212 protein-coding genes and 2 tRNA genes (2 of these 214 only partly in view) are annotated in these 230,686 nt (G+C 39.9%); 107 read left to right on the top strand and 107 right to left on the bottom strand.

The window, feature by feature from the left end; all coding sequences use genetic code 11:
* Together ACOQO1_RS13315 and ACOQO1_RS13310 are read left to right on the top strand one after the other, a co-directional pair.
* Positions 1 to 894: the 3' portion of an endonuclease/exonuclease/phosphatase family protein gene (locus tag ACOQO1_RS13315; protein ID WP_420603373.1), read on the top strand. 54 nt of this gene lie to the left of the window's left edge; the window shows 894 of its 948 coding nt (coding positions 55–948); its start codon lies off the left edge, out of view; the stop codon is at positions 892 to 894.
* A 319-nt stretch (positions 895 to 1,213) separates the two neighbouring features.
* The gene (locus ACOQO1_RS13310; RefSeq protein WP_420603372.1) at positions 1,214 to 3,409 is read left to right on the top strand and encodes a S8 family serine peptidase; all 2,196 of its coding nucleotides are present in this window, start codon (positions 1,214 to 1,216) and stop codon (positions 3,407 to 3,409) included.
* Positions 3,410 to 3,502: 93 nt separating this feature from the next.
* Here the strand turns inward: ACOQO1_RS13310 and ACOQO1_RS13305 are convergent, their stop codons facing one another.
* From ACOQO1_RS13305 to hemA, 16 genes are all read right to left on the bottom strand, one after another.
* A complete protein-coding gene (locus tag ACOQO1_RS13305; RefSeq protein WP_420603371.1) occupies positions 3,503 to 3,868 on the bottom strand; it encodes a glyoxalase/bleomycin resistance/extradiol dioxygenase family protein in 366 nt (121 codons plus the stop codon).
* Positions 3,868 to 4,581 (bottom strand): 3'-5' exonuclease, encoded by a 714-nt coding sequence (locus ACOQO1_RS13300; protein ID WP_420603370.1) that lies wholly within the window; start codon positions 4,579 to 4,581, stop codon positions 3,868 to 3,870. The genes ACOQO1_RS13305 and ACOQO1_RS13300 overlap by 1 nt, the downstream gene beginning before the upstream one ends.
* A 9-nt stretch (positions 4,582 to 4,590) precedes the next feature.
* The gene (locus tag ACOQO1_RS13295) at positions 4,591 to 5,061 is read right to left on the bottom strand and encodes a methylated-DNA--[protein]-cysteine S-methyltransferase (protein ID WP_420603369.1); all 471 of its coding nucleotides are present in this window, start codon (positions 5,059 to 5,061) and stop codon (positions 4,591 to 4,593) included.
* Positions 5,061 to 6,182: a CNNM domain-containing protein gene (locus ACOQO1_RS13290; RefSeq protein ID WP_420603368.1), complete on the bottom strand. Its 1,122-nt coding sequence runs from the start codon at positions 6,180 to 6,182 to the stop codon at positions 5,061 to 5,063. Before ACOQO1_RS13290 ends, ACOQO1_RS13295 begins: the two co-directional genes overlap by 1 nt.
* Positions 6,183 to 6,225: 43 nt before the next feature.
* Positions 6,226 to 7,524 (bottom strand): serine hydrolase domain-containing protein, encoded by a 1,299-nt coding sequence (locus ACOQO1_RS13285; RefSeq protein WP_420603367.1) that lies wholly within the window; start codon positions 7,522 to 7,524, stop codon positions 6,226 to 6,228.
* A gap of 578 nt (positions 7,525 to 8,102) precedes the next feature.
* The gene (gene hemB / locus ACOQO1_RS13280; RefSeq protein WP_420603366.1) at positions 8,103 to 9,092 is read right to left on the bottom strand and encodes a porphobilinogen synthase; all 990 of its coding nucleotides are present in this window, start codon (positions 9,090 to 9,092) and stop codon (positions 8,103 to 8,105) included.
* 12 nt (positions 9,093 to 9,104) lie between these two features.
* A complete protein-coding gene (locus ACOQO1_RS13275) occupies positions 9,105 to 9,713 on the bottom strand; it encodes a hypothetical protein (RefSeq protein WP_420603365.1) in 609 nt (202 codons plus the stop codon).
* A gap of 9 nt (positions 9,714 to 9,722) precedes the next feature.
* Positions 9,723 to 10,511 carry a PhzF family phenazine biosynthesis protein gene (locus ACOQO1_RS13270; protein ID WP_420603364.1) on the bottom strand — a complete coding sequence of 263 codons (789 nt, stop codon included), beginning with the start codon at positions 10,509 to 10,511 and terminating at the stop codon, positions 9,723 to 9,725.
* A 27-nt stretch (positions 10,512 to 10,538) separates the two neighbouring features.
* Entirely contained in the window at positions 10,539 to 10,898 is a 360-nt protein-coding gene (locus ACOQO1_RS13265; RefSeq protein WP_420603363.1) for a four helix bundle protein, read from the bottom strand.
* Positions 10,899 to 10,936: 38 nt separating this feature from the next.
* Positions 10,937 to 11,839 (bottom strand): oxygen-dependent coproporphyrinogen oxidase, encoded by a 903-nt coding sequence (gene hemF, locus ACOQO1_RS13260; protein ID WP_420603362.1) that lies wholly within the window; start codon positions 11,837 to 11,839, stop codon positions 10,937 to 10,939.
* On the bottom strand, positions 11,836 to 12,330 hold the full coding sequence (locus ACOQO1_RS13255) for a DUF6973 domain-containing protein (RefSeq protein ID WP_420603361.1): 495 nt from the start codon (positions 12,328 to 12,330) through the stop codon (positions 11,836 to 11,838). The genes hemF and ACOQO1_RS13255 overlap by 4 nt, the downstream gene beginning before the upstream one ends.
* A complete protein-coding gene (locus tag ACOQO1_RS13250) occupies positions 12,327 to 12,875 on the bottom strand; it encodes a GNAT family N-acetyltransferase (protein WP_420603360.1) in 549 nt (182 codons plus the stop codon). Before ACOQO1_RS13250 ends, ACOQO1_RS13255 begins: the two co-directional genes overlap by 4 nt.
* A 15-nt stretch (positions 12,876 to 12,890) precedes the next feature.
* The gene (gene hemE, locus ACOQO1_RS13245; RefSeq protein ID WP_420603359.1) at positions 12,891 to 13,916 is read right to left on the bottom strand and encodes a uroporphyrinogen decarboxylase; all 1,026 of its coding nucleotides are present in this window, start codon (positions 13,914 to 13,916) and stop codon (positions 12,891 to 12,893) included.
* The gene (locus tag ACOQO1_RS13240; RefSeq protein WP_420603358.1) at positions 13,909 to 14,574 is read right to left on the bottom strand and encodes a uroporphyrinogen-III synthase; all 666 of its coding nucleotides are present in this window, start codon (positions 14,572 to 14,574) and stop codon (positions 13,909 to 13,911) included. The genes hemE and ACOQO1_RS13240 overlap by 8 nt, the downstream gene beginning before the upstream one ends.
* Complete coding sequence (gene hemC, locus ACOQO1_RS13235; RefSeq protein WP_420603357.1) at positions 14,552 to 15,478, bottom strand: hydroxymethylbilane synthase; 927 nt, start codon at positions 15,476 to 15,478, stop codon at positions 14,552 to 14,554. Before hemC ends, ACOQO1_RS13240 begins: the two co-directional genes overlap by 23 nt.
* Entirely contained in the window at positions 15,475 to 16,731 is a 1,257-nt protein-coding gene (gene hemA / locus ACOQO1_RS13230) for a glutamyl-tRNA reductase (protein ID WP_420603356.1), read from the bottom strand. The genes hemC and hemA overlap by 4 nt, the downstream gene beginning before the upstream one ends.
* Positions 16,732 to 16,941: 210 nt before the next feature.
* Here hemA and ACOQO1_RS13225 point away from each other — a divergent pair, with 210 nt between their 5' ends.
* Together ACOQO1_RS13225 and ACOQO1_RS13220 are read left to right on the top strand one after the other, a co-directional pair.
* On the top strand, positions 16,942 to 17,820 hold the full coding sequence (locus ACOQO1_RS13225; RefSeq protein WP_420603355.1) for a helix-turn-helix transcriptional regulator: 879 nt from the start codon (positions 16,942 to 16,944) through the stop codon (positions 17,818 to 17,820).
* A 9-nt stretch (positions 17,821 to 17,829) separates the two neighbouring features.
* Positions 17,830 to 18,576 carry a ThuA domain-containing protein gene (locus ACOQO1_RS13220; RefSeq protein ID WP_420603354.1) on the top strand — a complete coding sequence of 249 codons (747 nt, stop codon included), beginning with the start codon at positions 17,830 to 17,832 and terminating at the stop codon, positions 18,574 to 18,576.
* On the opposite strand, the gene ACOQO1_RS13215 is transcribed toward ACOQO1_RS13220, so the two are convergent.
* Positions 18,562 to 19,308 (bottom strand): N-acetylmuramoyl-L-alanine amidase-like domain-containing protein, encoded by a 747-nt coding sequence (locus ACOQO1_RS13215; protein WP_420603353.1) that lies wholly within the window; start codon positions 19,306 to 19,308, stop codon positions 18,562 to 18,564. The genes ACOQO1_RS13220 and ACOQO1_RS13215 overlap by 15 nt on opposite strands.
* 234 nt (positions 19,309 to 19,542) lie before the next feature.
* Here ACOQO1_RS13215 and hemH point away from each other — a divergent pair, with 234 nt between their 5' ends.
* The gene (hemH, locus tag ACOQO1_RS13210; protein ID WP_420603352.1) at positions 19,543 to 20,574 is read left to right on the top strand and encodes a ferrochelatase; all 1,032 of its coding nucleotides are present in this window, start codon (positions 19,543 to 19,545) and stop codon (positions 20,572 to 20,574) included.
* The gene (locus ACOQO1_RS13205; RefSeq protein WP_420603351.1) at positions 20,575 to 21,960 is read left to right on the top strand and encodes an MATE family efflux transporter; all 1,386 of its coding nucleotides are present in this window, start codon (positions 20,575 to 20,577) and stop codon (positions 21,958 to 21,960) included.
* 7 nt (positions 21,961 to 21,967) lie between these two features.
* Here ACOQO1_RS13205 and ACOQO1_RS13200 read toward each other — a convergent pair whose 3' ends face one another.
* The 3 genes from ACOQO1_RS13200 to ACOQO1_RS13190 all read right to left on the bottom strand — a co-directional run bounded on the left by ACOQO1_RS13200 (position 21,968) and on the right by ACOQO1_RS13190 (position 24,657).
* Positions 21,968 to 22,393 carry a nuclear transport factor 2 family protein gene (locus tag ACOQO1_RS13200; RefSeq protein WP_420603350.1) on the bottom strand — a complete coding sequence of 142 codons (426 nt, stop codon included), beginning with the start codon at positions 22,391 to 22,393 and terminating at the stop codon, positions 21,968 to 21,970.
* Positions 22,394 to 22,406: 13 nt separating this feature from the next.
* Positions 22,407 to 23,570 carry a PQQ-dependent sugar dehydrogenase gene (locus tag ACOQO1_RS13195; protein ID WP_420603349.1) on the bottom strand — a complete coding sequence of 388 codons (1,164 nt, stop codon included), beginning with the start codon at positions 23,568 to 23,570 and terminating at the stop codon, positions 22,407 to 22,409.
* 73 nt (positions 23,571 to 23,643) lie between these two features.
* The gene (locus ACOQO1_RS13190; RefSeq protein WP_420603348.1) at positions 23,644 to 24,657 is read right to left on the bottom strand and encodes a helix-turn-helix domain-containing protein; all 1,014 of its coding nucleotides are present in this window, start codon (positions 24,655 to 24,657) and stop codon (positions 23,644 to 23,646) included.
* An 81-nt stretch (positions 24,658 to 24,738) separates the two neighbouring features.
* On the opposite strand from ACOQO1_RS13190, the gene ACOQO1_RS13185 reads away from it, so the two are divergent.
* Complete coding sequence (locus ACOQO1_RS13185; protein ID WP_420603347.1) at positions 24,739 to 25,842, top strand: lactonase family protein; 1,104 nt, start codon at positions 24,739 to 24,741, stop codon at positions 25,840 to 25,842.
* Between the two features lie 10 nt (positions 25,843 to 25,852).
* Here the strand turns inward: ACOQO1_RS13185 and ACOQO1_RS13180 are convergent, their stop codons facing one another.
* The 10 genes from ACOQO1_RS13180 to ACOQO1_RS13135 all read right to left on the bottom strand — a co-directional run bounded on the left by ACOQO1_RS13180 (position 25,853) and on the right by ACOQO1_RS13135 (position 35,985).
* Complete coding sequence (locus tag ACOQO1_RS13180; RefSeq protein WP_420603346.1) at positions 25,853 to 26,821, bottom strand: TolB family protein; 969 nt, start codon at positions 26,819 to 26,821, stop codon at positions 25,853 to 25,855.
* Positions 26,814 to 28,100 carry an SMP-30/gluconolactonase/LRE family protein gene (locus ACOQO1_RS13175; protein WP_420603345.1) on the bottom strand — a complete coding sequence of 429 codons (1,287 nt, stop codon included), beginning with the start codon at positions 28,098 to 28,100 and terminating at the stop codon, positions 26,814 to 26,816. The genes ACOQO1_RS13180 and ACOQO1_RS13175 overlap by 8 nt, the downstream gene beginning before the upstream one ends.
* A gap of 87 nt (positions 28,101 to 28,187) precedes the next feature.
* The gene (locus ACOQO1_RS13170) at positions 28,188 to 28,652 is read right to left on the bottom strand and encodes a nuclear transport factor 2 family protein (RefSeq protein WP_420603344.1); all 465 of its coding nucleotides are present in this window, start codon (positions 28,650 to 28,652) and stop codon (positions 28,188 to 28,190) included.
* A gap of 11 nt (positions 28,653 to 28,663) precedes the next feature.
* Complete coding sequence (locus ACOQO1_RS13165; protein WP_420603343.1) at positions 28,664 to 30,889, bottom strand: DUF5916 domain-containing protein; 2,226 nt, start codon at positions 30,887 to 30,889, stop codon at positions 28,664 to 28,666.
* Between the two features lie 95 nt (positions 30,890 to 30,984).
* Positions 30,985 to 31,746 carry a LytR/AlgR family response regulator transcription factor gene (locus ACOQO1_RS13160; protein WP_420603342.1) on the bottom strand — a complete coding sequence of 254 codons (762 nt, stop codon included), beginning with the start codon at positions 31,744 to 31,746 and terminating at the stop codon, positions 30,985 to 30,987.
* A gap of 158 nt (positions 31,747 to 31,904) precedes the next feature.
* The gene (locus tag ACOQO1_RS13155; protein ID WP_420603341.1) at positions 31,905 to 32,546 is read right to left on the bottom strand and encodes a hypothetical protein; all 642 of its coding nucleotides are present in this window, start codon (positions 32,544 to 32,546) and stop codon (positions 31,905 to 31,907) included.
* Between the two features lie 18 nt (positions 32,547 to 32,564).
* Entirely contained in the window at positions 32,565 to 32,771 is a 207-nt protein-coding gene (locus tag ACOQO1_RS13150) for a hypothetical protein (RefSeq protein ID WP_420603340.1), read from the bottom strand.
* Positions 32,772 to 32,873: 102 nt separating this feature from the next.
* Positions 32,874 to 33,962, bottom strand: a complete 1,089-nt coding sequence (locus ACOQO1_RS13145; protein ID WP_420603339.1) for a DNA helicase PriA — start codon at positions 33,960 to 33,962, stop codon at positions 32,874 to 32,876.
* 72 nt (positions 33,963 to 34,034) lie between these two features.
* Positions 34,035 to 35,168, bottom strand: a complete 1,134-nt coding sequence (locus ACOQO1_RS13140; protein WP_420603338.1) for an SPFH domain-containing protein — start codon at positions 35,166 to 35,168, stop codon at positions 34,035 to 34,037.
* Positions 35,169 to 35,286: 118 nt separating this feature from the next.
* Positions 35,287 to 35,985 (bottom strand): carboxypeptidase-like regulatory domain-containing protein, encoded by a 699-nt coding sequence (locus ACOQO1_RS13135; RefSeq protein ID WP_420603337.1) that lies wholly within the window; start codon positions 35,983 to 35,985, stop codon positions 35,287 to 35,289.
* A gap of 172 nt (positions 35,986 to 36,157) precedes the next feature.
* Here ACOQO1_RS13135 and ACOQO1_RS13130 point away from each other — a divergent pair, with 172 nt between their 5' ends.
* The 11 genes from ACOQO1_RS13130 (at position 36,158) to ACOQO1_RS13080 (ending at position 49,747) form a co-directional block, all read left to right on the top strand.
* On the top strand, positions 36,158 to 39,292 hold the full coding sequence (locus ACOQO1_RS13130) for a VPS10 domain-containing protein (RefSeq protein ID WP_420603336.1): 3,135 nt from the start codon (positions 36,158 to 36,160) through the stop codon (positions 39,290 to 39,292).
* A 76-nt stretch (positions 39,293 to 39,368) separates the two neighbouring features.
* Complete coding sequence (locus ACOQO1_RS13125; protein ID WP_420603335.1) at positions 39,369 to 39,791, top strand: hypothetical protein; 423 nt, start codon at positions 39,369 to 39,371, stop codon at positions 39,789 to 39,791.
* 92 nt (positions 39,792 to 39,883) lie between these two features.
* Entirely contained in the window at positions 39,884 to 41,659 is a 1,776-nt protein-coding gene (locus tag ACOQO1_RS13120; RefSeq protein WP_420603334.1) for a MutS-related protein, read from the top strand.
* Between the two features lie 51 nt (positions 41,660 to 41,710).
* Entirely contained in the window at positions 41,711 to 42,256 is a 546-nt protein-coding gene (locus ACOQO1_RS13115; RefSeq protein WP_420603333.1) for a CopD family protein, read from the top strand.
* A gap of 161 nt (positions 42,257 to 42,417) precedes the next feature.
* Entirely contained in the window at positions 42,418 to 43,824 is a 1,407-nt protein-coding gene (locus ACOQO1_RS13110) for an ATP-binding protein (protein ID WP_420604334.1), read from the top strand.
* Between the two features lie 12 nt (positions 43,825 to 43,836).
* Entirely contained in the window at positions 43,837 to 44,619 is a 783-nt protein-coding gene (locus ACOQO1_RS13105; protein ID WP_420603332.1) for an enoyl-CoA hydratase/isomerase family protein, read from the top strand.
* Between the two features lie 24 nt (positions 44,620 to 44,643).
* Entirely contained in the window at positions 44,644 to 46,200 is a 1,557-nt protein-coding gene (locus ACOQO1_RS13100) for a hypothetical protein (RefSeq protein WP_420603331.1), read from the top strand.
* A 54-nt stretch (positions 46,201 to 46,254) separates the two neighbouring features.
* A complete protein-coding gene (locus tag ACOQO1_RS13095; protein WP_420603330.1) occupies positions 46,255 to 46,713 on the top strand; it encodes an META domain-containing protein in 459 nt (152 codons plus the stop codon).
* A gap of 203 nt (positions 46,714 to 46,916) precedes the next feature.
* Positions 46,917 to 47,990 (top strand): PA0069 family radical SAM protein, encoded by a 1,074-nt coding sequence (locus ACOQO1_RS13090; RefSeq protein ID WP_420603329.1) that lies wholly within the window; start codon positions 46,917 to 46,919, stop codon positions 47,988 to 47,990.
* A 102-nt stretch (positions 47,991 to 48,092) separates the two neighbouring features.
* Positions 48,093 to 48,446 carry a YciI family protein gene (locus tag ACOQO1_RS13085; protein WP_420603328.1) on the top strand — a complete coding sequence of 118 codons (354 nt, stop codon included), beginning with the start codon at positions 48,093 to 48,095 and terminating at the stop codon, positions 48,444 to 48,446.
* A 56-nt stretch (positions 48,447 to 48,502) separates the two neighbouring features.
* A complete protein-coding gene (locus ACOQO1_RS13080) occupies positions 48,503 to 49,747 on the top strand; it encodes an RNA polymerase sigma factor (RefSeq protein ID WP_420603327.1) in 1,245 nt (414 codons plus the stop codon).
* Positions 49,748 to 49,912: 165 nt separating this feature from the next.
* On the opposite strand, the gene ACOQO1_RS13075 is transcribed toward ACOQO1_RS13080, so the two are convergent.
* Positions 49,913 to 51,004: an acyltransferase family protein gene (locus ACOQO1_RS13075; protein ID WP_420603326.1), complete on the bottom strand. Its 1,092-nt coding sequence runs from the start codon at positions 51,002 to 51,004 to the stop codon at positions 49,913 to 49,915.
* A 71-nt stretch (positions 51,005 to 51,075) separates the two neighbouring features.
* Complete coding sequence (locus ACOQO1_RS13070) at positions 51,076 to 52,500, bottom strand: Gfo/Idh/MocA family protein (protein ID WP_420603325.1); 1,425 nt, start codon at positions 52,498 to 52,500, stop codon at positions 51,076 to 51,078.
* Positions 52,501 to 52,758: 258 nt separating this feature from the next.
* Here ACOQO1_RS13070 and ACOQO1_RS13065 point away from each other — a divergent pair, with 258 nt between their 5' ends.
* Positions 52,759 to 54,189 (top strand): glycosyltransferase, encoded by a 1,431-nt coding sequence (locus ACOQO1_RS13065; protein WP_420603324.1) that lies wholly within the window; start codon positions 52,759 to 52,761, stop codon positions 54,187 to 54,189.
* 25 nt (positions 54,190 to 54,214) lie between these two features.
* Here ACOQO1_RS13065 and ACOQO1_RS13060 read toward each other — a convergent pair whose 3' ends face one another.
* The 3 genes from ACOQO1_RS13060 to ACOQO1_RS13050 form a co-directional block, all read right to left on the bottom strand.
* A complete protein-coding gene (locus ACOQO1_RS13060; protein WP_420603323.1) occupies positions 54,215 to 54,865 on the bottom strand; it encodes an HD domain-containing protein in 651 nt (216 codons plus the stop codon).
* Entirely contained in the window at positions 54,862 to 55,599 is a 738-nt protein-coding gene (locus ACOQO1_RS13055; RefSeq protein WP_420603322.1) for a lysophospholipid acyltransferase family protein, read from the bottom strand. The genes ACOQO1_RS13060 and ACOQO1_RS13055 overlap by 4 nt, the downstream gene beginning before the upstream one ends.
* 137 nt (positions 55,600 to 55,736) lie before the next feature.
* Complete coding sequence (locus tag ACOQO1_RS13050) at positions 55,737 to 56,147, bottom strand: BrxA/BrxB family bacilliredoxin (protein ID WP_420603321.1); 411 nt, start codon at positions 56,145 to 56,147, stop codon at positions 55,737 to 55,739.
* 128 nt (positions 56,148 to 56,275) lie between these two features.
* Here ACOQO1_RS13050 and ACOQO1_RS13045 point away from each other — a divergent pair, with 128 nt between their 5' ends.
* The 4 genes from ACOQO1_RS13045 to ACOQO1_RS13030 all read left to right on the top strand — a co-directional run bounded on the left by ACOQO1_RS13045 (position 56,276) and on the right by ACOQO1_RS13030 (position 59,779).
* Entirely contained in the window at positions 56,276 to 57,013 is a 738-nt protein-coding gene (locus tag ACOQO1_RS13045; protein ID WP_420603320.1) for a TerB family tellurite resistance protein, read from the top strand.
* A gap of 10 nt (positions 57,014 to 57,023) precedes the next feature.
* Positions 57,024 to 57,608, top strand: a complete 585-nt coding sequence (locus ACOQO1_RS13040) for a HupE/UreJ family protein (RefSeq protein ID WP_420603319.1) — start codon at positions 57,024 to 57,026, stop codon at positions 57,606 to 57,608.
* A gap of 85 nt (positions 57,609 to 57,693) precedes the next feature.
* Entirely contained in the window at positions 57,694 to 58,131 is a 438-nt protein-coding gene (locus ACOQO1_RS13035; protein ID WP_097044514.1) for a deoxycytidylate deaminase, read from the top strand.
* Between the two features lie 16 nt (positions 58,132 to 58,147).
* Positions 58,148 to 59,779 (top strand): S41 family peptidase, encoded by a 1,632-nt coding sequence (locus tag ACOQO1_RS13030; protein WP_420603318.1) that lies wholly within the window; start codon positions 58,148 to 58,150, stop codon positions 59,777 to 59,779.
* Here ACOQO1_RS13030 and ACOQO1_RS13025 read toward each other — a convergent pair.
* Both ACOQO1_RS13025 and ACOQO1_RS13020 read right to left on the bottom strand, forming a co-directional pair.
* Entirely contained in the window at positions 59,776 to 59,979 is a 204-nt protein-coding gene (locus ACOQO1_RS13025) for a hypothetical protein (protein ID WP_420603317.1), read from the bottom strand. The two genes, ACOQO1_RS13030 and ACOQO1_RS13025, sit on opposite strands and share 4 nt — an antisense overlap.
* 17 nt (positions 59,980 to 59,996) lie before the next feature.
* On the bottom strand, positions 59,997 to 60,575 hold the full coding sequence (locus ACOQO1_RS13020; RefSeq protein ID WP_420603316.1) for a MarC family protein: 579 nt from the start codon (positions 60,573 to 60,575) through the stop codon (positions 59,997 to 59,999).
* 119 nt (positions 60,576 to 60,694) lie between these two features.
* Here ACOQO1_RS13020 and ACOQO1_RS13015 point away from each other — a divergent pair, with 119 nt between their 5' ends.
* Positions 60,695 to 61,267, top strand: a complete 573-nt coding sequence (locus ACOQO1_RS13015; protein ID WP_420603315.1) for a DUF3109 family protein — start codon at positions 60,695 to 60,697, stop codon at positions 61,265 to 61,267.
* On the opposite strand, the gene ACOQO1_RS13010 is transcribed toward ACOQO1_RS13015, so the two are convergent.
* Both ACOQO1_RS13010 and ACOQO1_RS13005 read right to left on the bottom strand, forming a co-directional pair.
* The gene (locus ACOQO1_RS13010) at positions 61,257 to 63,203 is read right to left on the bottom strand and encodes a tetratricopeptide repeat-containing sensor histidine kinase (RefSeq protein ID WP_420603314.1); all 1,947 of its coding nucleotides are present in this window, start codon (positions 63,201 to 63,203) and stop codon (positions 61,257 to 61,259) included. The genes ACOQO1_RS13015 and ACOQO1_RS13010 overlap by 11 nt on opposite strands.
* Before the next feature lie 36 nt (positions 63,204 to 63,239).
* Positions 63,240 to 63,974, bottom strand: coding sequence for a LytR/AlgR family response regulator transcription factor (locus ACOQO1_RS13005; protein ID WP_420603313.1), 735 nt, complete (start codon positions 63,972 to 63,974; stop codon positions 63,240 to 63,242).
* A gap of 916 nt (positions 63,975 to 64,890) precedes the next feature.
* Between ACOQO1_RS13005 and ACOQO1_RS13000 the strand changes: the two genes are divergently transcribed.
* Together ACOQO1_RS13000 and ACOQO1_RS12995 are read left to right on the top strand one after the other, a co-directional pair.
* Positions 64,891 to 65,877 carry a ribonucleotide-diphosphate reductase subunit beta gene (locus tag ACOQO1_RS13000; protein WP_420603312.1) on the top strand — a complete coding sequence of 329 codons (987 nt, stop codon included), beginning with the start codon at positions 64,891 to 64,893 and terminating at the stop codon, positions 65,875 to 65,877.
* Positions 65,878 to 66,010: 133 nt separating this feature from the next.
* Positions 66,011 to 68,488, top strand: a complete 2,478-nt coding sequence (locus ACOQO1_RS12995) for a ribonucleoside-diphosphate reductase subunit alpha (protein ID WP_420603311.1) — start codon at positions 66,011 to 66,013, stop codon at positions 68,486 to 68,488.
* A gap of 166 nt (positions 68,489 to 68,654) precedes the next feature.
* On the opposite strand, the gene ACOQO1_RS12990 is transcribed toward ACOQO1_RS12995, so the two are convergent.
* Both ACOQO1_RS12990 and ACOQO1_RS12985 read right to left on the bottom strand, forming a co-directional pair.
* On the bottom strand, positions 68,655 to 69,305 hold the full coding sequence (locus ACOQO1_RS12990; RefSeq protein ID WP_420603310.1) for a gluconate 2-dehydrogenase subunit 3 family protein: 651 nt from the start codon (positions 69,303 to 69,305) through the stop codon (positions 68,655 to 68,657).
* Positions 69,305 to 71,023, bottom strand: coding sequence for a GMC oxidoreductase (locus ACOQO1_RS12985; protein WP_420603309.1), 1,719 nt, complete (start codon positions 71,021 to 71,023; stop codon positions 69,305 to 69,307). Before ACOQO1_RS12985 ends, ACOQO1_RS12990 begins: the two co-directional genes overlap by 1 nt.
* Before the next feature lie 136 nt (positions 71,024 to 71,159).
* Between ACOQO1_RS12985 and ACOQO1_RS12980 the strand changes: the two genes are divergently transcribed.
* From ACOQO1_RS12980 to ACOQO1_RS12960, 5 genes are read left to right on the top strand one after another with little or no spacing between them, the layout of a single operon-like run.
* Positions 71,160 to 72,158, top strand: a complete 999-nt coding sequence (locus ACOQO1_RS12980; protein WP_420603308.1) for a sugar phosphate isomerase/epimerase family protein — start codon at positions 71,160 to 71,162, stop codon at positions 72,156 to 72,158.
* A 12-nt stretch (positions 72,159 to 72,170) separates the two neighbouring features.
* The gene (locus tag ACOQO1_RS12975; RefSeq protein ID WP_420603307.1) at positions 72,171 to 72,614 is read left to right on the top strand and encodes a DinB family protein; all 444 of its coding nucleotides are present in this window, start codon (positions 72,171 to 72,173) and stop codon (positions 72,612 to 72,614) included.
* A gap of 12 nt (positions 72,615 to 72,626) precedes the next feature.
* Positions 72,627 to 73,853, top strand: coding sequence for a nucleoside permease (locus ACOQO1_RS12970; RefSeq protein ID WP_420603306.1), 1,227 nt, complete (start codon positions 72,627 to 72,629; stop codon positions 73,851 to 73,853).
* 21 nt (positions 73,854 to 73,874) lie between these two features.
* Positions 73,875 to 75,050 carry an MFS transporter gene (locus ACOQO1_RS12965; protein ID WP_420603305.1) on the top strand — a complete coding sequence of 392 codons (1,176 nt, stop codon included), beginning with the start codon at positions 73,875 to 73,877 and terminating at the stop codon, positions 75,048 to 75,050.
* Between the two features lie 12 nt (positions 75,051 to 75,062).
* Positions 75,063 to 76,199 carry a Gfo/Idh/MocA family protein gene (locus ACOQO1_RS12960; protein WP_420603304.1) on the top strand — a complete coding sequence of 379 codons (1,137 nt, stop codon included), beginning with the start codon at positions 75,063 to 75,065 and terminating at the stop codon, positions 76,197 to 76,199.
* Between the two features lie 44 nt (positions 76,200 to 76,243).
* Here the strand turns inward: ACOQO1_RS12960 and ACOQO1_RS12955 are convergent, their stop codons facing one another.
* Complete coding sequence (locus tag ACOQO1_RS12955; protein ID WP_420603303.1) at positions 76,244 to 76,708, bottom strand: ASCH domain-containing protein; 465 nt, start codon at positions 76,706 to 76,708, stop codon at positions 76,244 to 76,246.
* A 9-nt stretch (positions 76,709 to 76,717) separates the two neighbouring features.
* Positions 76,718 to 78,421 (bottom strand): GMC oxidoreductase, encoded by a 1,704-nt coding sequence (locus tag ACOQO1_RS12950; RefSeq protein ID WP_420603302.1) that lies wholly within the window; start codon positions 78,419 to 78,421, stop codon positions 76,718 to 76,720.
* Positions 78,422 to 78,563: 142 nt separating this feature from the next.
* Here ACOQO1_RS12950 and ACOQO1_RS12945 point away from each other — a divergent pair, with 142 nt between their 5' ends.
* From ACOQO1_RS12945 to nadD, 6 genes are all read left to right on the top strand, one after another.
* A complete protein-coding gene (locus tag ACOQO1_RS12945) occupies positions 78,564 to 79,616 on the top strand; it encodes a sugar phosphate isomerase/epimerase family protein (protein WP_420603301.1) in 1,053 nt (350 codons plus the stop codon).
* Entirely contained in the window at positions 79,613 to 80,365 is a 753-nt protein-coding gene (locus ACOQO1_RS12940; RefSeq protein WP_420603300.1) for a 3-keto-disaccharide hydrolase, read from the top strand. Before ACOQO1_RS12945 ends, ACOQO1_RS12940 begins: the two co-directional genes overlap by 4 nt.
* 4 nt (positions 80,366 to 80,369) lie before the next feature.
* Positions 80,370 to 81,125, top strand: a complete 756-nt coding sequence (locus ACOQO1_RS12935) for a 3-keto-disaccharide hydrolase (RefSeq protein ID WP_420604333.1) — start codon at positions 80,370 to 80,372, stop codon at positions 81,123 to 81,125.
* 87 nt (positions 81,126 to 81,212) lie between these two features.
* Positions 81,213 to 82,070: a YicC/YloC family endoribonuclease gene (locus tag ACOQO1_RS12930; protein WP_420603299.1), complete on the top strand. Its 858-nt coding sequence runs from the start codon at positions 81,213 to 81,215 to the stop codon at positions 82,068 to 82,070.
* Positions 82,067 to 82,666, top strand: a complete 600-nt coding sequence (gene gmk, locus ACOQO1_RS12925) for a guanylate kinase (RefSeq protein ID WP_420603298.1) — start codon at positions 82,067 to 82,069, stop codon at positions 82,664 to 82,666. Before ACOQO1_RS12930 ends, gmk begins: the two co-directional genes overlap by 4 nt.
* Before the next feature lie 3 nt (positions 82,667 to 82,669).
* Positions 82,670 to 83,254, top strand: a complete 585-nt coding sequence (gene nadD / locus ACOQO1_RS12920; protein WP_420603297.1) for a nicotinate (nicotinamide) nucleotide adenylyltransferase — start codon at positions 82,670 to 82,672, stop codon at positions 83,252 to 83,254.
* Between the two features lie 4 nt (positions 83,255 to 83,258).
* Here nadD and ACOQO1_RS12915 read toward each other — a convergent pair whose 3' ends face one another.
* From ACOQO1_RS12915 to ACOQO1_RS12900, 4 genes are all read right to left on the bottom strand, one after another.
* The gene (locus tag ACOQO1_RS12915) at positions 83,259 to 84,368 is read right to left on the bottom strand and encodes a glycoside hydrolase family 130 protein (RefSeq protein WP_420603296.1); all 1,110 of its coding nucleotides are present in this window, start codon (positions 84,366 to 84,368) and stop codon (positions 83,259 to 83,261) included.
* Positions 84,369 to 84,372: 4 nt separating this feature from the next.
* Positions 84,373 to 85,080 carry a DUF6503 family protein gene (locus ACOQO1_RS12910; RefSeq protein WP_420603295.1) on the bottom strand — a complete coding sequence of 236 codons (708 nt, stop codon included), beginning with the start codon at positions 85,078 to 85,080 and terminating at the stop codon, positions 84,373 to 84,375.
* Between the two features lie 19 nt (positions 85,081 to 85,099).
* Positions 85,100 to 87,397, bottom strand: coding sequence for an inorganic phosphate transporter (locus ACOQO1_RS12905; RefSeq protein ID WP_420603294.1), 2,298 nt, complete (start codon positions 87,395 to 87,397; stop codon positions 85,100 to 85,102).
* A gap of 75 nt (positions 87,398 to 87,472) precedes the next feature.
* Complete coding sequence (locus tag ACOQO1_RS12900; RefSeq protein ID WP_420603293.1) at positions 87,473 to 88,672, bottom strand: porin; 1,200 nt, start codon at positions 88,670 to 88,672, stop codon at positions 87,473 to 87,475.
* 327 nt (positions 88,673 to 88,999) lie between these two features.
* Here ACOQO1_RS12900 and dgt point away from each other — a divergent pair, with 327 nt between their 5' ends.
* A complete protein-coding gene (gene dgt / locus ACOQO1_RS12895) occupies positions 89,000 to 90,358 on the top strand; it encodes a dGTP triphosphohydrolase (protein WP_420603292.1) in 1,359 nt (452 codons plus the stop codon).
* Here dgt and ACOQO1_RS12890 read toward each other — a convergent pair.
* Positions 90,355 to 91,422 carry a DUF3078 domain-containing protein gene (locus ACOQO1_RS12890; protein WP_420603291.1) on the bottom strand — a complete coding sequence of 356 codons (1,068 nt, stop codon included), beginning with the start codon at positions 91,420 to 91,422 and terminating at the stop codon, positions 90,355 to 90,357. The genes dgt and ACOQO1_RS12890 overlap by 4 nt on opposite strands.
* Positions 91,410 to 93,194, bottom strand: coding sequence for a 1-deoxy-D-xylulose-5-phosphate synthase (gene dxs, locus ACOQO1_RS12885; RefSeq protein ID WP_420603290.1), 1,785 nt, complete (start codon positions 93,192 to 93,194; stop codon positions 91,410 to 91,412). The genes ACOQO1_RS12890 and dxs overlap by 13 nt, the downstream gene beginning before the upstream one ends.
* Before the next feature lie 132 nt (positions 93,195 to 93,326).
* Between dxs and ACOQO1_RS12880 the strand changes: the two genes are divergently transcribed.
* On the top strand, positions 93,327 to 94,442 hold the full coding sequence (locus ACOQO1_RS12880) for a hypothetical protein (protein WP_420603289.1): 1,116 nt from the start codon (positions 93,327 to 93,329) through the stop codon (positions 94,440 to 94,442).
* Positions 94,443 to 94,545: 103 nt separating this feature from the next.
* Positions 94,546 to 94,995 (top strand): nucleoside deaminase, encoded by a 450-nt coding sequence (locus ACOQO1_RS12875; protein WP_420603288.1) that lies wholly within the window; start codon positions 94,546 to 94,548, stop codon positions 94,993 to 94,995.
* A gap of 55 nt (positions 94,996 to 95,050) precedes the next feature.
* Here the strand turns inward: ACOQO1_RS12875 and ACOQO1_RS12870 are convergent, their stop codons facing one another.
* The 5 genes from ACOQO1_RS12870 to aspS form a co-directional block, all read right to left on the bottom strand.
* Complete coding sequence (locus ACOQO1_RS12870) at positions 95,051 to 95,245, bottom strand: cold-shock protein (RefSeq protein WP_138836430.1); 195 nt, start codon at positions 95,243 to 95,245, stop codon at positions 95,051 to 95,053.
* A gap of 77 nt (positions 95,246 to 95,322) precedes the next feature.
* Positions 95,323 to 95,586 carry a hypothetical protein gene (locus ACOQO1_RS12865; RefSeq protein WP_420603287.1) on the bottom strand — a complete coding sequence of 88 codons (264 nt, stop codon included), beginning with the start codon at positions 95,584 to 95,586 and terminating at the stop codon, positions 95,323 to 95,325.
* On the bottom strand, positions 95,583 to 97,283 hold the full coding sequence (locus ACOQO1_RS12860) for a chloride channel protein (protein ID WP_420603286.1): 1,701 nt from the start codon (positions 97,281 to 97,283) through the stop codon (positions 95,583 to 95,585). Before ACOQO1_RS12860 ends, ACOQO1_RS12865 begins: the two co-directional genes overlap by 4 nt.
* A 170-nt stretch (positions 97,284 to 97,453) precedes the next feature.
* Entirely contained in the window at positions 97,454 to 99,031 is a 1,578-nt protein-coding gene (locus ACOQO1_RS12855; RefSeq protein ID WP_420603285.1) for a hypothetical protein, read from the bottom strand.
* A 24-nt stretch (positions 99,032 to 99,055) separates the two neighbouring features.
* The gene (gene aspS, locus ACOQO1_RS12850) at positions 99,056 to 100,801 is read right to left on the bottom strand and encodes an aspartate--tRNA ligase (protein WP_420603284.1); all 1,746 of its coding nucleotides are present in this window, start codon (positions 100,799 to 100,801) and stop codon (positions 99,056 to 99,058) included.
* A gap of 316 nt (positions 100,802 to 101,117) precedes the next feature.
* Here aspS and ACOQO1_RS12845 point away from each other — a divergent pair, with 316 nt between their 5' ends.
* On the top strand, positions 101,118 to 101,465 hold the full coding sequence (locus tag ACOQO1_RS12845; protein ID WP_420603283.1) for a toxin-antitoxin system YwqK family antitoxin: 348 nt from the start codon (positions 101,118 to 101,120) through the stop codon (positions 101,463 to 101,465).
* Between the two features lie 68 nt (positions 101,466 to 101,533).
* Here ACOQO1_RS12845 and ACOQO1_RS12840 read toward each other — a convergent pair whose 3' ends face one another.
* From ACOQO1_RS12840 to ACOQO1_RS12815, 6 genes are all read right to left on the bottom strand, one after another.
* Positions 101,534 to 105,043 carry an efflux RND transporter permease subunit gene (locus ACOQO1_RS12840; RefSeq protein ID WP_420603282.1) on the bottom strand — a complete coding sequence of 1,170 codons (3,510 nt, stop codon included), beginning with the start codon at positions 105,041 to 105,043 and terminating at the stop codon, positions 101,534 to 101,536.
* Positions 105,044 to 105,112: 69 nt separating this feature from the next.
* Entirely contained in the window at positions 105,113 to 106,303 is a 1,191-nt protein-coding gene (locus tag ACOQO1_RS12835; protein ID WP_420603281.1) for an efflux RND transporter periplasmic adaptor subunit, read from the bottom strand.
* A 22-nt stretch (positions 106,304 to 106,325) separates the two neighbouring features.
* Positions 106,326 to 107,723 carry a TolC family protein gene (locus ACOQO1_RS12830; RefSeq protein ID WP_420603280.1) on the bottom strand — a complete coding sequence of 466 codons (1,398 nt, stop codon included), beginning with the start codon at positions 107,721 to 107,723 and terminating at the stop codon, positions 106,326 to 106,328.
* Entirely contained in the window at positions 107,724 to 108,329 is a 606-nt protein-coding gene (locus ACOQO1_RS12825) for a TetR/AcrR family transcriptional regulator (RefSeq protein ID WP_420603279.1), read from the bottom strand. It lies immediately after the preceding gene.
* A 215-nt stretch (positions 108,330 to 108,544) separates the two neighbouring features.
* On the bottom strand, positions 108,545 to 108,979 hold the full coding sequence (locus ACOQO1_RS12820; protein WP_420603278.1) for a hypothetical protein: 435 nt from the start codon (positions 108,977 to 108,979) through the stop codon (positions 108,545 to 108,547).
* 5 nt (positions 108,980 to 108,984) lie between these two features.
* Complete coding sequence (locus tag ACOQO1_RS12815; RefSeq protein ID WP_420603277.1) at positions 108,985 to 109,530, bottom strand: RNA polymerase sigma factor; 546 nt, start codon at positions 109,528 to 109,530, stop codon at positions 108,985 to 108,987.
* Between the two features lie 182 nt (positions 109,531 to 109,712).
* Here ACOQO1_RS12815 and ACOQO1_RS12810 point away from each other — a divergent pair, with 182 nt between their 5' ends.
* Positions 109,713 to 110,696, top strand: a complete 984-nt coding sequence (locus tag ACOQO1_RS12810) for a polyprenyl synthetase family protein (RefSeq protein ID WP_420603276.1) — start codon at positions 109,713 to 109,715, stop codon at positions 110,694 to 110,696.
* A gap of 163 nt (positions 110,697 to 110,859) precedes the next feature.
* Here the strand turns inward: ACOQO1_RS12810 and ACOQO1_RS12805 are convergent, their stop codons facing one another.
* Positions 110,860 to 112,005 carry a lycopene cyclase family protein gene (locus ACOQO1_RS12805; protein WP_420603275.1) on the bottom strand — a complete coding sequence of 382 codons (1,146 nt, stop codon included), beginning with the start codon at positions 112,003 to 112,005 and terminating at the stop codon, positions 110,860 to 110,862.
* 31 nt (positions 112,006 to 112,036) lie between these two features.
* Positions 112,037 to 112,942, bottom strand: coding sequence for a hypothetical protein (locus tag ACOQO1_RS12800; protein WP_420603274.1), 906 nt, complete (start codon positions 112,940 to 112,942; stop codon positions 112,037 to 112,039).
* A gap of 130 nt (positions 112,943 to 113,072) precedes the next feature.
* Between ACOQO1_RS12800 and ACOQO1_RS12795 the strand changes: the two genes are divergently transcribed.
* Positions 113,073 to 114,365, top strand: coding sequence for an alpha/beta hydrolase family protein (locus tag ACOQO1_RS12795; RefSeq protein ID WP_420603273.1), 1,293 nt, complete (start codon positions 113,073 to 113,075; stop codon positions 114,363 to 114,365).
* Between the two features lies 1 nt (position 114,366).
* Here the strand turns inward: ACOQO1_RS12795 and ACOQO1_RS12790 are convergent, their stop codons facing one another.
* Both ACOQO1_RS12790 and ACOQO1_RS12785 read right to left on the bottom strand, forming a co-directional pair.
* Positions 114,367 to 115,515 carry a hypothetical protein gene (locus ACOQO1_RS12790; protein WP_420603272.1) on the bottom strand — a complete coding sequence of 383 codons (1,149 nt, stop codon included), beginning with the start codon at positions 115,513 to 115,515 and terminating at the stop codon, positions 114,367 to 114,369.
* A gap of 121 nt (positions 115,516 to 115,636) precedes the next feature.
* On the bottom strand, positions 115,637 to 115,816 hold the full coding sequence (locus ACOQO1_RS12785) for a SymE family type I addiction module toxin (RefSeq protein ID WP_420603271.1): 180 nt from the start codon (positions 115,814 to 115,816) through the stop codon (positions 115,637 to 115,639).
* Positions 115,817 to 115,873: 57 nt separating this feature from the next.
* Between ACOQO1_RS12785 and ACOQO1_RS12780 the strand changes: the two genes are divergently transcribed.
* Positions 115,874 to 116,095: a helix-turn-helix domain-containing protein gene (locus ACOQO1_RS12780; protein WP_420603270.1), complete on the top strand. Its 222-nt coding sequence runs from the start codon at positions 115,874 to 115,876 to the stop codon at positions 116,093 to 116,095.
* Between the two features lie 49 nt (positions 116,096 to 116,144).
* Here ACOQO1_RS12780 and ACOQO1_RS12775 read toward each other — a convergent pair whose 3' ends face one another.
* Together ACOQO1_RS12775 and ACOQO1_RS12770 are read right to left on the bottom strand one after the other, a co-directional pair.
* The gene (locus ACOQO1_RS12775; RefSeq protein ID WP_420603269.1) at positions 116,145 to 116,555 is read right to left on the bottom strand and encodes a hypothetical protein; all 411 of its coding nucleotides are present in this window, start codon (positions 116,553 to 116,555) and stop codon (positions 116,145 to 116,147) included.
* A 138-nt stretch (positions 116,556 to 116,693) separates the two neighbouring features.
* Positions 116,694 to 118,967, bottom strand: coding sequence for a TonB-dependent receptor (locus ACOQO1_RS12770; RefSeq protein ID WP_420603268.1), 2,274 nt, complete (start codon positions 118,965 to 118,967; stop codon positions 116,694 to 116,696).
* A 79-nt stretch (positions 118,968 to 119,046) separates the two neighbouring features.
* On the opposite strand from ACOQO1_RS12770, the gene ACOQO1_RS12765 reads away from it, so the two are divergent.
* Together ACOQO1_RS12765 and ACOQO1_RS12760 are read left to right on the top strand one after the other, a co-directional pair.
* On the top strand, positions 119,047 to 119,703 hold the full coding sequence (locus tag ACOQO1_RS12765; protein WP_420603267.1) for a metal-dependent transcriptional regulator: 657 nt from the start codon (positions 119,047 to 119,049) through the stop codon (positions 119,701 to 119,703).
* On the top strand, positions 119,703 to 120,524 hold the full coding sequence (locus ACOQO1_RS12760; protein ID WP_420603266.1) for a ZIP family metal transporter: 822 nt from the start codon (positions 119,703 to 119,705) through the stop codon (positions 120,522 to 120,524). Before ACOQO1_RS12765 ends, ACOQO1_RS12760 begins: the two co-directional genes overlap by 1 nt.
* A 3-nt stretch (positions 120,525 to 120,527) precedes the next feature.
* Here the strand turns inward: ACOQO1_RS12760 and ACOQO1_RS12755 are convergent, their stop codons facing one another.
* The 7 genes from ACOQO1_RS12755 to ACOQO1_RS12725 form a co-directional block, all read right to left on the bottom strand.
* A complete protein-coding gene (locus ACOQO1_RS12755) occupies positions 120,528 to 121,226 on the bottom strand; it encodes a DUF4386 domain-containing protein (RefSeq protein ID WP_420603265.1) in 699 nt (232 codons plus the stop codon).
* Positions 121,227 to 121,329: 103 nt separating this feature from the next.
* Positions 121,330 to 122,064, bottom strand: coding sequence for a VIT1/CCC1 transporter family protein (locus ACOQO1_RS12750; protein ID WP_420603264.1), 735 nt, complete (start codon positions 122,062 to 122,064; stop codon positions 121,330 to 121,332).
* A 24-nt stretch (positions 122,065 to 122,088) separates the two neighbouring features.
* A complete protein-coding gene (locus ACOQO1_RS12745; RefSeq protein ID WP_420603263.1) occupies positions 122,089 to 122,565 on the bottom strand; it encodes a hypothetical protein in 477 nt (158 codons plus the stop codon).
* 1 nt (position 122,566) lies between these two features.
* Entirely contained in the window at positions 122,567 to 123,325 is a 759-nt protein-coding gene (locus tag ACOQO1_RS12740) for an SDR family NAD(P)-dependent oxidoreductase (RefSeq protein ID WP_420603262.1), read from the bottom strand.
* Positions 123,326 to 123,404: 79 nt separating this feature from the next.
* On the bottom strand, positions 123,405 to 124,982 hold the full coding sequence (locus tag ACOQO1_RS12735) for a hypothetical protein (protein ID WP_420603261.1): 1,578 nt from the start codon (positions 124,980 to 124,982) through the stop codon (positions 123,405 to 123,407).
* Positions 124,983 to 124,987: 5 nt separating this feature from the next.
* Positions 124,988 to 125,506, bottom strand: a complete 519-nt coding sequence (locus ACOQO1_RS12730) for a hypothetical protein (protein WP_420603260.1) — start codon at positions 125,504 to 125,506, stop codon at positions 124,988 to 124,990.
* An 82-nt stretch (positions 125,507 to 125,588) separates the two neighbouring features.
* Positions 125,589 to 126,695 (bottom strand): helix-turn-helix domain-containing protein, encoded by a 1,107-nt coding sequence (locus tag ACOQO1_RS12725; protein WP_420603259.1) that lies wholly within the window; start codon positions 126,693 to 126,695, stop codon positions 125,589 to 125,591.
* Between the two features lie 62 nt (positions 126,696 to 126,757).
* Here ACOQO1_RS12725 and ACOQO1_RS12720 point away from each other — a divergent pair, with 62 nt between their 5' ends.
* The 6 genes from ACOQO1_RS12720 to ACOQO1_RS12695 all read left to right on the top strand — a co-directional run bounded on the left by ACOQO1_RS12720 (position 126,758) and on the right by ACOQO1_RS12695 (position 132,097).
* On the top strand, positions 126,758 to 128,788 hold the full coding sequence (locus ACOQO1_RS12720) for a S9 family peptidase (protein WP_420603258.1): 2,031 nt from the start codon (positions 126,758 to 126,760) through the stop codon (positions 128,786 to 128,788).
* The gene (locus ACOQO1_RS12715) at positions 128,788 to 129,918 is read left to right on the top strand and encodes a helix-turn-helix domain-containing protein (RefSeq protein ID WP_420603257.1); all 1,131 of its coding nucleotides are present in this window, start codon (positions 128,788 to 128,790) and stop codon (positions 129,916 to 129,918) included. The genes ACOQO1_RS12720 and ACOQO1_RS12715 overlap by 1 nt, the downstream gene beginning before the upstream one ends.
* 80 nt (positions 129,919 to 129,998) lie before the next feature.
* Positions 129,999 to 130,730 carry a CPBP family intramembrane glutamic endopeptidase gene (locus ACOQO1_RS12710; RefSeq protein ID WP_420603256.1) on the top strand — a complete coding sequence of 244 codons (732 nt, stop codon included), beginning with the start codon at positions 129,999 to 130,001 and terminating at the stop codon, positions 130,728 to 130,730.
* A 66-nt stretch (positions 130,731 to 130,796) separates the two neighbouring features.
* Entirely contained in the window at positions 130,797 to 131,225 is a 429-nt protein-coding gene (locus ACOQO1_RS12705) for a hypothetical protein (RefSeq protein WP_420603255.1), read from the top strand.
* A gap of 48 nt (positions 131,226 to 131,273) precedes the next feature.
* Positions 131,274 to 131,681, top strand: coding sequence for a DUF2141 domain-containing protein (locus ACOQO1_RS12700; protein ID WP_420603254.1), 408 nt, complete (start codon positions 131,274 to 131,276; stop codon positions 131,679 to 131,681).
* A 23-nt stretch (positions 131,682 to 131,704) separates the two neighbouring features.
* Positions 131,705 to 132,097 carry a DUF423 domain-containing protein gene (locus tag ACOQO1_RS12695; protein ID WP_420603253.1) on the top strand — a complete coding sequence of 131 codons (393 nt, stop codon included), beginning with the start codon at positions 131,705 to 131,707 and terminating at the stop codon, positions 132,095 to 132,097.
* A gap of 4 nt (positions 132,098 to 132,101) precedes the next feature.
* On the opposite strand, the gene ACOQO1_RS12690 is transcribed toward ACOQO1_RS12695, so the two are convergent.
* From ACOQO1_RS12690 to ACOQO1_RS12650, 9 genes are all read right to left on the bottom strand, one after another.
* Positions 132,102 to 132,626 (bottom strand): nuclear transport factor 2 family protein, encoded by a 525-nt coding sequence (locus ACOQO1_RS12690; RefSeq protein ID WP_420603252.1) that lies wholly within the window; start codon positions 132,624 to 132,626, stop codon positions 132,102 to 132,104.
* 3 nt (positions 132,627 to 132,629) lie between these two features.
* A complete protein-coding gene (locus ACOQO1_RS12685) occupies positions 132,630 to 133,343 on the bottom strand; it encodes a hypothetical protein (RefSeq protein WP_420603251.1) in 714 nt (237 codons plus the stop codon).
* A 25-nt stretch (positions 133,344 to 133,368) separates the two neighbouring features.
* Complete coding sequence (locus tag ACOQO1_RS12680; protein ID WP_420603250.1) at positions 133,369 to 134,121, bottom strand: DUF4097 family beta strand repeat-containing protein; 753 nt, start codon at positions 134,119 to 134,121, stop codon at positions 133,369 to 133,371.
* A gap of 19 nt (positions 134,122 to 134,140) precedes the next feature.
* On the bottom strand, positions 134,141 to 134,932 hold the full coding sequence (locus ACOQO1_RS12675; protein ID WP_420603249.1) for a HEAT repeat domain-containing protein: 792 nt from the start codon (positions 134,930 to 134,932) through the stop codon (positions 134,141 to 134,143).
* A gap of 2 nt (positions 134,933 to 134,934) precedes the next feature.
* The gene (locus ACOQO1_RS12670; protein WP_420603248.1) at positions 134,935 to 135,459 is read right to left on the bottom strand and encodes an RNA polymerase sigma factor; all 525 of its coding nucleotides are present in this window, start codon (positions 135,457 to 135,459) and stop codon (positions 134,935 to 134,937) included.
* 117 nt (positions 135,460 to 135,576) lie between these two features.
* Positions 135,577 to 135,726 carry a hypothetical protein gene (locus ACOQO1_RS12665; RefSeq protein WP_420603247.1) on the bottom strand — a complete coding sequence of 50 codons (150 nt, stop codon included), beginning with the start codon at positions 135,724 to 135,726 and terminating at the stop codon, positions 135,577 to 135,579.
* Positions 135,726 to 137,918, bottom strand: coding sequence for a ferrous iron transport protein B (gene feoB / locus ACOQO1_RS12660; RefSeq protein ID WP_420603246.1), 2,193 nt, complete (start codon positions 137,916 to 137,918; stop codon positions 135,726 to 135,728). The genes ACOQO1_RS12665 and feoB overlap by 1 nt, the downstream gene beginning before the upstream one ends.
* Complete coding sequence (locus ACOQO1_RS12655) at positions 137,915 to 138,157, bottom strand: FeoA family protein (RefSeq protein ID WP_420603245.1); 243 nt, start codon at positions 138,155 to 138,157, stop codon at positions 137,915 to 137,917. The genes feoB and ACOQO1_RS12655 overlap by 4 nt, the downstream gene beginning before the upstream one ends.
* 87 nt (positions 138,158 to 138,244) lie before the next feature.
* The gene (locus ACOQO1_RS12650; protein WP_420604332.1) at positions 138,245 to 138,919 is read right to left on the bottom strand and encodes an SCO family protein; all 675 of its coding nucleotides are present in this window, start codon (positions 138,917 to 138,919) and stop codon (positions 138,245 to 138,247) included.
* 151 nt (positions 138,920 to 139,070) lie between these two features.
* On the opposite strand from ACOQO1_RS12650, the gene rseP reads away from it, so the two are divergent.
* Together rseP and ACOQO1_RS12640 are read left to right on the top strand one after the other, a co-directional pair.
* Positions 139,071 to 140,426 (top strand): RIP metalloprotease RseP, encoded by a 1,356-nt coding sequence (gene rseP / locus ACOQO1_RS12645; protein WP_420603244.1) that lies wholly within the window; start codon positions 139,071 to 139,073, stop codon positions 140,424 to 140,426.
* Positions 140,427 to 140,495: 69 nt separating this feature from the next.
* Positions 140,496 to 140,569, top strand: a tRNA-Asn gene (locus ACOQO1_RS12640).
* A 1,085-nt stretch (positions 140,570 to 141,654) separates the two neighbouring features.
* On the opposite strand, the gene ACOQO1_RS12635 is transcribed toward ACOQO1_RS12640, so the two are convergent.
* The 15 genes from ACOQO1_RS12635 to ACOQO1_RS12565 all read right to left on the bottom strand — a co-directional run bounded on the left by ACOQO1_RS12635 (position 141,655) and on the right by ACOQO1_RS12565 (position 159,078).
* Positions 141,655 to 142,809 (bottom strand): helix-turn-helix domain-containing protein, encoded by a 1,155-nt coding sequence (locus tag ACOQO1_RS12635; RefSeq protein ID WP_420603243.1) that lies wholly within the window; start codon positions 142,807 to 142,809, stop codon positions 141,655 to 141,657.
* Positions 142,810 to 142,876: 67 nt separating this feature from the next.
* Entirely contained in the window at positions 142,877 to 143,467 is a 591-nt protein-coding gene (locus ACOQO1_RS12630; protein ID WP_420603242.1) for an HD domain-containing protein, read from the bottom strand.
* On the bottom strand, positions 143,464 to 143,895 hold the full coding sequence (locus tag ACOQO1_RS12625; protein WP_420603241.1) for a TerB family tellurite resistance protein: 432 nt from the start codon (positions 143,893 to 143,895) through the stop codon (positions 143,464 to 143,466). Before ACOQO1_RS12625 ends, ACOQO1_RS12630 begins: the two co-directional genes overlap by 4 nt.
* A gap of 50 nt (positions 143,896 to 143,945) precedes the next feature.
* Positions 143,946 to 144,359, bottom strand: a complete 414-nt coding sequence (locus ACOQO1_RS12620) for a hypothetical protein (protein WP_420603240.1) — start codon at positions 144,357 to 144,359, stop codon at positions 143,946 to 143,948.
* A gap of 18 nt (positions 144,360 to 144,377) precedes the next feature.
* Positions 144,378 to 145,808, bottom strand: coding sequence for a TolC family protein (locus tag ACOQO1_RS12615; protein WP_420603239.1), 1,431 nt, complete (start codon positions 145,806 to 145,808; stop codon positions 144,378 to 144,380).
* 6 nt (positions 145,809 to 145,814) lie between these two features.
* Positions 145,815 to 149,048 carry an efflux RND transporter permease subunit gene (locus tag ACOQO1_RS12610; protein ID WP_420603238.1) on the bottom strand — a complete coding sequence of 1,078 codons (3,234 nt, stop codon included), beginning with the start codon at positions 149,046 to 149,048 and terminating at the stop codon, positions 145,815 to 145,817.
* A gap of 24 nt (positions 149,049 to 149,072) precedes the next feature.
* Positions 149,073 to 150,155, bottom strand: a complete 1,083-nt coding sequence (locus tag ACOQO1_RS12605) for an efflux RND transporter periplasmic adaptor subunit (protein WP_420603237.1) — start codon at positions 150,153 to 150,155, stop codon at positions 149,073 to 149,075.
* Positions 150,156 to 150,314: 159 nt separating this feature from the next.
* Entirely contained in the window at positions 150,315 to 150,638 is a 324-nt protein-coding gene (locus ACOQO1_RS12600) for a hypothetical protein (RefSeq protein ID WP_420603236.1), read from the bottom strand.
* A gap of 379 nt (positions 150,639 to 151,017) precedes the next feature.
* Positions 151,018 to 152,238 (bottom strand): site-specific integrase, encoded by a 1,221-nt coding sequence (locus ACOQO1_RS12595; RefSeq protein WP_420603235.1) that lies wholly within the window; start codon positions 152,236 to 152,238, stop codon positions 151,018 to 151,020.
* A 575-nt stretch (positions 152,239 to 152,813) separates the two neighbouring features.
* Positions 152,814 to 153,332: a hypothetical protein gene (locus ACOQO1_RS12590; RefSeq protein ID WP_420603234.1), complete on the bottom strand. Its 519-nt coding sequence runs from the start codon at positions 153,330 to 153,332 to the stop codon at positions 152,814 to 152,816.
* A complete protein-coding gene (locus tag ACOQO1_RS12585; protein ID WP_420603233.1) occupies positions 153,316 to 154,506 on the bottom strand; it encodes a hypothetical protein in 1,191 nt (396 codons plus the stop codon). The genes ACOQO1_RS12590 and ACOQO1_RS12585 overlap by 17 nt, the downstream gene beginning before the upstream one ends.
* Positions 154,507 to 154,529: 23 nt before the next feature.
* Positions 154,530 to 156,755, bottom strand: a complete 2,226-nt coding sequence (locus ACOQO1_RS12580; protein WP_420603232.1) for a type II secretion system protein GspD — start codon at positions 156,753 to 156,755, stop codon at positions 154,530 to 154,532.
* A gap of 4 nt (positions 156,756 to 156,759) precedes the next feature.
* On the bottom strand, positions 156,760 to 158,178 hold the full coding sequence (locus ACOQO1_RS12575) for a GspE/PulE family protein (protein ID WP_420603231.1): 1,419 nt from the start codon (positions 158,176 to 158,178) through the stop codon (positions 156,760 to 156,762).
* Positions 158,168 to 158,656: a hypothetical protein gene (locus tag ACOQO1_RS12570; protein ID WP_420603230.1), complete on the bottom strand. Its 489-nt coding sequence runs from the start codon at positions 158,654 to 158,656 to the stop codon at positions 158,168 to 158,170. Before ACOQO1_RS12570 ends, ACOQO1_RS12575 begins: the two co-directional genes overlap by 11 nt.
* Positions 158,653 to 159,078 carry a hypothetical protein gene (locus tag ACOQO1_RS12565; RefSeq protein WP_420603229.1) on the bottom strand — a complete coding sequence of 142 codons (426 nt, stop codon included), beginning with the start codon at positions 159,076 to 159,078 and terminating at the stop codon, positions 158,653 to 158,655. Before ACOQO1_RS12565 ends, ACOQO1_RS12570 begins: the two co-directional genes overlap by 4 nt.
* Before the next feature lie 637 nt (positions 159,079 to 159,715).
* On the opposite strand from ACOQO1_RS12565, the gene ACOQO1_RS12560 reads away from it, so the two are divergent.
* From ACOQO1_RS12560 to ACOQO1_RS12525, 8 genes are read left to right on the top strand one after another with little or no spacing between them, the layout of a single operon-like run.
* Positions 159,716 to 160,900 carry a fibronectin type III domain-containing protein gene (locus ACOQO1_RS12560; protein WP_420603228.1) on the top strand — a complete coding sequence of 395 codons (1,185 nt, stop codon included), beginning with the start codon at positions 159,716 to 159,718 and terminating at the stop codon, positions 160,898 to 160,900.
* A 39-nt stretch (positions 160,901 to 160,939) separates the two neighbouring features.
* A complete protein-coding gene (locus ACOQO1_RS12555) occupies positions 160,940 to 162,850 on the top strand; it encodes a DUF2341 domain-containing protein (protein WP_420603227.1) in 1,911 nt (636 codons plus the stop codon).
* A 4-nt stretch (positions 162,851 to 162,854) separates the two neighbouring features.
* On the top strand, positions 162,855 to 164,063 hold the full coding sequence (locus ACOQO1_RS12550) for a fibronectin type III domain-containing protein (RefSeq protein ID WP_420603226.1): 1,209 nt from the start codon (positions 162,855 to 162,857) through the stop codon (positions 164,061 to 164,063).
* A 5-nt stretch (positions 164,064 to 164,068) separates the two neighbouring features.
* On the top strand, positions 164,069 to 165,544 hold the full coding sequence (locus tag ACOQO1_RS12545; RefSeq protein WP_420603225.1) for a fibronectin type III domain-containing protein: 1,476 nt from the start codon (positions 164,069 to 164,071) through the stop codon (positions 165,542 to 165,544).
* Entirely contained in the window at positions 165,534 to 166,112 is a 579-nt protein-coding gene (locus ACOQO1_RS12540) for an OmpH family outer membrane protein (RefSeq protein WP_420603224.1), read from the top strand. The genes ACOQO1_RS12545 and ACOQO1_RS12540 overlap by 11 nt, the downstream gene beginning before the upstream one ends.
* Before the next feature lies 1 nt (position 166,113).
* Positions 166,114 to 166,722, top strand: a complete 609-nt coding sequence (locus ACOQO1_RS12535) for a hypothetical protein (protein WP_420603223.1) — start codon at positions 166,114 to 166,116, stop codon at positions 166,720 to 166,722.
* 37 nt (positions 166,723 to 166,759) lie between these two features.
* Positions 166,760 to 171,820 carry a hypothetical protein gene (locus tag ACOQO1_RS12530; protein ID WP_420603222.1) on the top strand — a complete coding sequence of 1,687 codons (5,061 nt, stop codon included), beginning with the start codon at positions 166,760 to 166,762 and terminating at the stop codon, positions 171,818 to 171,820.
* Between the two features lie 2 nt (positions 171,821 to 171,822).
* Positions 171,823 to 179,223 (top strand): RHS repeat-associated core domain-containing protein, encoded by a 7,401-nt coding sequence (locus ACOQO1_RS12525; RefSeq protein ID WP_420603221.1) that lies wholly within the window; start codon positions 171,823 to 171,825, stop codon positions 179,221 to 179,223.
* A gap of 736 nt (positions 179,224 to 179,959) precedes the next feature.
* On the opposite strand, the gene ACOQO1_RS12520 is transcribed toward ACOQO1_RS12525, so the two are convergent.
* Positions 179,960 to 180,325, bottom strand: a complete 366-nt coding sequence (locus ACOQO1_RS12520) for a hypothetical protein (protein ID WP_420603220.1) — start codon at positions 180,323 to 180,325, stop codon at positions 179,960 to 179,962.
* A 122-nt stretch (positions 180,326 to 180,447) separates the two neighbouring features.
* On the opposite strand from ACOQO1_RS12520, the gene ACOQO1_RS12515 reads away from it, so the two are divergent.
* The 19 genes from ACOQO1_RS12515 (at position 180,448) to ACOQO1_RS12425 (ending at position 194,848) form a co-directional block, all read left to right on the top strand.
* The gene (locus tag ACOQO1_RS12515; RefSeq protein ID WP_420603219.1) at positions 180,448 to 180,687 is read left to right on the top strand and encodes a helix-turn-helix domain-containing protein; all 240 of its coding nucleotides are present in this window, start codon (positions 180,448 to 180,450) and stop codon (positions 180,685 to 180,687) included.
* A gap of 21 nt (positions 180,688 to 180,708) precedes the next feature.
* Positions 180,709 to 180,945: a helix-turn-helix domain-containing protein gene (locus ACOQO1_RS12510; RefSeq protein WP_420603218.1), complete on the top strand. Its 237-nt coding sequence runs from the start codon at positions 180,709 to 180,711 to the stop codon at positions 180,943 to 180,945.
* 293 nt (positions 180,946 to 181,238) lie between these two features.
* Positions 181,239 to 181,967, top strand: coding sequence for a hypothetical protein (locus ACOQO1_RS12505; RefSeq protein WP_420603217.1), 729 nt, complete (start codon positions 181,239 to 181,241; stop codon positions 181,965 to 181,967).
* 5 nt (positions 181,968 to 181,972) lie between these two features.
* Positions 181,973 to 182,668: an Ig-like domain-containing protein gene (locus ACOQO1_RS12500; protein ID WP_420603216.1), complete on the top strand. Its 696-nt coding sequence runs from the start codon at positions 181,973 to 181,975 to the stop codon at positions 182,666 to 182,668.
* Positions 182,665 to 183,129, top strand: coding sequence for a hypothetical protein (locus ACOQO1_RS12495; protein WP_420603215.1), 465 nt, complete (start codon positions 182,665 to 182,667; stop codon positions 183,127 to 183,129). The genes ACOQO1_RS12500 and ACOQO1_RS12495 overlap by 4 nt, the downstream gene beginning before the upstream one ends.
* Entirely contained in the window at positions 183,116 to 184,378 is a 1,263-nt protein-coding gene (locus tag ACOQO1_RS12490) for a hypothetical protein (protein ID WP_420603214.1), read from the top strand. Before ACOQO1_RS12495 ends, ACOQO1_RS12490 begins: the two co-directional genes overlap by 14 nt.
* Positions 184,366 to 184,707, top strand: a complete 342-nt coding sequence (locus tag ACOQO1_RS12485) for a hypothetical protein (RefSeq protein ID WP_420603213.1) — start codon at positions 184,366 to 184,368, stop codon at positions 184,705 to 184,707. Before ACOQO1_RS12490 ends, ACOQO1_RS12485 begins: the two co-directional genes overlap by 13 nt.
* Positions 184,691 to 185,158, top strand: coding sequence for a PulJ/GspJ family protein (locus ACOQO1_RS12480; protein ID WP_420603212.1), 468 nt, complete (start codon positions 184,691 to 184,693; stop codon positions 185,156 to 185,158). The genes ACOQO1_RS12485 and ACOQO1_RS12480 overlap by 17 nt, the downstream gene beginning before the upstream one ends.
* Positions 185,158 to 186,300 carry a type II secretion system F family protein gene (locus ACOQO1_RS12475; RefSeq protein ID WP_420603211.1) on the top strand — a complete coding sequence of 381 codons (1,143 nt, stop codon included), beginning with the start codon at positions 185,158 to 185,160 and terminating at the stop codon, positions 186,298 to 186,300. Before ACOQO1_RS12480 ends, ACOQO1_RS12475 begins: the two co-directional genes overlap by 1 nt.
* Positions 186,301 to 186,348: 48 nt before the next feature.
* A complete protein-coding gene (locus ACOQO1_RS12470) occupies positions 186,349 to 187,431 on the top strand; it encodes a sulfatase-like hydrolase/transferase (RefSeq protein WP_420603210.1) in 1,083 nt (360 codons plus the stop codon).
* 134 nt (positions 187,432 to 187,565) lie between these two features.
* Positions 187,566 to 187,892 (top strand): winged helix-turn-helix transcriptional regulator, encoded by a 327-nt coding sequence (locus ACOQO1_RS12465; RefSeq protein ID WP_420603209.1) that lies wholly within the window; start codon positions 187,566 to 187,568, stop codon positions 187,890 to 187,892.
* A 12-nt stretch (positions 187,893 to 187,904) separates the two neighbouring features.
* Entirely contained in the window at positions 187,905 to 188,489 is a 585-nt protein-coding gene (locus ACOQO1_RS12460; RefSeq protein ID WP_420603208.1) for a DinB family protein, read from the top strand.
* Positions 188,490 to 188,506: 17 nt separating this feature from the next.
* Complete coding sequence (locus ACOQO1_RS12455; RefSeq protein WP_420603207.1) at positions 188,507 to 189,661, top strand: phosphatidylserine decarboxylase; 1,155 nt, start codon at positions 188,507 to 188,509, stop codon at positions 189,659 to 189,661.
* 19 nt (positions 189,662 to 189,680) lie between these two features.
* Positions 189,681 to 190,079: a GNAT family N-acetyltransferase gene (locus tag ACOQO1_RS12450; RefSeq protein WP_420603206.1), complete on the top strand. Its 399-nt coding sequence runs from the start codon at positions 189,681 to 189,683 to the stop codon at positions 190,077 to 190,079.
* A 109-nt stretch (positions 190,080 to 190,188) separates the two neighbouring features.
* Complete coding sequence (locus ACOQO1_RS12445) at positions 190,189 to 190,821, top strand: Crp/Fnr family transcriptional regulator (RefSeq protein ID WP_420603205.1); 633 nt, start codon at positions 190,189 to 190,191, stop codon at positions 190,819 to 190,821.
* Between the two features lie 64 nt (positions 190,822 to 190,885).
* Positions 190,886 to 192,619: a SulP family inorganic anion transporter gene (locus ACOQO1_RS12440; RefSeq protein ID WP_420603204.1), complete on the top strand. Its 1,734-nt coding sequence runs from the start codon at positions 190,886 to 190,888 to the stop codon at positions 192,617 to 192,619.
* Between the two features lie 54 nt (positions 192,620 to 192,673).
* Positions 192,674 to 194,086, top strand: a complete 1,413-nt coding sequence (locus ACOQO1_RS12435) for an MBL fold metallo-hydrolase (protein ID WP_420603203.1) — start codon at positions 192,674 to 192,676, stop codon at positions 194,084 to 194,086.
* Positions 194,087 to 194,089: 3 nt separating this feature from the next.
* Positions 194,090 to 194,473, top strand: coding sequence for a rhodanese-like domain-containing protein (locus ACOQO1_RS12430; protein WP_420603202.1), 384 nt, complete (start codon positions 194,090 to 194,092; stop codon positions 194,471 to 194,473).
* 39 nt (positions 194,474 to 194,512) lie between these two features.
* Positions 194,513 to 194,848, top strand: coding sequence for a rhodanese-like domain-containing protein (locus ACOQO1_RS12425; protein WP_420603201.1), 336 nt, complete (start codon positions 194,513 to 194,515; stop codon positions 194,846 to 194,848).
* A gap of 24 nt (positions 194,849 to 194,872) precedes the next feature.
* On the opposite strand, the gene ACOQO1_RS12420 is transcribed toward ACOQO1_RS12425, so the two are convergent.
* Genes ACOQO1_RS12420 through ACOQO1_RS12410 form a run of 3 tightly spaced genes read right to left on the bottom strand, consistent with a single transcriptional unit; the run spans position 194,873 to position 197,429 of the window.
* Complete coding sequence (locus ACOQO1_RS12420) at positions 194,873 to 195,748, bottom strand: sterol desaturase family protein (RefSeq protein WP_420603200.1); 876 nt, start codon at positions 195,746 to 195,748, stop codon at positions 194,873 to 194,875.
* 5 nt (positions 195,749 to 195,753) lie between these two features.
* Positions 195,754 to 196,206, bottom strand: coding sequence for a monoheme cytochrome C (locus ACOQO1_RS12415; RefSeq protein ID WP_420603199.1), 453 nt, complete (start codon positions 196,204 to 196,206; stop codon positions 195,754 to 195,756).
* A 2-nt stretch (positions 196,207 to 196,208) separates the two neighbouring features.
* Positions 196,209 to 197,429, bottom strand: a complete 1,221-nt coding sequence (locus ACOQO1_RS12410) for a sulfite oxidase (RefSeq protein ID WP_420603198.1) — start codon at positions 197,427 to 197,429, stop codon at positions 196,209 to 196,211.
* 112 nt (positions 197,430 to 197,541) lie between these two features.
* Here ACOQO1_RS12410 and ACOQO1_RS12405 point away from each other — a divergent pair, with 112 nt between their 5' ends.
* The 6 genes from ACOQO1_RS12405 (at position 197,542) to ACOQO1_RS12380 (ending at position 201,844) form a co-directional block, all read left to right on the top strand.
* Positions 197,542 to 197,748: a YgaP family membrane protein gene (locus ACOQO1_RS12405; RefSeq protein WP_420603197.1), complete on the top strand. Its 207-nt coding sequence runs from the start codon at positions 197,542 to 197,544 to the stop codon at positions 197,746 to 197,748.
* A gap of 136 nt (positions 197,749 to 197,884) precedes the next feature.
* On the top strand, positions 197,885 to 198,013 hold the full coding sequence (locus ACOQO1_RS12400; RefSeq protein WP_420603196.1) for a hypothetical protein: 129 nt from the start codon (positions 197,885 to 197,887) through the stop codon (positions 198,011 to 198,013).
* 183 nt (positions 198,014 to 198,196) lie between these two features.
* Complete coding sequence (locus ACOQO1_RS12395; protein WP_420604331.1) at positions 198,197 to 198,754, top strand: YeeE/YedE family protein; 558 nt, start codon at positions 198,197 to 198,199, stop codon at positions 198,752 to 198,754.
* 2 nt (positions 198,755 to 198,756) lie between these two features.
* Complete coding sequence (locus tag ACOQO1_RS12390) at positions 198,757 to 199,170, top strand: DUF6691 family protein (RefSeq protein ID WP_420603195.1); 414 nt, start codon at positions 198,757 to 198,759, stop codon at positions 199,168 to 199,170.
* A 50-nt stretch (positions 199,171 to 199,220) separates the two neighbouring features.
* Positions 199,221 to 199,292 (top strand) — tRNA-Arg (locus tag ACOQO1_RS12385).
* Positions 199,293 to 199,450: 158 nt separating this feature from the next.
* On the top strand, positions 199,451 to 201,844 hold the full coding sequence (locus ACOQO1_RS12380; protein WP_420603194.1) for a glycoside hydrolase family 3 N-terminal domain-containing protein: 2,394 nt from the start codon (positions 199,451 to 199,453) through the stop codon (positions 201,842 to 201,844).
* A 7-nt stretch (positions 201,845 to 201,851) separates the two neighbouring features.
* Here ACOQO1_RS12380 and ACOQO1_RS12375 read toward each other — a convergent pair whose 3' ends face one another.
* Positions 201,852 to 202,724, bottom strand: coding sequence for an AraC family transcriptional regulator (locus ACOQO1_RS12375; protein ID WP_420603193.1), 873 nt, complete (start codon positions 202,722 to 202,724; stop codon positions 201,852 to 201,854).
* Between the two features lie 349 nt (positions 202,725 to 203,073).
* Here ACOQO1_RS12375 and ACOQO1_RS12370 point away from each other — a divergent pair, with 349 nt between their 5' ends.
* The 18 genes from ACOQO1_RS12370 (at position 203,074) to ACOQO1_RS12285 (ending at position 225,410) form a co-directional block, all read left to right on the top strand.
* Positions 203,074 to 206,073: a SusC/RagA family TonB-linked outer membrane protein gene (locus tag ACOQO1_RS12370; protein WP_420603192.1), complete on the top strand. Its 3,000-nt coding sequence runs from the start codon at positions 203,074 to 203,076 to the stop codon at positions 206,071 to 206,073.
* An 18-nt stretch (positions 206,074 to 206,091) separates the two neighbouring features.
* Positions 206,092 to 207,558 (top strand): RagB/SusD family nutrient uptake outer membrane protein, encoded by a 1,467-nt coding sequence (locus ACOQO1_RS12365; protein WP_420603191.1) that lies wholly within the window; start codon positions 206,092 to 206,094, stop codon positions 207,556 to 207,558.
* 193 nt (positions 207,559 to 207,751) lie between these two features.
* Complete coding sequence (locus ACOQO1_RS12360; protein ID WP_420603190.1) at positions 207,752 to 209,308, top strand: sulfatase; 1,557 nt, start codon at positions 207,752 to 207,754, stop codon at positions 209,306 to 209,308.
* A gap of 13 nt (positions 209,309 to 209,321) precedes the next feature.
* Positions 209,322 to 210,089: a LamG-like jellyroll fold domain-containing protein gene (locus ACOQO1_RS12355; protein WP_420603189.1), complete on the top strand. Its 768-nt coding sequence runs from the start codon at positions 209,322 to 209,324 to the stop codon at positions 210,087 to 210,089.
* Between the two features lie 46 nt (positions 210,090 to 210,135).
* Positions 210,136 to 211,701: a sulfatase gene (locus tag ACOQO1_RS12350; RefSeq protein WP_420603188.1), complete on the top strand. Its 1,566-nt coding sequence runs from the start codon at positions 210,136 to 210,138 to the stop codon at positions 211,699 to 211,701.
* A 28-nt stretch (positions 211,702 to 211,729) separates the two neighbouring features.
* Positions 211,730 to 213,175: a carbon starvation protein A gene (locus ACOQO1_RS12345; protein WP_420603187.1), complete on the top strand. Its 1,446-nt coding sequence runs from the start codon at positions 211,730 to 211,732 to the stop codon at positions 213,173 to 213,175.
* Between the two features lie 68 nt (positions 213,176 to 213,243).
* A complete protein-coding gene (locus tag ACOQO1_RS12340) occupies positions 213,244 to 214,413 on the top strand; it encodes a glycosidase (protein ID WP_420603186.1) in 1,170 nt (389 codons plus the stop codon).
* The gene (locus ACOQO1_RS12335) at positions 214,410 to 215,633 is read left to right on the top strand and encodes an AGE family epimerase/isomerase (protein WP_420603185.1); all 1,224 of its coding nucleotides are present in this window, start codon (positions 214,410 to 214,412) and stop codon (positions 215,631 to 215,633) included. The genes ACOQO1_RS12340 and ACOQO1_RS12335 overlap by 4 nt, the downstream gene beginning before the upstream one ends.
* Before the next feature lie 7 nt (positions 215,634 to 215,640).
* A complete protein-coding gene (locus ACOQO1_RS12330; protein WP_420603184.1) occupies positions 215,641 to 217,467 on the top strand; it encodes a hypothetical protein in 1,827 nt (608 codons plus the stop codon).
* A 28-nt stretch (positions 217,468 to 217,495) separates the two neighbouring features.
* Positions 217,496 to 218,875, top strand: a complete 1,380-nt coding sequence (locus ACOQO1_RS12325; protein WP_420603183.1) for an MFS transporter — start codon at positions 217,496 to 217,498, stop codon at positions 218,873 to 218,875.
* 51 nt (positions 218,876 to 218,926) lie between these two features.
* Positions 218,927 to 220,786, top strand: coding sequence for a sulfatase-like hydrolase/transferase (locus ACOQO1_RS12320; protein ID WP_420603182.1), 1,860 nt, complete (start codon positions 218,927 to 218,929; stop codon positions 220,784 to 220,786).
* Between the two features lie 162 nt (positions 220,787 to 220,948).
* Positions 220,949 to 221,293, top strand: a complete 345-nt coding sequence (locus ACOQO1_RS12315; RefSeq protein ID WP_420603181.1) for a DUF6249 domain-containing protein — start codon at positions 220,949 to 220,951, stop codon at positions 221,291 to 221,293.
* 21 nt (positions 221,294 to 221,314) lie between these two features.
* Complete coding sequence (locus tag ACOQO1_RS12310) at positions 221,315 to 221,884, top strand: RNA polymerase sigma factor (protein ID WP_420603180.1); 570 nt, start codon at positions 221,315 to 221,317, stop codon at positions 221,882 to 221,884.
* 2 nt (positions 221,885 to 221,886) lie between these two features.
* Positions 221,887 to 222,234 carry a hypothetical protein gene (locus tag ACOQO1_RS12305; protein WP_420603179.1) on the top strand — a complete coding sequence of 116 codons (348 nt, stop codon included), beginning with the start codon at positions 221,887 to 221,889 and terminating at the stop codon, positions 222,232 to 222,234.
* Positions 222,235 to 222,418: 184 nt separating this feature from the next.
* Complete coding sequence (locus ACOQO1_RS12300) at positions 222,419 to 223,969, top strand: serine hydrolase (protein WP_420603178.1); 1,551 nt, start codon at positions 222,419 to 222,421, stop codon at positions 223,967 to 223,969.
* A gap of 196 nt (positions 223,970 to 224,165) precedes the next feature.
* The gene (locus ACOQO1_RS12295) at positions 224,166 to 224,606 is read left to right on the top strand and encodes a molybdenum cofactor biosynthesis protein MoaE (protein WP_420603177.1); all 441 of its coding nucleotides are present in this window, start codon (positions 224,166 to 224,168) and stop codon (positions 224,604 to 224,606) included.
* Positions 224,607 to 224,609: 3 nt separating this feature from the next.
* Positions 224,610 to 225,038: a cyclic pyranopterin monophosphate synthase MoaC gene (locus ACOQO1_RS12290; RefSeq protein ID WP_420603176.1), complete on the top strand. Its 429-nt coding sequence runs from the start codon at positions 224,610 to 224,612 to the stop codon at positions 225,036 to 225,038.
* Between the two features lie 72 nt (positions 225,039 to 225,110).
* On the top strand, positions 225,111 to 225,410 hold the full coding sequence (locus tag ACOQO1_RS12285; protein ID WP_420603175.1) for a hypothetical protein: 300 nt from the start codon (positions 225,111 to 225,113) through the stop codon (positions 225,408 to 225,410).
* Between the two features lie 2 nt (positions 225,411 to 225,412).
* Here the strand turns inward: ACOQO1_RS12285 and ACOQO1_RS12280 are convergent, their stop codons facing one another.
* Complete coding sequence (locus tag ACOQO1_RS12280) at positions 225,413 to 226,357, bottom strand: NAD-dependent epimerase/dehydratase family protein (protein WP_420603174.1); 945 nt, start codon at positions 226,355 to 226,357, stop codon at positions 225,413 to 225,415.
* A gap of 64 nt (positions 226,358 to 226,421) precedes the next feature.
* Between ACOQO1_RS12280 and ACOQO1_RS12275 the strand changes: the two genes are divergently transcribed.
* On the top strand, positions 226,422 to 226,919 hold the full coding sequence (locus ACOQO1_RS12275; RefSeq protein WP_420603173.1) for a hypothetical protein: 498 nt from the start codon (positions 226,422 to 226,424) through the stop codon (positions 226,917 to 226,919).
* Complete coding sequence (locus tag ACOQO1_RS12270) at positions 226,909 to 227,409, top strand: nuclear transport factor 2 family protein (protein WP_420603172.1); 501 nt, start codon at positions 226,909 to 226,911, stop codon at positions 227,407 to 227,409. The genes ACOQO1_RS12275 and ACOQO1_RS12270 overlap by 11 nt, the downstream gene beginning before the upstream one ends.
* 6 nt (positions 227,410 to 227,415) lie before the next feature.
* On the opposite strand, the gene ACOQO1_RS12265 is transcribed toward ACOQO1_RS12270, so the two are convergent.
* The 4 genes from ACOQO1_RS12265 to ACOQO1_RS12250 form a co-directional block, all read right to left on the bottom strand.
* Positions 227,416 to 228,111 (bottom strand): hypothetical protein, encoded by a 696-nt coding sequence (locus ACOQO1_RS12265; RefSeq protein WP_420603171.1) that lies wholly within the window; start codon positions 228,109 to 228,111, stop codon positions 227,416 to 227,418.
* A 99-nt stretch (positions 228,112 to 228,210) separates the two neighbouring features.
* The gene (locus ACOQO1_RS12260) at positions 228,211 to 228,585 is read right to left on the bottom strand and encodes a hypothetical protein (protein ID WP_420603170.1); all 375 of its coding nucleotides are present in this window, start codon (positions 228,583 to 228,585) and stop codon (positions 228,211 to 228,213) included.
* Positions 228,586 to 228,706: 121 nt separating this feature from the next.
* Positions 228,707 to 229,516, bottom strand: coding sequence for an SDR family oxidoreductase (locus tag ACOQO1_RS12255; protein WP_420603169.1), 810 nt, complete (start codon positions 229,514 to 229,516; stop codon positions 228,707 to 228,709).
* A protein-coding gene (locus tag ACOQO1_RS12250; protein ID WP_420603168.1) for a M28 family peptidase crosses the window boundary here: on the bottom strand, positions 229,509 to 230,686 show its 3' portion. The gene runs 1,102 nt beyond the window's last position; the window shows 1,178 of its 2,280 coding nt (coding positions 1,103–2,280); its start codon lies beyond the right edge, outside the window; it ends in the stop codon at positions 229,509 to 229,511. The genes ACOQO1_RS12255 and ACOQO1_RS12250 overlap by 8 nt, the downstream gene beginning before the upstream one ends.

The following is a 230,686-nucleotide window of genomic DNA, read 5'->3' as shown; positions in this document are numbered from 1 at the left end:
TTTGACACCAAGAATGATCCACACACTTTGGATGATGATTTTACTCCCGAAGGGAGAAAGGCCTGGAACGAACGTAAATTTGGAAAGAAGGTAAAGAAAATGGCCAAGGCCATCTCGCAGATAGGGGTGGAGGATAGTGATACTTTACCTGTTCTTATCGGAATCGCTGAAGTGGAGAACAAAAATGTCATCAATGCTTTGTTGGGGGCAAAGGCATTGCGGGAAGAGGCATATGACTATGTCCATTTTGATTCACCTGATGAGCGCGGAATTGATACAGCTCTTATTTATCACCAGCAACATTTTAAAGTCTTAAACTCGGAGACCATCCCTTTGCTGATTGACAACGGTAATGGAGATAGAGACTATACAAGGGATATTCTTTATGTACATGGACAATTGCACCAAGAGGAAATACATGTTTTTGTAAACCATTGGCCATCCCGAAGGGATGGGGCCGATGAAACCGAATATAAAAGAATAAAAGCAGCAGAGACCATCATTGAAAAATTGAACACCATTGAAGGCGGAAACCTAAACTGTATCATAATGGGTGATTTTAACGATGACCCCAATTCAGCAAGCATTCAAAAATTGATGGAAACAGGGTTGTTTATAAATCCCATGCAAAAACTGTTGTCGCCCAATTCAGGAAGTGCCAATTACAAGGGTGAGTGGAGTTTGTTTGACCAGATTTTGGTTTCCCATAGCTTTCTGAATTATGAAAATGGCACTCATAGTTTTAAAAAGGCAGAAGTGTTTTCGCCTCAATTTTTGAAGGAATGGAAAGGTAGGTACAGAGGCAATCCGTTTAGAACTTTTGTTGGGAAAAAGTACCTGGGAGGGTACAGTGATCACTTCCCGGTCTATGTGATTTTAAAGGAGAATAAATAATTGTGGGTGTTGGTTAAAAGGTGAAAGGTTTGACACGAATTTCACAAATTGATATTAATGTCATACTGAGCCTGTCGAAGTGCTTTTGGAAGGTGTGTTATCATATGTGTTTTCCTCTCAATCGAGTTCTATCTGACATTGGGAATTCATATTATTGTAGATTTATTAAAGAAAGAAAAATACTACACAACATAAAAATACAGTTTCACAACAGCTCGTCGTCGAAAGCGGTGTAATTCATCGAAATAAAAGGGTTTTTTATCGACAAATTTTGATTCATTGATATTTTTGTAGTCCAAATCTTACTTAATCATAAATCATGGATTGCAGAGAACCTACTTGGGCAACAGGAATTTTTTCGTCCTTACTATTTTCTTTTTTAAGCATATATTCGGCTTTTGCACAATCCGAAGTTCAAAAGAAATCCATACAATCCACATACGATCAGAGTAAGATAGCTTCTTTAATTTCTGAACTTAAATTGGAGCATGAATCCAAAGGGGCCAAAATTAAAAGTATGCTTGCTTCCAAAAATTGGAAGCATTCCGAAAAACAAAAAGATGGAACCATTGTGGAATTGCAAGACATTGGACCTGATGGCACTCCTCTTTTTTATACTACGCTTAACGACCCTACCAGGCAAACCTCAAGAGCACATACGTTGTACACCGATGGGCTTTTGGATCTGGGGTTGGATGGAAAAGGAATGCAGGTTGGTGTTTGGGATGCAGGAGTTGCCTTGACCACACATCAAGAATTTGATTCAAGGGCGAAAAATGGTGATAATACAGATAAAATAGGACAACATGCTACTTTGGTCACTGGAAATCTTATCTCGTCCGGCGTAAAAGCCAATGCAAAAGGAGTTGCTTATGGTGCTGAGGCAATAACCCATAATTGGACCCGTGATAAAATTGAGGTAGCCGAAGCAGCTGCAAACGGATTGTTATTGAGCAATCATTCCTACGGAATAAAATCGGACCGCGTACCAGATTGGTATTTTGGTTCCTACATACGAGTTTCCCAAGATTGGGACAAAATCATGTACAATGCCCCTTATTATTTAATGGTGACCGCGGCTGGTAATGCCCAAAGATCATTTGATAACGATACGCCCAACTTTGGTAAAACAGCGGATGGTTTTGACTTGCTGTTGGGATTTTCGTTATCAAAAAATGGGCTTACCATTGCGGGAGCCAATACCAAAATTGGAAATAAGGGGGAATTACAGGAGGCACAAGTTGCAAGCTACAGCAGTTTGGGCCCTGTTGACGACGGAAGGATAAAACCCGATTTGGCAGGAGATGGTTCCTCCATATTTTCCACAAGTTCCCAAACCAACACAAGCTATGATTCCTCTGCTGGAACGTCCATGGCGGCCCCAGGTGTTACGGGGTCCCTTTTGTTGTTGCAGCAATATCACAACGAACTTTATGGAATTTATATGAAAGCGGCCACCTTAAAGGGGTTGGCCTTGCACACTGCAGATGATGTTGATGCAAACGGACCCGATTATAAAATGGGATGGGGTGTAATGAATGCCAAAACTGCTGCGGAGTTGTTACAAAACAAAGGGTATAGTACTATGGTACAAGAGGAAAGTCTTGCAGAGGGGGATACATTTTCCGTTACCGTTGATGCCGATGGACTAGGGAGTCTAATGGCGTCTATTTCTTGGACCGACCCAGAGGGTGAATATATCAATAGAGGAGAATTGAACAGTATCACTCCGGCATTGATCAACGATTTGGATATCAGGATTACCAAAGATGGAGAAACGTTTCTTCCATGGAAATTGAACCCTGCCAAAGCAGCTTCGGCAGCAACCAAGGGAGATAATTCAGTAGATCCATACGAACGCATTGAGATTGCCAGTGCCAAGGGAACCTACACCATAACGGTTACACATAAAGGAGGGTTGAAAAATGGGCTTCAAGATTTTTCATTGTTGGTTTCTGGGGCGAAAGTTACTGGTTGTACCGCTGAAGCACCTTCTGGATTTGAATTGCTTTCGGCAGATGAAACTAAGGCTACGGTTTCTTGGTCAGAGGCTGCTGATACACTTTTTGAAATTCAATATAAAGAAGTGAACAGTACCGAGTGGAAGAATGAATTAATCTGGGAGAATAAATTTGAAATGACCAACTTGACCATTGGAGCTACCTATCAGGCAAGGATAAGAACTATTTGTACGGAGAATGTTGCGTCTGACTTTTCAGAGGAAATTCAGTTTGTATTTAAAGGAGTGGGAACCGAAATTTTTACATACGAGACTTTTTCAGCGAGTGAGGAATTGCAAATTTCAGTATATCCTAATCCAGCAACAGAATGGCTCACTTTGGATGCAAAACTTTCAACAGATGCAGCGTATTCCATTATAACCACATCCGGGAATACCATTAAAAGTGGAGAAGCAACGGCTTCCATCAATGTGTCAAGCTTGGCATCAGGTTTATATGTTTTGGTAGTGCAGGATTATGCGGGAATAAAAAGCACCAAATTTTATAAAAATTAGAAATGGTCTTTATAAAAAACCATAAATCAGAAGGCGTTGTCTCAACAAAGTTGAGGACACGAAGTTTTTCAGCTAAACTTTTATGGTTACTGCCTAAGCATCTTCTACAATAAAAATGGCATTGTTGTTTAGGTCGTAGAATCCAAATTCATGAGTGCGCCACGGCGTATTCAGCCTTAGTTTGTCTTTGGCTACTGTGCCTCGTTGTACAAATTCATTGAAAATTGGTTCAATGTTTTTCACAAAGATTTTTATCACCGAACCTCCCAACAATGGATCATCTTTTGTATCGGCATGCCACTGAAGATGGATAAACAAGTTATCCCTTTTGAGGCAAGCATACATTTTATCGTTTGAATATACCTCAAAGCCTGTATACTTTGAATGCCAGTCCACATCTCTGTCAATATCTTGCGAGGGGAGTACGGGAGTGATTCCCAGTAGTGCGGTTTTGTCCATTATATTTTTATTATTTCTTTTTCCAATAGTAGATCCTCGTTTCGCAAACGCAAGAAAACCTGTGCCGTGGTGACAACATCCAATTCGCAATAGGAAACAATTCGCTCCAAATCGTTTTCTTCATAGAAAACATCTTTTACCATACTGCCATCCATATCTTCTTTTGGAGAGGGAATTCCTAAAATATGGGCTAACAGTTTTAAGGAAGTATAGTGTTTGTAATCGCCAAATTTCCATAATTCCATGGTATCCAAATGGGGAACCTCCCAGGGTTTTTTCCCGAAAAGGTCTAATTTATAGGGAAGGTTCATACCATTTATCACCATTCGTCTCGCGATATAGGGAAAATCAAATTCTTTCCCATTATGGGCACACAACAGATGCTTTGCCTGGCTAAAATGCTCTTTGAGCAATTGTTTGAACTGTTTCAATAACTGCTGCTCCCCACCTGAAAAAGAAGTGACCCTAAAATTTCGAATATCCCCTTTAAAGGTAAAATAACCCACCGAAATGCAGATAATCTTCCCAAATTCTGCCCAAATTCCAGCTCGCTCGTAAAAATCCTCTGCAGTGATTTCATCTTTGCGTTGGTATTGGGATTTTTGTTCCCAAAGCATTTGGGTGTTTTCATCTAAATCCGAAAAATTTTGTTTTTGGGGCACAGTTTCAATATCCAAAAAGAGGATATGTTCCAGGTTAAGTTTATAAAGCATGGTCAAATATTAAAAGAGAGCCATCTGTTTTGCTGGACTCTCGTGTTCCAAAAGCCATTTTTTGCGATGAAGTCCTCCAGCATAACCAACAAGGTCTCCATTGCTTCCAATAACCCTGTGACAGGGCACTATAATCCAAAGGGGGTTTTTACCATTGGCTGAGGCTACTGCACGAATGGCTTTGGGGTCTCCCAATTTTTTGGAAAGCTCAAGATACGAAACTGTTTTGCCAAAGGGAATTTCTTGTAGTAATTTCCATACATTTTTTTGAAAATCAGTTCCTGAAGGATTCAATTTTAGGTCAAAATTCTCGCGTTTCCCTTCAAAATATTCCTGAAATTGATAAACAGCATCTTCTAAAGCCTCAGGAATTATACCAATAGGTTTTTCTTGGTCCAAAACTCGTACTGCGGACAGCCCATTTTCATCACCTTCAAATTCAGCTAAACCTATAGGTGTTTGTAAATAAGCTAGTTCCACTATTTCATATCATTTTTAACTTCAATAATTCCAATACGCTTGGCTCGGGTTTCCCAGTTCTTTCTGGCTAGCTTTTGAAGGTCTTCAACATTGTCGCTTTCATCCATGATCTCCAATCCGAGCAGAGTTTCGATAACATCTTCCATGGTTACTAGGCCACTTACCGAACCATATTCATCCACAACCAGGGAAACATGCTCCCGCTCGGCCACAAATTTTTCAAAAAGCTCAGGAATGGGTTTGTTTCGGTTGGTGACCAAAATTTCCCTTTTTATGGTGTTTAGGGTTTCTTTTCCTTTTTTGTTGATGATGGCCTCCAATAACTCGTCCTTGAGAAAAAATCCTGTGATGTTGTCCATGCTATTTTTATATAGCGGAATCCTTGAGAACCGGAGCGGTCTGTTTGCCTCAAAGAATTCTTGTATGGTTGTGTCTTCCGATGCAGTTTTCATTACTGTTCTTGGCGTCATGACATCCTTGGCCAAGATTTCGTCAAACTTTAAAAGATTTTTAATGACTTTGGATTCCGATTCTTGAAAAACCCCTTCTTCATGAGCGATTTCCGTCATAGCGGTAAAATCTTCTCTGCTCAATACACTTCCATGATGCCCCTTTTTACCTATGAGCTTGGTAAATAATTGTAATATCCAGAGCAATGCGGTCCATTTCAGGATAAATACCATCAGCTTTAGGGCCTTGGCCGTAAAGTTGGCCAACTGTTTCCAATACGTGGCCCCTATGGTTTTCGGAATGATTTCTGAAGCAACCAAAATTAGAATGGTCATTATGGTAGAAACCACACCCACCATTAAATCTTCTGTAAACTCAATTCCAAACAAACTCCGGGTCGTTGTTCCATAAATATCCGCATAAGCGACCTTTGCCTGCACACCGACCAAAATGGCACCAACAGTATGAGCAATGGTATTTAGGGTGAGAATAGCGATTAGGGGTTTGTCCACATCTTTTTTTAAGCCCTCGAGCAAAGTTGCATATTCCTTGCCCTCCTGTTTTTTAACATTGATAAATGTTGGGGTAATGCTCAACAGAACGGCTTCCAAAATGGAGCAGAGAAATGAAAAGAAAATGGAAATGAATGCGTAAAAAAGGAGTAAGCCCATGTGTTTTATCTAGTTGTACTAAGGTAATGATTACGGACGAATTCTACTCTTGCGAATTGACCAAGGCGTGATAAAAAACTTGATGCAATGCTGCGCGTATATTCAATTCGTAGAGCTTTCGGTGATCTCTTGACGGATATACCCTGTTGGATAGGAAAATAAATACCAATTGGTTTTCCGGGTCTGCCCATGCAAAAGTGCCAGTAAAACCAGCATGTCCAAAGCTTGTTTTGCTTGCCAAAGGTGCTGGATAAGCATCTTTTAATGTAAGCGTGTCATTTCCAATCAATGGTTTATCAAAACCCAGCCCTCTTCGATTTTCATTTTGAGGATATTGGATAGTGGTAAATTCTTTGACCGTTTCAGCTGAGATGATCTGCTTGTCATCCACTTCACCATAGTTTTGATAGAACAGCATGATTTTGGCCATATCTTCAGCTGTAGCAAACAGGCCAGCATTTCCAGAAACCCCTCCCAAAAGCGAGGCATTTTCGTCGTGCACCCATCCTTGTACCAATGTTTTTCTGAACAAAGTATCTTGTTCTGCTGGAACAATTTTATTTGGAAAATTCTTTTTTGAAGGGTTAAACCCTAAGGTTTTACACCCTATAGGGTTGTAGATGGTTTCTTTTAGATAGGTTTCGTAATCGGTTCCGGTCAATTGAGCGATCAATTCGGGAAAAATGAGGAATGTAAGCCCCGAGTATCTGTATTTTTTTTCTGGAGATACCTCTGAGCGGTTGATAATGCGATACATTTTTCGCTGAAAGTGATTTTTCACATAAAGGCCATCGTAAGCCTGTCTCTTAAATCTTTTATTTGGCTTTTTCCTGATGAATCTCTTTTTGATTTTCCCATTTTTCATCACTTTTTCCAAAAAAATAATATAGGGGACCAAACCAGCTTGATGGCTCAGAATCTGTCGTAACGTGAGGTCTTTTTTGCCCTTTCTTTTGGCCCATGGTTTCCAATAGGTGCTAAAAGGAGCATCCAAATCCAGCTTTTTTTCATCCACAAGTTTCATGAGCGCTGGTAATGGACCTGTAATCTTTGTTACAGAGGCCAGATCATAGATATCATCCAAACCAACAGGTTGAACACTGTCGTAAGTATGATACCCATATGCCTTATGAAAAATGACCTTGTTGTCTTTGGCAACCAATACCTGTGCTCCTGGAAATGCTTGCTCTTGGATGCCCAAAGTCATTATGGAATCAACCTGATTATTGAGGTAGACTTTATCAATTTCCATTTTTAAGGGAATGGGAGGTTCCGAACTAGATTGCGCAAGAGTAGAATGCACAATACAAAAGAGCAATAGAAATTGGATCGACCTTTTCATTTAACTTAGATGGTTGTATATGACAATTAAACGACTACTTGTTTGAATTTTGAGCATGTTTATAGACTAATAAATTACTATTTGGAATTTACTTTTCTTTCAAATTTTTAATCAAAATAAATTTTATAAAATTTAAAAGAAGTAATGCTGGTAAATAAATGAAAAATCCAATTACTAGATAAGTATAGGTAGTTCCGACTATTAGTCCATCGTACTTTAAGTCAATCCAAGACCATATCCAAGAGAGCAATATTAAAAGAAGCCCTATAATACCTTGGTGTTTAAGAGACTTGTTAATCGTATTGACTAGTTTGATGAATCTAAAAGATTTAAACAATCCGTTTTTATATGAGATACTTGCAATGGGGATTCCTAAGAATAAAACAACGAAAAGGGCCACAAGTTCTATATTGTCTACAATCATTTTTTAATCACATAATATTACCGTCATGTAAATACAAAAGGGTAAGCCAAGACCCACACAAAATGAAACTCCTAAAGATTTTTCAACTCCTCCTTCGACAAGCTCAGGATGACATTACTCGAGGTGACATTTTGAACAATAGTATTTTATAAAGTTAACCTAAAACCCGAATAAAATCCTTGGCAAAATAACTGGCAATGATATTGGCCCCAGCTCTTTTAATGGCAACCAATTGCTCTAGCATCACACGATCATGATCAAGCCATCCTTTTTCAGCGGCAGCTTTGAGCATGGCATATTCGCCTGAAACTTGGTAAACGGCCACAGGAACATCGACTTCGTTTTTGATTTCTCGAACAATATCCAAATAGGCCAGACCAGGTTTTACCATTACAATATCGGCGCCTTCGTCGATGTCCATTTGAGTTTCTCGAATGGCCTCAAAACGGTTGGCAAAGTCCATCTGGTAGGTTTTTTTGTCCTTGGGCACATTGGCTATGTCCACAGGAGCGGAATCCAATGCATCTCTGAAAGGACCGTAAAAAGCACTGGCATATTTGGCAGAGTAACTCATGATTCCGGTATTTTGGAAGCCTTCATCTTCCAATGCTTCGCGAATGGTCAAAATGCGTCCGTCCATCATATCGCTTGGGGCTACAAAATCAGCTCCAGCTTGGGCATGGGAAACACTCATTTCGGCCAAGATTTCTGAAGTTTCATCGTTTAGAATTTGCCCTTCGGCAACAATACCATCATGTCCGTAAGAGGAAAAAGGGTCAAGCGCAACATCGGTCATGACTAACATCTCGGGACAGGCATTTTTCACGGTTTTAATGGCTCGCTGCATCAATCCATCTGGATTCAATGCCTCGGTTCCTTTGTTGTCTTTGAGGTTGTCTGGAACCTTCACAAAAAGTAAAACGGCACAAAGGCCCATTTGCCAAAGTTCTTTCGTTTCTTTTTCAAGATTGTCCAGACTCAAACGATAGTAATTGGGCATGGATGGAATTTCTTCTTTGATGCCCTTACCCTCAACCACAAAAAGTGGAACCAAAAAATCATCAGGGGTGACGATGGTTTCACGAACCAATCGTCTTATGGATTCGGATGAGCGGAGTCTTCTATTTCGTATTAATGGAAACATTTGAAAGGAGATTTAAAGCCAATTTTTAATAATATGTTCTACTTCTTCGTAAGGTTTATGTCCAAACCAGTGCTCAAGAATTGTATGTTCATTATCAAAAAGCACAAAGGTGGGTGTCCCTCGAAATTGATTCAATGTAAAAGTAACGGGGATTATAGGATTCGTGTTCAGATAATCCCTGATTTTATGGTCAAATTGTTCGCGTTCTATTGCTGAAGCCTGATCATAATTTGCAAAACGACTCCCAATGTAGGTGATATTTTCTTGTGTGATGAATGTTTTATCCCTCAAAACATCCATTGCAATGGGAAAATCAATATCAGAAAGTTGGAGCTCGTCAGGATGTGCATCAAAAGCCTTTTTAGTTTCGCCAACAAGCTTTTTTTCATCCAATAACAGTTTAGTGTTTTCCAAAGTGTTGAATTGAAAATCTTCAAAAGCGGTAGACAACCCCAGAAAATTGATTTGCTCGCTGTACTTGTTAAACAAAGTATTTACTGAAGGGAAACCATAGAAAAAACATCCGGGGCAATTCACCTGAAAAGTGAACAACAAGTTTCGCTTTCCGGCGGAAAATTCGCCTTGTAAAAGGGATGAGTATTCTAATCGCAGCTTTTTCATTTCTCTAGATCAGATTTCTATTTCCCCAATGAGGTAGGGCATGGCCTTTCCGGAAATTTTGACCCGCTCGCCTAAAAACTCACAAATCAAATCCCCACCGCGTTGCGAAAGTTGCTTGGCCGTCATTTTGGTTTTCCCCAAAGCACTGGCCCAATATGGCGCTAAGGTTGTATGTGCGGAACCGGTTACTGGATCTTCGGGAATGCCACATTGCGGAGCAAAAAATCGAGAAACAAAATCAACTTTTTCTCCGGGGGCAGATACAATGACCCCTCTACAATCCAATTGATCTAGTAAATGGAAATTGGGGGTTATCGCCTCAATTTCTTCTTGAGAATTATAAATCAGCAGATAGTCCGTTTTTCCTTTGATGGTTTTTATGGGAGTAAGCCCAATGGCATTATCAATTTCTGCAATGTTTCGAATGGCGATGGTTTCATCTGTTGGAAAGTCCAAAGTCAGTAGTCCATCAGACGATTTATCCACTGTAAGCTCACCACTTCGAGGCGAATGGAATTTGATTGTGTTTTCGGAAACATTGTAATAGCTGAAAAGTACATAGGCAGTTGCCAAGGTGGCATGACCGCATAAATCCACTTCAACCTCCGGAGTGAACCAACGAAGTTCATAACCCTCAGCATTTTTTACGGCAAAAGCTGTTTCAGCGAGATTGTTTTCTTGTGCAATTTTTTGCATGACATCTGAATCGAGCCAATTTTCCAAAATACAAACTGCGGCCGGATTACCTCCAAACACATGGTCTGTAAAAGCATCTATTTGATATATTTTTTGTTTCATTTTGAGTTGACAGCTTACAGTTAAAAGTTATAAGTCTTGTTTTATTTTGTTGATTAAGGAAGCCAACATCTTTTTTATTTCTTCAATTTTAGGTGACAGCATATTAAAATGCTCTTGGTTGATAAAGTTAAGTTCTTTTGAGAGCATAACAAGATATTCCAATTCGTGAGCCGAACCAGAAGAAATATACAGAAATCGAATAAGCTCTTTTTGGGTTTCCCTACCGCAACCCTCGGCAATGTTTGTTGGAATGGAAACAACCGCTCTATTTATTTGGGAAACCAAGCCAAATTGCTCCTTTTTTGGAAAGGTATCTGTCATTTGATACACCTCAATGACCAAAAGATGAGCTTTTTGCCAGACTTTATAATTTCTATAATCAACCATTGCGGTTTTTGCTATTTACTGTTAACTGTAGGCTATTTTCACACCCAATCTTTAGGCTCTTGAAGTACTTTAATCAATTTGTCTTCTTCACTTCCTTCTTCCGGATGATGATCATAGTGCCATTGCACATGTGGGGGAAGGCTCATTAAGATGCTTTCAATACGGCCGTTGGTTTTTAGGCCGAACAAGGTGCCTTTGTCATGCACCAGATTGAATTCTACGTACCTGCCACGTCTAATTTCTTGCCAATCCCTTTGTTTTTGGGTATAGGCTAGGTCTTTTCTTTTCAGAACGATTGGTATATATGCTTCCAAAAAACTGTTTCCAACCTCAGTGACGAAGTTGAACCAATCTTCCATGGATGTTTGTTCGGTTGCTTTGCAATAATCAAAGAACAGTCCACCTAAACCTCTGGCTTCATCCCTATGGCTGTTCCAAAAATATTCATCACAGCGTTTTTTATAGTTGGGATAAAATTCTGGATTATGGGCATCACAGGCCATTTTGCAAACGGAATGAAAGTGTTTTGCATCTTCTTCATAAAGATAGTAGGGAGTCAAATCCTGACCTCCTCCAAACCATTGATCTACAATGTTTCCCTCTTTGTCATACATTTCAAAATATCGCCAATTGGCATGGACTGTTGGGACCATTGGACTTTTTGGGTGAATGACCAAACTCAATCCGCAGGCAAAAAAATCGGCATCTTTTACTCCAAAATAGTTTTGCATACTTTGGGGAAGTGCACCGTGCACGGCAGAGATATTCACTCCGCCTTTTTCAAAGACTGCTCCATTTTCGATAACCCGGGTTCTTCCACCACCACCTTCTGGTCGTTTCCATAAATCTTGTTGAAATTTGGCTACTCCATCTACTTCTTCCAATTTGCTGGTAATGGTGTCTTGGAGTTGTTGTATGTAATTATAAAATTTGTCTTTCATTCGTCCTCAATTATATAAACCAATTGGTTTTTTGTTAGAGTAAAATCGGTTTGAATGTTTATTTTAACCGCATTTGAAGTCATTTCTCTCAAAATATCAACTACCTGATTTTCCAGTTTTGAAAAGTGTTCCTTAAAAATGAAACGTCCAACTTCATTGTTATGCAAATCCATCTTTTTGGCCAATTCACGATTGGGAAATGCATTTTCATGCCAATCCGTAATTTTCTTGGACCACATCAAAACTGAATCTACATTTTTTCGCCAACGATAACATTTTTTGGCAATCAAATAGTTCCAAAAAGCATGTCTAAACGCATTGGCAGGTCCATTTTTGTAATGTAATCGACCATAAATTTCAGTTGAAGTTGACATGCATTGCTTTGTGGCAGATAGTGTCGGAAAAATAAAAAGCGGAAATCTTAGGCATAGCTTTGCCAAAGTCCAAAAACTTTTTAAGCTTATCCTTTTCAGTGTTTGTAGCACATTCATGATTGCAAGGCGAGGTTTTGGAGTTCGTACAATTCCATGTCCAAAATTTCACCATTGCCGGTGGTGTGTTCTTCCAATAAAGTTTGTTTCCATTGAAATCCATTGTTCTCCGCAATTTTTTTACTGCCCATGTTGCTATTGTGCACTATGATTTGAAGGGTTTCTAATTTAGCGTCATTAAAACACCAAGGGATTAAATTTTTAATGCTGGCCGTCATTATCCTTTTTCCCTCATATTGGTAGCCCAAACAATATGCCAACTCACCTGTTTTTTTCTCTTTATCCAGTTCTTTTACATAGATAAACCCAATTATAGTCCTGTTGCTGTTTTCCTTTATGGTAAAAAGGAATTCTTCACGGGCTACAATTTTCTTGGTCATTTTTGCGACAAAAAACTTTGACAGTGTTGGGTTAAGATTTTGTTCAAGGGTTTTGGGAAAATAAGCTTTCAGCCTTTCTTCATTGGAAACCACAAAGTCGCACATGCGCCAAGCATCTTTTTCTTGGATGAGACTTACGCTGTAGTTGTCAAATTCGATTTGCATCAAAACTTTTAAAATCTATTCGGTGTATTCTTTTACCGCATCAATAAATGCTTTCGCATTTTCCAAAGGAATATGGGGTAGAATTCCATGTCCCAAGTTCACAACATATTTATCCTTTCCAAATTCGCGAATCATTTGAGTGACCATTCTTTTAATTTCTGAAGGAGGAGAGAGCAACCTTGCAGGATCAAAATTTCCTTGCAACGTGATGTTTCCGCCCGTTAGATAGCGTGCATTTTTTGGAGAACAGGTCCAATCTACACCAACTGCAGAAGCTCCCGATTGGGCCATTTCCCGTAATGCGAACCAACAACCCTTTCCAAATACAATTACCGGCGCTTCGTCTTTTAAGGCATCAACAATTTGTTGAATGTATTTCCAAGAAAACTCCTGATAATCCTGTGGTGAAAGCATACCTCCCCAAGAATCAAATACCTGAACGGCATTGACACCCGCCTTCACCTTCGCTTTTAAATAGGCGATGGTCGTATCCGTTATTTTTTGAAGCAACTGATGTGCAGCTTCAGGTTGCGTGAAACAAAATCCTCTGGCCTTATCGAAACTTTTGCTTCCCTGGCCTTCAACGCAGTAACATAAAATGGTCCATGGAGATCCTGCAAATCCAATTAGTGGAATTTCGTCTTCCAGTTTTTCTTTGGTCTGAACGATTGCATCCAACACATAACCCAACGAGTCTTGAATATCCGGAACAACAACCTTTTCCAAATCCTTTGCTGAGTGGATTGGATTAGGCAAATAGGGACCAAAGTTTGGTTTCATTTGCACTTCAATGTCCATAGCTTGAGGGATGACTAAAATATCACTGAACAAAATGGCGGCATCCATACCATATCTACGAATGGGTTGAACCGTAATTTCAGAGGCCAATTCTGGGGTTTGGCAACGGGTAAAGAAGTCGTATTTTTCTTTTAGCGCCATAAACTCGGGAAGATAACGCCCAGCTTGACGCATCATCCATACCGGTGGTCTGTCCACAGTTTCACCTTTTAGAGCCCTTAGGAATAAGTCGTTTTTAATCATGTTGTTTAAAATGTTTTATGACTTGCACCAACACGTTTTCCACCGTTGGCTTGTTAGCTATTATGATTTGATCAGTATGTTTTTTAGCCTCGGTGGACGTTGTTGGTCCAATGCAAAAGGACAAGCTTTGTTTAATTTCGTTTTCCAGTAGATAGCTTCGAATACCACTAGGGCTAAAGAAAAGGACTCCATCAAAAATTCGATTGAATTTTTTAGGTCTTAGATGGGTGTTGTACATTTGAATCTCTTTATACCGAATGTTATTTTTTTCTAACAACTCAGGCAATTCGGGTCTTCTTTGATTTCCGGAGAAAAACAAAAAATCTTCATTTTTATGGTTTTTTACTAGAAAATCACCCAATTCTGATGCATTATGAGCCATTTTTACGATGTTTAAGCCTTTTTCTTCCAAAAATGATTTAGTCTTTTCTCCAACGCAATAAGTATGCAAGTTCAGAAAGTTGGATTCATCAGATCGTCTAAGAAATGCCTTTACTGCATTTTTGCTGGTGAAAATGAGACTTGAACAATCCGTTGGAATTTCAACATCCAAGAATTCAAATTCAAGAGCGTTGTACTCCACAAAACCAATTCCAGAATTCAGTAATAATTCTTTTTGGGAAGGAGTCAGTATTTTAGTGGAGAGCACTGTTTTCATTTCGTAGGGCTTCCATCAATTTATCTCCACCTTTTTCCAAGACTTCTTTGGCACAAGCTTGTCCAAAACCTTTGGCGTTGGATAGAGGAATATTCTTTTCAATACTGACTTTTTCTTTGCCATCAAGCGAAAACAGGATCCCTTCAAAATAAACCGATTGGTCTTTAATTTGTGCTAAGGCCCCAATGGGTGCAGTACAACCGCCTTCAAGGGTTCTTAAAAATTCCCGCTCAATGCCCGTGGCAATTTCGGAATCAGGATGATTCAATTTTTGTAACGCTTCTTTTGAAAAGTCATCGCTTTCTTGGGCTACCACTACCATAGCACCTTGTGCAGGTGCTGGAACCATCCAGTCAAGCACCAAAGCATCCTTTGGAAGCAATTTTATCCGTTGTAGTCCAGCTTGGGCAAAAATGGCTCCGCTCCAATCGTTCTCAATAAGCTTTAAAAGACGGGTATTTACGTTCCCCCTTAAATCTACCACCTGATGATGCGGATATTTATGCAACCACTGGGCTTTTCGGCGCAGGCTACCCGTAGCAATGGTTGAAGGTTCTTCCGATTCCAGAAAATCCAATCCTTTGTGCACAAGAATATCGTGGGTAATCGCACGTTCCAAAACGGCAACCTGAACAATACCCTTTGGCAATTGTGTGGGTACATCTTTCATGGAGTGCACGGCAATATCAATTTGCCCTTTGAGCATGGCAACATCCAATGTTTTGGTAAAGATTCCGGTAATGCCAAGGTCATAAAGCGGTTTGTCAAGGACCTGATCTCCTGTAGATTTTATGGGAATCAAAGTGGTGTCATAACCCAATTCCTCCAATTTGTGCTGCACCGTATGTGCCTGCCACAATGCCAATTCGCTATCGCGGGTACCGATTCTTATGATTTTGCTCATTGAGAATCGATTTCTAATTGAAACACTTTTTGGATAAGTGCCAAACTATCTTCTGTATCGACTTCTGAACTCTTTAAATGGTTTGCAAATTGTTTGGTGATTTTTTGAATGATGCGCTCGGAAATTACTTCAGCTTGATTTTCGTTGAAATCCGATAATTTTTTGGACTGAAAATCAATTTCCTCAGCCTTCATGGTCTTTAATTTTTCTTTCAAGGCGTTGATGACAGGAGCAAACTTTCGAGTCTCCAGCCATTTAAGGAAATCCTTTTTCACTTGCTCGATGATTGCTTCGGCTTTGGGAACAAATTCCTTTCTTTTGGCCAAAGTGTCATCGGTTATTCTGGAAAGCTGATCCAAGTGTACCAAAGAAACATTGTCCAATTCCAATACATCATCCGAAACATTTTTGGGAACAGATAGATCAAGGATCAACAATGGTTTTTTGGAATAGATCAGTGCTTTGGAAACCGTGGGCAATTGTGCCCCCGTAGCCACCACAAGGATATCGGTCTTTCGAATCTCCGTTTGAAGATCGCCATAATCCTTAACGGTAAGGTGGAACTTACCAGCGACATCTTCCGCTTTTTCCCGTGTTCTGTTGATGAGTGTTATGTGCGAGTTGTTCGAGTGCTTTACGAGATTCTCACAAGTGTTTCTCCCAATTTTTCCAGTTCCAAAAAGCAAAATGTTCTTTTCAGAAATGTCTGAAACATTATCCAAAATATATTTCACGGAAGCAAAGGCAACCGAGGTAGCACCTGAGGATAATTCCGTTTCATTTTTGATACGCTTACTTGCCTGGATCACCGAATTGCAAAGACGTTCCAAAAACGGATTTGCCATTTTGTGTTTTTTGGCACGATAAAAACCTTGTTTTATCTGGCTTATGATTTCAAAATCCCCTAAAATCTGGCTGTCAAGACCAGTGCCCACCTTAAACATATGGGAAATGGCATCATGGTTTTTATAAACATAGGCCACTTCTTGAAATTCCTCAACACTGCCCTGGGTTTCATCGCAGAGCATTTTTATCAATTGAAAAGGGTGTTGGGCAAAACCATAAAGTTCGGTACGATTACAAGTGGAGATGGCCAAAAGACCATCAATGCCCAATGCTTTGGCTTGGAGCATGATTCTATCTATGGCAGGGACATCCAAACTGAATTTTCCCCGAACCTCGGCATCCGCTTTTTTGTAGCTTAGGCCAATGGCATAAAAAGAACTATGTTTTGAAATATGGTAACTCCTCATAAAGGATTTAAAATCGATGACAAAAATAACGGCATCATTACATAAAAAATAACGCTAGAGGAACAATAAATAACAGTTCCTATGTCTTTAGATGTGTTTTTGGTGAAAAAGTTTCAAAAACATTGCATTTATTGATACTTTTGATAATAGAGCAACTAATTTAGAATCGTTATAAATAGAAAAAATCGATTCTTTTGATTAAGAAATAGTATGAAAAATGTCGCCAAAGGTTCCTATGAGGAAATTTTAATAGAAGATGGGTTTTATGTGCTTAAAATTCAGAACGATAGCGAAGAATCAGCCATTGTTGAACGGGAAATTGACAGCTCTTTTATCCAGTTTCATTTTTGTTTGAAAGGAAGGGGACAATTTCAATTTAATCAAGGGAATTATCAGCTTGAAGTTACTGAAGAAAACTCACTTTTGCTTTACAATACCCAAAAAGATTTACCGCTCAATCTTTTGGTTTCACCCAACTCATGGTTACTGTCCGTGATTATGACCATCCGAAAATTTCATTCACTTTTCTCTTCTGAGGCGGACTACATTCCTTTTTTGAGTGATGAGAACAAGGAAAAAAAATATTATTCCCAAGAAGTGGTGACTCCTACAATTGCGGTGGTGCTGAGTCAAATAATGAACTATAATCTGCATCCTTCCATTAAAGAGCTTTATGTAAGAGGAAAAATATATGAACTGATTTCATTGTATTTCAACAAAACGCCCGATGCCGATTTGGAACAATGTCCGTTTTTGGCAGATGAGGACAATGTAAGACGAATAAGAATGGCCAAGGAAATCATGATTTCCCGTATGTCCGAACCACCCACTTTAGCTGAGCTGTCCCAAGAAATTGGGTTGAGTTTGAAGAAATTGAAAGAAGGGTTCAAACAAATTTATGGGGATTCGGTCTATGGCTTTTTATTCGATTACAAAATGGAATATGCACGCAAAATGCTGGAAACGGGCAACCATAATGTAAACGAGGTGGGGCTAAAAGTAGGATATAGTACAGCAAGCCATTTTATTGCTTCATTTAAAAAGAAATATGGTACCACACCCAAAAAATATTTAACTTCAAGCGCTTAAAACCATGCCATGCGCCCAATAAAACTCTTTCTGATCACATTTTGTTTTGCTTTGATTTCCAACGCCCAAGAGCCAATCAGCATTAAGGAAGGCTCAAAAATGCCAGATTTGGTACTGGTGTTCACCAAAACTGAGGGATATCGGCATAAATCCATTGAGAAGGGAGCCCGGACACTACGACAAATGGGCAGAACCAATGGGTTTATTGCGCTGCAAACGGAAACGGCGGAAGATTTTAATTCCCAAAACTTGAAAAATTTTAAACTGGTGATTTTTTTGAGCACCACAATGGATGTCCTCAATGACCAACAGCAGAGGGCTTTTGAAGGGTATATAAAAAATGGGGGAAGTTTTATGGGAATCCATGCAGCGGCCGACACTGAATATGACTGGGCATGGTACGGTAAATTGGTAGGTGGATATTTTGAAAGCCATCCCGAACAACAAAAGGCCAAGATTGATGTGGTGGACAGAACCCATCGTTCAACAGTTCATTTAAAAAATGAGTGGCTACACTTTGATGAATGGTATAACTTCAAGAACCTTAACCCTAAGGTTAATGTGCTCATGAAATTGGATGAGTCCTCTTATAAAGGCGGAACCAATGGAGATAATCACCCTATTGCTTGGTATCACGAGTTTGATGGTGGCCGAGCTTTTTATACAGGATTGGGACATACCGAAGCCTCTTATGACGACTCGGATTTTAAACAACATTTGCTTGGTGCCATTGAATGGTGTCTAAGGAGAAAGTAAGGTTGGCCTGGCCACAATAATCCCAATATTGCTTTTTATGTTTTTGAGATAATCCACTAAGGGTTCTTTGGTGATTCTTACCGAACCTGAAATGGATGCATGTAACAAATGAATCCTTCCATCCGCCTCTCTAATCGCGATTCCGGTATGGGTAACATCCAACCCTTTTATCGAAGTTGCCAAAGCTATGATATCTCCGGATTGGATTAAGTGTTCGTTGCTTTGGATTTCATCTTGTGCCAAAATGCAAAGACTTTCTTTCGCCAATTCAGCCTCGGCTTTTAGAATGGCGTTATAGTTTTTGTCTTGTTTCAAAAACGGATATAAATCTCGATGTGTACCCATAAAATTGATGGCTTTTTTATGCTCTCTGCCACCAAGCTCAGAGGTGATATCTCTGACTAATCCTTTTTGTTCATTATTTCTAATCCAATCTGTAAAATAGTGCAATCGAGAAGGATATCCATCCAGAACACCATTTCTATACCGAATGGTTTCCAAATTTTTTACAAAATTGCCAAAGTCAGCTTGCTCTTTTTTGAGCATGGAGGTGAATGCCAAAGCGTTCTCTACAAAAGTGGTACAATCCAACCCCCTAAGATTGACAACCAAGGTTTCTGTATCACCCACTTCCAAGGTTTTTTCAACATACGGAGTGTCCAAAAAGGACTTTCCTATAAATACTAAACTATCTCCCAAATTTTGAGCTTTAACCTGGCTTAGCTCTTTCATTTTAGAATTGAAAAGAGAAGAATCTTTAGGAGTACAGGTGATTTGCGCATTGCCTGTAATGCAAAACACTAGAAAAAAACAAAATAAGATTCTTGGAAGCATAAGCTTATCGGTTTGTCCTTCGAAATTAGGATTATCTATGGAATTATAAGGAAACAAATTAGGAGAAACAAATGTTAAATCATCTTCAAGTAGTATTTTTATCGCCTTAAACAACAAACCTTCCTCAGCGCTATGAAAGGAGTATTATTGGTCAATTTAGGTTCCCCGGACAGCCCAACAGCAAAAGATGTAAAACCCTATTTGGATGAATTCCTGATGGACGAACGTGTCATTGACTCTCCAAAATGGCTTAGAAATATCATCGTAAGGGGTATTATCCTGAATACGCGGCCAAAAAAATCAGCCGAGGCCTATGCTAAAATATGGTGGGAAGAAGGCTCTCCGCTTATTGTGATATCGGAAAGGTTTGCCGAGAAAGTGCAAAAACAGACAGACATGCCTGTGGCTTTGGGAATGCGTTATGGCTCCATGACCATTAAAAATGCACTTCAAGAATTGAAGGAAAAGGGAGTGGATGAGGTTTTGCTGGTGCCTTTGTATCCTCATTATGCAATGTCTTCTTTTGAAACCGTTGTGGTAAAGACCATGGAAGAACAACAAGCACATTTTCCTGAAATGAAATTGACTACATTACCTGCTTTTTATAGCAATCCGGATTACATTAAGGTTTTGTCCGAAAGCATTGCTGAAGGATTAAAAGGTTTTGAATACGATCATATTCTGTTTTCTTATCACGGAATTCCAGAACGACATATTCGAAAGTCTGACCCCACAAAGTTTCATTGCAAGATTGATGGGAATTGCTGCAAAACGAATTCTGTGGCGCACCATACCTGTTACCGACATCAATGTTATGATACCACCGAATTGGTGAAGGCTTATTTGAATTTACCCGAAGATAAAGTAAGCTCCTCTTTTCAATCCCGATTAGGCCGTGACCCATGGTTGCAGCCTTTTACCGATTTTGAGTTTGAACGTCTTGCCAAAGAAGGCATTAAAAAATTGGTGGTGATCACACCTGCTTTTGTCAGCGATTGCTTGGAGACCTTGGAAGAAATTGCCATGGAAGGCAAGGAGCAATTCCAGGAAGCAGGAGGAGAAGACTACAAACATATTCCTTGTCTTAACGATAATGATGAGTGGGTGAACCTCATGGCCAAATGGGTCAATGAGTGGCAGGTCAAGGAAATTTTGCCGGTATAAATGGCAAAAGTATCCTCAGAACAATTAGGAGTTGAACCTATTGGCAAGCTGCTGATCAAGCAAGCCGTACCTGCATCCATCGGTATTTTGGTCATGTCCCTAAACGTTTTGGTGGATTCCATTTTTGTGGGAAACTGGATTGGGTCCATCGCCATAGCTGCAATTAATGTGGTACTTCCTGTTTCATTTTTTATAGCCGCGCTAGGAATGGCCATTGGAGTCGGTGGGTCAAGTATAATTTCCCGTGCATTGGGTTCTGGAGAGAAAGAAAAAGCCCTTAAAACCTTTGGAAACCAAATAACCCTGACATTTACCATAACTACCGGTATGGTAGCATTGGGACTTTACTTTGTAAACGACCTTATTCCGGCATTTGGAGGTAAGGGAGCAATTTTTGATCCCGCCAAAATCTACTATACCATCATTCTATATGGAGTTCCATTTTTGGCGCTCTGTATGATGGGCAACACGGTAATTCGGGCAGAGGGAAAACCAAAGTTTGCCATGATTGCCATGATCATCCCATCCGTGGGAAACCTGTTTTTGGATTACCTCTTTATCTATGTTTTTGATTGGGGAATGCATGGAGCGGCCTGGGCGACCACAGCAGGATATTTATTGTGCTTTGGGTATATCCTATATTTTTTCCTTTCCAAAAATTCGGAGCTAAAAATTGGTTTACCTCATTTTGGTCTTAGTATACCCATCCTAAAGGAAATTGGTGCGCTTGGTTTTGTAACACTGGCCAGACAGGCTGTTACCAGCATTACTTACCTGCTCATGAACAATATATTGTTCAATTTGGGAGGAGAGGCCATGGTAGCCGTTTACGCCATTATTGGAAGGATGTTGATGTTTGCCTTTTTTCCTGTTTTTGGCGTTACCCAGGGCTTTTTGCCCATTGCAGGATTCAATTACGGAGCGGTGAAGTACGATCGAGTAAAGGAATCTATTTATACCGCCATAAAATATGCAGCCTTTGTGGCTTCGCTTGTGTTTGTTGTGCTCATGGTGTTTCCGGACTTTTTTACAGCCCTGTTTTTGAGCAATAGACCAGATCTGCCACCTGAAGAACTGGCCACCAATGCTTTTGTAATGGAACATGCGCCCATGGCCATGCGATTGGTGTTTGCGGTCACTCCAATTATTGCTTTGCAATTGATAGGAGCTGCCTATTTTCAAGCTGTTGGAAAAGCGATTCCCGCCTTATTACTGACCTTGACCAGACAGGGATTCTTTTTTATCCCATTGATTCTAATACTCCCAAATTTTATGGGCGAACTGGGTGTTTGGCTCTCTTTTCCCATTGCCGATGTTTTGGCTACCATTGTAACCGGTTTTTACCTGTGGAAGGAAATCAAGACCAAACTGGTTCCCGATACATAAACCTTCTTTAAGGATTTAAAGAAGTGGCAGCCTTGCTTATGATTTTCCATTCACCTTTCAATTTTTTCAATAGGAAAATATCAATGAACAAAAGGTTTTTTGAAGGGATGGCAATTTCAGCCTTGGCACTGGCAATATTGTTGGCATAATCCACATTCAGAATTTTTCCAACCCTTCCGTTGAACTTTCCCTTCTCTCTATTTTTGAAAAGGTTGGCGTATTCTTCCGGGGAGAGCACCCAAAGTTCCTGGTCTTTTTTGGAGAGAAATAAATCTGCTTCCGTGTAAAAAGATGAAGTGATCAATTCTGGGTCACTGTGTGATGAACCATCTAGGTATTTTTGAATGGTTTCCCGAATCGCACTTTCTTCAGATTGTGCAGTTACGATTAACATAGAAAATAAAAAAGCAAGTGTTAGCACTAGTGTACGCATAGTTGTTTTGAATTTAGTATCGAGTTATTTGAATAAGTTTACCATTATCTTCATCAGTAAGGATGTAGAGTTTACCATCCTGACTTTGTTTGGCTTTCCGAATACGGACCCGGTCATCCAAGAATAATTCTTCAGCACTTTTAATCGTTTCACCTTCTATTCGGAATCGCCACAGACTGCCCCTGGAGAGTCCCGGCACGATCAGGTTGTTTTTCCATTGAGGGAATTCATCCCCGGTATAAAATGTAAGTCCGGTTGGAGCTACAGTATGATGCCAGAACCAAACAGGAGGTGTAAAGGTCACACCGTCCAATTTGGGCGGCTTGTAATCTGAACTTCTTAGTTTACCAGAGGTAACATTGGGCCAACCATAATTAGCTCCAGGTTTCAAAATGTTGATTTCATCCCCTTGAATGGTGCCATGTTCACTGAACCAAATTTTATTGGTTTCTGGCTGAACGGTTATTCCTTGGGCAGCTCTAATTCCCATGCCATAAAGTCCGGGTACTGCTTCTTTCCCAAAATCGGGATTATCGTCAGGAATACTCCCATCTGGATTGATCCTGTAAATTTTTCCGCGTTTGTCCCTGACATCTTGTGCAATTGGAATCTCTGGCTCGTCTCGTTCCCAAAACAATCGCTCTCCAATGGTCACATAGAGTTTTCCATCTAGGCCAAATACCATTCCTCCCCCATAATGAAAATATTCCCGAGTATAAGGCTCAGCTTCAATCAGTGTTTCATGATTAAAAAGTGAATCATTTTCCAATTTAGCCCGGACCACTTTGGTGGTTGTGCCCAACCCTTTCTTTTTAGCAGCATAGCTCATATAAACCCACGGCTCTGTTTCAAAATGTGGATCGATTAAGACTTCAAAAATTCCTGAGTTGTCACCAAAATGTATGGCACGAATGCTATCCGTTAAATCCGTGGGAAACCCTTTGATGATATGTTTTTCTTTTGATTGAAGATCAACCCGTAACAAATTGCCATCCTTTTCAGAAATCAAAGCTTCTTTATCTGATAAGAAAGCGATACTCCAGGGATGATTAAGTCCTTCCAGTATGATTTTTTTGGATGGAAAGGAAGGTAAATTGCTGTTTTGAGTTGAATTTTTTTGACCTTGTGAGCAACCCATCAAAATAACAATCAAAGAAAGCACCAATTTGTTCATCATGATTTGACTTTGGTGCAAATGATGAAAAATCTGGTATCCTAAGCTTTAAAAAACATGATTTTTAAAACGAAAATTAGCGTTTTTTGGATTTGTTCCGGAATTGTGAAGGGGTTAGCTGCGTTTTTGCCTTGAACGCCAAATTAAAAGATGTTACGTTGCCAAAACCACAATCATAGGCAATGGCAATAATTTTTTCTTGGGCATATTTTGGGTCGGATAACATTGCTTTGGCTTTTTCTATCCGGTACCCGTTCACAAAATCGGAAAAGTTCTTTTGCTCATTTTCATTAATGCATTGAGAAAGTTTTCTGGGAGGAATATTTAATCTTTCCGCGATGGATTCAAGTGAAATAGAATTGTCCAAAAAGATTTCTTCCTTAATAAAAAGACTTCTTATCCCATCCATCAATTCCTGTGAAGAAGACCTGTCCAAAGTTGAGGTGTTGTACTTCCCCAATCTAAACGCATGTTTTTGTAGAAAAAGAAAGGAAAAAAGATAAATGAGCAACGAAAAGAACAGAGCTCCGCCTATATAGAAAGAAAAGAATCCAGCAAGATTACCCATATAAAATTGCCAGATAAGGGCAACACCTATGCTAAGATTTCTGTACCACGTAGCCCGCTGCGGATGCACTTTGGTTCGGCACTTATACAGGACTCCAAAAGAAAGGCCAATGTATATCGCCAAATGTAAAAACACCATGATATAAATAGCATAGGAAATTGGGTTTCCGGTATTCGGAATAAAATAGCAGCCTAGGGCAAATAGGACAAAAGGAATGATATGCGCATAATCCTTGTTGCTGAACCTTTTTTGTTCAGCAAGCAATAATTTTCCGTAAAACCACAAGAAAGGACCGGTCAACAAAATACCTGATAAGCCAAGGTTTTTTTGCCAGGGGGTCAAATCCAAATACACATTGAGCACGGACTTGCCAATACGGATGGTGAGCCCTAAAATGACAAATGCCAAGAACATATTAGCCTTTCTATCGCCTTTTTTCAGCGTGAAAAGATATCCGCATAGAAAAAGTGCCTGGACGACCCCCAGACAACTTAAAACCAATAGTACGGCCTCTTTGTTCATCCTTCAAAAGTATAAAGTTGGGGGCAAATAAAATTTGCATTCCATATTTAGTTGTTATTTTTAGCAAAAGACAATTTAGGGATGAGATTTTTTAGTTTGATTTTAAGTGTTTTATTGATGGGTTTGATTGGATGCTCCGAAAAGAAAGAAGCGAAAAAAGAGTTTCAATTATTTGTTGGGACCTATACGGATGGAGACAGTGAAGGTATTTATAAATTCACTTTTGATGCAAGTACGGGAGCATTAACAAACAAGAATTTAGCAGCTGTTTTGCCCAATCCATCATTTATCAAGATTTCCGGGGATAAGAAAAACTTATACGCAGCTCAAGAAACTGCTGATTTTGATAGTTTGGGTGGAGGTGTCACTGCATTTAAATTGAAGGATGGACAACTTGAACTTTTAAATAGTATGGGGACTGAAGGAAAGCACCCCTGCCATGTCGCACTTTCAGACGAGGGTTATTTGGCGGCCTCAAACTATTCTGGTGGAAACGTTTCTGTTTTTAGGTTGGGAGAAAATGGAGAGTTGGTATCAAATCCCCAAATTATAGATCATAAAGTATTGGATACTGCCAAAACATCACATGCCCATATGGCTAAATTTAAAGGGAACGACCTTTTTGTTGCCGATTTGGGATTAGATGCGGTGAAACGATATAGCAACTTGAATCATCTCTTTGTTGCTTCGGAACAGGCTTCTATAGATCTTGCCGAAGGAGCAGGCCCTAGACATTTTGTCTTTGGGAAGGAAGGCAAACTTTTATATGTGATCAACGAATTGAATTCGACAATCACGGTGTTTAAACAAAAAGGAGATGGCTCCTATAAGGAAATTGAGACCCAAAGCACCCTCGATTCGGCCTTTGAAGGTAAAAGCTATTGCGCTGATGTGCATCTGTCGGCCGATGGGAAGTTTTTGTACGGATCTAATCGGGGAGAGAACACCATTGTGATTTTTGCAATTGACCAGAATACCGGAAAGTTGGATTTAGTGGGAAGGGAATCTGTCCGTGGCGATTGGCCTCGTAATTTTGCTTTGGACCCTTCGGGAAATTATCTGCTGGTTGCCAATCAAAGGAGTAACAATATCACCATCTATAAAAGAGATGTTGAAAAAGGAATGCTTGAATTCTTGAATGAAATCAAACTTTCCAGCCCAGTTTGTTTGGAGTTCTTGGATTGATTTAAAGTTATCAGTCCAAATGCTTCTGTTTCATTTTTTGAATGAAATCAGTTGAAGTGTAGTAGAGATTCAAGTTGTTGTACGAGCTATTTACTTCCTGAACTTTTTTAATGGGATCCAAAGGTGCGGTTTGTAATTTTTCGGTTGAGCGCCCACTGGCAAAAACGAACAATTTACCATCTTGACTTACCCAGGGACACATTTCATGGGTTTCCGAATTAATGGGCTCACCAAGGTTTTCGGGAGAGGTCCATTCCCCATTAATGTTGAATGTAATGTACAGATCTCCTCTGCCAATACTATCATCGTAACCTCTAAAAATTAAATAATCCTCGTTCGGGGAAATAAAAGGGTCACCCTTGTCCCCTCCGTCATTGATAATCTCAGGAAGTAACTCGACCTGATAAATGGAATCCGTTGGAGTCGCTTTATAGATATCTCCTTTGGACCAAATGTTGAAATAGAGTGTTCCATCATGGGTCAAAGAACTATAAAACTCATTATCCTCTTCCCCAGTCAACATTACGCGAATGGGTTCTCCCCATCCGGTATCGGTTCGCTCAACATACCAAATTTTACTGTTCTCATTATCCCCTTTTGGTCTGCTAGAACTAAAATAGATTCGATTGCCGTCAGGAGAAAAGAGTGGGTCATAATCTGAAAACTCACCGGAAAAAGAAGCAATCTTGGGTTCACTCCATGTACTGTCTGACAACATTTCTGTAAAAGTGATATAAGCATTTTGAGGTACGTCCGTGGTGTAATAGAACTCCTTGCCATCAGGTGAAAATGTACCATTGTATTCCGTAACAGGAGAGGTCAAAAGTTCTGGCGCCAAAAGTTGAGGTTGTTCGGTAGGAACAATGCCAAAAAATGGGCCATTATTAGGGTTCTTTTCCAATTCTGGCTTTTGTTCTTGTTTGCAACTTAAAAGGAGTAATGCGAAGAGGATGAAAATAGGAAGCTTTACATTATTCACAGTTATAGGTTTTGCCATTAAACTCAAAAGAAGTATTGTCGTTGGGCCTTAAGGCGCCATGCCATGTGTCTTTATACCACTTGTCTGGCTCATCATCTGCCCTGTAATCGGCTGTAAAAAATGAAAAATCATTTGTAAAGGTGATGATAATGTCCCCTTCTCCGTCTGCATCATGCCATCTTCCGGTCATTGCGTTATCCGTTAACCTTCCCCAGATACTTCCTAAGGCATTTTTGTGTTTCAGATAGTATGCTCCAGCCACTTCGTCATCATCAAAAGCCAAATCAAAACGACCAATTTCGGTGCAATATCTTTTGGAGAAGACGGCACTTTTTTCAATGCTTTTACCATTACCCATCAAGTTTGAAATCAACAGTTGATAGTTTTCCAATTTTGTAATATCTGTTATTTCAATGGTGTCTTGATTCAACATATCCAATTGGGAGTCAGCTACAAAATACATGGTATCCCCAATAAGGTCAAAGGTTGTTGGAATATCCGATAGGCGAGGGAAGTTCTGTAATTTTTCCGTTTTTATAATTTCTGACTGATTTTCATCCAAGTAAAACTTGTAAACGCCATTTAAGGTTGCATCCCTTCGAGTATTAACAATACCTATCAAACTATTATCGTAAAATTTCATTCCATCAATGCCCTTATGATTGTTGGGTTGATTGATCAATTTTTTAGCTGCAATATCCAAAACACGAATCCCACTTATATATGAGGCGAAATAGAGAAACTTATCATCTGTTGAAATGGCAATTCCATTGGAATGTTTGATTTCGTCATTGGAGAAAAAGACCTCCAATTGGTCCGTCGATTTGTTTACGGTATAAATGTTATTGGTTTCCGAATCGGTTATATAAATGTCTCCATTTGAGCTGATGGCAATGTCATTGAGATAGATAAAATCAGGAACATTCAGTGGATATGATTTGATCAACTTGCCCGATGGGATGTCCAATAGCAACAAAATGGATTTGTTGTTGACTTTTGGGAGACTATTTCCCAAGGCGTACAAAGTATCTCCTTTTATGGTCATTCCAAATCCTGCGAGATAACCGTATTGATTGCTCGAAATAAAATTCTCAGGATTGGAACCATCAAGATTGCAGCGAACAATTTTATTATGGACAAGACTGTTGATGTACACTTTTTTGGATGGTAGGTGTACGGCTATGCCTTCTGGAATCAGGTCTTTTTCAAAATCCAGTGCAACGGACTGCGCCTTAAGGGATGATGAAATGATGAGGAAAACCCATAAAAGTGTTCTCATGTGGTTGATTATTTCCTCCAATTTAAGCGATAAATTGTCCTGTCATTTTAAAAAATATGTTAAACTGAAATGAGAGTGTGCCTTTAATCAATCCAAATTCTTAATTCCTGATACATGGGAGGCGACCGCTTTCCATGCCCCATTGCGTTTGACCAAAATGTTGCTCGACTGATAAATGGTCTCCGTGCTGTCATTAAAAATATGACCGGTGCCGCAAATCAACGCAGTTCCATTGGGAAGTACATCCAAACGTTTTATCTCATAAAAGAAGGAATCGTTTTCCATGGCATTTTCCTTGATCCATTCCAACTCTTTGGTTTTGTTTGACCACTCGCCGCTGGCATCCACCATTTGAAAATCATCTCCTAAAATGCTATCGAGCAAAAGAGTGTCTTGTTCGCGATAGGCCTTTGGCCATTGTATCTCTTTTAGGTTCCGTAAGATTTTTTGGTCTTCATCATTGATTATGGATGTTTGTACCATATCAGGCTTTTGTTGATTGCAAGAGACTGAAAGCATGATAATAAATAAGGGCAAAATCAAATTTTTCATAATGTGTTGATTTAGAAAAAGGTATACAAATATTTTAGTGTGAACAAACGGTTGTTGAATCGTGGTAATGGGATTCCCATTTGGGTTGAACCAGTATTGTAATCTTGGTTGAAGACTACATATAAGTTATGTCCATCCTTGAAATTATAGCGTAATCGGGCACTTGCAAAAACTTGATCTTGAATGGAATTGTACTGCGCGGTCATACTACCTGAAAGATGAAGATTATAGGCCCAATTCAATCGGAGTTGGGGCACGTTGATCCATTCATCTACATTTCTGTTTTTAAAGTTGAGGTAATTGATACGCCAAGAACCTTCCAAAGTAAAGTGCTCATTGATGCTCCACTCCGGACTTACACGGAACTCCAGATTTTCGCCATCAAAAAAGCTTCCATATTCTGCAGAAATGGGAATTTTGAATGCCCTTTGAAACCCACTGGAATATGATGCACCAAAGAAGGTGAAGAAATAATCCCCTTCAGGGATGGTTATCTCCCTTGAGAACACCAGAGGACTTTGCAAAAATTCATATTGCAACTGCCCAAAAATGGAGATTTCATCGTTGTTGAAAAACTTTCCGCTCCATTGGCTTCGGTTATACCAGGTGAGCACATCGTTAAAATCTGTGGTAAAGTATAAGTCTGAGTTAATGGGCATCCATCTTCTATACTGAAAGGTATTTTTTTCTTTGTTGGTTTTAAACTTTCCATGGTTGAGACCTAAATAAACATTATGGTGCTTTTCGCGAAGCAAGAACCCCATACCCGGATTAAAATCTTCTCCCGAGTATTCATAGGCTGTTCTATAAAACCAACCATCCCGCTTTCGTTTGGCAAACTGGAAAGCAAAACGGGAATTGTCTATCAAATTAAAATTTGCATTGGAATAGTTTTCACCTTCCAGCGTTGTGGCCAAAGAGGTAATGATAAAATTCTCATTACCTACATCAATAACTCCATCCACGCCCAAGGCGGTGTTTACATAATCCTCACGAAGCCGATTGGTGGCCATAAACCCAATAAAGGATCTATCGTTGAAGACCTTCCGCCGAAGCCGTAAGACAGAAAAGTTCTCCGTGGGCAGAGCGTTGTCGTTTATAGTGGTCCCCTCGGTCTGTAATGAGAGAAAGCCCAAATCCCAATCGCCCAACTCACCTGTTAACTTGGCACCGCCAATTATGGGTGTCAACTGACCATTGCTTATTCCAATAGTTCTGCTATAGAAAAGCTGGGAAAGAATCCCCAGGTCAAAATCAAAAAGGCCCGATTGCTGTAAAAAGAACTTTCGCCGCTCTGGAAAGAAAATAGATACACGCCCCAGATTTACCACTTGATCGTCAATTTCCACTTGTGAAAAGTCAGTGTTCAAAGTAAGGTCCAAAGTTAGACTTGGAGTAATTCCATATCGGACATCCAAACCCACATCCAGTTCGTTAAACGAATTTTCCTGGTATTCGGTTTCATCTGCTGAAAGTTGAAATTGGGTTTGGGTCGATGCTAACAGATATGGCGTGATCTGCAAATCCTTTTTTGGTTGTAGCCCTACAAAACGCACCGGTTTTTTTAGGGAAGGTTTTCCGTTGGCCCCGGTAATATTTTGTGGAACTTCCGGATACACCAGCAACTTGTTATCATAATTGATGGTACGTTGAGCCGAAATACCTCCCAATACCTCTCCACCCCGTATCTCAAAGCGCAAGTTGGATAAAGGAATGCGATACTCGGCCTGCCAGCCATTATCGGTGATTTGAGTCTTTCCTTCCCAAATCATGTCATAAGCTGGAGTTGATGGTGCATTGCCTAGAGGAACATTATCATTATAAATGGCATCATCATACCTGCTACCCGAAGGGTAGATACTAAAAATAAAGGCATTTTTACGGGTGCGATTGGGGTCTATCTGAAAGGCAAAATAATCGTCACCATACCAGCCATCACGAACCAAGTTTCGACTGATGATCTTATCAGGGTTAGGGTCTTTGGCATCCAAGCCCACGTATAAATAGTCATCATCAAACGTGATAAAAAGTGTAGTTAAACTATCAGGAGTCCCCCAATCTGGTTGCCATTCCATAAATGGAAAACTTTGGGCATCTTTCCACAGCACCTCGTTCAAAAAACCATCAAGATCAAGTTGTTTTTCCGTCCCATGAATACTTTCAATACTGTTCAGGTATTCCTGTGAAAACAAAATTGTCGGAACCAAAAGAAATAGAATTTGATTGAGAAATCGCATTGGCATAATCAGTTTGAGCCAAAACTAATTGTGCGGTATGCGGGAATAAAAAATAGCTACGTAAGCTGCGGGAAAAAAAGGGTAAGTTGCGGAATCTAAATATGGGCCAGTTCTTGAAGATAAGTTCTGCTAAACTTTAGATCATCTCCAGTTTTTAAGCGAAGCTTGCCATCTCCATTGTTGTTTTTTTGGATTTGATCAATAAATTCCGAATTAACCAAGTAGGAGCGATGAATCCGTTTAAAAGTGTTTGGGCAGAGTGTCTGGGAAAACGAACGAAGGCTTTGGTATTTCACAAATTTCCCTTTTTGGGTATGTAGAACAATACAATTGTTGCTGGTTTCCACATAAACAATCTCATGGGGCTCTAAAAGAAACTGTGACCCCCTTTTTGAAACGGTAACCCTGTTTTTTTGCTCGGACATGATGTTTTGCTGAGAGGTAGATTTATCTTTTTTAATGCCCACAAAATAAAATAGTAATGAAAAATAGCAGAGCAAATTAACCGCTATGTTATTGGTAAGACTTGCATTGAGCATATTGAAACTGGGAGAGGTACAATTGTATATAGTGGTCATTAGAAAAACCACTAAAACCTGTCCGATTAGAATGTTTATTGCAGAGGCAGAGAGTCCAATTCCACCTTGAAGGAGAACATTCTTTCCCGTGGCATCAACTGCCCATCTTCCAGCCCAGGTCTTGATTTGTTTTGCTGAAATGTTCCAAAAGAAAAAACTGGTTATCGCTAGAATGGATAGCTCGGAAAAACAAGCGGAACCCAAGCTTTCCTGGAACATACGTCCAATGCCCATGTTCAACAGCACAAAAATGGAAATAAGGGAAATCTGCTTTGCCATTCACTAAAAGTAAGGATTCTAATGGTTGGCAGCCAAAACTTTAAGATTTAGTTAAAAGAATATGGGATATGCATTTACAGAAAACCACGGTGCAAAAAAGAACCGCCAGCACATTAAAATGCGAGGCGGTCTTCAGTTTATTTGATTATTCCAATAATCTATTGCTGTACCTCCGGCTCAACGACTTTTTTAAGTTGCTCGGTCTTTTCTTTTAATTTTTCCCTACCTTTTTTGATGGAAACTTCCAGCTCGTCCAGTTTTTCCTCTACCTTTTTAAGCTTTTCTTCTTTTTGGGCAATTATCTCGGGTTTTTCACCTTTTTCTTTCGCTTCTTCAACCCTTTTTTTGGCATCATCCAATGACTTTCTACCCCTTTTAAGAACTTCTTCGTCTTCACTAAGCATGTTTTCTGAGGCCATTAATTTTTCCTTTGCCTGAGAAGCACGGTATTGACCAAATTCTTTTCCGGACATATCCCCTTTGTTTTTCCCATAGGCATTTCCTTTGTTTGTCTTCTCAGCTTTTTCTTTGACCTTTTCCATTTCGTCTCCCATCTCATCAGCATCTTTTTGATGTTTCTCTTTCATTTTTTCTGCCTTCTCCTTCATTTTCTCACTTTTTTCCTCGGCTTCTTCTTGTGCATCCTCAGCGGCATCTTCAACATCCTCCTTGGCCTTTTTTACTTTTTCGGTCTTTTCCTTGCCTTTTCCTTTTTCTTGGGATTTGCCTTGAGCATTTACAGATACAGCAAGACCAAACATCATAATTAAAAGCAATACAGATTTTACTATGTTTTTCATTTTTTCTCGTTTTAGGGATTAAATACTATCCAATTCTTTGATAAGTTCTTCTACCTGTTCCGCCTTTTCGTTTACGGCATTGAGTGTTGAGTCAACAGCTGTTTCCACAGCTTCTATTTGCTCCAGTTTTTGATTGAGTTCTTCTTGCTCTTTTTTTGTGTCCTTGCAAGCCATAACAAAAAAGCCCAATATCAAGATCAGGCCTATTAGTTTCTTAATCAACATGTTGTGTGGTTTAATGGTTAATATAAATAATATACGGAATAAGACACGGAATGAGACGTTTGGTCACTTTTTAAGGTAAAAAGTGGTCGGCACGAACTTGTGTTAACCGTTTAGAAAAACCAACAAGCCGATAATCAGTAATACAAGAAGTACAGCAAGGAAAATTTTCCAAAAACTATAAGGTCGAGTTCCGGATATTTGTCCATTTTCACCGTTGATGTAAAAGTTATATTCCTTGCCTTTATAACGATATGCGCTCACATACACCGGAAGTAAGATGTGCTTGAAAGTCTCCTCCGATAATTTCATATCCATATTGTTGATGCGCTGGGTATCTCCGCCAATATCTTGTCGGCACCATCTTGTTGCTATATTTTTGGCCACATCTTTGGAGTGTAGATGACCTTCCTTTAATGGAATGGTATACTTTTCGGTGACAAAACCAGATAAAAAACTACTGTTGAAAGGCTGCAGTTTTTTTAAGTTCCAATGGGCAATTTTATTCGGGATTCTCCCAGAACGTTGTTGCGATGCTTTAATCAAGGTATCATCAACAAAACCAGAAACATGACCCGAAGCTGGATACCAACGTGTTTTACGAACTTGTCGAGTCTGGGTTTTCCCATTGCTGTCCCGGTATCGCTGGGTTTCATAATAATACTCACCACGTTGTCCCGTATAGGACGCTGAGAGCTGTGCATCAAAAGTCCAATAAGGCAAATACAAGCCTTTGGTAAATTGTGGGTCCAAAGCGGCCTTTTTTAATTTGTTGGGAGCCCACCATAAGCGGGCCACCCATTTCTGAAAGATGAGAAAGGATTTTTCCTTTTCAATCTGAAAGGGGAGCACGGCCCCGGGCAAAATCCAATCTTCCTTATAGGCATCTTCAATCACCAGAGGCATACTACAGTACACACAATGCAACGATTTATAGTTTTCCTCCACATGCTGATTGGCGCCACAGTTTTTGCAATGGAGCATAGAAATTTCCTCGCTGTGCTTTTGGGCACCCATTTCTTGTAAATAGGGATAGAGCTCCAATTCCTCGAACCCATTTTCATCAATTTTGATGGACTCTTCATGTCCGCAATACTCGCAACTGATGTTGGTGGTCCCAGGTTTGTATTTAAGCTCTGCACCGCAGTTGACACAGGACTTTTTAAGCTCTGCTTTTTTTACTGTTTCATTCATGCTGTCATTCCCGCGAAGGCGGGAATCTTAATTTTTATGGATTCCTGTTTTCACAGGAATGACAAAATAATATTATGGGTTTGGCAAAGGTGGTGGAGTGTTTCCTCCCAAGAAGGATTTCAGTTCCTCTACATCCTTTAAAGCTGTCCAGTTAGCCATGCCCTGTTTCCAGACCAGACTATCCCGATTAATGGTTCGGCCTGCAAACAATGCCTGTAATTGTTCAAAGGAAACCGGCCCTTGCTGGGTGCCGTTTACCGCATAAAAATATTGAGCCGCTGCTGGCATTGGAGGAGGTACTGGCGCTCCGGCCTGTTGCATTTGTGGATTTCCACCCATCTGAGGGCTCATCATTCCGCCCATTTGTTGGGCCAAAACAAAGCCCATTCCCATGCCCATTCCCGCACCGGCGGTTCCGCCCTCATTTTTGGCAGCCGCCTCAATGGCTTTTGCAGTTTTGAACTTGGTCAACTTGTCCAAATCCAGTTTGTCAATTCGGCTGTATTCGAAGATTTCTTTTTTAAGGTCTTCGGGCATGGAGACATTTTCGATATAGAATTTCTCCAATGCAATACCCACTGATTCAAATTCGGGAGCCATTACCTCTCTACAAGTATCGGATAGCTCTGAAGTATTGGCAGCATACAATTCTATGGGGAGATTGGCTTCACCAACCGTATCAGTAAATCTGGTGGCAATCAAGCTTTTTAGATGTTCGTTGATTTCAAAATTGGTGAAATTGTTATCAGTTCCAACAATGTCAACAATAAACTTTCCAGCATCCGAAATTTTAAAGGCGTAGGTGCCGAAAGCCCTGATTTCTACTAAACCAAATCGTTCATCACTTAAGGTGATGGGGCTTTTGGTGCCCCATTTCTCATCCGTAAACAAATGTGTGTTCACAAAATAGACTTCAGCTTTAAAAGGCGAATTGAATCCATATTTCCACCCTTTAAGGGTTGCCAAAATGGGAAGGTTTTTTGTGGTGAGGTCATAAGTGCCTGGAGTAAAAACGTCTGCCAGTTGTCCTTCGTTGACAAAGACAGCGGTCTGTCCTTCACGGACAATGAGCTTTGCTCCGTTCTTGATTTCATTTTGATAGCGCTCAAATCTATGGGCGATGGTATCATCGGTATAATCGAGCCACTCAATTATATCTATAAACTCGTGGGTGAGTTTTTCTTTGATCTTGCTAAAAATATCCATGGTAAAGTGTTTTATGTTAATGTTTCTAAAGTAAGAAATTGGATGATTACTTTCTCCAATGGATTAATATAAAATTATCCACATTGTTACAAAACGCGACTGGAATTATAAGATGAGGTTATTTTTTTCGGAATAGATTTAGAAATCGATTAAAGATATTTTGTTTACAAACTATTAAAACTTCTCCCATAAGTTCTTCTTCCAGTTCTGTACAGGTGACTTCTATAAAATCAGTTTCCAGAGGAACTATTTTTTCAATAGTTTGGAATCCGATGTATGAAATTACCAGAGTGGTTTCTTTGTTTGTGAATTCTTTTTCAAGAGTAATGGTGAAATTTCCATCAAAATCAGTTTGGGTGTTAATGTCTGTTCCCTTAATGCTTATGTTGGCTCCAGGAAGTGGGTCGCGATAATCCCCGACCTTTCCTTTAATTGTGATGGAATCATTAACTGTTGGGGTCGGAACAATTTTGCCCATTACTATGTCTTCTTGAACTTGATGGGTTGGGGTGGGAGGTGTTTCTTGCGCTGCAAGAGGAGTCCCAATTGCCAATAGAGAGGTGTAGCCCAACAATGCTACATTTCGTTGAAAAGTTGAACGTGTTACCGAAGGTAAAGGAGTATTCAATTGGTTGGATTTAAAACGGCCGCATAACTTACTCCCTTTGGAAAGTTTTTGGGCCAAAACAATTTTTGAAGTATTGGTGAAATCGATGACTTCTTTTTGACAACTTTTACAAAAGGCTCCTTTCTGTGTTGGAGTCATCTTATTCCAGTTTTCTGAACAAGGTTTTGGGATGGTCAGTATTTTGCTCATATCTAAATTCTTTTGTCTAAACTAGTGTGATAATTGACCGGAAAAAATTCAGAATGAGGGAACATGCTATTTGAATGAGTGAACCTGGACAACGGTTAATATTTAATGTATTTGTGTTATGCTCTCTTGCTTTTTTCCTACATTTAAGTCCGACTAATTCAACATCAAAAAAATGAAACAACCGCTGTCCAAAAGCGGAGTGCTACTGGTCGCACTTTGCTTGTTTGCCATTTCCTCCCAATCCCAAAGAAAAAAGAAAACCCAACCTACACCTGATTATCCGGAAGAGTTGTATTCAAGTCTGGAATATCGCTTGGTAGGGCCCTTCCGTGGAGGACGCTCTGCAGCGGTGACCGGAGTTCCCGGAGAACCCAACCTTTTTTATTTTGGTGCCACTGGCGGAGGGGTATGGAAAACCACCAATGGAGGCCGTACTTGGGAGAATATTTCTGATGGTTATTTTGGGGGAAGCATCGGTGCTGTTGAGGTGGCCAAAAGCGATCCGAACGTAATTTATGTAGGCGGAGGAGAAAAAACGCTTCGAGGAAATGTTTCCAGTGGATATGGAATTTGGAAAACAGAGAATGCTGGAAAGACGTGGACGTTTGCAGGACTAAAAAATAGTAGGCATGTACCCAGAATCCGAATTCACCCTACCGATTACAATACGATTTATGCGGCAGTGCTGGGCAATATATATAAACCCACGAAAGAAAGAGGAATCTATAAGAGTACAGATGGAGGAAAAAACTGGAAACGGGTACTTTTTGTCAATGATCAGTCCGGGGCTGTCGATTTGACTTTCGACCCAAACAACCCAAGAATTCTATACGCTTCTACATGGAGGGCGAAAAGAACACCTTATAGTTTAAGCAGTGGAGGTGATGGCTCGGCACTCTGGAAAAGTACCGATAGCGGAGAGACCTGGACAGAAATTTCAAAAAATGAAGGCTTTCCAAAAGATACCTTGGGAATAATTGGTGTGACAGTTTCACCCAAAAACAGTGACAGGGTATGGGCCATTGTGGAGAACAAAGAAAAAGGAGGCTTGTATCGTTCCGATGATGGCGGAAAGAAATGGACACAGGTAAATAGTGAACGTAAATTACGTCAACGGGCCTGGTACTATACTCGAGTATATGCGGATACCGAAGATGAGGATGTGGTCTATGTGTTGAATGTACGTTACCATAAATCCACCGATGGTGGAAAGACCTTCAATACTTTCAATGCGCCACATGGGGATCATCATGATTTATGGATTTCACCTGAAAACTCCAAACGAATGGTGATTGGGGATGACGGAGGTGCGCAGGTTACTTATGATGGCGGTGAAACATGGAGTACCTACTACAATCAACCCACAGCGCAATTTTACAGAGTGACCACGGATAATGCATTTCCATATCGCATTTATGTGGCGCAACAGGATAATTCCACCATCCGTATCAACCACCGTAGTGATGATGGGTCTATTGGCGAAGATGATTGGGAACCGACTGCCGGTGGTGAATCGGCACATATTGCTATTGATCCTACCAATAATGACATTGTTTATGGAGGTAGTTACGATGGATTTTTAACTCGGGTCAACCATAAAAACAAAACCGTAAGAGGGATCAATGTATGGCCCGATAACCCGATGGGGCATGGTGCGGAAGCCATGAAATATCGTTTCCAATGGAACTTCCCCATCATTTTTAGCAAGCACGACCCTAAGAAGTTGTACACTTTTTCCAACCATGTGCACTTGAGTACCAATGAAGGCCAAAGTTGGGAAGTGTTGAGCGATGATCTAACCAGAAACGACCCAACAAAGTTGGTTTCCAGTGGTGGACCTATTACACAGGACAACACCAGTGTGGAATATTACTGTACCATTTTTGCCGCTAACGAAAGCCCCATAAAAGAAGGCTTGCTTTGGGTGGGAAGTGATGATGGTCTCATTCATGTTACCAAAGATGGAGGTACAAGCTGGGAAAATGTTACTCCTCCCGATATGCCCGAATGGAACATGATCAATAGCATTGAACCATCGGCTTTTGATGAGGGCACCTGCTATGTAGCCGCCACGCGATATAAATTGGGAGATTTTCAACCGTACCTATACAAAACCACGGACTACGGAAAAACCTGGATGAAGATTACAAATGGAATCGATTCTGAACATTTTACAAGGGTACTTCGCGAAGACCCAAAACGAAAAGGACTGTTGTATGCGGGAACGGAAACAGGGATGTACATTTCCTTTAATGATGGAAGAAATTGGCAAAAGTTCCAGTTGAACCTTCCCATTGTTCCCATTACCGATTTGGTGATCAAGGATAATAATTTGGTAGTGGCTACCCAGGGGCGTAGTGTTTGGGTTATTGATGACCTTACAGTGTTGCACCAACAAGATGCTTCCCAAAAAACTACTAATGCAATTCTTTATCACCCCAAAGATAGCTACCGAACCAAAGGAACTGCCGCCAAGGAGCCTTCAAAAACAGAAGGGCAGAACCATCCAAATGGAGTTATTACACATTTCTATCTGAAAGATGTCGCTGAGAAGGACAGTATCAGCCTTACCTATACCAAAATGAATGGAGATACTTTGGCAACATATAGCAACTTTACTTCAAAAAAGGACAAAAAAATTAAAGTGAAAAAAGGTGGGAACACCCATGTTTGGGATACTCGCGGAAAAGGTGCCGAAAAATTGAAAGGGATGATTCTTTGGTGGGCCAATTTAAGTGGAGCAAAGGCCGTACCGGGCAACTATAAGGTCCATTTGAATGTGAATGGAGTGAATCAATCCCAAGAATTCAAGATTCTGCCCGATCCAAGGGCCGAGGTTTCTGTTACCGATATGCAAAAGCAGTACGATTTTATTTCTGACATTAATGAAACGATTGACAGGGCGCATCAATCCATTAAAAAAATCAGAAAAATCAATGCGCAATTGGATGCTTTTACAAAACAGTATGCAGACAATGAACAGACCAAGGATTTGGTTGAAAAAGCCAAAAAAATGAAGGAAGATTTTGGTGAGATTGAAAAAGCACTTTATCAAACCAAAAATCGAAGTAATCAAGATCCATTGAACTTCCCCATTCGGTTAACGAACAAATTGGGGCATTTGAATAGTTTGGTTTCCATTGATGATTTTCCTCCAACGGAACAGGATATAGCGGTTAAAAATGAACTTTCGGGAAAAATTAAATCCCAATTGGAAGCATTTGATGCTTTGGTGGATAAAGAAATCAAGGAATTCAATGCAAAGTTTAACGCCCTGAATTTGGAATATTTATTTATTGAAAGGTGATACTGTAGGCAAAGTTTAGAATTTAATTAAGATTTGTCAGAGACTCACATAGGGCGAAATTCTCTAATTTTAGCTTATGAACAAATTGATTCGTAGCCTATTAATTTTCTGTTTTTCTGCTTCTTCAATGGGGTTGATGGCACAAAATGAAGAAAAGAAAACCGATTCCAAAGCAAAAAATAGTAATGAAAATCAAGCAGCTTTTTTTCAAAAGTATTTTGACAGCTTTGCATTGGACTCTCTTAAGTCGGGAAAAGGACTTGGGCTTAATCATTTTCATAAAGGACTTGAATTAAATATAGAAGAAGCTAGGTCGAAACAGCTAGATTACAATATGCCAGTTTTTAAACCCGAAGGAGAACACAATATGCCTATTCAAAAACCCAAGGGACATTACACCATGCCTATTTATGGAACGGGTTCCATTAATACAGACGGATTTACGGTACAGAACCCTTTGGATAACACAAAGTCTATTCAAGAAAAGAAAGTGCCTTAAGTTGTATGGAAGGACTTCCTGAATTAAATTATTCATCTAAATTTATCGGTTTTTAATCCCTACCAAAAGAACGGGACATATTTAGATGATTTATGACGCTTGAACCAAAGACTTTCTACAATAGTCAGCTACAAAAGTTTGAAGATGAGCTAAGCGATATCAAGAAAAAGCTAAACCTTTCGAGCTCCATACGATTATTGGTTTTTATCGCATTGGTTTTGGCAATTTATTTTGGTTGGGGTAACACCAAAATTTTGGTTGCGACACTTTTTTTGGGAATTGCAGCCTTCATTTTTCTGGTGATGCGACATAATCGCCTAAAATATCAGCAAGATCTAAAAACCGAATTGATCAAAAGGAACAAATTGGAACTCCGGGTGCTCAACCGTGATTTTCATGACCTTCCCGAAGGGAAAGAATTCCTGGACCCGGAACATTGGTATGGGCCAGATATTGACCTATTTGGCAGAGGATCTTTTTATCAATATCTCAACAGAACGGCTTTGGCAAGTGGCTCTGGAGTATTGGCACAAATACTACAATCCAACAACATTGAAAACATTGGGCGAAAACAAGCGGCTATCCAAGAGCTTGCGCAAAAACCAGAATGGCGACAAGAGTATGGTGCAACCGCTACTTTGGTAAAAACCGAAGTTCCTGCCAACAAATTAATAGGCTGGTTAACCGATTACAAGCCGTTTGTACCGAAACAAATGAAGGTGTGGGCCTATATATTTTCACTGATATCTTCCGTACTGATAGCTTGTTATTTTATTGATTTGATTTCTGGATATTGGGTATTTTTTGCGTTTGTTGCAGGAATGGGGATAACGGGGAGTTTCGTCAAAAAAATCAATAAGCTTTCAGCAAACACATCCCAAATACAGAGCACTTTTACGCAGTATTCCAGATTGTTGTCGCTAATTGAGCGCCAAGAATTTGAAAGTGGGCTGCTGGCCCAAAAAAGGGAAGGTATCATAAATCAACAACAATCAAGTTCAGGGATTTTAAAGAAATTTTCAAAACTTTTAGATAGACTTGACCAACGTAACAACATTCTTGTTTCATTGGTTCTCAATGGATTTTTCTTGAGAGATTTAATTATCTGCAGTGAAATAGAAATATGGGTCGATCAACATAAGACCAATGTTTCCAAATGGTTTGATACCATAGCTTTTTACGATGCTTACAACAGTTTGGGCAACTATGCATTTAACCATAAAGATCATGTATACCCTACTATTGTGGACCATGGAAAAACTTTGGAATGTAAAGGCGTGGCCCATCCCATGCTAGATCCCAAAAAAGCTGTTCGTAATGATATTGCCATAGCAAAAGACGAGTTTTTCATCGTTACCGGAGCAAATATGGCGGGCAAGAGCACCTTTTTACGAACAGTGGCGTTGCAATTGGTAATGGCCAATGTTGGACTGCCGGTTTGTGCACAAGCTGCAACCTATAGCCCTATCAAATTGATTACAAGCATGCGCACCAGCGATAGCCTGGCGGATGATGAAAGCTATTTTTTTAGTGAATTGAAGCGATTAAAATTCATTGTGGAACAAATGGATGTGGACAACTACTTTATTGTCCTCGATGAAATATTGAAAGGCACAAACAGCACCGACAAAGCCGTTGGCTCACAAAAATTCATCAAAAAACTTGTGAGTTTGGGAGGCACGGGGATAATCGCCACCCATGATTTAAGCCTGTGTGAAGTGGCTGAAAAACTTGACAGTGTATCCAATTATTATTTTGATGCCAATATTGTGGACGGAGAGCTTTTCTTTGACTACCAATTTAAAGAGGGAGTCTGCCAAAACATGAACGCAAGCTTTTTGCTGAAAAAAATGGGCATTGTAGAGTAGTTCCGGACCTCTTTAGGCTTAAATTTACGGTGGTCAATAATGCATGGCAATATGATGTACCCTTATATAAAATCCCTACATCTCATTTTTGTGGTAACCTGGTTTGCGGGCCTTTTCTACATTCCTCGTCTCTTCATTTACCATATTGAAGCTTGGCAAAAACCATCACCAGAAAAGGAGATTTTATCGGAACAGTTAAAGCTGATGACAAAACGGTTGTGGAATATCATTACTTGGCCTTCGGCCATTTTATGCACGCTATTTGCCATTTGGTTGTTGATTTTACAACCAATATGGCTGCAAGAAGCATGGATGCAGGTAAAGTTGGGCTTTGTGGTACTTCTTTTCGGCTACCATTTAAAATGTCATCAAATTTTTAAACAGTTACAGCGTGATGAGGTCAAATACACCTCACGGTTTATGCGCATTTGGAACGAAGTGGCAACCTTGGTTCTTTTTGCAGTTGTGTTTTTGGTGATTCTAAAGAATGCCTTCAATTGGATTTATGGGGTTGTCGGCATCTTTGTTCTTGCCATATTATTGATGCTTGGTATCCGTTTGTACAAACGTATCCGGGATAAAAACCCTAATGCCTAAATCCAAAAACCAATAATCAAGCACCAAATTCCAAGTTTTTGGAGTTTGGGATTTGAAATTTATCACATGCACTATTTTGGTGTGATTATTGCTAACTTTAATCCCAAATCCGCAGAAGGTTGTTCAAAAAACTATCGCTTCGTTCACGCATATTTATCGCCATGATTCTATTGGTGGTTATAGCATCTTTGCTAATTGCGGCAGTTACCATTTACCAATCCAGAGAGCAGAGTAAGGATTACCATGAAAACCGTTTGGAACGGAAGGAGCAACAGATCCATCAAAGCATTTCATATGTTTTAAAAGAAACCACATATCCCGTTATTACGGAAAACTTGGAGTTCATTTTTAAGGACGAGATTTATAAGATCGCGGATGTTCAAAACGTCAACTTTAATATTTACGACCTGGAAGGGCAGTTGATAAAAAGTTCAAGACGTTCCTTTGAGTTGGATTCCATTTCCAATTGTTTGGATGCAGAAGTATTGAATAGCCTGAAATTGACTTCGAACAAACGGTATATTGAGAAAAAAAGGGCCGCGGGAGACAATTACCAAGCTTCGTACACCTATATCAATGATGAGAAGTTCAAGCCTATCGGCATTATGAATTTGCCCTATTTTGAAGATAATACCTTCAACAATATGGAGCTTCGCGAATTTTTGTTCCGTTTGGGCGGGGTCTACCTGATCATGCTATTTTCGGCAATTGTTTTGGCGTACTTCATCTCAAAATATATTACCCGTTCCTTACAGACCATTTCCGATAAAATAACCCAAACCGATCTGACCAAACGCAATGCCAAAATCTATATAGAAAATCCCAGTCAGGAAATTGGCAAATTGGTCGACTCTTACAATGAGATGATAGATGAATTGGAAGAAAGCGCCGTAAAACTTGCTCGAAGTGAAAGAGAACAGGCCTGGAGGGAAATGGCCAAGCAGGTGGCCCATGAAATAAAAAATCCGTTGACCCCGCTGCGTTTGACCGTGCAAAGTTTTGAGCGCAAGTTCAATCCTGAGGACCCCAAGGCGGAGACCAAAGTAAAAGAGTTCTCAAAAACCCTGATCCAGCAGATTGACACCATGAGCAACATCGCATCTGCATTTTCCAATTTTGCCGATATGCCGGCCCAGCAAAAGGAAACCCTGAACGTGGTGAAGATTGTTAAGTTAGCCCTGGAAATTTTTACGGAGGACTATATCCATTTTATAGCTGATGAAGAAGAAATCATAGCCAAATTGGACCGTACCCAATTGATCAGGGTGGTGACCAATTTGGTCAAAAATGCCATTCAGGCCGTACCGGAGGTAGACTCTCCCCGCATTTTGGTAACCGTGGCTTCAGAACAAGAACATGTAAAAATTTCTGTAGCCGATAACGGTATTGGGATATCCGACGATTTTACGGAGAAAGTGTTCGAGCCCAAGTTCACCACAAAATCCAGCGGAATGGGCCTTGGTCTGGGAATGGTAAAAAACATTGTGGAAAACTATAACGGAACCATAGAATTCACCTCCAAAGAAGGTAGGGGAACTGTGTTCACCGTTAAATTTCCGAAGGAATAAAAAAAGACATCCATGAACTACGAAAACATCTACATCGAAGAAGAAAATAATATTGCCACAATAACCATCAATCGTCCAAAAAAGCTAAATGCGCTCAACAAAAGGACCATTTCAGAACTTCATACGGCATTTAAGGAACTGGATGAGGACAAGGAAATCAAGGTGATCATCATTACCGGAAGTGGAGAAAAGGCCTTTGTGGCTGGGGCCGATATTTCCGAATTTGCCCATTTTTCCATAGAAGAAGGCTGGCAACTGGCCGCCGAAGGGCAAAAATTGCTTTTCGATTTTGTGGAAAACCTATCGACCCCCGTGATTGCGGCCATTAATGGCTTTGCGTTGGGCGGGGGACTGGAGCTTGCAATGTCCAGCCACTTTAGAATTGCCAGTGATAATGCCAAAATGGGACTCCCGGAAGTTTCCCTTGGTGTAATTCCGGGGTATGGCGGCACACAGCGATTGCCACAGCTTATTGGAAAAGGAAGGGCCATGGAAATGATCATGACCGCAGGAATGATGGATGCTGAAAAAGCGTTGAATTCCGGATTGGTCAATTATGTGGTGCCACAGGACGAATTATTGCCCCTTTGTCTTAAAATAGCGAGCAGGATATCGAATAACTCCTCTGTGGCCATAAAATATGCAATAAATGCCGTAAATGCTGGTTTTAAGTATGATGTAAATGGTTATGCCGCAGAGATCGATGCTTTTGGCAGTTGCTTTGGTACAGAAGACTTCAAAGAAGGAACTTCAGCCTTCCTGGAAAAGCGAAAAGCCGATTTCCCTGGGTCATAGCCGTTGGTCTAACCAAACCAGACTATGATGAAAAAGCGATTTATTCTACTTTGCTTGATTTTGGCAGGAGGGCTAATGTGTGCCCAGGAAAAGATGCCGGTCTCCTACGACTTTGGAGAAAAATTCAGTGATAGATACCGTTATTCAAACCTCATGACCATCTCTGATGATGGAACCGGGGGCTACATTTTGGTGAGAGCCTATTTTCAGGGATTGATCCTTAAGCCCAAAGGATATTTGATAGAGCGTTACAATAGTAACCTGGAACTGGTTTCCGAATACAATTACAAGCTTAAGGGGTTGAATTTTGTTGATGGATTCTTTAAGAACGGTCAGCTGAACCTCTTGTTCCTCAACTATAATTATGATCGGGGTCAGTACGAATATTGGGTACACAGCAGTCCAATAATGGCTTTCAATTTTAAAAAGCAAAAACTGTTGACCATCGCATCCGAAGAAGTTCGGGATCCGGTTGGGAAAAACTATTATAACCGAAATTTCTCCAAAGGATTTTCCACAACCATACTTTTCAATGAAGAAAAAACAGGTTTTGTGATCAGCACGCACCACAAAAGAGGAAAGCAGAACAAGCATGTCATCCACATGTACGATACGGCGCTCAACAAACGTTTTGAACATGATTTTTCACATGAGATCGAGGAGAAGAACTATGCCTTTGAGAACATTGCCATCAGTTCAGATTTGCAAACGGTCTACATTGTTGGAAAAGCATATTTTAAAAAGAAGCGTTTTCGTGTTGATGAACGCAAGTTTCAGTACGAATTGATTAAGGTTTCCCAAAATGGGAGCAAGACACAATCATTTGTTGATTCTGGAAAATACCCTGAGGCATTATATCCCATCATTTTAAAGAACAGACTGGTCTGTGCAGGTTTTTATGCGGATAGAAAAGACAATCGCTATAATGGAATAGCCTATTTTGATGTCAGTCCCATTTCTTTGGGCATCAATGCCAAAAAGTACAATCCATTTTCACAACAGTTTATGGAGGACAAGTTTGGAAGGGACGAGGAGAAGGTAATCAAGAACTTGGTTTTTAAAGGAGTGGAAGTTACTCCCCAAGAAGAGATCTTTTTTAATGCGGAGGAGTATTTTGTGACCACTGGAATGGAGGTTACAGGAGCAGGCCAACGCGTTAAACTGGAACGCTTTCACCATAATGATATCGTGAGTGCCAAATTAAACCCCAATGGAGATTTGGTGTGGGCCAGAAACATCAACAAGGCCGAAGTGACCCAGGGCGATGGCGCCTACGCTTCCTACAGTTCCTTTTGCAAAGAGGGAAAGACCTATTTCTTTATCTGTACCGCAGCGGACAATCCGCAATTGATCAATAACGAACGACTCATTTTTAAACAGGGATTGAGCAGAAATCGGAATGTGTTTATGATCTCCTTGGATGAAAATGGGGTCATGGACTACGAAAAGATCATAGACAACCAAGAGGCCAGGTTGCCCCTTATGGTTTCCAAGCCCCTTAAAATTGCCAATGATGACAATATGCTTTTTTATGCCAAAAGGGGAAGCAAAAAACAATTGGTAAAAGTGTCTTTTCTTTAGAAAATAAAGCAACGGAATAGACTCAGATGCCTCTAGGTAAAAAAAGCTCAAAATATGCCCACTCGATTTAAACTATTGGCTACTGGGATAATTATTTCATTGCTGGTTATTGGCTGTAGTGAAGATGCAGAACGCAAGATTGAAGGAGATATCGTTGGAAAATGGCAGGTCAATGCCATCCATAACTCAAGTCCTTCCGGTCCAACCCTGGGGCCAACTTCTGGAGAGGTAATTTCCATCACTTTTGATGACAATGGAAAGTTCACGGGGGCTACCTCAGTAAATTCATTTAAGGGAAGCTATTCAGCTACCGAAACAATACTTTTGATTCGGGAAATAACCACCACCGAAGTGGCCGACACCAATTTTGGGCAGGCCTTTTACGAATCCATTAGTGAGAGTAGAAACACAACAACTGGTTTTTCAGAGTTTGCCATCGATTTTAAGGACGAAAACAACCTGAACCTGGAATATTTGGGCTTCAAGTTTTTAACACTTCAAAAGGAACAGTAAACGGTTTTTAGTTCACAGCCAACAGTTAAAACAAAGGAACTGTCTAACAATCTAGAAGTCCAATGCCGTACCTCCAACCCCAAACCATAAGCAAAATCTGTGCAATCTGTGCAATTCCTCTTTACAATATAAAATAGTTCATTGTTGATAAATGAATAATAAATTAATGGAATATTTCCATAATTTTGGAATAAATCCATTTAATGAAATCCAAAGACCTACTTAAAGGACGTGGCGCCCAAAAAAATCCGCCCAACAAATTCTTGCAACATGTGTATGAAATGCGCGAGGACTTTTTGGAATTCTGCCGACTGGAAGGGGAACAGGCCGAGAAAAACAAAACCGAGTACATCCCTATTTTTCCAAAGACCATTGTAAACAAAGTAGATAGCCCAGATGTGGGGATGATGTATTCCATGAACCCATACCAGGGCTGTGAACATGGATGCATTTACTGCTATGCCCGTAATGCACATGAATATTGGGGCTATAGCGCCGGGCTGGATTTTGAGCGTAAGATCTTGGTCAAAAAATCAGCTCCAGAGCTGTTGGAAAAAAAGATAAAGCACAAGAATTGGAGGGCACAGACCATTGTAATGTCCGGCAACACGGATTGCTACCAACCTGCAGAGCAAAAGTTCAAAATTACCAGAAAGTGCTTGGAGGTATTTTTAAAATACAGGCATCCCGTAGGGATCATCACAAAAAATGCCCTGGTGCTACGTGATCTGGACATCCTGACCGAACTTACATCCCATCAATTGGTGGGGGTGAACATCTCCGTGACCTCCCTTTCTGAAAAAACGAGAAGGAAATTGGAACCCAGAACGGCATCCATCCAAAAGCGGTTAAAGACCATCAAAACCCTTTCGGAAAACAATATTCCGGTAAACGCCATGTTGGCGCCCATGATTCCCGGAATCAACAGTCATGAACTTTTAAGATTGGCCAAAACGGTTGCAGACCACGGCGCCAGTTCTTTTGCCATAACCGTGGTGCGTTTGAATGGTGCCATTGGCCAAATTTTCACCGATTGGATTAAAAAGGCTATGCCGGATAGGGCTGAAAAAGTTTTGCACCTGATTCAGGATTGCCATGGAGGCACCATCAATGATAGCAGGTTTGGATTGCGCAACCGAGGAGAGGGGAATGTGGCCAAACAGATTCATGATATGGCCAGATTGGCTCGATTGAAATATTTTAAGAACAAGAGCTTTCCAAAATTAAACTATGACCTACACGAACAATACAAAGATGGACAAATGAAATTATTTTAAATAAATTTATAGGGATTGTCCAATCCATGCTTTGGTCTTCGTCATTAAGTCAAGAACAAAGTAAAAACCAGTCCACGAGCGTTGGACATAAAACTAAGAACAATGAGTAATTTTTTGTATTTATTTAGAGGAGGAGACGAAGCTTACGGCAAATTGTCACAAGAAGAAAAGCAAGCCCATATGCAAGTGTGGGGGGAGTGGATGGGAGGCTTAAAAGAAAAGGGCCAACTTTTGGACGGTCTCCCCTTGGGCGAGGATGGAAAAGTGGTGCGAAATAGGGGGGAGTTGGTCACCAATGGCCCATATGCCGAGGGAGCCGAAATGGTAGGGGGATACTTGATCGTGTCGGCCAAGGATATTGATGAAGCTGTTGAAATATCAAAAGGATGTCCCATTTTTGATTATGATGGCAGTTTTGTGGAGGTAAGGGAAATACTTTCCATGGATGGGCACTAAATAAGAATGTTTAAAATCCAGAAGCCTGATGAAAATCGGGCTTTTTCTTTTGTGCAATGAAGCAAACCAACCTCACCAATACTGTTGACCACCTTTTCAGAAATGAATATGGGAAGATCGTGGCCGTGCTGACCAACAAGTTTGGGGTTGTCCATTTGGAACAGATTGAGGATGCGGCTCAGGACACTTTTGTAAAGGCCATGCAGGTTTGGGCATTTAAATCCATCCCGGACAATCCCACGGCCTGGCTGTACAGAGTGGCCAATAATGCCCTGATCGATGTACTTAGAAGGGGCAAGAAAATGGACTATCTGGATAATCGGCCATTAAAGGAGAGTGATGAAGACCCATCAACAAAAGAGCCCTCGTTGGAAGATACCATATCGGATAGTCAGCTAAAAATGATTTTTGCTTGCTGCCACCCATCCCTGTCGGAGGAATATCAAATCATTTTGAGCCTAAAGCTTATTGGGGGGTTTAGCAATAAGGAATTGGCGGAATCCCTGTTGAAAAAAGAGGAAACCGTGGCCAAATCGTTCACAAGGGCCAAGAAAAAATTTCGGGAGGAAGTTCAGTTTTTACAGATTCCCGTTCAAATGGGCCTGCAATCCCGATTGTTCATTGTGTTGCGGGTAATCTATTTACTTTTTTCTGAAGGATATGCTGCTACCACAGGTTCGCAAGTGCTTAAAAGGGATATTTGCTACGAGGCACTGCGATTGGCATTGTTGTTAAGGGAGAACAAATATTGCAGGCATGCCAATTTGGAGGCTTTGATTGCGTTAATGTGTTTTCATGCTTCTCGTTTTGATGCGCGCTTGGACAAAAACGGTGAGCTGGTAACCTTGGAATTTCAGGATAGGGCCAAGTACAACAAAGAACTGATTAAGATTGGCATTCACCATCTGGAAAGTTCGGGAACGGAGGACAAATTACCATCCAGTTATCATTTGGAAGCAGCTCGCTCGTTTTACCATTGCCAGGCCAAGACTTTCCAAAAAACCGATTGGAAAAGCATATTGTATTTGTACGATGTACAATTGAAACAACCCCACTCTTCCATGTTGGCTCTAAACCGAATTGTTCCTTTTGCTAAAGTCCGTGGAGCCGAAAAGGGACTTGCTGAATTGAAAGCTCTGGCCAGTAAAACAGATTTGTCCAAATCAGGGCTTTTTTATGCCATCAAGGCAGAATTGCTACTGGAACTTAAACATGCAGATTATAAATCAATCTTAAAAAAAGCCATCCAGTTCACGGACAATGAACTGGTAAAAAGGCACCTTCAAAAGAAATTGATCTAACGCCAATTGCTGCTAAGGAAATTTATGTCAGTTTGAGTGCCAAATCACAGATTTGGAATATCGAAAACAAGTAAGCTTCTTACTAGAAAGTACTTCTCGATACAAAATTCCTCTAGAATTTTACTCGAAGTGACACAAGGATTCCTAAACAGTATTCAAGATGGCCTAAACCTTAATAAAGGTGTTATTCTTGTACATGTACCACAGCAGTAAATAAAGAATTCCAAATCCACCTAAAGAAAGTATCATGGGATAGTACCCTCCGGTATATTTTTCGAGTCCAAATAACAAAAACCCGGCAATTTCACGGAAGTTAATGACATGGGATAGCACATATGCAGTAATAGCATTCATACCAATCACCTTTAAAGGGAACGTCCATTTGGTTTTGCCTTTTACATCAATGACCCAATAAAACAAGGCCAATAAAATAAAACACACCCCGGAAGAGGCCAATACAAAGGAGCTGGTCCAGATTTTTTTGACAATGGGATGCCATATCCCCCAGACAACCCCCAGAACCACCCCGGCAATTCCGGCCAGGAACAAATACGTAGAGATTTTTTTTCTGGGTAGGTTTGATTTGATAAGTTCCCCGGCAAAAAGCCCCGAAAGGGTTGTTGCAATAAAGCCCAATCCGCTGAGCAGCCAAGTGTACTGTAGACCATCATCAAATTTCCCAAGGATTAAACGGTCAAAATACAGTGCAAAATTTTGGTCCGGAAGCAAAACACTTTTTCCTACGCCTGGAACATTGGGAACTGTCAATAGCAAAGCATAAATAATAAGACAAGCGGCAAAAAGCACAAAGCGCCATTTTCTGCTCAGGTGTATATAGGCTATGCAAGTGAACAAATACCCTACCGCAATGGCCTGTAACGTGTTACTGAAAATGTGGAACTCGTTAATGTCGAATGCCAACAAATCTCCCTGCACGATCCAACCCAAAATAAAGAGAATGATAAAACGTCTGATGAGCTTTCTGTATATAGCACCTTTGCTCGTGCTGTTTTGCATTCTTTTGGATAAAGAAAACGGAATAACCGCACCTACCACAAACAGGAACAGGGGCATTATAATGTCATAAAAGGTAGAGCCAAACCATTCCGGATGGTTAAACTGTTTTGCCAACGCTGCTGTGAACGATGTTTGAGCACCTTCGTTGAGGTTGAAAAAAAAGTGATCTGCAAAAATAATCAGGAGCATATCGAAACCCCTTAGCGCATCAATGGAAAGAATTCTGGCTGGTTTGGTCATATGTATAGATTTTAAGGACTTCTTTTCCTATTAGGTCAAGGAGTCCTTAATATTTTCTGCACTAAAAAGGCCTAGGTCAATTCCCAGCCCTTGCGGTACTCACGACTCACCCATTCGTTGGCCTTGTCGTAATTGGTGATTTTCATGTTTTCACCATCCCAAAGCAACTTACGTCTTCCCGGGTACTCAAAGGGATCCCAATCTCCTACCTTTTTGCCCTCTTTCAACACTTTATATTGATAAGCCTTTACAGCGAGGTTGCCCATCAGTACCGTTTCTGTTAAAGGACCTGCTTTGGCAAAATTGGAAGAGGTTTCAGCTCCGGTTAAACAACCATCTACAAAATTGGCGATATGTCCACCCATACTTCCAGGAACTCTTGGATATTTAGGTGCTGGAGATTTGTATAGATCCATCATATCAGAAGGGAGCAAACGGGCGTTTTGCGAATAAGTATCGCAAACCAAGATTCCCTTATCTCCATACATAATGGTTCCACCATCTCTATTGCCAACGATCTCACCATCTTTTAATTCGTCCGGAAGATCGGGCATGATTCCACCATCGTACCAGTTCAATTGAATATCTCCATGTGTTGGATGTTCAAACTTTAAATGGATTTTTGAGGAAGGAGGACATGAAGGACTGTAATCTGCTTCAACAAAATCACCAACCCAAACCGTTGTGCAACTGGCTTCTGCTTCCGTAGGATAACCCAAATCCAAAACACTGAACGGGGTTTCCATAATATGGCAACCCATATCGCCTAATGCACCGGTTCCAAAATCCCACCAACCTCTCCACTTGAAGGGCAAATAAGCTTCGTTATAATTGCGCATTGCTGCAGGGCCCAGCCATAAATCCCAATCCAATCCTTTGGGCACTGGCTGCTTTTCCGAAGGAACAGGAACACCTTGCGGCCATACGGGACGGTTGGTCCAGCATTCTATGGTATGTACGTTTCCAATAACTCCAGACTCCACCCATTCTCGGGCAATGCGACTGTCATCACTTGATGCTCCCTGATTTCCCATTTGTGTAACAATTCCATTTTCCGCGGCTACTTTGGTCATCAATCGTGCTTCGTGAATATTGTGGGTCAATGGTTTTTCAACATAGGCATGCTTTTTTTCACGCATAAAAGGAAGTGCTATGGTGGCATGCGTATGATCGGGAGTAGCCACCGAAATGGCGTCAATATCTTTTAAATGCTTTTTGTAAACCTTTCGAAAATCTTTGTACTGTTTTGCGTCTGGAAATGCCTCATAGGTCTGTTTTGCCCTTCGCTCATCCACATCACAGAAAGCAACAAATTTTACTTTGCCAGTCTCGGCCAAACCACGAATGACACCTCCACCCCTGCCACCTGCTCCAAATGCGGCCATATAAAGCGTGTCACTGGGAGGGACATGGGTTTTTCCAAGAACAAAACTGGGGACAATAGTAAAGGCTGCGGAGGTTGTTGCAGCATTTTTCAAAAACTTTCTTCGTTGCATTTTAAATGTATTAATTACAGCATTGAATATACAAAAAAGCAGCAATTACTTTAGGGCCTATTTGTAATCTGTAACAATGTTTTGGACGATTGTGCTGAAAAGAGGTAAATATGGAATAGGATTTATGTGATGGATCTTGATGTGACCAAAAGTTTTTTAACTGGAACGAAGTTTTGCGTTAAAAAAATAAAAACAAAAATCTAAAACTCATTTGGTAACGTATAACACAAGAACACATTATATGCAGTACCAATGAAAATGGAAAATACTTCTACCAAACCAGTGCATGAATCTGAAAATTCTTTTCAAAGTACCAAACCCTTTTCCTTTGTAAAAAGTATACGCACTTTTTTTGAAACAGCGGATGCTTGGGGTGTTTTTGTAATGGGAAGCACCTTTGTACTAATGGTGGGTGCGGCCTATTTGGTGTATATATTGCAGAGCGATTTTACACAATTCAATATTGAACGAAAAAGCTCTTGGTTGGGATTGACGTTTATGACCATAGCTGGTGGATTGTTTTTGTTCAAAACAACATTCTTCCTTTATACTTTATATCGATTTTTTAAATACAAAGCCATTGATTCGGTTACTGATGAGGAGTTGCCAACCTGTACGGTAATTGTACCCGCCTATAATGAAGGAAAGCAAGTTTGGCACACATTGATGAGTTTGGCCGACGGAGATTTTCCGAAAGAAAAATTACAGTTGCTTGCCATTGATGATGGCAGTCAAGATGATACTTGGCACTGGATTAAGGAAGCCAAGAAAACCCTGGGTGATAGTCTGACCATACACAAACAACCCAAAAATATGGGGAAACGCCATGCGTTGTATCATGGTTTTAAGGAAGGGACAGGAGAAATATTTGTAACCGTTGACAGTGATTCCATTGTAAAGAAAGATACCTTAAGAAATTTGGTCAGCCCGTTTGTCACCAATGAAAAGTGCGGTGCCGTTGCAGGGAACATCCGCGTTTTAAATAATAAGAAGGCGTTGCTTCCTAAAATGTTGGATGTGAGCTTTGTTTTAAGCTTTGAGTTTGTGCGCTCAGCGGAAAGTACCTTCAATTCTGTACTCTGTACACCTGGTGCTCTGGCGGCGTATAGAAGGACTGCGGTTTTTGGTTGTCTTGATGAATGGATAAATCAAACTTTTATGGGACAGCCTTCAGATATTGGTGAGGACCGTGCAATGACTAATATGATATTGAAGCAGGGCCATCACGTACTGTTCCAAAGAAATGCTATCGCCTACACTAATGTGCCTGAACAATATAAAGGTCTGTACAAGATGTTCATCAGATGGGGTAGAAGTAATGTTAGAGAAAATATTGCAATGTCCAAATATGTGTTCAAAAACTTCAGGGAAGGATCCAAAATGGGCCCAAGATTGTTGTTTCTTAGCCAATCTTCAAAAATTGTGATGAGCTATCCATTCTTGATTTTCATGCTATTTTTTATTTTGACCCATCCGTTGTTGTTTTTGAGTTCAACACTGCTCAGTATATTTATTTTGTCCACGTTTCCGGTGATTTTCTATGCGAAGCGATATGAATTTTCAGAATCGTTCTGGGCATATTCGTACAGTATACTATACACTTTTGGCTTGTTCTGGATTACACCTTACGCTATTGCCACGGCTAATAAACGAGGTTGGCTGACACGCGGTCTGCCACAGAAAAAATAGGAATGTTGGTTAAGTTTACGGAGCATTAATTGCCCCATTCCTTGTAAAACTGTTCTAAATAGGCTAGCATAAATTGATGTCGTTCTTTTGCTAGCCTTTTTCCAGTTTCAGTATTCATTTTGTCTTTGAGCAACAGTAATTTTTCATAAAAATGGTTGATGGTGGGCGCCTGTGATTTTTTATACTCCTCCTTGGTCATGTTAAGGTTGGGCGGAATCGCTGGATTGTAGAGCGCCCTGTTTTTAAACCCACCATAGTTAAAAGCACGGGCAATTCCAATAGCGCCAATAGCATCCAATCTATCTGCATCTTGGACAACTTGAAGCTCTTTCGAGTCAAATTTTTCACCAGCTTCCAAGCTGTTTTTAAAAGACATGTGTTTGATAATACTAAGAACATGATCAATGGTTTCTGGCTTTACGTTTTGGGAACTTAAAAAATCTTCGGCCATTTTTGGCCCCACTAGCTCATCACCATTATAAAATTTTGGATCGGCAATATCATGTAAAAGGGCCGCCAATTGCACAACCAAACCATCCACTTTTTCGTGTTCAGCTATTAATTTGGAAGTGTTGAACACCCGCTCAATATGAAACCAATCATGCCCTCCTTCAGCATTTTGGAGCTCTTTTTTTACAAAGTGGATAGTCTCTTGGATCAGTTGAGGATTATTCATTGATCAACCTTTATTTTTTCTTTGATTTGCTCTTCTACTTTGGCAATTAGGTCATCTGCGTTTCCCGTATTCTCAATGGGTTGATGCACATGAAACTGTACATAAGCTCCCAATCCCATGGGAAATTGTCCGTACCGCAATAATTTCCAAGAGTTGTTAATGGTTATGGGCACAACAAGGGCCGAGGGGGCTTTTTTCAGAAGTATTTTTAGTCCCATGGGTTTAAACGGTTTGGGGTGACCGGTCCTACTTCGTGTCCCTTCGGGAAAGATAACAGCAGCACGATTGTTTTTCTCTACATAGCTCCCCAGTTTGGCTATCTCAGTTAAAGCCTGTTTGGTGTCTTTCCTGTCAATTAATGCGGAACCTCCGTGCCTTAAATTGTAGGAAACACTGGGAATACCCTTACCCAACTCTTTTTTTGCAACAAATTTTGGATGATGCTTGCGCATGTACCAGATGATCGGAGGGATATCGTACATGCTTTGATGGTTGGTCACGATGATCAGGGGTTTATCCGATGGAATATGATGCGGATTTTCAAAACGATAATGGGTTCCCAAAAGATTTGTACAACGTAACAAAAACCAATTGAAAACACTTACACTCTGCTTATGGGTATTGTAACCAAAAATGTTTAAACATATCCATTGAATGGGATGAAAGATTACTAAGATCAGCCCAAAGCAAATAAAGAAAACTAGCGTTAAAGGATATGAAAGCAACTTGAGCATGCTACATTCTTTTATAGGCCCAATTTGGTAAAATCTTTAGAATTAAAACAGCGATTCGCTATCTTTTTGTTTTAAACCTGGTATGAAAATAAAAAACCACCCTTTAGGGTGGCTTCATTTTTTTTGATGGTCTGCGCTTAACAGAACTCGTTGTACGCTTCCATTAAATTCTCTGCAATCATTTCTGCAGGCCGCCCTTCAATATGATGTCTTTCAATCATGTGTACCAATTCACCATCCTTAAAAAGTGCCATACTTGGCGAAGAAGGAGGAAAAGGCACCATGTGGCTTCTTGCAGTATCTACCGCTTCGGTATCTACTCCGGCAAAAACGGTTGCCAAATGGTTCGGCTTTTTACTGTTCTGCAAACTCAGCTTTGCTGCAGGTCTGGCGTTGGCGGCAGCGCATCCACAAACGGAGTTTACCACCACTAAAGTAGTACCTTCCTGTTTCAACGCATTTTCAACTGCTTCACTTGTATATAGTTCTTCAAACCCGGCGGAAGCTAGGTCTGCTCTCATAGGTTTTACCAATTCTTCTGGATACATAGTCTTATGTTTTTATTCAACTTTCAAAGATACGGCTTTTGTCGAATTTTTTTCGAGACCCTTAACATCCCATAAAGTCTTATTTATTGGCCAAAACCCTATATTTGGGCTCTAATAATTTTTTTAGGATGATCAAGTGGGTAGCCGCTTTTTTGGGCTATTTTATATTTCGTTTCCCGGGAGCCGTGCTGGGGTTCATTGTAGGAAGTCTTTTTGATAATATGGGAGGCTCCAATGGAGGTGGTAGAAGTGTCTTTCAGGATTTTACCCGCCAATCGGTTTCTCCGGCCGACTTTGAACTGAATTTACTTTCGTTGTGTTCCATTGTTATTAAGGCAGATGGGCAGGTAAGTCAACGGGAGTTGGATTACGTCAGACAATATTTTTTGAGCACCTATGGAAAGGAAAAGGCCAATGCTATTTTCCGAACCTTTAACGATGTCATCAAAAAAAGAGAGGTTTCTGCACAACGGATTTGTACCTATTTAGTGCAAAGGACACGTTATGAGGTGCGATTGCAACTGTTACACTTTTTGTTTGGTATTGCACAGGCTGATGGACAGGTCAGCAAAGCTGAAGTAAACAAATTAAGAGAACTGGCAGGGTATCTTAGGGTAGGCCGGCACGATTTTGAGAGCATTATGGCCATGTTCATCAAATCTGCGGATAATGCCTATAAGATTTTGGAGATTGAAAAGACAGCTTCCGATGATGAGGTGAAGAAGGCATACCGGACCATGGCAAAAAAATACCATCCAGATCGTGTAGTGACCGAAAACGAGGCTATTAAAAAAGGTGCGGAGGAGAAATTTAAAGAAGTGCAGAAGGCTTATGAGATTATTCAAAAAGAACGAGGAATTTCCTAATAGATAAATCATGCAAGAATTTTTCTTTTACATTAAACTGGGACTGAATCATGTGCTGGATTTTGGAGCTTATGACCACATCCTGTTTTTATCGGCTTTGGCCATTCCATTCACTTTTGCCAATTGGAAAAGAGTGGTAATCTTAGCTACTATTTTTACCATTGCACATTGTGCCTCCTTAGCACTTTCGGCATTTGAAGTTCTGACCGTGGACGTTGGACTGATTGAATTTCTGATTCCAGTGACCATTTTGCTCACAGCGCTGTTCAATTTTGTGTATGTCAAAAAGGAAATTAAAAGCGTTGGAATGACACTTCATGTTTTGGCCACCACTTTTTTTGGATTGATTCATGGTTTTGGGTTTTCCAATTACTTTAAAATGCTAATGGCCGAGGAAGATGACAAGGTCGTTCCCTTATTGGGCTTCGCCACAGGTATAGAACTTTCTCAAGTGGCCATTATCCTTGTTGTTTTGGGAGTGGCTTTTTTGGTTTTGGACGTGTTCAAGGTCAAAAGAGCGATTTTTATTGCCCTTGCGTCAATTTTGGTCATTTGCATTACAATACCCTTGCTCATTGCTACGTTTCCCCAATAGGGCCTTTGTTAAATTTAGCCGAATAAGGTTGTAGGGGTCTGTTAAAGCAGGTATATTTATTTCATTATCGGAGATTTCTGACTGAATGAAGGAGCGCAAACAAGAAAAATACGACAAGGCCTATTTAAGAATGGCCAAGGAATGGGGCAAACTGTCCTATTGCCAAAGAAAACAAGTAGGGGCTATTATCGTAAAGGACAGAATGATCATATCCGATGGATACAATGGAACTCCTACAGGATTTGAGAATATCTGTGAAGATGAGGAAGGGTACACCAAATGGTACGTGTTACATGCCGAGGCCAATGCCATTTTAAAAGTGGCGTCCTCCACACAATCCTGTGAAGGAGCTACGCTCTATATTACTTTGTCCCCATGTAGGGAATGTAGCAAACTTATTCATCAATCTGGCATAAAACGTGTTGTGTACCAAAAGGCATATAAGGACGATTCCGGATTAAAATTTTTGGAACGTGCTGGAGTAACCACCCATCACCTGCCTATTTTGGAAGAAATGGTTTAACCCCACCATTTAAGTTATGAAAAAGAAATACAGTTATATATTACCTACCTTATTGGCTCTTGCTGTAGCCATTGGAATTTTTATTGGAGGAAAGTTGCATTTTGATGATACCCCTGAAAAACTGTTCTCCACCAATTCCAAAAAGGACAAGCTAAACAGACTCATTGATTACATAGACTATGAATATGTTGATGATATCAATACCGATAGCATTGTTGATGTTACCGTAAACAATATTTTGGGCAAATTGGATCCGCACTCCGTCTATATTCCCAAGAGTGAGATGAAGGAGGTTTCCGAAAATATGAAAGGAGACTTTGTGGGGATTGGGGTCAGTTTTTATATGTACAAAGACACCATTACCGTTATTAGGACCATAAAAAATGGCCCCAGTTACATGAGTGGAATCAAACCGGGAGATCGAATATTGATTGCGGACAATGATACCCTTTTTGGGAAAGAAGCAGCAAATAATGTTGTGGTTTCTAAACTGAAGGGGAAAATAGGAACCAAGGTTGACCTTAAAGTTTTCCGTAAGTCAGAAAATAGGATGATGGACATTACCGTTACCCGCGACCGTATACCCATTAGGAGTGTGGACGCCTATTATATGCTCTCAAAAGATATGGGGTACATCAAGATCAACCGTTTTGCCGAATCTACCTTTGGAGAGTTTAAAGATGCACTTAAAAAACTAAAGATCAGAGGTGCTCAAAAATTGGTGTTGGACCTAAGGGATAATCCTGGAGGGTATTTGGGCATCGCGGAAAAACTAGCCGATGAATTTTTGGAAGATGACAAGCTCATCCTATACACCAAAAACAAAAAGGGAAGAATTAAAAAAGCCTTTGCCACCAAAAAAGGAGATTTTGAGGATAAACCAGTTTATGTGTTGATTAACGAACGCTCTGCTTCCGCTAGCGAAATTATTGCAGGGGCATTGCAGGATAATGATATTGGAACCATTGTAGGTAGACGCTCGTTCGGAAAAGGACTTGTACAGCGGGAAATGGATTTGGGAGATGGATCAGCCGTGCGCTTGACGGTTTCAAGATACTACACGCCAACAGGTCGATCCATACAAAAATCATATAAAAAAGGCCATAAGGATTATTATCAAACCTTCATGGAAAGATATAGAAGTGGTGAGCTGATCTCTGTGGATAGTATAAAGGTGGCCGACTCCTTAAAGTTTAGAACACCAAAAGGCAAGATTGTATATGGTGGAGGTGGAATCATTCCGGACGTTTTTGTGCCCATAGGAAGCAATCAAGAGGAAGCCATTGAAAGCATGGAGGACACCTACGAGTTTTTCTCACGATTTATATTTGAACATCTGGAAAAAGACCGTAACCGCTATGCAGATTATACCAAAAACCAGTTCTTGGATGAGTTTAGGGTAGATGATATTCTTTTTGACGATTTTATTCAGTTTGTGCTCAATAGAAAGATCAAACTGGATTTTTATGCCTATGAAGAGAAAATAAAAGATTACCTGAAGGCGAATATTGCAGAGCAATTATTTTCTCCCAATCTTTCGGCCCAGATTAAGGGCAATCACGATGCCATGCTTAAAAAAGTAAAAGAACTGGATGAAGCGGCCATTTTTGCCAAGACCGAAGATGAAATAGTGAAAATAGAAGATTAATCTTCCTTCATTTTTTTATCAATCTTTTTTGATGTCATAAAAATGAGCAACAGTACTATGGCACATAAAGAAGCTGCTATGCCTATCAACGCAATGGTGCTGTCGCCTTGAAATGGATTGCTAAAATCCACCAAGGTCACGTTATAGGCAATAAGTCCCATTGCCAGAAGAATCAAAATAATAATAAATGTCTTGTTCATTAAAAGAAAACTGGATGTTAGCTGGCCAACATCTGATTAATATTTGTGGCAAAAAGTTTTACCGCAATTGCCAATAGGATAACTCCAAAAACTTTACGGATAACACTAAGCCCGTTCTTGCCCAAAACCCGTTCTATTTTGGCACTGGACTTAAGAACCAGATATACAAAGATAATATTTACTATTATGGCCACTACAATGTTCTCCACATGATATTCGGCACGGAGGGCCAAAATGGAAGTCAAGGTACCTGCACCTGCAATAAGAGGGAATGCAATGGGTACTACAGAAGCACTTTCTGGTTCATCATCTTTAAAAAGGGTAATGCCCAACACCATTTCCAATGCCAGAAAAAATATGACAAAGGCACCGGCTACAGCAAAGGAATTCACATCTATGCCAATGAGTCCAAGAATACTTTCCCCAACAAAAAGGAAGGCCGTCATGATACATGCGGCAACAATGGATGCTTTTTCCGATTGGATATGGCCTACCTTGTTTCGTAACGATATAATAATTGGGATGCTTCCCAAAATATCGATAACGGCAAAAAGAACCATGCTTGCGGTCACTATTTCCTTAAAACTGAAATTCATGCCTTGTATATTAAGTTTGCAAATTTACGTGTAAAAAAAGCTTTTGGATGCTATTAAAAGGTATGGAAATCATCATTTTTTGGTTTTAAATTACCTTTGCCCAAAAAGTAAGTGTTTCCATGTTCCAAATAGGAAAAACCATAATTTCAGAGGAGATCATTGAGAACGATTTTGTATGTAACTTAAATGCCTGCAAAGGTGCCTGTTGTGTGGATGGGGAATATGGAGCCCCTCTAGAGGAATCTGAAACCGAAATATTGGTAGATATCTTCAATGATGTAAAGTCTTATTTGAGACCTGAAGGAGTAGACGCCATTATGGACCAAGGTGCTTTTGTGAAAGGAGAGGATGGTGAGTGGGAGACACCACTGGTCAACAAAAGTGAATGTGCATACGTAATTTATTCCGATAGTGGGATTGCAAAGTGTGGATTGGAAGAAGCATATAATGATGGGGCAACACAATGGAAGAAACCTGTTTCTTGCCATTTGTATCCGGTAAGAACGCGGGAATACTCAGAATTTACCGCTGTTAACTACCATAAATGGGAAATCTGCGACCCCGCCTGTAGCCTAGGAGAAGAATTAAAAGTGCCCATTTATAAGTTCGTAAAGGAAGCTTTGATCCGAAAATTTGGAGAAGCTTGGTATGCAGAGTTGGAACAAACTGCCCTGGAAAATGCTAAACAGTAGGAATGTCCAAAATTACCTTGGTTCCTTTGGGCTCTCCGTTTTCATCAAACAGATCAACAATGTCCACATCAAAATTGTACTGGTAGTCTTTGGAAAAATTGGCCAAGCGTTCTTTGGTAATGCGAATCCCCACGGATTTTCGTTTTAAGACCCTATTCTCTTTATTGGCCTGCGCTGCTCCTCTACCAACACCATTGTCCTCAATTTCTATGGAGATGTGGTTTCTATTCTTTCTTTTTACGTTTAGATGAATCATTTTTTCACCCTCTTTGGGTGAAAGTCCATGCCAAAGCGAGTTTTCCAAAAATGGTTGCAATGCCAATGAAGGAACTTTGATACTGTCTGGACTGACATCATCCGCTACTGAAATCTTAAAATCTATCTCGTTGGAAAAACGAATATTCTCAATGTTCATGTAAAGCTCCACGGTTTCCAATTCCTCTGCTAGGGAGATTTCCTTTAAAGAGGAGGCTTCCAATATTTTGCGTACCAATTTGGAAAATTTATTGAGATAGTGAACTGCATTTTTTTGTTCGTTGTTGATAATGTAAAGCTTGATGGAATTCAACGAATTGAACAAAAAGTGTGGGTTCATCTGGCTCCTGAGCATGTTTTGTTCTAAGGAAAGCACCCTTTTTTCATTTTTGCCCTGGTACTGTCTGTATAAAATATAAAGAATGGAAGAAATCAAACCAACAATTAAGGCGCTGACCAATAGCGTGGTCTGGTTTTTCCGAAGCCTTAACCTTACAATTTCATTTTCCTTCGCAAGTACTGATATTTGATTGTTCTTTTTATCCGCTTCATATCCCACAATAACATCGTTCATATACCTGAAATTTGTTGCGCTGGATATTTCCTCATCCAATTCATCGGCCTTTTTGTAGTACTCGTAAGCCGCTTTATAATTGCCACGAGACTGTTCAAAATAGGAGAGTTTGCGGTAGGCATATAGAATGTTGCTAGGAATGTTATGGGTTTGGGACATTTCAAGTCCTTCCATAATAAACTTATGCGCTTTTGTATAATTGTCCAGTTCGGCATATGCCCATCCTGTATTTATGAAAACCAAAGGAGTTATATAAAAATCCCCTATGGATTTGGACGGCTCATGTAAGGGTTCCAAAAGTACCAGCGCGGCATAGGGCATGTCTTGCTGAAGATAGACCTGTGCTATACTGTTTTTGCAGATGATTTGGCCATAAGCAGAGTTGATTTCTTCATTGTAGAACAAGGATTTTCTGTAATTTTCCAAAGCCCCTTCAAGGTCTCCTTTGTGTTCAAGACAGTCTCCAATATTTTGATGGTTAATGGCCAGGCCCAAATTGTTCTCCAGCTCTTCTTCCATTTTAAGAGCTCTCCTAAACTGCAGAATGGCCAGATCATACTGCTCCAAAGTTTGATATAAGTTTCCAATACAGTTTAAAGAAACATTGATACTTCTCTTAATATGATGTGATGGATTTTCAACTTGTTCAGCTATTTCTAGGGCTTCTTGGTTGTATTTTAATGCTGTTTTTATAGCATCTGTACGCCTATAGACCACTCCAAGCATATTCAGACTTAATACTTTTAATTCCGTATTATTGGCTTCTTCCGATAGCCTTAATGCCTCTTGATGTAGATCTGCGGCTTTTTTATATTTTGAAAAGTTCCTATATATCGTACCTATTTGGTCTAGGGCATAGGCCTCTCCCTCTAAATACTTTTCTTTTTTGCACAGATTGGCAAAATAACGTAGAAGAGTGGTGTCCCTTTTTTCCGGTTTTAGTTCGGTGTCCAGTGTTAGATAGGTCCTTGGTTTTGTTTTCACAAGTGTTTCAGCTTTTTCCTTAAAAGTCTCTGGAATTTCTTGTCCAATGGCCATCTGGAAAAGCGATAAGAAGAAAAAGCACAAGGAAATGACCTTTTGTCCTGAGGGTGAATTTCCGGTCATTGTGAATTTTACGTTGTACACAGGTATCTAGGGAAGTTACAGCATATCCAGAAAATCGGATTTTTTTTGCCGGGAAACGGGGATTTTATGGTTGGATTCCAAAACCACGTACCCATCTGTTTTAAGAAATTCTTTGATTTTGTTGAGATTGATGATGTATGAATTGTGAATTCTGAAAAAGCTATTGTCCGGTAACAGGGTGTTTACTTCCTTCAGCTTTTTTGTAAGCAAGATTTTCTGACCATCACTCAGAAATATAGTGCTGTAGTTTCCATCAGATTCTGCATAAAGAATGTCATCACTATTCAGGAAAAGTAATTTGCCGTCAGTGTTGATGGTTATTTTTTTACTGTGCGAATCGGCATTGAAGTTCAACAGGATTTTTTCCAGTTTGTCAACCGTCAAATTCTTGGTGTTGTATTTTTTTATCTTGGCAATGGTCACCTGAAGGTCATCGGTGTCAATGGGCTTCAACAGATAATCTATGGCCTCGTTTTTTAACGCTTTCAACGCATATTGGTTATAGGCAGTGGTAATAACAACGGGAAAATCCTTGTTCTTTAGGTTTTTGATAAATTGAAAACCATCCATTGCTGGCATTTCAATATCAAGAAACAAGCAATCTGGAGTATTGCGTTCCAAATACTCCAAAGCTTCATGTGCATCGGTAAAAGACGCTACAATATCCACTTCATCACTCAGATTGGTCAATTCCCAACTCAAGCTTTGTAGGGCCTTTACCTCATCATCTACAATAACTGCTTCTAACATCCTCTATATTAAACAAATTCAAATTTAGGATTATTCTTTTTATGGTGATTGGAATTATGTGCTAATGGACATTTTACGCGTATAATTGGTAAAAAATGGTCGGCTACAGGAATTTTGTACAACTTTTCCTAAACATGGACCGATTTTTTCCATCAGTACATGTAATTGTGTAAGTGCTTGAAAACCATTTATACACAAAAGATAACCGTTTATACAAACCAAACCAATGCCATGGTGTTTGTTTTATACTTTGGCAATGTCAAAAATTAGGAGATAACCTATTAAATAGTACTCAATGAAAAAGTGTTTTGTATTATTCGTGATTTTGGTATTTGCTCTGATTTTTGCTGCAATATCGGAGAGCAGAGAGTTGGAGATGGAATCGGAATGGAATAAGGTGGCTCTTCAGGATTAGTCATTGCATCGTAAAAGTTCATATATATTACCAAAAATCGTACGGCCGGAGCAACCAACCTCTTGATTTTAGAAACTGCTTGCAAAATAAGATCTTTAGTTGAGCCTCGGTTTGGAATTTGGTTTTGGGTTTCGGGGGAACTACCTAAAATTAGAATACATACCTGGGTAAGACTGGGAGTGGCCGTACTGTTTGGTAATACAATTAAAAAACTGCTTTAAGTCCAATTTTTGTAAACAGAAAAGACCAAAAAGTATATCATCATATACTTTTTGGTCTTTTTTTGTGCGCTACTATTTCTCAAAAAAGTTTTCATTTCCTCTAAAATTTTATCAGCCCAAGTAACATGGGTTGCCAGCCTAGATTTCAACATTTTGTGTTAAAAACTTTGCGGTCGTTTTCATAAAACCACCTTTATAATCTGATTTCATTTTTGAATCTTTGTTAGCCCTATCCGCAGGGAATTTTTCTTCCGAATTATAAATTTTTTAACGAGAAACTATGTCAGCAGCTATTGAGCCCATATTACAAGAAAACAAAGATAGATTTGTGATTTTTCCCATTCAACACCATGATCTTTGGGATTGGTACAAAAAACAAGAGGCTTGTATTTGGACTGCGGAAGAAATTGATTTGCACCAAGATTTAACGGATTGGAATAACAAACTCAATGATGATGAGCGGTATTTTATAAAGCACATTCTGGCATTTTTTGCTGCTTCAGATGGGATTGTGAATGAAAATTTGGCAGAGAATTTTGTAAACGAAGTTCAATATTCTGAAGCCAAATTTTTCTATGGATTCCAGATTATGATGGAGAACATCCATTCTGAAACATATTCTTTACTTATTGATACCTATGTAAAGGATGAAAAGGAAAAAGGAATTCTTTTTAAGGCTATAGAAAACTTTTCGGCAATCAAAAAGAAAGCGGATTGGGCCCTTAAATGGATTGAGTCCCCAAGTTTTGCAGAGCGGTTGATAGCCTTTGCAGCTGTTGAGGGAATATTCTTTTCAGGAGCATTCTGTTCTATTTTTTGGTTAAAGAAAAGAGGGTTGATGCCCGGATTGACTTTCTCCAACGAGCTTATTTCTAGAGATGAGGGAATGCACTGTGACTATGCTGTGCATTTGCATAATAACCACTTGGTAAACAAAGTTCCGAAGGAACGTATTACCGAGATTATTGTTGATGCTTTGGATATTGAAAGGGAATTTATCACAGAATCACTTCCTGTGAGTTTAATTGGAATGAATTCCAAATTGATGACCCAATACCTTGAGTTTGTAACAGATAGGCTATTGGTGGAGTTGCAATGTGAAAAGGTGTACAATGCCACAAATCCGTTTGACTTTATGGATATGATTTCATTGCAAGGGAAAACCAATTTCTTTGAGAAACGCGTGTCTGAATATCAAAAAGCAGGTGTTTTGAACAAAGAAAAAGACACTGATTCGCAAAAAATCAGTTTTGACGCAGATTTTTAATTAACCAACCTTACAGAAAATCCTCTTGCCCCAGGGATTTTCATGACCTTAACCTTGAGCATTGGTTGATCCAATGCCAATAATGTATTATGGTATAACCAACAAACGTATCATTTAAAAATATTCGTAGCGCATGTATGTATTAAAAAGAGATGGAAGAAAAGAGCCGATGATGTTCGACAAAATCACGGCCAGAGTTAGAAAACTTTGTTATGGGCTTAATGGCCTGGTGGATCCTGTAAAAGTTGCCATGAGGGTAATTGAAGGATTGTATGATGGGGTAACAACTTCAGAACTGGACAACTTGGCCGCTGAAATTGCTGCGACCATGACCACTACTCACCCAGATTATGCAAAGTTGGCGGCTCGCATCTCGGTTTCCAACCTGCATAAAAACACTAAAAAATCCTTCTCTGAAACCATGAAGGATCTTTACGAATATGTAAACCCAAGAACGGGCAAAAAAGCTCCATTGCTTTCTGACGAAGTGTTTAAGGTAATTGAGGAAAATGCAGAAAAACTGGATTCCACCATTATATATAACCGAGATTTTGGCTACGATTATTTCGGCTTTAAAACATTGGAACGTTCCTACCTTCTTAAACTCAACGGAAAAATTGCGGAACGTCCACAACATATGCTAATGCGTGTTGCAGTTGGAATTCATTTGGGCGATTTGGATGCAGCGATAGAGACATACGAATTGATGTCCAAAAAATACTTTACCCATGCAACACCTACCCTATTCAATTCAGGGACCCCAAAACCGCAGATGTCTTCCTGCTTCCTTTTGGCAATGAAAGATGACAGCATCGATGGTATTTATGATACTTTGAAGCAAACGGCAAAAATTTCCCAGTCAGCTGGTGGAATAGGATTGTCTATTCACAACGTAAGGGCCACGGGATCATATATTGCCGGAACTAACGGAACATCTAATGGAATTGTCCCTATGCTCAGGGTTTTTAACGACACTGCGCGTTATGTTGACCAAGGAGGAGGAAAAAGAAAGGGTAGCTTTGCCATTTATGTAGAGCCATGGCATGCTGATATTTTCGACTTCTTGGATTTGAAAAAGAACCACGGTAAAGAGGAAATGCGCGCACGCGACCTTTTTTATGCCATGTGGATTCCAGACTTGTTCATGAAAAGGGTAGAAGCCGATGCCGAATGGACGTTGATGTGCCCAAATGAGTGTCCAAATCTTTTCAATACCCATAGTGAGGAGTTTGAAGCACTCTACACTAAATATGAATCAGAAGGGAAAGGCAGAAAAACGATTAAGGCCAGGGAACTTTGGGAAAAAATATTGGAATCCCAAATTGAAACGGGAACACCTTACATGCTTTACAAGGATGCTGCAAACAGAAAGAGCAACCAAAAGAATTTGGGAACTATCCGTTCTTCAAACCTTTGTACCGAAATCTTGGAGTACACTTCTCCAGATGAGGTAGCCGTATGTAACCTGGCATCCATTGCTCTTCCCATGTTTGTGAAAAATGGAAAGTTTGACCATAAAGAACTTTTCAGGGTAACCAAACGTGTGACCAAGAACTTGAATAGGGTTATTGATCGCAACTACTATCCGGTCAAAGAAGCCGAAAACTCAAACATGAGGCATAGACCAATAGGTTTGGGTGTACAAGGTTTGGCCGATGCGTTCATCATGCTCCGTTTGCCATTTACCAGTGATGAAGCAAAACAATTGAACCAAGAAATTTTTGAGACACTTTATTTTGCCGCTGTAACTGCATCCATGGAAGCTTCCAAAGAAGAGGGGGTTTACTCTACCTATGAAGGTTCACCGATTTCGGAAGGAAAGTTCCAGCACAACCTTTGGGGAATCAAAGATGAGGAGCTTTCAGGCAGATGGGATTGGACCAAACTTAGAAAGGATGTGAAGAAACATGGAGTTCGTAACTCACTTTTGGTTGCACCCATGCCAACCGCTTCTACTTCACAGATTCTTGGAAACAATGAATGTTTTGAGCCTTATACTTCCAATATCTATACGAGAAGAGTACTTTCAGGTGAGTTCATTGTGGTGAACAAACACCTCTTGGAAGATTTGGTCAAATTGGGGCTGTGGAACGAAAACCTAAAACAGGAATTAATGCGTGCCAATGGATCGGTACAAGATATTGATGTTATCCCAGATGATATCAAGGAACTGTACAAGACCGTTTGGGAATTGAGCATGAAAGATGTTATAGACATGAGTAGACAACGTGGTTATTTTATTGATCAAAGCCAGTCGTTGAATCTGTTCATGGAAAATGCAAACTATTCCAAACTGACCTCTATGCATTTTTATGCTTGGAAAAGCGGACTCAAAACTGGAATGTATTACCTAAGGACGAAAGCAGCGGTAGATGCCATCAAATTCACTTTGGACAATACAAAGAAGAAAGAAGTTCCAATAAGTGTGGCCGCAGAGGCCGAAGTCTTGGCTGCAACACCTAATGCTGTGGAAGATTTAAAGGTGGATGCCACACCGGTGACGCAACAGGAAGTTGACATACAGCCCATGACAGCTGAAGAGATGAAAGAAATGATTGCACGCGCCAAAGAAGGCCAAGCTGATGATGATTGCTTGATGTGTGGATCATAGTTTTACTGAACTTATCAGTATGTGATAGTGTTTATTGAATAAATACCTCGGAAAAGTTCACCCCACAAGAATAACTTCCGAGGTATTTTATTTGAATTAAAGTTCAACAACAAAAAAGCCTCCTTTTAAAAGGAGGCTTTTTTGTTAATAAGATCTAAGTTATTCGTTATATAGACCAAGCTCTGCCCTGGGTCAAGGTTTCCAAATCACCACAACCTATATATTCTCCCGGAACGGGTAGGTATGCTAAAACTTCTTCACCAACATGTTCAGAGGTCTTATAGGACCATATGGTAAAATTGCGTAAAGAATTGGCAAAACTGAAGCATGCAACCTCATCATCTAAAACCGCTTCACCACCTTCCGCTATACTCTTAAAGTATGCCTCTGTAGCTTCCGAATGTGCTTCTTCAACATCATCCGTCCTTTTCTTAAGATAGGTGGCAAAAACAGGCTCTAAATCCTCTTGGTCCAAATCAGCTAACGATTCTTTTTGGGAAGCCGCCAAAACTTTGTCCGTAAACTTGCCCATGCACATTTTCATAAAACCCTGATTTTCTACAGGGAGGGCTTCTTGCGCATATTTATCAATAAACATATGCACATTTACCTCCGTTGCGGAAGGAGTGTCTGTCTTTGGAAGCAAAATATCCACAAGAGTATGTATAATTGTCCCTTCGTCCTTGGTGAAGAACTCTGGTGTCCAATCCAACACTTTTTTGCTATTGCAACTTTGTATTATTCCCAAAAGGGTAGGGGCGGCAACAGTATACCCAAAGGCAAGCCCCATATTTTTTAAAGCAACTCTTCTTTCCATTATATGTTTCCTTTTTTAAGTTCTTGTGCTGCATGGTTGGCAGCTCTAGCCGTAAAGGCCATATAGGTCAATGATGGGTTTACACAACTTGCAGATGTCATAAAGGCACCATCGGTTACATAAACATTTTTACAGGCATGTACCTGGTTATAACCATTGAGCACAGATGTTTTGGGGTCTCTACCCATTCTTGCTGTACCCATTTCATGGATTCCAAGGCCAAGTGCACCAGGGTTGTCAAATGGTTTTACATCACGCAAACCAGCTTTTTCAAGCATCTCAACAGCTTGGTTTTTCATGTCTTCACGCATGTTCCATTCGTTCTCTTTGAATTCAGCATCAAAGGTAACGGTGGGGAGGCCCCATTCGTCCAATTTGTCATAATCCATGGTCATTCTGTTGTCCTCATAAGGCAACACCTCTCCAAAACCACCCATTCCAAAGGTCCATCCCCCTGGTTTTAAAATGGCATCCTTGAGTTCTTTACCATGGGACATTTCTGCAATGGCATCTTCCCAATTTCCTCTTCCGGCTCCACCTTGGTAACCGTAACCCCGAATAAACTTATCAGAATTGGAACTTCCACCCAAGTTTCTAAAACGCGGAAGGTAGATTCCATTGGGTTTGCGACCCTTATAATATTTGTCTTCAAAACCATCAAACTTTCCAGAAGCACCAACACCAAGATGGTGGTCCATGATATTTCTTCCCAATTGGTCCGAATCGTTTCCAAGACCATTTGGAAATCTGTCGGATTTGGATTGCATCAATATAGCTGTTGAAGCAATTGCCGAAGCACAAAGGAAAATCACCTTGGCCTTGAATACGAACTCCTCTTTGGTTTCACGGTCTATTACTTTAACTCCAGAAGCTTTTTTAGTGTCTGGATCATAAATCACCTCATGAACAATGGAGTCCGGTCTCAATGTCATGTTACCGGTTCTCTCCGCAGCCGGAAGTGTTGAGGAAACACTACTGAAATAAGCGCCAAAAGGACAGCCCCTTATACAGCGATTTCTAAATTGACATCTGGTTCTGCCATCTCCATCAAACTTTTTATCACTATTTATATGAGCAACTCTTCCCGCAGTAACAACCCTACCATCAAAATGTTCAGATACCTTATCTCTAACATGTTGCTCAACACAATTAAGCTCCATCATGGGCTCAAACTGCCCGTCAGGAAGTTGTGGAAGTCCAAGCTTCTCTCCAGTTACTCCTATATAGGATTCAACCTTATCGTACCAAGGCGAAATATCTTTATAACGCACGGGCCAATCAACCGCAATGCCATCCTTTTTATTGGCTTCAAAATCAATATCACTCCAACGATAACTATGACGCCCCCACATTATAGATCTTCCCCCTACATGATATCCTCTCATCCAATCAAAACGCTTGGTTTCATTATATGGGTGTTTAAGATCATCAACAAACCAGAAATTATGTGGAGCTTTTACCGTATAACCGGTCCTTGCCTGTTTCTCTTGTTTGGCTGCATCTTCTCTTGAAAGTTCTCCGTTATTTGGAAAATCCCAAGTGTCTAGATTTGCAGTGGGATAGTCCTCTCGGTGCTTTACCATTCTTCCACGCTCAAGGACAAGGGTTTTGAGTCCATTTTCGCATAGTTCCTTTGCAGCCCAACCACCACTAATGCCCGTCCCTACTACTATGGCATCGTATGATTCCTGCTCTTCGTTGTAATAAAATTTGCTCATTTAATAGGATTGTTTATTTCATAAATGTATTAATTATTAAATTAATTTTCTACATTTAATCCTTATGTTTACTGAGAATTCACTACTATAACGTTGTAGTTTTTCAATTCTATTTAAGATTTAACAACTAATCCTTATGAAAAGAAGAAATTTTATTCAAAACAGTGCACGAGTGGGTGTGGCACTTACTTTATTATTTGGCAGCTATGCATGTAAACAACAAAACAAAAAACAAGAATCTGAAGTGGTAGAAATGTCAGAAGAGATAAAAGAAGAGGCCGAGCCGCTATTTAAGCTTTCTTTGGCGCAGTGGTCAATGCACAGAATGGTAAGAGAAGACGGATTAGATCCGTACAAGTTTGCGGAAAAAGCAAAAGCATGGGGATTCACAGGTCTTGAATATGTAAGTGGATTATATTACCCAGAGTTGGAAAAAGACAACTTTTCCGAGGAGGCCATGAAAGCATTTGTGGATAAGAGTAACGCTGAGGCTGAGAAACATGGTATGGAGAATGTGTTGATCATGATCGATGGTCAGGGTGATTTGGCCACTCCGGATGATGCTGAGCGGAAAAAAGCAGTGGAAAACCACCATAAATGGGTAGATGCGGCAGCGGCCATGGGATGCCATACAATTAGAGTAAACTTAAATGGATCCAACGATGCGGAAGAATGGACAAGCGCTTCAATAGATGGTTTAACGCAATTGGCTACTTATGCCAAACCGAAAAACATCAACATTACAGTTGAAAACCACGGTGGATTTTCTTCAAACGGGGCCATGTTGGCCAATGTAATGAAGAAAGTGAATATGGATAATTGCGGAACACTCCCCGATTTTGGAAACTTCTGTATGAAATGGGCAGAATGGCCGGAGTGTGACGATTGGTACGACCGCTACAAAGGGATGGAAGAGCTAATGCCTTATGCAAAAGCCGTAAGTGCCAAATCACATGATTTTGATGCCGACGGAAATGAAATCAATACAGATTATGCCAGAATGATGAAGATTGTAAAAGATGCTGGATATAAGGGATATGTAGGAGTGGAATATGAAGGAAGTGAAATGGGAGAGGAAGAAGGAATTATTGCCACCCGGGATTTATTGATCAAGTTATTTGAGGCATCTGAATAAAAATTTTGGTCAATGAAGGGATTTTTGCACCAACTTTTTGATTACAATTTTTACTGCAATAAAAAGCTGATTGAACAATGCACTGCAATGGAAGAAGTTCCAGAAAAGTGTATAAAGCTTTTTAGCCATGTATTGAATGCCCACCATATTTGGAACCATAGGATTACGGGTAAACCATACGAATATGGAGTGTGGCAGGAGCATGTAATTGAAAATTGGGGCGAAATTCATTATGAGAACCAGCGGACCTCATTTGAAATTATAACCAATGCCGATGATTTCACAAAAAGGATTGACTATGAAAACAGTCAGGGAAGAACCTTTGCCAATGAGCTTAAGGACATCCTTTTTCATATTGTGAACCATTCTACGCATCATAGAGGGCAAATACAGATGGATTACAGAATCAACGGTATTGAACCAGAACCTCTAGATTATATATTCTATAAAAGATAAATCCAACTATTTATGAGTCCAAAAGTAAAGTTCCAACTGTCTTTCATGATGTTTTTAGAATTCTTCATTTGGGGAGGCTGGTTTGTGACTCTTGGGATTTATTTGCCTAACACCCTTAAGGCAAGCGGAGGTGAAATAGCATTGGCTTATTCCACCCAATCTTGGGGAGCCATAATTGCTCCTTTTATCATTGGATTGATAGCAGATCGTTTTTTTAATGCAGAGCGTATTTTGGCAGTTTTACATTTGATAGGAGCATTTTTGATGTATCAAATGGCGAATGCTGCGGATTTCAGTATTTTTTATCCGTATGTGTTGGGCTATATGATTATTTATATGCCAACATTGGCACTGGTCAACTCAGTTTCTTTCAACCAAATGAAGGATCCTGCCAAAGAGTTTTCATTGGTAAGGGTATTTGGTACCATTGGGTGGATCATTGCTGGTCTTACCATTAGTTTTATTGGATGGGACAGTGAGGTTGGTGTGCAAGAAGGTCTTTTAAGGAATACGTTCTTAATGGTGGCCGTTGCTTCATTGACTTTAGGTTTGTTTAGTTTCACCTTGCCGAAGACTCCTCCACAAATAACAAGAGGTGAAAAGATAACCCTCTCAGATATTTTGGGACTTGAAGCGCTAAAGTTGCTAAAGGATCGCAACTTTCTTATTTTCTTTTTGGCTTCTGTACTCATTTGTATCCCTCTGGCCTTTTATTACCAACATGCAGGTCAGTTTTTGGGTGAAATAGGAGTTTCCAATCCTGCGGGAAAAATGACCATTGGTCAAGCTTCTGAAGTACTCTTCATGTTGCTGCTCCCATATTTTTTCAAAAAATTCGGATTTAAAAAAACCATATTGGCGGGAATGCTGGCATGGACGCTTCGTTATTTGTTATTTGCCTATGGCAATGCCGGCGAAATGGCCTTTATGCTATTGATTGGAATCGCTCTGCATGGAATCTGTTATGACTTTTTCTTTGTATCTGGCCAAATATATACAGATTCTAAAGCAGGTGAGAAGTACAAAAGTGCTGCCCAAGGCTTAATTACCCTTGCAACTTATGGGGTAGGGATGTTGATGGGCTTTTGGATTGCAGGCAGGATCACTGATATGTATTTGATTTCGGAAAACGCACACGACTGGGGAAGTGTTTGGATTATTCCAGCAATTTTTGCCTTGGTGGTATTTCTGCTATTTGCGCTGTTCTTTAAAAAAGAAAAAGTGGAATATAAATCTTAAACCAACCAAATTATAAATCACATGGAAAATGTAAACAAGAACCGATTATTTATAGCCTCTTGTGTCGCTTTACTTGTAACCGCAATGACCTTTGCCATTAGGGCAAGATTGGAAACCGTTTTTGGACCAGAAGGAATTGGACTAACGTTGGAACAAATAGGATGGGCATTTACCCCGGCTTTTTTTGGATTTACCATCGCCATGATTTTTGGAGGTATTCTTGTGGATACCATGGGAATCAAAAAAATTACATGGCTGGCCTTTATTACTCATGCCATTGGAATAACCTGGACCTTGCTGGCGCGCGATCAAACCTCCTTATTCCTAGCAACACTTTTTGTTGGGATTGGAAATGGTATGGTAGAAGCGGCACTGAATCCAATGATAGCTTCTATGTACACAGAAAATAAGACCAAAATGCTGAACCGATTCCATATTTGGTTCCCTGGCGGAATTGTGATAGGATCAATTGTTGGATGGCTGATTATGGACGTAATGGGAATGAGCTGGCAAATAATGGTGGGGGTACTCTACATTCCACTCATTGCTTACGCATTTATGTTCATGGGACAGGAATTTCCGGTTACTGAACGTGTGAAATTGGGAGTAAGCAACAAGAAAATGTTTTCTAGTGTGGTCAAACCGCTGTTCATATTTATGGTAATCTGCATGTTTTTGACCGCTGCGACCGAGTTGGGTACTAACCAGCGTATAGAATCTTTGCTAAAGGCAACGGTAGCGGTACCTTTATTGGTATTGGCTTTTATTAATGGCATTATGGCCGCAGGGCGTGCCTTTGCCGGACAAGTGGTTCATAAATTAAAACCTGAAGGGATGTTGTTGTTTTCAGCCATTTTTGCTTTTTTAGGCTTGTGGCTGCTTACCGTAACAACCGGTCCAATGACATTTTTTGCTGCTGCAGTCTTTGCTATTGGAATAACTTTCTTTTGGCCAACCATGCTGTCCTTTGTTGCAGAATATATTCCGGAAAGTGGCGCACTTGGATTATCAATAATGGGTGGAGCAGGAATGTTTTCTGTTTCTTTGATATTGCCCATTATGGGAAATATTATTGATAATGCCAGCGCAAATGATGCCCTGAAAATTATGTCCGTGCTGCCAGCTATACTTATAGTGCTGTTTATAGGACTGAACCTGTATATGAAGAAACGAAAACCAAAAACGCAAGAAGCTTAAAAAAGAAAACGCATGCCTAAAAAAATTAGACTTGGAATTATTGGAGGTGGAGGAGATTCCCTCATTGGAGTGCTACACAGAGTTGCCTCATTTATCAATGACAATTACGAGATCGTAGGAGCGGTCTTTAATCCAGATTTTGAACAAAATGTTGGCTTTGCCAAAGAGATTGATGTTCCAACCAACAGAATTTATAAAGACTTTGATACATTAATAGAGGAAGAGTTAAAGCTTCCGGAGGAAGAGCGTATTCAGGTCTGTTCTGTCTTAACTCCTAATTTTTTGCACTTTCCTATGGCCAAAAAGCTGTTGGAAAATGGGTTTCATGTCATTTGTGAAAAGCCCATGACCATGAATTATGAGGAAGCCAAAAACCTCCAGCAAGTATATGAAAAGTCCGGAAAAGTGTTTGCGCTTACCCATACGTATACTGGCTACCCTATGGTACGTCAAATGAGGGAAATGATCAAAGCTGGTGCTTTGGGAAAAATCCACAAAGTGGATGCCAGATATTATCAGGGATGGATCAATACCGTTATTCACGATAAGGAAAAACGCTCAACAGTATGGCGATTAGATCCTAAAAAAGCCGGTATAAGCTCCTGTATTGGTGATATTGGTGTTCATGCATCCAACTTGATCGAGTATACCACAGGATTGAAAATAAAATCGGTGCTGTGTGATTTCAACTATCTCTATGATGACAACCAAATGGATGTGGATGGAACGGTCCTTATTCGAATGGACAAACACGTTAAAGGTGTTGTTAGGGCCAGTCAGGTGGCCACAGGTGAGGAAAATGGATTGGCCATTGCCATCTATGGTGAAAAAGGAGCTTTTAGATGGGAACAAGAGAAACCCAACTTTTTATACAAAATGAGCGATACCGAACCCCTTCAGGTATATAAACCGGGTCATGGCTATAACTCAGAGCTCTCTTTGAATAGCTCGAAGATGCCACCGGGGCACCCTGAAGGTATTTTTGATTCCATGGCCAATATCTATCTCGGAGCAGCAAGGGCCATTCGTGGAGAAGCATACATTGATGGCGAATTCCCTACCATGCAGGATGGGGTAAGGGGAATGAACTTTATAGAAAGCACGGTCACCTCGCATAAGCAAGGCAATATTTGGGTAGATTTGGACTAGCCTCTTTTATAACAAAGAAATGAATGGCCGCCTATGTGCGGCCATTATCTTTGAAAGACTTTTTCAAATCGCTCAAAGACCACAATCATACTTTCTCTTGGAATTTTATTGAACGTAGCCAGTTCGCGGGTATAATAATCCCAATGGGTTTTTTGCCAATGTTCCAAGGTTTTATCACCTTCGCCTTCCAAACGGGCATGTTCTGCGTGAACGGCAAAATAAGGGACCAACTTGACCGAAGTAGTCCGAATAATGCATTTGGCCTTTCCGGACCAATCTGTCACTACCGCAAAATCCCCTATTCTGGGCATAGGTTCCTTACGAAGTTGAATGCCAAGTAAAGAATGCGAAGTAGCTCGCTTAATATCTTTGCAGACCAAGTTGGCGCAAGTATCGGCATCTTTCTCATTATCACAAAAATGAATCACTTTCGGGGCATCCTCTGAAGCAAATTCCAGATGGGCGTCTAAAAAATCGCCCCATAAGTTTCGGGCAGAAGCGTTTTCCATAGTAGGTATTTAAGAAAATTTATGTTGTTTGAATTGTTCAGCTGCATGGTTGGCAGCTCTGGCCGTAAATGCCATATAGGTCAATGATGGGTTTACACAGCTTGCAGATGTCATAAAGGCGCCATCGGTAACATAAACATTGGGCACACCATGCACTTGATTATGTTTGTTGAGCACAGATGTTTTTGGGTCATGGCCCATTCGGGCACCGCCCATTTCATGTATGCCCAAGCCAGGGCCGGTTTCTCGATCATATGGTTTTACATCCTTGAACCCAGCCGCTTTCAACATGGCAACTGCCTCTTCCTTTATAGCTTCACGCATGTTTTGCTCATTTTCCTTGAATTCCACATCAAAATCCAATTGTGGCAGTCCCCATTGATCCTTTTTATCCTGGCTCAAGGTAACCCGGTTGTCATGATATGGCAACATTTCACCAAAACCTGTCATTCCTATTTCCCAACCCCCTGGTTTTAGAATGGCTTCTTTAAGGGCTTTTCCATAACCCATTTCAGCCACCATTTCTGACCAATGTGTTCTGTTGGCACCTCCTTGATATCCAAATCCGCGTAAGAATCCATTTCGTTTGGTTTTTTCATCAAGATTAACAAAACGGGGAATGTAAAACCCGTTGGGTCTTCTCCCTTTATAGTATTTGTCCAAATGTCCATCTACTTTTGCTGATGCACCCAACTGGTAATGATGATCCATAAGGTTACGACCTACTTCATCATAATTATTGCCCAAACCATTGGGAAATACTTTGGATTTGGATTGCAATAAGATTCCCACCGATGCCATAGCCGAGGCACAGAGGAACACTATCTTGGATTTGAATTCTATTTTTTCCTTGGTTTCCGCATCTATTATTTTTACTCCTGTAGCTTTTTTTTGAGTGTCATCATAGACCACTTCGTAAACTATGGAATTTTCACGTAAGGTCAAATTGCCGGTTCGTTCTGCAGCGGGAAGTGTTGAAGAGTTACTGCTAAAATATCCACCAAAAGGGCAGCCCCTCCAGCATCTATTTCTATATTGACAAGGTCCACGACCTTCAAAATCCGTAGTGTTTTTGGTAACATGTGCGGCTCTACCAATGGTTAAAAGTCTGCCATCCTCAAAATTGGCTTTCATGGATTGCTGAAACTCCTTTTCCACACAGTTCAATTCCATTGGCGGCAAGAATTGACCATCAGGCAACTGTTTCAACCCCAAATTTTCGCCACTTACACCAATATAGGATTCTACTTTATCATACCAAGGAGCTATATCCTTATATCTAACGGGCCAATCCACAGCAATCCCTTCCTTTTTGTTGGCCTCAAAATCAATATCGCTCCAGCGATAACTTTGTCTGCCCCAAGTAAGGGAGCGACCACCAACCTGATAGCCCCGAATCCAATCAAAACGCTTGGTTTCTTGGTAGGGATGTTCCAGATCATTCACAAAAAAATGTTTGACATCTTCCCTGGGCGCCCAACCCACTCTAAGCTGCTTGTGATATTTTTCTTTGTCCGCACGAGACAATTCACCCTTCAAGGGATAGTCCCAAGAATCGTCATTCATGGTTTTGTAATCCTGCACATGCTTCACCATTGGGCCACGCTCCAAAACCAGGGTTTTCAGTCCGTTTTCGCACAGTTCCTTAGCAGCCCAACCTCCAGTTATTCCGGTTCCAACCACAATGGCATCATAAACAACATTTTCATCCATTATTGTGCTGTTTTAATTGTTGGCGAATCGTTATATTTATGTCTTTCCATCGGGAAAATGAAAACATCATAATATTTTTCTTAAATATAGGTGATAAATCCTAAATCCTTAAGGATTTATCCATGCTAAAAAGTTGATTTAAATGAAGACAATTAAAGGACCAGCAGTATTTCTAGCTCAATTTGTAGATGGCCAGCCTCCGTTCAATTCACTGGATGGACTATGCAAGTGGGCATCTGGATTGGGTTACAAAGGAATCCAAATCCCGACTTGGGAGTCATTTTTGATAGATTTGGACAAAGCTGCCGAGAGTCAGGACTACTGTGATGAACTGAAGGGGAAAATCAATTCCTATGGATTGGAGATTACTGAACTTTCCACCCATTTACAGGGGCAGTTGGTGGCCGTACATCCGGCATATGATATCATGTTCGATAATTTTGCACCGGATGCGGTGAAGAACAACCCCAAAGCAAGAACAGAATGGGCTGTGGAAACTGTGAAAAAAGCGGCTACGGCAAGTAGAAGGCTTGGGATAAAGGCCCATGCAACATTTTCGGGAGCATTGCTATGGCATACATGGCACCCCTGGCCACAAAGACCACCAGGACTTGTAGAATTGGGCTTTGAAGAACTGGCCAAAAGATGGATGCCCATTTTGAATCATTTTGATAAAGAGGGAGTGGATGTTTGCTACGAAATCCATCCTGGGGAAGATTTACACGACGGTGATACTTTTGAGCGTTTTTTGGAAGCGACAGGCAATCATAAAAGGGTAAATATTTTATATGACCCAAGCCATTTTGTATTGCAGCAATTGGATTACATTACCTATATTGACCATTACCATGAATTTATAAAATCATTCCATGTAAAGGATTCCGAATTTAATCCAACTGGTAAAAAAGGTGCTTTTGGAGGGTATAATGATTGGGGTGATAGAGCTGGACGGTACCGTTCTCTTGGGGATGGCCAGATAGATTTTAAGACCATCTTTTCCAAATTGACGCAATACGGCTGTGATGTTTGGGCGGTCATGGAATGGGAGTGCTGTATTAAAAGTCCGGAGCAAGGCGCCAGGGAAGGTGCTAAATTTATCCAGGACCACATTATAGAAGCCACCACCAAAACTTTTGATGATTTTGCTGGGGCTGAAACGGATACTGAAAAACTTAAAAAAATACTGGGATTATGAAAAAACTAGTTTTATTCACAGCTTTGGCTGTGACCTTTGCTTGCAAAGACAAACCGAAAGAAGAGCCAAAAGAGGAAATTACACAAGAAATGGAGACTCAAACGGAGCAACAGGAAAGTGAATGGACGGTTTTGTTTGACGGAACTTCTTTTGATGGCTGGCATATTTTTTCTGGCATGGAAGTAACCGATGGTTGGAAACTTGAAGACGGAGCCATGCTTTTAAAACCAAAACATAGGGAAGAAGGAAAGCGGTTTAACATAGTTACAGATAAAGAATATACCAATTTTGTACTTTCTGTAGAATGGATGGTGTCCAGTGGAGCAAACAGTGGGGTCATGTGGGGTGTACAAGAAGGGGATAAATACAAAGAACCCTATCAAACAGGTCCAGAGATTCAAGTATTGGACAATGTGGACCACCCAGATGCCAAGAATGGCACAACTCATAGGGCAGGTGCGTTGTACGATATGGTTTCCCCATCCCAAGATGTGGTTAAGCCAGTTGGCGAGTGGAACCATTATTTGATTACCATAAATCATGATACCAATCAGGGTAGTGTTGTTTTAAATGATGTGAAGATTGTTGAATTTCCGGTTAATGGAGAAGCTTGGGACACTATGGTTGCCAATTCCAAATTTGCTACTTGGGAAGGTTTCGGAACGTCGAGAACAGGGAAGATTGCATTTCAAGATCACGGAGAGCCACTGGTTATTGGATATAGGAATATCAAGATTAAGGAGCTTTAATATGATGAAATGCCAAAGTGCTCTTTTTGGAGTATTTACTTTAATAATTGGTTTTGCGTACGGTCAAAAATCAGGGCCTACAAATCCTGAAGCAACAGAAGTTTATGAACCCATTCCACCTCGGGTGATTCCCGGAAAACTTGGAGCACCTCCAAGTGATGCCATTGTCCTTTTTGATGGGCAGCATTTTGACAATTGGGTGAGTAGTGCCGATAGTACCGAGGTCAAATGGCATTTGAATAAGGATGGTAGCATGACGGTGAAGGACAGGACCGGAAACATTCAGACCAAACAAAACTTTGGAAGCATCCAACTACATATAGAATGGAAATCTCCAAAAGAAGTGCAACGTGAAGGACAGAGTAGGGCCAATAGTGGAGTTTTTCTGCAAAAGCGGTATGAAATTCAAGTGTTGGACAATAATGACAATTCAACCTATGTAAATGGACAGGTTGGGTCATTGTATAAACAAGGTGTGCCTTTGGCCATGGCTTCGTCACCAACAGGTGAATGGAATACTTACGATATCATTTTTCATGCACCGAAGTTCAGTAGGGGAGGAAATATTGTCAAACCTGCTACAGTTACGTTATTGCACAATGGAATCTTGATTCAAGATCATTTTGAGATTGAAGGCACCATTGAGTATATAGGATGGCCTAAATATGAAGCTCATGGAAAGGCGCCTTTAATGTTACAGGACCATAACGACAATAGTAGAGTGAGCTATAGAAATATTTGGGTAAGAGAGCTTGATTAACTACAAAAGTAAACGGGTATTGGCTTTTCTCCTAAGCCAGTGCAAACTCCATTTTTGGTTACCTTTGCCAAAATTTAATCATACCATATGATTCAATCCATGACCGGTTTTGGGAAGCACGTAGTGCAACTTCCCTCCAAAAAAATCACCATTGAGCTTAAGTCGCTGAACAGCAAAAACTTGGATATCAATGCCAGACTTCCACAATTTTATAGAGAAAAGGAACTGGAATTGCGTAAAATGATCGCTGACGTTTTGGTGCGAGGCAAAGTTGACTTTGGATTATATGTGGAGATTACCGGAGAGGAGACCACTGCAGAGGTAAATCAAGGAGTGGTGAAAAAATACATGCAGCAATTGGCTAATATCGCAGAAGGCGATGACTTGAAGCTATTGGAATTGGCTTTGCGCATGCCAGATACCATGAAAACCGAAAAAGGGAATATTGACGAAAGCGAATATGAGGCTATAAAAACTGCAATGAAAGAAGCGCTTTCAGAGATTTCAATTTTTCGGAACGAAGAAGGGAAGGTATTGGAAAAGGATTTTATTGGCCGACTCAAAAATTTGAACAAACTGCTTGAAGAGGTCAAAGCTATGGATCCAGAAAGGTTGGATACGGTCCGTGAGCGTTTGGAAAAAGCTGTGGCCGACCTAAAGGTCGAACTGGATGAAAACCGCTTTGAACAGGAGCTGATCTACTATCTGGAAAAATACGATATTACCGAAGAGAAAGTACGCTTGGCAAATCATTTAAACTACTTTGAAAGCACCTTGAAATCCAATGACTCCAATGGAAAAAAACTTGGCTTCATTGCCCAAGAAATAGGAAGGGAAATCAATACTATAGGTTCCAAGGCCAATTATGCGCCCATGCAACAATTGGTAGTGCAAATGAAGGACGAGTTGGAAAAAATCAAAGAGCAAATGCTTAACGTACTATGAAAAAAGGGGGAAAGCTCATTATTTTTTCTGCACCTTCGGGAAGTGGCAAGACCACTATAGTAAAGCATCTTTTGAAACAACCAGAGCTGAACTTGGCTTTTTCTGTTTCCGCTACTTCCAGACCCAGAAGGGGAAGGGAAAAAGATGGTGTCAACTATTACTTTATGTCCATTTCGGAGTTTAAGAACCATATTAAGAATGAGGATTTTTTAGAGTGGGAAGAAGTGTACCGTGACAATTTCTATGGAACATTGAAGAGCGAGGTAGAACGTTTATGGGCCGAAGGAAAGAATGTAATTTTTGATATTGATGTGGTTGGTGGTCTTCGCATAAAAAAGAAATTTCCAGAGGAAACTTTGGCCGTTTTTGTGAAACCCCCCAGTGTGGATGAGTTAAAAATCAGACTTAAAAAACGCAGTACGGAAAGCGACGATAAGATCAATATGAGAGTGGCCAAGGCATCTGTGGAGTTGGCTACGGCACCTCAGTTTGATAAGATCATTAAGAACTATGACTTGGATATTGCCCTGAAAGAATCCCATAAATTGGTGGCTGATTTTGTTGGAGCAACAATTTCAAGTTCTGAAGAAGAATAGCGAATGAAACGCGTAGGGTTATATTTTGGGACATTTAACCCCATCCATAATGGCCACTTGGCAATAGCCAACCATATGGTGGAATTTTCGGAGCTTGATGAGGTATGGTTTGTAATTACGCCACAAAGTCCTTTTAAAACAAAACAATCCTTGTTGGATGACCATCATCGGTATCAAATGGTGTTTGAAGCCTTGCAGGAGTACCCAAAATTGAAACCCAGCAAAATAGAGTTTAATCTGCCACAACCTAATTATACCATAAACACTTTGGTGCATTTGGATGAGGAATATGGCGGTGAATATCAGTTTTCCTTGATTATGGGAGAGGATAACCTAAAAAGTTTCCATAAATGGAAGAACTACGAAGCCATTTTGGAAAACTATTCCATCTATGTGTACCCTAGAATTTCAGATGGGAAAATTGAGCACCGGTTTGAAGGCCATCCGAAAATCAATAGAGTGGATGCCCCTATTATGGAAATCTCTTCCACTTTTATTCGAAAAAAACACAAAGAGGGGAAAAATATCAGGCCACTTCTTCCTGAGTCTGTATGGAAATATATGGACGAAATGAATTTTTATAGATAGCCAGTTATCTTTTTGCGGTTACTACACCCACCATGCTGTCAGCGGTTCCATAGTACAGATACCAAGTTCCATTAAACAGCACAAGGCCTTCTAAAAAGGTAGTTCCATCTGCATATTGCCCTGATTTTTCAAAAGGCAATTCAGGTTTTATGAAAGGAGTCTCGCACCTATCCAACAATTTCCAGGGTTCTTTGGAATCAAAAAGGGCTTGACCACCTGTGTAGATTCTATTTCCCAATTCCTTTACACCAATGTTTTTAGAGTTTCCAGCATTGTACAAAACCACAATGCCGTTTTCTGTTATAATAGGAGGTGGGCCTGCCTCTACCAGCCAAGAATCAAAATAACCTGGCCTTGGACTTAAAACGGGTGCTAGGGTGCCTTCATAAGTCTCCACAGGTGTCCAATCAATCAGGTTTTCTGAACTGGCGAGCCATACGTGAGGAACACCATAATACATCCAGTATTTCCCATCAATTTTTGCCGCAACCAGCTTTCCGTTCTTGAGTTTTGTGACAATAGCACCAGACTTGGTTTCCTGCCTGTGATATTTGCCTTCCTTATGGTTTTTGAATGCAGGACCATGCTTTTCCCATTGAACCAGATTTGTTGAAGTGGCTATGGCCAATCTAGGGACTTTTCGGTTCCATTGAGTGTAGGTAAGCACGTATGATCCTTGTTCAGTTTCTACAAGTCTTGGATCTTCTACACCGCCAGGCCATTCATTTTCTTGTTGATTGTCCAAATCTGGGTAAAAAATGGGATGCTCATTTTTTATATAATTGATTCCGTCAGGGGAAATTGCCAATCCAATTCTTGAAGTATGACCCCCTATTTCTTTTTCTCCCAGCTTTTCTTCGGCTCTATAAAACACATGAATCATATTGTCCTTGACTATGGCCGCGGGGTTGAATGTTGCCATGGATTCCCAAAAAACTTTTTGGTTTTTAATGGGGTCCTCAAAGCTTGAGGTACTATCCTTTTGGATGATAGGCTGCGCATCTTGAGCTCTTTTAAAGGGCCCCATCATCCAGGATTTTTCCATTTCCTGGGCAAGACAGAAAGATGTCTGAGCTGCTGTAATCAATAAAAAAACCTGAAACTTTAGCTTCATTTCATCAGTTTTTCATGAGTATATCGGTACCTAAATACTTGTTGTCCTTGTTATAATACCAAGCTCGGGTTTTGGGCATTTTTATGCCTTGGATGTCCTCCAATCCTTCAAGCAAAATATATTCGCCATCATTTTTGCTTTCATCATGATAGAACTGATAGACTTCCATGGCGTAGGTGGCAGGGTCAAAGTAAAAATACCATACGTCTTTACCTACTCCCTCTTCATAATTCACTTTTAAAACCAAATATTCTTTTCCTTTAAAGGTTTTGGTCTGCACTTTATCATCAAGTACGGTGCCTGGATCCTTGAGCTTCATGGGAAGACCGTATAGATAGGTATAGTAGTTTCGCATAATGGTACCCCGTTCACAGGTCAACCGATAGGTTTTTCTATCTTCTTCAGTGATTTTGGTAGAACCGTTTAAGCTGGTGGCACATTTTTTTCTGTCAAAGGTGTAGGCATAAGAAACACTGTCTTTTTCAACCTGAAGAATGAACTGTTCCCTAGGAATATTGAGGTTGATAATGCTTAGCCGATCTGTTGAATTAGGCGTTTTCATCAACACCTCAAAAGTGCTATTGAAAATATTCCATTGACCATTGGGGTCATGAAATGCTATGGCCTTGTTCAACAATTCATTGGATGTAACTTTCTGGGCATAAAAGGCATTGCTTAAAAGCAATGCCAAAACTAAAATGGAAAAACGCATGTAGCAAGATAGTCAAAAACTAGTCTTGTTTTTCAATTCGCGCTGGCTCTACCGTGCTGTCATGTTCCACATAATAAAGTTCCAAGAGCTCAAACACCACTTCTACCAAATCCTTGCTTTCGGTTAGGATGGAAAAATAAAGGGTGGTGTTCTTCGGGCTTGACTCCTCAGTCCTTGTTCGTTCTACCTGGCGCTCAATCTTATCAGAAACAAGTTGGAACAAATCTTTTTTGCTTTCTAAAGTACTTTCAATTTCTTCAAACGATTTGTTTTCAAAGATCTGTTGAGTATTGGAGAACAATTTTTCCAACCTTAAATCAAGTTCTTTAAGCTCTTTGATTTGGTTGTACTTTAATTTTTTATGATTGTTGTTGACATGTTTGTGACTCACTTTGCCAATGTATTCCAAGGATTGGGCTATATCGGTCAAATGTGCTAAGGTGTTGATGTAGAAATTACTTGCTCCCACATTGGCCTCATCAAGGTTTTTGATGAAAAAGAAAAGATGGTTTCTAAGGTCTTCAATTTCATCAGAAAGTTTTGCACCCTGTTTTTTATTCTTTTTCAAAAGCTCCAAATCTTGTTTTGCCAATCCATTAATTGCATTGGTGTAGATTTTATTGGTTCTTTTTAAAACATTGGCAATGTTGCTGGCACTCTCTTCAATAACCCCTTGAATGGAACTGCTTTCAGCTCTGTTAAGACTATCTTCGGCTTTTTGCTCTTTCGCCTTTTTCTTGTAGGCGCTATAGTTTCTGACCAAAAGCAAAATGGCGGTAAACAGTAAAATGGCAATTGCCGCTCCTTGACCAAAATTTATTAGGGTCAAAACAGTTCCGGCAGCTATAAAGGCAATTATAGCAGTACCAAACCAACCTCCAATTACATTCAAGACACCTGCTACTCTGTAAACGGCACTTTCAGCACCCCAGGCCCTATCTGCCAAAGAAGTACCCATGGCCACCATAAAAGTTACATAGGTAGTGGACAACGGAAGTTTGTATGACGTTGCTATTGATATTAAGATTCCGGCTACCATAAGGTTTACGGCTGCCCGTACCATATCAAATGCAGGGAGTTTATGGGTTTTGTCTTGGGACAAAGCGATTACAGGTTTTTCAAATCGCTTGTCCATATTTGCTTTTACCCCTTTTGGCAACAAGCTTGCTAGATATTCAGAAGTATTGGATGCCAATCGTACCAATCCTCTTGAAATAAAGTTAGGCTGAAAACGCTCTTTTGCCTCTCCTTCTCTTGAAAGGTTGATTTCAGTATCTGCAACATATCGAGCTTTTTTGGAAAGCCACAAAGTGGTTACCATTACTATACCAGATATAAAAAGGAGTAAAGTAGGGGTAGGTACTTTCGTTGAAAGCACTTCCATACTGAATTCCGTGGCAGGAACTCCTGAAATGACCCAAGCCTCATAACTTTGCCATGCAGCAATAGGTACACCAATAAAGTTTACTAAATCATTACCTGCAAAAGCAAGCGCCAATGCAAAAGTTCCAACACCAATAATCACTTTATAGATATTGATTTTTGCAAAATATATAAGCACATATGAAATCAGTGACCATAAAACAAAGTTTACAATAATGATCGGCAGTACTTGGGCTTCTAGAAAATCCTTGATTTTCATACCTCCTAGGATGTCAAATGCTTCACCGGCGTATGGCGTTCCCTTGATTCCTTTCATAAGGATAAAGTAAACTATTGAGGACAAAGCGATGCCTCCAAACAATGCGCCCACCCATTTGGCCTTTTTCTCAAAGTTGTATGATAATAAAAGTCTTGATATCCATTGAACAATGGCCCCTATGGTAAAAGCCACGACAACGGAAAGCAAAATCCCGGAAATTATCTGTATAGCTTTAGAGGTGTTAATGTAATTTACTACATCTGCAAAATCACCATTTGCAGCACCTATTTTCAAAAGGGACATGGCAACGGCGGCACCCAACAATTCAAAAACTATGGACACTGTGGTTGAAGTTGGCATGCCCAGGGTATTAAAGAAATCCAGCAGTAATATATCCGTGATCATAACAGCCATAAAAATGAACATGATCTCTTGAAAATAGAATTCGCCCGGATTAAAGATTCCCTTACGTGCAACCTCCATCAGGCCGCTGGAGAAAATTGCACCACACGCAATTCCTATACTTGCAATGATCATAATTGTCTTGAATGAAATGGCCTTGGAACCAATGGCCGAATTCAAAAAATTAACCGCATCATTGCTGACACCCACAACTAAATCGGCAATGGCCAAAACAGCTAGGGCTATAATCATTAGAAAGTAAATATTGTCCATAACAGTGTTAAAAAATAATTTTCAAATGTCTATACTTTGCTGACTATCAATGTTATTTAAAGGTTATGTTTTTGCCTAAAAATGAACATCCATTTGTAATCTATACATCAATTCGTTCGTGCCATTGGCAACAGAAAGGTAACTTAAATCTGTTTGAACTTTAAGTTTATGCCCCAAAAGATATTTTGAGAGCCCTAAAGTGTATTGGGTTTGATCATTAGTTCCTGTTACATTATCATAGTTGATATCGGTATACCTACCAGATACTTCCCAATTGTTTTTAAACAAATAACCTGTTTGCAAGTTAAGACCATTGCCTACAAGCACAATATCCCCAGTTTGCGAACCATTGGAATTTTTGGCGATAGGATCTTTGGCATCTCTGTGCGCATACTCGCCCATTAATGAAAAACCGTTATACTTAAACATTGCATCCACAAAGGTTGTGTTTATGGTTGTCTCATAAAAACCAACATCATTTGTCATATATGAACCTAAATTACTTCTGGTCTTCACAGCATTTTGATTGGAATCATAAGTAGCTGCCAACATTAATTTTGGAGTTGCCTCACGTTTAAGGTCTGCCCCGCTATAATCTCCTTTGCTTATAAATTTACCAAAAGGGAGCAACTCAATACGTGCGGTATATTGATGACCACCAAGATTTCCAGAGGTTACGTTTCTACCTTCTCCTTGGGAAATGGCCAATTTTTCACGTACCAAAAACTTATCAGTTAAATTAAAATGATGTCTAATTTGAATGCCAAGATCACGATCTATATTGAACCTGCTATTGACCAAAGAGCGATCTACTTGCTGTAAGTTTCCTGAAGAAATTACACGTTCAATATTACCGGGAAGTTTTGTCTGTCCTACCCAAAGCTCAAAATTCTCGTAAAAATTCCACATTACAACGGCATCCAAAATATATCTGGGGGCATTGCTGGTAAATTGGTTGGCTCCAGAAATATCCCGGTTAGACAATCCCAATTCAAATTTATATCTGAGTTTTGGAGAATAGGCAAAACCATCAAATTTTAATCGTGCTCTACGAACCAAAAAGTTTTGTTCTGGATTTACAAGACCATCATCAGTGCTTTTGTCCCATGTAGCCGTGCCCAAAAATTGCATCCGCATAGCAAATTTCATGGTCCATGTACTGTCTTTGCCAACAATATTGAGAAGACCCTTTCCAAATTTTGGGGCTTCAACTTGAGAATAGGAAGAAAAACCTAAGAGTATAACTAGACCAAAGGCCAAGAAGTTTAATTTCATTTCAATATTAGTTTTTGTCGGGTGCAAAGAACTAATACCAATGTTAATTTAATGTTTGGTTTATGTTATATTTAGTATGGCCGCCCTGGCCTAGGCGGCCATACTTTAGATTTCAAAGAATAGTCGACAAAAACTAATATATCCAGAAATCTGTTTTGCCTTAAGACAAAAACAAAAATCGGATAGGAAAACCAACTTATTGTGATCATAAGATTAACTTATGTTTAAAATTAATTGACCAAGATGAATATTTGTGGATTTCAATTTTCCAGATTATGGGATGAAAAGTATACATAGATGTATATTGCGGGTTTATAAATATGCATTATGAATTGGGAACAGCTACTCTCCCTTAAACGCCATGGGGATAAAGGCAAAAGACTTCGTAAAGAGCAGGATGAAACCCGTTTGGGTTTTGAGGTGGACTATGACCGCATAATTTTTTCATCGGCATTTAGAAGTTTACAGGATAAGACCCAAGTTATTCCTCTTCCCATAAGTGTTGGCTCCAAGAAAGATTTTGTGCATACACGGCTTACCCATAGCTTGGAGGTTTCAGTTGTGGGCAGGAGTCTTGGTAGGATAGCCGGAAAGCGAATCTTGGCAAGACATCCTCATTTGAGTGAAGTGCACGGATATCATTTTAATGATTTTGGTGCCATAGTGGCCGCTGCGGCTCTTGCCCATGACATTGGCAACCCTCCTTTTGGGCACAGTGGCGAAAAAGCCATTGGTAATTATTTTCAACAAGGGAATGGCAAAAAGTATAAAGCATTTCTTTCCAATGAGGAGTATCAGGATTTAATTGATTTTGAAGGAAATGCCAATGGATTTAAACTGTTATCAGAATCAAAAGAAGGCGTTCCAGGGGGATTGCGTTTAAGTTACGCGACACTGGGAACTTTTATGAAATACCCAAAGGCTTCTCTTCCCAAGAAACCGACCAATCATATTGCGGATAAAAAATTTGGATTTTTTCAATCGGAAAAAGACTTCTTTTTGGAGGTTGTGGAAGAGATTGGACTCAAAGGGAACCCCAAAAATCCTGGAATTGGGTTTTATAGGCATCCTTTAACCTATTTGGTTGAGGCAGCGGATGATATTTGCTATACGATTATTGATTTTGAGGATGGAATCAACCTTGGGCTGATTCCGGAGGAATATGCCTTGGAATATTTAATCAATTTGGTGAAGGACAATATCAACACAAAAAAGTACAATGCCATGAAACATTCCAGTAATCGATTGAGCTATTTAAGGGCATTGGCTATAAACACGTTGATAACAGATGCAGTGGAAGTTTTTGAGCAGAACGAAGCCCAAATACTTGAAGGCGAATTTGATTCTGCCTTGTTGGATAAAGGGAAGTACAAGGCCCAAATAGACGATATCATAAAATTAAGTGTCGAAAAAGTGTATCAATCCACCGAAGTAATAGATAAAGAGGTGGCCGGATATAAAATCATTTCTGATATTCTTGATGTGTACACTACGGCTTTGGTGAATACAAAGGAGGGCAAAGGGACCAATTACGATAGGTTATTGTTGCAAAGTCTTCCAGAAAATTATAAAAGTACCAATGGGTCTATCTATAAAATCCTTTTGGACACTTGTTGTTTTGTAGCTAGCTTATCTGACAGTGCAGCAGTACATATTCACAACAAATTAATGGGGAAACAATTTTAGAAGTCATAAGTAAGGCCGACACCCAATAATTGTTTAAACTGGATTCTGGGTATTCCTGGGTCAATGACGGTACCGTCATCCGCCACAACTTCATCAAATTTAATGTCATCATCAAATATAAGATGGGTTCCAACATTTGCATTGATGTATTTGTTGACCTTCAAGTTAAAGGCCAATTCCCAATCCACATCAATATTTCCAAAACTTAATAGGTAGTCCGTATACAAACTTATACGATGGTTCATCAACACATTTTTAAGCACTTCCGTTTCCCATTTGTTGGTAACGAGAAAACCAATCTCCATGAAAAGATGCTCTCCTTCATCCACTCCAAATACCCCTTGGTTGGATAATTGTTCATCAAGGACGAATGTGGCTTTTTGGGTGATGGGCGAAATATAGAGGTTAAATTTCTTCCCTTCGGGAATGTATGAGGTACCAGCTCCCAAAAACAGATAGCCCGGTGCCATGAACCTCGAAATGGGAGTGGTTCTGTTGGGATATTTGTAGCCATTGGAAAATTGGGTATTAAAGTTGGCCTTGACCGAATAGTACCAACTGGTTATGGTGTCCTTTCTAAAACCAATGGTGGATGATATTCTGATTTGATCATCAGTTTTTCGGAGCTGCCTTCCTTCCTGGGCGTTAAGGCCATATCGGAGCCGTAGTTCATTGTTCCAATTGAGGTAACGAAATTTATAATTTCTTTGAAAACGCATATTGGCAAGTGCAGAAACAGAATTGTCGCCACCGGCGTTCCAGTTCACAAAGGCAACTTCGTTGATGTTGAGTCCAAACTTATTCACTTTATCCCAAAATGATTGTGGAGTAAAGCGTTTGTATCTTTTGAGTACAGGCTTTATTCTGTTCAAAACCGTTCTTGGGTCGGTGAGCTTGGCACCCCGGGTAACGTATTTGAGCTTTACATCTTTAATTCGAACAACTTGGAATGATGAAGCTGTAGAATCAGGATTCCGCTCAAAAACCCTTAAAGGGTTAACTTGGGCATACGACGACAGCCCGAAGCACAGAAAAAGAAACAGAAAATAAATTATGGGTCGCATTTGGTCAAGGTTGATTTAATATAAGAAAGTAATGCATCAAAATCTATACCAGCCATGGTATGGGTTTCTGGAATTGTTCCATGCTCAACAAACTTATCGGGAACTCCAAAGATTTTAACTGGATTTGTAAATTTTTCTTCATTTGCAAACTCCAAAATCGCAGAGCCAAACCCTCCTATTGAACATCCATCTTCCACAGTGACAATACGTTTGTATTTTTTGAAAACTGTTCTAAGCATTTGTTTGTCAAGAGGTTTTACGAAACGCATATCGTAATGTCCTATGTTGTTGGGTTGTCCCAATTCTTCCAATACCTTGGAAACTTGATTGCCTATGTGCCCTATGGTTAGGATAGCTGTTTCTGTACCTTCCTTTAAGCAACGGCCAGTTCCAATTTCAACAATTTCAAAGGGATTTTTCCAATTCAAATTTACACCTCTTCCACGAGGATATCTGATTGCAATGGGAGAGTCAAGACCTTTTTGTGCGGTAAACATGATGTTTCTAAGCTCCATTTCGTTCATTGGCGAAAAGACGATAATATTGGGGATACATCTTAAATAGGCCATGTCAAAAACGCCATGATGGGTAGGTCCATCTTGACCTACGAGTCCAGCTCTGTCCAAACAAAAAATTACCGGAAGCTTTTGCAGGGCAACATCATGAATGACCTGATCATAGGCCCGTTGTAAAAAAGTGGAATAGATATTACAGAAAGGAACAAGGCCTTGGGTTGCCATCCCGGCGGCCAAGGTAACGGCATGTTGTTCCGCAATACCAACATCAAAAGCTCTATCCGGAATTTCATCCATCATAAGCTTTAAGGAACTACCAGTGGGCATAGCCGGGGTAATGCCCACAATTTTTTCGTTTTGTTTTGCAAGTTCAACCAAAGTATGCCCAAAAACATCCTGATATTTTGGAGGTTGGTTCCCATTGTTTTTTTTGAGTCTTTCACCAGTAGTCGCATCAAATTTTCCAGGGGCATGGTAAACCACTTGATCTTCTTCGGCCTTTTTAAGTCCTTTTCCTTTAGTGGTTATGATATGGAGGAGTTTTGGTCCCTTAACTCCCTTTAGTCGTTGTAATTCCTTGACCAGCTGAAAAATATCGTGTCCGTCAATAGGTCCTGTGTAATCAAGATTTAGGCATTCAAAGATATTTTCGTCCTTGGCCGTTCCGGCCTTTACATTGGTAAGGTATTTTTTAAGGGCACCTACACTTGGATCAATTCCAATGGCATTGTCGTTTAAAATGATAAGTGCATTTACATCAGTTACCCCAAGATGGTTTAGGCCTTCAAATGCCATTCCACTGGCTATGGACGCGTCACCCACAACGGCAATATGTTGTTTGGATAGTTCCCCATTAAGTTTAGAAGCCATCGCCATACCCAGTATGGCGGAAATTGCTGTAGAGCTATGCCCGGTCCCAAAATCGTCGTATTCGCTTTCACTCATTTTTGGAAATCCACTTATGCCTTCCAATTGACGATTGGTATCAAAAATTTCTTTTCTCCCCGTCAGTATTTTATGTCCATAGGCTTGATGCCCTACGTCCCAAATCAATTTGTCATTGGGCGTGTCAAACACATAGTGCAAAGCAATGGTCAATTCCACTACTCCCAAACTTGCTCCTAAATGCCCTTCCTTGGTGGAAACTATTTCAATAATGAAACTACGGAGTTCCTTTGCCAGTTTTTGCAAGTCAACTTCTGGCATTTTCTTTAAATCTTCAGGACAGTTTATCTTATTGAGCAATGGATACTCCATATCAATTTAAAATGCAAAACTACATTTTTTAAGCTTTGACAACGGGTTTGTCTTTCTCTGCAACAAAGATGCAAAAGACCTGTGGGTATTCCCTAGTTTTAAGCTATCGAATCATAAAAACTTTTTAATAAAATGAACAAAAACCTCAAATCATTGACCTTGGCTGCTTTGGTACTTTTGGCCTCTTGTAGCAAGGATGAATCTTCAGATGCTGAAAACAAGGATCAAGCCATTGAAGAATTGGAAAACACACCGTTGCAAGCAAATGATGTTGCCAATAATGTTGTTATCCAAGGCGGAACCAAGAATGACGGGACTCCTCCTACACCAAATGAAGCAATTTCATTAGACGTTTCAGCTTCAAGTAAAACCGCTCTATTGGGTGAAGGCTTTGAAGTTTCAATCAATTCTGATGGGAATGTAACTGGCGCATATCTTCAGTTCAAGGCAAATGATGGTACTATGGCAGATGGTTATTATGATATAGACATTAACGCAAACTCTTCATCTTCCAAGTCTTTAAAAGGGTTTATTGGGAAAAACCGTAAAAATAATGTGTCCATTACAGCTAAAGAGGATGATAATACGTTAGATGTTGATTTCAATTCCAATATTGAACCAGGTACGTTCTGCTATGTAATCTGCGTGTATGATGTGGAAGGAAATATTAGTGCTCCGGAAGAAGTTTGTGTAACTGTGGAAAGTTGGGGAGGAAAGAGCGATTTAGTCGCTGAATGGAAACTTATTAAAGAAGAATATCCTGATGAAGATGGCAAAATAGATGTGGATGAAGCCGGTGTTTCAGAATGTGATACAAATAGTGCAACGTGCGCAAATGAAATGACTTTGGAGTATGAGGAATGCTCATTCTTGGAATTTGGGAACATTACCTTTAAGGAAAACGGAACCTATGAATACGAGTTTAAAGGAGGAGAAGACTACTTGGACTATCATACATCCGTAGAAAATTGTGAGGTGAGTTATTTGGAATATGTTGACCATTATACAAGTACGGGTAACTGGGCTTATGTTGCTGAAGAAAAACGATTGACTATAGTCGAGTATTCATATAATGATATGGGAACAGAAGGTGAGGGTGTAGAAACCTATACGCCTGGTAATGGAGAACTGCTCTATGATGGACAAATTGAGCTAGATGGCAATTCTTTGATAATTACTGAATCTTATGATAGTAATGGAGATGGTACATTTGAAAGTACTTACAAAGTATTCTTTGAGAAAAAATAGTAGGGATACTAAGAACTAACAAAAAACCCTTTGCTTTAGCAAAGGGTTTTTTGTTTTCAATTGGATTAATAACTACTATTGTGCACTAAGTTCCAATTTTGATATGGTTGAACCTTTTGATGATAATTATTTTATGAAAAGAGCCTTGCAAGAGGCTGAAATTGCTTTTGAAAATGGAGAGGTTCCGGTTGGCGCCGTAGTGGTGGTCAATAATAGAATTATAGGAAGAGCGCACAACCTAACGGAAAGATTAAAAGATGTAACTGCCCATGCCGAAATGCAGGCGATTACTGCTGCATCCAATTTTTTAGGAGGTAAATATTTGCATGGGTGTACCCTTTATGTAACCTTGGAGCCTTGCCAAATGTGCGCTGGGGCCCTTTATTGGAGCCAGATTTCCAAAGTAGTATATGGGGCGGCGGATTTGGAGCGCGGATTTAACGTAATGGGAGGGAACATTCATCCAAAAACTGAAATTGTTGGCGGAATTATGGAGAATGAAGCTTCTGAAATGTTGAAACGGTTTTTTATTCAACGCCGTAATCTTAACTAAACAAAAAACCCTGATGTTTTGCATCAGGGTTTAGTCAAATCAAAATAAAATATTGTTATCCGATTACTTGCACTTGTGCAGCAACCACTCCTTTTCTTCCTTCTTCTTCTTGGTATTCTACTTTGTCACCTTCGTTTAGTTCCACTCCGTTCAATGCTGTAACATGAACAAAAATGTCCTTTCCTGTGTCGTCGTTGGTAATGAATCCATAACCTTTGGACCCATTAAAAAATTTTACTGTACCAGTCATTATAAATAATTGTTAAAATACTAAAATAGGGTATTTTAATTTGACCTAGGCGAAAAGGACTTTAAATCTTAATAAAATTATTGATTTTCAGTGTTTTCTCTTTCTTTACCTTGCATTTTTTTTATGTTTTCCTTGGTCAACATATAATCTTTCATGTCTTTGCCCTTACTTTCTTTAAATAAAAAAAGTGGCATGGTGACCAAAAAAAGTCCTGCCGTACCCCCGCCAATGAATTTATTGGCCCTGGAAAGGTCATCCTCTTTAATGGTAAAGCCGTACACAATGGATGAGACACTGGCCAAGAGCGCTAAAATTGTCAGATGTTTTAACTTAAATTTCATCGGGTGTAATTGATTAATTTTCTTCTGTAGGCCGTCAATAATTTGGATTTTGAGATGAAACCCACATATTTTCCTTCCCTGATGACGGGCAAATTCCATGCGCCGCTGTCCTGAAATTTTTGCATAACCTCTTTCATGCTATCCGAATCGCAAAAAATATGCTCAGGAGGGGCATGCATCAGGTTCTTCACAAACAGGGAATCATAAAGTTCCGTATCAAACATAAACTGGCGAATGTCGTCCAAAACTATGATGCCCATTAATTTTTCTTCTTCATTTAAAACCGGAAAGATGTTTCTTTTGGATTTAGATACGGATTCATGCAGCATTTGCCCAAGAGACATTTCTGGGTGAATGGGTTTAAAATTCTTTTCTATGACGTCATCTATTTCCATGAGCCCCAGAACCATTTGGTCCTTATTGTGGGTCAGAACAGCACCGATTTTTGCCAATTCTTTGGTGTAAATGGTGTAATCCAATGCATTTTTGGTAATTAAATAGGAAATGGAAGCGGTAATCATCAAAGGCACAAAAAGCTGATAACCTCCTGTGATTTCGGCTATCAAGAAAATAGCGGTCAGTGGTGCATGAATTACCCCGGCAATCAATCCTGCCATACCAATGAGCGTAAAATTACTTTCTGAAACTGCAAATCCAAGTCCTAGATTATTGATGACCTTGGCCAGTACATTTCCCAAAGCACTTCCCATAACCATGGTAGGAATAAAGATTCCACCCGCACCGCCAGCTGCAAAGGTGGTGGTCATGGCAATAGCCTTAAAAATGGTGATACCGAACAAAAGCGCAATAACGATCCAAATGTTATTGGTGTAATCATCAAAAGGGGTTTTTCCCAAGGCTTCTAAATGATCACCATCCAAAAGATTGTTTATAAATCCAAAACCTTCACCATATAATGGTGGAATGGCATAAAGCATGATTCCAATGGCAATTCCCCCAACCAGGAGCTTATATTTCGGACTTTTAAATCGTTTGAAAAAACCAAGAATACTAAAGTACATCTTGGTGAAATAGATGGAGGCAAAAGCAGTGCCCACCCCCAGCAATATATAAAAGAAGGTATCTTTAAGTTGAAAGCCTTCGGATAAGGAGAAGCTAAAAAGTGATTCATTGCCCAAAAAGAAATAGGAGGTAAGCACCCCGGATATTGAAGCCAATAACAAAGGGAGCATAGAAAGCATGGTCAGGTCCAACGTAAATACTTCCACGGCAAAAATAATGGCGGCTATGGGAGATTGAAAAATGGATGATATTGCTCCAGCGGAGGCACAGGCAACCAGGAGCGATCTTGTTTTGGTATCAATATGAAACAATCTGCTGAGGTTGGAACTCAGTGCAGAACCAGATTTGACCGCTGGCCCTAGCAAACCAACAGACCCCCCAAATCCAACGGTTAGCGGAGCAGCAATTAGTGGGGTATATATACTTTTCACCTTTAAGATTCCTCCTTTTTTTGACAGCGAGAAAATGATGGAGGAAACCGCATGTTGAATGGGTTTTTTATGGATGAACTTCACATATAGATAAACCAATGTCAGCCCAACAATGGGTAGAACGAAGTACAACTGGTTTTGCGAAAAAACAATTCCACCTTCTAAAGCTGATTCAATGAAATAGGTGATATTTTTTAGGGTGACCGATACTAGACCTGCTAAAAACCCCACTACCACACTCATAATATGCACAAAAGTCCGGTTGGAGATATGTTTGTATCGCCACTTTAAAATTTTTTTAAGAGCATTTTTGGCAAAAACCACTGTTCAAAGGCTTGTTGGGTATTCCCGTGAGTACCAAAATTCGCAAAAATTTAGGACAGATGGGCTAAATCATAAAAAATGTACCCTATCTAACGAATTGGGTCTATGTATTCCTCGCGATTAACCTGACTGGGCCAAATGGTTATGTGCTCTGCAAAAGAAGAATGACTATAGTAGTTGATTGCTTTGCTTCTTACCTTTAAAAGGTATTCATCATACGAATCCACATCGGAATATCTTGAGATTCGAGAAGATTTAATTACGTAGTCCGTAAGATCAAGTGTCTCTAAACCTCCAATGAAAGGCATTTTTGGCAAAATCAACTCCTTATCCTCAAAAGGATCAAAAGTCAAGACCCAATTTGATTTTTGATTTTCGGACTTTAAATGAACCTTACCACTAAAATAGTCGTTGATTGGAGTGTATGTAATTTGCACTGCACCATTCTCCACAACGGCAGAAAGGTCGGTTACAATTGGATTATATTCATTGAGCGGGAGTCCCTCACCAAGATATCTGTAACCATCTAGATTATTTCCATAAAGATCTGTATAGGAATGCCGATAAAAGGAGAAATTATCAATATATGGGTGCAAAATTCTATCTGGATTTGCAATTTGACCAATTCCAAATAGGGCATTGTGAAATCGATAATTCTGGAAGTCGCCCAAGTTTTCGAAACCTAAAAGTCCAATTTGGGAAGTGTCAGTATATGGAAAGTTGCCAACGGAGATATTATCGGAATTAAAATCTTCCATGGTCAACACCAATGGATTGGAAATAGTATCTCTTTTAAGTTTAGCAACAAAATGAGTGCCATTTACAGAGCCTCCTGGTGATAATATATAAATGTAATCGGTAGGGTTTTCCCTGTCAAGTAAATCCAATATTCCCTCACTCTGGTTTGGTGTAAACACAAAATATGCATACCCAAGTCCTTCTAAGTGGTTAAAACCTGCGGCCCCATAATTAATGTCAATGGACTCAAAATCAAACCTTCCTTTATTTTTCAAATAAAATTCTGATAATTTTTCCCTGTTTAGACCTGGAGTGGATTCAATATTGATCAGGTCATTTCTTTCCTTTGTAACTACCGTCAAAACAAAATCCTCTTGTGCATCAAAGCTTAAAGGGGCAAGGAAGACATGACTTTGTTGGTCGCTAATTTCCAAACTATCCAGAGGGTTGCCCTGTACATCGGATAATAAGGCATAAGCTTGTTCTATTGGGTTACGTATATAATTTTCTTCTATAAGCAATCTCAGCAGGATGCGTTGGATTTTCACTTTAACCTCTACCGCGCTGGAATTGTTAGCACTATCCGAGGCAATAAATCGAAGCGTTTTTTCTCCAACGGTATATAGATCGGGGTCAAATTCAAAGGAATACTCGGAGCTACTATCATAAATTTCCTCTCCGTCCAAAAGAATTTTCAAGTTTACGTTTTGAGTATTGTCATCCGATACGTTCACTGTTATTTGAACTTTTTCACTCAAAATCTGATCATTAACAAGTCCTTGAACGTCTATTGAAGGAGCGGTGGTATCTTCAACTTTTGGTGAATCATCATCGGGGACCTCTTTGTCTCCATCACTTGAACATGAGGAGATAAAAGCTCCAAATACCAATGCGAAAAGAAAATTGAAAATACTAGTCTTACTAACCATGGTGTACCGGGGAAGATTTGTTTGTTACTTTAGTTTCAGGCCTAACTCCTTTAATTGGTCTTCATCAATATTGGCAGGAGCATCAATCATTACATCCCTACCACTGTTGTTTTTTGGGAAGGCAATAAAATCACGGATGGTTTCCTGTCCACCCAAAATGGAAACAAGCCTATCCAATCCAAAAGCGATGCCCCCATGAGGCGGTGCGCCATATTGAAAGGCATCCATTAAAAACCCAAATTGCTCCTTGGCTTCTTCTGGAGTAAAGCCCAAATGTTTGAACATGGTGGCCTGAATATCCTTATCGTGAATACGAATGGATCCACCTCCAATTTCATTGCCATTCAACACCAAATCATAGGCATTGGCCTTAACATCGCCTGGTTTTGTCTCCAACAATTCCAATTGTCCAGGTTTTGGTGATGTAAATGGGTGGTGCATGGCATGGTAGGTACCGGTTTCCTCATCAAGTTCCAACAATGGGAAATCGATGACCCAAAGTGGGGCAAACTCATCCGGTTTTCTAAGTCCTAATCGTTCCGCCAACTCCATTCGGAGTGCACTCAATTGAGCTCGGGTTTCATTGATGTTTCCTGAAAGGACGCAAATTAAATCCCCAACCTTGGCGTTGGTAGCTTCAGCCCATTTGGCCAAATCTTCTTGGTCGTAGAACTTGTCAACCGAAGATTTGTAGGAGCCATCCTCATTACATTTTACATAGACCATGCCTTTAGCGCCAACTTGTGGGCGTTTTACCCAATCAATAAGTTTGTCAATCTCCTTACGGGTATAAGAAGCACCTCCGGGAACGGCAATTCCAACGACCAATTCAGCCGAATTGAACACGTTGAAATCTTTATGCTGGGCTACGGCATTCAACTCGCCAAATTCCATTCCAAAACGGATGTCAGGTTTGTCGTTACCATATCGTTTCATGGCTTCATCAAAAGTGATTCTAGGGAAATCTTCAACTTCAACACCCTTAATTTCTTTTAGGAGATGTTTCGTCAATCCTTCAAAAGCATTCAAAATGTCCTCCTGTTCCACAAAGGCCATCTCACAATCTATCTGTGTGAACTCTGGTTGTCTATCGGCACGAAGATCCTCATCCCTAAAGCATTTCACAATCTGGAAGTATTTATCCATTCCACCTACCATCAGCAACTGCTTAAAGGTCTGTGGCGATTGTGGCAGCGCATAAAACTGACCTTCGTTCATACGACTGGGCACCAAAAAATCCCTAGCCCCTTCTGGTGTGGATTTGATGAGGTATGGAGTTTCCACCTCAATAAAACCATCATCAGAAAGATACTTTCTAACCTCCATGGTCACTTTATGCCTGAAGATCAAGTTGTCCTTCACTGGATTTCTTCGGATATCCAAATAGCGATATTTCATTCGTATATCTTCACCTCCATCTGTTTCATCTTCAATGGTGAAAGGAGGTAGAATAGATTCATTCAATATTTGGAGTTCGGCCACAAGCACTTCAATGTCCCCAGTTGGAATATTAGGGTTTTTGGAGGCTCTTTCAATTACCTCACCCTTGATTTGGATTACAGTTTCCCTACCAAGCTCTCTGGCCTTTTCTAAAAGTGCAGAAGAAGTACGGTCTTGATCAAAGACCAATTGGGTGATTCCGTAACGATCTCTAAGATCCACCCAAACAACAAAACCTTTATCCCTGATCTTGTGAACCCATCCACTTAAAACAACTTCTGAACCGATATGTGATGCCCTTAGTGCGCCACAGGTATTATTTCTATACATGATATTCGTTCTGAAGGGGCAAATTTAAGAGGAATGTCAATATTTATTGCTAGATATCCTGATTTTCTGAGGTAATATAAATTTTTGGTACAGCCAGTTAAAAAGGTAAACTATGCTTAATGTATTTGTAAGATTTTAAGCAGTTTTTGTCGATGAAAACATACGATGCAAAAACTTAACATTGGTAAACATTTAAATATCAGACAGTTAAATTTGCAATGTAAATTTAACGTTACGTAATCATGTATTTAATGTAAAATAATAGCTACATTTATAACGTTAGTGTTATTGATTAATCTATAAAAACTCATATCATATGAAGAAGGCAATATTTTTTATGGCGATACTGTTTTCGGTTGGTATGTATTCTCAAACAAAAGAACCTACCTTAGAAAAAGTTGGGGAAACAGTTAAGGCTACATATTTTCATGAAAATGGCGAAATTGCCCAAACAGGACATTTTTTGGATGGAAAATTACATGGACAGTGGTTTATGTATAATACAGAGGGTAAGAAAATAGCCTCTGGAAAATATGTAAATGGGATAAGATCTGGCAAATGGTTTTTCTGGGAAGGAGAAATTTTGAGAGAAGTTGATTTTGCCGATAATCGTATTGTTGATGTAAAGAATTGGAGTCAAGGACAGGTTGCTTCCACAAATTGATAAAACAAAGCGTATAGAATAAAAAAGCCCGGGCAATTGCCCGGGCTTTTTTATTTATATCAAATTTATTAAGCTGCGATATCCAGCACCTTCTTTTTGTTTTCTTCCTTTCTTACTTTTCGTCTATGCAATCTTACTTTAATTCTATAGACCAAACTGAATAGAATTGGAACTACAATCAATGTCAAGAAGGTTGCTACAAACAATCCGTAAATTACTGTCCAGGCCAATGGTCCCCAGAAAATTACGTTGTCACCTCCAAAGTAAATGTTGGGATTGAACTCACTGAAAAGGGTAAAGAAATTAATGTTGAATCCGGTTGCCAGCGGAATCAAACCAAGAATCGTGGTAATGGCTGTCAACAAAACGGGGCGAAGCCTTGCCTTCCCACCTTTTACAACAGCTTCCAAGAAATCCTTTGAATCCAAAAGATCATCCTCTTCCAATTCCAATTCCACTTTCTTTCTATCAATCAATAGTTGGGTATAATCCAATAGTACCACACCATTGTTTACCACAATACCTGCTAATGAAATAATCCCCATCATAGTCATCATGATTACAAAGGCACTTCCAGTGGCCACAATACCACCAAATACCCCGATCAAACTCAAGAAAATGGCCAACATAATGATTCCAGGCTTGGAAACAGAATTGAACTGGAAGATCAAAATGAAGAAAATCAACCCAAGTCCAGTAAAGAAGGCGCCCATTAAAAATGCCATCTGCTTGTTCTGTTCTTCTATTTGACCTGTATAATCAATTTTGATGTCAGCCGGAAGATCCGTGAAACTTTCCATCTCATCCTGTACCTTACTCACAATGGCACCAGCATCTGTAAATCCAGGAGCCAATGCAGAGTAGACCGTTACTACTCTTTGGGTTTCTTTATGCTTGATAGCACTAAAACCAGAGGTATTTACCTGTTTGGCCACGGCCGAAATAGGCACCTCTTTGGTTTGTCCAGAATTTTGATCTTTAAAAGTGATCTTTTGGTTAAAAATAGCACTGGTATTGTATCGGTTCTCCTCATTAAATCGAACATAAATGTCATAATCCTCACCATCTTCTTTATAAATACCTGCTTTTGCCCCAAAAATGGAATTACGAAGCTGTTGTCCTACCTGTCCAGTAGATACACTTAGTTCCCCCGCTTTTTTTCTGTCCACTTCAACAAGCATGGAAGGTTTGGATTTATTCACATCAATTTTAAGCTCATCAATGCCAGGAATATTTTTTCCATTGATGTAGTTACGCATTTTTTCTGCTGTCGCTATCAATTCAGAATAATCATTTCCTTCCAGCTCAATGTTGATGGGGTACCCTGCTGGCGGACCAACAGCATCTTTTTCCACAGAAATGGCAACACCTGGATACACATCTTTTAGGGCTTCCTGTACTTTCTTCAACAGATCATTACTATTAGCTCCCTCACGGAATTTGTACTCCCGCATGGTTGCCGTAATCTTTCCACGATGAGGCATTTCTGCAGCTGAGCCACCGTCTGTTTGTGGATTTCCAGCACCTTCACCAACTTGGGAAACCGCACTTTCCGTTAAAAAGTTGTAATCGCCATGCATATAGGCATCCTCGTTGATGATGTCGTATACCCTTTTTTCAACCTCATTGGTGATTTCATTGGTCTTTTTGATATCTGTCCCTTCGGGATATTCGATATAGACAATGATTTGGTTAGGAGTGTTGTCTGGGAAGAACTCCACTTTGGTACGTTGACTTCCTACAGAAGCTCCAAAGCCCATAAAAGCGATGAACAGCAATAAAAAAGTGCCGATTGCAATATAGATCGGCTTTCTACCTGCAAGAGCTCTACGCAAGGTTTTTTCATAAAACTTTTCCCATTTGGGTAAAACCCTATTTTGAAATCCATTGGCCCAACCTCTGAGGAAAAGTCGATACCCCCAAAGTAGAATGGCAGTGACGATCATTAATGTGCCCAGTGCGCGATAAGCACCTCCGAAAAGGACAATCAACAATCCAATACCGGCAACAATGGATGTAACCCTGATGATTTGTTTTAACGGCATCTCTTTGTCCTCCGTTGTCATATACCTAGAAACTAAAACGGAGTTGAAGAAGATGGCCACGAACAGTGAGGATCCCAATACAACGGACAATGTCACGGGGAAATAGATCATAAACTGTCCCATAACCCCGGGCCATAATCCTAGGGGAACAAATGCCGCAACGGTTGTCAGGGTCGAAATAATAATGGGGAATGCGATTTCACCAATTCCTTTTTTGGCAGCTTCCAATCGTGACATCCCTTCTTGGTCAATAAGGCGATATACATTTTCTACAACCACAATACCATTATCCACCAACATACCAAGTCCCATGATCAATCCAAATAAGATCATGGTGTTCATGGTGTATCCCAAGGTACTCAGGATCATAAGGGACATGAACATGGACATCGGAATCGCAAACCCAACAAAGAGTGCATTCTTAAATCCAAGAAAGAACATCAGTACGGTAACTACCAAAATAATCCCGAAGATGATATTGTTCACCAAGTCATCCACCTGACCTATGGTCTTTGAAGATTGGTCATTGGCAATGGTTACCTTTAGATCTTGAGGGAATACATTTTTGATGGCATCACCCACAATCACCTGAATCTGTTCGGCTGCCGCCACCATATTTTTACCTGCACGTTTCTTTACATCCAACATTACCACAGGTTCACCAAACTCTCTTGCATAAGTGGTTTTATCCTCTTCCTTAAAGGAGATTTTGGCAATATCCTTTAAATAAACAGGATCGTCGTTTTCCGATTTTACCACAAAGTTTTCAAGGTCACTGGGCTTATCTATTTCGCCTACAATCCGTATTGTTCTTCGTTGGCCACTGGTAATCAAGTTACCCGCAGAGGTGGTCATGTTTTCCCTGCTGATGGTATTGATAATATCGTCAAAACTGACCTGTGCTGCCATCATTTTATAAATGTCCACAGCCACTTCTACCTCTTTTTCCTGCGCACCACGAATATCAACTTGTTTAATTTCTTGCAGGCTTTCTATTTCATCTTCCAAATATTCCCCATACTCTTTGAGTTTGTCCACAGGGTAATCTCCAGAAATATTGATGTTTAAAATAGGAATCTCTTCGGACATGCTCAGGTCAAAAACATTTGGCTCCACCTTGGCATTGTTAAAGGTAGGCCAATCCTCGCTTGCGGTCTGTGAATCTACCTCATCCTTCACCTTTTGTTTGGCCGCCTCAACGGAAATGTTTTCGTCAAACTCAACAATGATCATAGAATAATCTTCCTGCGAGGTAGAAGTTATTTCAACAACATTGCTTACCGTTTTAAGTTCATCCTCAAGCGGGTCTGTAATCAGTTTTTCAATATCCTCAGCAGTGTTTCCTGGATAAAGGGAACTGATATAGATTTTTGTTTCCTTTATTTCCGGGAAGTTTTCCCTAGGCATGCTAAAGTAAGCTGATGCCCCAAGAAACAAGATTACCGCAATCAAAACGTACATGGTCGTTTTGTTGTCGATGGCCCAGGATGCCAACCTAAACTCTTTATCTACTTTTTTCTTTTGTTTGCTCATTCTTTAAAAGTCTTGGTCTATGGTTGATAGACGTTAGTTGATGGTTTACACTACAGATTTTTCTGTTGACTATTCTCCATGGCCTTGATCACCATTCTTGATCCTAACTTTTTGCCCCTCTTTCACACTTCGGGCCCCTTCATCAATAATGCCGTCTCCGTTGTTAATTCCGGACAGCACTTCAACATAATCACCTTGGGTTTTCCCAGTTTCGATAATCACCTTTTTGGCAATTGCGTCAGAAGAAATGGAATCTGCATCCACCAAATACACATATTGTTCGCCTTCTGCATTTTCCGAAACAATACTTTGTGGAATCAAAATGGCATTATCGTTGGTGTAATCGTTGATCATAACCTTGGCGGTAAGGTTTGGTTTTACCTTTCCATTTTCACTGGGAACTGGAATTTCAGCAGTAAACGACCTGTTACTTGGGTTGATGAAATTTCCAGTTTGTCGAATTTTGGTAATTACACTATCTCCGAGTACAGGGAAATATACCTGAACATTTTTACCCGGGGTTACGTTGGGCAAATGGCTTTCAGGAACCTCCACTTCAATGTACATATTGGATAGGTTCACAATTCGGAAAACCTCAGAACCTGGTCCGGGACTTACCACAGTTCCCTGATCTTTGATTACATCATCAATAATCCCTGAAAAAGGGGCTCTGATGGTAGACTTTGCAACCTGACTTTGCATTTGCTTCACCGCACTTTCCTGGGCTTCATAAGTGGATTTGGCTTGTAGGTATTGAATTTCAGAACCAATGTTCTGCTCCCAAAGTCTTTTTTGACGTTCAAACGTGGTCTTGGCCAATGCAGCTTGGGTTTTTAGTTGGGCCAATTGACTGGACAAACCTCCATCATCAATGGAAGCTAACACTTGTCCTTTAGCCACTTTTTGTCCTTCTTTAACATAGACTTTGTACAAAGTTCCACCCATTTCTGGATAGACCAATACATTTTGTTTGGTCATTACATCCCCTTGAAGTTCCAAATAGTGATTGAACTTTTCGGTTTTGGCCGCAATGGTAGTTACCAAAGGTAATTTGGCGTTGTCATCCAGGGAGGCGATTACAGAATCCAATGATTGCAAATCTTTTTCCAAAGCTTTTTGTTGTTCCGAAATTTCAGCTCTCTTAGCTCGGATGGCTTGCAAATCATTGCCAGCAATAACACCTTCCACAGAACTGTTGCCCCCACCTCCGCAAGAAGATAAGATTACGCCTGTGAGTACTATATATATGATTCTTTTCATGATGATATGGTTTTCTTTTTGATTATTGATTTAGTATGGTTTCCAATGCCGTTTTACGGTTGATCACATCGACCATGGATTGCAAATATTCCTGTTGGGTTGAGTAGAGTTGGGTTTGTGCCTGTCTAAGCTCGAAACTCGTGGCCAATCCCTCGGAATACTTTATTTGATTTTTATTTTCAATGCGTTCGGCCAGTTTCAAATTTTCCTTAGAGGTACCATATTCTTCAATGGAAAGGATATAGTCACTTTTAGCACTTTCCAATTGTAGTCTGATTTGCTCCTCAGCCTCTGTCAATTGTGTCTTTGCTTTTTCAAGTGCTATTTTTGCCCTTTGCGTGCTCGCACTTCTTTTTAAAGAACTAAAAATGGGTACATTAAGGTTGAAGCCCATAACCGAAGATCCAAACCATTGCTGACCACTGCTCAAAAAATTAAAACTATCACTAAACGAAGACCCTCCGTAGTTAACAAAGGCATTTAAGGTGGGCAATGCTCTACTTTTTGCTAGTTTATGTTCAAAATAGCGTTGTTCATTTAAATTTAAGGCTAGCTTATAGTCCACATTGTTCTCCATTTTGAACTCTGTGTCCAAAAGGCCTGGATTAATTTGTTTTTGTGTAAGGTCGTCCAGATTTTCTGTCAAAACCGTAGATGACTCAATGGGCAGTCCCATGGTCAAGTTCAACATTTGAAGCGTGATCTTCTCTAACCGTTTGGCATTCTTTAATTGGTTCTCAACGGAAGACAATGTAATTTGGAGCTGATCCACACTTTCTTCATCCCCAAGACCATTTTCATAAATGCGTTTGGTCTCGTAAAGATTCTTTTCCAAAGTAGCTTTGTTGTTCTCAGAGATCAATACACTTTCTTGTGCAAGCAATACATTTCCATAAGCTTCCACTACAGCTTTGCGGATATCCAAATCTGTTTTTTCCTTGTTGTTTTGGCTGTAGCTCAGAAAAGCTTTGGTTGCCTGCACCCCCACAATGTATGATCCATCAAAAATCTGTTGCTCCAATGTAGCTGTTGCGGTTGCTGATTGTTGAGTTCCAAATATCAAGGGAATAAACCCTTCTGGAGGATTAACATCAAAATTAGTCTGATTTGCATCAAAGTAATCGTTTACGATATCAATGGTACTTTGAGTGTTGTCAAATGCTGCTGCAGGCAATAGAGTGACAGGTTGTTTCAACTGATTTTGATAGCTAATGGCACCCGAAATCTGTGGAAGTCCGGTTGCAATGGTCTCCCATTTTTGTTTTTGGGCATCTACAATATCCCTATTGGCATTTATTGCACTGTAGTTGTTTTCAAGCGCATATGCAATGGCTTCATCCAGACTAAAGCTGTTTGTGCTTTCTTGAGCCTGGGAAAACCATGAGAATAGCAATAATAAACTAATTAAGGTTGTTCGCATTTATTCTTGGTTTGAATTGATGATTGAGTTCAATATTTTTCTTCCTTTAGGAGTTACAATACCCCTCAGGTGATATTCTAAATAGTAGTCCATTAGTTGGGGCATGGAGAAGATTTGCATTGGAAAGAGGTTATTGTCCTTAATGCTTGTTACCCCGGTAAAATAAATTCGGGATACAAATTCCGCATTTAGGTTGTCTCTATAGATTTCCATTTCCATTCCTCGTTTTACATTATCCAATACACAACACTGCATTACTTCATAATGTTTCTTTTTTAAAGTCTCGTGTATTTTGGGATAATATTTTTGCAATTGGTATTGAGGAGATGATTTTTCATTTTTTAGGTGCAGCATTACAAACTTTTTTATTTCATACAATTCCTCAATCGGATTTTTTTGTAATGCAATAATTTCATCTATACCATTGGAAATGTACCAGAACAAATCCATTGTACTTTCTTCCACCAATTTGGTCTTGTTCTCAAAATGGGAATAAATTGTTTTTTTGGAAATTCCCATCTCATTGGCCAAATCGTCCATAGTTACACTCTTAAATCCTAGATTCAAGAACAGCTCCGTTGCTTTATGTAAAATCTTTTCTCGCATAATGGGGGGCAAAAATAGATTTGGAAACTTTAAAAACAAAAAAAGTTTCCAAAGTTTTACATTTTTTTAACGAATACTCTATTCTTTCAATTACGTTAGGCTAATCAATACTATATTGACGAATATTGGAACTTGAATTGGACTGAACTGTAGTTTTTGCGCTTGAATTCCAGAAAAAAGCCCTGCGTCCGTATTTTTCAATTCTTTGTAGAACTTTAGTTTTCTTCTGTGGGGCCATTGTGTTTTTCATTTTTGATACGTTCTACATAGGTGTTAAAGGCCTCTTTACCTTCCTCTTTCCAATACTGATCATAATATGTCCAATCCGAATCTCCGTTCTTTGGGTCACAAAAACGGTCCCATTTTTTATGCTTTTTATGTTTTTTGCTTCCTGGCCCTGATGAATCGCTGCCAAAACCAAAAATTATCTTGGCCAACAATAATAGGCCAAAGGATTGCCAGTAGGTAAGCGTGGTAAGTCCAAAAATATCGGGCATGAGCCAATTCCATAACCACATGAACACAAACCCCATTAAAAATATAAATAGGATGCCCATAACAATCATGAAGAATATCTTGAACCCCTTGGTTACATATTTCTTCACTTTTTTCTCTACTTTTCTTTCATAGTATATTTCACTTGGTTCCATATATCTTAAGTTTTATTCATTTTAATTTTTTCGATTTCTAAATTTTTTGATAAAAGGGACAGTGCCCTATGCCTTCTAGACATTAATGTTCCTTGGGATATTCCTGTTTGTTCTGCGATTTCCCGATACGAATAACCTTCAAAATCAATTGCAATAACGATATCTTGGTATGAAGGTTTCAACTGCCGAATTGCTCTTTTCAGATCATTCATTAAATCCTCCGAATAGGAATTATCGGCACTTCCATAAAATAGTTCGGCAAACTCGGCCCATTTTGTGTCAATGTCCTCGCTTTCGTGTACACTTTCTTTTTTGGTCCGCATTACATCAATGATTTTGTTTCTAACCGAGTTATAGACAAAACCTGCAATGTTGGTAATGGGCGACAAATCATCGGACCTTGAGAATATGCGCAAGGCAACATCTTGCACAATATCTTCGGCATCGCGTTCTGTGGTATCATCAACTTTAGAATGTACATAAGCCTTGAGCGAATGATACTCATCATTAAAAAAAGCCGAAAGATTCTTATAATTCTCTTTGTTGGTCACCGTTCAAAAAAAGACTATTTGCCGTCTTCAATTATAAAGACGAACGTTTTCAAATCTATTGCGTTTTTTGCACAAACTTTTTTCAATTCTTGCTAATTTTTGTTCCCTAACCAAAAAATATGTTGATATAAACTCTCGTTGAAATGCCCCACAGTTTCATTAATTGACCTTATTTTTGGCGTATGGCGAATTCAAATTCAGTTGACCAATACCGAACCACATTTGTTTCTTATTTGGAAGGAAAGACGAAGGGGAAAGAACCCAAAAATCTTTATGAACCCATAAATTATATTTTAGGTCTTGGGGGAAAACGACTGCGTCCCGTACTTACCTTAATGACCACAGATTTGTTTGGAGGGAATCCCTCGGATGCCTTGGATGCAGCTTTGGCCATTGAAGTATTCCATAATTTTTCCTTGGTCCATGACGATATTATGGACGATGCGCCGCTGCGAAGGGGAAAAACCACCGTTCATGAAAAGTGGGACGTGAACACCGGTATTTTATCTGGCGATGCCATGTTGATCAATTCCTATCAATTTTTAGAGAGCTATCCTTCGGATGTTTTTAAAAAACTCACTGCTCTTTTTAGTAAAACAGCTATTGAAGTTTGTGAAGGACAACAATACGATGTGGATTTTGAATCTAGGGATGATGTTACCATTCCGGAGTACTTAAAAATGATTGAATACAAGACAGCCGTTCTGGTGGCCACGGCCATGAAAATGGGAGCTATTGTTGCCAAAGCTTCCGAAGATGATACAGAAGCTATTTATGAATTTGGAAAAAACCTGGGCATAGCTTTTCAGTTACAAGATGATTATTTGGATGCTTTTGGCGATCCAAAAACTTTTGGAAAACAGGTAGGGGGCGACATCATTGAGAACAAAAAGACCTTCCTTTACCTAAAATCCTTGGAGCTGGCGGGGCAGGGCAAAAAAGAGGGGCTGTTACATTTATATTCCATAAAACCTGAAGACCCGGAGGCAAAGGTGACCACAGTGAAGTCGATTTTTAAGGAAAGCGGGGCTGTGGAAGAAGCAAAGACGGAAATAAGTACCTATACCCAAAAAGCATTTGATGCATTGTCAGCAATCAATATGCCTGAACAAAACAAATTGATGCTAAAACAGTTTGGTGAAAATCTTATGGGCAGAACGGTTTAGAGCTAGTTAAACGTGAATCCTGCTTAAGAGTTCAGAAGTCACTTCGAGTATCCCGAACTTGTTTCGGGATGTATCTAGAAGTTTTTTAATTGAAAATTTACTTGTTTTCGATACGATTTATGCAAAAATCACTCAAACCGACATAAATTTTCTTATCCTAAATTCATAAGAACATTCTTTGGAAGAGTGCTTTTATAAAAGGCATTTTTGGACAAGCACTTATAATCTTCAAATCTTCCCAAAGGGAAGTCTCCTCATCCAAGAACTTTAAGATCAACTGTGGTTTTCTTTTTTTGAACATGGATTCAAATATGGATTGCCCCAAATGATTCTGTCGATGGAGAATGTCCAATAGCAACAAATCGTAAAACCAAAATCTCCCCTTTTTATAAAATTCAGTGAAAGGTTTATTCTTTTTTAGGTGGTCAACCAAGGTCGTCACCCTTTTGCTGGTATTGTAAAAGGTAAAACCAGTACTGGGCTTTGCCCATCCGCCAGCTACCCCAATATGTACGATCCTATTGGAATTGTGTTTGTGAAACCCATAACAAGTCATGGGAATGGTGCCCTGTTCTACATCAGTGATTTCAAAAGCGATACGACCAAAGTTCTGCTCCATATAATCTTGAATGCCATTTTCATATTCCGACTTTTCCAGAAGGTTTTCTGAGAACAGAGTGTACTCCAAAAGCGCTTCCGTCTGAGAAAAAGGAAGCACATACATAAAGCGGGTATTGCCTTTTTGGGGAATGGAAAAATCCATAAATGTGGCCTCTTCTGGATTAAAAACAGGCTTCTCGGTTTTTATAAACCAACCCATAAAGTGCTGTTGGAGCAAAGGATATTTTTGTTGCTTTCTTACCGGTTCTGGGTTAAATCGGCTATCGAACGCCATTCTCCCTGAAAAAAATCCATTCTGACATGTGACCAAAACTTTCTTCCCATTTTCTTCGACCATGATCACACGATCTTTAACCCATGTTACATTTGGGTTCTTTTTGATTTTTTCCACATAATGGTCATAAAAATCAATTCCTCGGAGCATTTTATATCTGTAAGGAGCAATTGGGGAAGAACGATTCAATTCTTTTCCAGCAAAATGAATGATGGGCCAACTTTTATGGAGCAAATGGTCAAACTTTCCATTTCCGCTTTCCCAAAAACACCAAGTTCGGTCATTTTTGGTCTTATTGTCCTGATCAATGATCAAGATTGAACTGGACGAAAAGAAGTCATCGTTCCCAAGTGCATCGGCCAATAACAGACCAGCCGCTCCAGCGCCAATAATGATATAGTCAAAGTTGGACATATACCAAAAATAAGCAATGGAATATAGATTGCTATTTGTCCATGAACTGTGAAGTAGGTACAATCTTAAATTCAGAAAAAGCTCTGGTAAAGATCAGATAGCTTCCATCTTGGGTAATGGTCGGAAAATTTTCGGTTTCCGAAGAATTGATGTCAGCATTTAATTTTTTTGGATAAGTCCAGTTGCCATCCTTTAAATGTGAAATAAAAAGGTCAGTGGAAACAATGTCCTGAGTTTTGTCTTGAATGCAAATAATCATATAATCCGCTTTAGGAGACATGGCAAATTCGAAAACATCCCAATCTTGGTTTTTCCTCCAATTGTTTACAGGTTGGAAAAGTTCAGGGGTGGCATATCCTTCGGATATGGCCTCCATTTTATAAGAGTATGTTGCACTCCAATCCGAAGCATCCGAGGTGAAATAAATAGTCCCATCTTCCGAAACGCAAGGTTGCGAATTGTAGTTGTAGATTAGATTTTCATAGCCAAACGCTTCAGGCTCACTAAAGCCGGCTTCCAATATTTTGGTACTCCAGAAATTATAATTGGAACTTTTGTTCTGGGCTGTGTCTTTTTCCATTTTTTTATCGGATATAAAGACCAACTGTTCTTTCCCCGGTATTTTTAACTGGTAGGTATACGAATTGTCCTTGTCAAAATAGCTTATAACTTTTGGATCGGTCCATTTTCCATCCAAATAATGGGAAACATAGGGAATATATTTTTCAGTTTCGGGGTCGACTTTTCTAAAAAAATAAAAAGTATTGAAATCGTCGGAGAAAGAACCTTTGAATGTATTGCCCTTTACGGACAGCTCTGGGGCAAAATCGGAAACCATAGAAAGGTTTTGGTAAGGAGTGAGTCCATTTACAACTTTCTTATCTGCGCAACTAGTCAGGAATACCAAAGGAATTAACAAAAAAGCACAATTTTTCATTTGATATGGTCTGTTTTGGACATCAATCAAAAATAAGAAATACAAAATGGTTTGGAATTGAATTAGTTGGGTTAACAATAGTTTAAGGAAAAGAGTATCTTGTAGGGAATCAACCTAAAACACTTTCTTCATGAAAACTCAAAACACCTTCTTCATAGTGGTCAGTTTGTTGTTGCTGTGCCTTGGAATACCCAAAACACTAAATGCTCAATCCCCAAAAAGCACCTTTGTTTATGGTGATGCTTTACCGGATGCCCCGGAACTATCCGCAAGGGGGGACTACACAGTTGGAGTTCGCACGCTCCAATTTGTAAACAAGGGACAAGTTGACATTCTTAACTCAAAGGAGGGAAAAGACCCCCTTTATGATCGTTCTCTTACCGTAGAGGTATGGTACCCAACCACGGAAACGAATGAAGAACTTATTACATATGATGAGGTTATGGGTACGGCAGGAGACCCAAACAGGCCTGTGATTCCTTTTACCTTTCACGGAAGGGCCAAAAGGGATGCCGCACCGGTTACGGATAATGGTTCATTTCCTTTAGTGGTGGTTTCACACGGTTATGTGGGATCCAGATATATAATGACCTACCTTACCGAAAATCTTGCTTCCAAAGGATATATTGTTGTGGCCATTGATCATACCGAATCTACTTTTAAAGATGCAGCCCCTTTTCAAAGCACTTTGTTGAACCGACCCAAGGATATCTTATTTGTGGTGAACGAAATGGCAGAAAGCAAACACTTTTTGTCTAAAACATTGGATGCTAAACATACCGCAGTGATTGGCTATTCCATGGGTGGATACGGAGTACTTAATGTGGCCGGAGCAGCCTATAGTGAATTTGCCATTAATTTCTTTAAGGGGATGACAGGCGGAAGCAATGCATTGGCCACTCGCGGAATGCAAAGTGAGGAATTTAAAAAATCACACGACGCTAGAATAAAAGCAGTGGTGGCTTTTGCCCCGTGGGGTATGGAACGTGGTGTTTGGGACACGGAAACATTGAAAGGGTTAAAAGTGCCCACCCTTTTTGTAGCGGGGAGCCAAGATGATGTATCCGGGTATGAAAAAGGCATAAAGGCCATTTATGAAGGAGCGGTAAATGCGGACCGTTACCTGTTGACCTATGTTAATGCACGCCATAACGTGGCACCCAATCCACCGCCGCCGGAATCTCTTGAACCAGGGTTGCATTTTGATGAGTATTACCGCTATGCGGAGCCTTCTTGGGACCAAAGGCGAATCAATAATATTAACCAGCATTTTGTAACGGCGTTTTTGGGTGTTCACTTAAAGGAAAAACCATATGGCAAATTCTTGGATATCAATGAAGACTCCAACAAGGAAATATGGCCGGGGTTTGTTCCGCGCTCTTCCACGGGTTTGGAATTGTTACATGCTGAGCCGGAGCAATAGTTTATTCTCTATCAATAGGACGGATCACAGAAATAAAATTCAGGGGCAAAGTTTCACTAAGCTCCATCATCCGCTGGTCAAATGAACCTGAATTGGATTGTTGAAAAACTGTATTAATAAAAGAAAGAGCAGTTTTGCAAATAGTTTCATATCCCAATTTGGCCAATTGGCCTCCCTTTGACCAACTTTGAACTTTGTTGGTGTTCAGAATTCCAGGAAGCATACCTTCCATGGCATTGAAATTTCCATGGGATAGTTTTTTAAAGGAAACATATCTTGAGCCCGGATGCATCTGATCAAAGATTTCCGGAGGGGTTCTTTTTTTTCCGTTTGTTCCAATTTTTTCAGATAAAATAAGATAGGGAACTTGAAGTTGACCCACGGAAATTTTCTTTGGAAGCTCACTTCCCAAATAGATCCCGTATGAAAACCCAATCGAGCTTAATCCAACGACCAAATCTATATCAGCATTGTTCATTTGGGTCATAATGGCAGATTCTCCGGCATAACTCCAGGTTAACATTCCTATGCTGTTTGAATTTATGTTAGGCTGTTTTTTTAAATGATCTATGGCATGGTTTACATCCTCGACTTGCTGGTTTAAGGCCGATTCCTTTTCTTCCGCAGAAGGCAATTGCCAAGGAAAGGGAGCGTTGGGATGGTCCTCAACATAAGCAACGACATAACCATGGCTGGCCAAATATTCTGAAATCAAGCTTTGAGATGACACGGTACCATAGCGCATACTCCAAACCAAGAGTGGAAACCGTTCGTTTTTAGCAACCGCATTTTTGGAAGCTTTCATTTTGAAATTGAGCAGCAGTTCCAGACTATCTTTTGGAAATGCATTGGGAGTGCCTGAAATTCCTATCGAAAGGTTTTCCAAAAGTTCCTGGTGGCCAAGATTTCCTTGAGGGTCGAGATAATTGGCCAAGGTTAATTTATCGCCGTCCGCTTTAGCGGGATACCAAATATGCACATGCAGTTTTCTATTGGTTTCATCCGTGGTGTATTTAAGCGAATCAACTATTGTTCCCACATTATGAGCTCCCATATGTAGGCCATTGTAAAAGTCAAAACCGTTTTGGGCAATAAGTTGGGTTGTTGAACCTATTGTGAACAGTATAAAAAGGATGCTGTTCTTTATCATAGATCGTTAATTTTCTGAATGATGATATGTCTTATTCTCAATATGTTGGGAACAATGTACTTCTAAAGATAATTAATTTTGACATGGGATTATAGGGAGCCTTGTAATGTAAGAAAGGTACTTAATCTTCAAGAATCAACACCAACACTTTATTTTCTTGAATGACCTTTACGGTCTTGCCCTTTTCAAAACCAAGTTCTTCCAGCCACTTGCCCTCCAAACGGATTTCGGGAACGGTGGTATGGTCCCAAGCACGGCGGCGGAATTTTCGATGAATTTTAAGTTTTCTTGTTGGTTTCAATACGATTGTTCGGAATAGCGAACACAAGATAAAAATAATTTCTAGATATTCGGTATAGTGAACAAGAAAAGTGAGACATATTTGGTCGAATTGGGTTTCCGAATTAAAAAATTACGGGAGAAAAAAAATGCTGACCAGAAAACCTTTGCTTCGGATTGTGGTATTGGTCGCACCCAGCTTTATATGATTGAAAATGGAAAAACCAACCCGCGTTTATTGACTTTGATTAAAATTGCTGATGGGTTAGGGATAAGTCTGCCGGAACTTTTTGGGTTTTAGGAGGGCTGTAAAATGAAAAAGCTTCGATGAATTATAGGGATTGTTGATACTAGTCTTTGCTTATTCCAATTGCTGTAGCGAATGGAACTTCGTATGATTTTCCATATTTGTTTTCAGTTTTCAACGAGCCTTGGAAATAGTTTATTTCGGAATCCAATTTTCTTTCTAGCCAAAATCCACCCTTTAATAAATTCAATGTATCAATTTTGAAGGTTTTAACTCCACTAGTTTTGGTAACACTATCTTTAATAATTACAGATGTGTTTCCATTTCCGTTATAACCGACAAAGACAATTTCAGTTTTGAAGACGGAATGTAGTTTGTTGGTATTTTCGTAATGTGGAATATTTCGAATAGTTATACTATCAAAAACATATTTATCATTAATCTCTTCCACAATATTTTTAAGAGAATCATTTTCTTTTTTCAAATTCTCCATAACTCCATTAAGTTTTTCCAACTGATTGTTATTTCCACAACCTAATATTAGAAACACAAAAAAAAAATAGGATTGTTAGTTTATTCATCTGACTGAAATTAGCTCAAAAAAGTGGATATGATTATTAACCATGTATCAAAAATAACAAAAGCAGAAGTTCTAAAAAACCGTATATCGCAACCCAAAGAAGCCACGAATGCCCTGGTTGGGGCCATACACATAGCTGGGATCAAAAGTTAAGGCGTAGGGGTTGTCGGCCGTGGCCACCACATTTCCTTGAGGGTCAAATTGCACATCCCTATCAAAAGGATCATGTGATCTGGCAATGATAAATGGGTTGCCTCGGTTTGGTGTCCAGTCCAACAGATTTTTAATACCTCCGTAGAGTTCAAAATCTTTTAACCCTTTATAGGTAAACTGAATATTCTGGATGCTCCAAGTAGGGGAATCGGGCGACCTTGGGTCCAAATCACCCAAAACAGGCAATCGCATGGGGCCATAAAGGTTTCCGGTATAGTCCACACTCAAATCCAACGAGCGGAAGGTATAGGATACATTCCATGTTCCCGTAAAACTTTCGGTGAGGATTTGCTGCTCCGTAACTCCATTTTCGGTTTTGCTCACATCCTGCCAGGTGGCCCCCACCAAAAACTTAAGTCCGTTGGGCAACACAAAATCCAAGTTGGCGCTTACACCTTGTGAAACTGATTTTCCATCTAAATTATCATAGATAATCTGGTTGGGATTAGTGTCGTAATCCGGTAAAATAATGTTGGAAAAATGGGTGTAAAAAGCGGAGGCATCAATGCCTATAAAAGTGCCATTGTCGCTATAGATTTTTTTCAGATAATTAAGATTGACGTTTACGGAACGCTCTGGTTTCAATGCATTGGCAATGATCACATCCCTGGCACCGGTCAAAGCAGCATGTTCTTCGGTAAATAAGTTGACCACCCTAAAACCGGTTCCGGCGTTCAATCGCAAAATATCATGGTCGCTGATTTTCCATTTGTAAGCGGCCCGTGGAGTAAAGATATTGCCGTGCCTTTTATCATAATCGTATCGGAGTCCGGTTAACAGCGAATGTTTTTCGCCCAATGCAATTTCATCTTGTACAAATACGCTGGGAATCCAAATGTTGTCTGCAGATGCGGTTGCCGGTGTGTTGTCGTCGTAATAATTGTATCGTACGGCACCCCCAAAAAGTAAATCGTGCTTGCCAAGGGATTTGTCCCAGGTCAACTGCCCAAAACCGATACGCTGATCGGCCAAATAAGGCACATCGCCATAAACAGAATTCTGATTGTGGTCGTTGTACGAAAGGGAAAGCATTACTTTTTCTTTGATGGGCAGTTGGTATTTGCCCAAGACTTCCCACCTGCGCGTGTAAATGCTTTCGCCATAAATTTCATCTCCACCACGGAACTCGGGTGTCCAATTGAGCTCTCCGCCCCAACGGTCTTCGTAAAAGAATCTGCCTGCCACAGAAAATATCTTGGAATCATCTCGTTTAAAATTCCACTTTTGGAAAACTGAAATCCGGTCTTGAAGGGTAAGATCGGTAAAGTTGTCGCCATTGTTATCAACGATCTCGTCAAAATTAAAATAGTTGACACCCAAGAGCAAGTCGGTTTTCTTGCCCAATTCAATTTTGCTTCCAACATCCAGATTGTATTCGCCCCAACCGGTCACAAAACCATCTGCAAAAAACTCAGGGGCATTGGGAGCGTGCTTGGTGATGATATTGATCAAACCACCAACGGCTTCGCTTCCATATAAAGTAGATGCCGGACCTTTTACAATCTCAATTTGCTCTATCAAGGAATTTGGAATACCGGATAGCCCATACACGGTTCCCAAACCACTTACAATGGGCATACCATCTATCAAGACCAAAGTGTAAGGCCCTTCCAGACCATTTATGTGGATGTCGCCCGTGTTGCACACATTGCAATTGATTTGGGGACGTACACCGTTCACGTTTTGAAGTGCATCAAAAATACTTGGGGTTGGATTCTTTTTTAAGAAAGAAGGTTTATATACTTCCACAGGCACCGGACTTTCCAATCGGCTTACAGGTTTTAGGGTTCCGGTAACCACAGTTTCATTTAAGGACTCCGCAGAGGCTTCCATTTCAATGTTGACCGTTTTTGTTTCCCCTTGGCGAACTACAATTGTGGATCTATGTGGAATGTACCCAATGGATGAAGCTGTCAAGACATATTCGCCCGGTACAATATTGCTCAACGTGTAGAAACCATCAAAATTGGAGGCTGTACCTACCTTGGTTCCCTTTAAAAGCACATTGACATAGGACAGTGGCTGACCATTTTCGGTAACCTTACCTTTTATAGTAGTGTCTTGTGCCCAGGCTCCAGCGATGAAGGTCAGGGTCAATGCTAACAAAAAGAAGTATTTCAGATGATTTTTCAACTTCTGCAAAATTAATTTTAGACAAAACTAAAAATTTGTTTTTATAAATAAAAATGTATTTTTGGGAAAATATTTTTTGATGACCCGCTCAGAGGAGAATTACATCAAAACCATTTTTCATTTAGGAGGGAGTGATTCCACGCTCATTGCGACCAATGCTATTGCGGAGCAGATGGAAACAAAGCCTTCTTCGGTTACAGATATGGCCCGGAAATTGGCCGATAAGGGATTGGTGCATTATAAAAAGTACCAAGGAGTCTCTTTGACCGATATTGGTGTGAAAACAGCGCTTTCCATCATTAGAAAACACCGTTTATGGGAGGTTTTTTTGGTAAAAAAATTGGATTTTTCCTGGGATGAGGTCCATGAAGTTGCTGAGCAATTGGAGCACATAAAAAGTGAAAAACTGATTGACAAGATTGATGAGCTTCTGGATTTTCCTAAATATGACCCGCATGGTGACCCTATTCCAAGTAAAGATGGAAAGTTTATGGAACGGGACAAGCAATTGTTGAGTGATGTTTCAATAAATACCAAAGGTGTTTGTGTTGGGGTGAAAGACACCTCATCGACCTTTTTGAAATTTCTGGACAAAAACGGTATTGCTTTGGGGAAGACCATTGAAATTCTTGAAAAGGAGGAGTTTGATCAATCCCTGCACATACAAATGGATGGAAAAGAACTTCATATTTCACATCAAATAGCATCTAATCTTTACGTAAAATTGAATGATTAATGGAACAGGTAATTCAATATTTTGAAAGTATAAACCCCATTTTAGCCGCTTTTTATGCCACCTTGTTTACTTGGGGGCTAACAGCAGCAGGAGCGGCTCTGGTTTTTTTGTTCAAAGGAATGAACCGCGCCGTTTTGGATGGTATGTTGGGCTTTACCGGAGGAGTAATGGTAGCTGCCAGTTTTTGGAGTTTGTTGGCACCCGGAATTGAAATGAGCGAAGGCGAAGGTTTTGTAAAAGTAATACCGGCGGCAGTCGGATTTTTATTGGGCGCGGCATTTATTTTTGGATTGGACAAAATACTTCCCCACTTACATATCAATTTTAAGGAAAGCGAAGCCGAAGGTGTAAAAACACCTTGGCATAGAACCACGTTGCTGACACTTGCCATTACATTGCACAACATTCCTGAAGGATTGGCAGTGGGGGTGCTTTTCGGAGGTGTAGCTGCTGGTTTTGATGGAGCCACCATAGGTGGGGCCGTTGCATTGGCATTGGGAATTGGTCTTCAAAATTTTCCAGAAGGTTTTGCGGTTGCCATGCCATTGCGTAGACAAGGGTTGAGCCGGACCAAAAGCTTTATGTATGGACAGGCCTCTGCCATGGTAGAGCCAATTGCCGCCGTATTAGGTGCATGGGCCGTACTTACTTTTGAACCTATTTTACCTTATGCGCTGTCTTTTGCTGCTGGGGCCATGATCTTTGTGGTGGTGGAAGAAGTGATTCCGGAAACCCAACGGGACAAATACACCGACATTGCCACAATGGGCTTTATCGGTGGATTTATCATTATGATGATGTTGGATGTTGGCCTAGGCTAATACCTATTCTTTTTTAGTTGTGGGTGTTTTTATGCCCATAATCAGCAACCATAAGCAAGTTCCAATTTCACCTATACTTGCAGGGATAGTTATGTAATCAGCAATCCAAAGGCTACCAAAATCTGAGCATACAATACGGCCCACAAAATCCAGAAAATATCCAATACTGCCCACCATTAAAAACACACCTAAAAGTTTGGGAAGAAACCGAGATTTAAAGACCAAATAACCGAAAGGGAACAACCATAGACCCCAGAATGTTTGCGCTATCAGATTTCCATAATTATAAGAATCCAAGGCAAGCATTACTTGGGTTTGAATCTGATTTGGTGTGTATGCATTGAGATATTCGGCTCCACTGATCAAAGAAAGAATGTCAAATTTATGGGTCATGTTGCTAAACGAAATGGGAATGCTCACCACTGCCAACACCACCATGACCACAGCAAAGTTTTTGTTGACATTTTTAAATAATTGGTAAAGAACCAAAGGCAATAAAAGAAAAAAGAGATAACACAATAGGCCACTTAAAATTTCCAAACGAAATAAAGACTCCGAAGCTATAATGTTCTCCACCGTTTGTGCCGGGTTGTCCCAAACGATAAGTTTTGAAGGGACATACAATAGACTGAATATGCCCATGACCACAACTAAAAAATACAAAAGCCCGGCCAAGCGAGCAGTTTTTTTGTTTACTTCCATGTTTAATGATTGATATGGTTTGTAAAAGAAAGACGATTCTTTTTAATAAATGGTTGCCTAGGTCACCAACAAAACCACAGTTGAGGGCAAAGCCAAAGGAAAATTATCCAGCAATGATTTTTTCGAGGAGGTCGCCAACATAATAAGCCACAAAGGCGGCTATGCCACCCAGGAGTAAGGTTTCTAAAATTCCTTTCCAAACTTTGGTTTGGTTCACGTAGGTCTTTAGCCAACCCACAGCAATAAAACCAAAAGAAGTTAGAATGGAAGCGATAAGAAACAGATTATGTTCCAAAGGATTTATATAATCCCAGACATATACTGACAAGGGAATTAATCCAATCAAAATAAAGGAGACATAGGTGACACCACCAATCATAAAAGGAGATTTGTCCTCTTCGATCATTACCAATTCTTCCTTCATCATCACATCCACCCAAGTATCGCGATCTTTTGTGATTACATCCACCACCTGTTCCAAAAGCTCACCTTCAAATCCTTTGGCTTCATAAATTTCTCTGATTTCCTGTTTTTCTGTTTCCGGAATATTGTCCACCTCCCAATATTCAATTTGCTTGTGTTTGTTGTAGTTGTCCTTTTCGGATTTGGTGGACAGGTAAGCTCCGACTGACATGGCAAAACCATCGGCCAACAGGTTGGCAAAACCCAAAATAATAATGATGGCGCTATCCAAACCAGCACCTACGGAACCCGCCACAACGGCAAAAGTGGTCACGCACCCATCAATACCTCCATAGACAAATTCGCCCAGGTATTTTTCAAACTTTTTAAGAAAACCAATGTTGTTGTGCCGTACAGCTTCATTATTATTTTCCATGTTGATGGTTTTACCTGGAATTGGTTAAAACTCCAACTCTTGCAAAGCAAGTCCGTAATCGTATTGCAAATCTTCGTGAAGAACATCCAATTTTTTGCTGATAAATGTCAATTGCCTTTGGTAAAGATTGAAAAGGGCCGTGTTATTTTGGATGGAAGGTCTAAAATCGCGAAGTTTTTGGCAGAAATACAGCAATAACTCCACTTCAGTTTCCTTATTACCCGAATAGCGGATATATTTTTTGATGTTGCGCAATATCTTTCGAACACTTTTTTTAATGTAGAAAAAACTGTTGGTGTTGATTTCAAAGAACCATTCATCAACCTCCGCCTTTACACTTTCAATATAACCGGATTCGTTTCCCGCTTCAAATAGGAGATAGGTGAGCAGTTCCTTATTTTCCTTTTTAAATCTCCCCAAACGCAGACACAAATTCAAAAGCTCATCCGGAGAACGATGTTGGAGTTCTTTTTTAAGTTGGGCAATGGTGGAGGCTTTCATGCTAACTTCTTAAATATGAGGCACCGTTGACATCAATGATGGTACCGGAAGAATATTCTGCTCCTTTGGAGGCCAAAAACAAAATGGCATGGGCCACTTCCTCAGGTTGTGCCATTCTTTGGAATGGAGATTCCCGCAACAGATTTTCACGTTCTTTGGGCGTAAGGGTCACGGCCGCCATTTCGGTCTCGGTAAAACCTGGGGCTACCACTCCCACGTAAATGTTGTGTGGGGCCAATTTCTTGGCAAGCGATTGACTCATAGCGTTGAGTGCAGCTTTGCTGGCCCCATAAGCTGGCTTGGTAGGTTCACCTCTAAATGATCCTCTTGATGATACATTCACAATACGACCACCGCCCGATTTCATCATGACTTGTGCGGCGCAATAACACATATTGGCAGCCGCAAACAAATTGGTTTTAAAGGTATTTTCCCAGGCATCGGTCCAATGATCAAAATCTACTTCATCAATATCATGGAAAATGGAAATTCCAGCATTGTTCACTAAAATATCCAAGGAACCATAAATGGAAACAAATTCATCCACAAGTGCTTGGCAGTTTTCTTTTTGGCTGATGTCTTTTTGAAAAAGTTGGTGGCCTTCACCCGGTAATTCGGCCAAGGTTTTTTCCGCTTCCTTCGCATTGCTGCGGAAATTGATGCCGATTTTAGCTCCCTTTTTTGCAAATGCAATTGCAGTGGCTTTGCCAATTCCACGTGATGCACCCGTAACCAGTACTTTCTTGTCACTAAAGTCCATTTCTTTAGTTCAGTGTTTCGCATAAATATAGCAAGTTCTATGCGATAAACCTGTACTGATTATTCTTTGGCAGATACAACTACTCGATGGCTTCGGCTAAAGCATTTTTTAAATCTTCTCTTAATGATGGACCTAAAGTGTTGTCTTGATCAATTAGTTTTTTTGCCTGCTTATAATGGGACTGTGACCTTTCTTTTAAATTGTTCTTTTCCAAATAATAACCTAGGCGGTAATGGTTCAAGCTTGATTTAGGATAGCTTTCCACCGCCATTTCATACAAACGCATCCGATTTACATAGTCAGGGTCCTTTTTCCAAGCCAACCAGTTTTTAAAATCATTATAAAAGGTGTTTGAAAATGGCTTTGGATTACCCTCGGAAACATGGGATTGATAAATACTGTCAATCGCAGATATCCCGTTGTCTACAAAAAGATTTTTTAACATAGCCATGTTGGGAGGAGAATCAAATCCGTCCAATCTAAAAAGTGTGTCTACAGTTTTTTCAAACGATTTGGGGATTTTTCCGCCGTAAAATTGATCTAGCGTTTCTTCTTTGAATTTCATTTTGGCATTCAAAAAAGCCAACACTAGCTCAGAGGTAACCTTAAACCCCTTTTTGGTATCACCTTTAGGCTCTCCGATGATATTGGGAACGAATTCTTCAAAAATCCCATAGTTTAAAATATGAAACTCGGTCATTCCCGGGAAATGGGCAAAATACCGTTCACTATAGGTCAAATCATAAATATATTGGGGAGAAATGCTGGGATGAGGAGAATATAACGCCATAATGGGAATAGTCATGTTTTGAGGTTGATAGAAACTGGTCTCATTCAGGATGTCCTGTTCAAACTGACTTAAAAACCCACCCTCCAAACTAATAAGTGCCTTTATCTTTTTATTGCGGGAAGCCAAAGCGGCACAGAAAGACGATTCAATGGCATTGCCCATCAATGCTATTTGGCTTTGATCTACATTCGTGAGTTTCAGTAATTCTTGAAGCGCAAATTCCAAGTCGTCCACGGCAACCTCCAATCCCCGAACCGAGGCATCAATAGGATGGGAAAATTGTCCCTTCAAAGACATTCCTGCCACCACATAACCGTGACTAGCCAAGAACTCACAGAGGATACTTTGAAATGCTGGGCTTGACCCATTTGGAAATATGACCAATGGGAATTTTTGTTGTAGCGCTTTTGGATTGAGCGAAGACTTTGTTTGCAATGCCAATAATGTGTCCATCTGGGTAGGCCCAAAATCGTTGTCTCCTCCCAGTTCACGTGTCTGGTATGAAAAAACTTGTTTGTAGAATGAATCATCTGGTTCAAGAAGTTGATTTTCGGTTTCTACAGTGTTCAGCCTTGCAAAGTGCTCATAGGGCAAAAATTCTTGATCGCTTTCTTCTGCAGGATACCAAATGTGCAAGGGCAAATTTCTTCCTGCGGACTCTTCTTTTTGAAGATAAAGTTTTCCACCCCAATCGGCATAGGGGACATTTGCTCTAGAGAGATCGGATACAAAAAGTGTTTTAAAACCTACTTCATAATTGCCGTAGCCCAAAAAATCTGTGAAGGTTTCTTGGTTTGTTTTTTTGGATGGTTGTTGACAAGCACAAAGAGCGAACAGTGCAACCCAAATTGTTTTTTTCGTTCTCATAACAATTATTCTAATCTGGTGGTCACATCGTTAAAAACTTGCATCCATTCCTTGTCTTTTTCAAAGACACTGGCCCATCCATTCCAGACTAGCTTGTCCCGATTCGCATAAGAGATGGTTGCCCTAAAAAACCGATCTTCAATTACATTTTTGGGAGTAATGGCAATAATGCGGTCATTTTCCTTGTCCAAGAACCATTTGAATTGTCCATGTAAGGGAAAATCATGGGCAAAGTTGGTGGCTCTAAAACAGTTTTCCTTTTTATCGTAGTTGATGATGTAAGAATAGAAACGTTCCCGCTGATTTCTCTGGTCGACCGTCTTGGACTCGCACTTGATGAAGCTGCCATTGAGGTAATACCCGCAGGTTCTGGTTCCAATTTCTTGATACTCTTTTTCGGTTCCAGGGTATATGGTTTCAACAATCTTCCATTTGCCAATTAAAAAATCCAAATCCTTAATGGATTGTGAAAAGGAGGATGAAGAAATAGTAATAAAGAACAGAAATAAAATTGTTTTTTGCATGATGTGATTTTTCCTTGAATGTAGGAATGAAGTCCATCTGCAAAAGTCTCAATGCCCGATTGTACGTCTCAAAAAATGTTTTTTAACCTAAATTTTGGATTTTAAATTCCTTGGGGGTCACACCGGTATACCCTTTAAATAAACGGTTGAAGGTAGCTTTGGAGTTAAACCCCGCGTCAAATGCCAGACTGAGGATTTTTAAATGGGAATTATTGGGGTCCATCAGCTTTTCTTGAACATCCTTTACCCGGTATTCATTTACAAACTGGTAAAAATTCTTGTTCAGATGACCATTCAAGGCCTCGGAAATAGACCTTTCAGAAATTCCCACCGCTTTGCTCAACCCCATCAGATTTAACTCTGGATTTCTGAAAAGCTTCTTACTTAACATTGTACTGTTCAATTGATCAATTATTTTTCTCGATTCCACATCAGTAACATCAACGCCCACATTTTTTGATTTGGAAATTTTGATGGTCTGCGCCTGGCGATAGCCATGAATACTCACCCAATATAACATGCATGCATACAGCAGTAGAATGGCATTCCTGTACTCATTCCATTGATTGAAAAAGATCTTGCCACTAATACCGCTACTCACGCACAGAAAAATGAATATTGATATAAAAGAAATAACAATGACCACTATGGTTTTTTTAATCCATTCAAGGTCAATTTTGGCGATATTGGAAACGTTGTCCAAAAGTTGCTTTTGATACCGTTTTACCCACTTGAATGATAACACCATATAAATAAGAATGGAAATAATGGCGGCTGGTTCAAACAGTTCGGCCATAAAATGAAACCAATGATAGGGATGATAATTCCCTGAATAAATGGTATGGTAAATACTGTGCAAATAGTTAAGAACAATGGGGGAAAAGTGCCAAAGATGTTTTTTGGTAAATCGAAAATTTGGGTTGCTCAGCGTACGAACATAAAAGTAAAAAGCGGGGCCAATCCAATATGTAAATGAAAATGGCATCCAGGCCAACCACCGATATTGGTCCCAAAAAGATGGGTCCAACATATACGGAGTAAATGTCAGGCACATGCAAATTAGAGCAAGTGATAGAAATCGATTGGCAAACCGATTTTCCTTTTTTTCCAAGAGCAGAAAGGCAAAAACAAATCCATTGGCAACCGCACAAATGGTAATTAGCTGAACGATGGAAATGTTTAGTTGCATGGGTAATTTTGTTTCTAAGGATATTCCTTTTGCTTACCTTTAAAACTACAAATTTCAAAACTATGCGGAGACTTCTTCTTTTCGTTCTTGCAGCCAGTGCCATGCAATTTTCAATGGCACAAAAACAAAGTTTTTCATATCTCGATGTATTCGGTCTACAGTATGTGTCTGACCCTCAAATTTCTCCGGATGGAGAGTGGGTCGTATACCGAAGAATGGGTTTTGATATTATGAAGGACAAGTCTGTTGGAAATTTATGGATGATCAAAACTGATGGAAGCCAACACCAAAAACTGACTTTACAGGAGACCAATGAAAGTAGTCCCGTATGGTCGCCATCAGGAAATCGAATTGCATTTTCAAGCAGTACAGAGGAAGGCTCGGAAATTTATATGTATTGGGTGGATTCCGGGAAAGTGGCCAAACTGACCCAATTGCCATTTAGCCCAAGTTCGTTGACTTGGTCTCCAGACGGAAAAAAACTTGCCTTTTCCATGAACGTCCCCAAAGCGGCTCCGGTTATTGCCAAAATGCCCAAAAAACCTAAAGGAGCAAAATGGGCCGAAGCACCTCGAATTACAGATAGGGTTTACCATGAAGCAGATGGAAGGGGATACATAAAACCCGGATTCAACCATATTTTTACCATTCCGGCTGATGGTGGAGCTCCACGGCAAATCACCTCTGGAGATTGGCATCACAGAGGCACACTTTCTTGGGCGAATGATGGGAGTAAAATTTATTTTTCCGCCAATAGGGTAGAAGATTGGGAGTATCGTTTCCGAAATAGTGAAATCTATTCGGTAAATGTGGAAAATGGTGAAATCAAGGCTTTAACCGATAGAAATGGACCTGATTACAATCCAAAAGTATCGCCAAATGGAAAATATATTGCCTATTTAGGTTTTGAAGATAAGGTACAAGCTTTTCAAACCAGAAAAGTGCATATCATGAATATTGATGGAAGTGGTAAAAGGGTCATTTCGGACGGGTTGGACCGTACCATTGCAGGTATCGTATGGAATGCAAAAAGTGATGGACTGTATATTGAATATGATGATAAAGGCAACGGGAAAGTTGGCCTGGTTTCCCTTTCAGGTTCGGTTACCAAATTAATTGACAATCAGGGTGGAACTACCTTAGGTAGGCCCTATGCCAGCGGATCGTTCAGTGTTTCCAAAAATGGTACAATTGCCTATACGCAATCCCGACCCAGCTATCCGGCAGAATTGGCCATTCTTAAGCCAAAGTCCAAAAACCCAATAAAGATTACCAATTTAAACGGCGCTCTACTTGATTACAGGGAGTTGGGCAAAGTGGAGGAGGTTTGGTACAAGTCATCCGTGGATGGCCGTGATATTCAAGGGTGGGTGGTCTACCCTCCCAATTATGATGCCTCCAAAAAATATCCTTTTATGGTGGAAAATCATGGAGGCCCCATATTAAATTATGGTGATCGGTTTTCAACAGAGATGCAGTTGTATGCAGCGGCTGGATATATTGTTTTTTACCCCAATCCCAGGGGAAGTACCAGTTACGGGGAGGAATTTGGAAACTTACTTTACAACAATTATCCCGGAGAGGATTATAATGATGTGATGGATGGCGTGGATTATTGCATTGCAAAGGGAATTGCCCATGAAGACCAACTATTCGTTACCGGAGGAAGTGCTGGAGGAATCATGTCAGCTTGGATGATTGGTAAGAACAACCGATTTGAAGCTGCTGTGGTCGCAAAACCGGTTATGAACTGGATCAGTAAGACCTTGGTGGCCGACAATTATTTTTATTATTTCGACCATCGCTATCCGGGCCAGCCTTGGGAAAATTTTGAGGGCTACTGGAAATTTTCGCCCATCTCGTTGGTGGGGAACATCCAAACTCCGACTATGGTAATGGTTGGGATGAATGATTTAAGGACCCCTCCTAGTGAAGCCAAACAACTGTATCATGCACTTAAGTTGAGGAAAATCGAAACCGTTTTGGTCGAGATTCCAGGTGCAAGCCATGGTATTGCTAGTAAACCCAGTAATCTGATTACCAAAATTGCACACACGATAGCTTGGTTCGATAAGTTCAAGAAGAAAGACTGATGCAATTGGATTGGAACATAGCACTGCTGCTGGTTGTTACGTTCCAATTGTTTTTTATTGCTGTTTTCTTGCTGACGACCAAAAACAAGAAAACAACTAGCAATTTATTTCTGGGATTTTTCTTTTTGATTTTGGGAATCAATATTGGCGATATGCTGATGCAGCTGACCAATACTATTGAGGTTTTTCCTCTCTTTTTTCTGTTGGATGATGCGCTCCTATTACTTTTTGGACCCTTGATCTATTGGTATGTAAGATGCAACATTCAACAAGACTTCAAATTTGGAATAAAGGAGACTTTGCATTTAATTCCCTTTTTGGTCTGCTTGTTCGGGTTGTTTTTGGTGTATTCTATTGGTCAAGCAAGTTATGCGGAGGCGCAAACGATGGTGACCGAAGGAAGTTCGAGAATCGTATTGGTTGTAGCCATGGTGTTATATGTTCACCCTTTGATTTATTTCTGGCAGGCAAAGAAGGCTCTGAGCGGGTATAAAAAGTCATTAAAAGAAAGCTATTCCAACGCCATTCAGGTCGATGTAAAATGGTTTGATTTTATTTTGAATTCTATTGGCGTTATATGGATATTGGGAATGGCTCTTTCCATTATTCCATTCTCGTCTCTAGCAATGTACTTGTACATCACTCTGTTTCTTTTTGTTGTCATCTTGTTCCTTTTTATCAATAGAATTTTGTTCAAGGCATTGAAAAACCCTCGGCTTTTTTTTCAGCCTTCGGATGTATTGGATAAAAAATACGCTGGATCCAATCTTTCGGAAGATAAACGCAAAGCAATTGCAGAAGAACTTACACTGCAGATGGAAAAGGAAAAGTTATATGGTAACCCCGAGTTGAATATTGGTGATTTGGCAAAGCTTATGGATTTGACTTCCAAGGAGATTTCACAAACCATCAACCAGACCTTTAATCAGCATTTTTTCGATTTTGTGAACTCGTATCGCATCGACGCTGCAAAAAAACTTCTATCGAATCCAGAGGTAAATCTTACTGTGCAAGAAATCATGTATGATGTAGGGTTCTCCTCCAAATCTTCCTTTAATACTATTTTCAAAAAGAAAACTGGACTTACTCCTTCGGAATTTCGGAATCAACAAAATCCTGTCAAAACATAAAAAAGGGTTCGATTTCCTGAAGTAAAACCACAAGGTGATGCATTCCAAATAGCTTTGGTTCAAAATCAAATTTTTGGACCATGGAAAACAATATTAAGAACAAGCTTGGAAGGTTATTGCACCAGAGTAAAATTGCCATTATTACTGAAATAGTCTTGGTTTTTGCCGTTGCATTATTTTTTATGGCATTGGTATCCCCTTTGGCGAAAGGAAACCAATTTGCCCAGCAGGGTGTAGTGTGGTTGGCCAATGCCATTATGATCATATTGATTTCAATAGGATTATGGCTAAGAGGTGAAAATTGGAAGGATTTTGGGATTTCCATGAGCATGGGAAGCGCAAAAAAGCTTTTTAAAAACTTTTTGTGGTCACTGGTGGTTTTGGGTATTACGCTAATCTCGTTCGGATTGGGCCATAAGGTTGGCACCTTGTTTTTCTCAATGGATGTCCAAATCGATGTATCCGGATACGAGTATTTAAAGAACAATCCTGGAATCTTTGTTTTGTCTTTGATCGGGGTATACATCATTTCATCTTTTGGAGAGGAATTTATTTACCGCGGATTTTTGGTCAACAGATTGACATGGTTGTTCCAAGGCACAAAGGCCAAACATATAACCTCCATTCTTTTAAGTTCCATCTTATTTGGACTCGCCCATTATAAATGGGGAGCTATTGGAGTGGTCCAAACATTTTTTATGGGAATGGCATTGGCAACTTCTTATGTATTGTTGAGAAAAAAGCTAAATATTCTCATTTTAGCCCATGTTTATATGGATAGTCTACTGTTTTTGAACATCTATTTCAGTTGATTTTGGAAGTGGAAAATTTTAATCCAAAGGCTTCGTTATATTTGAAGGACACATTCCTTTCATAAAATGAAAAAAAGACATTGGCTTTGGAACCTTCTTATTGTTCTTACCCTAATAGTTTGTGTTTTTGCGTTTGTAATCCATTACAAAAATTGGCACAAGATTGAAGAAGGCGAACTAAGGATTCTGTCTGGAATTTATTACCAGAAAATCCCTATTTCAGAAATTGACAGTATTATGTTTGTTGATAGAATTCCGGAAATGGAACGGTTCAATGGCTTTTCTTGGTCAGCAACAGAAAAAGGAGTCTTTAAAGACTCATTGACTGAAACCAAAGTCTATGTTTTTGTAGATGATCTAAGGCAACAAAAAATACGATTGGTACATGGTGACTCCCTTAAAGTGTTCCTCAATTTTAAGGATAGTTTGAAGACACAAAAAGTATATCATTTTTTGAATGAAGAATTAATGGCCAATCTCGAAGACCCAAATTAATCCTACTTCCGTATATGTGTAAGAAATATGATTTATCCCAAATTTGATATGAGAACACTTACTTTATGCATTTTCGTGATTCCTGTCTGGCTATTTTCACAAAACACCATTTCTGTTAAGGTGCATAACGTTTCATCAGAAAAAGGAAAAATAAATGTTGCCGTCTATGATTCGGATGAGACTTTTTTAAAGTTTGACAAGGTTGTAAAAACCGGTTCTGCTGAGGCTCATGAAGGAGTAGTGTCCTTAAAAATTGAAAACATGCCCGCCGGAGAGTATGCATTGGCAGTTTTTCATGATGAAAATGCCAACAACAAGCTGGATACGAATTGGCTCGGTATTCCAAAGGAAAAGGTCGCATTCTCCAAGGCAAAAATGCACACTTTTGGCCCTCCCAAATACAAGGAATGTGTTTTTAGTGTAAATTCAGATTATGAAATCAACATTGAGCTCTAACCACTCAATTTACTAGCACAATTATGGAAACAATATTATTGACCCAATTTGTTGGGGGTCTCTATGGGCTATTGGCCGTTGTTTTTGGAGCATTTGGAGCCCATGCTCTAAAAAAGAAGCTTACCCCAGACCAATTACAAAGTTTTGAGACCGGGGTAAGATATCAAATGTACCATGCCATTGTGTTGTTGGTATTGGGCTATAATTTTGGTTTTGAACAACCTTTGGAAAGGTATATTGTAAACTGTTTTATTTTTGGAACCCTACTTTTTTCTTTTAGCATTTATGGATTATGCCTGAGTGCCGCCAAAGGCAAAAAACTGCGTTTTCTTGGCCCAGTGACTCCTTTAGGGGGGCTATTATTGGTGATTGGATGGGCATTATTGTTGTACTCGTTTATAGCTCCTATGTTATAAATGACTATTCCGCATTTACAGCCTCCACAGTTTCATAAAACCATGGTGTATGCTGATTGGTAATCGCAACCCATTTCCATTTTTCGTTTTGTTTTTGGGCGTTCAGGGTCATTAAACCAATTTCCTTAAAGGTAGTGTCCGCTGGGTTCTCTTTTTTATACCAAAACATTTTCCAAGAATAATACGCAAGGGCATTATTGCGGTCCAAGAAACGTATTCTTGGGTTTCCTATTTCATAATAATAATCCAGGGAATCATTTTCAGCGAACATCACATGAAACTTTTCCAATTCCTTTTTTCCTTCGAATAAATACCCTTGGGAGTTGATCCATGTGGCATCTTCTGAAAACTGATGCATGACCAAATCGATATTTTTAGTGATCATGGCCTTTTCGCGCTCTTGAATCATCCCCACCAAACTCAACGAATCAGCATAAAAAGATTCTTGAGTTTGGAGTAGGGGATTTTCCTTTTTGCAAGAGAATGAAAAAAAGACAAGGCCAAATAAAAAGAGATAGATTTTCAGCATGGTTTACAGCCTAAGGTACATATTGCCATTGATGGTGTTCAATCGAAGGCGATTGGAGCCACCATTAAAACTTCCTTCCACTTTTTGACCCACATGACGGTCGGTTACCTTTAACTCCAATTTTTCATCTGCATAGATGTTCCCGTGGATGGTTTCTGCTATCAATCGTGAATTGGCCATGACCAAATCAATCTCTCCATTGATGGTCTTCAAATCGAGATTACCATCATATTTTTTGATATCAATATTTCCATTGATCAAATCCGCGGTGAAATCTCCTTCAATAATATCTGCTTTTAGGTCGCCATTGATGCTGCTTACGGAGAAGTTCGCGTTTTTTGGCACGTAGAGCACATAATTAAACTCATACATATCGCTTGTGTAATAATGTCTGCGACCGTCTTTGGTTTGACGCTTATTCCACTCATCATGAAAAGCCTTGAGTATGGCCTTGGTTTCAGATGAAATGCTGATGAAACCATTACTCTCTTTAACATTGAGCTTATAGAGCTCCAGATATTTTCCATCTTCAGCGGTGATGTCGGCCTTAAAGTAGACTGTCGATTTATCCCAGGTCTTTACCTCAATATCCGAGGCAAATTTTACTTCAACATCAATGATCTGGTTATTGTAATTGATGTTTTTTTCAATGATTTTTTGGGCATTTGCTGATAGGGAGATGAACCCCATCATTAAGATGATTGATAAATTTTTCATGACTGTTCGTTTTTTGTTGAATTGATTATTGCTTTCTTAGATAGATGTTCCCGTTGGTGGACTTTAAGGATACATCAACTCCACCATTGTTGATAGCCGCTCTAACTTTTCTTCCGGAGATTGACTTTAATCCATCTTTTTCTTCTCTTTTGATATCAAAATTGGTGTAGATGTCCCCGTTGGTAGTACTTAATGTCAAATCAGCTGGAGTGTTTTCGGGCATAGAAACGTCAACTCCGCCATTTGTAGTGTAAATGGAAATAGGGGAGGATTGTTTTACGGCGCCAAATTCCACGGTAATTTCCCCATTTAATGCATTAGCCGTTACAGGTCCATTTACATCGGTAATTTCAATGCTGCCGTTAAGTTGGGCGTCAGCTTCAATTTCTCCTGAAAAACCATCAATTTCAATGTCACCGGCCCATGTACTTTTAACGGATACATTTTGGTTTTTTGGAAGGTAAATTTCTGCACCTTCAGATTTCCTGAGACTTTTTACGATTAAAGTGTTTCCATCTTGCACTACATAGAAACCAACCTCAGTGTTGTCCGTACCTCCTTCGCCAACTAGCCTTAAACCTTTTGCTTTTTCTGAAACTTTTGAGCTTCTGCTTCCCTTGATGAGCAGTTCATTGGTATTATAGGTTTTTAAGGTAATGTCCGACTTGGATTCAATTTTCACCCATTCAATACCATTCAATGATTTGGTGAAGTCGGTTTGTGCATTTGTGATTGCGCAAAAAGCTAATGCGATTAAAAGAATTGTTACTTTTTTCATGATTTTCGTTTTTTGATGTTTATATGATTTTTGGTAAACCTAATTTGATTTCATTTTTGATAAATGGCTGGGTATCTTCCCTTTCCAACAATTTTTGCATGGGCCCAATGGCCTTTTTTTCTTGAATCTGAACCAAGGCCTGAATGATTGCAATTTGAATGCTTGGATTTTTCTCCGTTCCCAGTGCTTCTATAAAAGCGGTTTTTACAGTTTCAGAAGACGTGAATTTTGAAAGTGCTTCAAAAGCATTCAACCTAACATTGTCATTTTCATCATAGAGCAATCTATTTGTCAATGCTTTTACGATGGACTCATCAGGATTTGGAAATTCTTCTATATAATTGACACCTTGTATCCGTTTACTCGCTGATTGGTTTTCCATTAAGGAAAGCATGGCTGTTTGTTTTAATTGTAAGCTTTCGTTTTGTACAATGGCTAGGTCATTACTGACCTTTTTTTGTTGAAAAACACTCCCCATTTGGAATGAAGCAACCAACAATGCAATACTAGCTGCAACTTTGAGCATGTTAGAGGCCCATGAGGATTTTTTATATCCCTCGGAAATTGAAACAACTTTAGTTGTAGTCGCTTTTTCCAACTCCAATGCTTCTTCAAATTTGGAGCGGAGCCTGTCAGATGGAACTTCATCCGGTTCATCTGCAATGGCCTTGAAGAGTATTCTAAGTTCATCCAGCTCTTTTTGACATTCACCACAAGTGGATAAATGCTTTTCTACTTTAACAGCCTTGGTTTTTGACAAAGCATTGTCTAAATATTCTGGGAGTAAATCCGAAACATGTTCTTTCTTCATGACTATATACTTTCTAAATAATATCCCTTTAGTTTTTTTATAATTCGACACACCCTTGTTTTTACAGCTCCGGGTGTACTGCCGATAATTTCTGCCAGTTCCTCATACCTAACTTCTTGGAACTTGTTCAAAATCACCATTTCTCTATCCGTGGCATCCAGTTTATTGAGAGCATTTTGCAAATGGGAATAATCCTCTTGTTTATCGTCTTTGTTTTCCACAGATTTATATTCAAGTACACTGATATCTTCATGATGTTTAGCATCTCTTGAAAAATGACTTTTCAAATTGTTTCTGGCTATGGTAAACAGCCATGACACAAACGAACCATTCTTATAAGAACTTCTATACTTGATCAACTTGTAAAAAACATCCTGTGTTAAATCCTCGCTCAGCATTTTATCTCCAGACATTTTATATAAATAATTATACACGTGTTTGTGATGTCTGTTAAAAAGAACTTTGAGTAGGTCAAGATTGCCATCCGCGACCTTTCGCATTATTATTTCATCTGAAGGCTCTTTCAAAAGATGTTTTTAGTTGGTGTTACTTTATATAGTCAGAAAATTGGAAAAGGTTACATGGGAGGTGAATTTTTTTATCCCTCCGCAATATGAATATAAAGTATAATGGATTAAAATGGGTCAGTCACAACCGCAACCATCTTGCCCACAAGATTTGGAAGCATTCTTTTTTCCTTTCAAAAGAGATTTGGGAAGGACAAACTTCCAGACTAAATAACCCACCGCCAAGGCCAAGGTTAGGTAAACAAGAATTTGCTGAAGATTTTCCATTAGTTAAGGATTTGAAAAGCGGTCAATGCTACAAGATACGCAAAAACACTCATAAAAAGGAGTTGTAATAAGGGCCATTTCCAAGTGTTGGTTTCTCTTTTAACAATGGCCAGGGTGCTCATACATTGCATGGCGAAGGCGTAAAATAGCATCAAAGAAATGCCCGATGCTAAATTGAAAAGTGGCTTTTTTCCAGAGGAATCCAGCTCAGCGGCCATTCTATTTTTAATGGTCTCTTCCTCATCACTACCTACGCTATAAATGGTGGCGAGGGTTCCCACAAAAACCTCTCTTGCGGCAAAAGAGGTCAACACGGCAATACCAATCTTCCAATCATAGCCTAATGGTTTAACTATGGGTTCGATGGCTTTACCGGCATAGCCAATATAGGAATGTTCCAGTTTATAACTGGCAATTTCCTGTACTCTGGCCCTTTCCTTTAAGATTGGAGTCATTATCTGAATGGAATCTTGTTTTGCTTCTTCCAAATAGACATCAAGATTGTTCTGAATGTAGTTTTTACTATATGGTGTGAGGCCTTCTTCTTCTATACGTTTGTTTACGATGGTTTCGGCATTTTGGAAATCCTCAGAAATACCATTCGATCCCAAAAACCATAAGACAATGGAAATGGCCAAAATGATTTTTCCTGCTCCAAAAACAAAGCTTTTGGTTTTTTCCAAAACTGTATAGGCCACATTTTTGAGCAAGGGCAATCGGTAAGTGGGCATTTCGGCCATAAACAAGGAGCGACTCTTTATTTTTAGGACCTTGTTCAAGACCATGGCAGAAAAAAGGGCCATGCCAAATCCAATAAGGTATAATAACATTAAAGTTAGAGCTTGATAGCTCAACCCAAGAAACCGACCTTCCGGAATTACAAGTGCTATTAGAATCAAATAGACAGGAAGTCTTGCGGAACAGGTGGTAAAGGGGGTCACTAAAATGGTAATGAGTCGCTCTTTCCAATTTTCAATGGTACGGGTGGCCATGACAGCCGGAATAGCACAGGCAGTTCCAGAGATGAGGGGCACAACACTCTTTCCGCTCAACCCGAAGGGGCGCATCAATCTATCCATTAAAAAGACCACTCGACTCATATAACCCGATTCTTCCAAAAGTGAAATAAAGAGGAACAAAAAGGCTATTTGGGGAATAAAAATGACAATGCCACCAATTCCGGCTAGGATTCCTTCGGCCAATAGGTCTGTAAAAACTCCAGGAGGCAAGGTGTTTTTGATCCATTCGCTGGCCATGGCAAAGTGTTCATCAATAAAATCCATAGGATAGGTACTCCAATCAAAAATGGCTTGGAAGATGGTCAGTAAAATCAAAAAGAAAATAGCATACCCAAAAATTTTGTGGGTGAGTATCTTGTCCAAGGTAGCTCGTAATCCTTTGGCCGCCTTAAAATCTACCTTGTAGGTTTCTTTGAGCGTGTTATTGATAAATTGATACCGGAGTACAGTCTCTCTATGCTGTAATTTTTTGAGTTCCGTTTTGGATTTTGTTGAAAAGGAAGTAGCATCTTCTATGCGTTTCTTTTCAATGGGCATAAAGTTGACATCTTGGGTAATGACCAGCCACAACTTGTACAGATCTTCGTTTGGAAATGCTTTTTGCAGACGATCAAAATACTCGGGAGAAATTCTGAAGGTGTCAACATTTGGTGATGTAGAGAGGGATTTGTAATCGGCTATAAGCTCTTTGATGCGTTGAATCCCATTATTCTTTCGTGTGCTTACCAAGGCAATTTTGGTGTCCAGCTTTTCTTCCATGGTCTTTACATCCAGGGAAATTCCTTTTCTGGACATCCGATCGGCCATATTGATGACCAAAATGGTGGGAATCCTTAAATCCTTGATCTGCGTGAAAAGCAATAGATTGCGTTTCAAGTTTTCCACATCGCTCACCACAACGGCCACATCGGGGTAGTCCTTGTCATTTTTATTGAGCAAAAGTTCTACCACCACACTTTCATCCAATGAAGTGGTGTTCAAACTATAAGTTCCCGGAAGATCTAGAATGTGGGCTTTTACGCCTCGGGGAAGTTTACAGATTCCCTCTTTTTTTTCTACGGTGATACCCGGGTAATTGCCAACCTTTTGCTTGAGGCCCGTAAGCGCATTAAAAACGGAGGTTTTTCCGGTATTGGGATTGCCGATCAGTGCAACATTAATGTTTTTGCTCATATGGCCTTGGGGTCTTCTTGAATGTCAATTTCAATCTGTTTGGCAAGGGACCGCCTAATGGCGATGTGGCTTCCATTTACATTGACATAAATAGGGTCTTTAAGGGGGGCAATCTGAACCAGCTCAATGGTGTTTCCGGGCAGACACCCCAGTTCCAACAACTTGATGGGAAGAACATTCTCAGAAAATTCTTTGATAATTCCTTTCTGCCCATGTCCCAAGTCTGCAACGGTAACCACAAATTTTTATTTAGATTGATTTTAAGTAAGGACAAAAGTAAAGAAAAAAGAACACATAGATCCTTTTAAATATCATAAAGCATTAGCTTATTTTAAGTAGCTGGCTTTAAGAATTTCAAGGTCTGTCAATAGTTTTTCAATTTCGTCTTTGTTGGTGCCGTCGTAAAACCCTCGAATCCTACGTTCTTTATCTACAAGGATAAAATTTTCGGTATGGATCATGTCGTACGGACCACCATCACCATCATTTTTTACGGCTAGGTACGATTTTCGAGCCAGCTCATAAATCTGTTTTTTATCCCCGGTGACCAAATTCCATTTACTATCAATAACACCTTTCTCCAAAGCATATTTTTTTAACTGTGGAACAGAATCAATAACCGGAGTGACAGAATGGGATAGCAACATTACATTTTCATCATCCAAAATAGAGTTTTGTATCTGTGCCATATTTTTGGTCATAATTGGACAAATGGTAGGGCAGGTGGTGAAGAAGAAATCTGCAACATAAATTTTATCCCGATAGTTTTCTTGCGAGATTTTTTGACCATTCTGGTTTGTCAACTCAAAATCTGCAATGGTGTGGTACTTCCTTTTATAATGCAAAGTGCTATCCACCAATGATTGATCAACCATGGAAGGCTGAAATACGGGAAGCATTTTTTTAGGCTGTAGCGCATTGTAAAAAAGGTAGACGATTACAAAGGATAGCCCTAAAAGAACTATTCCAAAGAACTTATATTTTGAGAAAAAAGATAACACGGATGCAAAATTACGGCCGGCGAAAGGATTCATCAACATAAAACCCAAGTTTTGGTGCTAAATCTTTCTTAAAACCTTGGTGTGCCTAAAACGCTGTTTTTTTATGAGGGGCTAAAAGTTTACTTTTGTGCGTTTTAACAGATCATTGCTAATGAGCCCCATTTTAATAAAGACCATACAATTCTTTCTTAGTTTATCCTTGTTGATTGTTCTTCATGAGCTTGGACACTTTATTCCTGCCAAAATTTTCAAGACAAGGGTAGAAAAATTCTATCTCTTTTTTGATGTTAAATTTTCCCTTTTTAAAAAGAAAATAGGAGAGACGGTTTATGGTATTGGATGGTTGCCCTTGGGAGGTTATGTCAAGATTTCGGGGATGATCGATGAGAGTATGGATACCGAGGCCATGAAAGAAGAACCAAAACCATGGGAGTTTCGAAGCAAACCGGCTTGGCAGCGGTTGATCATCATGCTTGGAGGTGTTACCGTCAACTTTGTATTGGCGGTCATCATCTATATTGGAATGGCTTACTCTTATGGAGACCAATACATTCCCATGGAAAGTTTACGAGATGGTGTATGGGTAACAGAAAAAGAAATAGGGGATAAGATCGGGATACAGACCGGAGACAAGATTATTGCCATTGATGGGAATAAAATAAAAAAGTTTAACAGCGTTTTTATTGAATTGATAAATGGGAATACCATAACCATTGAAAGGAATGGGCAGCAAATTGAAAAAGAAATCCCTGTGGATTTTATTTCTACCCTTTTGGAAGATGAGGAGAAAGTGAGGTTTTTAAGTTTTAGAATGCCTTTTGTGGTTAATAAGGTTACCAAGGGTTCCCATAACGAAGGCGCTGGCTTTAAAGAAAGTGATGAGTTTTTGACCATAAACGGGTCTGAAGCTATCTATAGAGATCAGGTGGCTGATATTTTGGAGGATAATAAAGGTAAGGACATCAGCATAACGGTAAAACGCGAGGATGGTACAACGGCAGATTTTATTGCCAAGGTCAATGATGAAGGAAAGTTGGGGATAGAGATTGGAGGGCTTACTATGGAGGACTTTGAGGAAAGAGGCTATTTTCAGATTAAGACCCAAAAGTATTCTTTTATGGAAGCCATACCTGCGGGTATAGATCAAGGAGTTACTACCTTATCCAGTTATGTGAAGCAACTTAAAAAGATATTTAATCCAGAAACTGGAGCCTATAAAGGAGTTGGTGGTTTTGCAGCAATTGGAAGTATGTTCCCGGACACGTGGGATTGGTCTGCATTTTGGTCTACTACGGCGTTAATATCCATTATCCTTGCTTTTATGAATATCCTTCCCATCCCTGCTTTGGACGGAGGTCATGTTATGTTTTTGTTGTATGAAATGGTAACAGGAAGGAAACCAAGCGATAAATTTTTGGAGTATGCGCAAATGGTAGGCTTCTTTCTTTTAATAGGACTTTTATTGTTTGCCAATGGCAATGATTTATATAAATGGCTTTTTAAATAGAAAAGCACTTTTTTTGTTTGGGGTGTTATAAAGAAACTGCTATATTTGCACCCGCTTAGGATAAAAAATTCCTCCTTAGCTCAGTTGGTTAGAGCATCTGACTGTTAATCAGAGGGTCCTTGGTTCGAGCCCAAGAGGGGGAGCAGAAACAGCAAGGCTTCAGAGAAATTCATACTCTGGAGCCTTTTTTTATTTGCACGCAGATTGAGAAAAATTTTATTTGGAGTCAAACTTTAACATTTCAGTCTAAATTTTTCCAGAATTATTTACGATTTGTCCCAAATACTTACCTTTAAACTTTGCGCATGGATCCTGTTTCGATTTTATAGTGTTCGGTAAGATAAGCGTAATATAAAATCGAAATAGGGCGCACCTACTTTATTCCCAGAGCAGTTATTCTATTTCAAAACTATGTTTGTCCCACACTTTTCAAACCGCATCAAAGAACATCAAATAAAATTTGAGAAAAATGATTACACAAATAATCACAATTAGTAGTAAATAATATTTTTTACAGCAAAAAGTTCCAATGTTTACTGCACCTCCCAAGGTTTTTACAGTAAAAACTTTTCTTCTCCAAATTCTATATTTTCATAATGCACTGAAAATCAAACAGCTAAAAATCGTAACATCGCGTTAGCGTGTTACCCTCTTGCTTTACATTCCTCGTCCTGCTGGCAGGACAAAAAATGTAAACACTAAGTACCCTTAGACTCAATCATATTTTACCAAAACACTCCAAATTTCATTGATTCATAAAATCAAAAGAAAATCAGATTATTAGAAATAAAATATAAATCTGTTTAGAATTAATTGAAATCAAAATGCTATAAGAAACTGAATACGAATATCGAACTGTCCCATAAAAGGTGAATTAACGAGAATACTAAAAAAGACCGGAAATGGAACTTCTTAATCAAAAGTTCCTGCCAATAGTAAAAGTGTCTTTTAAAATGGCGGTTAAAAGAAACAACCTCTTTCTCCAGAGTATTTAACCATTAGAAATTCTACGATTGTTACCCCTTCAAACTACCCTGAATTAATAGCATGGACAAATGAAAAAAAGAATCCTTTACACCACGTTAGCGAACCGGGAATAAAGGATTCTAGGCAATCAACCAAATCAAAGAGAAACGCGTTGGTCAAAGTTAATTTGTATTTCCTGCTTTGACCGTGAATTTCACATAGGTCATGTACAACATTCTGAAATTTGAACCCAAAACAATTCCTAGGAACGAAATTTAGCCGGGGTACAACCTTCAAATTTTTTAAAAGCGGCATAAAAAGTAGCCTTGGTATGAAAGCCTACTTCCATGCCAACGCCCTCAATGGAGAGATGGTTGGATTTTTTATCCAACAATAATTCTTTGGCCTTATACACTCTGAATTTATTTATAAAACTGTTAAAATTCATCCCTACTTGTTTGTTTAAGGAGTAAGAAATTCGTTTAGGATGGATGTTCGTCTCTTCCGCTAAATCAATGATAGTGAGATTGGATTTTAAGAAACTCTCATTTCTTTTGATATTAAGGGTTACCACGTTTATAACTTCCTTCATTTCCTCGGCTGTCATAAAAGGTGCTCTTGCTTTTTCAACCACAGGCAATTCTAAAGGAGGATTCGAAATTTCTATGGTCCTATTTTCACTTTCAACACTATGATAGCTCTCTATTTTATCAGGGAAAAACAAGTAAAGCGATACGATATTCTCTTGTGTGATTCCTTTAAAGGACACCCAATAAATTAGTATAACATTTACAAGGGTTACGAAAAAGTAAAGCGTATGATTATCTATAAAAAGATGAATTAAGAATAGTATCTGAAAAAAGATACTTCCGAATACAAATAGCTTCGACCAATTCAAGTTTTTGTGCACGGTCTCCGAAAATTGGTTATCCACTTCTTTTTGATGAAGCATTATCCATCGAATGGTCAATACCCCGATAAAAATGGAATAGGAAAGGCCAAACACAAAATACACCAATGCGAAAGAAGATTCCTTAAGTTGGAGTTTGGTGGCTATCGGTAAAAAGAAAATGATCAACCCTCCAATTGTTTCAACTACACCTGGAACCAATGTCCAATAACTGAGTTTCTTTCCATTGAACACCGATATTTTTTGGATATAGATATAAAACAGTGGATATGCCAAAAAATGGAAATGAATGGGAGGCAGTTCGAATATCGGGTATAGCAACAATACTCCCATATCCTCCAATACATTGGGAATGGGCTCCAACGAAAATAATAGTATAAACAGTCCTAAAAACAGTGTGGGCTTGTTCTTTTTGGAATGCATGAATAACAACATAATCCCGAAGAGCAACCCTTGAACAACTCCCAGAATATCTATTATGCTTATTATGTTATATGAAATTTCCATAAAGAACTACAAGCTGTAATTGCAAGAACAATTTCAGATTGCAAATTTAAATTTATAGATGCCGTTTTTAATCATTAATCAATTTTTTTAGAAGACAAATATTCTCCTGCTTAATGGGTTCAAGTATCTTCTTGCCATATTTAGTATGGAAGCGATGCCTGCTAAGAAATTGGATATTCGTGATACTCCAGACTTGGTCGGAGTAGTCCAATTGTAAAAAATTAAACCATTCTCTTCTCAATAATTCACACTTAACAAAATACTGTTTGCTCCCCAAATGGAACAGGTCCGCATCACAAAGGATATTTTCGTAAATGTTTCTTGGATTTTGGGGGATTTGAGTTGCATAAATACTATTGCATACCATAGTGATTTTATCATTCGGATACTTTTGCTTGGTCAGAAATGAAAACGCTTCATGGGCACTATGACCTTCGTGCCCCATGAATGTGATTGTATTTCCCACATCATGGAACAGGGCGGCCAATAATACGGGCTCAAGTTCATCCATATCCAGTTTTTCATGCATACCAATTTTCAGAACATTTTCATAAACCTCCATGGTGTGCATCACATTGTGAAACGGCAATTCACTACAACGACTTTGGGTCAACAGTTGGACACAATGTTTCTTCGCCAATCCCAAAATATCTTTCACTCTGCCAGGATTTTGACCATGAGTGAATACTCTTCAAAGGAAATTTTTCCACTGAATATTTTGATTGATGATGCTATCAATTTATTGGCCATATCCTTTTCAAAACCGATTCCTATGGCATACTTCCGAATCAAATGCATCTCGGGCTCGTCAATTTCATAGTCGGCATAAATCATGCAAAACAGTTCGTAGATATATTCAAAACGTTCCTTTATGGTTGTAACAATAGGTAAGGGATAGCTTGATACGTCTTTGAGTATTTCTTCATATTGCTCTTTGCTGATATCAAGTTTTCTGGAAAACGTATTCAACATTTTTTGTTCCTCCAAGTTCAGTTCACCATCTATTAACGCCATATTGGCAATGGCAGCGAAATGCAATACATTTCGCTTTTGGGTTCCTGATTCATATAATTGTGAAAATGACATTTTATTGATTTTTAAAGTTTGTTATTTCTCCTAATGGAGCGTGTTATTTGTTACCAACGAAAATTCAGAAATGTATCTGCTTCTGATAAGAGTTCATTTTCCGTTCTATGGTTATGGGTCGCTATATGACCCACGATTTTTTCGGTCAAATGTTTACAGTGTTTGTCCATATAGGCTTCCAGATTTTCTCCTTCATTGGCACTACCTTTTCCATGCGAGGCTATTAAAAGGAAATCGAAACCAGCTACTTCTTTTACTATTTTCTTGAAAAACTGATGGTCGTCCGTTTTCTTTTTACCGGCTATATGGTTTTTAATCTTTCCAAGTGTTTCCCAATCATCAGTATGCTTATGTTTTTTTGAGCTATCTGTATTAAAATCATCTTTCCTCTGATAAATGATAGCATCATTATGGTCTAACTTTAGCAGGCCTATTTTTTTATCTTTTACGTCTTTTATAAACATGACATTGTATTTTAATTACTATTTCCAACCACCACCCAGGGCACGGAATATGGCCACTCTGGCTTTTAATTGTTCTTTCCTGGTCTCTACCAATTCAATTTTTGATTCCAGGGCATCTCGCTGTGTCAACAATACCTCCATATAATCTGCGCGCGCCGATTGGAACAGTTTGTTGGATATTTCTATGGATTTGGTCAGTGCGTTAACCTGCTGATTTTTATACTCGTAGTTCTTCTTTAGGTTTTCAATATTGGAAAGCCCATTGACAACTTCCAAATAGGCGTTTAAAATCGTTTTCTCATACTCAAAAACTGCCTGGAGCTGTCTGGCATTGGCACTGTTGTACTCAGCTTTAATGGCATTCCTATTGATGAGAGGCCCCACTACATCCCCTGCCAAACTATAGAGCAAAGATTCTGGGGTCGATGTCAGGAACTTAGGTTTAAAAGCTTCCAAACCCACACCCGCCTTAAGACCGAAGGAAGGGTAAAAATTGGCCCTCGCTACTTTGACATTCAGTTTGGCAGCTCCCAACTCGAACTCCGCTCTTCTAATATCTGGGCGATTTCTGAGCAACTGAGCTGGAATTCCTGCCGATAGTGCGTCAACAACACTTTCCATAAAATTTCCTGAGGTACGGTCAATTTGGGAAGGTTGCCTACCCAACAGGAAATTGATTCTGTTTTCTGTTTCAATAATCTGCTGTTTAATCTCATACTTTCCACTTCTATTTTTCAACACTTCCGCTTCAAACCGTTTTACGGCCAACTCTGTAGCCCTAGCTGCCTGTTTTTGGAGCCTTACAATATGTAAAGCATTTTGCTGAATTTCCAGGTTCTGTTCAATGATGGCCAATTGATTGTCCAAGGCTACCAATTCATAATAAGCGTCGGCTATTTCAGCAACCAGATTGGTGACCATAAAGTTCTTGCCTTCAACGGTAGCCAAATAATCCATGACAGCTGCCTTTTTGGAATTACGGAGCTTTTTCCAAACATCAAGTTCCCAAGAGGCTGTCAATCCTAATGTGTAATTGGACAAAGGTTCTGGGAATGCTTCACTTTCACGAACAGATAGGTTTTTTTCAACTGCTCCCTTTCGGGTAAATTCTCCCACCTTCTCAACTTCGGTGCTTGCACCATAATTTAGAAATGGCAGATACTCTCCCTTTCGTGCTTTTATTTCATTTTTGGCCACCGCCATTTGTTGCAGGAAAATGTTCAACTCCTGGTTATTGACCAAAGCAGTATCTATGAGTGCCGTAAGATGTACATCGGAAAAGAAATCCTTCCAGTTTACCAAAGCACTGTTCACCGTGTCGATTGATTGTCCTTGATACTGTTCGGGTACCGTTGTATTTGCTTCCCTCACTTTTAAGGTGGAAACGCACGAGCATGCCAGCATTACCAAAAGCAAAAGCAGTATGTTTTGTATTCTATGTTTAAACATGGTCTTTTATTTATTTTTTGTTCTTGAAGTCAATTTTGACAACAACTGTCTTAACTGACTCTTGGTTTTAATGGCTTCTTCCGAGGCTCTTACAAACTCTTCGGAAACAGGTTCATCAGTCTCATTTTTGATGAGTCCACGACCGTCCGCCATCTTTCCAAAAATGTAGTAGAGGCCTGGGATTATAAGGACACCGATTAAGGTTCCTATGAGCATGCCGCCCATAGCGGAACCCCCAATGGTTCGGTTTCCAATGGCTCCTGCACCAGTGGCAATGACCAACGGAATCAATCCTGCGATAAAGGCAAATGAGGTCATCAAAATAGGACGAAAACGCATTTTGGCACCTTCTATGGCCGCATCCAGAATACTGGCTCCCTCACGACGTTTTTGCACTGCAAATTCCACAATAAGCACCGCGTTCTTACCTAGAAGTCCTACGAGCATTATCAGTCCAATCTGTGCATACACATCATTGGCCAGTCCCATAAGTTTGAGCAACAAAAAGGAGCCGAATATTCCAACGGGCAATGAAAGTATGACCGCCAGTGGCAACAAGAAACTCTCGTACTGTGCAGCCAGGACCAGATAGACAAATATCAGTACTACGGCAAAGATGTAGATGGATTCATTTCCCCTACTTGCTTCGTCGTAGGACAGCCCTTCCCAGGCGATATCATATCCCCGTGGCAAGCTTTGTTCCGCTACTTCCCGAATCGCTTTAATGGCATCACCACTGGTATATCCTGGTGCTGGCAATCCTCTTATAGCAGCAGAATTATATAGGTTATATCGTGTAATTTCATTAGGCCCCAATCGTTTTTCAAGGGTCATAAACGAGGAATACGGCACCATTTCCCCAATCTCATTTTTCACAAAGAGTTTTTCCAAATCGGACGGTAACCTTCTGTATTTGGGTGCCGCCTGGGTATACACCTTAAAGAACCGTCCAAATCGGATAAATCCTTGTTCGTAGGTACTTCCGATAAGGATGTTCAGGTTTTCCATGGCCTTACCAATGGAAACCCCTTTTTGCATCGCTGCCTTATTATTGATGACCAATTCATATTGTGGATAATTTGCAGCAAAAAAGGTAAAGAGCCCTGTTAGCTCCTTGCGTTCGCGTAGGGCGTCCATGAAGGCATTGTTGATTTTTTCAAACTCATGATAATCCGTACCATCGGTTTTATCCAATAGGCGCATGGAGAATCCACCAGAAGACCCAAAGCCGGGCACGGCGGGGGGCTCGAAGTATTCGATGACCGCGCCCAGGTCTTTGGTTTCCTCTTCCAGTTCTTCCATGATTTCATGAACCGATTTTTCACGTTCCGACCAAGGTTTTAAATTGATTAAACAGGTACCTGCATTGGAGCCACGTCCCTCTGTCATGATTTCATATCCTGCAAGGGAAGAAACGGATTCTACCCCTTCCATTTCTTCACATAATGACTGAAGATTTCTTGCAACTTCATTGGTGCGCTCCAATGTGGCACCCGGAGGAGTCTGTATGATTGCGTAAATGGTTCCCTGGTCTTCGTTAGGAATAAATCCTGCGGGCAATGACTTGTTAGTAAAGAATATCCCTGCACAGAATGCCGAAAGGATTCCAAAGGTGAGCACTCTTCGGTTCACGATGAGTTTTAGGAAATTCACATATCTGCCCGTAAGTTTTTCAAATCTTGTATTGAACCAGTCAATGAATCGATTGATAGGGGATTTCTTTCTAGGCTGTCCATGATTGTTCTTCAATATCATGGCACATAGCACAGGAGTAAGCGTCAATGCCACCACAGCGGAAATGATGATAGAACCCGCCATCGTGATAGAAAACTGTCTGTAGAATACACCAACAGGACCCGTCATAAAGGAAATAGGAACAAAAACCGATACCATCACCAGAGTTATGGCAATGATAGCACCACCAATTTCGCTGATAACATTTTTTACGGCCTTATAGGGACCGAGATGTTCCTCTTCCATTTTGGCATGCACCGCTTCTACTACAACTATGGCATCATCTACCACGATACCTATGGCCAATACTAGTGCGAACAACGTAATCAGGTTAATGGAAAGCCCAAATAGTTGCATCACGAAAAAAGCTCCAATCAAAGAAACAGGTACGGCAATAATCGGGATGAGGGTTGACCGCCAATCCCCTAAAAACAAGAACACCACAATTGCCACAAGAATAAAAGCATCTCGAAGGGTGTGCATCACCTGTTCTATAGATGCATCGAGGAAATTGGATACGTCATAACTGATTTTATAATCGACTCCTGGTGGAAGGTATTCTTCAAGCTCTTTCAGCTTGTCTTTTACGGTATCGATAACATCACTGGCATTACTTCCAAAGGTTTGTTTCAAAACAATGGATGCCGATGGTTTTCCATCCAGGTTGGAATAGATGTCGAAAAACTCACTTCCCAGTTCTACTTCAGCAATATCTTTCAGTTTAAGGATTTCACCTTCTTCATTGGCTTTGATGATAATATCCTTGTACTGGTCTGCTTCATTAAAGCGTCCTTCGTAGGTCAACACATACTCTAGGGATTGTGCTTGCTTACCTGAACTTCTCCCCAGTCTTCCTGGTCGAGCAATAATGCTTTGCTCATTCATGGCTTCCAGTACTTCTTCTGCAGAGATGTTATAAGCCCGCATTCTATCTGGTTTCAGCCATACCCGCATGGCATACTTACGACTACCCAAAATTTTGGCGCTTGCTATACCATTGATACGTTGTAGTTCTGGAACAATTTTCGTGTAGGCGTAGTTATAGAGAAACTTTTCGTCATTCTTCTTGGCATCACTGTACAGGTTCACATACATCAGCATACTAGGCTGTACAGGTGTAATGATGACCCCTTCTCGTTGTACCAAAGGCGGTAACAAAGGCATAACCTGATCAACTCGGGTCTTTACCCGAACCACGGCCTGATTAGGGTCTGTGCCAGGTTCAAAAATGATACGCAACGTTCCTTCGCCCGCACTGGTGGCATCCGAAGCAATGTAACGCATGCCCTGTACGCCGTTAATGGAGGTTTCCAATGGAATCAAGGTCGATTTTACCAATACATCGGCACTGGCTCCAGGATAGGCAATAAAGATGTTTACCGTTGTAGGTGCAATTTGGGGAAACTGCGATGTAGGCAATTTGTTGATGGACAGTAATCCTGTAAAAACAATGATTACAGAGATTACTATGGCCAATACTGGCCGTTTTATAAACTTACTGAACATTTCTTTTGGAATTTTAAGGTTGGATTATTCTGCGTAGAGTTCCAAGTTTGAAATGGCTTCCTCCGGAGCTAGAAAATCATAGGCAATATGTTCACCTTCTTTTACCAGTCGGATGCCTTCCAAAAGCACTTTGTCTTTTTCGGAAAGTCCGTTTTCTACCACGAACAAATGTGGTAGTTCCGCTCCAATCGTAATTTCTCTTTGGCGAATGATATTGTCCTTGTCCAGAACAAATACAAATTTCTTGTCCAGTACCTCAAAGGTGGTTTTTTGTGGTATTATCAAAGCATCTGTAAGTGGCACCTTCATAAGAATACTACCTGTTTCGCCATGTCTCAGTATGCCATCAGGGTTTGGGAATGTAGCCCTAAAGGCAATGTTTCCCGTTTCATTGTTGAACTCTCCCTCGATGGTTTCGACTACTCCTTTGTGATTGAATTCTCGGTTATTGGCCATTAACAGACCTACTACAGTTTTGTCATCTTTATGACCATTCGTGATATAGTCCAGGTACTCAGCTTCAGGAACATTGAAATACACCCACATCTTACTATTATCTGATAAAGTGGTCAGTAGTTCGCCTTCATCCAGAAGGCTTCCTTCCCGTACATGCAAATGGTCCATAATACCATCAAAAGGTGCTTTTATATTGGTAAACCCAAGATGTGTCTTGGCCATGGTCACTTCGGCATTGGCTTTTTCATACTTGGCCTTGGACATGGCCAGTTCATTCGGTGACACTACCTTACTTTCTGCCAAAAGTTTAGTGTTTTTAAGCTCTATAGCTGCAACATCAGCTTCCGCTTCGGCACTTTGCAATTCTGCTTGGTATACATTGGGCATTATTTTAAACATGGGCTGCCCTTTTTTTACAAATTGCCCTTCATCCACGGAAATCTTTTGTAGGTATCCTTTCTCAAGGGCTCTTAGTTCTATATGCCTTATGGAATGGATTTGACTGACATAGTCTTTGGTAATGATAGTGTCCATTTTTATTGGACTGGTCACTAAATGTTTGACCTCTTCTTTGCGTTCTTTTTTGTGATTCTTGCAACTGCCGAAACTAACAAGTATAAGTAATAATGTAATGCTAGAAATTCTCTTCATTGTTTTGATTGTATTTGACAAATTGGATTTTAAAAACTGGTATATTGAAGACTTAACTGTTGGCTGATACAGTAAGTTTTATAAGCTTGAAAATTGAACATCGAAAGACCATACCCCTTAGGAAGGGAACAACAGCTTTGATGCGCAAAAAAGTGGGGATTAGCACGCTATTTTCAGGCGGCAATAGGTAATGTAACTTGGGAGTTTGCTTGTATTGGGGACAGTGGAATCACTCCCAACACTTAGTCTTGCAGGAATGTCTATATGGGCTATTTTAGCGAACTCCTGAACTAGAGCTTCACTTCCGAACCCTCCACCGTCTTCGATAGTGATATCATCAACAACGGGTGTTATTACTTCAACGTAAATTTCTTCTTCAACCTCTGAAGTAATGCATTCCAAAGGTTGTGCCCTGAGAACCTCTCCTGAAGTAAGAGGCACTAAAAGCAATGAGAAAATTAATATGAGAAACTTAAGTTTCATTAAACTATGTTGACATATTTTAAACGAGGGCAAAAGTATTCTGGAATCACTTTAAGATACAAGAAGTTAGTGATTGGGAGAGTTTAAATTTCGGAAATTTGAACTCAATAGCGTTTTTATGAACCGATTTTAACCTTCACCTGTGAAATTCTATTCTTGTGTGGACGGTGATAATTTAGATGAGCACAGTACAAGTTCCAGAACATTTTATTACCAACGGGTCATCAGGGTGTTTATATCATCAGGGTACCCGTAAACTGGTTCAAAGATGATAGATATTCATGGTTCTTTAAAACGAACGATTTATGGCACTTTAAAAAAATAGATATTATTTTTTGTATGTACCGGTCGATATGTAGAAGAAAGGTTAATAATCAAATCATAATGAGTTCAATTCTAACTGATAGGAATCAAGTATGTTGCTTGGTAAGGACTTAAGGTAAATTTGTGTAGTACTTAATTTGTTGTGACCCATCATAGCGGAAATTGCCTCTAAAGGAACTTTTTTGAACATAGCATGTGTTGCAAAGCTATGTCTGGATACATAGGAGGTCAAACGTTCTTCAATATCACACTTTTTCGCTATTTCTTTTAGCCCAATATTATACCTTCTCAGTTCCCATTGAGCATCTTTGTACTGTAACTCTAATGTGTCTCTATAGATTACAGGTAATAAAAAACCAGATGGATTGGGATGATCCATGTAGTATTGAATTATGGGTTTAATCTGATTTGTAATAACTATATCATAGCGTTTTCCTGTTTTCCGTCTTTGAAATTTGACGCGACCATCGATAATATTATCTCTTCTCAAAAAAGCCATATCAATAAATGACATGCCTAACATGAGGTAGGAGAGGACAAAGTAATTTCGATAGTGAAAATGCTTGGAACCTATCTCCGTTTTCATTTCGAGTATTTTCTTTATACTCTCAATTTTAATTGCTCTTTTTTCCGTGGGTTTTGTTTTAATGGTGTAGTATTTAAAAGGATATAGGGATTCATCAACCATGCCTTCCTTGATGCCCTTGTTGTAAATTGCCTTTATTGTTCTCATGTAAGATGCTATTCCATTAACGGAATTACCCGGTTTTGATAAATGGTGTCTTTCAAATCGTTTTAAGAATTCAATGTTGAGCTCATTGAATTTTAAATCCCTGTTGTTTGTAAATCCTTTTAATCTGCCAATGATTCCCGAGTAGTTTCTGGATGTTCCAATTCGTTTTTCTTTTTTAAGCTCTTCAGCCTTTTTAAGACCAAATTCATAGAAGGATTTGAATCGCTTTCGGTTAACGATTTTATCAGCAATGTCTTTGGCGGTAAGTCTATCCAATTGGTCATTATCGGCGAGTTTGTTGATTACCTCTTGAGCCTTGATTTGTTTTTTCAATAAAAGGGTATTCACCAGGTGAACTGAGTCAACATCTGGAAAATTTCTTTTTACTTTACATCTGTGATGATCCCAGTATTCCTCTGGCACATAATGGCCTGTTTTTATCGAAGTGGTTTTTCTAAAATGGGTCAGCCTCAAAATGATGGGGAAACATCCATTTTGGGTCATTCTACGGGTGTCCAAACTTAGTTTTATACTCGTGTTCATGAACATAAGTTATAAAAAAAATTGCACGCAATTTGCACGCAAAAAGTTGGTTTCAATTGATTTTGTTTGACGACAAAATTTATTAAAATACTGATAATCAATAAAATATGTGATTTTTAAAATTTGCTTGTACCCCATTCGACGACGCTGTTAATCAGAGGGTCCTTGGTTCGAGCCCAAGAGGGGGAGCTTCAAAACAAAAAACGTCACCAAAAGGTGGCGTTTTTGTTTTAATGCCGTTTTGGGAGAGAAGTTTACCCTGAGCAAAGCCGAAGGGAGCCCAAGAGGGGGGGGCACCGATTAGTAAGGCTTCAGAGAAATTAAACTCTGAAGCCTTTTTTATTTGTATACAACTTCAGCATTTGGATATGGTAATCCAAAACAAATGCAGGGTTTTTAATCCCCCTCACTCTCGCAAGTTTATTTCGATAAGCTCGATACAGGTGTAACTTGTGTCAAGTATGAGTTAGGTGGAATAAAACGATGAACCCATGACAACACATCATGGGCTTAGTTTAATCATATTTGGATTAGATGAACCGTTTATGAGGTATTTGCGCCTAGAACTTGTTGGTCTATTCCAACCTTTGAATAAAAATGGTGGCTTCCAAATAATTTTTTCGAGTGCGGTAATTCTTTTGTTTTCTAAAATCCACATGGGCAATCTGGCCAAAACTGGATTGTTGCTCAAGGGTATGGATAAGCTTTATTAAAGAAGTAAAAGGCCCCCGTATGGTAAAATTATAGGTGTTGGTTAATGTCCCGTTTATTTCGGAAACATGGGGCGGATTAAAATCAATGACCTTTAGGTCATTTTTTTCAACTTCCCGGTTGACCGTACGCAACAGGTCATTTTCCAAGGAAGTGTTATTGAGGTTTAAATGTTGTAACAACGAGTCCAAGTGGTTCTCTTTTTTGGATAATAGGGATAGTTGTTGGGGCACGGCCCTGAACAATTGTTCTTCTTGGCTCAGCCTTTGGTATTCTTTCCGTAGGGCCAAGGTTTTGGAAACGGCCAGCTTATAACAGAGGAGCATTGCCAAACAAAAACCCAATAGTAACAAAGTATTTTTGTTTTTAAGATTTTTCCACATGGATCCGTATTTTAAATGTTGAACTTGTGGAGTTTCTGTAATCATAATCCATGGTTTCCACAGCTTTGATCCAGTCAATGCCTTCCAATCTTTGGATCCAATCTGAAAATTCCTCACTTTGGGTGCAGGTACCCGTGACCAATAGGTTATTGAAATCCAATTCAATAGGTTTCGATTCCTGTACGGGCTTTTTAAGTGGTTGGTATTGCAGTTCTGTTAGCAAAATGTGTTGTGGAATGCTTGCGGCTATTTTATCCAAGTAAAAAGATGTTCTTGAATTGGAGGTTGAGAGCACGGCCTCAACTTTTTTCTCTTTTTCGGCAACCCTATCTTGAACCAGAGTAAGGCTTTTTCTGGTCTCGTTATCAAAAGCCAGTTTTTCCTGTACGGTTTGGGTTTTATTGAAGTAAGAATTGAAGACCAAAAAATTGACCAGCAACACAAATAGCACAAAAATCAAAGAGGCACGGAGGGATAGACCAAAGATTCTATTGTTCTTAAACTCATATTGTAGCTTTTGAACGGTATGTTCAAAATTGGTCCTATCCGGAAGAGCTGGGGATAGAAAGCCTAAAATTCCAGAAAAGGCCAATAAGGCAGAGCTTTCTATATCCAATCCATCGATGGTATAAGTAGCAGGAGAATGCACATGGGATTTTGTTAAGGCAAACCCAGATTCATTGGTACCTTTCAAAGTAATTTTTTCAGTACAGGTATGAACCGTATCCTCGTTAATATGATTTAAGACCAGTTCCAATGGACTTATGCCCAAGGATACTCCCACAACGTTTAGTTTCATCTCCTTCAATTGAACAAGATAATCGTCCACCACAGTATTTTTTGCAATGCTTACAATTTGGTGCCCCTGTAGTTTTGCAATCTGAAAATAGAAATTTTCAAAGTTGAGGCCTGGAAACAATTGTTCAACGGCAGCTTTACCCTTAAGGGTAGTATTCTGCTTTGCTGTTTTGGTAATTACCCCACCGGTATTGTATACCAAATAAATGGGAGCTGAAGGTTGAGCTATCTTTTGAAGCCGGGAAAGTACATTGAACTCATGGTGTTCAGAAACAATGAGCTCTTTTCCTTTGATACGGGTTTCTATAAATTGAAAGTTAGTAGTGCCATCCCGTTCACAAATTTCCAAACCTTGGAATACATTTCCCTTTTTCAAATATGTTTTTAAAGCGTCTAGCACTAGTAAATCACCGTGGGTTTAATCAAAATAGTTAGTTTCTGTTTTCTATCTTCCCTTTTTCGTTTGCTGAACAACCATTTAATGACAGGGATTCTGGCCAGAAAAGGAACACCACTACCAGAATCATTTTTCACTTTCTCTTCCAATCCACCCAAGATGGCCAAATCTTGGTTTTGCATTCTAATGATGGAACTGAATTCCCTGGATGTTAGCCCGGGAGGAGCATCCTCATCAATACGTTCGGAGCTAAAATCAGATTGTATTACATTGATGTCCAAGGTTACCTGCCCATTACCTGAAACCAAGGGTTTTATACTTACGGCCAATTCAGCATCAATAGGTTGAAAGTTGCGTATTTCTGAAGCTGTGGGTATTTGTGACCCAAAAAAGTTCTGACTGGTAACCACGTAGTATGTGGTTTCACCTATGGAAAGGTTGGCACGGTGTCCATTTAAGGTAGAAAGTTTGGGGGTGGATTTGATTTTAATATTTCCGTTGGCCTCCATAGCTTTGATGGTGGCAAAAAACTCTGGCACCACTTTACCAATATTGAACGACCCAAAACCATCAAAGCCACCAATAATTTTGTTGACTGTTTTGGCGCCCAATGTCAAATCTGTTGAAGGAAAAATTGCTCCGGAGGTTTCAACTGGCTCATCTCCTATTCCCCAGCTAATACCCGTCTCTATGGTTGCTGATTTTGTTACTTCGATTAGCATAACCTCGATCAAGACTACCGGAACGGGCTTGTCAATCTGTTTTACAAATTTTTTAAATCTATTTATACTGGTAGCTGGCCCGCTGACTAAAAAACTATTAAGTTCATAATCGATTTTGATATCTAAATCTGCAACCACATCATCTGGCAAAATATTGACAATAGCTTCGGCATTGGAGGAATAATCACCAAATTGATTGTTTTGGGTATTGATTCTTCGTGTTGTGTTGGTATTTTGCCTTAAGTTCCCCTGATTGTTTCCAAAGCCGTTGGTTCCATTTTGAAAGCCACCTCCAAGATAATTGACACCACCCTGAATGGTCCTTCCGGCTGACCTGCCATAACCAGAGGATTGCATGGGATCACCCAAAAGTTCCACGGAACGATGCATCATTTGCACTATTTCCAATTTCCTAACACTCAACTGGTCGGCAGTACCAAAAAAATAGCGGTCGTTTTCTTTTTTAAAGGTAAAACTCGTATTGTTTTGAGAAGGTGAGGGGAGTGAGGTTGCCCTGCTTTGGTTTTGGTTGCGGTTTCTGTTTTGTGGCTGCCTATTTTGCTGACCATTTGTGGCCGCACCAACAGAAGGCTGAACCGCTTCACTTTCAAATATTTTTGTCAATAGTTCATCATAATAAATTTGCTTTGCCTTGAATGTTATATTCCCGGCTTGGGTCAGTGGTGTGGCCATATAAACATCCAAGTCTAAATCTAGACTAATTTCTTGGACTATATTGGCAATAGGGGCATTTACAAAATCTACATCCAATATTCTATTAAGGGTGTCCAACACCTGGTAATAAAAGTTTTCACCTGAACCACCCCTTCGTGAGTGCCCCTGACTTGTCTTTTCATTAGTGTTTGCTCGGTCAAAAAGGTAGAATCCATCTCTGGACTTGGAGTAGATAAGATTATTGGCCTCGGCCATATTCTTCATGGCAAGGTCAAAGGGAACATCCTTAATGTAAAGTGACAACGGAATATTTTCCATTCCCTTGGAATACAAAAGGTTTTGCCCAGAAACATCGATGATTTTTCGAAATACTTTTCCCAGCGGGTCGCCTTTTAAGTCCATGGAGATAAGATTGTTCAGAGCATCAAAACTTGCAAGTACTTCTTTTTCCGGAATAATTTCAGGCGGTGGTTGATATTTTAGAATGGAAAGAATATTTCCTGTGAAATTGATATCCAAATCGTATTGTTTGCACAGGAAAACCAAGAGATCGGCAACGGTAACATTGGAGAAATTATTTACAATGTTTATACCTTGCAAACTTGGGTCAATGTTGATATTTATCTTGTGAACTTGTGAAACGGCTAGAAGAAAATTGGATAATGAGACACTGTTTACATTGATATCGAGTTTTAGGTTTTCAGAAAGTCCCGGATTGTCAACGGCCAATGCCTCCAGATTGTTTTGAATGCTTTGTATGCGAGCTTCTTCTTCCTGCGAAAATGCAAAAAGGGATAAGAATAAAAAAATCAATAATAGGTTCTTCTTCATGCGATTAATTGGTTAATAGGGGGTATATTTCCTCAACTGAGGTAACGCCCTTTTCCACAAGGGAAAGCGCATTGTCCTTTAAGGTCATTATTTGTTGTTCTTCTAAATATTCCTGGATGTCTAGCACATTGTTCTTAATATGTGGAATCAATGCTTTGTTGATAGGTATTATCTCATAAATGGCTTTTCTTCCACTGTAGCCGGTATGATGGCAGGATTGACATCCAACAGGTGAAAAATGAAATTTCAGTTCTTTTGGAGGATTGAAGCCTTGAGGGAACAATCCTTTTTCAATAGTGTCCTTTCTTTTGCATTGGGTACAGAGCTTTCTAACCAAACGTTGCGCAACACTTATATTTAATGTGTTTGCAATAAGAAATGGAGGAATGCCCATATCAATCAATCTTGAAATCGTAGCCCATGCAGAATTGGTATGAATGGTAGAAAGTACCAAGTGACCGGTTAAGGCAGCCCTAATGGCCATATTGGCAGTTTTTACATCCCTAATTTCCCCAACCATAATAATGTCTGGGTCTTGACGCAAAAAAGTCCGTAGGGCACTGGCAAAGTCCAATCCTATGTTTTCTTTCAATTGTACTTGGTTGACTCCTTCCAAGGTATATTCAATAGGGTCTTCTATGGTAAGGATGTTGGTCTTGGCATTGTTCAACAACTTTAAGGTGGCATAGAGGGTAGTGGTTTTTCCTGAACCCGTTGGACCGGATATCAGGATAATCCCATTAGGGTTTTTGATTCCTTCCTTATACCTGCCAAGCTCGGGGATATTAAAACCCAAATCTTCCAAACTTACCGATTGGGTGTCTTTGTTCAAGATTCGCAGCACAATTTTTTCACCAAAAAGTGTGGGGAGCGATGAAACCCTGATATCAAATTCCATATCATTATACTTAACGGTAATTCTTCCATCCTGGGGCAATCGCTTTTCCGCAATATCCAAATCGGCCCTTATCTTGATTTTGTTTACAATGGTTGGATACTCATTTATGGGTACATTGAACTGCTCTACCAATTTTCCATCCAATCGAAAACGAACCCTGCATAGAGTTTCATAAGGTTCAAAATGGATGTCACTGCTCCCAATGGACTTGGCATTGATCAATATTTTTTCCAGAAAGTCAGGAGTATAATGCAGCTCACTATTTTGACTTGTTTGTGCCTGTCGGTAGTTAGCCGTCAAAAAATCTTGGAGCAGTTTGGTTTCAAGAATTTCCAACTTCAAGGGAAACTCCAAAACAATCTGTAATTCAGATAAAAGCTCTTTTGGGGAGTTTGAATCTGTATAAAAAGTTAGGACTCCAGCAGAACGTTCTTTTGGTACAATTCTATAATGGAATGCTTGCTCCGCAGAAATACTTTGCGCAAGTTCAGGTGCTAATTGTAATCCCTTTTCTTTAATATCCATATAATGGGGGAGATATGAAGATTAAACTATAGCCGAATACCAAAATGAGAAAAGCCCCCATTAACCCTGCCAGAGGAACCGTTTTGAGCCGTAATTTTTTTTTGAATACCAGAAATACAAGCAGCGCAAATAAAATGGCATTGGAAAAAAGGATAACAAACGTAAATGTTGGAAACCCCAAAGCAAATGCATAAAAAAAGAGAATGTCACCTAACCCTAAGCTATAATCCAAAAATTTCTTTTTGGCAATGGTACGGGTGAATATATATAGAGTGCATATGATCAAGGAAACAAACGATGCATTTAAGGAGATGTAACTTAGAAAAACCCAAGGCTCTACAGTGTTCAAGAAATGAATAAGCCCTAGAAGTAGCATAGTCAATGGAAAAAGCCACCAATACACTTTCCGTTCCTTAAAATCTTGAAGGGCAATGTAGCCTAAACAAACCATGGTCAAAACTGTTAGTGCAGCGGTCAATCCTTTATAACTTGTATTGGATTTCCATTTTCATCGATTTCCCAAACATTAAACACGCCATCTCCATCAAAATCGGTAATGGACTCTGCCCTTGCCTTAAAGGTGGCGTTATCAGCACTGAGAATTTCATACACGTAATTGGCCGTTCCATTTTCCCTTACTGTTCGGGGTGGTTCAAAGTCCAGTTCTCCCATCACATTGGAATATTTGCTATTCATGTACCTATAGGTGGTCTGTGCATTGTAAATAGCTTTTAACTGCACTTGGGCTTCTACACTTTTGGCCTTTGAAATCAAGGGCATAAGATTAGGAAGTGCCAACAAGAGCAATATGCCTATTATGGCAAGGACTATGAGGGTTTCTTGTAGATTTATAGCGTGAATCTTTGTTTTGGGGAATGGTGGGGTCTTTGATTTTTCCATATTAAGTGTTATTCCAAAGATATGTTTTTACTTATGGCGAAGCACAAACGGTATCTTACTTGAAATGTAATTTTTTTCTGGTAAATATCTATAGAATATTCAATAAATCTTTTAAGATTAACAATCTAAAAAGTTATTAACAGTGCAAGGGATGATTTAAGTTTTTAATTTTCAGCAAGTTGAAAGGCGAGCGGAACTTCATTAATTGCATTGATAATGAATCATTGTAAATAAACAGGAAAAAGGTTTAAAAATAAATGGTAAATTTCTTACAGAAATTACAAATTAACCCTAATTCAATTTTATACAATGACAACAACCTCTTCCAAAAAAACTGCCCTACTATCCATTCTCTTCAAAACATTTATTCAAAATTGTCCCGGTACTCGCTCCTGTATAGTACAATCTGGATAATCTTAATATAGGTATCATTTTGTTGGGGCAAAAAGAAACATTGGCGCCTAAAATTTGAGTTAATGTACAAAGCGACCGAAAAAATAACTCTGCTTTTTTGACATGTTTACAGAATCTTGTGAAATAACTTATAACTAAAATTATGATTGCCATCAAACTTTTGAGAGTTGCAAAATCAACTTTCGGTTTCATGGATTGTTTACGATGTATGATATCGTATACTGTGAAACACGCTCTTCATATTCTTGTATTGAAGTTGTGTTTTGTAAGTAACTTTTCAAATGCCCAGGAACTGCATACCCAAGCAAATGCAGCAAGTATCAACAATGAAGCCAATGCCGCAACGGGTTGGGGAGGAAATACAACAAACACTTCCGTGACCAATGAAGTCTATTCCGGGTCATATTGCATAAAAGTTGAAGCCCCATCCAATGGCTGGTATAGGGCAGAATACAATTTTGATACAACTCCAGGGCAGCAATACGTAATTAAGCTATATGCAAAGAGCGATAGTCCAAACACCCCTGAAGTTCATTGGAATGGATTGGATGAAGATGGTTACATACCAATAACTACGGAATGGGCTGAGTACTCAATAACAAAGACTGCAAATAGTTCAACAGCCAAAATCCAGATTTACACAGGCGTTCCAGCCACAACAGGAAATACGGTTTACGTTGATAATGTTTCCATCACACCTGTTGATAATCAATCTCCCATAGCACCCACGTTTTCTAGCACACACCAAACAGATACCACCGTTGACCTCTCATGGAGTGGCGCTTCAGACAATGTGGGTGTTACAGGATATAAGATATTCAAGGACAATGTCCTCGAGATCACTCTGGGCAATGTGGGGACCTATCAAATGACAGGACTTTCCGCAAGTACCAACTATGATTTTGCCGTCAAGGCTCTTGATGCTGCCGGAAATGAAAGTACAGCGAGCAACATATCAGTAACAACTAATACAAGTTCAGGAGGGGGAGGTGGATCCGGAAGTTCGGTATGGTCGGAGAGCAATTCCGTGGCCAGTTACAATGGTAATGTGGCCATAGGTACAAGCTCAGTGCCATCTGGTTATAAACTTGTGGTGGATGGACATATTCGCACCCGCGAGATCCGGGTGGACCAAGATACCTGGCCGGACTATGTTTTCAAAGAAGATTATGACCTACCCACCTTAGAGGAAATTGAAAGGTATATAAAAGAAAGGGGGCATTTGCCCAATATCCCATCCGCCAAGGAAGTGGAAACCAATGGTATTGAGCTTGGGGAGATGGACAAACTGCTCTTGGAAAAGATTGAAGAACTTACACTGCATACTATTGCGCTTCAAAAAATTCTTAGGAAACAACAGAAGCTGATAGAACTGCAACAACAACAAATATGGAGACTCCAGAACTAGGTTTCCAGCTTAAAAAGTACAGCAGCTAATAAACAAGACATGAGAAGGACAATCTTAATCAATTTAACTATCCTTTTTATCCTATCGGGTAATTTGGTCAATGCAAACACCAAAACTATATTGGAAAAGGAGACCATTGCTGAGGATATGTTTGCATTCCCAGGTTGGAACCGTAAACAGCCTATTACAATTCAGGCCAGCCAAGTTGCAGGATCTGGCAATCTAACAGATTTTCCGGTACTGATTACCTTAAATCATCTAAACAACGAGATTGTAGACGGCGGAGCCAACTCAGCACTGGACGGTGGTGGGGACATTAGATTTTCCAGTGATGCTGCAGGCAATAATCAATTGGCCATTGAAGTGGTGGATTTTGTTATTAGTTCCACTCCTGCTAACCGGAGATGTCAGATATGGGTAAAGGTGCCTAGTCTATCGGCGACCTCAAATACAACAATATATATATGGTATAATAAAGCTGGTGAAGTACAACCTGCGGCAACATCCTCCTACGGCAGTGAAGCAGTTTGGTCAAGTTATAGCGCTGTATGGCATATGGACACAGACCCTTCAGGAACCATACCAGATGCTAGTGGCAACGGGCATTCGCTAAGCAGTGAGGGGTACATGAATCACTACGACCTGAAACCTGGCACCATAGGTAATGCCATAGAGTTTGATGGCATAAATGATCAAATGTTGATAAATGGCAATCTCACCTACGGCAATTCTTTTTCTTTTTCTGTTTGGTTTAACTGGAACCAGCCGGCTGCTACTCACAACTATTCTGGTATTTTAACCAACAAATCCCCATGGGATGGGTTTTGGACAACATCAGATGGTGGGAATCGTGCAGTTTTCTACGATGGAACCCAAGAATTTACCCCTCCCGGAAGCGTTTCTTCAAATGCGTCCACCCGATATGATTTTGTTGCCACCAATGGGGATATTGAACAATTCATAAATTCCGTTTCCATAGATAGTAATACTCAAGCCTCGGACGGTGGCGCTTTTGATCATGTTGGCTCAGAGGGAGATTCCGGATACTTTCCTGGGTGGATAGATGAGCTTAGAGTGGACAGTATGAGTAGAAGCTCGGGTTGGTTGACCACTGAATATAACAATCAATTAAATCCTGCGACTTTTGCTACAGCCGGAACTCCGGAAAACGTTTCAGGAAGTACTGACACCCAACCGCCATCTACTCCGACCAACCTTTCAAGTGTTGGGAACACGGACACCACCGCCGACCTTTCTTGGAACTTGGCTACGGACAATATAGGAGTAACAGGGTATAAAATTTTCAAGGATGGAACCCTTGAGGCCACCTTGGGCAATGTAACCACATATCAGGTGACCGGGCTCGCAGCAAGCACCACCTATGGTTTTATGGTGACCGCTTTGGATGCTGCAGGTAACGAAAGTGCTCCAAGTAGCACCATTTCTGTTACCACAGACTCTTCTTCAGGTGGAGGAGGTTCCGGGGGTTCTGTTTGGTCTGAGTCCAATTCAGTGGCAAGCTACGCCGGTGACGTGGCCATTGGCACCAACTCGGTACCCGCTGGTTATAAAATGGCCATAGATGGAAAGCTAATCACTGAAGAAGTTAAAGTCCAACTCAGCGGTAACTGGCCCGATTATGTTTTTAAAGAAGGTTATGACCTACCCACTTTGGAGGAAATCCAAAAATATATAAAGGAAAAAGGACGCTTACCAAACATTCCTTCGGCGAAGGAAGTGGAAGCTAATGGTGTTGATCTTGGAGAGATGGACAAACTGCTTTTGGAGAAGATCGAACAACTAATATTGTTTACAATAAAACAACAGCAACTGCTTCAAGAACAACAGAAAGAAATCGAGCATCTCAGTACTCAAAATGAGAAAATGGTACGCTTCGAAAAAGAACTCACTTTGATAAAACAATTGTTAACCCAATCCTCTAAACAATAGAGCAATGAAAAATTCATTTTTGTGCGCCATGGCGCTTTTAATGTCTCTTTTAGCGGTCAATTTTTCCAATGCCCAGGAACTGCACAGTCACAGTAACGCCGCGAGCGTAACCAATGAAAGTAACTCAACCGATGGTTGGGGAGGGGGCACTACCAAAACTGCGGATACTTCAGATCCTTATGATGGCAATTATGCCATGAAGATTGTCTCAACATCATCAAGTACAACAGATCGCAGAGCAACCTATACCTTTTCAGTCGTTGATGGCGAGACGTATAACATTAGTATATGGGCAAAGGAAGGTGCACAAGCGAACGATCCCGCATTTGCATTATGGACAGGTTTTTCTGGATTTTCGACAACACTGATATCTGGAAATACTTGGACAGAATATCCTTTTACCCTTACAGCAAATTCCACTACCGCAACTATTATTGTATTTACTGGTTCTAGCTCAGGGGGTTCTGTGGGAGATGAAGTTTATATAGATAGGGTTACCATAACCCCGCAGTCTCAAGCTGACACCCAGTCCCCGACAACTCCTACGCTTTCTAGCACTGGGCAGACAGACACCACGGCTGAGCTCTCTTGGAGTGGAGCAACAGACAATATCGCTGTTACGGGGTACAACGTCTACCAAGATGGCACCATTGTGGCAAACAATATCAATACAAGTTCCCATCAAGTTACCGGACTAGTGGCCAGTACCACCTACAGTTTTACAGTAACGGCTCTTGATGCTGCCGGAAATATGAGTACAGTTAGCAATACGGTCTCTGTGACCACTGATTCAAGTTCCGGGGGAGGGGAAGGATCGGGAAGCTCTGTTTGGTCAGAGGCCAACTCCATTGCCAGTTATAGTGGAGAAGTGGCAGTTGGGACAGCAAGCGTACCAACGGGATACAAAATGGCCATTGATGGCAAATTGATTACGGAAGAGGTCAAAGTACAACTTAGTGGCAATTGGCCCGATTATGTTTTTAAAGCAGGTTATGACCTCCCCACTCTGGAAGAAATACAAAAGCATATTAAGGAAAAAGGGCATTTGCCTAACATTCCATCAGCAAAGGAAGTAGAGGTCAACGGTGTGGAACTAGGGGAGATGAACAAACTGTTATTGGAGAAGATAGAAGAATTGACACTGTATATTTTCCAGTTAGAATGGAAGAACAAAGAGATTGAAAAACGATTAAGTCTAATAGAAAACGATTAAAAAAAATGAAAAAGATAATAATTCTCTTATGCTTTGGATGTTGTTGTCTCTCTTATGCCCAAACAAATCTGGTTCCACCAAGTGCACGTATATCTGAACTCAAAGCGTGGATTGATGCTGAGGAACAGACAGGAGCAAATGGCTCTCTTGTCACAAATGTGACAGACCAGGCCCAAGTGATTTCTGGTATCACAGTGGAAGGGTCAATCGCTTTGAATATTAGAAGTGATGGTAAAAAGGAATTCAGCTTTGCGGGTACAAGTAACGCTATCAATCTGGGCCAGCCTTCGGCATTGGATTTTACCCCAGGCACCGATGAGTTTACAATAATGGGGCTTTTGGGAACAGGAGTTCCGGGTCAAGGTGTTTTAGTGGCGCGCGGAGATGGCAGCACCTGGCAATATGGTATTGATGTTACCAGCAGTAAATTTTGGACTAGTATTGGCCATGCATCATTTAGTTTTTTTAATTCAAGCACGGGTCTAGTAAATGAGAATATCCACTTCACGCTTGTGGTCAAGCAAACAGAATCCAGTCTGTATATTGATGGACAACTAATTGAAACAAGGGATGCTACCAGTGTTGGGAATAGTACTGAAACGGTGGATGTTTTGATTGGAGCACACAGAAATTCTGGCAATTCCGGTCTCTATTGGGAATACTCTGACCACATCAGAAACATAGGGATATTTAGCAAAGCCCTCTCGACTTCTGAAATTCAGGCTATTTATACAGATCTTACAAATTCATCAAGTGACACCCAATCTCCAACTGCACCAACCATTTCAAGCACTGGAAAGACTGACACCACTATAGACCTTTCCTGGAGTGGAGCCACAGATAATGTTAGTGTAACAGGATATAAGATTTTTAAAGATGGGAATCTTGAAGTCACTTTGGGCAATGTAACCGCCTATCAAGTGACCGGGCTTACAGCGAGTACGTCTTACAATTTTACGGCAACTGCCTTGGATGCTACTGGGAATGAAAGCTCGTCCAGCAGTGCAATTTCTGTTACGACCGATTCCGGTTCGGATGGGGGAGGCTCTGGAGGTTCCGTTTGGTCAGAAGCCAATTCAGTGGCTAGCTATTCGGGTAATGTGGCCATAGGTACAAACTCTGTGCCATCAGGCTATAAACTGGCTGTAGATGGGCATATCCGTACCCGTGAGATTCGGGTGGACCAGGATACTTGGCCCGATTATGTTTTTAAAGCAGGTTATGACCTCCCTACTCTGGAAGAAATCCAAAAGCATATCGATGAAAAAGGGCATTTGCCTAACATTCCATCAGCAAAGGAAGTAGAGGCCAACGGGGTGGAACTTGGAGAGATGAACAGATTGCTCACGGAAAAAATAGAAGAGCTCACGCTTTACCTTTTGCAACAGCAAACAGAACTGAAGAAACAAAAGTCTATAAACCAAAAGCTAGAAAAGCGCCTTAATCGATTAGAAAATTTACTCAAAACCAATGAACAATAAGAAAATCAAAACTCAAAGTAAGTCAGAAAATAACATGAACAAACTTCCATTATACATATCCATTCTGGCACTGATAGCGGGTTGTGCGACCTTTTTTCTGTCACTTTCAAAATCTGAATTGGTTTATGTTGACATCAATAAATTGATAGAAGGCTATGAGCGTACCAAAACTGAAAGGGAAGCCTTCAATAAAAAGGCCAATACCCTAAAAGCCAATGTAGATAGTTTAATGGTTGATTGGCAGAATGAGTTGAAAACCTATGAAAAAGAACGACTTTCCATGACAAAGAAAGAACTGGATTTAAAACAGGAACTATTGCAGGGCAAACAACAACAGATAAACAACTATCAACAGGCCACTCAAAAGCAGATTAAGGAAGAGGATCAAAAAATGACCCAGACCATAATCAATGACATTAATGATTATGTAAAAGAATATGGCAAAAAAGAAGGGTATCGTATCATTTTTGGTGCGAAAGGCAGTGGTAATATAATGTATGCCGAGGATGTTTCCGACCTCACCCAGACAATTTTGGAAGGACTTAACGCTGAATACCTAGGAAGTTAATATGAGAGGATTATTTGCATTTAGCTTGATTTTGCTCATTGGCTGCGGCCAAAACACCTTCGATTCGGAAAAGGAGCTGTTGGCCTACATCAAAAACACGGATAATGGCTATCGGTATGAAAAGGTCATTGGGAATGTTGTGTATACACTCACTTACAGACCTACGGATATAATTGTGAAACAAGAACTGGACAATAACCATTCTTCTACAAATGTGGAAGACCTAAGAAAGAAGTATGGGGATTATTTATACTTCAATTTGGGTATGAAGGCCAATAACCAAGAATTGTTGAGCAGCCGGATGGGAGGTCGAGCCGCTTTTGGAGCCATGGTAAACCAATTGGTCTTTGGCATGGGGGAAAAAGTGCATCTCATAAGCCAGAAAAGGGATACCATACCCATGGCAGACTACATCTATCCGCGAACTTATGGAATGTCGAATAGCACCAACATTTTACTAGTGTATCCAAAGAATAAGAAGCTTTTATCTGAAGATTTCTTTCATATTACCATTGAAGATTTAGGTCTGTCCACGGGTGAGATTGGTTTTAAGATTCCCGTGAAACCCTTAGAGAATGAACCACAAATAAATTTCGAAAACACCTTATAAGATGAATCGCCCAAAACACAGAAAAAAACAACGGACCATGCAAAAAACGAAATTTTCGCACAAAATAATGGCGGTATTCCTAACACTGACATTTATGCCAAGCATTCTGCCTGTAAACTTGTTATATGCCTCCAATAATGGGCCGACTGCCCCTGAGGCAGCAAGTTTTGAGCCTGTGGATGCCACTGACATGGTCAATTTGGCGACAGGAGATTTAAGCTATGTGCTCCCTTTGCTCAACGTTCCCTCTCCGGAAGGTGGATACCCTTTAGCATTGTCTTATCATGCTGGTATTGCCTTGGATCAAGAAGCTTCGTGGGTTGGTTTGGGTTGGAACGTTAATCCTGGAGCTATAAATCGAAGTGTAGTTGGTGTGCCAGACGACTGGAAGAACGGTTTAAAATCTAAAATTTCTTTTGACGCCGGCGGAACAACAACTATTGAAAACCTTAATATGGGCCTTGGGGTATCGGATGATTTAAGTGTGGGTTTAAACTCTACATGGATTACCAACAAAACAGTAGGCGGTGAAAGAAGTGTGGATTTCTCAATCAGAGGCAGTGTCTCGTATAATATGCAGATTGAAAGAACTGATGGTTCTAGCAATGTACTGGGCACTTCTTTTTCACTTGGTAACGATGGCTTTTCTTTGGGTGTTGGAAGTGAAGGTCAAAACTTATTAATTAATAGTACACAAGAGGGCACTGGAATAAGTTTTCGCTCAAGTTTCAAAGGGATTCCGTTAAGTGGCCTTTTTTCCAATTCTGATCAAACCAAGACCTCCGGGTTATTATCAAGTATTCCTCTCACTGATTTTAGAATTTATGCTTTTGCAGGGCCTTTTAAGGCACAATATTCTAAAAACAAATTTAAATACTGGCATTTTGATGAAAAAGACTATTTGGCCACAGGGAGTTTATACTCTGGCAGTTTCGATGATGTTTCATTGGATGACCCACTGTATTTCTATAATGAGTTTGATGCAACGGAAAGCTTGGTTAGTACAGTTGAAAGTGATGCTTCTTTTTCCAGAAATAACCCCGCGTATTTGGCATATGATGGTTATAGCGCAGATGCCCAGGGCTTTAATGGGAGTATTTCTCCTAAATTATTAGAACTGGGAAGACTTCATACATCACGAAATAGGTTGAGCGAAAAATCTTTGTTTTCCAATGTAAATGGGATAGAAAGGGAAGTAGGACTTATTAACGGAAACAAGTATGAAGTACCGGATGCAAATCATGGAACACTAATAAGATCTTCGCTGTTCACAAAAAGTTTAGAAGACCAGAATACCAAACCTCATTTTTATATAGACAATGAGTATTCTTCCTATCATAAAACTAGTATTACAGGAAGGTCAGATTTTTTAACAAACCAAAATGAGGTTGATTATCTGGCAATTATGCAAAATCTGAACTATACTTCCAATACCACTTCAGATGGCTTTAATGCCAGTGAACAGCGATTAAAGAAAAGTAGCTTTATAGAAACATATACCAATAGTGAACTATTACAAAACAGCAATTTAATATTTCAAATTCCTGATTTAGACAGAAATACCATGCCGTCCGATGGCATCGGAGCTTTTAAGGTTACCGCCTCTGATGGAAAAACGTATCATTATTCCATTCCTGTTTACCAAAAGGAAAAAAGTAGGGTGGTAACCAAGTCCGATAAGGACATAAATCTTGAGTATATGGAAGAGCAAGATTTAGAACATTATGCCACGCATTGGTTATTGACTGCGATTACCGGCCCTGATTTTATTGATGATGGGGATAATATTATTGGTGATACGGACCTTGGTTATTGGGTGCGTTTTGACTATGGAAAATGGTCAGATGGTTTTGCTTGGAGAATGCCGAGCTCTGGTTACAATTATACAGATAGTGCAAAAAGCTATACTTGGGGAGTAAAGGATATATATTATTTGAACAGTGTAGTCACCAGAACCCATACCGCACTATTTGTAAAAAAATTCAGGGAGGACAATTACTCCTCCTTAATTTCTATGCAGGACTCAGGGAACCCGATTTATAGGAACAGTATATTGAACGGTGGAGGAAGTAGTTTCACAAGAGGAACGGATGGACTATATTATTGGAAAGGGGCCTATGGTAGATTGTTGCCAACAAAAGATTTATGGAAAGCTTCACAAGCCTATTCCACAATTAGAAGCGAAAACTGGTTCTATGTAAATTCCAAAGCAATTCCAACTATGTTGCTGGATGAAATCATCCTATTGGAAAATCAGAATGTCCCAGTGGGCCTGAATCAGTTGTCTTTGAGTAATGGTAATGGAGATTCGAACAATCCTTTGAACTTAGAAATACACTTGGAAGAAAAAAACACTTACCATTATCAAAGTTCAACTAACAGAGAAACATATGAAGGACCTCGGGAAACCTATGTGCACAATACATATAGAGGTGAATATCAAGACAATCTTTTGGATAGTCAAGACTATGATTTTACAAGTTTAAGGCAAAACGCAATTAAGGTGATTAGTTTTGGTTATAACTATTCCCTTGGAAGAGATGATGCAATTTCCAATGGAAGACTTACTTTGAAAAATGTATTGTTCAAAGGAAAAGAAGGAAAGGCCATTATTCCTCCTTACAGATTTACATACTTTGATGAGACTACCCCACCAATTTCACGTTCCGGATTTGATGATTGGGGGTACTATTCCAACAAACCATATATATGGAGCTTAAAGGAAATTCAGGATCCTTTGGGCGGCACCATAGGGATTGAATACGAATCGGATACGTTTTATGAAAAATCAGTAAACACATCCTATTTGGACAATAATCTTCAGGTAAAATTTGAAGGGACAAATTCAGGGGTCAAACATGTGTCCGTTCGACAAGACCCTGAGATAGCACCGGAACAGCAATTAGACCTGTCCAATTTCTTTGCTGTTGGGGAAAATTATGACTTGGATATCCAATATTATAGAGACCCAAATAATAATGGAGACAACTGGATTGCCGATGTGGCAGGACAGGGATTGGCTACTGAAGTGTCCAGTTCAGTGGTAAAATTTGAAATTCCAACCAATTCCAACAAAACTTGGGTAAGATTGAAAACCAATTGTCATGAGCAAAACTGGGTGTACTATCAGGATGGTGAATACAATCATATTGTTGATGAAACCATTAACTGGAAGGGTGAAGATAGAGAATGGTATTGTGACCCTCCTGGAGATGGAAGTGAAAAAATCAAAATTAGGGTGTTTTTTAATGAAGATGAGCAAAATGGAGGAGGGATTCGAACAAAAAAAATTACGTTGACGGATGAGCTTAATAATACCTTTGAAACACAATACCTATATACAAAACCAGGGACAAATAATATATTGACCAATGTATCTTCGGGGACAACATCCTATGCCCCTACCAGAAAATATCAAAAAGATATTCCTTATTTGGATTTGCAGCCCGCGCCTAGTGTAGTTTATGGGAATGTAAGGGTGATAAACCCTTCAAATACATATACTGATTATAAGTTCAATGTTTTGGAAGAGTTCAATTTAGTGGATTCAGATTTTAACAGTAACATACTTTCAGTTACTTCAAGTCAAGGTGTATCATTAACGGCAAAGCAATCAGATGCGAATCGTCACTTCCAAATTGATGAGAAATTCTTTGAGGTCGAAAACAAATTGTCCTCACTTGGAGTATTGATTTCGAAAACGGAATTCAATAATTATGATCAACAGATTAGTGTTGTTGTCAATTCTTATTTGGATAAAGTAAGCCTTCAAAACGAATATATTACAGAATCTTATGTAAAGGAGGAAGATGTAGTTACCGATGGCCCTGATATACCGGTTAATCTTTCAACTACAAATATCTCTTTTTTGCCAACCGTTTTGGGACAGACAAAAGCGATAAAGGAAGGGCACTCATTTTTAACATCATATGACGCATACGACCTTACCACGGGTATAGCAACTGAAATTGTTACAACCGATTCCAAGGATTTTGAAATTAGGTCAAAAATGATTCCGGCATACCATAATTATCCAGGAATGGGCAGCAAGGTGGATAATCCACAAAACGCTAACATGCTTACCCAAAATGCACTGGACTTAAAACAGATAAAAATTGGACCGGATTGGAGAACCACAGCAGCAAACATAACCACCTGGAATAACGAATGGGAATATTTCAATGAAGCGGGTACGTCCAAAACATTGGAGACTGACCCGTCCAAAAAGATTTGGCGGAAACACCAAGATTTTGTCTGGAATGGAAGTCTGGGGGATAATGGTGTTTTTCAAGATTATGTCGGCGATGATGACAACTTTGTTTGGAGTTTGGGGCAAAACCAAACCAATCCCGATTGGCTTAATGTTGGTTCGACAAATCTGTATGACCATTATTCTTCTCCTCTAGAAATTAGAAACGTAAATGATGACCTTTTTGCAACCAAAATGGGGGATAAGGATTCCAAAGTCTTCGCGATTGGGAATGCCGGATATGAAGAATTGTTTTATTCGGGAGCGGAAGATTTGGATGTAACACAGACCTATTTTGGTGGTGGAGTCCAAAAAGGGAGTGCCACAATATCATCGGATGCCCATACTGGATCGAATGCCCTCGCCATTGGCACCAATCAAGACGGCTATCAAGTTTTGGTAAGGCATGTGGAAAATGGCACAAAAAAGTATAAGGTTTCGCTGTGGGCCAAAAAGGGCACGCATCAAAATACTCGTGTTAAAATAGGGAGCAATACTACAATATCCCATAATGCATATGAAGAAGTTATGGCCGGGAATTGGGTTCAGCTCAATTTCTATGCCGATATCGCAGATAATACTACGGTCGTTGTAACCGCGGATGGAGGAAATACCATAGTGGATGATTTTAGATTACATCCTGTTACCGCTTCCATGACTTCCTATGTGTATAATGAATGGAATGAACTTAGCCATATTATTGGCGCTAACAATATGGCGGTACATTATTTATATAACCCCATGGGAAGATTGAAGCAAACCGAGACAGAAGTAGCTGATTTTAATGGAGATGGCACAGGTGGCTTTAAGAAGTCAAGAGAATATAAGTATACCTATAAATTAAAATAGTTATGTCCTTTAAAAATATAGAACAATATGAAAATGGTAAGGGGCATAACACTTCTTACTATCTAGAGTCAAAATCAGATTCGGAAAAATATTATGGACCAATGCAGAGCCACAAGGATTTTCTGCATGAAAAAGAAACTTCCATGAAAAAAAGAAACGTAAGTACTTGCTCCACAAAAAATCTGCAAAGAAATTATCAGAAAAAAGTGCTTAGGGTAATGATTGCTATCGGAATGCTCTTGGGATTTCATGGTGAGACCTATGCACAATGCATTCAAGATGTATCCCCCCCGTCTTTGAGCTTTACCTCTTCTGGTGGGACAAAGTATACAACAATCCTGTACAGTTCAGGTTGTGGCCCGGTTTCATTGAGTTTTTCAAATGTTCCTTCCTGGTTGACCGTTACCCAACCCAACTCCAATCAAATTAGGGTAGTATGTCAAGCAAATACTGGAAGCTCGCGTACGGAGCTAATTACTTATAGTTACCCTGGAGGGTTTATGCAATCTTTTCCCGTTACCCAAAGCTCCGGAGCACCAACACCGCCAAGTGCCCCAGCAACCCCTACTGTATCTGATACCGGTTGTGGAAAGACTGTCTTGATTAAATCGGGAAATCCACCTTCGGGTGTTACTTGGTTCTGGCAAGGAACAAATTCCTCTGGCACCAATAGTTCGTCAGGCGCTAATGCGGCAACCAACAATTACACTGTTACGGCTGCTGGGACATACTATATTCGAGCACGTGATAACAGTAGTTTATTATGGAGCACATCAAGATCGGTGGTGGTTGCAACGCCTTCGGTCGTGGCCTATGCACGTGAGTTGGGAACAAATCCCACGCCACCGGTCAGCTATCCAGACCCAATCAATTCCACAAGGTTGGGTTTTACCCAGTCGGGAGGCACCAAATATGTGGAAATTGTGTTCCCAAATGGCTCGTGCGCTTCCCCGTATGACGTAAGTTTTAACGCAAACCCACAACCTTGGGTGACCCTGAGCAGGGTGTCCGGGATACCGAACAGGATACAAGTGGTCTGTGACCCTTATCAACAAGCAAACCCTGGTACTACGGCTGGAACTGGCTTGAGCTTCGAAGGTGTACAGATAGGTATAATTGATATCGAAAGGGAGGCCCCGCCACCACCCTGTACGGTCTCGTCGAATATCTCGGGCACCTTTAGCGAGAACGGGGAGGAAAGGACCTTTCCCGTTTCCTACAGCAACTGTAGCGCTACCATGCTTTTCGATTTCAAACAGAGCAACGGAAACCCTTTGCCCAGTTGGGTAACGGTGACCAAGAACGGTTCCAACGAGGTCAAATTTCTTGTAGCGGCAAATGATGGGCAAGGGACAAGGAGCATTTTTGTTGTGGGGACCGATGTCAATGGTTCGGGCGAGACCATAGATGGAACAATCTCCCAGGCATGTAATTTACAGACCTGGTACAAGGACCAGGACAATGACGGCTATGCGGAATCCTCTATCACGCAATGTTCACAGCCGACACCTAATGCATGGTACAAGCTCAGTGTGACCGGTACAGGGGACTGTGATGACGAGGACCCCGATGTGAACCCGGCAACGGTATGGTACCCCGATGCGGATGGGGACAATTATCCCGATCCAGGGGGCACAACATCACAGGGCTGTACAAAGCCATCGGGGAACTGGACCTCCAATCCCGAATCGGTGGATGACCAATGTCCGGACCAAGCTGCACCTGGTCCTGGGACAAATGGGTGCGACCCTGATTGTGGGAACGCCTATATGCAAGAGTTTGGAGTCAGTACACCACCACCGGCCAACTATCCGGACCCGATTAATTCCACTAGGTTGAGCTTTAGCCAGTCGGGGGGTACCAAATATGTGGAAATTGTGTTCCCAGATGGTTCATGTACCTCTCCTTATGATGTAAGTTTTAACGCAAACCCACAACCTTGGGTGACCCTGAGCAGGGTGTCCGGGATACCGAACAGGATACAAGTGGTCTGTGACCCCTATGATCAAGTAAATCCTGGCACAACGGCAGGCGTCGGTGTCAGCGTCATGGGAACCCAGATAGGATTGATCGATATCGAAAGGGAGGCCCCACCACCACCCTGTACGGTCTCGTCGAATATCTCGGGCACCTTTAGCGAGAACGGGGAGGAAAGGACCTTTCCCGTTTCCTACAGCAACTGTAGCGCTACCATGCTTTTCGATTTCAAACAGAGCAACGGAAACCCTTTGCCCAGTTGGGTAACGGTGACCAAGAACGGTTCCAACGAGGTCAAATTTCTTGTAGCGGCAAATGATGGGCAAGGGACAAGGAGCATTTTTGTTGTGGGGACCGATGTCAATGGTTCGGGCGAGACCATAGATGGAACAATCTCCCAGGCATGTAATTTACAGACCTGGTACAAGGACCAGGACAATGACGGCTATGCGGAATCCTCTATCACGCAATGTTCACAGCCGACACCTAATGCATGGTACAAGCTCAGTGTGACCGGTACAGGGGACTGTGATGACGAGGACCCCGATGTGAACCCGGCAACGGTATGGTACCCCGATGCGGATGGGGACAATTATCCCGATCCAGGGGGCACAACATCACAGGGCTGTACAAAGCCATCGGGGAACTGGACCTCCAATCCCGAATCGGTGGATGACCAATGTCCGGACCAAGCTGCACCTGGTCCTGGGACAAATGGGTGCGACCCTGATTGTGGGAACGCCTATATGCAAGAGTTTGGAGTCAGTACACCACCACCGGCCAACTATCCGGACCCGATTAATTCCACTAGGTTGAGCTTTAGCCAGTCGGGGGGTACCAAATATGTGGAAATTGTGTTCCCAGATGGTTCATGTACCTCTCCTTATGATGTAAGTTTTAACGCAAACCCACAACCTTGGGTGACCCTGAGCAGGGTGTCCGGGATACCGAACAGGATACAAGTGGTCTGTGACCCCTATGATCAAGTAAATCCTGGCACAACGGCAGGCGTCGGTGTCAGCGTCATGGGAACCCAGATAGGATTGATCGATATTGAAAGGGATTCACCACCGCCTCCTCCAACATGTGAGTTATCTGAAATTCGAGTGGATGGAGTTGCATTAGGGCTTAATGAAGTAGAATTTGCAATGCAAGCAGAATCCAAAAATATCCAAATTGTATTTGATCCCGTAGCCTGTGAGGGTCAATTGTTTATCGCAAGTCTCGATGGGCCACAGGTTTCAGTACCTCAGTGGTTAACGGTATTGGAGACTTCGGGGACCAACACATTTGAATTCAGTACTGTAACCAATTATAATGGCGCCAACCGAAATGCCCAAATCGGTATTTATAACACTAGCCAAGAGCTCGTTGGGGCGTTTTTGTTAATACAAGTGTATTGTGGCCAAGAATTTTATCCCGATGTGGATGGTGATGGACTGGGAAGTGCTCTGGGCATTTCCAAAACTGCATGTGGTCCTTTCACGGAAGATGGGATAAGTTACGTTTCCAACAACGATGATTTCTGTCCAGATGATCATGGTCTTGCTTCAAACAAAGGCTGCCCTGCAGGTATAGTACCTCCCGAAAACATGAACACCATTACTGCGGAGATTTATGACCTTTCCATAACCCTGAAAAATGCGAACAAGTCATATTTTGATGAATTGGGAAAACCAATTCAGAGCCAAGTCTGGGATAATTTGAATGATGAAATTTGGGCCAGCGAAACAAAGTATGACCTTGCAGGTAGGTTAGCCATACAGACCTTATCCGCTCCTATAGCATCGGGATCCGCTTTCACTTATAAAGAAGGGTTTGTCCAGCAAGAGAATGGTTTGGATTATGGTATTGATAACTATACAGGTGGCAATCTGGAGAGCCCTGATCCCGTGGGTAATGCCGTAAATTCTTTAGGATGGTATTACGACAATGTCAATAACCGTGAAATATACCAAGACATTACCGAACGGCCCTTTAGCAGTGCAATTTATAGTAACCTAAATCCAGGTACCATACTGCGAACGGTTGGTGGAAACAAAGTGGATACTGATGGAGACGGAAGTGTAGGACCTTCTGATTCATGGGCCCAAGGATATACTTTTACCATGTTGTCCTCCCAAGAACTCTCGCAGACTGTGGCCTTTGGAGATGTTGGATATGATGACGACAAAATTGTGAAGACGGTATCCCGTGATGTCCACGGAGTCGAAAATGTAGTCTTTACAGATAGTGATGGAAAAGTATTGGGAGCTGCGCGAAGTGGTGGAACGGCATCCAGGAACATGAGTGTTGACATACCGGAACAAGGCTTTGTGGATATCCATGTACCCCAAGGAAGTAACATGGGCTTTACCGTGACTGCCAACGGTTATACGGTGACCACCCACGATTTGATTACGGAAGATACGGTAAGTCCTTCAGTTGGTCTTGCCAACGGTTTTTATCGTGTGTCAGTAGGTGACCCTGACAACTACGACCCATCCAATCCGGTTACGGTCAACTATAAGGAAAACTATTATGATTATAGTTTAAATGAATATGATGAAGCTGATCGCTTGGTAAAATCGTACCAACCTTTGGGTACTACAAAGGCCACTAAACCCTTTACTTCGTATGAGTACAATGCCTTGGGTCAATTGGTGCATACAGATAGCCCTGATGAGGGAGAAGCTTGGTTCAAATATCGAAAGGATGGTCAGATTCGCTTTTCGCAGAACAGCAAGCAAAAACTAGCTGGAGAATTCTCCTATACACATTACGATACGTTTGGCAGACCTTTGGAAAGTGGCGTGTTTTTAGAAAATGGAACCTATGTATTTGACCCAGCCAACGCAAATGGCTTGGATGCCATTATTGACAATGTTTACACCTTAGATGAAATACAAAATGACACGGACAATTTTCCAAATGCAAATTGCAGGGAACAGCAGTTCACTACCTATGACATAGCGGATGATGCGGCCTTGGCCTTATTATTAGATAGTTCACGAGCGAATTTATATGCTTCGCAGAGTTTTGTGGCGGGCAATGTGGCGCATACGGCAAACGATATTAGTGAAACCTGGTATGCCTACGATGTGTACGGTCGGGTAAAATGGTTGGTACAGAACATTCAAGGTTTAGGTACCAAGACCATAGATTATGAGTACCACCCCACAACAGGTTTGGTGACCCAGGTTATTTTTCAGAAAACAGTGGACGGCGAAGAGTTCATCCATCGCTATGCGTACGATGTTAAAGATCGTTTGTCCACGGTCGAGACCTCTTCCGATGGAGGTACCGCCTTTACTTTACAGGCCCAGTACAATTATTACGAAACAGACGGACTAAAACGCGTAGATTTGGCCAATGGCGCCCAAGGAGTGGACTATATCTACAACTTGGCGGGGCAGCTAAAAAGCATTAACCAGCTGGATCTTACGGCAACTGACCCTAGTGGTAACAATGATCTTTTTGGAATGCAGTTGGATTATCACCATGCAGATTATAACAGGGTAGTGGCCAATATGCAAGCGGCCACCACCTATGGTACCGATCAATTTAATGGTAACATTAAAGGCGTTCGTTGGAGCAATGCCCACAACACGGGTACAAGTGAATATGTGTATAGCTACGATCGCAACAATTGGCTTACAGAGGCCAACTTTGACCCAAGCGATTCAGGAAACCTTGACGCATCCCTGCCCTTAACCGGTAATGTAAGCGGGGACAAGGTGGCAGCAGATAACATAGTTATATCTGCCCCGGCCACCATTTTACCTCTAAGTACCTTGCGTATTGATCCCAGTGGAGGCGGCAGCGACTATGATGTTACCAACATTACCTACGATGCCAACGGGAACATACAGAGCCTAAAACGCAACAAGGGATCACAAGATGACGGTAATGCCATGGATGATCTGGCCTATGCCTATAAAACTGACCCGCAAGATGGCCCCAACCAATTGGTAAGGGTAGATGATGCAGATGGAGATGTTGTGGGAGCGGATGACCTAGCTGACCAAATAGGTGATGAAAACAACCAAAATTATCACTATAATGGCATTGGACAGCTTATTGAGGACTGGGAGCAAGTAACCGATGCAGAAAAACAACAGTACATTGCTGATGGAATAGTGCCCAATAGTGTAATCCGTTACGAGTATAATGCAGCTGGTTTGGTAACTGCTGTAAAGAAAAAAGAGGTACCTTTAGTAAGGTTCTTTTACAACGATCGTAACCACCGCACAAAAAAGGAAACCTATACCAATGGCACCTTGCAGTATACCACCTATTATGTGCGGGATGTTGCCGGGCAGACCATGGCCATTTATGACGATTTTGGCGGTAGTGTGGCTCTTAAGGAGCAAACCGTATATGGTGCGGGTAGGATAGGAGTGGCTTATGCGAATACAGGTACGGCCGATCAACGAAACTATATTTACGAGTTAACCGACCATTTGGGCAATGTACGGGCCGTGTTTACCAAAAGTGGCAACAGTGCTAATGGGGAAACTTATAGGGACTATTACCCCTTTGGTATGCAAATGCCGGCAAGGGGCTTATTGGGCCCTGAAGGCTACCGCTATGCCTTCCAGGGTCAAGAAAAAGACCCAGAGACAGGCAAGGAAGCCTTTGAACTACGTCTATGGGATGCCCGTATTGGGCGCTGGTTGACCACGGATCCAGCGGGGCAGTATAATTCTCCCTATCTTGGAATGGGAAATGACCCTTTAAACAGGATTGATCCAGATGGAGGATTTACAAGCAAGTTTTCTGCATGGTTATGGAAAGTATTCAACGGCGGTGGTGAAACTGTCGGAGTAAAAGGTAATTATAGTGTAGTGCAAACTGGAGCCGACGGTTATGATGTATTTGTAACAGACGGTAATTTTATACCATCATACCGAGCAAATGGTTTTGGTAATATTCCATCTGCAAGTGGGCTTAGTCTTTCTGTTTTAGGAAATCATGACCCAAGAAATTTCCCAAATGTTTATATTGATGCCCAAGCAGACTTTTATTCAGGAGCTGGTTATTCTACTGAGGTTCGGCTTTTAGGAATGAAAACTGGTGTTTCAGGCACTATAGGTAAAGACCCCCAATATTCCATTGGATTTGGCTTTGACAGTACACAAGGAGGCTTGATTGACCATAATTTTATCGGTTCACAGGGAGAGGATGGTACACTTTCTTTATCTGCGGGGAATTTTATTGGAGGGGGTATGGTTATTGACTTGGAAAATGGTGGAATAAAGGAAACTAGCGAAAATTTAATTATATTAAATCTTATTCAAGAATTTCATACAACCGGTGTGCACAAGGGAAAACTCTCGAACCATAAATATGAATTTGCAGCTGGATTTGATTATGGATTAATATATGGGGTGGAGGGTAATGTAAAAATAGGAATTCAATTCCCTCAAAATTATGATTTAGATTAATGGGAAGAGTAAAATAAATTTTAAAATCTTTAAGAATGTTGGGTAATCGTTTTGCAAGAGAGTTTAGAAAATGGATTCATTCAAATCCATATAGAAAATGGATTTTTTATGCTTTTATTGCTCTTATATTGCTAGTCGCGTTGTTAAAGAATATTGGGATAATAAAATATTAGAGAAAGGTATGGATTAGATATATTTAAAACTATAGCTATTACCCTCGCTCCCGTTAGTCTTCCTGTGCTGAGCTTGTCGAAGCATGACTAGTGGCCAGTATGAGTAAGAATGAAGTAAAAAAAGTTGAGATAAAAACCACGGTTAATGCCGTGGTTTTCTTTTGTGATATCATCAGTTATACCTGTGCTGAGCTTGTCGAAGTAAACTTGTGGTAGCTTCACTACTTTGTTGCTAAACTCAACATTTGCGAATAGGTATGTTTTACCTTTACCTGTAACCCTTTATCTGGAGCATCAATAATAAACTGCAGTACCAACTTTTTGGTATTCATTTCCAAAATACCTTGTGCCAGGGGTCTGGGCAGTTGTAGCATTTCCCCCGCTCCCGCTAGTCTTCCTGTGCTGAGCTTGTCGAAGCATGACTAGTGGCCAGTATGAGTAAGAAAGAAGTAAAAAAAGTTGGGATAAAACCACGGTTAATGCCGTGGTTTTCTTTTGTAACTGGCGGCAGCTTTACTACTTTGTTGCTAAACTCAACATTTGCGAATAGCTATGTTTTACCTTTACCTGTAACCCTTTATCTGGAGCATCAATAACAAACTGCAGTACCAACTTTTCGGCATCCATTTCCAAAACACCTTGTGTGAGCGGTCTGGGCAGTTGTTGCATTTTGCCTTTATAATTTTGCTAGATGTTGGTGCTGCAAACCGAAAAGAAAACCGGAAAGCAATATTGTCCACAACGTCCATTTTGGCAAGGGTGTTGTTTTCCGATCTATGGAGTATAATGCTGCAATTTGGCTTTTGTATTCGTTTTAAAAATTCTCCGTTGTGGTAGGTATCAATTTCCAGTTGGGCAAAAGTAATTTCCATGGTATTTATAGAGCCCTTTTCCAAAAAATTGTTGATCTCCCCTAAAATATTGGACATAGCATGGTGGTTTTTCCAAATTAGAGGGGCTATGCAAAAAGTTAGTTCAATATTAATGAAAAATAATCAGATTACCCCAACGAAGGTGTTTATTAATTTTTGAACTATGACCACATTGGCGTGTGCTTGAAAAACTTTCTGAAAAAGACATAAAGGTTATGAAAATGGTCGGAGATAGGATTCGACAACTTCGTGATGAAAAAGGGTTGTCCCAATTTCAACTTTCAGTCGATGCTGACTTAACCAAAAACCAAATTGGCCGTATAGAACGCGCTGAGCATAACACAAGTTTGGTCACCTTAAGTAGAATTGCGGAGGCATTGGACATTTCATTACATGATTTATTCTTATTTGAAGAATAAACTTTTGTTTTTTCATAAATCATGCGAAGAAAATACACAGAGGAAGACTTAGACTTTTTAAAGAAATTCGGACAACATCTTCTGGAGTTACGCGAAAAGGCCGGTCTTTCCCAGGCAGCATTGGAAACCGATGCCAAGATGTCCAAAAACCAAATCGGTAGAATCGAACGCGGCGAGATCAGCACTTCCATTACCAACCTAAACCTTATTGCCATAGCATTGGAGATTCCACTCAAAGACTTATTTGATTTTTCCTAAAGGAAATAAAAATGACATTGAACGCGCTCGGTCAACTCGAGTGGTTTTTCTTGGCTGGACCAAGAAAAATTGTATCGAGAATTGGGGTCTAACGAATCAAAAACCTGGTTCTCAATACCTGCCCATCCGTTCAGGTGGGCCTTTCCCTTGTAAAACTCAAACCGGTGGTTTTTTAGTGGGTAAATTCTACAACATATTTTTTAACATAAAAACCCAATTTTCAACAAAAATTATCCTTTTAAAAAGAAGGTCATAGGAAGTAATTTCTGTATTTTAGTCTATATATTGACTACATGAAGCAGATAAATAAACTGATGTTGATAGGTATTGGAGTCCTACTCTTCTGGAACTGTAGCACTTACAAAGCTCAAAAACAAGAGGCCCAATTGAACTTCCCAGAGTTGGGCACTTTGATCAAGACCAAAGGAGATATCTGGTACTCGGCCGCAGAGCAGATCGGCGTACCCAATTGGTCCAAGTTAAAAGTGGATGTAAAACAGCTTCCCTTTAATAGGTCAAGTTATTTTAGCTATGCCAAGTATATGCAACAAGCGGGCAAGATCAATAGCATTTCCTATAATGATTCGCTACCGTACAAACCCAAATACCTAAGGTTGCAACTGTTGGATAAATTAGGTTTTACCAACTTGTTGAACAGCGAAGCACATGATAAATTGAGGGCCTATATTTCCAATGACGATGGCTATAAGCTGGTAACCGGATTGAACATTACGGTTCCAGAGACGGAAATGCCCACTTTTTTACAAGCTGAGGCCATACAATTACAGAAAGATGAATACGGGAACATCATTTTAGTGGTCATTAATGGTGAGTTTGAAAAACGGTACTTTTTCTCGGAACTGCACGTATTTGGATATCAATATGCCAATTTCTGTTGGGGAGAGGACCAATATCATAATCTGATTATAGAAAATTTAATCTCCGAAGGCCAAAAATGTCCCAAGGGGACTTATTTAAAAGCCTCAAAAGTAAACGGAGATAAAGCATACCTCAAATTCTGACCCCAATGATGAACAAATTTAAGATAGGCCTTGCCCTAATTTTGGCCATTTCATATAGTTGTGAGGATATTTTGGAAGTGCCCGATATTTCCAACCAAACTGTTACGGTGTTTGCTCCTTTGGACAATACGGTGATCAATGACAATGCCGTAAACTTTAATTGGGACAAGGTTGAAGATGCCACTTCATATCGATTTCAATTGGCCGCCCCTAATTTTGAGGCCGCCCAACAATTGGTATTGGACAGTATTTTTGAATTGGATAGTTTGGACCGGGTCAGTACCCGAATCAAGCAGACTCTGGTCAATGGCAACTATGCTTGGCGCATTAAGGCTTTGAACAGTGATTACCAAACCGCATATACCCTTAGCAATTTTCAAGTGGACGGGGATGAAAATCTGGATGTGACCCCGCCCAATACGCCACAATTGGTGGCTCCTGTAAATGGAGCTTCACAAAGTGAAGCAACCGTTGACTTTTCATGGACCCGGGAAGATGTACCTGGGACTGCAGAGCGCGACAGTATCTTTATCTATTCCGATGAAAGCTTGACAACCCTTTCCACTAAAGCTCTGGGGGCCAACAAGGCCTATAGTGCCAATTTAGCGGCAGGAACTTTTTATTGGGTGGTCGGGGCCTATGATGCAGCTGGCAACAAAAGTGATTTGAGCACCACCTTTAATTTTACCATTACCAATTGAACAAAAATACCAAGACATATGTGCTATTGGGAGTTGTGTTGCTCATTTGGGGTATCATAGGGTTTAAAGTGCTTGGCGCTTTGTCATCGGAGGAAGAAACCCCAGCTTTGGCCGAAAATGTCAACTTTAAACCCAAAGAAGTGGCCAAAAAGGACACTTTCAGTATTTTGGCAGATTATCGTGATCCTTTTTTGGGAACATTACCACCTTCCAAAAAGAAATCCAAAAGGGTTGTCAAAAAAAAGGAAGTGCAATTTCCGAGCATTAACTATACGGGTTTGATCACGGACCAAAATACCAAGAACCATATCTTTTTTGTGACCATTTCAGGCAACCAATATTTGATGCGCAAGGGCAATTCCCAAGCTGAGGTCACCTTGATGAGTGGGTCATCCAGTAAGATTCGGGTGAAATACAAGGGCATTTTAAAGACCATATCCCTTCAAAATGCTACGCAGTAAAAAACTACAGGCAGGATCTTTACAGTTTGTGCTGTTCATTGGAGCCGTGATTGCCGTGCTTTTATTGACTTTTGTACTGTTGTACCATACCCACTCCCTTTTTGACAAGAAAGCTTCCAAGACCATCGATTTGATCAAAAGAACAGATTTTGCCCTTCATCAAGCCATGGGGCAAAAATTAAAATTGAACGATTCCGTATCCATCGATTTGAAACAAGAAGATGGTATAAAGACCACGGCCATAAAATCCAATTGGGGCATTTTTGAAAAAATCACTGTGGTTTCCCAATTCAAAAAGAACAGGTTCACCAAAAGCGCCTTGGTTGGAGGGGGAGTGGATATGGATTTCCCCGCACTTTATCTAAAAGATAATGATAGGCCCATGGTCATTGCTGGCAAGGCAAAAATTACAGGAAATGCCTATTTACCCAAACAAGGTATTCGCCCAGGGAGTATTAGAGGACGGTTTTATCAATTTACAAGACCGGTCTATGGAAATGTGAAGCAAAGCACCAAAACTTTGCCACCCATTGAGCCAGAAGTGAAATCGCACATTGGACAATTGCTGTTGGATAGGGGGGGGATGTCCGGAAGGAACAGTATCCGTTTTTCCAATAGGTTGCAATTGGCGAATTCGTTTGAGTTGCCAACCCAATATATCCAGGGAGATGTTTTACGGTTATCCGGAGTCAATCTTAGTGGAAATATTATGGTTGTGGCAACGCATAAAATCATTGTAGGCAAAAATGCCAAGCTGCAGGATGTAGTGCTCATCGCCCCGGAAATTGAGTTTGAAAATGGGTTTGTAGGCAACTTGCAGGCCATTGCATCCAGTCGTATCAAAGTGAACCGGAGGGTCAATTTGGAATATCCATCAGCGTTGGTCGTGGATAGGGGAAGTAGGCCGAACCCCAAGGAGCGCAGAAAACCTAATATTGAAATTGGACCGGGGACTTCCATCAAGGGCATTGTGGCCTATTTTGAACGGACGGAAGAAAATCAGTTTTTTCCACAGCTTATTATTTCTGAAAAGGCCTCGGTGTATGGTGAGGTATTTTGCGAAAAGAACTTGGAACTTAAAGGGGATGTCATTGGTAACGTGACCACCAATGCTTTTATGGCGCTGGAAAATGGAAGCGTATACCAAAACCACCTGTTTGGGGGTACCATCAATGCCGATTTTTTGCCCCAACAATATGTGGGCTTATTGTTGAACAAGGAAAAAGCAGTGGCAAAATGGCTCTATTGAAAAAACGGATAAAAGCATCGACCTTAATGGAAACCATGGTGGCCACCGTGCTTATTGTGGTCATTTTTATGCTTTCGAGCCTTATTCTGAACAATCTTTTTGCTGCTCAAGTTAGAGGTAATCTTCAACCGTTGAAGACCCATCTTGATAAAGTGGAATATTTATATTCCAACGGAAAATTGACCGCCCCTTATTATGAAGAATGGAATGATTGGACAATCAGCGTTGAAAATCAAAATGATGGAACGGCGCTAATGGAGATTACAGAACAACTGGGTACGGAACCCAGAACTTTAAAACGAATTGTAGAAAATGCTCATACTCCATAAAAAGTTAAAAGCATTGACGTTGAGCGAGATGTTGGTGGTGTTATTGCTGACCATTATTGTGGTAGGGCTTGCATTTTCTATTTTGGGCCTTGTACAAAAACAAATGTTTGGAATTCGGGACAACTATGAAAAAAGAACAACAGACAATTTGCTGCGACACGGATTGTGGGTCGATTTTAATTCCCATTCCCAAATTGAGTTCTCCCAAAAGAACAGTTCAATACTGGTTGGCGATGAACTAAGGGGAAAACTCTATGGTTTTTACGAGGGATATATTACCCGGGATTTGGATACTTTCTATACAGATTTGAAAGTAGGGAAGTTGTATTTTAGGGGCGAAGAGGTAGCAGAAGGAACCATTGACGCCCTTGAATTATCCAATGGGGAAAAAGAGGATGACAAAAAGATTTTTGTCTTTAAAAAGAACACCGCAGAAGATTTTATGAATTAATGGGTTTTAATCTAGAGAACATATCAACAGCAAACACTCAAGATAAAAGAGGTGGTGAAATAAAAGAGAAAGTTCCATTGCTGGAAAGGGAACTCACCTTTTTGGGAAAATCATTTTCGAATAAGAAGAAAGAGGATTTTTATACAGAGTTGGCGGTATTGCTAAAAGCAGGAATCAATCTAAAAGAAGCGCTTCAACTCATTGAAGAAGGACAAAAAAAGGAACAACAAAAGGAGTTGTTCAAAAACTTGGGTGAAAACCTACTTTCCGGATCTAGTTTTTCAGAAGCTATTAAGGATAAAAAAGAATTTACCGAATACGAGTACTATTCCATAAAAATAGGAGAGGAGTCCGGTACCTTGGATAGCATAACCAAAGAGTTGGGTTCGTTCTTTGCCAAAAAAAATGAACAAAGAAGGAACCTGGTAAATGCCTTGACCTACCCCATCATTATTTTGGTGACCGCAATTTTGGTGGTCATATTTATGCTGCGATTAGTGGTGCCCATGTTCCAGGATATTTTTAAACAAAACAATGTAGAACTGCCCTGGATAACCCGTTTCATTGTTTCCGTTTCTGATTTTATCAAGGATTATGGCTGGTGGATTGTCTTGATTATTATAGGTATGTTGCTTTTGAGAAAGGCTCTTTTTGGTAATAATTGGTTTAAAAAGCGAATGGATTACCTATTGATGAAGGTGCCCTATCTGGGAAGTTTTTTGAAAGCAGTGTACTTAGCACAGTTTACTAGGGCAATCAGTCTTTTGACCGCTTCAAAAGTTCCAGTTCTGAACAGCATTGAACTGGCTGGCAAAATGATTGAGTTTTATCCGTTGCGGGAAGCTCTTGATTTGGTCTCAACAAAGATTATGAAAGGTGAAAGTTTGAGCAATAGCCTTAAAGGCAACAAAGTTTTTAGCAACAAAATGATTTCGATGGTCAAAGTGGCTGAGGAAACCAATCAAACGGAGTTTATGTTTGAGCGGCTCAACCAGCAGTATAGTATTGAGGTTCAGCAAAAATCAAAGCTTTTGAGCACTTTAATGGAACCGATGATTATTTTAGTGGTAGGTATATGCGTTGGAGTAATTTTAGTGGCCATGTACTTACCCATGTTTAAACTGGGAAGTGTTTTGGGATAGCCCTTGCTCCACAAATGTATTTCTCAAAACTTTTATAAAATCATTACCATGAAAAAACAAAACATGCTGTACTTCTTGATTTTCTTTCTACTATTTGTTCCCATACAGGCGCAAACGGAAGATGCTCCAAAAATTGTTTTAATAACTATGGATGGGCTGCGTTGGCAAGAACTGTTTACAGGGGCAGACCCGCTCCTTGTTACAAATAAGGAGTATGTTCATGATACCACTATGCTGAAAAACACTTTTTGGCGTGAGTCACCTGAAGAACGTAGAAAGGTCTTGATGCCATTCCTTTGGAATGAGGTGTCAAAAATGGGCCAATTGCATGGGAACAGAACTTTGGGGAGCAAAATGAACCTGACCAACACGATGTGGTTTTCCTATCCCGGATACAATGAAATATTGACAGGTAAAGCGGATGATGCCAGGATTGATAGCAACAGAAAATTCAATAATCCAAACACCACCGTTTTGGAGCGCTATAACAATATTATAGAAGGTAAGGGAAAAGTGGCTGCCTTTGGTAGTTGGGATGTGTTTCCGTTCATTGTAAATGAAGAACGTTCAGGGGTTCCGGTAAATGCTGGTTTTGAAGCTGCCACGCAGAATTTAAATGAAAAAGAAGAATTCCTTAACCAGTTGCAAGAGCAGATTCCTAGTCCATGGGGCAGTGTCCGTTTGGATGCCTTTACGCACCATTTTGCGCTGGAACATATGAAAAAAGAACACCCAAGATTGGTGTATATAGCCTATGGTGAAACAGATGACTTTGCCCATGATGGAGACTATCAGGCCTATTTAAAGGCGGCCAATAATACCGATTCACTAATCCAAGAAATCTGGGACTTTACCCAACAAGATGAGTTCTATAAAGACGATACTATAATTATCATTACCACTGATCATGGTAGGGGTACAAAACCCTTAAATACATGGACAGGTCACGGAAGTAAAATAAAAGGCGCAGGTCAAGTATGGATGGTGGCTTTTGGTAAAAATGTACAAGCCTTGGGCGAGGTTTCCAGCAATGAACAATTATATACAAATCAAATTGCGCCTACTATTTTGCAATTACTGGGAATGCCTGTTAATCAAAAAGAGATAGCAGGAAAACCCTTAAAACTATAAAGACGTAGCTGGATTCATTTAGTTTGTCCTTAACCCATGCCTTTGGCATGGGTTTTTTATTCCCAGAAATTTTTTTTGTCAAGATGCTACACTTTATGTAGTTTTGCTATCAAATATGTAGCAATTCTATTTTTATGTCACTACCAATACCAGGAAAACCGGTCAGGGGATCTAAATCCGGAGCACCAATTATGGCACTTTTAGACCTTTTAGGTCGCAGTTGGGCCATGGGAATTGTTTGGCACTTGTACAATGGGCCAAGCACATTCAGAAAACTTCAAGAATATTGCGAGAGTATTTCCCCCACCACTTTGAACAAAAGGCTAAAAGAACTAAAAGATTCCTATTTAATAGAAAGGACCGTGGAAGGCTATGCGTTAACGGAACATGGGAAGGAACTGTTCGAGTTGATAGAGCCTCTTGGGGCATGGGCCAAAATTTGGGCCAAAAATTTCAAATAAAAAGCAATCACAATGAGAAGAATTGATAAACCCGCCTCAGGAGAATACCCACAGTATTCAAGAATCTATATGGACCTTTTGGAAGATAATGGAAACATATTGGAACAGCTCTGGCTGAATTTTGTCAGAATAAAAAAGTTCATTTATGAAATTCCTGAAGAAAAACTTTACCATAGATACGACAAAGGTAAATGGACCATTAAGGAAATATTGGTCCACCTGATAGATGATGAACGCATTTTTGCGTACAGGGCATTGCGGTATGCACGAAATGACCAAACACCCCTTCATGGCTTTGACCAGGATGTTTACGCCAAGTACTCCAATGCAAATGAAAGGAGTCTGGACAGTATCTTTGAAGAATATGAAACCGTTAGAAAAGCAACCATATCCCTTTTTCAGAATCTACCAGAAGAAAGTTTTCTAAGATCAGGAGAAGGAATCGAAACAGATGGCAGCATCATCAACAAACGAACGGTAAGAGCATTGGCCTATCATATAGCTGGTCATGAACTCAGGCATTTTAATATCATTAAAGAAAGATATTTAAATCAGAAACTATCCCCCGAAGTTTCCACATTAAACAAAGTAGATTAACATTAAATTCTAGGAAAATGAGAAGGGGAATTCTAAAAGGAGTTTTACTCGTAGTGTATGTGGTATGTTGTACCAATTTCACATTATGGTCCCAGCAGGACAGTAAACCTGTCACAAAATTAAAGGCATTATACATCAATGATGCTAAATTCAAAACTACGGTAGACCGCATGTTTGAAAATGTGCATGATTTGCCGGACGGTTCTTCCAATCCTTGGGAGAACAAGAACATTAACGATCTCTATACTTTTTTAAACGAATGGTTTTATTTTTTGCCAAATACAGAAGATGGACTTGATCGGATTATTGAATTTTCATTCCTGTACTACAAAAATCCAGACGGAATGAAATTTATATTGGAGGAGCCCGGACTGAGCTGGTCTTTGGATTTTGTTGAGGAAAGAGGAAAGTATATGGATAGCCCAGCCTCAACAAAAAATATTGATGAATGGCTTACGGACACCAATCTAAAGAATGAGGAATATGTAATGCCCATTGGAGGTTTTAAATCCTTTAATGAGTTTTTTACTAGGGATTTAAAGCCTGGAGCACGTTCCATTGAAGCAATTCATGACAATTCCGTTTTGGTTTCCCCGGCAGACGGCGTAATCAATATGATAAACAATGATGTGCAATGGGAATCCGAAATTCCGACCAAAGGAGGAATGACCCTGAGTTTGAAAGAACTCCTTGAAGGGTCTTCGTTCTCTGAAAAGTTTATTGGAGGAACTGCCATGGCCGTGTTTTTGTTGCCCACCAATTATCATCATTTTCACGCACCAATTTCAGGCGTTATGGTGGAGTCCAAACAAGATGCCGGAAAGCGTTTGTTTGGCATGCCCGATATTCTTGACCTGATCAACAATGGTAATGTTGCGTACAACAAGGATTATAGCGTCTTTCAGGATTTTAGGCATGGCTATTACATTATAGACACTAAGGAATACGGACATATTGCAATGATTCCAATTGGATTACAGACCATAGGTTCTGTGATTTTTGAAGAAAAATTCAAGGATGTTCAGAAAAATGCTCCTGTAGAAGTATATAAAGGAGATAAACTGGGGCATTTTGCCTACGGAGGATCCACCGTATTATTGTTGTTCGAAAAAAACAAGCTCAGTTCCGTAAGTGTGCAGCTTGGACAAAAAATTGGGAGTTTAAAAAAATAGGAGCCAAAATGTTTTGGGTATGGAAGTACACAAATTGAATGTATCGGATTATCAAATGCTGAGGAATACAACGGATTGGCACCCTCTTTCGGATGATCAGGTTGAAGAAGCCCTTCAACGCGATTTGTTTTCTATTTGTGTTCATGCGGAAGATGGTGCCATAGGTATGGGAAGAGTTGTAGGTGATGGAGCTATTTATTTTTATGTACAAGACGTTGTTGTACATCCAAAATATAAGGGCAAGGGTATTGGAAAGCAGATTCTGGCAGGGATCGAAGAATTCTTGGATAGAACAGTAAAGGATTATGCTTTCATTGGTTTAATGGCTGCCCAGAATGTTGATGGGTTTTATCATCAATTTGGATATAAAAAACGAGCGGATGATAGCCCGGGGATGTATAAGGTCATCACCAAATAAATAAAAAGGCCAAGATTTGATTCTTGGCCTTTTTTTAAATCTTAAACTATCATTCTGAATTACCTTATGCGTTTGGAAAATAACTACATTAGAAGTGTATTTGAACGCCATGAGAGAAGAACTTCTACAAACCTTTGGAAATCTATTTGAAACACCACTAATAGACGAGATAATGCTGGCTGGAAAATTGGTCAAGCTTCCTGCAGGGGAAACCATTATGGATATTGGAAGCTATGTAAGAAGTATACCATTGCTTTTGTCCGGGGCCATAAAAGTGCTGCGGGAAGATGACGAAGGAGACGAATTGTTGCTCTACTATTTGGAACAAGGAGAAACTTGTTCGGTGACCATGGCCTGTTGTATGGGACAGACAAAAAGTGAGATTAGGGCCATTACGGAAACAGAAGTTGAATTGGTTATGGTCCCTGTTCAAAAAATGGAGGAATGGATGGCCAAATACAAAGGATGGCGAAACTATGTTTTTGAAAGTTATCACAATCGCTTGAACGAACTTTTGAATACTGTGGACAGCATCGCATTCAAAAATATGGATGAACGTTTGATAGCCTATCTTAAGAAGAAATCGGAAGTTGCCAACGATAACTGCATTCGCAACACCCATCAGGAGATTGCCTACGATCTACATACCTCTAGAGTGGTGGTGTCCAGATTATTAAAAAAACTGGAAAAGATGAAAAAATTGGAACTCCACAGAAATCACATCCAAATTCTTGATTTATAATTTTGTGTCTTTTGTTACTGTAAATCATCTCTTTGCTCCTTATTTTTACACAAACTCAAACTGAATGCTTAAACGGTACTTGCCATTTTTATCTTGGATAAGCACGTATGATCGAAAAGTTTTAATAAACGATGCAATAGCTGGTGCCACCCTTGGTGTTCTGTTGATTCCCCAAGGAATGGCTTATGCCATGATTGCTGGAATGCCACCAATTTATGGGCTGTACGCTGCACTAGTTCCACAACTCATCTACGCACTTACAGGAACATCAAGACAACTGGGTGTAGGTCCGGTTGCAATGGACTCGCTATTGGTTGCCGCTGGAATTGGGGCTTTGCAACTTTCCAACATTGAAGATTACATAGCCGCCGTACTTTTTTTAACACTGATAATTGGGAGCATACAATTATTGTTGGGCTTTTTAAGAATGGGATTTTTTGTCAATTTCCTGTCCAAACCTGTTATAAGCGGATTCACTTCTGCGGCAGCGATCCTAATAGGATTGGGCCAGTTAAAGCACATTTTGGGCATTAATTTCCCTCAGTCAAGTAAAATTCATCAACTTGTCCCGAGTATTTTTGAAAACCTGGCACAACTGAACCTGCCAACACTTACTCTTGGTGTATTGACCACCATTTTCATTCTTTTAATGAATAAAATAAGCAAAAGGATTCCAACTCCATTGTTGGTTGTGGTTTTTGGAATTTTGGCAGTTTCATTTTTTGGTTTGGAATCAATGGGAATCCATATTGTAGGAGAAGTTCCTAGCGGACTGCCCGGTTTCCAAGTTCCGAATATGGATGCAAAGGCATTTGGAGAGCTGTTGCCCATAGCCATCACAGTGGCTCTTTTTGGTTTTATGGAGTCCATCTCCATTGCAAAGACCTTGGAAGAAAAACATCCGGAATATGAATTGGATGCCAATCAGGAACTAAGAGCTTTGGGGTTATCCAATATACTGGGGTCATTTTTTCAATCTTTTCCTGTATCTGGGAGCTTTTCCAGAACAGCGATTAACGACCAAGCAGGAGCCAAAACAGGAATGGCATTGATTTTTAGCGCATTGCTCATTGCTGGCACCTTATTGTTTTTGACACCCTTGTTCCACAATTTGCCAACTGCAGTTTTAGGTGCAATAATTATGGTATCGGTTTTTGGGCTTATTGACCTTAAATATCCCATTGAACTTTTGAAACATAGAAAAGACGAATTCTTTTTGTTGCTGATAACCTTTTTAATGACCCTTTTTATTGGGTTGATAGAAGGAATTCTGTTAGGCGTTTTACTTTCCCTGCTATTACTAGTATATCGAATTTCCAATCCCCACATAGCCATATTGGGAAGAATAAAGGATACGGACTATTTTAAGAATATAGATCGCTTTGCGAATGAAGTTGAGGTTGAAGCCGATAAATTGATTATCAGGTTTGATGCACAGCTCTATTTTGGCAACAAGGATTATTTTAAAAAAGAACTGTACAAACAAGTACAAAAAAAAGGGCCTGATTTAAAATATGTTATCTTGAATGCAGAAGCCATAAATTATATAGACAGTAGCGCCGCCTTACAATTGGTAAGAATTGTTCAAGACCTCCATTCAAAAGGCATACAGTTTTTTATTACTGGTGCCATTGGCCCTGCAAGGGACATTTTTCACAGTAGTGGACTTATTGATGTCATTGGAAAAGAGAACCTTTTTGTAAAAACATTTGAAGCCGTTGATTACTGTACCAATCAAAAAGAAAGAAGTAAAATCCAGGAGAAGATATCATTGCAGTCCCAAAAGGGGCATTTGTAACTTTAGTAACCAAAAAGCAATACGATCAATCTTATCTTTGACAAAAATAAAAACATGAAAATAGAACAGATATATACCGGATGCTTGGCTCAAGGAGCATACTACATTGAAAGTGAAGGTGAAGTAGCTATTGTGGATCCTCTGCGCGAGGTGAAACCCTATATTAAAAGAGCTGAAGAAGATAACGCCCAAATAAAATATATTTTCGAGACCCATTTTCATGCCGATTTTGTAAGCGGGCATGTGACTTTGGCAAAGGAAACAGGAGCAACCATAATTTATGGGCCTAATGCCAATACAGCTTTTGATGCGACCATAGCAGAGGATGGACAGGAATTTGTTTTGGGGAAAGTGACCATAAAAGTCTTGCATACTCCTGGGCACACTATGGAAAGCACAACTTTTTTGTTAAAGGATGAAAACGGGAAAGATCATGCCATTTTTAGTGGCGATACTTTGTTTCTTGGAGACGTGGGCCGACCAGATTTGGCACAAAAAGCTGCGGATATGACCCAAGAAGAATTGGCAGGAACCCTTTATGATAGCCTTAGAAACAAAATAATGCCCTTGGCGGATGATGTTATCGTTTATCCTGCCCATGGTGCCGGATCGGCCTGCGGTAAAAACATGATGAAAGAAACCGTGGATACCTTGGGCAATCAAAAAAAGATGAATTATGCCCTTAGGGCAAACATGACCAGGGAAGAATTCATTAAGGAAGTAACCGATGGCCTTTTGCCACCACCACAGTATTTTCCTTTAAATGTAAAAATGAACAAGGAAGGGTATGAGGACATAGATACGGTTTTAAAAAGAGGAACACAATCATTGAGCGCTGAGGCCTTTGAGGCGGCGGCCAATGAAACCGGAGCTGTGGTTTTGGATGTGCGCCATCAAGACGATTTTGCCAAGGGTCATATCCCGCGATCCATTTTTATTGGATTGGGCGGAAGTTTTGCCCCTTGGGTGGGCGCATTGATCGCAGATGTGGAACAACCCATACTTTTGGTTGCCCCTGAGGGAAAAGAAGAAGAGACCATTACCCGACTTTCCAGAGTAGGTTTTGATAGGACTTTGGGCTATTTGAAAGGTGGAGTGGAAGCATGGAAAAATGCAGGGAAAGAAATTGATACTGTGGAAAGCATCAATGCAGGTGTTTTTAAACAGAGATTGGCTGAAAAAGTACCAGTGTTTGACGTTAGAAAGGAATCTGAATTTGCAGCGGAGCATGTGGAAGATGCTATGCTAACCCCACTGGATTTTCTAAATGACCATTTGGCCGAGTTTCCTGAAGAAAAAACATTCTATGTGCACTGTGCAGGAGGTTATCGTAGTATGATTGCCGCCTCAATACTAAAAAGTCGAGGTATTCACAACCTTGTTGATGTTGCCGGTGGGTTCAAAGCGATCAAGGAAGCTGGAATTCCGGTAACGGATTTTGTATGCCCTACAACCCTTAAAAAATAATATATGCGCAATGCATCTAAAGCAGTTTTATTTGGGCTTTGTTTACTATGGCAGCTATCATGTCAACCTCAGGAAGAAAGTTTTGTCAAAAAAATAGATAAAACCACCTTGCAGCAAATGGCAGTAGGCAAAGAAGTACAACTAATAGATGTAAGAACACCTGAAGAATATGAAAATGGACGCATTGATGACGCTCTTAACTTCAATGTTAATGATGATGCAAAATTTCTTGATCAGATTTCTACGCTCAACAAGGACGAACCCGTTTACATTTATTGCAAAATGGGGGGAAGAAGTAATCGCGCGGCAGAGCTAATGAAGCAGGAAGGCTTCAAGAAAATCTATGAATACTCCGGGGGTTATAACGATTGGAGCGCCACAAATTAGCGCAACAGTTTTCTAAGCTAATCAATAAAAAAGTGTAAAATGTCAATCTTAAGTTTCTTTTTCAGGAAGGACAGTGATGCTATAAAAGTGTTGGATGGGGAAACATATAAAAATGCCATTTCCAAAGGCAATGTGCAATTGGTAGATGTAAGAACCCCAAAAGAATATGCATCAGGTCATATTAATGGAGCGCTGAACATTGATTTTTTTCAGAAAGCCGAATTTGAATCAGATTTTTCAAAAATGGATAAAGAAAAACCCATATATCTGTATTGCCAATCTAGTATGAGGAGTCAGAAGGCAGCTAGGAGACTTGTAAAAATGGGATTTTCAAGCATATTTGATTTAAAAGGAGGGTATAGAAATTGGAATTGATGAGAGTAAAATCAACTCTCTCCATTAATCCTTATTCTTTCTAAAACCATAGATCAGCTGTTTCAAAAAACTTTTTGGCATGGCCTCATCACCGGGATACCCCAATGGAATGGTTCCACTATTTTCTGGGACATAATTGGTTTTAAAAATATAGTCCCACAAACTTAGGCTAATACCAAAATTCACCCCATAACTGCCCTTGGGCAACACATAGGAATGATGGTACAAATGCATCACGGGATTGTTGAAAATATATTTTAGCGGACCGTAGGTAAGTTTAATATTGGCATGGTTTAAATGCCCAATGGCTATGGCTGCAAAATGTACAATATAAGCTTGCTCTGGTTCAAATCCGCCCAATAACATAACACCAAAAGTCTTGAGCGGTTTGTAGAGGATGTTTTCCATCCAGTGGTAGCGCAAATGAGCCGCAAACCCCATTTCTTTTACGCTGTGATGCACCTGGTGGAATCGCCATAAAAAAGGAATTTTATGCAACAAAATATGGGTAATCCATTGCACAAAATCCAGAATAATGAAAAATACGAGTAGCTGGGCCCAAACTGGCCATGTGGAAAAATCAATAAGTGCAAGACTCTTGGCCGTGATTCCAAGTTCACCTAGAAAGATGGCCAAAACTTTATAAAAACCACTAATAACAATTGCAAAAACAAAGAAGTTGAAGAACATGTAAAAACCGTCCAACCAAAAATCTCTTCTAAAAATAGATTGTTGTTTTCTCCATGGGAAAAGTATTTCCAATCCCCAAACCAAAATTGAGATGACAATAAGTGCCCAAAAATAATTGGTTTGCCAGGGTACTTGAAACAACATCGATTTCCAAGTCCATTGAGTGGTCCCCAAAAATGCATTGGTGAATGCTTCAATATATTCTTGCATACAATTTATTTGAGTTCATACCAGTCTATATTTTCCAAATTTTGACGCCTCCCTTTGGCAACAGGAGCGTAGTTTTTTGCCAAATATGTCACTATGGTCTCTTCATTTGACCCCAAATCCCATAAGTTTTGGGTTTCCTGCATCCACTTTATGGTAGCTTTCCAACCTTCTTTGCTCATTCGGTTTTGGGTGACCAGTTTTGCGGAATGGCAATTGGTGCAATTTTGTATGGTCGCCTGCATTCCATCATCAACAATAAAACCAGTTGCTACATGAATACCATTTTCAATTTCATTATCAACCTCAGCAAGGACCTCTTGGTATTCTTCCTTTGGATGTAGTTCTTCAGGATATTTTATATAATAAAATAACCCTCCAATAAGCACCACCAGTAAAATCAGAAACAATAAAAGTGTCCTGGAAAGTGCCTTTACTTGGTCTTCAAAATTATTTTTCATTGTTAGACCACTTTAACCGCTATTCTGTGACTGGCATTGTTTAAATAACCTTTTGGGTTCCAACCGGGAAGTACCATAGGCTGTTTTTTTCCAGTTTGATCTGTTGCCCTGGCCCAAACTTCGTAATACCCTTTTTGGGGAAAGGATATAGAAGTCTTAAAATGTTGCCATGCCAAACGGTTAACTGGACTTTCAAGGCTGCAACTGTGCCAGGTGCTCCCAAAATCTATGGAATATTCCATTTTTGAAACTTCCAATTCCCCTGCCCAGGCATGACCTTGAATGGTCAATATATTTCCCATTTTGATCAGTGCTCCACTTTTAGGAGAGGTAATCAATGATTTTACGGGCATTGATTCAATAATGCACATGTTGGAATCTTCTACCTTGGTTCCTGGAGCAACAGTTTCGCAAGGCACCCTATACGAGCTACCCCCCATTTTAGAACCGTCATGCACTTTGTTTCTTACGCTTAATCGGTTGATCCATTTGCCGGAAGCAGAGGCGGGCCAACCCCCACACACCAAGCGTAATGGATGGCCATGCGCAATGGGAATGTCTTTTCCGTTCATCTGGAAGGCCAACAAAGTTTCCTCCTGCATGGCTTTTGAAATTGGGACCCCCCTGGAAATGGGTTCCTTGGTAGGATCACCACTTAAATGGGTGTCAGCGGCATGATAACCTATGTAAACCGCATCTGATTTAATACCACTATCTTCCAGTACATCACGGAGGCGGACACCTGTCCAATTTGCGCATGAAACCGCTCCAACCGTCCATTGATTGCCCTTTGCAGGAGGGTTGAATTCACTTCGTCCATTACCTCCACACTCAAGGGTCAATTGGTAAGTGTATTGCCGAAACTTGGTTTTAAGGTCGCTTAGCGTATAGGTTTTTTTATTCTGGACAGATTCACCATCTATGGTCAATGTCCAATTGGCTGTGTCAACATTTTCAGGGATTTTCCCATTATTACGAATGAACATAAATTCATTTGGAGTGACCTTGTCATTCAATAAATGTGCTTTTGCCTCAATGTTCCAGGGTTTGTCGTTTAGGATTACCATTTCCTCGTCCAACCCAAACAGTTTAAAAGGATCTTTTTCTTGCAAACCCAATGGTAAATAACCCTCTGGCATCGACTTTCCAAAAACAATATCAGTTCCAAGTACACTAGCCATAACGGCCAAGGATATTTTTCCCGTAAAATTTCTTCTATCCATCAAAGTAATTTGCCAAACTTAAAAATAGTATAAAAAAGAACATGGCTATGTAACACAGGTTACCAAAAACATTAGGGGGATGCTATAATTTTGACGGAGCAATATAGAAGTTATGAAAAAGAATATGGGTAATCTGGATAGGACTATACGTATAGTTGTAGCATTGATTGTTTCTGCACTGTATTATTTTAATATTGTTGAGGGAACTTTGGCATACATCTTATTGGCTTTGGCAGGAATTTTTGTGCTAACCAGTTTTATTAGCTTTTGTCCGTTATACACCATTTTTGGGGTGAGCACATGCAAAGTGAAAAAATAAGTTTCTAATTGGTTGTTTTTTTGAATGCATCTCAGTTGTACAGGCTGGGATGCATTTTTGAATAGTAATTAACTGAGAATTATCATATGTTCTAAAAGGTGGGCCAATTACATTTGGTTCTTATAAAATTCAGAGAATGAAAGCACTTCATATAATTCCTTTGGTTTCGTGGGAAAATGGCATCTGGATGATAGGTGTGTTCGCTTTGGTGGTCATTGTACTTGTTGGTGCAGTATTGGCCTTGATGAATAGCGGAAAGAAATAATCATCTTTGATGGCAATTCCAATAATCCTTTACGCGGTGTGCGTTTTTATGGCTCTTTAACAGTGATGTTGAGACCAATTAGCGTTAACTGGATCATATTTTCTGGAGGATATTAGAAAAAGTTGGAAATTGTGATATAATTAAGCTGGAAAGCTGATTTTCTTTTAGAACTTTTTTAAATGTATTAATATGATCTATGATCCTTGGCCGTGGTATGTATCCGGCCCATTGATTGCTTTTGTAATGATTGTTCTTATTCTGATGGGCAAACGGTTTGGGATGTCCTCAAATTTAAGAACGCTTTGTACCCTGTGTGGTGCTGGAAAACGAACTGATTTCTTTCGGTTTGATTGGAAATCACAAAGATGGAACCTAGTGGTAGTTCTAGGGGTGGTAATTGGAGGTTTTGTTGGAGCCAATTTTTTGTCTTCAGATATGTCTGTTGCGATTGACTCAAATTCAATAACCGAGCTGCAAGCCTTGGGTTTTGAAAGTGCTGGCAAAGACTATCTACCATCTGAACTTTTTGGGCCAAGTGTTTTTTCAGACCTAAAAAGCTTGGCCTTACTCGTCATAGGAGGGTTTTTGGTAGGATTTGGAGCTAGATATGCTGGAGGTTGTACATCTGGCCATGCCATATCTGGATTGAGTAATTTACAGCTACCATCTTTGATTGCCGTAATCGGATTTTTTATTGGTGGACTGTTTATGGTCCACATTTTATTCCCATTTATTTTTTAGGTATGAGAACGTTTTTTTATCTAGTTATAGGCGTATTTTTTGGAATTTTGTTGTTTAAATCCGAAGCCGCTTCCTGGTTCCGTATTTATGAAATGTTCCAATTTGATGCTTTTCACATGTACGGAATTATTGGTTCTGCACTTGGGATTGGTATAGTGGCCATTCAAGTTATAAAACGATTTAAGGTCAAATCATTTTTTGGAGACCCCATTATTATTGCCCCTAAGGAAAAAGGAATGGCAAGGTATTTGATCGGGGGGATTCTTTTTGGATTAGGATGGGCTTTGGCAGGGGCATGCCCCGGACCTATATTTACATTATTGGGCGCAGGATTCCTTCCAATTGCCGTAGTGCTGGCATCTGCAATTTTAGGGACATATTTTTATGGATTATTAAAAGATAAATTGCCCCATTAAAAAATTCTTTTTCCCAAAAATACATATTTTTGCAGTCCATTTATAGGAATGGCCCCGTAGTTCAATGGATAGAATAGAAGTTTCCTAAACTTTAGATGCAAGTTCGATTCTTGCCGGGGCTACTTTACTTCGTTAAAACAGTCAATCAAAACTTAAGTGAACAAAATTAGTATTAAGTAATGCTATCAAAGAAGATTTATTAGATTTGCACATGTTTTCGTGTGCGCACACGAAAACATGGGTCATTGATTAAAAAAGACATTTTATTAGAAATATTGATATGAGCTCGGCCATCAAATTATTGCTTCCTGGACTACTATTGCTAAATATGTCTGTTTTAGCACAGACCAAAAAGATATACCATAAAGGGTGGATTGACTTCAATAAAAATGCAGTAAAGGACGTCTACGAGGATCAAGGGGAAACCATTGAAAGGAGATTGGATAATCTCATATCCCTGATGACCATGGAAGAGAAAACCATGCAATTGGTCACGCTTTACGGTTATGGTAGGGTAGCTACCGATGAATTACCAACCGAAGGTTGGAAACAGGAACTTTGGAAAGATGGTCTGGCGAATATCGATGAGGCCTCCAATGGTGTTTCTGACAAAGCCCAGTATACATTTCCATATAGTAAGCATGTGTGGGCATTGAATACGATTCAAGAATTTTTCATAGAAGAAACAAGATTGGGGATTCCGGTCGAGTTTACAAACGAAGGTATACGGGGATTGAACCATGTGAAATCTACCTCCTTTCCCGCACAAATAGGAATGGGCTCAACCTGGAACCCCGAGCTTCTATACAAAGTCGGGCAAGTAATTGGGAAGGAAGCCTACGCGCTTGGGTACAATAATATTTATTCCCCGGTTTTAGATGTTGCCCGTGACCAGCGTTGGGGACGGATAGTGGAAAGCTTTGGGGAAGATCCTTTTTTGGTTTCTGAATATGGCGTTCAGATAAGTAAAGGAATTCAAGAACAGGGAGTTGTGAATACACTAAAACATTTTGCCGTGTATTCCGCACCAAAAGGCGGGCGTGATGGTTATGTGCGTGTGGATCCACATATTACATGGCGCGATATGCACCAGATGTATTTGTATCCATTTAAACGTGCCATCCAAGAGACCGATATCATGGGAGTGATGAGTTCTTACAACGATTATGATGGGGAACCAATAACAGGAAGCCACTATTTCCTAACAGAATTACTTCGGGAAGATTACGGTTTTAAAGGTTACGTGGTTTCGGATAGTGAGGCGCTTGCCTACCTGCACTATCAACATCATGTTGTTGATTCATATAAAGAAGCCGTGAAGTTGGCAATAACGGCTGGATTGAATGTGCGAACCACCTTTAACCCTCCGGACAAATTCATTAACCCACTGAGAGAACTTGTTAGGGAAGGGGCTATTTCCCAAGAGTTATTGAATAAAAGAGTTAGGGAAGTACTTCATGTGAAGTTTAAAGAAGGATTGTTTGATCAACCTTATAAAGAGGAAAAGTTGGCGGACAAAGTGGTGAAGAACGATGCGCATAAGGCCTTGTCACTGCAAGCCTCAAGAGAGTCAATGGTCCTATTGAAAAATAAGGACAATACTTTGCCTCTGGATGAGAATGCACTAAAATCAGTGTTGGTGTGTGGCCCTACCGCCAAGGCCACTGCAAGTTCCATAAGTAGATATGGAGCATTGAAAACCAATGTTATTTCTGGATATGAAGGTATTGTTGACCGACTAAAAGGAAAGGTCGATGTGGTTTTTTCTGAGGGAATTGATATAAAGGATGAAAACTGGCCCGATTCAGAAATTTTTGAAGTGCCGCTGAATCAAAAGGAATCGGAGATGATAGCCGATGCCGTGGCCAAAGCGGAAAAAACCGATGCTATTATTTTATTTGTTGGGGAGGAAAAAGAAATGGTGGGTGAAAATTTAAGCCGAACCGATTTAAACCTTCCAGGACATCAACGAAAGTTATTGACGGCACTTTCCAAGACAGGCAAACCTTTGATAGTTGTACTTATAAATGGCCATCCTTTAACGGTCAATTATGCCGATAGGCAAGCAGATGCTGTTTTAGAGGCTTGGTTTCCTGGGGAGTATGGTGGACAAGCTATAGCGGAAATTATCTTTGGGGATTATAATCCTGGGGGCCACCTTCCTGTCACGTTTATAAAAAGTGTAGGTCAGATTCCACATAACTTTCCATATAAACCTAATTCGCAGGCCGGACAGGCCAAAGATGGTCCCAATGGAACAGGAAAAAGTAGAATTGTAACCGAATTATACCCATTTGGGCACGGGTTAAGTTATACCACCTTCAAATACAGTAATCTTAGTATTGAAAACAATCTGTCCACAGATTCAGGAGTGCTTACAGTAAGTTTTGAGGTTGAAAACACAGGAGATACTGCTGGGGATGTGGTTCCCCAACTTTATATAAATGATGAGGTAAGCTCCATTACCGTCTATAAGTGGCAGTTAAGAGGATTCAAAAGAATTCACCTAAAGCCCAATGAAAAAGCTTCGGTCTCCTTTACCTTAAAACCGGAGGCGTTGGAACTCATGGATATCAATCGCGAATTTGTGGTGGAAATGGGTGTTTTCCATATGGCCATTGGTGATTCCTCAACAGATTTTCAACTTAAGGGGACATTTGAAATCACCGATTGATTAAATATCAATAAATATTCTTTGTTCCGGTAAAGTTCTCCCTGAATTCCTTTGGGGTACAACCTTGTTTCTTTTTAAAGACCCTATTGAAATTGGAAATATTATTAAAACCACATTGAAAACATATCTCAGAAATGCTATCATTGGTTTCTATAAGTTTACGAATGGCATAGCCCAATCTTAAATCATTTACAAATTCCGTAAAGGTTTTTCCGGTTCGCTGTTTTATTAGTCTACTAAAAGAAATAACCGTCATATTTACCACGGAGGCAGCTTCTTCAATCTTAATTTTTTGGGCGTAATTCTCCTTGATAAAATTATAGACCTTTTCAATTCTCTTACTATTATGGAATTCGGTTTGGTTCTCATAAGAGATTGTGGTCAAAAGCTTTTTGTTCCTGGATATGGCAAGGTCATAAAGCAGTGACTGGAAATCCAAGAAGTTATCAAAGCCACTTTTCTTGCTAATAAGGGCAAGTTTTTCTTCAACATTTTTGGCAGTTTCATATGAAAAAAGAATGCCGTGGTTGGCTTGCCTGAATAAATCTTTGATCGGTTTGAAAATATTCTTGTTCAGCATTTGCTCATCAAACAAATATCTAGGAAACTGAATGGTTATTTCGTGCAAAGTCTCTGATTGGTCATTTTTATAATCTTCCCAGGCATGATGAACATTAGGACCTACCATAACAAGTTCAAATTCCTCTATTTCCCCAATATGATCTCCAACAACTCTACGAGCGCCTTTGGCATTTCTTATAAAATTGATTTCATATTCTGGATGAAAATGTATTGGGAAATCAAAATTATTTCGCTTCCGATCAAACACTAAAAAACAATCATTCTCTTTTAAAGGGGTTATTTCTCGATGTGTTTTCATTAATATAATGTATTAGAAATGATAGAAAAGTATATTTAATAGTATGCTCAAATATTGAAAAGGTTATGCAATTGTAAATATATGGATATTGATAAATATACTAAAAAACAAGTAGTTATGATTCATGAGTTAATAATAAAATTCCTGTTAAACGTAATAACTACATTTAATTTGATGTAATAGTATCATTATATGATGTAAAAATATTTATTGGCTATATGGTATTGACCATAGATTTGGAGATGTGATTTTTTTGTTAACAAATAGTAAAATCAATTGAGGTTGATTTTGATGGATTTGTTTCAAATAGCTTAATCAAATAAACTGGAATTCAAATCAAACACGAATTATGAAAAAAAATCTTAAATCTGTTTTAACAACAATGCTTCTTGCCTTTTGCTGCTTGGCTTTTGGGCAAGAAATTACTGTTACTGGTACAGTAACGGACGATTTAAATGGTCCATTACCTGGGGCCAATGTTGTTGTAAAGGGAACAACAAATGGTGTGCAGACCGATTTTGATGGGAACTTCACCATCACTGCCGATTCCAATGCAACTTTGGTGATTTCTTATTTAGGTTACACTACTAAAGAAGTCCCGGTTAATGGGCAAACACAGTTGACCATAAGTTTGGCTGAAAACACCTCTAATTTGGACGAGGTGGTATTGGTGGGATATGGTTCTGTAAAAAAGAGCGATTTAACGGGCTCCGTGGCATCGGTAGATGCTGATGATTTAAACGCCATACCGGTAAGTTCCATTGACCAAGCTTTGCAGGGACGGGCCAGTGGTGTAAGTGTAATCCAAAACAGTGGTATCCCGGGAGCGCCAACCACAATTAGAATCAGGGGTACAAATTCCATTCAGGGAGGGAATAAGCCTTTGGTCATTGTTGATGGCTTTCCCGTTGTTGGTGGATTGGATGGGATAAACCCTGCTGATATTGAAAGCATTGAAATTTTAAAAGATGCTTCATCTACTGCCATTTATGGTGCAAGAGGTACCAATGGTGTTATCCTTGTGTCAACAAAGACGGGTAAAGAAGGTAGATTTTCGATAGACTTGGATAGTTACTATGGTATTCAGGAGCAAGCTAAAAAGCTAGATTTGTTAAATGCGCAACAGTTTGTGGAAATTGCCAATGAAAGAGCGGTCAACGATGGAGAAGCTGGTCCATATTTTCCAAACGCCTCTGCGGTTTCAAATACCGATTGGATAGACGAACTTTTTGATGCCTCACCTGTACAGAGCCACACTATAACATTAACAGCTGGTAACGAACGCATAAAAACCTCTCAATCCTTCAACTATTTCAACCAAGACGGGATTCTTAAGAACAGTGGTTTTGAAAGAGCGACCTTTCGTAACAATACGGAAGCTAAAATGAGCGACTGGTTGACTATCGCCAATAGCTTGATTTTGTCTAGGTCGGACAGGCAGTATAGTGGAGATGGTGGTAATAGGGCGGTTAGTGAGGCGCATATTGCATCTCCAACAGAACCTGTTTACAATGCAGATGGCACCTATAATAATATCACCGAGAATGACTACTCCGATCTTGATTATGCTCCTGGTGCATTGGATAATCCAATGAAGTGGATCAATGAATATGATGATGAGATACTGAGCACCAGAATTTTTGACAATTTCTATGGGTTGTTCACCTTGGCTCCTGGCCTAACCTTTAAATCTTCTATTGGGGTTGATTATACTACAACACAAACCAAAAGATACATAGGTAGGGAACTTTTGGATGGTGCTCCAGCAGGAAAAGCGTTTAGAGGCTCAACCGAAAGTTATTCATTGTTGAATGAAAACATACTTAACTACAACAAAGAATTTGGAGCCCACAGGATAGATGCCATATTGGGTTACAACTGGCAGAAATTTAGAAGCACCTTTATCTCTGCTTCATCTTTCGATTTTGTTACAGATTTGCTTGGCGCGGAAGTGCTACAAGATGGTGCTTCTCCACAAGTGCCAAGATCAGGGAATACAGAATGGGGGCTTGCATCACTATTGGGCAGGGTCAATTATTCTTATATGGATAAATATTTGTTTACCGTAACCGCTCGTTCAGATTGGTCGTCCCGTTTTGCCGAAGGAAAGCAAAGGGCAACCTTCCCATCAGCGGCATTTGCATGGAAAGTGTCCAACGAAGATTTCATGGAAAATGTTGATTGGATTTCAAACCTTAAAGCAAGGCTTAGCTGGGGTGTTACCGGTAATCAAGCGGTAAGTCCGTTCCAGACATGGTCCAGTGTTGAATCCGCTCCTGTAGTTTTGGGGGGCGCATTGGGCGTTGGTTTTATACCGGGCTCACCTGCCAACCCAGATTTAAAATGGGAGACCACCGAGCAATATGACTTTGGATTGGATTTTGGACTTGCGAACAATAGGTTGCGTTTTACTTTTGACTACTATTACAAAAAGACCACGGATTTGTTGGCGCAGGTAAACCTCCCATCTTCGGTTGGGTTTATATCAATTACCCAAAACATTGGGGAAATGGAGAACAAAGGTTTGGAGCTTAGTATTGATGCCAACGTGGTGGACAATGAAGACTTTAGCTGGGATTCTTCCTTTCAACTATCAAGAAACCGAAACAAGGTTTTAAAGCTTAGCAGAGGAGCGGACATTTTTCCGGGTAGGGTTACCAATTTGATTTCTGATTTCCACATCATAAGGGAAGGACTTCCGATATCTACTTTCTACGGTTATGTAAATGATGGATATACTGATGAAGGACAAAATCAATTCTTGGATATCGGTGGTTCAGATAGTGAAGGCAATTTTGTGCCAGGTCCTGATGGAGAAATCAATGAGAATGACAGAAGGGTCATTGGCTCTCCACATCCAGATTTTACCTTTGGTCTTGGCAATACTTTTACTTATAAGAACTTTTCATTGAATGTGTTTTTGGAAGGAGCACAAGGCTTTGATATTGTTTGGGGAAGGAAATTTATATTGAGAAACTCCTTTCAAAGAGGTGCCAATCAGTTAACAGAAGTGTTGAATCGTTGGACACCTACAAATACGACTAATGCCTCAAGCCCTATAATTTCACAAACCAATGATTTCAGAGGTTCCTCTGAATTTGTAGAGGACGGTTCTTACATTAAGATTAGAACCATTAACCTAGCGTATAACATCCCAACAGATAAGTTTTCATGGTTGAACAATGCACAAGTATATATTAATGCACAGAACCTCTTCACATTCACTAATTATTCAGGGTATGATCCAGAGGTTAGTGCGTTTGGAGATGGTGACTTGCGTTTAGGAGTGGATAATAACGTTTACCCTAGCACTAAGGTCATCTCAATGGGATTAAGAGTAGGTATTTAATTAAAAAAAATCAGAAAAATGAAAACAAAATTTATTTTAATCTTTCTTGGGTTAGCCTTGGTGTTCGCATCTTGTGAAGATGTGTATACGGAAGAACCAAGTGCTTTTTTAGCACCTGAAGATTTAAACTCCGAAGGTGGGGCATTGGCCTTATTAAAAGGTGCATATGCAGGATTGCAGTTACGTAGCTATTATCAGCAGGATTTTTTAATGCAGGCTGAAGTGCGAAGTGAATATATGATGGCCAGAGGTAGTTGGGCAGATGTTGGACGATATGATTTGGTCGCAAGAAGTAGAAGTAGGATCAATGATGCATGGGATGACATGTACAATGCTGTCAATAGAGCCAATACCGTGATTGCCACAGTGCCCGATTTGGATATTGATGAGGCGCTTAAAACGCAGTTTGTAGCCGAAGCCAAGGCATTGAGAGGCTTGCACTACTTTAACATTGTGCGTTCATGGGGAGCTGTGCCTTTACGTCTAGAACCATTGGAGAGCTTGGACAATATTTCATTGGGCAAATCCAGTGAGAGTGCTATTTATGATCAAGTCATCACGGATCTTACGGATGCAATCAACTCTAATGCATTGCCTGCAACCTTCACTGGTGGTGACCAAGGTAGATTGGGTCTGCATGCAGCTAAGGCAATTTTGGCCCATGTACATTTAACAGTGGGCAACTATGCGGAGAGTGCAGCTGTTTCAAAAGAAGTTATCGACTCTGGCGAGTTTCAATTGGAGCCTGATTTGGCCACTGTATTTTCTCCAGAAGACGGAGCTACACATTCTGGCGAACTGCTTTCTGTTATTTGGGTAAGAGAAGGTAGTAGTGGAATGAGGCTGCTTAGCTTTATGCACAACTCAAGCTTGGGTTATTCATCTGCAGGTTGGAGAGTGTTATTAGGCAATTTGGATGCTCCGATCATTACTTCACAATGGGATGATACAGATTTGAGAAAGAACTTCAGTCTATACAATACCCCGGAAGAAGTAGCAGTGCTGTCCTCAAGTATTCCAATGTTGTTCAAAAAATATATCGATAGCAATGGCGCTGGACAAAATGCACACGGGAACAACCAATCCATATATCGATATGCGGATGTGTTGACCATGTATGCCTGGGCAGATGCCATGGCCAATGGAACCCCTTCAGCTGATGCCTATGAAGCGTTGAATCAAGTTCGTCGCAGAGGATATGGGGTGGATATTACAACTCCAGATGCCGGTATAGACTATGCGGGTCTAAGCCAAGACGAATTTATGGATGCTGTGTGGAACGAAAGAGCATGGGAATTTATCTTGGAAGGTAAGCGTTGGTATGATATGAAATTGATGCCGAAAGCCAAGGCTGTTGGATTGATCAATGGTGCCAATCTTGGCGAATTCTTTGAAGATGATAAAGATTGGTTGTATCCAATTCCCCAGCAAGAGATTGACAATAATGATGAGTTGACCAATGCAGATCAGAATCCTGGTTACTAAAATATAGTTTGAGTTAGTTTAGTTTAATTCATGTGAAAACGACCCGGCATAAAAACTGGGTTGTTTTTTCTGTTTTCTTATGAAATAAGGCAATTCAGTACATCAACTGTCTGTATAACCCAAAGTTCTCATATATTGAATAAGTATTTAAAAACACTTTTCACCAAAAACGAAACATAATATGGAAGAAAAAATGAAAAAGAGTAGTGCTTTGAACATTCTTATTCTTTGCATAGTTGCTGTTTGCGGACTATATGGGCAGGAAGAAAATAGACCCAATATCATCTTTATAATGTCTGATGATCATGCATCGCATGCCATTAGTGCTTATGGAGGGATTTACAAAGATGTAGCCCCAACGCCAAACATAGACAGATTGGCAAAAGAAGGGATGTTGTTTAACAATGCATTCTGCACAAATAGCATTTGTGGACCCAGCAGAGCATCTATACTAACGGGAAAATACAGTCATCAAAATGGATTTTACAAAAATGAAGGAGGCGACCCTTTTGATGGGAGCCAGGAAACATTTCCAAAAACATTGCAAAAAGAAGGGTATACCACTGCCATAATTGGAAAATGGCATTTGTGGAGCGAACCCACGGGCTTCGATTATTTTAAGTACCATACCCTAAATGGAGAACAAGGAAGCTATTGGAACCCTGTATACAATGACAATGGAGAACATGTGCAAGAGGAAGGATATGCAACTAATCTGACAGGTGATTTTGCTTTGGATTGGCTTAAAAATAAACGGGACAGATCCAAACCATTTATGCTCATGTTTCAGTTTAAGGCCCCTCATAGACCATGGTATCCAGATGGCAAATATGAAAAGCTGTTTGATGGAGTGGAAATGCCATATCCAGAAACTTTTAATGATGACTATGCCACCAGGGAACTCACGGCTGGCAAGACCATGATGACCATTGAAAACCATTTGACCAACAAAGATCTTAAACTACCACGTCCATCAGGTATGTCAGATGAGGAATTTAAAAAATGGCAGCGGTTGGGTGATAAAGGCGAACATGTTTCCCCTTCCGATACTTTAGCCGGAATGGAATTGAAGAAATGGAAATATCAACGCTATATAAAAGATTATTTGGCGTGCATACGGTCTGTGGATGATAACATTGGAAGGCTGTTGGAATATTTGGATGAAACCGGATTGGCGGAAAACACCATAGTGATTTACACTGCTGATCAAGGATTTTATTTGGGTGATCATGGATGGTACGATAAACGATTCATGTACGAACAATCCCTTAGAATGCCATTTATTGCCAGATATCCCAAAAAAATAAAGACAGGACAAAAAAGTGATGCTACAATTTTGAATGTTGATTTCGCCCCAACCATTTTGGATATGGCGGGAGTTACACCTTCCAAGAATATTCAGGGGAAGAGCTTTGTTCCCTTGCTGACAAGTGAGTCGGAAGAAGATTTTAGGGAAGAAATGTACTATCACTACTACGAGTACCCCAAATGGCATAATGTGCAACCACATTACGGGATTCGAACAAATAGGTACAAATTGATTCACTACTACTATAACATTGATGTCTGGGAGCTCTACGATTTGGAAAAAGACCCCAACGAAATGACGAACATCTATGGTGCCGAAGGAACCAAATCGCTCGTACGAAAATTAAAAAAAAGGTTAAAAGCACTTCAAAAGGAGTATGGGGATAACATTTCCTTGTCGGAAATGAGAGAAGTTACAGATAAAGGAAGGGTAGAATACTAAAAGAAACTAAAATATGATACGACAGGTTTTAATAATGGTATTGGCAACATGCTTGTTGGCTTGCACTTCAAAAAATAACGAACCCCAACCAACGGTGTTTTGGGACTTTAGTACCAACAACTCATTGGAAAGCACAGGCAAGGTCAATTATAAATTGATTAAGGGAAATGACTTGGTATCGTTTAAAAAGGATGAAACCACAGATTATCTGAACATAGAAGAGGGAGGCTATCTCTACATCCCAAGAAAGGATTGTCCTGCCTTAAATTTTCATGGGGAAAATTCTAAGTTCACCATAGTGGCAAAGATAAATCGACATGAAAAATCTTATGAACAATGCGAAGCCATTGCAGGGATGTGGAACGAAACCCGTAAGAAAAGACAATACTACCTATTTCTGAATCTGCTACAAAAAGAAAGTGGAGATCAGGTGTGTGGTCATATTTCGGATGTGGGAGGTCCCACGCCGGGCCATAAATGGGCAAGGGATGCTTCAATAGGGCAAACCCCCATTGCTTATGGAGAATGGGTGACCGTGGCATTCAGTTTTGATGGCCAGTATGCCAAATCCTATTTAAATGGGAAATTGGATGTTAGGGAAGGACTTAATCCATACAAGTTTGAACACCAACTTTTTGATGGTGGGGAAGATGGTTCTGATTTTACCGTGGGAGCTGTGGATCGTCTAGGGGAAATCGGGAATTTTTTTGTAGGCGGGATTGCAAGGTTGGCCGTTTATGACCGTGCACTTTCTGAAGAAGAAATAGCTCATCTGAATTAGTGATAGTTGCAACTTTTTAAAATAGCGTAAAGAACCAGGAACATCCATGAAGCCAACACAGTCTAAATATGCTCAAAACAGTCCCTATTCAAAATATAGGAATTGGGGATTGATCTTATTGTGCATCATCATTATATTGGCCGCAGGGTGTAAAAGAAATAAGGGTGTTGATCAGCAAGTGTTGAACAAATTTAATGTACTGTTTGTTTCTATAGATGATTTAAGACCGCAACTGGGTAGTTATGGCGATAAGGTTGTTAAATCGCCAAACCTAGATCAATTTGCCAAGGATGCTGTAAGGTTCAATAGGGCGTATTGCCAACAAGCACTTTGTTCGGCATCCAGGGCATCAATCCTTACAGGATTACGTCCCGAGACAACAGGTGTGACGGGAATGTTCTTGAAGGGAAAACCGTTGAACGAACAATATCCAGACTCCTATGCCATGCCTGAAAGTTTTAAGGACGCCGGATATTTTTCCTTTAGTATTGGCAAGGTGTTCCATCAGATGGGAGCAACATCAATTGGGTCGGACAACATTATAGATGCCTGGTCTGCTCCGGCATGGAACCCTAACGTGGGAGCATATGGGCCCAAAGGAATGGTAAGATATCACGAAAAATATGACTCTCTGGCCAATGCCGGAAAAGACATGCAAAAAATATCCTCCATTCCCAAAGTAACTTATTTTGAAGCTCCAGATGTTGCAGATGACCAACTACCAGATGGCGCAATGGCAGATAAGGCGGTTGAGGTTATTAAACAAAGTAAGAAGAATGGCGAAAACTTCTTTTTAGCATTGGGATTTGTGAAGCCGCATTTACCCTTTGTAGCTCCAAAAAAATACTGGGATTTGTATGATCCCGATAGCTTGCAACTTCCTCCAAATAGATTTCATCCTGTGGGAGCACCGGAGTACACTTTGTTAAAAGACATTGGAATCTATAAATATGAAAACGGTCCTAAAAAAGGGAGTAGGCCCAGCCAAAAACAAGCCATCAATGCATTACATGGATATCTTGCATGTATCAGTTATGTGGATGCCCAATTTCAAAAGGTCATAGAAGAACTTAAAGTTCAAGGCCTATATGACAAAACTATTATTGTAGTTTATGGAGATCATGGATATCAAGTTGGTGAGCACAATGGATGGGGTACAAAACATTCCAATTATGAATCTTCCACTAGGGTTCCATTGTTTGTTCGTGTACCCAATTCTCCTATGAATGGTAAAACATCAGATGAACTGGTCGAGCTTTTGGATATCTATCCCACCCTTGTGGACTATTGTAATTTAAGTGAACCAAAGTATAAGTTGGAAGGGATGAGCTTGCGCCCCATTATTGAATCCACTGCTGATTTAAAATGGAAAAAAGAAGCCTTTAGTATATATCCACGAAACATACCGGAGGTGGGGAGCGCCATTGGATATTCAATGGTAACCGATAGATACCGATTGGTAAAATGGGAGGCACCGGAGCACGGTTTTGTTGAATACGAACTTTATGATCACAGCATAGATGAACAGGAAAATTTCAACCTTGTTGATGTCCCGTATTACAAATCGACGCTTAGCAGATTAAAGCAACATATGACATCCGTGTATAAGTAAAAATGAATCAACAAGAACCAGAAAATTAATGATATCTCTAATTGTTTCCATAGGCATTCTTTTAATAGGCTATAAGCTATATGGAACTGTTGTGGAGCGTGTTTTTGGAATAGACCCAGATAAGAGCACCCCAGCGGTTTCCAAAGCAGATGGTGTTGATTATGTGCCAATGCCCCAATGGAAAGTGTTCCTTATCCAATTTTTGAACATAGCGGGTCTCGGACCCATTTTTGGCGCAGTGGCGGGAGCATTATGGGGCCCCATTTCTTTTTTGTGGATTGTTCTTGGTAGCCTTTTTGCTGGAGGGGTCCACGATTATTTCTCAGGGATGCTGTCGTTGCGTCATGATGGAAAGAGCATATCGGAAATATCAGGACATTATCTAGGGGAAAGGGTAAAACAGTTTATGAGTTTCTTCACCGTGTTTTTATTGATTATGGTAGGGGCTGTTTTTTTAATTGGACCTGCAAAGATCTTGGCAGAATCAACAAAAGACACAATAGGTTTGGAAGTATGGATATTGATTATCCTGTTTTACTATATACTTTCCACTGTTTTGCCTATTGACAAAATCATTGGAAAAATATACCCGCTTTTTGGAATTGCATTGATTTTAATGTCATTGACGCTTTTGGGGTACTTGTTTGTGGAACAGTTGGAAGTCCCTGAACTTACTTGGGCAAACTTGACCAATACCCATTACGATGCTGAAGACTTCCCCATTTTCCCAATGCTTTTTATAACAATTGCCTGTGGGGCAGTTTCTGGTTTTCATGCCACCCAATCACCCCTTATGGCCCGGTGTATCTCAAACGAAAGACAGGGCAAAAGAATTTTCTATGGAACCATGGTGACCGAAGGTGTTGTGGCACTTATTTGGGCGGCAATAAGCATGAGCTTTTTTGGAGGAATAAAAGAACTGAACCTTGAAATGGCGAACAACAATGACAATGTTACGCTTATAGTACATCATATCTGTAATGCCCTGGGTGGACTGGGCGCTATATTGGCAATATTGGGTGTGGTGGCAGCACCAATTACTTCTGGGGATACTTCATTCAGAAGCGCAAGGTTAATAATCGCAGATTTTTTGAAGAGCGATCAAAAACCTATAAAAAATAGGCTTTTGATCAGTGTGCCGCTCTTTGTGGTGGGATACTTATTGGTGCACTTAAATTTTGGTGTCATTTGGAGATATTTCGCATGGGCAAATCAGACGTTGGCCACCATCGTGTTGTGGACCATTACGGTATACCTTGTCAAGAAATCGAAGCTGTACTGGATTTCACTTGTCCCTGCTTTGTTCATGACCATGGTGGTCACAACATATATATTTTTTGCTCCTGAAGGCTTTTCTATTTCCTACGAATATTCCTTTCCCACCGGGGCAATCATTACAATAGTGATTTTTTTGCTATTTGAAAGATGGAGAGCCAGATTGAAAAAAGAGAAAAAAATACCGGCAAAAATTTAGCATTTAAGTTTTTGCAAAACAATATGAAACCAACATTGATTTAAATAGCGGAAAAGAAAATAAGACTAATGAGTAAAGACCGATTACAAGCTTTAAAAGATAATTTCACAAGAATAATTGAGCAAAAAAATAACAGGGAAGAACTGTCCAACGGTATTTATGAACGATATGAATATCCCATTTTGACACCAGAGCATATTCCATTGGAATGGAGGTATGATCTAGATGTTTCATCCAATGAGTTTATGATGCAACGCATAGGGGTCAATGCAGTTTTTAATGCTGGTGCCATTAAGTGGAATGGTAAATATGTTGTTGTTGCTCGTGTAGAGGGTTGGGATAGAAAATCTTTCTTTGCCGTTGCCGAAAGCCCAAACGGAGTAGACAATTTTACATTTTGGAAAAATCCGATTACCCTTCCACAAACGGAAAACCCCGATGTCAACGTCTATGATATGCGTTTAACGCAACATGAAGATGGATGGATTTATGGCATCTTTTGTACGGAAAGAAAAGATCCCAATGCTCCCAATGGCGATACTAGTGCGGCTATATCCGGAGCGGGAATCGCAAGGACAAAAAATTTGGTGGACTGGGAACGGTTGCCAGATTTGACCTCAAACGCGGGACAACAACGAAATGTGGTATTGCACCCAGAGTTCGTGAACGGTCAATATGCAATTTACACCAGACCACAAGATGGTTTTATTGAAGTTGGTGGAGGAGGAGGCATAGGCCTCGGGTTTGTGGATAGCATGGAAAACCCAATAGTTAAAGAAGAAACTATTATTAACAACAAGGAGTACCACACCATATACGAGCTGAAAAATGGCTTGGGACCAGCTCCCATAAAAACAAGTAAAGGCTGGTTACATATGGCCCACGGAGTGCGTAATACGGCCGCAGGTCTTCGGTATACCCTTTACGTTTTCATGACCAGCTTGGATGATATTTCCAAGGTTACCCATGTGCCTGGAGGTTATTTTATGGCCCCAGAAGGTGAGGAGCGCATTGGAGATGTATCCAATGTTTTGTTTTCAAATGGTTGGATTTTGGATGATGACGGTACGATATATATATATTATGCATCTTCCGATACACGTATGCATGTGGCCACCTCAACAGTGGATCGCCTGGTAGATTATGCCATAAATACCCCATCAGATGGGTTTAGATCTGAAAAATCGGTTGAAGCAATCAACGCATTGATATTAAAAAATTCAAAAATAGCCCAGTGAAAGACCAGTTTAGTGTGTTGAAGGATGAGCTGGATTATACCGTTCAGCAGAACATATTGGAATATTGGGTAAATAACTCCATTGATGTTGAGCATGGAGGGTTTGTGGGGCAGGTCGACTATCGGAATATTAAAAACATGCGCTCTAACAAAGGCATTGTTTTGAATTCCAGAATACTGTGGACATTTTCCCTAGCCTATAGAAAATTAAAGAAGGAAGAATTTCGTGTATTGGCGGATAGGGCATATGGGTACGTCAACGATAATTTTATCGACAACATTCAAGGCGGTGTCTATTGGGAGTTGGACTATCTTGGCAAGCCTGTCAACAAAAAAAAGCAAATCTACGCTCAGGCATTTACCATCTACGCCTTTACCGAGTACTATAAAATTTCCAAGAACAAACAGGCTTTGGAAAGGGCCATTGAATTGTTCCATCTAATTGAAGAAAAAAGTTTCGATAAGGTGAACAAAGGATACATAGAAGCTTTTTCAGAAGATTGGTCAGCTTTAAAAGATATGCGATTGAGCACCAAAGATGCCAATCAGGAAAAGACCATGAACACCCATCTCCATATTTTGGAAGCCTATACCAATTTGTACAGTGTATGGCCAGATAATTTTTTGAGGGAACAACAGATAAACCTGATCAAGCTTTTTTTGGATAAGTTTATCAATGCCGAAGACCATCTGAATCTTTTCTTCACCAATACATGGGAAAACCAAAGCTCAATTATTTCATACGGGCACGATATTGAATGTGCTTGGCTGCTGACAGAAGCTGCCGAAATGATAGTGCACGAAGAACTCATTAAAAAGACACATGACGTTTCTGTTCGGATTGCCCAAAAATTTATTTCGGAAGCTATTGATAAAGATGGTGGAATCATAAATGAACGTGATACTGAAAATGGGCATGTGGACAATGAAAAACATTGGTGGCAACACGCGGAAGCTCTTGTGGGCTTAATGAACGCGCATACCATTTCACAAGATGAAAACTTTGTTCCCCATATTTTCAGCATTTGGGAATTCATTAAAAAAAACTTGATAGATCATCAGAACGGAGAATGGTTTTGGATGGCAAAAACCGAAAATATTTCTGAAAACCCCCAAGAAAAAATTGGGTTCTGGAAATGCCCTTATCATAACTCAAGAGCCTGTTTTGAAATGATGGACAGGATTGAAGCATTGAATATTCCTCAATTAAAAAATAAATGACAATCAAATGAAAAAAATAACCTTTTTAATCATAGCAGCCTTAATTTCCATGCAATGGGGATGGTCCCAAAATGGGATTGAAAACTTTATCACTGTCAAAGGCAACAAGTTGATGGATGGGGATAACGAATTTCGCTTTGTTTCATTTAATGTGCCCACGCTAAACTATAACGAAGACGAATTTGCCTTTACCGAAAAACAGCCCTACAGCTTACCGGACGAATATGAAATCAGGGATGTTTTTGAAACCGTAAGGCAATTGGGAGGTAGGGTAATTCGAATGTATACCATTCCCGTACAGTTGGAAAATGAATCTCCAGATACACCTACCTATGTAAAAGGCCCGGGGGAGTTTGTGGAGGAATCTTTTCAGACCATGGATTTGGTGTTGAAGTTGGCCAACGAGTACAACATCAGAATAATATTCTCCACCCTTAACAACTTTAGATGGATGGGTGGTGCGCCTCAATATGCCGGATTCCGAGGAAAAACTGTAAAAGAGTTTTATACCGATAAGCAGCTTATCAAAGACTACAAAAAAACTTTGAAGCATGTAATAAATAGGGTAAATACCTTAACAGGTGTACCCTATAAGGATGATAAAGCCATTCTGTGCTGGGAAACCGGAAACGAATTGGAATCCACACCTGAATGGACAGCCATGATTGCCAAATACATTAAAAAAATGGACAAAAACCATTTAATCATGGATGGCTTCTTTGCTTTTGATGATGTTCCGGTAAGAAAAAGTGCGGTTGAAGACCCTAACATTGACATTATCAACTCCCACCACTACGAGTTAAACGCAAAAGATTTTAGCAAGCACGTAAAAAAGAACATTGAAATTGTTGATGGTAAAAAACCATATATAATTGGTGAATATGGTTTTGTAAGCACCACGGCCATGGAAAAGTGCATTAACGATGTTATTGAATCGGATGTTGTGGGAATTTTGATTTGGGGATTGCGAGGTCACCGCTCCGAAGGAGGGTTCTATTGGCACTCAGAACCTTTGGGATATGGTCGGTACAAATCTTACCATTGGCCAGGCTTTGATAGTGGAAACGAATATGATGAAAAGAACCTCTTTGCAATGATGCGTAAAAAGGCATCGGAAATTTCTGGATTGGAAGCACCGAAACTTGCAGCGCCTACTACTCCAGAGCTTCTACCTATTGATCATACCTCCGCTATTACATGGAAAGGTTCCACCGGAGCCTCAGGCTATGATGTTTATCGTGCAGAAAGCGAGAATGGACCATTTGTTCAAGTGGGCTTTAATGTTTCTGATGCGGTCAATCAATATGTGCCGCATTTTGAGGATAATACAGTACAACTTGGAAAATCATACTATTACAAGATTAAAGCTATAAATAAATATGGGGCATCTGGATTTTCAAATACGGTTGGGCCAGTACTTGCTGAGACCTTTGCCTTGGTAGATAACATGAACAACTTTGGTAAAGTTTTCTTTTCCAGTGAAAGTGTAACCTTGGAATCGAGCAATGACCGAATCTTCAAAGAAGATATGTACCGTTTTAAAGGAAATCCCGGGGATGAAATGATCTATTATGTTCCAGGTAATCTGAAAAGGATCAAGGTCTATAGTTTTTCGCAAGGGACTGAGGATAATTTAACCCTTTCAATAGCTGCCAATAATGATTCGTATCAGAATCAACCTATAAACCCAACCAACTATAACAATGGAAAAGGAGATTATGGATATTGGATACCAATGTTATACGATGTTGAATTGGACAATGAAGCGAGCTATTTAAAAATCAAATTTTCAAAAGAGACCCAGATCAGTAGGGTTGAATTGTTTTACCAATAAGAATAGGTAACCATAAAACAAATACCTCATGAGCCAAAAAATAGGGATACAGGAAAAAATTGGTTACGGACTAGGGGATTTTGCCTCTTCCATGTTCTGGAAGTTGTTCTCCATGTTTTTAATGATCTATTATACCGATGTGTTTGGGCTTACCCCTGCTTCTGTTGGACTGATGTTCTTGCTGACACGTATCTGGGACAGCATCAATGACCCACTGATGGGAATAATTTGTGATCGCACAAATACCAAACATGGAAAGTTCCGACCCTATTTAAAATGGATGGCGATTCCGTTTGCGGCGATTGGAATCTTAACCTTTTTGGCTCCTGACCTTGGTGATACCGGAAAATTGATATACGCCTACATCACATATACCCTTATGATGATGGTGTATACCGGGGTAAATGTGCCTTACTCATCATTGCTTGGAGTAATGTCGTCAAAATCCGAGGAAAGGAACTCCTTGGCAACTTTTAGATTTATTGGTGCTTTTGCCGGGGGTATTTTTGTGACTTCGACAGCGGCATATTTTATAGGCCTTTTTAAGGAAACAGGAGCAAACGAAGCTCAGGGTTATTTATATACCGTGTCCATCTATGCTATTTTGGCCGCCATCTTATTTTTCTTGACATTTAAATGGACAAAGGAACGGGTAGAACCTACCAAAAAAGAACAATCCTCCCTAAAGGATGACTTAAAAGATCTTTCCAAAAATGTGGCATGGTTTATCATGATTGGTGCTGGAATCTCTACTTTGATATTCAACTCGCTACGCGATGGTTCCATGATGTATTATTTCAAGTACATTGTAAAGGATCAGGAAATCTCAGGTTTTGGCAATGTAGGATGGGAGAAATTGGCCGCAACGTATATGACCATGTGGCTCGTTTCCAATATTGTTGGAGTTTTATTGTCGACTCCAATGGCCAATAAAATTGGCAAAAAGCAAACCTTTATTAGTGCTATGCTCCTAGCTGCAGTTATGAGCATTGTTTTGTTCTGGGTAAATCCAGATCAGGTATTGTTGCTCTACGGATTGAATGTTTTAATCGGGATAGCTGCCGGAATGGTTTTGCCTTTAATTTGGTCCATGTATGCCGATATTGCTGATTTTTCCGAATGGAAAAATGGGAGAAGAGCCACTGGCTTAATATTTTCATCTTCTTCTATGTCACAAAAAATGGGATGGACCTTGGGGGGCGCCATTGCTGGGGGGATTTTGGCCGCTTACGGTTTTGAAGCGAACGCAGACCAAACATCCGACTCCATTACCGGTATTAAATTAATGCTGACCATATTTCCTGCTATCGGCGCACTGGCATCGGCTGTATTTATGTTTTTTTACAAACTTGATGATACTTTTATGGAAGAAGTAAATTCAGAATTGTCCAAGATTAGGAAAAACTAGAAAACCTTATCTTGATAAGGAACATAGTACTAAATAAAATAGCCAAGTAAGATGGGGTACATTAAAGTAAAATTGTTGGGTGTTCTTGTTGTCTTGACATTGATTTCATGCTCAAAAGAAAAAAAACAGCCTAACATCTTATGGATTGTAAGCGAGGATAATAGTCCCTACTTAGGTTGTTATGGTGATTCGCTTGCTACAACACCCAACATTGATAAATTGGCCGAATCTGGCTTTCTGTATACCCATGCTTATGCCAATGCTCCAGTTTGTGCACCTGCCCGAAATACCATTATTACCGGAGTATATGCTAATAGCAATGGACATCAGCATATGAGAAGCAAGTATGATAAGTCGGATAATGTCAAATTTTTTCCAACCTACCTACGGCAAGCGGGATATTATTGTACCAACAACAGAAAAGAGGACTATAATATAAATGTGGAACAGGCCATGGATATTTGGGATGAATCAAGTTCAAATGCCCATTATAAAAATAGAAAAGAAGGCCAACCATTTTTTGCCATATTCAACATAGGGACCTCGCATGAGAGTTCTATCCACAAAACCACACCAAAAAATGAACTTAGGCATCGCCCTGAGGATATGGTATTGCCTCCCTACCACCCAGATACCCCTGAGATAAGACATGATTGGGCGCAATTTTATGACAAGATTGAAAACATGGACACCCAATTGGGGGAGCTTCTTGAAGAATTGAAGCGCAGTGGTGAATATGAAAACACCATCATCTTCTATTATAGTGACCATGGCGGAATTTTGGCCCGGAGCAAACGGTTTGTTTATGAAACGGGAACCAGAGTTCCGATGATTGTCCATATTCCTGAAAAATTTAAGCATCTTCATCCTCAGACGTTTGTTGAAAATAAGGTTGATCGTTTAGTCAGCTTTGTGGATTTGGCGCCCACCATTTTGAGCTTGTGTAAGCTTCCGATTCCAGAATTTATGCAAGGCAGGGCCTTTTTGGGTGAAGCAAAAACTGATGACCCCGAATATGCCTTTATGTTTAAAGACCGCATGGATGAGCGCTACGATATGAGTCGCTCCACAAGGGATAAAAAGTTCAGATATATACGCAATTATATGCCGTATAGGGTTTATGGGCAACATTTGAATTACCTATGGAATGCCCCATCCACAAGGTCTTGGGAAAAAGCTTATAAAAATGGGCTTTGCAATGATACACAAAGTGTTTTTTGGAATGAAAAACCATTAGAAGAACTATATGATACGGAAAATGACCCCTGGGAAATAAACAATCTTGCTGAGGATAGCACATATTTTCCAGTTTTGGAACGTCTCCGTAAAGCCAATCGGGATTGGATGTCCAATATCAAGGATGTTGGGTTTGTTCCAGAGGAAGAATATGCAGGCATTCAATCAAACGGGCCACTTTATGATGCCATGCGGGTAGATTCTAATGAAATTGGGATAGATTCGTTGATTACTGTAGCTGACTTTGCAATGAATGCTGCAAAGGAAGATATTCCCCAGCTTGTTGCACTATTGAACTCAAAGAACAGTGCGGTCCAGTATTGGGCAGCCACCGGACTTTTGATTTTGGGAGATGACGCAAAAGGAGAACTCGATGCGTTGGAAAAAGCTATTAAAGATTCTTCAGAAAGTGCATCTCTGGTAATTGCAGAGGCCTTGTATAGGATTGTTGAGCCTGAAAAAGGAAAAGAAATACTGCTCAAGTCATTAAAAAGTGATAATATTTCTACACGTGTTAGAGCGCTGAATATTATTGATTGTGTTGATGAGAATGGCCCGGAGATACAGAAAGAAACCCTTGTTGTATATAATAAAGGAAAGGAAAATCCAAAAGCATTTGATGTACGAATGTGTACCTCCCTCATGGAAAAATGGGGGTCGATTACTTCGAATTAAAACCTGGACCAAATACTACAGCGCGTTCTAATCCATTACTAGATTTGTTGTCCAAATTTTGTTGGATTGACCAGTAGGTGAATCCATATTTTTACGGTTATAACATACTTTTTGTAACCTTTTTTGCAAGCCACGTATCTTACAAGAAACAAAATATTAATTATGGAATCATTTATCGGTTTAGGGGAGATTTTAGCCCTATTAATTATTGTATCGGGAGTAACAATCTATTTTTTTCATAAGGCAAGACATCTTGAGCGTATGGCGCAAATTGAACGTGACCAGCTTAATGAAAATGAAAGTTCTACGGTCAGTTCATATTTGGACATAAAGTTTGGAATGCTTATGATCGGATTGGGGCTTGGAATGTTTGTGGCCTGGATTTGGGAGCGAATCGACCAAGCTTCGAATACAGAGTATGCTACGTATCCTGCTTTTATGCTATTTTTTGGCGGACTGAGTCTTATACTGTCCTATTTTGTTGCCAGAAGATTAAGTAAGCGCTAAAGAAGTAAAACCAGCCATTTAATGGATAGCGATTACTTACAGAAAGTACTGGATGGGGATATTCAATCTTTTTCGTATTTCATCAAAAATTATCAAAATGGGGCATATGGCATTGCCATGTCGATTGTAAAATCTAATGATAAAGCCCAAGATGTAGTACAGGAGAGTTTTGTCCAAGCCTATAATTCATTGTCTTCATTTAAAATGAAGTCTAAATTTTCAACTTGGTTGTACAGGATTGTTGTAAACAAAAGCTTAAGATTTCTTGAAAAAGAAAAAAAATATGTTGCTGAGGTAGCTCCCTCCAACGCAATGATAGAAGATAACGCTTCCTATAATGAAGCGCTAAAATCTTTAAAAAACGAAGAATTGAAACTCTTGGTAAAAGCAATATTGGATAAACTACCTCCCAAAGAAGCATTGGTTTTACAATTATTTTATTTGAACGATTTCAAAATTGATGAAGTGACTTCAATAACAAATTTTACCAGAGCAAATGTAAAAGTCCTTTTGCACCGGGGGCGGGAGCGTTTTTATAACGTTTTAAAGAACAACTACAACATTTCAAATTTTAATGATTTAATTTCATGAAAATGGACGAAAAAGATGAATTGAAGAACATTTTAAATAAGCTAGAAAATGTTCATCCTGAAATAGATTTGGAGCAGATAATTCTTCAAAAAATTGAAGAACAGTCAGCAATTAAAAAACAGATTGCCACAAATAAAAGATATGGCTTTCTCGGTATTGCAATCACCTTGGTTCTTTCTATGTTCTTTATTTGGATTTCTAATAGCCCTGGTTTGACAGCTGGTGTTAAGAGTCCATTGGCGCAATTGGTCTTGTGTACTTTCATACTCTTACTTTTCTTTTTTCAATTGGAAGCCGCACCTCGCTTTTTAAACAATAAACCTAAAAAGGAGGAACAGGATATTTTATAACCTATAACAAACATTACGTAATTAAAATTGAATTGATGGCACAGCTATATTATAGTGCCCTAATCTCGTATTACCCATAAACAGCAAAGTCATGATACACCTTACAATAAAAACAATAAGAATAATACTCGTATACATTTTAACCTTTTTGCTCTTATTTTCTTGTAGTACAGCCCCTAAATCCATGGAAGATCTTATGCAGGATTATGCCGAAAATGGAAGAAAAGAGCTAGGGAGTCCATTCACCGGGGCGGTATTGGTTGCAAAAGATGGCAACATATTATTTAACAAAGCATATGGGTTAAAAGATAGGAATAACCTTATTCCCAATGATGTTGCCACCAAATTTCCCATTGGTTCATTGACAAAACAATTTACGGCCATGTTGGTCGTGCAAATGGCGGAAGAGGGAATTTTGGAGTTAGAGGATCCAGTTTCTAAACATTTGGAATACTTACCAAAAGAGTTTGCAGATGTAGTGACTATTCACCAATTGTTATCACATACTTCGGGTTTACCCCACTATGAGGGAATAATCAACATGGGAATTGACATTGATGAGTTTGCACGTACCAAATACTCACCTAAAGAATTGGCAATTCTGGTTAGTAAGGTGGAACTGAACAGTGAGCCAGGAACCAACTTTCATTATAGTAGTTTAGGATATATGCTTTTAGGAGCCATTCTAGAAAAGGTATCTGGGGAATCATTTGCAGAGCTATTGGAAATAAAAATAACTAAACCATTGGGATTAAATGACACCGGTTTTGCATCCAATAAATTCATTAAAAATGAAACCGCGAAAGGTTATGCCTTTAAAGAGGATAAAACCTTCAAAATGATTTTCATGAAATATGGAGGCGATTTTCATAAAGTCCCGTTCAGAGATCAATCGAACACCTACACAGGAGGTGGTATGCACTCAACCGTAGGTGATTTGCTTAAATGGAGTGAAGCGGTTAGAAGCTACACTCTATTATCACCCAAATTTACCGAGATAATGTTAAAGCCTAACGAGCAAGGTTATGGGTATGGGTGGATACGAAACTGGGAAGATATTATGGAAAGAAACACCAAAGTAAAACTTTATTCCCATACAGGGTCAACTTTTGGACATGCTTCGGCTATTACCATGTTTGATGATGGCACTACCATAATACTCACTTGTAATGTGAACAGGATCAAAGTACAAAAGATAGTACATCAATTGTACCTGTTGGCAAATGGACTTAAGGACATCTACGGACTTGAGGGGTATCCGGATAGGGGTTCCTTGGCGGAGTTTGAAGAAGATGGAGGGGTTAAGGCATTCAACGCCTACTTTGAAAAGTTATCGGAATTATGTGGTTATGAAGTAAAACCATCAGAAGGCTCTCTTACCCATATCATGTCATTGTACTATAAAAATGGAATTAATAAGGTAGGGGATAGTCTTAAACAGGCATATTTTGAAATGTACAAACCAAACGAGGGTGGTGTCAATCAATTAGGATATAGAATACTCAATATTAATTGTGAAAAGGCCATTGAGGTCTTTGAAGAAAACACAAGGCTACATCCAGAAACCCCAAATACATGGGATAGTTTGGGTGACGGTTACTTGGAATGCAATAATTATGTGAAGGCAGCCGAATGTTTTTCTAAAGCAGTTGTGTTGGCCAAAAGCACCAACAATCCTGGATTGAAGTACTTTCAGGGAAATTTGCAGAAAGTAACATTGCTTTTAAACGAATGAAAATTGCACTTTGGTTATAACAAGAACAAACCAAAACATAAAACCAGAGATACAACTTTTTTATGATGGCATGAATTTTAGATATTACAATGAGCAGTATATGCAGTGATTTATGAGAAGAATTCAATATTTGCTAAGCTGTAAACCGCCATAATTTTCACTTTTCTTAATTACCTTAGCAAAAACATGCTTTTTTATGGAAAAGAAAATAAAGAATGTGTTTGTAGAAGGATCGATCAGTCCCGCCTTTATAGCAGATTCCATTGCCAAACACCAATCCAAGACCCAAATAGGTGCTCATGACATTTTTTTGGGACAGGTGAGGGCAGATGAAATTGAGGGCAAAACCGTAAGTGCCATTGAATATACCGCTTATGAAGAAATGGCAAACCTTAAATTCCATGAAATTAGGGAAAGTACATTCTCAAAATTCGATATTACCTGCATGCATATTTATCATAGCATGGGAAAGGTGAACGTTGGGGAGATTTGCCTCTTTGTATTTGTTTCTTCTCCGCATCGTAGAACTGCCTTTGATTCCCTTCAATATGTAGTGGAAGAGATAAAGGCCCATGTCCCGGTGTTTGGAAAGGAGCTTTTTGAGGACGATTCCTATCAATGGAAAGTAAATACATAACCTATGGTCGACATTACACAAAAACAAGCTACCCACAGAACAGCTTTAGCACAGGCTGTGGTAAAAGTGAGTTCTGCAGTGACCATTAGTGCAATAGAGGCTGGTACGGTCCCAAAAGGAGATGTCTTCGCTATGAGCAAGGCCGCCGGTTTTTTAGGAGTCAAGAAAACTGCTGACCTATTACCGGATTGTCACCCCTTGCCTGTTGAACATTGTACCATTGATTATGAAATTGATGGATTGGACATTGTGATAAAGATTATGGTGAAAACATTTTATAAAACCGGGGTGGAGGTGGAAGCCATGCACGGGGCCAGTATTGTTGCCCTTACCATGTACGATATGTTGAAACCCATTGATAAGGGAGTTGAAATACATCACATTAAACTTTTGAAGAAAACTGGGGGTAAATCCGATATCGATAGAGCGTAATTTTTCCATTTTCTGTTGAACAAAAACTTTTTTGTTCTAATTTTAAGTGGATTTGATGATAAGCTCATTGGTATGAAAAACCTCAAAAGAGTAATTGTCGATTATAAAAAACTGACCCCAAGGGTGCTTAAACTTCTAATAGAAAAGTATCCCGATGGTTATGGGGATAGGGATATCATAAGGTTTAAAGGGCTTAAAGGTGAAGCTATAGAAGCCGTTGAGGTATCTACTCGGGATACAAAATACCTGGTGAAGATAAGCTCAAAGCTTAGATACTCAATGGCAAATTTTAATGAAGCCGATGCTACTGTTCTCAATATTGATGGCGGAGACAAACCCTCCACCACATTTGCAGAATCAGAGGAAGAATAAAATCAATGCTTTCTTAAATTATCCAACATTTCTTTTGTAGTGGCGGGCAAATCAAATTCTGGAACCCAGCCCCAATCCTTTCTTGCATTGGTATCATCAATACTACTGGGCCATGAGTCTGCTATTTGCTGTCTGAAATCAGGAGCATAGGTAACTTTAAAATCGGGAATATGTTTTTGTATACTTTGAGCCATTTCTTCGGGATTAAAGCTCATGCTTCCCAAATTATAGGAAGATCTGATCTTAAGATTTTCAACAGGACTTTCCATTAGATTTATCGTTGCTCTAATAGCATCGTCCATATACATCATGGGCAGTTTGGTATCCTTGTCCAAGAAACACTTATATTCCCCTTCCTCCAAAGCTTTGTGATATATTTCCACGGCATAATCCGTGGTTCCGCCACCGGGCATGGTCTTCCAACTTATCAACCCTGGATAACGAACACTGCGTACGTCCACCCCGTACTTGTTAAAATAGTATTCGCACCATCGTTCTCCTGCCTGTTTGCTAATTCCATACACGGTGCTGGGTTCCATAATGACATTTTGGGCCGTATTTTCCTTGGGGGTATTCGGTCCAAAAACTGCAATGCTGGATGGCCAGAAAATTTTGGATATTTTTTTGTCCTTGGCCAAATTGAGGACATTAAAAAGTGAGTTCATGTTTAGGTTCCACGCTCGCATGGGAAACTTCTCTGCAGTGGCACTCAACATGGCGGCCATTAAATATACCTCATCGATTTCATAATGCATGACCACATCTTCTATGGCTTCATAATTTGTGGCGTCCAATAGTTCAAACGGGCCAGATTCCATTAGGGTGTCATTGCCTTCCCTAATATCACTGGCAACAACAATATCCGAGCCATATTTGGATCGTAGCTCCATGGTAAGTTCGGTGCCTATTTGACCGCAAGCACCAAGAATAAGAATGGGTTTTTGCATTTAAAATGAAGTTAATTGCTTTGACGGGTAAAGATAGCCTTTATTAAAATTTGTACATTCGCTTATGCGAAAATTGTCATGTATTCTGATACTTTTTTTGGTTTCATGGAGCTGTAAGGAAAAAGATAGTGCTACACAGGAAATTGAGACTGAAGAGCTTGTCTTCAATTATCAAAAAATGCCCAAAAGAGTTCCCATAAACCCAAAAGCAGCTTCAGTTATTGAGGAATGGGAAGAGTTTAATACACTAACTGCAAGTTTTGATGTATTGTATAAAGCTCGAAACAATGAAGACTTAATTTTGGCCATTGATGATCTTATTGAGAAAGAGGGTCTTTTAGCTAAATCGGAGTACCCAACCATATTTGATGAGTTTCAGATAAAAAGTAGGCAACGTGTGCTAAAAACGTACTTGCTAAAGGTAAAATCCAATATTTTGGACCATAGGGAGACTACAGCACCTGTCATTGAAATGTTGGAAGCATATAATGCTTTTCGCAAACAGTTTAATGTGATCATGAATAGCCAACTGGATACAAAACTGATTTTGGATGAAGGATAGATTACTATTTGTTCCGATGCTCTTTATGGTAATCGGGATTAGCGCGCAAAACGGTGAAAAAGATACTATTGCCCAGATATTGGATGATTGGCACCTAGCCGCGGCGAATGCAGATTTTGATAGTTATTTTGGCAAAATGACCCATGATGGGGTATTTATTGGTACTGATGCAACCGAAAATTGGCAGAACAAAGCATTCAAGGAATTTTCAAAACCTTATTTTGATAGAGGTAGAGCTTGGAGCTTTACTGCGGTAGAACGTAATATTTATATAAACGAAGCAGGTGATTTTGCTTGGTTTGACGAACTGTTGGATACCCAAATGAAACTTTGCAGAGGTTCTGGAGTGGTTAAAAAGGAAAATGGGCAATGGAAAATTGCCCACTATGTACTTTCAATTGCTGTGCCCAACGAAAATGTGGCTGAGCTGATTCAAATTAAACAGGAAAAAGACAGTCTATTGCTCTTGGAGCTCAAGAAGAAAAAATAACATTGGTTATTCTTGTCCTTCAGGTTTTTCCTTTCTGGATTCCAATGCTTGCTTGCTCAAACTGGCCAAATTAAAATTAGGATCAATCTTCAATGCCTCATCAATAGCAGCTACAGCACCATCAATATTGTTTTTGTCCTTATTAAAAATAACCAGTCCTTTTAAATGGTGAAAAGCAGCTTTTAGAGGAACTTCATAAGGTTGTTGCCTCTCATAAAAAGCATATTTTTGGTCGTCTTTAGCATTGGCAATACCATATTCAATGTTGGTTGATGCTCCGTCATTGTCTCCAGTTTGAATTTTAAGGTCAGCCAATTCATATGCTAAGTAGGCTGATGGATTTCTTGTAAAGAGTGCCTCAAAATGTTCCAACGCTCTTTTGGGCTGATTCAATGCTTTTAATGAAACCGCTTTTACTTGAACAGCCAGATCAGAATCATCAGCTTTTTTCTCGATTCCTATAGTATTTAAGGCTTGCATGTGCTGGCTGTTGTTCATATACACAAAAGCCAAAGTGTCCCTTCGTTCTTTGGAAGGTGAAAGCACATTTAAGTGGGTCAATGAACTAATGACACCATTAATGTCCCCTTGCAATCGCATTTCCTTATAGTAAGCTTTATAATGTTCTAAAAGTGCATTGTTGCTCTGTGAAATTCCGTTGAAACCGATAAATAAAAGTATCAACACCGCAATTTTTCTCATCTGTCATGTTTTTTGGTGCGCCAAAACTAAAAAAATTATCGGTACTAAGCTGTTAAAGAATACTATATGAATGAAGATAAAATTATTATAATGCTGATTTTAGAGAACGATCATTGAAATATCCTCGTTGGTATGCTTTTTTATTAAGCCGGCATAAAAGGCCAAACTTTTAATATCCTTTGCTAAGCACGATTTTAAGAAGCTGCCCAAATCCTTATAAAAGAGATTTGTTGGCATGGTAGGTACAACCATGTTTATGGTTTTAGGATCATATTGCCGATCATCCAATACCACATCCATTTTTATTCTGTGATTGACATAATCTATGTCCACATCTGCGGCATTGTAGTGTTTTCTTAAAATAGATTTATGTAAGTCTTGAAATCTTGAGGTTATGTTTTCTCTTGTACTACTTCTTGTAATCAAATTCTCCATCTCCATCAAGATTCTTGTTGTTAATCTTGAATCTCCCATGACATTAAATATTTTAACTACTACAAAGGTAAAGACGAGCATTGTAATTGATTAATAATCAGTTAATTAATTAACTTAAATTTATCTTAATTGTTGTCAAAAGTTGTTTTATGGTGGTCAACTAGGAGACTATTGATGTCTGGAAAAGATGGGATTTATCTAGAAAATTCTTACTGACGATTATTTTATTGATATTCCCAGATATACTACCTGAATAATCAGGGATGGGAAGCTCTCTTCTGATCGCTTCAGCAGTATAATATTCCTTTTTGCTGGGGTGCAACGGATAGACCCCATTGAATATCTCTCCCCAATAATTATTCTCAATAATAGTACTTATCAAGTGGATGCAATCCTGCAGGTGAATTAGATTTACAGGGTCATTGCCGTTGGTTAAATTTGGCCTCTTGGAAAGCATGGTAACGGGATGCCTATTTGGCCCTATTAATCCTCCAAAACGAATTACGGTTGTTTGTAAAGTGCTATCTAGGGTGAAAAGTTGTTCACATTCCAATAATTGTTTGCCAGATTCTGTAACGGGTTGAGGCAATGTTTCCTCGGTAATTTCATGATTAAGGTTACCATATACGGCTGTACTGCTCACAAAGATGAGTTTATATGGCCCACTTTTTTTAATTTGAGCATGTAGCAAATTCATTTTTTCCACAAAATTTTCAGGATTGGCGCCCCTAAGTTTTGGAGGAACGTTAATCACCAATAAATCAATATTGGATAGGAAACTTTCAATATCCCCATGGATTTTTGTCGAGGATAGTGAAATCTCATATGGGTGTATGCCTTCTTTTTTGAGGAGTTCCAATTTTTCATTGGAGGTAGTACTGCCATGAACCTCATATGTATTGGCTACGAAGTGTTTCGCCAGCGGAAGTCCAAGCCAACCACAACCCAGCACCCCAATTTTTTTACTCAAACTTTAAGGTTTTGGTTACTAAAATAGCATCATTGAGAACAAATGGCATGGGAATACTATTATCAGGTCGGTGAGGGACTGTAAACTCTTTATTGGTTAACAAGTCATTGGATGATTCATAGAAAGTGAGCTCCAAAATGGAATCCTTTGGAAAGCTCAGTGCCAGTTCGGTATAATCATTATTGCTGATGTAATGGGTAATCAACTTTTTGCCTCTTTTTTGCAAAAAATTATCGGAAAGAGCAATATTGTTGACCTTGACGGAAGTAAACTTGACGGGGTTGGCATAAATGTCCAATCGGTTAACATCTCTTTTGGGAGTGACACAGAACTCAATCAACCGGTTGTTACCTTCAATGGTATCTTTAATGGTATCGATCCAGGGTACAGCAATATCCTTTTTAGGTGCTTTGGCAGTATACGTGAACCCGGAACCATACTTGCTTGCTAGGGTTTTGTATTCCTCCGATTTGGAAACTTCCAATTTGTCCTCCAAAAATTGATTGTTCCATCCGATCAATTTATGGTCGTATGTAGCCCAAACGGCTGAATCTTTATCTGCATCATACACATATAGCAAGCTACTCGGTTTTGGTCTTTTTTCATTAAAATTGGATTTAATATGTGCTGCAATGCTAAATACGGCAAACAGAAAAAATGCTAAATAAGCTAATCGATTTTTGTTTTTGAATTGCGCAAGTAGTGGAAGTACTAGAACAAAAAGAAGAGTGGTAAAAATGGTAGCGGCCACCATCATCTTTAATCCGAGACCAACTGGGAACATTTTTATAAATGGGGAATAGATGAAAACTGCCGGAAGTGCTAAAAATAATAATAGGAATGGGTTTGGTTCTTTTTGGTTGATAGATACCATAAAAGCCACCAATATTCCAAAAAGAGGGACAATAAAAAAGCTGGCGCCTTTCAAGTATACCGCAACAAGTCCACAAATGATCAACCACAGAAAAATAGGAGCGACCAAAAGGTCGGGCAAACCAATTTTTCGGAATCTATGGTAAAACCATAAACATGTTGCCAACGAAAACATGGCAAATGCCATAATATACAGGTGTCCATTATAGGTGAAGCCATGTAACATGTCATTGAACCAGGGATACCACCATTTAATGGCAGGCCAGCCAAGATAACCTATTAATCCGGTGACGGTTA

The sequence above is a fragment of the Flagellimonas sp. genome, assembly GCF_965222555.1.
Taxonomy (GTDB): Bacteria; Bacteroidota; Bacteroidia; order Flavobacteriales; family Flavobacteriaceae; genus Flagellimonas.
Note: the sequence above shows the minus strand (reverse complement) of the source record. Positions and strands in the feature narration are given on the sequence as shown.

Coding starts and splice junctions, on each gene's coding strand:
- ACOQO1_RS12865 (WP_420603287.1), bottom strand. CDS start 95,586: ATGAAATTTAAGTTAAAACATCTGACAATTTTAGCGCTCTTGGCCAGT.
- ACOQO1_RS13170 (WP_420603344.1), bottom strand. CDS start 28,652: ATGAAAAATTTGATTTTGCCCTTATTTATTATCATGCTTTCAGTCTCT.
- feoB (WP_420603246.1), bottom strand. CDS start 137,918: ATGAGCAAAAACATTAATGTTGCACTGATCGGCAATCCCAATACCGGA.
- ACOQO1_RS12320 (WP_420603182.1), top strand. CDS start 218,927: ATGGGGTACATTAAAGTAAAATTGTTGGGTGTTCTTGTTGTCTTGACA.
- ACOQO1_RS13265 (WP_420603363.1), bottom strand. CDS start 10,898: ATGGTTGATTATAGAAATTATAAAGTCTGGCAAAAAGCTCATCTTTTG.
- ACOQO1_RS12545 (WP_420603225.1), top strand. CDS start 164,069: ATGAAAAAGATAATAATTCTCTTATGCTTTGGATGTTGTTGTCTCTCT.
- ACOQO1_RS12340 (WP_420603186.1), top strand. CDS start 213,244: ATGAGTAAAGACCGATTACAAGCTTTAAAAGATAATTTCACAAGAATA.
- ACOQO1_RS13000 (WP_420603312.1), top strand. CDS start 64,891: ATGTCAGCAGCTATTGAGCCCATATTACAAGAAAACAAAGATAGATTT.
- ACOQO1_RS12745 (WP_420603263.1), bottom strand. CDS start 122,565: ATGAAAGCCTCCACCATTGCCCAACTTAAAAAAGAACTCCAACATCGT.
- ACOQO1_RS12765 (WP_420603267.1), top strand. CDS start 119,047: ATGACCCGCTCAGAGGAGAATTACATCAAAACCATTTTTCATTTAGGA.
- ACOQO1_RS12490 (WP_420603214.1), top strand. CDS start 183,116: ATGCTACGCAGTAAAAAACTACAGGCAGGATCTTTACAGTTTGTGCTG.
- ACOQO1_RS12970 (WP_420603306.1), top strand. CDS start 72,627: ATGAGTCCAAAAGTAAAGTTCCAACTGTCTTTCATGATGTTTTTAGAA.
- ACOQO1_RS12940 (WP_420603300.1), top strand. CDS start 79,613: ATGAAAAAACTAGTTTTATTCACAGCTTTGGCTGTGACCTTTGCTTGC.
- ACOQO1_RS12965 (WP_420603305.1), top strand. CDS start 73,875: ATGGAAAATGTAAACAAGAACCGATTATTTATAGCCTCTTGTGTCGCT.
- ACOQO1_RS12665 (WP_420603247.1), bottom strand. CDS start 135,726: ATGGAAAATCTTCAGCAAATTCTTGTTTACCTAACCTTGGCCTTGGCG.
- ACOQO1_RS12990 (WP_420603310.1), bottom strand. CDS start 69,305: ATGGAAAGAAGAGTTGCTTTAAAAAATATGGGGCTTGCCTTTGGGTAT.
- ACOQO1_RS12800 (WP_420603274.1), bottom strand. CDS start 112,942: ATGAAAAATTGTGCTTTTTTGTTAATTCCTTTGGTATTCCTGACTAGT.
- ACOQO1_RS12915 (WP_420603296.1), bottom strand. CDS start 84,368: ATGAAGCTAAAGTTTCAGGTTTTTTTATTGATTACAGCAGCTCAGACA.
- ACOQO1_RS13290 (WP_420603368.1), bottom strand. CDS start 6,182: ATGGGCTTACTCCTTTTTTACGCATTCATTTCCATTTTCTTTTCATTT.
- ACOQO1_RS12995 (WP_420603311.1), top strand. CDS start 66,011: ATGTATGTATTAAAAAGAGATGGAAGAAAAGAGCCGATGATGTTCGAC.
- ACOQO1_RS13010 (WP_420603314.1), bottom strand. CDS start 63,203: ATGACCGGAAATTCACCCTCAGGACAAAAGGTCATTTCCTTGTGCTTT.
- ACOQO1_RS13165 (WP_420603343.1), bottom strand. CDS start 30,889: ATGCGATTTCTCAATCAAATTCTATTTCTTTTGGTTCCGACAATTTTG.
- dxs (WP_420603290.1), bottom strand. CDS start 93,194: ATGGAGTATCCATTGCTCAATAAGATAAACTGTCCTGAAGATTTAAAG.
- ACOQO1_RS13250 (WP_420603360.1), bottom strand. CDS start 12,875: ATGCAAATCGAATTTGACAACTACAGCGTAAGTCTCATCCAAGAAAAA.
- ACOQO1_RS12310 (WP_420603180.1), top strand. CDS start 221,315: ATGGATAGCGATTACTTACAGAAAGTACTGGATGGGGATATTCAATCT.
- ACOQO1_RS13195 (WP_420603349.1), bottom strand. CDS start 23,570: ATGATGAACAAATTGGTGCTTTCTTTGATTGTTATTTTGATGGGTTGC.
- ACOQO1_RS13005 (WP_420603313.1), bottom strand. CDS start 63,974: ATGTTAGAAGCAGTTATTGTAGATGATGAGGTAAAGGCCCTACAAAGC.
- ACOQO1_RS13035 (WP_097044514.1), top strand. CDS start 57,694: ATGAAGGAGCGCAAACAAGAAAAATACGACAAGGCCTATTTAAGAATG.
- ACOQO1_RS12355 (WP_420603189.1), top strand. CDS start 209,322: ATGATACGACAGGTTTTAATAATGGTATTGGCAACATGCTTGTTGGCT.
- ACOQO1_RS13225 (WP_420603355.1), top strand. CDS start 16,942: ATGAAAAATGTCGCCAAAGGTTCCTATGAGGAAATTTTAATAGAAGAT.
- ACOQO1_RS13200 (WP_420603350.1), bottom strand. CDS start 22,393: ATGCGTACACTAGTGCTAACACTTGCTTTTTTATTTTCTATGTTAATC.
- ACOQO1_RS12410 (WP_420603198.1), bottom strand. CDS start 197,429: ATGGATAGAAGAAATTTTACGGGAAAAATATCCTTGGCCGTTATGGCT.
- ACOQO1_RS12985 (WP_420603309.1), bottom strand. CDS start 71,023: ATGAGCAAATTTTATTACAACGAAGAGCAGGAATCATACGATGCCATA.
- ACOQO1_RS12370 (WP_420603192.1), top strand. CDS start 203,074: ATGAAAAAAAATCTTAAATCTGTTTTAACAACAATGCTTCTTGCCTTT.
- aspS (WP_420603284.1), bottom strand. CDS start 100,801: ATGTATAGAAATAATACCTGTGGCGCACTAAGGGCATCACATATCGGT.
- hemH (WP_420603352.1), top strand. CDS start 19,543: ATGAAAGGAGTATTATTGGTCAATTTAGGTTCCCCGGACAGCCCAACA.
- ACOQO1_RS12420 (WP_420603200.1), bottom strand. CDS start 195,748: ATGCAAGAATATATTGAAGCATTCACCAATGCATTTTTGGGGACCACT.
- ACOQO1_RS12695 (WP_420603253.1), top strand. CDS start 131,705: ATGGAAACAATATTATTGACCCAATTTGTTGGGGGTCTCTATGGGCTA.
- hemF (WP_420603362.1), bottom strand. CDS start 11,839: ATGAAAGACAAATTTTATAATTACATACAACAACTCCAAGACACCATT.
- ACOQO1_RS12595 (WP_420603235.1), bottom strand. CDS start 152,238: ATGAACACGAGTATAAAACTAAGTTTGGACACCCGTAGAATGACCCAA.
- hemC (WP_420603357.1), bottom strand. CDS start 15,478: ATGAGCAAAATCATAAGAATCGGTACCCGCGATAGCGAATTGGCATTG.
- ACOQO1_RS12635 (WP_420603243.1), bottom strand. CDS start 142,809: ATGGAAATTTCATATAACATAATAAGCATAATAGATATTCTGGGAGTT.
- ACOQO1_RS13025 (WP_420603317.1), bottom strand. CDS start 59,979: ATGAACAAGACATTTATTATTATTTTGATTCTTCTGGCAATGGGACTT.
- ACOQO1_RS12905 (WP_420603294.1), bottom strand. CDS start 87,397: ATGGACAATATTTACTTTCTAATGATTATAGCCCTAGCTGTTTTGGCC.
- ACOQO1_RS12530 (WP_420603222.1), top strand. CDS start 166,760: ATGCAAAAAACGAAATTTTCGCACAAAATAATGGCGGTATTCCTAACA.
- ACOQO1_RS13140 (WP_420603338.1), bottom strand. CDS start 35,168: ATGGATATTTTTAGCAAGATCAAAGAAAAACTCACCCACGAGTTTATA.
- ACOQO1_RS12730 (WP_420603260.1), bottom strand. CDS start 125,506: ATGCAAAAAACAATTTTATTTCTGTTCTTTATTACTATTTCTTCATCC.
- ACOQO1_RS12425 (WP_420603201.1), top strand. CDS start 194,513: ATGTCAATCTTAAGTTTCTTTTTCAGGAAGGACAGTGATGCTATAAAA.
- ACOQO1_RS12685 (WP_420603251.1), bottom strand. CDS start 133,343: ATGAAAAATTTATCAATCATCTTAATGATGGGGTTCATCTCCCTATCA.
- ACOQO1_RS12430 (WP_420603202.1), top strand. CDS start 194,090: ATGCGCAATGCATCTAAAGCAGTTTTATTTGGGCTTTGTTTACTATGG.
- ACOQO1_RS12345 (WP_420603187.1), top strand. CDS start 211,730: ATGATATCTCTAATTGTTTCCATAGGCATTCTTTTAATAGGCTATAAG.
- ACOQO1_RS12875 (WP_420603288.1), top strand. CDS start 94,546: ATGGTTGAACCTTTTGATGATAATTATTTTATGAAAAGAGCCTTGCAA.
- ACOQO1_RS12790 (WP_420603272.1), bottom strand. CDS start 115,515: ATGATAAAGAACAGCATCCTTTTTATACTGTTCACAATAGGTTCAACA.
- ACOQO1_RS12980 (WP_420603308.1), top strand. CDS start 71,160: ATGAAAAGAAGAAATTTTATTCAAAACAGTGCACGAGTGGGTGTGGCA.
- ACOQO1_RS12485 (WP_420603213.1), top strand. CDS start 184,366: ATGGCTCTATTGAAAAAACGGATAAAAGCATCGACCTTAATGGAAACC.
- ACOQO1_RS12600 (WP_420603236.1), bottom strand. CDS start 150,638: ATGAAACTTAAGTTTCTCATATTAATTTTCTCATTGCTTTTAGTGCCT.
- ACOQO1_RS12510 (WP_420603218.1), top strand. CDS start 180,709: ATGCGAAGAAAATACACAGAGGAAGACTTAGACTTTTTAAAGAAATTC.
- ACOQO1_RS12365 (WP_420603191.1), top strand. CDS start 206,092: ATGAAAACAAAATTTATTTTAATCTTTCTTGGGTTAGCCTTGGTGTTC.
- ACOQO1_RS12435 (WP_420603203.1), top strand. CDS start 192,674: ATGAAAATAGAACAGATATATACCGGATGCTTGGCTCAAGGAGCATAC.
- ACOQO1_RS12935 (WP_420604333.1), top strand. CDS start 80,370: ATGAAATGCCAAAGTGCTCTTTTTGGAGTATTTACTTTAATAATTGGT.
- ACOQO1_RS13110 (WP_420604334.1), top strand. CDS start 42,418: ATGATTCTATTGGTGGTTATAGCATCTTTGCTAATTGCGGCAGTTACC.
- ACOQO1_RS12710 (WP_420603256.1), top strand. CDS start 129,999: ATGGAAAACAATATTAAGAACAAGCTTGGAAGGTTATTGCACCAGAGT.
- ACOQO1_RS12300 (WP_420603178.1), top strand. CDS start 222,419: ATGGAAGATCTTATGCAGGATTATGCCGAAAATGGAAGAAAAGAGCTA.
- ACOQO1_RS12725 (WP_420603259.1), bottom strand. CDS start 126,695: ATGCAACTAAACATTTCCATCGTTCAGCTAATTACCATTTGTGCGGTT.
- ACOQO1_RS13015 (WP_420603315.1), top strand. CDS start 60,695: ATGTTCCAAATAGGAAAAACCATAATTTCAGAGGAGATCATTGAGAAC.
- ACOQO1_RS13055 (WP_420603322.1), bottom strand. CDS start 55,599: ATGCTCAAGTTGCTTTCATATCCTTTAACGCTAGTTTTCTTTATTTGC.
- ACOQO1_RS12950 (WP_420603302.1), bottom strand. CDS start 78,421: ATGGATGAAAATGTTGTTTATGATGCCATTGTGGTTGGAACCGGAATA.
- ACOQO1_RS12605 (WP_420603237.1), bottom strand. CDS start 150,155: ATGAAGAGAATTTCTAGCATTACATTATTACTTATACTTGTTAGTTTC.
- ACOQO1_RS13080 (WP_420603327.1), top strand. CDS start 48,503: ATGAAGCAAACCAACCTCACCAATACTGTTGACCACCTTTTCAGAAAT.
- ACOQO1_RS12910 (WP_420603295.1), bottom strand. CDS start 85,080: ATGCGTTTTTCCATTTTAGTTTTGGCATTGCTTTTAAGCAATGCCTTT.
- ACOQO1_RS12390 (WP_420603195.1), top strand. CDS start 198,757: ATGAGAACGTTTTTTTATCTAGTTATAGGCGTATTTTTTGGAATTTTG.
- ACOQO1_RS12470 (WP_420603210.1), top strand. CDS start 186,349: ATGAAAAAACAAAACATGCTGTACTTCTTGATTTTCTTTCTACTATTT.
- hemA (WP_420603356.1), bottom strand. CDS start 16,731: ATGAGGAGTTACCATATTTCAAAACATAGTTCTTTTTATGCCATTGGC.
- ACOQO1_RS12415 (WP_420603199.1), bottom strand. CDS start 196,206: ATGAAAAATAATTTTGAAGACCAAGTAAAGGCACTTTCCAGGACACTT.
- ACOQO1_RS12820 (WP_420603278.1), bottom strand. CDS start 108,979: ATGGAACCAAGTGAAATATACTATGAAAGAAAAGTAGAGAAAAAAGTG.
- ACOQO1_RS13095 (WP_420603330.1), top strand. CDS start 46,255: ATGCCCACTCGATTTAAACTATTGGCTACTGGGATAATTATTTCATTG.
- ACOQO1_RS13030 (WP_420603318.1), top strand. CDS start 58,148: ATGAAAAAGAAATACAGTTATATATTACCTACCTTATTGGCTCTTGCT.
- ACOQO1_RS13175 (WP_420603345.1), bottom strand. CDS start 28,100: ATGAGAACACTTTTATGGGTTTTCCTCATCATTTCATCATCCCTTAAG.
- ACOQO1_RS13185 (WP_420603347.1), top strand. CDS start 24,739: ATGAGATTTTTTAGTTTGATTTTAAGTGTTTTATTGATGGGTTTGATT.
- hemE (WP_420603359.1), bottom strand. CDS start 13,916: ATGATTAAAAACGACTTATTCCTAAGGGCTCTAAAAGGTGAAACTGTG.
- ACOQO1_RS12405 (WP_420603197.1), top strand. CDS start 197,542: ATGAAAAAGAATATGGGTAATCTGGATAGGACTATACGTATAGTTGTA.
- ACOQO1_RS12830 (WP_420603280.1), bottom strand. CDS start 107,723: ATGCGAACAACCTTAATTAGTTTATTATTGCTATTCTCATGGTTTTCC.
- ACOQO1_RS13100 (WP_420603331.1), top strand. CDS start 44,644: ATGATGAAAAAGCGATTTATTCTACTTTGCTTGATTTTGGCAGGAGGG.
- ACOQO1_RS12900 (WP_420603293.1), bottom strand. CDS start 88,672: ATGAAATTAAACTTCTTGGCCTTTGGTCTAGTTATACTCTTAGGTTTT.
- ACOQO1_RS12550 (WP_420603226.1), top strand. CDS start 162,855: ATGAAAAATTCATTTTTGTGCGCCATGGCGCTTTTAATGTCTCTTTTA.
- ACOQO1_RS12375 (WP_420603193.1), bottom strand. CDS start 202,724: ATGAAAACACATCGAGAAATAACCCCTTTAAAAGAGAATGATTGTTTT.
- ACOQO1_RS12285 (WP_420603175.1), top strand. CDS start 225,111: ATGAAAAACCTCAAAAGAGTAATTGTCGATTATAAAAAACTGACCCCA.
- ACOQO1_RS13155 (WP_420603341.1), bottom strand. CDS start 32,546: ATGAAAAACATAGTAAAATCTGTATTGCTTTTAATTATGATGTTTGGT.
- ACOQO1_RS13085 (WP_420603328.1), top strand. CDS start 48,093: ATGAGTAATTTTTTGTATTTATTTAGAGGAGGAGACGAAGCTTACGGC.
- ACOQO1_RS12525 (WP_420603221.1), top strand. CDS start 171,823: ATGTCCTTTAAAAATATAGAACAATATGAAAATGGTAAGGGGCATAAC.
- ACOQO1_RS12505 (WP_420603217.1), top strand. CDS start 181,239: ATGAAGCAGATAAATAAACTGATGTTGATAGGTATTGGAGTCCTACTC.
- nadD (WP_420603297.1), top strand. CDS start 82,670: ATGAAACGCGTAGGGTTATATTTTGGGACATTTAACCCCATCCATAAT.
- ACOQO1_RS12455 (WP_420603207.1), top strand. CDS start 188,507: ATGAGAAGGGGAATTCTAAAAGGAGTTTTACTCGTAGTGTATGTGGTA.
- ACOQO1_RS13045 (WP_420603320.1), top strand. CDS start 56,276: ATGATCAAGTGGGTAGCCGCTTTTTTGGGCTATTTTATATTTCGTTTC.
- ACOQO1_RS12565 (WP_420603229.1), bottom strand. CDS start 159,078: ATGGAAAAATCAAAGACCCCACCATTCCCCAAAACAAAGATTCACGCT.
- ACOQO1_RS12930 (WP_420603299.1), top strand. CDS start 81,213: ATGATTCAATCCATGACCGGTTTTGGGAAGCACGTAGTGCAACTTCCC.
- ACOQO1_RS13285 (WP_420603367.1), bottom strand. CDS start 7,524: ATGAAAAGGTCGATCCAATTTCTATTGCTCTTTTGTATTGTGCATTCT.
- ACOQO1_RS13190 (WP_420603348.1), bottom strand. CDS start 24,657: ATGAACAAAGAGGCCGTACTATTGGTTTTAAGTTGTCTGGGGGTCGTC.
- ACOQO1_RS13060 (WP_420603323.1), bottom strand. CDS start 54,865: ATGAATAATCCTCAACTGATCCAAGAGACTATCCACTTTGTAAAAAAA.
- rseP (WP_420603244.1), top strand. CDS start 139,071: ATGAGCCCCATTTTAATAAAGACCATACAATTCTTTCTTAGTTTATCC.
- ACOQO1_RS12275 (WP_420603173.1), top strand. CDS start 226,422: ATGCGAAAATTGTCATGTATTCTGATACTTTTTTTGGTTTCATGGAGC.
- ACOQO1_RS13150 (WP_420603340.1), bottom strand. CDS start 32,771: ATGTTGATTAAGAAACTAATAGGCCTGATCTTGATATTGGGCTTTTTT.
- ACOQO1_RS13300 (WP_420603370.1), bottom strand. CDS start 4,581: ATGCTTTATAAACTTAACCTGGAACATATCCTCTTTTTGGATATTGAA.
- ACOQO1_RS12450 (WP_420603206.1), top strand. CDS start 189,681: ATGGAAGTACACAAATTGAATGTATCGGATTATCAAATGCTGAGGAAT.
- ACOQO1_RS12720 (WP_420603258.1), top strand. CDS start 126,758: ATGCGGAGACTTCTTCTTTTCGTTCTTGCAGCCAGTGCCATGCAATTT.
- ACOQO1_RS12740 (WP_420603262.1), bottom strand. CDS start 123,325: ATGGACTTTAGTGACAAGAAAGTACTGGTTACGGGTGCATCACGTGGA.
- ACOQO1_RS12860 (WP_420603286.1), bottom strand. CDS start 97,283: ATGAGTGTGGTAGTGGGGTTTTTAGCAGGTCTAGTATCGGTCACCCTA.
- ACOQO1_RS12810 (WP_420603276.1), top strand. CDS start 109,713: ATGGCGAATTCAAATTCAGTTGACCAATACCGAACCACATTTGTTTCT.
- ACOQO1_RS12325 (WP_420603183.1), top strand. CDS start 217,496: ATGAGCCAAAAAATAGGGATACAGGAAAAAATTGGTTACGGACTAGGG.
- ACOQO1_RS12750 (WP_420603264.1), bottom strand. CDS start 122,064: ATGGAAAATAATAATGAAGCTGTACGGCACAACAACATTGGTTTTCTT.
- ACOQO1_RS12330 (WP_420603184.1), top strand. CDS start 215,641: ATGAAAAAAATAACCTTTTTAATCATAGCAGCCTTAATTTCCATGCAA.
- ACOQO1_RS12620 (WP_420603240.1), bottom strand. CDS start 144,359: ATGTTTATAAAAGACGTAAAAGATAAAAAAATAGGCCTGCTAAAGTTA.
- ACOQO1_RS12265 (WP_420603171.1), bottom strand. CDS start 228,111: ATGAGAAAAATTGCGGTGTTGATACTTTTATTTATCGGTTTCAACGGA.
- ACOQO1_RS12845 (WP_420603283.1), top strand. CDS start 101,118: ATGAAGAAGGCAATATTTTTTATGGCGATACTGTTTTCGGTTGGTATG.
- ACOQO1_RS13020 (WP_420603316.1), bottom strand. CDS start 60,575: ATGAATTTCAGTTTTAAGGAAATAGTGACCGCAAGCATGGTTCTTTTT.
- ACOQO1_RS13075 (WP_420603326.1), bottom strand. CDS start 51,004: ATGACCAAACCAGCCAGAATTCTTTCCATTGATGCGCTAAGGGGTTTC.
- ACOQO1_RS13115 (WP_420603333.1), top strand. CDS start 41,711: ATGATGTACCCTTATATAAAATCCCTACATCTCATTTTTGTGGTAACC.
- ACOQO1_RS12715 (WP_420603257.1), top strand. CDS start 128,788: ATGCAATTGGATTGGAACATAGCACTGCTGCTGGTTGTTACGTTCCAA.
- ACOQO1_RS12290 (WP_420603176.1), top strand. CDS start 224,610: ATGGTCGACATTACACAAAAACAAGCTACCCACAGAACAGCTTTAGCA.
- ACOQO1_RS12260 (WP_420603170.1), bottom strand. CDS start 228,585: ATGGGAGATTCAAGATTAACAACAAGAATCTTGATGGAGATGGAGAAT.
- ACOQO1_RS12280 (WP_420603174.1), bottom strand. CDS start 226,357: ATGCAAAAACCCATTCTTATTCTTGGTGCTTGCGGTCAAATAGGCACC.
- ACOQO1_RS12975 (WP_420603307.1), top strand. CDS start 72,171: ATGAAGGGATTTTTGCACCAACTTTTTGATTACAATTTTTACTGCAAT.
- ACOQO1_RS13065 (WP_420603324.1), top strand. CDS start 52,759: ATGGAAAATACTTCTACCAAACCAGTGCATGAATCTGAAAATTCTTTT.
- ACOQO1_RS12520 (WP_420603220.1), bottom strand. CDS start 180,325: ATGTCCAATATTTTAGGGGAGATCAACAATTTTTTGGAAAAGGGCTCT.
- ACOQO1_RS12380 (WP_420603194.1), top strand. CDS start 199,451: ATGAGCTCGGCCATCAAATTATTGCTTCCTGGACTACTATTGCTAAAT.
- gmk (WP_420603298.1), top strand. CDS start 82,067: ATGAAAAAAGGGGGAAAGCTCATTATTTTTTCTGCACCTTCGGGAAGT.
- ACOQO1_RS13240 (WP_420603358.1), bottom strand. CDS start 14,574: ATGAAAACAGTGCTCTCCACTAAAATACTGACTCCTTCCCAAAAAGAA.
- ACOQO1_RS12500 (WP_420603216.1), top strand. CDS start 181,973: ATGATGAACAAATTTAAGATAGGCCTTGCCCTAATTTTGGCCATTTCA.
- ACOQO1_RS12705 (WP_420603255.1), top strand. CDS start 130,797: ATGAAAAAAAGACATTGGCTTTGGAACCTTCTTATTGTTCTTACCCTA.
- ACOQO1_RS12960 (WP_420603304.1), top strand. CDS start 75,063: ATGCCTAAAAAAATTAGACTTGGAATTATTGGAGGTGGAGGAGATTCC.
- ACOQO1_RS12955 (WP_420603303.1), bottom strand. CDS start 76,708: ATGGAAAACGCTTCTGCCCGAAACTTATGGGGCGATTTTTTAGACGCC.
- ACOQO1_RS13040 (WP_420603319.1), top strand. CDS start 57,024: ATGCAAGAATTTTTCTTTTACATTAAACTGGGACTGAATCATGTGCTG.
- ACOQO1_RS12690 (WP_420603252.1), bottom strand. CDS start 132,626: ATGCTGAAAATCTATCTCTTTTTATTTGGCCTTGTCTTTTTTTCATTC.
- ACOQO1_RS13220 (WP_420603354.1), top strand. CDS start 17,830: ATGCGCCCAATAAAACTCTTTCTGATCACATTTTGTTTTGCTTTGATT.
- ACOQO1_RS12555 (WP_420603227.1), top strand. CDS start 160,940: ATGAGAAGGACAATCTTAATCAATTTAACTATCCTTTTTATCCTATCG.
- ACOQO1_RS12540 (WP_420603224.1), top strand. CDS start 165,534: ATGAACAATAAGAAAATCAAAACTCAAAGTAAGTCAGAAAATAACATG.
- ACOQO1_RS12465 (WP_420603209.1), top strand. CDS start 187,566: ATGTCACTACCAATACCAGGAAAACCGGTCAGGGGATCTAAATCCGGA.
- ACOQO1_RS12475 (WP_420603211.1), top strand. CDS start 185,158: ATGGGTTTTAATCTAGAGAACATATCAACAGCAAACACTCAAGATAAA.
- ACOQO1_RS12890 (WP_420603291.1), bottom strand. CDS start 91,422: ATGCGACCCATAATTTATTTTCTGTTTCTTTTTCTGTGCTTCGGGCTG.
- ACOQO1_RS12805 (WP_420603275.1), bottom strand. CDS start 112,005: ATGTCCAACTTTGACTATATCATTATTGGCGCTGGAGCGGCTGGTCTG.
- ACOQO1_RS12445 (WP_420603205.1), top strand. CDS start 190,189: ATGAGAGAAGAACTTCTACAAACCTTTGGAAATCTATTTGAAACACCA.
- ACOQO1_RS13310 (WP_420603372.1), top strand. CDS start 1,214: ATGGATTGCAGAGAACCTACTTGGGCAACAGGAATTTTTTCGTCCTTA.
- ACOQO1_RS13275 (WP_420603365.1), bottom strand. CDS start 9,713: ATGAAAAAGCTGCGATTAGAATACTCATCCCTTTTACAAGGCGAATTT.
- ACOQO1_RS12755 (WP_420603265.1), bottom strand. CDS start 121,226: ATGGAAGTAAACAAAAAAACTGCTCGCTTGGCCGGGCTTTTGTATTTT.
- ACOQO1_RS12360 (WP_420603190.1), top strand. CDS start 207,752: ATGAAAAAGAGTAGTGCTTTGAACATTCTTATTCTTTGCATAGTTGCT.
- ACOQO1_RS12735 (WP_420603261.1), bottom strand. CDS start 124,982: ATGAGAACGAAAAAAACAATTTGGGTTGCACTGTTCGCTCTTTGTGCT.
- ACOQO1_RS12440 (WP_420603204.1), top strand. CDS start 190,886: ATGCTTAAACGGTACTTGCCATTTTTATCTTGGATAAGCACGTATGAT.
- ACOQO1_RS12580 (WP_420603232.1), bottom strand. CDS start 156,755: ATGAAGAAGAACCTATTATTGATTTTTTTATTCTTATCCCTTTTTGCA.
- ACOQO1_RS13120 (WP_420603334.1), top strand. CDS start 39,884: ATGACGCTTGAACCAAAGACTTTCTACAATAGTCAGCTACAAAAGTTT.
- ACOQO1_RS12590 (WP_420603234.1), bottom strand. CDS start 153,332: ATGTGGAAAAATCTTAAAAACAAAAATACTTTGTTACTATTGGGTTTT.
- ACOQO1_RS13255 (WP_420603361.1), bottom strand. CDS start 12,330: ATGAATGTGCTACAAACACTGAAAAGGATAAGCTTAAAAAGTTTTTGG.
- ACOQO1_RS12625 (WP_420603241.1), bottom strand. CDS start 143,895: ATGTCATTTTCACAATTATATGAATCAGGAACCCAAAAGCGAAATGTA.
- ACOQO1_RS12295 (WP_420603177.1), top strand. CDS start 224,166: ATGGAAAAGAAAATAAAGAATGTGTTTGTAGAAGGATCGATCAGTCCC.
- ACOQO1_RS13160 (WP_420603342.1), bottom strand. CDS start 31,746: ATGGCAAAGCAGATTTCCCTTATTTCCATTTTTGTGCTGTTGAACATG.
- ACOQO1_RS12480 (WP_420603212.1), top strand. CDS start 184,691: ATGCTCATACTCCATAAAAAGTTAAAAGCATTGACGTTGAGCGAGATG.
- ACOQO1_RS13145 (WP_420603339.1), bottom strand. CDS start 33,962: ATGAATGAAACAGTAAAAAAAGCAGAGCTTAAAAAGTCCTGTGTCAAC.
- ACOQO1_RS12350 (WP_420603188.1), top strand. CDS start 210,136: ATGAAGCCAACACAGTCTAAATATGCTCAAAACAGTCCCTATTCAAAA.
- ACOQO1_RS13130 (WP_420603336.1), top strand. CDS start 36,158: ATGAAACAACCGCTGTCCAAAAGCGGAGTGCTACTGGTCGCACTTTGC.
- ACOQO1_RS13270 (WP_420603364.1), bottom strand. CDS start 10,511: ATGAAACAAAAAATATATCAAATAGATGCTTTTACAGACCATGTGTTT.
- ACOQO1_RS12825 (WP_420603279.1), bottom strand. CDS start 108,329: ATGCGAGAAAAGATTTTACATAAAGCAACGGAGCTGTTCTTGAATCTA.
- ACOQO1_RS12880 (WP_420603289.1), top strand. CDS start 93,327: ATGAACAAAAACCTCAAATCATTGACCTTGGCTGCTTTGGTACTTTTG.
- ACOQO1_RS13305 (WP_420603371.1), bottom strand. CDS start 3,868: ATGGACAAAACCGCACTACTGGGAATCACTCCCGTACTCCCCTCGCAA.
- ACOQO1_RS12700 (WP_420603254.1), top strand. CDS start 131,274: ATGAGAACACTTACTTTATGCATTTTCGTGATTCCTGTCTGGCTATTT.
- ACOQO1_RS12760 (WP_420603266.1), top strand. CDS start 119,703: ATGGAACAGGTAATTCAATATTTTGAAAGTATAAACCCCATTTTAGCC.
- ACOQO1_RS13050 (WP_420603321.1), bottom strand. CDS start 56,147: ATGTATCCAGAAGAATTGGTAAAACCTATGAGAGCAGACCTAGCTTCC.
- ACOQO1_RS12675 (WP_420603249.1), bottom strand. CDS start 134,932: ATGAAGAAAGAACATGTTTCGGATTTACTCCCAGAATATTTAGACAAT.
- ACOQO1_RS12610 (WP_420603238.1), bottom strand. CDS start 149,048: ATGTTCAGTAAGTTTATAAAACGGCCAGTATTGGCCATAGTAATCTCT.
- ACOQO1_RS12945 (WP_420603301.1), top strand. CDS start 78,564: ATGAAGACAATTAAAGGACCAGCAGTATTTCTAGCTCAATTTGTAGAT.
- ACOQO1_RS13105 (WP_420603332.1), top strand. CDS start 43,837: ATGAACTACGAAAACATCTACATCGAAGAAGAAAATAATATTGCCACA.
- ACOQO1_RS12270 (WP_420603172.1), top strand. CDS start 226,909: ATGAAGGATAGATTACTATTTGTTCCGATGCTCTTTATGGTAATCGGG.
- ACOQO1_RS12615 (WP_420603239.1), bottom strand. CDS start 145,808: ATGTTTAAACATAGAATACAAAACATACTGCTTTTGCTTTTGGTAATG.
- ACOQO1_RS13090 (WP_420603329.1), top strand. CDS start 46,917: ATGAAATCCAAAGACCTACTTAAAGGACGTGGCGCCCAAAAAAATCCG.
- ACOQO1_RS12315 (WP_420603181.1), top strand. CDS start 220,949: ATGGAATCATTTATCGGTTTAGGGGAGATTTTAGCCCTATTAATTATT.
- ACOQO1_RS12855 (WP_420603285.1), bottom strand. CDS start 99,031: ATGGTTAGTAAGACTAGTATTTTCAATTTTCTTTTCGCATTGGTATTT.
- ACOQO1_RS12870 (WP_138836430.1), bottom strand. CDS start 95,245: ATGACTGGTACAGTAAAATTTTTTAATGGGTCCAAAGGTTATGGATTC.
- ACOQO1_RS12835 (WP_420603281.1), bottom strand. CDS start 106,303: ATGAAAAGAATCATATATATAGTACTCACAGGCGTAATCTTATCTTCT.
- ACOQO1_RS13070 (WP_420603325.1), bottom strand. CDS start 52,500: ATGCAACGAAGAAAGTTTTTGAAAAATGCTGCAACAACCTCCGCAGCC.
- ACOQO1_RS12795 (WP_420603273.1), top strand. CDS start 113,073: ATGAAAACTCAAAACACCTTCTTCATAGTGGTCAGTTTGTTGTTGCTG.
- ACOQO1_RS13125 (WP_420603335.1), top strand. CDS start 39,369: ATGAACAAATTGATTCGTAGCCTATTAATTTTCTGTTTTTCTGCTTCT.
- ACOQO1_RS13135 (WP_420603337.1), bottom strand. CDS start 35,985: ATGAGCAAAATACTGACCATCCCAAAACCTTGTTCAGAAAACTGGAAT.
- ACOQO1_RS13205 (WP_420603351.1), top strand. CDS start 20,575: ATGGCAAAAGTATCCTCAGAACAATTAGGAGTTGAACCTATTGGCAAG.
- ACOQO1_RS13215 (WP_420603353.1), bottom strand. CDS start 19,308: ATGAAAGAGCTAAGCCAGGTTAAAGCTCAAAATTTGGGAGATAGTTTA.
- hemB (WP_420603366.1), bottom strand. CDS start 9,092: ATGTTTCCATTAATACGAAATAGAAGACTCCGCTCATCCGAATCCATA.
- ACOQO1_RS12680 (WP_420603250.1), bottom strand. CDS start 134,121: ATGAAAAAAGTAACAATTCTTTTAATCGCATTAGCTTTTTGCGCAATC.
- ACOQO1_RS12460 (WP_420603208.1), top strand. CDS start 187,905: ATGAGAAGAATTGATAAACCCGCCTCAGGAGAATACCCACAGTATTCA.
- ACOQO1_RS12575 (WP_420603231.1), bottom strand. CDS start 158,178: ATGGATATTAAAGAAAAGGGATTACAATTAGCACCTGAACTTGCGCAA.
- ACOQO1_RS12400 (WP_420603196.1), top strand. CDS start 197,885: ATGAAAGCACTTCATATAATTCCTTTGGTTTCGTGGGAAAATGGCATC.
- ACOQO1_RS12305 (WP_420603179.1), top strand. CDS start 221,887: ATGGACGAAAAAGATGAATTGAAGAACATTTTAAATAAGCTAGAAAAT.
- dgt (WP_420603292.1), top strand. CDS start 89,000: ATGAATTGGGAACAGCTACTCTCCCTTAAACGCCATGGGGATAAAGGC.
- ACOQO1_RS12535 (WP_420603223.1), top strand. CDS start 166,114: ATGAGAGGATTATTTGCATTTAGCTTGATTTTGCTCATTGGCTGCGGC.
- ACOQO1_RS12840 (WP_420603282.1), bottom strand. CDS start 105,043: ATGAGCAAACAAAAGAAAAAAGTAGATAAAGAGTTTAGGTTGGCATCC.